Annotated in this window: 208 protein-coding genes, 1 other RNA gene, 18 pseudogenes and 1 riboswitch (1 of these 228 running past the window's edge); of the genes and pseudogenes, 185 read left to right on the forward strand and 42 right to left on the reverse strand. The window is 41.6% G+C overall.

Annotation, left to right across the window (positions count from 1 at the left end; genetic code table 11):
* The 3 genes from AC0VYE_RS11505 to glgD all read left to right on the forward strand — a co-directional run.
* Window positions 1-106, forward strand: the 3' portion of a protein-coding gene (locus tag AC0VYE_RS11505; protein WP_475448020.1) for an alkaline phosphatase family protein. The gene continues 710 nt to the left of window position 1, outside the view; the window shows 106 of its 816 coding nt (coding positions 711-816); its start codon lies beyond the left edge, outside the window; the stop codon is at window positions 104-106.
* Window positions 107-515: 409 nt separating this feature from the next.
* On the forward strand, window positions 516-1,664 hold the full coding sequence (locus AC0VYE_RS11510; protein WP_076269533.1) for a glucose-1-phosphate adenylyltransferase: 1,149 nt from the start codon (window positions 516-518) through the stop codon (window positions 1,662-1,664).
* Window positions 1,665-1,675: 11 nt separating this feature from the next.
* Window positions 1,676-2,788: a glucose-1-phosphate adenylyltransferase subunit GlgD gene (gene glgD, locus AC0VYE_RS11515; RefSeq protein WP_076269534.1), complete on the forward strand. Its 1,113-nt coding sequence runs from the start codon at window positions 1,676-1,678 to the stop codon at window positions 2,786-2,788.
* 58 nt (window positions 2,789-2,846) lie between these two features.
* On the opposite strand, the gene AC0VYE_RS11520 is transcribed toward glgD, so the two are convergent.
* A complete protein-coding gene (locus tag AC0VYE_RS11520; protein WP_475448022.1) occupies window positions 2,847-3,785 on the reverse strand; it encodes an AraC family transcriptional regulator in 939 nt (312 codons plus the stop codon).
* A gap of 195 nt (window positions 3,786-3,980) precedes the next feature.
* Between AC0VYE_RS11520 and AC0VYE_RS11525 the strand changes: the two genes are divergently transcribed.
* From AC0VYE_RS11525 to AC0VYE_RS11550, 6 genes are all read left to right on the forward strand, one after another.
* Entirely contained in the window at window positions 3,981-4,703 is a 723-nt protein-coding gene (locus AC0VYE_RS11525; protein ID WP_076269536.1) for a ThuA domain-containing protein, read from the forward strand.
* A gap of 616 nt (window positions 4,704-5,319) precedes the next feature.
* Window positions 5,320-7,557 carry a helix-turn-helix domain-containing protein gene (locus tag AC0VYE_RS11530; protein WP_475448025.1) on the forward strand — a complete coding sequence of 746 codons (2,238 nt, stop codon included), beginning with the start codon at window positions 5,320-5,322 and terminating at the stop codon, window positions 7,555-7,557.
* 317 nt (window positions 7,558-7,874) lie between these two features.
* Window positions 7,875-8,759, forward strand: a complete 885-nt coding sequence (locus AC0VYE_RS11535; RefSeq protein ID WP_076269619.1) for an ABC transporter permease — start codon at window positions 7,875-7,877, stop codon at window positions 8,757-8,759.
* A 21-nt stretch (window positions 8,760-8,780) separates the two neighbouring features.
* A complete protein-coding gene (locus AC0VYE_RS11540) occupies window positions 8,781-9,680 on the forward strand; it encodes a carbohydrate ABC transporter permease (RefSeq protein ID WP_076269537.1) in 900 nt (299 codons plus the stop codon).
* A gap of 121 nt (window positions 9,681-9,801) precedes the next feature.
* The gene (locus AC0VYE_RS11545; RefSeq protein ID WP_475448027.1) at window positions 9,802-11,511 is read left to right on the forward strand and encodes an ABC transporter substrate-binding protein; all 1,710 of its coding nucleotides are present in this window, start codon (window positions 9,802-9,804) and stop codon (window positions 11,509-11,511) included.
* A 27-nt stretch (window positions 11,512-11,538) separates the two neighbouring features.
* Complete coding sequence (locus tag AC0VYE_RS11550; protein ID WP_475448029.1) at window positions 11,539-12,957, forward strand: alpha-L-fucosidase; 1,419 nt, start codon at window positions 11,539-11,541, stop codon at window positions 12,955-12,957.
* Window positions 12,958-13,020: 63 nt separating this feature from the next.
* Here AC0VYE_RS11550 and gerQ read toward each other — a convergent pair.
* Both gerQ and AC0VYE_RS11560 read right to left on the reverse strand, forming a co-directional pair.
* Window positions 13,021-13,248 (reverse strand): annotated as a pseudogene (gerQ, locus tag AC0VYE_RS11555) (spore coat protein GerQ); the annotation flags it as partial.
* 143 nt (window positions 13,249-13,391) lie between these two features.
* Window positions 13,392-14,492 carry a UDP-N-acetylmuramoyl-tripeptide--D-alanyl-D-alanine ligase gene (locus AC0VYE_RS11560; RefSeq protein WP_475448031.1) on the reverse strand — a complete coding sequence of 367 codons (1,101 nt, stop codon included), beginning with the start codon at window positions 14,490-14,492 and terminating at the stop codon, window positions 13,392-13,394.
* Window positions 14,493-14,602: 110 nt separating this feature from the next.
* On the opposite strand from AC0VYE_RS11560, the gene AC0VYE_RS11565 reads away from it, so the two are divergent.
* Entirely contained in the window at window positions 14,603-15,100 is a 498-nt protein-coding gene (locus AC0VYE_RS11565; RefSeq protein WP_475448034.1) for a cell wall hydrolase, read from the forward strand.
* On the opposite strand, the gene AC0VYE_RS11570 is transcribed toward AC0VYE_RS11565, so the two are convergent.
* The 4 genes from AC0VYE_RS11570 to AC0VYE_RS11585 are packed head-to-tail and all read right to left on the reverse strand — an operon-like array spanning window position 15,101 to window position 18,381.
* Window positions 15,101-15,751, reverse strand: coding sequence for a polysaccharide deacetylase family protein (locus tag AC0VYE_RS11570; RefSeq protein ID WP_475448036.1), 651 nt, complete (start codon window positions 15,749-15,751; stop codon window positions 15,101-15,103).
* Between the two features lie 28 nt (window positions 15,752-15,779).
* The gene (locus tag AC0VYE_RS11575; protein ID WP_475448038.1) at window positions 15,780-16,757 is read right to left on the reverse strand and encodes a CgeB family protein; all 978 of its coding nucleotides are present in this window, start codon (window positions 16,755-16,757) and stop codon (window positions 15,780-15,782) included.
* The gene (locus AC0VYE_RS11580; protein WP_475449537.1) at window positions 16,757-17,389 is read right to left on the reverse strand and encodes a polysaccharide deacetylase family protein; all 633 of its coding nucleotides are present in this window, start codon (window positions 17,387-17,389) and stop codon (window positions 16,757-16,759) included. Before AC0VYE_RS11580 ends, AC0VYE_RS11575 begins: the two co-directional genes overlap by 1 nt.
* Before the next feature lie 5 nt (window positions 17,390-17,394).
* On the reverse strand, window positions 17,395-18,381 hold the full coding sequence (locus tag AC0VYE_RS11585; RefSeq protein ID WP_475449539.1) for a CgeB family protein: 987 nt from the start codon (window positions 18,379-18,381) through the stop codon (window positions 17,395-17,397).
* Window positions 18,382-18,455: 74 nt separating this feature from the next.
* Here AC0VYE_RS11585 and AC0VYE_RS11590 point away from each other — a divergent pair, with 74 nt between their 5' ends.
* Window positions 18,456-19,082 carry a polysaccharide deacetylase family protein gene (locus AC0VYE_RS11590; protein WP_475448039.1) on the forward strand — a complete coding sequence of 209 codons (627 nt, stop codon included), beginning with the start codon at window positions 18,456-18,458 and terminating at the stop codon, window positions 19,080-19,082.
* On the opposite strand, the gene AC0VYE_RS11595 is transcribed toward AC0VYE_RS11590, so the two are convergent.
* On the reverse strand, window positions 19,079-20,068 hold the full coding sequence (locus AC0VYE_RS11595) for a CgeB family protein (RefSeq protein ID WP_475448041.1): 990 nt from the start codon (window positions 20,066-20,068) through the stop codon (window positions 19,079-19,081). The two genes, AC0VYE_RS11590 and AC0VYE_RS11595, sit on opposite strands and share 4 nt — an antisense overlap.
* A 444-nt stretch (window positions 20,069-20,512) precedes the next feature.
* On the opposite strand from AC0VYE_RS11595, the gene AC0VYE_RS11600 reads away from it, so the two are divergent.
* Both AC0VYE_RS11600 and AC0VYE_RS11605 read left to right on the forward strand, forming a co-directional pair.
* Window positions 20,513-21,847, forward strand: coding sequence for a multi antimicrobial extrusion protein MatE (locus tag AC0VYE_RS11600; protein ID WP_475448043.1), 1,335 nt, complete (start codon window positions 20,513-20,515; stop codon window positions 21,845-21,847).
* Window positions 21,848-21,899: 52 nt separating this feature from the next.
* A complete protein-coding gene (locus AC0VYE_RS11605; RefSeq protein WP_475448045.1) occupies window positions 21,900-22,949 on the forward strand; it encodes a glycoside hydrolase family protein in 1,050 nt (349 codons plus the stop codon).
* A 133-nt stretch (window positions 22,950-23,082) separates the two neighbouring features.
* Here the strand turns inward: AC0VYE_RS11605 and AC0VYE_RS11610 are convergent, their stop codons facing one another.
* Together AC0VYE_RS11610 and AC0VYE_RS11615 are read right to left on the reverse strand one after the other, a co-directional pair.
* Window positions 23,083-24,036 (reverse strand): hypothetical protein, encoded by a 954-nt coding sequence (locus tag AC0VYE_RS11610; protein WP_076269548.1) that lies wholly within the window; start codon window positions 24,034-24,036, stop codon window positions 23,083-23,085.
* Window positions 24,033-24,188 carry a hypothetical protein gene (locus AC0VYE_RS11615; protein WP_179089849.1) on the reverse strand — a complete coding sequence of 52 codons (156 nt, stop codon included), beginning with the start codon at window positions 24,186-24,188 and terminating at the stop codon, window positions 24,033-24,035. Before AC0VYE_RS11615 ends, AC0VYE_RS11610 begins: the two co-directional genes overlap by 4 nt.
* A gap of 153 nt (window positions 24,189-24,341) precedes the next feature.
* Between AC0VYE_RS11615 and AC0VYE_RS11620 the strand changes: the two genes are divergently transcribed.
* The 9 genes from AC0VYE_RS11620 (at window position 24,342) to AC0VYE_RS11660 (ending at window position 39,632) form a co-directional block, all read left to right on the forward strand.
* A complete protein-coding gene (locus AC0VYE_RS11620; protein ID WP_076269549.1) occupies window positions 24,342-26,117 on the forward strand; it encodes a vWA domain-containing protein in 1,776 nt (591 codons plus the stop codon).
* 24 nt (window positions 26,118-26,141) lie between these two features.
* The gene (locus AC0VYE_RS11625; protein WP_076269550.1) at window positions 26,142-29,531 is read left to right on the forward strand and encodes a tubulin-like doman-containing protein; all 3,390 of its coding nucleotides are present in this window, start codon (window positions 26,142-26,144) and stop codon (window positions 29,529-29,531) included.
* A 2-nt stretch (window positions 29,532-29,533) separates the two neighbouring features.
* On the forward strand, window positions 29,534-31,957 hold the full coding sequence (locus AC0VYE_RS11630; RefSeq protein WP_475449541.1) for a transcription initiation factor TFIID: 2,424 nt from the start codon (window positions 29,534-29,536) through the stop codon (window positions 31,955-31,957).
* Window positions 31,958-32,014: 57 nt separating this feature from the next.
* Window positions 32,015-33,301, forward strand: a complete 1,287-nt coding sequence (locus tag AC0VYE_RS11635) for a VWA domain-containing protein (protein ID WP_076269551.1) — start codon at window positions 32,015-32,017, stop codon at window positions 33,299-33,301.
* Between the two features lie 22 nt (window positions 33,302-33,323).
* Window positions 33,324-33,959 carry a beta-mannanase gene (locus tag AC0VYE_RS11640; RefSeq protein ID WP_475448048.1) on the forward strand — a complete coding sequence of 212 codons (636 nt, stop codon included), beginning with the start codon at window positions 33,324-33,326 and terminating at the stop codon, window positions 33,957-33,959.
* 14 nt (window positions 33,960-33,973) lie between these two features.
* Window positions 33,974-35,206, forward strand: a complete 1,233-nt coding sequence (locus AC0VYE_RS11645; protein ID WP_475448050.1) for a TRAFAC clade GTPase domain-containing protein — start codon at window positions 33,974-33,976, stop codon at window positions 35,204-35,206.
* Complete coding sequence (locus tag AC0VYE_RS11650) at window positions 35,206-38,154, forward strand: GAP1-N2 domain-containing protein (protein WP_475448052.1); 2,949 nt, start codon at window positions 35,206-35,208, stop codon at window positions 38,152-38,154. Before AC0VYE_RS11645 ends, AC0VYE_RS11650 begins: the two co-directional genes overlap by 1 nt.
* A gap of 221 nt (window positions 38,155-38,375) precedes the next feature.
* Window positions 38,376-39,266, forward strand: a complete 891-nt coding sequence (locus tag AC0VYE_RS11655; RefSeq protein ID WP_475448054.1) for a glycoside hydrolase family 43 protein — start codon at window positions 38,376-38,378, stop codon at window positions 39,264-39,266.
* A gap of 87 nt (window positions 39,267-39,353) precedes the next feature.
* Window positions 39,354-39,632: a DUF2277 domain-containing protein gene (locus AC0VYE_RS11660; RefSeq protein WP_076269556.1), complete on the forward strand. Its 279-nt coding sequence runs from the start codon at window positions 39,354-39,356 to the stop codon at window positions 39,630-39,632.
* A gap of 102 nt (window positions 39,633-39,734) precedes the next feature.
* Here the strand turns inward: AC0VYE_RS11660 and AC0VYE_RS11665 are convergent, their stop codons facing one another.
* Complete coding sequence (locus AC0VYE_RS11665) at window positions 39,735-40,610, reverse strand: arylamine N-acetyltransferase family protein (protein ID WP_475448056.1); 876 nt, start codon at window positions 40,608-40,610, stop codon at window positions 39,735-39,737.
* A gap of 205 nt (window positions 40,611-40,815) precedes the next feature.
* Between AC0VYE_RS11665 and AC0VYE_RS11670 the strand changes: the two genes are divergently transcribed.
* From AC0VYE_RS11670 to AC0VYE_RS11680, 3 genes and pseudogenes are all read left to right on the forward strand, one after another.
* The gene (locus tag AC0VYE_RS11670; protein WP_076269558.1) at window positions 40,816-41,040 is read left to right on the forward strand and encodes a spore coat associated protein CotJA; all 225 of its coding nucleotides are present in this window, start codon (window positions 40,816-40,818) and stop codon (window positions 41,038-41,040) included.
* A gap of 2 nt (window positions 41,041-41,042) precedes the next feature.
* Entirely contained in the window at window positions 41,043-41,306 is a 264-nt protein-coding gene (locus AC0VYE_RS11675) for a spore coat protein CotJB (RefSeq protein ID WP_144376813.1), read from the forward strand.
* A 43-nt stretch (window positions 41,307-41,349) separates the two neighbouring features.
* A pseudogene (locus AC0VYE_RS11680) lies at window positions 41,350-41,550 on the forward strand (manganese catalase family protein); the annotation flags it as partial.
* Between the two features lie 137 nt (window positions 41,551-41,687).
* On the opposite strand, the gene AC0VYE_RS11685 reads toward AC0VYE_RS11680, so the two are convergent.
* Together AC0VYE_RS11685 and AC0VYE_RS11690 are read right to left on the reverse strand one after the other, a co-directional pair.
* Entirely contained in the window at window positions 41,688-43,280 is a 1,593-nt protein-coding gene (locus tag AC0VYE_RS11685; protein WP_475448058.1) for a recombinase family protein, read from the reverse strand.
* 240 nt (window positions 43,281-43,520) lie between these two features.
* A complete protein-coding gene (locus AC0VYE_RS11690) occupies window positions 43,521-43,730 on the reverse strand; it encodes a helix-turn-helix domain-containing protein (protein ID WP_475448060.1) in 210 nt (69 codons plus the stop codon).
* Between the two features lie 63 nt (window positions 43,731-43,793).
* On the opposite strand from AC0VYE_RS11690, the gene AC0VYE_RS11695 reads away from it, so the two are divergent.
* Window positions 43,794-43,937 carry a hypothetical protein gene (locus tag AC0VYE_RS11695; RefSeq protein WP_475448062.1) on the forward strand — a complete coding sequence of 48 codons (144 nt, stop codon included), beginning with the start codon at window positions 43,794-43,796 and terminating at the stop codon, window positions 43,935-43,937.
* Here the strand turns inward: AC0VYE_RS11695 and AC0VYE_RS11700 are convergent.
* On the reverse strand, window positions 43,918-44,580 hold the full coding sequence (locus tag AC0VYE_RS11700; RefSeq protein WP_475448065.1) for a hypothetical protein: 663 nt from the start codon (window positions 44,578-44,580) through the stop codon (window positions 43,918-43,920). The genes AC0VYE_RS11695 and AC0VYE_RS11700 overlap by 20 nt on opposite strands.
* Window positions 44,581-44,824: 244 nt before the next feature.
* Here AC0VYE_RS11700 and AC0VYE_RS11705 point away from each other — a divergent pair, with 244 nt between their 5' ends.
* The 52 genes from AC0VYE_RS11705 (at window position 44,825) to AC0VYE_RS11960 (ending at window position 91,872) form a co-directional block, all read left to right on the forward strand.
* Window positions 44,825-45,019 (forward strand): hypothetical protein, encoded by a 195-nt coding sequence (locus tag AC0VYE_RS11705; protein ID WP_475448068.1) that lies wholly within the window; start codon window positions 44,825-44,827, stop codon window positions 45,017-45,019.
* A gap of 144 nt (window positions 45,020-45,163) precedes the next feature.
* Window positions 45,164-45,349 carry a helix-turn-helix domain-containing protein gene (locus tag AC0VYE_RS11710; protein ID WP_475448071.1) on the forward strand — a complete coding sequence of 62 codons (186 nt, stop codon included), beginning with the start codon at window positions 45,164-45,166 and terminating at the stop codon, window positions 45,347-45,349.
* Window positions 45,350-45,530: 181 nt separating this feature from the next.
* Complete coding sequence (locus tag AC0VYE_RS11715; protein WP_475448073.1) at window positions 45,531-45,707, forward strand: hypothetical protein; 177 nt, start codon at window positions 45,531-45,533, stop codon at window positions 45,705-45,707.
* A gap of 19 nt (window positions 45,708-45,726) precedes the next feature.
* Entirely contained in the window at window positions 45,727-46,905 is a 1,179-nt protein-coding gene (locus AC0VYE_RS11720; RefSeq protein WP_475448074.1) for an Alp7A family actin-like protein, read from the forward strand.
* Complete coding sequence (locus AC0VYE_RS11725) at window positions 46,902-47,237, forward strand: hypothetical protein (protein ID WP_475448076.1); 336 nt, start codon at window positions 46,902-46,904, stop codon at window positions 47,235-47,237. The genes AC0VYE_RS11720 and AC0VYE_RS11725 overlap by 4 nt, the downstream gene beginning before the upstream one ends.
* Before the next feature lie 62 nt (window positions 47,238-47,299).
* Window positions 47,300-47,461 carry an aspartyl-phosphate phosphatase Spo0E family protein gene (locus tag AC0VYE_RS11730; protein WP_475448078.1) on the forward strand — a complete coding sequence of 54 codons (162 nt, stop codon included), beginning with the start codon at window positions 47,300-47,302 and terminating at the stop codon, window positions 47,459-47,461.
* A 5-nt stretch (window positions 47,462-47,466) separates the two neighbouring features.
* Window positions 47,467-47,622, forward strand: a complete 156-nt coding sequence (locus tag AC0VYE_RS11735; protein ID WP_179089852.1) for a hypothetical protein — start codon at window positions 47,467-47,469, stop codon at window positions 47,620-47,622.
* A gap of 82 nt (window positions 47,623-47,704) precedes the next feature.
* The gene (locus tag AC0VYE_RS11740) at window positions 47,705-48,040 is read left to right on the forward strand and encodes a hypothetical protein (protein WP_475448080.1); all 336 of its coding nucleotides are present in this window, start codon (window positions 47,705-47,707) and stop codon (window positions 48,038-48,040) included.
* A 55-nt stretch (window positions 48,041-48,095) separates the two neighbouring features.
* Complete coding sequence (locus tag AC0VYE_RS11745) at window positions 48,096-48,347, forward strand: hypothetical protein (protein WP_441883435.1); 252 nt, start codon at window positions 48,096-48,098, stop codon at window positions 48,345-48,347.
* Between the two features lie 177 nt (window positions 48,348-48,524).
* Window positions 48,525-49,418: a hypothetical protein gene (locus AC0VYE_RS11750; protein ID WP_475448082.1), complete on the forward strand. Its 894-nt coding sequence runs from the start codon at window positions 48,525-48,527 to the stop codon at window positions 49,416-49,418.
* A gap of 13 nt (window positions 49,419-49,431) precedes the next feature.
* An RNA gene (locus AC0VYE_RS11755) (hammerhead ribozyme type II) lies at window positions 49,432-49,501 on the forward strand.
* Window positions 49,502-49,670: 169 nt separating this feature from the next.
* Window positions 49,671-50,333, forward strand: a complete 663-nt coding sequence (locus AC0VYE_RS11760) for an ArpU family phage packaging/lysis transcriptional regulator (protein WP_475448084.1) — start codon at window positions 49,671-49,673, stop codon at window positions 50,331-50,333.
* 28 nt (window positions 50,334-50,361) lie between these two features.
* Window positions 50,362-51,825, forward strand: coding sequence for a hypothetical protein (locus AC0VYE_RS11765; RefSeq protein WP_475448085.1), 1,464 nt, complete (start codon window positions 50,362-50,364; stop codon window positions 51,823-51,825).
* A gap of 787 nt (window positions 51,826-52,612) precedes the next feature.
* On the forward strand, window positions 52,613-53,608 hold the full coding sequence (locus tag AC0VYE_RS11770; protein WP_475448087.1) for a hypothetical protein: 996 nt from the start codon (window positions 52,613-52,615) through the stop codon (window positions 53,606-53,608).
* Window positions 53,609-53,731: 123 nt separating this feature from the next.
* The gene (locus AC0VYE_RS11775) at window positions 53,732-54,616 is read left to right on the forward strand and encodes a hypothetical protein (RefSeq protein ID WP_475448089.1); all 885 of its coding nucleotides are present in this window, start codon (window positions 53,732-53,734) and stop codon (window positions 54,614-54,616) included.
* Window positions 54,617-55,143: 527 nt separating this feature from the next.
* Window positions 55,144-56,196 (forward strand): CpaE/TadZ family protein, encoded by a 1,053-nt coding sequence (locus AC0VYE_RS11780; protein WP_475448091.1) that lies wholly within the window; start codon window positions 55,144-55,146, stop codon window positions 56,194-56,196.
* 11 nt (window positions 56,197-56,207) lie between these two features.
* Window positions 56,208-56,891 carry an EAL domain-containing protein gene (locus AC0VYE_RS11785; RefSeq protein WP_475448094.1) on the forward strand — a complete coding sequence of 228 codons (684 nt, stop codon included), beginning with the start codon at window positions 56,208-56,210 and terminating at the stop codon, window positions 56,889-56,891.
* Between the two features lie 65 nt (window positions 56,892-56,956).
* Window positions 56,957-57,757 (forward strand): metal-dependent hydrolase, encoded by an 801-nt coding sequence (locus AC0VYE_RS11790; protein WP_475448097.1) that lies wholly within the window; start codon window positions 56,957-56,959, stop codon window positions 57,755-57,757.
* Between the two features lie 83 nt (window positions 57,758-57,840).
* Window positions 57,841-58,242: a hypothetical protein gene (locus tag AC0VYE_RS11795; RefSeq protein WP_076269575.1), complete on the forward strand. Its 402-nt coding sequence runs from the start codon at window positions 57,841-57,843 to the stop codon at window positions 58,240-58,242.
* A 56-nt stretch (window positions 58,243-58,298) separates the two neighbouring features.
* The gene (locus AC0VYE_RS11800; protein WP_475448099.1) at window positions 58,299-58,583 is read left to right on the forward strand and encodes a hypothetical protein; all 285 of its coding nucleotides are present in this window, start codon (window positions 58,299-58,301) and stop codon (window positions 58,581-58,583) included.
* On the forward strand, window positions 58,583-60,817 hold the full coding sequence (locus AC0VYE_RS11805) for an MFS transporter (RefSeq protein WP_475448101.1): 2,235 nt from the start codon (window positions 58,583-58,585) through the stop codon (window positions 60,815-60,817). Before AC0VYE_RS11800 ends, AC0VYE_RS11805 begins: the two co-directional genes overlap by 1 nt.
* Window positions 60,818-62,719, forward strand: a complete 1,902-nt coding sequence (locus AC0VYE_RS11810) for a hypothetical protein (RefSeq protein WP_475448103.1) — start codon at window positions 60,818-60,820, stop codon at window positions 62,717-62,719.
* Window positions 62,691-64,544 (forward strand): helicase HerA domain-containing protein, encoded by a 1,854-nt coding sequence (locus tag AC0VYE_RS11815; RefSeq protein ID WP_475448105.1) that lies wholly within the window; start codon window positions 62,691-62,693, stop codon window positions 64,542-64,544. Before AC0VYE_RS11810 ends, AC0VYE_RS11815 begins: the two co-directional genes overlap by 29 nt.
* An 8-nt stretch (window positions 64,545-64,552) precedes the next feature.
* Window positions 64,553-65,659: a M23 family metallopeptidase gene (locus tag AC0VYE_RS11820; RefSeq protein WP_475448107.1), complete on the forward strand. Its 1,107-nt coding sequence runs from the start codon at window positions 64,553-64,555 to the stop codon at window positions 65,657-65,659.
* 81 nt (window positions 65,660-65,740) lie between these two features.
* A complete protein-coding gene (locus AC0VYE_RS11825) occupies window positions 65,741-65,995 on the forward strand; it encodes a hypothetical protein (RefSeq protein ID WP_076269581.1) in 255 nt (84 codons plus the stop codon).
* A gap of 7 nt (window positions 65,996-66,002) precedes the next feature.
* Entirely contained in the window at window positions 66,003-68,129 is a 2,127-nt protein-coding gene (locus AC0VYE_RS11830; RefSeq protein ID WP_475448109.1) for an FtsK/SpoIIIE domain-containing protein, read from the forward strand.
* Window positions 68,130-68,327: 198 nt separating this feature from the next.
* Complete coding sequence (locus AC0VYE_RS11835; protein ID WP_475448111.1) at window positions 68,328-69,119, forward strand: AAA family ATPase; 792 nt, start codon at window positions 68,328-68,330, stop codon at window positions 69,117-69,119.
* An 81-nt stretch (window positions 69,120-69,200) separates the two neighbouring features.
* The gene (locus AC0VYE_RS11840) at window positions 69,201-69,362 is read left to right on the forward strand and encodes a hypothetical protein (RefSeq protein ID WP_475448113.1); all 162 of its coding nucleotides are present in this window, start codon (window positions 69,201-69,203) and stop codon (window positions 69,360-69,362) included.
* A gap of 36 nt (window positions 69,363-69,398) precedes the next feature.
* On the forward strand, window positions 69,399-69,713 hold the full coding sequence (locus AC0VYE_RS11845) for a type II toxin-antitoxin system PemK/MazF family toxin (protein WP_475448115.1): 315 nt from the start codon (window positions 69,399-69,401) through the stop codon (window positions 69,711-69,713).
* A gap of 64 nt (window positions 69,714-69,777) precedes the next feature.
* Window positions 69,778-69,975: a hypothetical protein gene (locus AC0VYE_RS11850; RefSeq protein WP_475448117.1), complete on the forward strand. Its 198-nt coding sequence runs from the start codon at window positions 69,778-69,780 to the stop codon at window positions 69,973-69,975.
* A 578-nt stretch (window positions 69,976-70,553) separates the two neighbouring features.
* The gene (locus tag AC0VYE_RS11855) at window positions 70,554-70,925 is read left to right on the forward strand and encodes a hypothetical protein (RefSeq protein ID WP_475448119.1); all 372 of its coding nucleotides are present in this window, start codon (window positions 70,554-70,556) and stop codon (window positions 70,923-70,925) included.
* 15 nt (window positions 70,926-70,940) lie between these two features.
* Window positions 70,941-71,642 carry an SAF domain-containing protein gene (locus AC0VYE_RS11860; RefSeq protein ID WP_475448121.1) on the forward strand — a complete coding sequence of 234 codons (702 nt, stop codon included), beginning with the start codon at window positions 70,941-70,943 and terminating at the stop codon, window positions 71,640-71,642.
* Window positions 71,639-72,796 carry a CpaE/TadZ family protein gene (locus AC0VYE_RS11865; protein WP_475448123.1) on the forward strand — a complete coding sequence of 386 codons (1,158 nt, stop codon included), beginning with the start codon at window positions 71,639-71,641 and terminating at the stop codon, window positions 72,794-72,796. Before AC0VYE_RS11860 ends, AC0VYE_RS11865 begins: the two co-directional genes overlap by 4 nt.
* Window positions 72,797-72,804: 8 nt before the next feature.
* A complete protein-coding gene (locus AC0VYE_RS11870) occupies window positions 72,805-74,277 on the forward strand; it encodes an ATPase, T2SS/T4P/T4SS family (RefSeq protein ID WP_475448125.1) in 1,473 nt (490 codons plus the stop codon).
* Window positions 74,274-75,242 (forward strand): hypothetical protein, encoded by a 969-nt coding sequence (locus tag AC0VYE_RS11875; protein WP_475448128.1) that lies wholly within the window; start codon window positions 74,274-74,276, stop codon window positions 75,240-75,242. Before AC0VYE_RS11870 ends, AC0VYE_RS11875 begins: the two co-directional genes overlap by 4 nt.
* 3 nt (window positions 75,243-75,245) lie before the next feature.
* The gene (locus tag AC0VYE_RS11880) at window positions 75,246-76,127 is read left to right on the forward strand and encodes a hypothetical protein (protein WP_475448130.1); all 882 of its coding nucleotides are present in this window, start codon (window positions 75,246-75,248) and stop codon (window positions 76,125-76,127) included.
* A 30-nt stretch (window positions 76,128-76,157) separates the two neighbouring features.
* Complete coding sequence (locus tag AC0VYE_RS11885; protein WP_475448132.1) at window positions 76,158-76,319, forward strand: hypothetical protein; 162 nt, start codon at window positions 76,158-76,160, stop codon at window positions 76,317-76,319.
* 32 nt (window positions 76,320-76,351) lie between these two features.
* On the forward strand, window positions 76,352-76,753 hold the full coding sequence (locus AC0VYE_RS11890; protein ID WP_441883494.1) for a hypothetical protein: 402 nt from the start codon (window positions 76,352-76,354) through the stop codon (window positions 76,751-76,753).
* Complete coding sequence (locus AC0VYE_RS11895; protein ID WP_475448134.1) at window positions 76,750-77,232, forward strand: hypothetical protein; 483 nt, start codon at window positions 76,750-76,752, stop codon at window positions 77,230-77,232. The genes AC0VYE_RS11890 and AC0VYE_RS11895 overlap by 4 nt, the downstream gene beginning before the upstream one ends.
* Before the next feature lie 157 nt (window positions 77,233-77,389).
* Window positions 77,390-77,566 carry a hypothetical protein gene (locus tag AC0VYE_RS11900; protein WP_475448136.1) on the forward strand — a complete coding sequence of 59 codons (177 nt, stop codon included), beginning with the start codon at window positions 77,390-77,392 and terminating at the stop codon, window positions 77,564-77,566.
* A 43-nt stretch (window positions 77,567-77,609) separates the two neighbouring features.
* Complete coding sequence (locus tag AC0VYE_RS11905) at window positions 77,610-77,897, forward strand: hypothetical protein (RefSeq protein ID WP_475448138.1); 288 nt, start codon at window positions 77,610-77,612, stop codon at window positions 77,895-77,897.
* A 105-nt stretch (window positions 77,898-78,002) separates the two neighbouring features.
* Complete coding sequence (locus AC0VYE_RS11910) at window positions 78,003-78,149, forward strand: hypothetical protein (RefSeq protein ID WP_441883502.1); 147 nt, start codon at window positions 78,003-78,005, stop codon at window positions 78,147-78,149.
* Between the two features lie 39 nt (window positions 78,150-78,188).
* A complete protein-coding gene (locus tag AC0VYE_RS11915) occupies window positions 78,189-78,494 on the forward strand; it encodes a hypothetical protein (protein ID WP_475448141.1) in 306 nt (101 codons plus the stop codon).
* Between the two features lie 823 nt (window positions 78,495-79,317).
* Window positions 79,318-79,824 carry a hypothetical protein gene (locus AC0VYE_RS11920; RefSeq protein ID WP_475448143.1) on the forward strand — a complete coding sequence of 169 codons (507 nt, stop codon included), beginning with the start codon at window positions 79,318-79,320 and terminating at the stop codon, window positions 79,822-79,824.
* 83 nt (window positions 79,825-79,907) lie between these two features.
* Window positions 79,908-80,381, forward strand: coding sequence for a DUF2538 family protein (locus AC0VYE_RS11925; RefSeq protein WP_475449543.1), 474 nt, complete (start codon window positions 79,908-79,910; stop codon window positions 80,379-80,381).
* 57 nt (window positions 80,382-80,438) lie between these two features.
* Window positions 80,439-80,972 (forward strand): hypothetical protein, encoded by a 534-nt coding sequence (locus AC0VYE_RS11930; protein ID WP_475448145.1) that lies wholly within the window; start codon window positions 80,439-80,441, stop codon window positions 80,970-80,972.
* 85 nt (window positions 80,973-81,057) lie between these two features.
* The gene (locus AC0VYE_RS11935) at window positions 81,058-81,297 is read left to right on the forward strand and encodes a hypothetical protein (protein ID WP_475448147.1); all 240 of its coding nucleotides are present in this window, start codon (window positions 81,058-81,060) and stop codon (window positions 81,295-81,297) included.
* A gap of 286 nt (window positions 81,298-81,583) precedes the next feature.
* Window positions 81,584-81,847, forward strand: a complete 264-nt coding sequence (locus tag AC0VYE_RS11940; protein ID WP_475448149.1) for a hypothetical protein — start codon at window positions 81,584-81,586, stop codon at window positions 81,845-81,847.
* Window positions 81,848-82,055: 208 nt separating this feature from the next.
* Window positions 82,056-83,033, forward strand: a complete 978-nt coding sequence (locus tag AC0VYE_RS11945) for an S-layer homology domain-containing protein (protein WP_475448151.1) — start codon at window positions 82,056-82,058, stop codon at window positions 83,031-83,033.
* Window positions 83,034-83,038: 5 nt separating this feature from the next.
* Entirely contained in the window at window positions 83,039-89,632 is a 6,594-nt protein-coding gene (locus AC0VYE_RS11950) for an Athe_2463 domain-containing protein (RefSeq protein ID WP_475448152.1), read from the forward strand.
* 254 nt (window positions 89,633-89,886) lie between these two features.
* On the forward strand, window positions 89,887-90,651 hold the full coding sequence (locus AC0VYE_RS11955; RefSeq protein WP_475448154.1) for a restriction endonuclease: 765 nt from the start codon (window positions 89,887-89,889) through the stop codon (window positions 90,649-90,651).
* A gap of 249 nt (window positions 90,652-90,900) precedes the next feature.
* A complete protein-coding gene (locus tag AC0VYE_RS11960; protein ID WP_475448156.1) occupies window positions 90,901-91,872 on the forward strand; it encodes a hypothetical protein in 972 nt (323 codons plus the stop codon).
* 257 nt (window positions 91,873-92,129) lie between these two features.
* On the opposite strand, the gene AC0VYE_RS11965 is transcribed toward AC0VYE_RS11960, so the two are convergent.
* The 5 genes from AC0VYE_RS11965 to ku form a co-directional block, all read right to left on the reverse strand.
* Entirely contained in the window at window positions 92,130-92,795 is a 666-nt protein-coding gene (locus AC0VYE_RS11965; protein ID WP_475448158.1) for an SOS response-associated peptidase, read from the reverse strand.
* Window positions 92,796-92,909: 114 nt separating this feature from the next.
* Complete coding sequence (locus AC0VYE_RS11970; RefSeq protein WP_475448160.1) at window positions 92,910-93,227, reverse strand: hypothetical protein; 318 nt, start codon at window positions 93,225-93,227, stop codon at window positions 92,910-92,912.
* Window positions 93,228-93,230: 3 nt separating this feature from the next.
* On the reverse strand, window positions 93,231-93,398 hold the full coding sequence (locus AC0VYE_RS11975; RefSeq protein WP_475448162.1) for a hypothetical protein: 168 nt from the start codon (window positions 93,396-93,398) through the stop codon (window positions 93,231-93,233).
* On the reverse strand, window positions 93,395-94,288 hold the full coding sequence (locus AC0VYE_RS11980) for an ATP-dependent DNA ligase (protein ID WP_475448164.1): 894 nt from the start codon (window positions 94,286-94,288) through the stop codon (window positions 93,395-93,397). Before AC0VYE_RS11980 ends, AC0VYE_RS11975 begins: the two co-directional genes overlap by 4 nt.
* Window positions 94,285-95,130: a non-homologous end joining protein Ku gene (gene ku, locus AC0VYE_RS11985; protein ID WP_475448166.1), complete on the reverse strand. Its 846-nt coding sequence runs from the start codon at window positions 95,128-95,130 to the stop codon at window positions 94,285-94,287. The genes AC0VYE_RS11980 and ku overlap by 4 nt, the downstream gene beginning before the upstream one ends.
* 500 nt (window positions 95,131-95,630) lie before the next feature.
* On the opposite strand from ku, the gene AC0VYE_RS11990 reads away from it, so the two are divergent.
* Window positions 95,631-97,133, forward strand: a complete 1,503-nt coding sequence (locus AC0VYE_RS11990; RefSeq protein WP_475448168.1) for an SIR2 family protein — start codon at window positions 95,631-95,633, stop codon at window positions 97,131-97,133.
* Window positions 97,134-97,441: 308 nt separating this feature from the next.
* On the opposite strand, the gene AC0VYE_RS11995 is transcribed toward AC0VYE_RS11990, so the two are convergent.
* The 4 genes from AC0VYE_RS11995 to AC0VYE_RS12010 form a co-directional block, all read right to left on the reverse strand.
* Window positions 97,442-97,657 carry a hypothetical protein gene (locus AC0VYE_RS11995; protein ID WP_475448170.1) on the reverse strand — a complete coding sequence of 72 codons (216 nt, stop codon included), beginning with the start codon at window positions 97,655-97,657 and terminating at the stop codon, window positions 97,442-97,444.
* Between the two features lie 94 nt (window positions 97,658-97,751).
* Window positions 97,752-97,934 carry a hypothetical protein gene (locus AC0VYE_RS12000; protein WP_475448172.1) on the reverse strand — a complete coding sequence of 61 codons (183 nt, stop codon included), beginning with the start codon at window positions 97,932-97,934 and terminating at the stop codon, window positions 97,752-97,754.
* A gap of 22 nt (window positions 97,935-97,956) precedes the next feature.
* Window positions 97,957-98,085, reverse strand: coding sequence for a hypothetical protein (locus AC0VYE_RS12005; RefSeq protein ID WP_475448173.1), 129 nt, complete (start codon window positions 98,083-98,085; stop codon window positions 97,957-97,959).
* Window positions 98,086-98,196: 111 nt separating this feature from the next.
* Entirely contained in the window at window positions 98,197-98,709 is a 513-nt protein-coding gene (locus AC0VYE_RS12010) for an SRPBCC family protein (RefSeq protein ID WP_475448175.1), read from the reverse strand.
* Window positions 98,710-98,928: 219 nt separating this feature from the next.
* Here AC0VYE_RS12010 and AC0VYE_RS12015 point away from each other — a divergent pair, with 219 nt between their 5' ends.
* From AC0VYE_RS12015 to AC0VYE_RS12035, 5 genes and pseudogenes are all read left to right on the forward strand, one after another.
* Window positions 98,929-99,180: a hypothetical protein gene (locus AC0VYE_RS12015; RefSeq protein WP_475448177.1), complete on the forward strand. Its 252-nt coding sequence runs from the start codon at window positions 98,929-98,931 to the stop codon at window positions 99,178-99,180.
* 277 nt (window positions 99,181-99,457) lie between these two features.
* A pseudogene (locus tag AC0VYE_RS12020) lies at window positions 99,458-100,057 on the forward strand (recombinase family protein).
* Between the two features lie 86 nt (window positions 100,058-100,143).
* A complete protein-coding gene (locus AC0VYE_RS12025; RefSeq protein WP_475448179.1) occupies window positions 100,144-100,536 on the forward strand; it encodes a hypothetical protein in 393 nt (130 codons plus the stop codon).
* The gene (locus tag AC0VYE_RS12030; protein WP_475448181.1) at window positions 100,482-100,838 is read left to right on the forward strand and encodes a DinB/UmuC family translesion DNA polymerase; all 357 of its coding nucleotides are present in this window, start codon (window positions 100,482-100,484) and stop codon (window positions 100,836-100,838) included. The genes AC0VYE_RS12025 and AC0VYE_RS12030 overlap by 55 nt, the downstream gene beginning before the upstream one ends.
* A 194-nt stretch (window positions 100,839-101,032) precedes the next feature.
* Entirely contained in the window at window positions 101,033-101,716 is a 684-nt protein-coding gene (locus AC0VYE_RS12035; RefSeq protein ID WP_475448183.1) for a DNA-methyltransferase, read from the forward strand.
* Between the two features lie 123 nt (window positions 101,717-101,839).
* Here AC0VYE_RS12035 and AC0VYE_RS12040 read toward each other — a convergent pair.
* Both AC0VYE_RS12040 and AC0VYE_RS12045 read right to left on the reverse strand, forming a co-directional pair.
* Window positions 101,840-101,917 (reverse strand): annotated as a pseudogene (locus tag AC0VYE_RS12040) (IS3 family transposase); the annotation flags it as partial.
* 155 nt (window positions 101,918-102,072) lie between these two features.
* Complete coding sequence (locus AC0VYE_RS12045; RefSeq protein WP_475448184.1) at window positions 102,073-103,446, reverse strand: alkaline phosphatase; 1,374 nt, start codon at window positions 103,444-103,446, stop codon at window positions 102,073-102,075.
* Window positions 103,447-103,979: 533 nt separating this feature from the next.
* Between AC0VYE_RS12045 and AC0VYE_RS12050 the strand changes: the two genes are divergently transcribed.
* Genes AC0VYE_RS12050 through AC0VYE_RS12060 form a run of 3 tightly spaced genes read left to right on the forward strand, consistent with a single transcriptional unit; the run spans window position 103,980 to window position 106,287 of the window.
* Window positions 103,980-104,843, forward strand: coding sequence for a multicopper oxidase domain-containing protein (locus AC0VYE_RS12050; protein ID WP_475449545.1), 864 nt, complete (start codon window positions 103,980-103,982; stop codon window positions 104,841-104,843).
* An 18-nt stretch (window positions 104,844-104,861) separates the two neighbouring features.
* Window positions 104,862-106,061: a ZIP family metal transporter gene (locus AC0VYE_RS12055; RefSeq protein WP_475448186.1), complete on the forward strand. Its 1,200-nt coding sequence runs from the start codon at window positions 104,862-104,864 to the stop codon at window positions 106,059-106,061.
* 22 nt (window positions 106,062-106,083) lie between these two features.
* A complete protein-coding gene (locus tag AC0VYE_RS12060) occupies window positions 106,084-106,287 on the forward strand; it encodes a twin-arginine translocase TatA/TatE family subunit (RefSeq protein WP_475448188.1) in 204 nt (67 codons plus the stop codon).
* A 96-nt stretch (window positions 106,288-106,383) separates the two neighbouring features.
* Here the strand turns inward: AC0VYE_RS12060 and AC0VYE_RS12065 are convergent, their stop codons facing one another.
* The 4 genes from AC0VYE_RS12065 to AC0VYE_RS12080 all read right to left on the reverse strand — a co-directional run bounded on the left by AC0VYE_RS12065 (window position 106,384) and on the right by AC0VYE_RS12080 (window position 111,333).
* Window positions 106,384-106,683, reverse strand: coding sequence for a YjzC family protein (locus tag AC0VYE_RS12065; RefSeq protein ID WP_475448190.1), 300 nt, complete (start codon window positions 106,681-106,683; stop codon window positions 106,384-106,386).
* 239 nt (window positions 106,684-106,922) lie between these two features.
* On the reverse strand, window positions 106,923-109,046 hold the full coding sequence (locus AC0VYE_RS12070; protein WP_475448192.1) for a heavy metal translocating P-type ATPase: 2,124 nt from the start codon (window positions 109,044-109,046) through the stop codon (window positions 106,923-106,925).
* 146 nt (window positions 109,047-109,192) lie between these two features.
* On the reverse strand, window positions 109,193-110,242 hold the full coding sequence (locus tag AC0VYE_RS12075; RefSeq protein ID WP_475449547.1) for a flavin-containing monooxygenase: 1,050 nt from the start codon (window positions 110,240-110,242) through the stop codon (window positions 109,193-109,195).
* A 14-nt stretch (window positions 110,243-110,256) separates the two neighbouring features.
* Window positions 110,257-111,333 (reverse strand): copper resistance D family protein, encoded by a 1,077-nt coding sequence (locus tag AC0VYE_RS12080; protein WP_475448194.1) that lies wholly within the window; start codon window positions 111,331-111,333, stop codon window positions 110,257-110,259.
* A gap of 180 nt (window positions 111,334-111,513) precedes the next feature.
* Here AC0VYE_RS12080 and AC0VYE_RS12085 point away from each other — a divergent pair, with 180 nt between their 5' ends.
* The 22 genes and pseudogenes from AC0VYE_RS12085 to AC0VYE_RS12190 form a co-directional block, all read left to right on the forward strand.
* A complete protein-coding gene (locus AC0VYE_RS12085; protein WP_475448196.1) occupies window positions 111,514-112,086 on the forward strand; it encodes a copper resistance CopC family protein in 573 nt (190 codons plus the stop codon).
* A gap of 2 nt (window positions 112,087-112,088) precedes the next feature.
* Window positions 112,089-113,168, forward strand: coding sequence for a copper resistance D family protein (locus tag AC0VYE_RS12090; protein WP_475448198.1), 1,080 nt, complete (start codon window positions 112,089-112,091; stop codon window positions 113,166-113,168).
* Between the two features lie 82 nt (window positions 113,169-113,250).
* Window positions 113,251-113,616 (forward strand): ArsR/SmtB family transcription factor, encoded by a 366-nt coding sequence (locus AC0VYE_RS12095; RefSeq protein WP_475448200.1) that lies wholly within the window; start codon window positions 113,251-113,253, stop codon window positions 113,614-113,616.
* A gap of 169 nt (window positions 113,617-113,785) precedes the next feature.
* A complete protein-coding gene (locus tag AC0VYE_RS12100; protein ID WP_475448202.1) occupies window positions 113,786-115,216 on the forward strand; it encodes a LysM peptidoglycan-binding domain-containing M23 family metallopeptidase in 1,431 nt (476 codons plus the stop codon).
* Between the two features lie 177 nt (window positions 115,217-115,393).
* Entirely contained in the window at window positions 115,394-116,107 is a 714-nt protein-coding gene (locus tag AC0VYE_RS12105) for a response regulator transcription factor (RefSeq protein ID WP_475448204.1), read from the forward strand.
* A gap of 84 nt (window positions 116,108-116,191) precedes the next feature.
* On the forward strand, window positions 116,192-116,869 hold the full coding sequence (locus AC0VYE_RS12110) for a DsbA family protein (protein WP_475448206.1): 678 nt from the start codon (window positions 116,192-116,194) through the stop codon (window positions 116,867-116,869).
* Between the two features lie 21 nt (window positions 116,870-116,890).
* Window positions 116,891-117,295, forward strand: a complete 405-nt coding sequence (locus AC0VYE_RS12115) for a disulfide oxidoreductase (protein ID WP_475448208.1) — start codon at window positions 116,891-116,893, stop codon at window positions 117,293-117,295.
* Window positions 117,296-117,855: 560 nt separating this feature from the next.
* Window positions 117,856-118,830 (forward strand): cytochrome aa3 quinol oxidase subunit II, encoded by a 975-nt coding sequence (qoxA, locus tag AC0VYE_RS12120; RefSeq protein WP_475448210.1) that lies wholly within the window; start codon window positions 117,856-117,858, stop codon window positions 118,828-118,830.
* Between the two features lie 15 nt (window positions 118,831-118,845).
* Window positions 118,846-120,807, forward strand: a complete 1,962-nt coding sequence (gene qoxB / locus AC0VYE_RS12125) for a cytochrome aa3 quinol oxidase subunit I (protein ID WP_475448212.1) — start codon at window positions 118,846-118,848, stop codon at window positions 120,805-120,807.
* Window positions 120,808-120,811: 4 nt separating this feature from the next.
* Window positions 120,812-121,426, forward strand: a complete 615-nt coding sequence (gene qoxC, locus AC0VYE_RS12130; protein ID WP_475448213.1) for a cytochrome aa3 quinol oxidase subunit III — start codon at window positions 120,812-120,814, stop codon at window positions 121,424-121,426.
* Complete coding sequence (qoxD, locus tag AC0VYE_RS12135; RefSeq protein ID WP_475448215.1) at window positions 121,426-121,728, forward strand: cytochrome aa3 quinol oxidase subunit IV; 303 nt, start codon at window positions 121,426-121,428, stop codon at window positions 121,726-121,728. The genes qoxC and qoxD overlap by 1 nt, the downstream gene beginning before the upstream one ends.
* A 233-nt stretch (window positions 121,729-121,961) precedes the next feature.
* Window positions 121,962-123,074, forward strand: a pseudogene (locus AC0VYE_RS12140) (transposase); the annotation flags it as partial.
* Entirely contained in the window at window positions 123,052-123,474 is a 423-nt protein-coding gene (locus AC0VYE_RS12145; RefSeq protein WP_475448217.1) for a BlaI/MecI/CopY family transcriptional regulator, read from the forward strand. The pseudogene AC0VYE_RS12140 and the gene AC0VYE_RS12145, both read left to right, overlap by 23 nt.
* The gene (locus tag AC0VYE_RS12150) at window positions 123,471-124,343 is read left to right on the forward strand and encodes a M56 family metallopeptidase (protein ID WP_475448219.1); all 873 of its coding nucleotides are present in this window, start codon (window positions 123,471-123,473) and stop codon (window positions 124,341-124,343) included. Before AC0VYE_RS12145 ends, AC0VYE_RS12150 begins: the two co-directional genes overlap by 4 nt.
* A 314-nt stretch (window positions 124,344-124,657) precedes the next feature.
* Window positions 124,658-124,792, forward strand: a riboswitch (cyclic di-AMP (ydaO/yuaA leader).
* Between the two features lie 3 nt (window positions 124,793-124,795).
* Complete coding sequence (locus tag AC0VYE_RS12155) at window positions 124,796-125,272, forward strand: C40 family peptidase (RefSeq protein ID WP_475448221.1); 477 nt, start codon at window positions 124,796-124,798, stop codon at window positions 125,270-125,272.
* Between the two features lie 77 nt (window positions 125,273-125,349).
* Window positions 125,350-125,883, forward strand: coding sequence for a redoxin domain-containing protein (locus tag AC0VYE_RS12160; protein WP_475448223.1), 534 nt, complete (start codon window positions 125,350-125,352; stop codon window positions 125,881-125,883).
* A gap of 209 nt (window positions 125,884-126,092) precedes the next feature.
* Complete coding sequence (locus AC0VYE_RS12165; RefSeq protein WP_475448225.1) at window positions 126,093-126,872, forward strand: cytochrome c oxidase assembly protein; 780 nt, start codon at window positions 126,093-126,095, stop codon at window positions 126,870-126,872.
* A 206-nt stretch (window positions 126,873-127,078) separates the two neighbouring features.
* A complete protein-coding gene (locus AC0VYE_RS12170; protein WP_475448227.1) occupies window positions 127,079-127,708 on the forward strand; it encodes a hypothetical protein in 630 nt (209 codons plus the stop codon).
* A gap of 337 nt (window positions 127,709-128,045) precedes the next feature.
* A pseudogene (locus AC0VYE_RS12175) lies at window positions 128,046-128,432 on the forward strand (manganese catalase family protein); the annotation flags it as partial.
* Window positions 128,413-128,909, forward strand: a pseudogene (locus AC0VYE_RS12180) (DNA cytosine methyltransferase). The pseudogenes AC0VYE_RS12175 and AC0VYE_RS12180, both read left to right, overlap by 20 nt.
* A 179-nt stretch (window positions 128,910-129,088) precedes the next feature.
* A pseudogene (locus tag AC0VYE_RS12185) lies at window positions 129,089-129,163 on the forward strand (DNA cytosine methyltransferase); the annotation flags it as partial.
* 989 nt (window positions 129,164-130,152) lie between these two features.
* Window positions 130,153-130,272 (forward strand): annotated as a pseudogene (locus AC0VYE_RS12190) (helix-turn-helix domain-containing protein); the annotation flags it as partial.
* 539 nt (window positions 130,273-130,811) lie between these two features.
* Here the strand turns inward: AC0VYE_RS12190 and AC0VYE_RS12195 are convergent.
* A complete protein-coding gene (locus AC0VYE_RS12195) occupies window positions 130,812-131,108 on the reverse strand; it encodes a copper amine oxidase N-terminal domain-containing protein (protein ID WP_475448229.1) in 297 nt (98 codons plus the stop codon).
* Window positions 131,109-131,422: 314 nt separating this feature from the next.
* Here AC0VYE_RS12195 and AC0VYE_RS12200 point away from each other — a divergent pair, with 314 nt between their 5' ends.
* From AC0VYE_RS12200 to AC0VYE_RS12290, 19 genes and pseudogenes are all read left to right on the forward strand, one after another.
* Complete coding sequence (locus AC0VYE_RS12200) at window positions 131,423-132,880, forward strand: spore germination protein (protein WP_475448231.1); 1,458 nt, start codon at window positions 131,423-131,425, stop codon at window positions 132,878-132,880.
* Window positions 132,877-133,992 (forward strand): GerAB/ArcD/ProY family transporter, encoded by a 1,116-nt coding sequence (locus AC0VYE_RS12205; RefSeq protein WP_475448233.1) that lies wholly within the window; start codon window positions 132,877-132,879, stop codon window positions 133,990-133,992. Before AC0VYE_RS12200 ends, AC0VYE_RS12205 begins: the two co-directional genes overlap by 4 nt.
* Before the next feature lie 2 nt (window positions 133,993-133,994).
* Window positions 133,995-135,071, forward strand: coding sequence for a Ger(x)C family spore germination protein (locus AC0VYE_RS12210; RefSeq protein WP_475448235.1), 1,077 nt, complete (start codon window positions 133,995-133,997; stop codon window positions 135,069-135,071).
* A 517-nt stretch (window positions 135,072-135,588) separates the two neighbouring features.
* Window positions 135,589-136,024: pseudogene (locus AC0VYE_RS12215) on the forward strand (recombinase family protein); the annotation flags it as partial.
* A gap of 875 nt (window positions 136,025-136,899) precedes the next feature.
* Entirely contained in the window at window positions 136,900-138,264 is a 1,365-nt protein-coding gene (locus AC0VYE_RS12220) for an ABC transporter substrate-binding protein (RefSeq protein ID WP_475448237.1), read from the forward strand.
* 106 nt (window positions 138,265-138,370) lie between these two features.
* The gene (locus tag AC0VYE_RS12225; RefSeq protein WP_430062175.1) at window positions 138,371-140,173 is read left to right on the forward strand and encodes a sensor histidine kinase; all 1,803 of its coding nucleotides are present in this window, start codon (window positions 138,371-138,373) and stop codon (window positions 140,171-140,173) included.
* Window positions 140,174-140,178: 5 nt separating this feature from the next.
* Window positions 140,179-141,810, forward strand: a complete 1,632-nt coding sequence (locus tag AC0VYE_RS12230; protein ID WP_430062172.1) for a response regulator transcription factor — start codon at window positions 140,179-140,181, stop codon at window positions 141,808-141,810.
* A 170-nt stretch (window positions 141,811-141,980) separates the two neighbouring features.
* Window positions 141,981-143,531: a glycoside hydrolase family 32 protein gene (locus AC0VYE_RS12235; RefSeq protein ID WP_430062169.1), complete on the forward strand. Its 1,551-nt coding sequence runs from the start codon at window positions 141,981-141,983 to the stop codon at window positions 143,529-143,531.
* Window positions 143,531-145,441: a GH32 C-terminal domain-containing protein gene (locus AC0VYE_RS12240; RefSeq protein ID WP_475448240.1), complete on the forward strand. Its 1,911-nt coding sequence runs from the start codon at window positions 143,531-143,533 to the stop codon at window positions 145,439-145,441. Before AC0VYE_RS12235 ends, AC0VYE_RS12240 begins: the two co-directional genes overlap by 1 nt.
* A 65-nt stretch (window positions 145,442-145,506) precedes the next feature.
* Window positions 145,507-146,439 carry a carbohydrate ABC transporter permease gene (locus tag AC0VYE_RS12245; RefSeq protein WP_430062163.1) on the forward strand — a complete coding sequence of 311 codons (933 nt, stop codon included), beginning with the start codon at window positions 145,507-145,509 and terminating at the stop codon, window positions 146,437-146,439.
* A 10-nt stretch (window positions 146,440-146,449) separates the two neighbouring features.
* Window positions 146,450-147,289: a carbohydrate ABC transporter permease gene (locus tag AC0VYE_RS12250; RefSeq protein WP_430062160.1), complete on the forward strand. Its 840-nt coding sequence runs from the start codon at window positions 146,450-146,452 to the stop codon at window positions 147,287-147,289.
* The gene (locus AC0VYE_RS12255; protein ID WP_430062157.1) at window positions 147,289-148,278 is read left to right on the forward strand and encodes a carbohydrate kinase family protein; all 990 of its coding nucleotides are present in this window, start codon (window positions 147,289-147,291) and stop codon (window positions 148,276-148,278) included. The genes AC0VYE_RS12250 and AC0VYE_RS12255 overlap by 1 nt, the downstream gene beginning before the upstream one ends.
* Before the next feature lie 644 nt (window positions 148,279-148,922).
* Window positions 148,923-149,060, forward strand: a pseudogene (locus tag AC0VYE_RS12260) (IS66 family transposase); the annotation flags it as partial.
* A gap of 68 nt (window positions 149,061-149,128) precedes the next feature.
* A pseudogene (locus AC0VYE_RS12265) lies at window positions 149,129-149,515 on the forward strand (manganese catalase family protein); the annotation flags it as partial.
* A 46-nt stretch (window positions 149,516-149,561) separates the two neighbouring features.
* Complete coding sequence (locus AC0VYE_RS12270) at window positions 149,562-149,855, forward strand: hypothetical protein (protein WP_475448242.1); 294 nt, start codon at window positions 149,562-149,564, stop codon at window positions 149,853-149,855.
* A 333-nt stretch (window positions 149,856-150,188) separates the two neighbouring features.
* Window positions 150,189-150,596: a hypothetical protein gene (locus AC0VYE_RS12275; protein ID WP_475448244.1), complete on the forward strand. Its 408-nt coding sequence runs from the start codon at window positions 150,189-150,191 to the stop codon at window positions 150,594-150,596.
* Between the two features lie 639 nt (window positions 150,597-151,235).
* Complete coding sequence (locus tag AC0VYE_RS12280; RefSeq protein ID WP_475448246.1) at window positions 151,236-152,063, forward strand: helix-turn-helix domain-containing protein; 828 nt, start codon at window positions 151,236-151,238, stop codon at window positions 152,061-152,063.
* A gap of 106 nt (window positions 152,064-152,169) precedes the next feature.
* Window positions 152,170-153,147, forward strand: coding sequence for a Gfo/Idh/MocA family protein (locus AC0VYE_RS12285; protein ID WP_475448248.1), 978 nt, complete (start codon window positions 152,170-152,172; stop codon window positions 153,145-153,147).
* 45 nt (window positions 153,148-153,192) lie between these two features.
* Window positions 153,193-154,023 (forward strand): sugar phosphate isomerase/epimerase family protein, encoded by an 831-nt coding sequence (locus AC0VYE_RS12290; protein WP_475448251.1) that lies wholly within the window; start codon window positions 153,193-153,195, stop codon window positions 154,021-154,023.
* A 770-nt stretch (window positions 154,024-154,793) separates the two neighbouring features.
* On the opposite strand, the gene AC0VYE_RS12295 is transcribed toward AC0VYE_RS12290, so the two are convergent.
* A complete protein-coding gene (locus AC0VYE_RS12295) occupies window positions 154,794-154,958 on the reverse strand; it encodes a hypothetical protein (protein WP_475448253.1) in 165 nt (54 codons plus the stop codon).
* Window positions 154,959-155,404: 446 nt separating this feature from the next.
* Window positions 155,405-155,614, reverse strand: coding sequence for an SDR family oxidoreductase (locus AC0VYE_RS12300; RefSeq protein ID WP_475448255.1), 210 nt, complete (start codon window positions 155,612-155,614; stop codon window positions 155,405-155,407).
* Window positions 155,615-155,762: 148 nt separating this feature from the next.
* Between AC0VYE_RS12300 and AC0VYE_RS12305 the strand changes: the two genes are divergently transcribed.
* The 6 genes and pseudogenes from AC0VYE_RS12305 (at window position 155,763) to AC0VYE_RS12330 (ending at window position 161,392) form a co-directional block, all read left to right on the forward strand.
* On the forward strand, window positions 155,763-157,163 hold the full coding sequence (locus AC0VYE_RS12305) for a DUF4874 domain-containing protein (RefSeq protein ID WP_475448257.1): 1,401 nt from the start codon (window positions 155,763-155,765) through the stop codon (window positions 157,161-157,163).
* A gap of 340 nt (window positions 157,164-157,503) precedes the next feature.
* Complete coding sequence (locus AC0VYE_RS12310; RefSeq protein ID WP_475448259.1) at window positions 157,504-157,629, forward strand: hypothetical protein; 126 nt, start codon at window positions 157,504-157,506, stop codon at window positions 157,627-157,629.
* Window positions 157,626-157,895 (forward strand): annotated as a pseudogene (locus AC0VYE_RS12315) (transposase); the annotation flags it as partial. The gene AC0VYE_RS12310 and the pseudogene AC0VYE_RS12315, both read left to right, overlap by 4 nt.
* A gap of 514 nt (window positions 157,896-158,409) precedes the next feature.
* On the forward strand, window positions 158,410-159,186 hold the full coding sequence (locus AC0VYE_RS12320) for an imm11 family protein (protein WP_475448261.1): 777 nt from the start codon (window positions 158,410-158,412) through the stop codon (window positions 159,184-159,186).
* Between the two features lie 1,106 nt (window positions 159,187-160,292).
* On the forward strand, window positions 160,293-160,799 hold the full coding sequence (locus AC0VYE_RS12325; RefSeq protein WP_475448263.1) for a hypothetical protein: 507 nt from the start codon (window positions 160,293-160,295) through the stop codon (window positions 160,797-160,799).
* Between the two features lie 164 nt (window positions 160,800-160,963).
* Window positions 160,964-161,392, forward strand: a complete 429-nt coding sequence (locus AC0VYE_RS12330) for a hypothetical protein (protein ID WP_475448265.1) — start codon at window positions 160,964-160,966, stop codon at window positions 161,390-161,392.
* Window positions 161,393-161,746: 354 nt separating this feature from the next.
* On the opposite strand, the pseudogene AC0VYE_RS12335 reads toward AC0VYE_RS12330, so the two are convergent.
* Window positions 161,747-162,100: pseudogene (locus AC0VYE_RS12335) on the reverse strand (stage V sporulation protein R); the annotation flags it as partial.
* Window positions 162,101-162,145: 45 nt separating this feature from the next.
* On the opposite strand from AC0VYE_RS12335, the gene AC0VYE_RS12340 reads away from it, so the two are divergent.
* The 8 genes and pseudogenes from AC0VYE_RS12340 to AC0VYE_RS12375 all read left to right on the forward strand — a co-directional run bounded on the left by AC0VYE_RS12340 (window position 162,146) and on the right by AC0VYE_RS12375 (window position 170,800).
* On the forward strand, window positions 162,146-165,196 hold the full coding sequence (locus AC0VYE_RS12340; protein WP_475448267.1) for an RHS repeat domain-containing protein: 3,051 nt from the start codon (window positions 162,146-162,148) through the stop codon (window positions 165,194-165,196).
* Complete coding sequence (locus tag AC0VYE_RS12345; RefSeq protein ID WP_475448269.1) at window positions 165,160-165,468, forward strand: hypothetical protein; 309 nt, start codon at window positions 165,160-165,162, stop codon at window positions 165,466-165,468. Before AC0VYE_RS12340 ends, AC0VYE_RS12345 begins: the two co-directional genes overlap by 37 nt.
* Before the next feature lie 341 nt (window positions 165,469-165,809).
* Window positions 165,810-165,989, forward strand: a pseudogene (locus AC0VYE_RS12350) (IS21 family transposase); the annotation flags it as partial.
* Between the two features lie 403 nt (window positions 165,990-166,392).
* Window positions 166,393-166,779 (forward strand): annotated as a pseudogene (locus AC0VYE_RS12355) (manganese catalase family protein); the annotation flags it as partial.
* Between the two features lie 199 nt (window positions 166,780-166,978).
* A complete protein-coding gene (locus AC0VYE_RS12360) occupies window positions 166,979-167,545 on the forward strand; it encodes a helix-turn-helix domain-containing protein (RefSeq protein ID WP_076271192.1) in 567 nt (188 codons plus the stop codon).
* A gap of 218 nt (window positions 167,546-167,763) precedes the next feature.
* Complete coding sequence (locus AC0VYE_RS12365) at window positions 167,764-168,996, forward strand: CynX/NimT family MFS transporter (protein WP_475448271.1); 1,233 nt, start codon at window positions 167,764-167,766, stop codon at window positions 168,994-168,996.
* Window positions 168,997-170,204: 1,208 nt separating this feature from the next.
* Window positions 170,205-170,474 carry a site-specific integrase gene (locus AC0VYE_RS12370; protein WP_475448273.1) on the forward strand — a complete coding sequence of 90 codons (270 nt, stop codon included), beginning with the start codon at window positions 170,205-170,207 and terminating at the stop codon, window positions 170,472-170,474.
* 5 nt (window positions 170,475-170,479) lie between these two features.
* Complete coding sequence (locus tag AC0VYE_RS12375) at window positions 170,480-170,800, forward strand: hypothetical protein (RefSeq protein WP_475448275.1); 321 nt, start codon at window positions 170,480-170,482, stop codon at window positions 170,798-170,800.
* A 105-nt stretch (window positions 170,801-170,905) separates the two neighbouring features.
* On the opposite strand, the gene AC0VYE_RS12380 is transcribed toward AC0VYE_RS12375, so the two are convergent.
* Entirely contained in the window at window positions 170,906-172,216 is a 1,311-nt protein-coding gene (locus AC0VYE_RS12380) for an amidohydrolase family protein (RefSeq protein WP_475448277.1), read from the reverse strand.
* A 155-nt stretch (window positions 172,217-172,371) separates the two neighbouring features.
* On the opposite strand from AC0VYE_RS12380, the gene AC0VYE_RS12385 reads away from it, so the two are divergent.
* Window positions 172,372-172,800, forward strand: coding sequence for a MarR family winged helix-turn-helix transcriptional regulator (locus AC0VYE_RS12385; RefSeq protein WP_475448278.1), 429 nt, complete (start codon window positions 172,372-172,374; stop codon window positions 172,798-172,800).
* A 1,171-nt stretch (window positions 172,801-173,971) separates the two neighbouring features.
* Complete coding sequence (locus AC0VYE_RS12390) at window positions 173,972-174,469, forward strand: ketopantoate reductase family protein (RefSeq protein WP_475448280.1); 498 nt, start codon at window positions 173,972-173,974, stop codon at window positions 174,467-174,469.
* A gap of 582 nt (window positions 174,470-175,051) precedes the next feature.
* Here the strand turns inward: AC0VYE_RS12390 and AC0VYE_RS12395 are convergent.
* Together AC0VYE_RS12395 and AC0VYE_RS12400 are read right to left on the reverse strand one after the other, a co-directional pair.
* Window positions 175,052-176,485 carry a stalk domain-containing protein gene (locus tag AC0VYE_RS12395; RefSeq protein WP_475448282.1) on the reverse strand — a complete coding sequence of 478 codons (1,434 nt, stop codon included), beginning with the start codon at window positions 176,483-176,485 and terminating at the stop codon, window positions 175,052-175,054.
* A 573-nt stretch (window positions 176,486-177,058) separates the two neighbouring features.
* Window positions 177,059-178,060 (reverse strand): copper amine oxidase N-terminal domain-containing protein, encoded by a 1,002-nt coding sequence (locus tag AC0VYE_RS12400; RefSeq protein WP_475448284.1) that lies wholly within the window; start codon window positions 178,058-178,060, stop codon window positions 177,059-177,061.
* Between the two features lie 424 nt (window positions 178,061-178,484).
* Here AC0VYE_RS12400 and AC0VYE_RS12405 point away from each other — a divergent pair, with 424 nt between their 5' ends.
* The 5 genes from AC0VYE_RS12405 (at window position 178,485) to AC0VYE_RS12425 (ending at window position 181,807) form a co-directional block, all read left to right on the forward strand.
* Window positions 178,485-179,273 carry a hypothetical protein gene (locus AC0VYE_RS12405; RefSeq protein ID WP_475448286.1) on the forward strand — a complete coding sequence of 263 codons (789 nt, stop codon included), beginning with the start codon at window positions 178,485-178,487 and terminating at the stop codon, window positions 179,271-179,273.
* A 503-nt stretch (window positions 179,274-179,776) separates the two neighbouring features.
* Window positions 179,777-180,043: a hypothetical protein gene (locus tag AC0VYE_RS12410; protein ID WP_475448288.1), complete on the forward strand. Its 267-nt coding sequence runs from the start codon at window positions 179,777-179,779 to the stop codon at window positions 180,041-180,043.
* 69 nt (window positions 180,044-180,112) lie between these two features.
* Complete coding sequence (locus AC0VYE_RS12415; protein WP_475448290.1) at window positions 180,113-180,715, forward strand: hypothetical protein; 603 nt, start codon at window positions 180,113-180,115, stop codon at window positions 180,713-180,715.
* 220 nt (window positions 180,716-180,935) lie between these two features.
* Window positions 180,936-181,505 carry a dihydrofolate reductase family protein gene (locus AC0VYE_RS12420; protein WP_076270653.1) on the forward strand — a complete coding sequence of 190 codons (570 nt, stop codon included), beginning with the start codon at window positions 180,936-180,938 and terminating at the stop codon, window positions 181,503-181,505.
* 104 nt (window positions 181,506-181,609) lie between these two features.
* A complete protein-coding gene (locus AC0VYE_RS12425) occupies window positions 181,610-181,807 on the forward strand; it encodes a hypothetical protein (protein WP_475449827.1) in 198 nt (65 codons plus the stop codon).
* 38 nt (window positions 181,808-181,845) lie between these two features.
* On the opposite strand, the gene AC0VYE_RS12430 is transcribed toward AC0VYE_RS12425, so the two are convergent.
* Window positions 181,846-182,250, reverse strand: coding sequence for a hypothetical protein (locus tag AC0VYE_RS12430; RefSeq protein WP_076270651.1), 405 nt, complete (start codon window positions 182,248-182,250; stop codon window positions 181,846-181,848).
* A gap of 212 nt (window positions 182,251-182,462) precedes the next feature.
* Window positions 182,463-183,242: an alpha/beta fold hydrolase gene (locus tag AC0VYE_RS12435; protein ID WP_475448292.1), complete on the reverse strand. Its 780-nt coding sequence runs from the start codon at window positions 183,240-183,242 to the stop codon at window positions 182,463-182,465.
* Between the two features lie 485 nt (window positions 183,243-183,727).
* On the opposite strand from AC0VYE_RS12435, the gene AC0VYE_RS12440 reads away from it, so the two are divergent.
* The 13 genes and pseudogenes from AC0VYE_RS12440 to AC0VYE_RS12500 all read left to right on the forward strand — a co-directional run bounded on the left by AC0VYE_RS12440 (window position 183,728) and on the right by AC0VYE_RS12500 (window position 195,414).
* Window positions 183,728-184,081: a hypothetical protein gene (locus tag AC0VYE_RS12440; RefSeq protein WP_475448294.1), complete on the forward strand. Its 354-nt coding sequence runs from the start codon at window positions 183,728-183,730 to the stop codon at window positions 184,079-184,081.
* A gap of 349 nt (window positions 184,082-184,430) precedes the next feature.
* Window positions 184,431-185,378 carry a copper amine oxidase N-terminal domain-containing protein gene (locus tag AC0VYE_RS12445; protein WP_475448295.1) on the forward strand — a complete coding sequence of 316 codons (948 nt, stop codon included), beginning with the start codon at window positions 184,431-184,433 and terminating at the stop codon, window positions 185,376-185,378.
* A 145-nt stretch (window positions 185,379-185,523) separates the two neighbouring features.
* Window positions 185,524-186,360 carry a protein kinase family protein gene (locus AC0VYE_RS12450; protein ID WP_475448297.1) on the forward strand — a complete coding sequence of 279 codons (837 nt, stop codon included), beginning with the start codon at window positions 185,524-185,526 and terminating at the stop codon, window positions 186,358-186,360.
* 177 nt (window positions 186,361-186,537) lie between these two features.
* Window positions 186,538-187,020, forward strand: a complete 483-nt coding sequence (locus AC0VYE_RS12455) for a DUF2975 domain-containing protein (protein ID WP_076270649.1) — start codon at window positions 186,538-186,540, stop codon at window positions 187,018-187,020.
* Window positions 187,021-187,030: 10 nt separating this feature from the next.
* Window positions 187,031-187,248, forward strand: a pseudogene (locus AC0VYE_RS12460) (helix-turn-helix domain-containing protein).
* A 586-nt stretch (window positions 187,249-187,834) separates the two neighbouring features.
* Window positions 187,835-188,287 (forward strand): hypothetical protein, encoded by a 453-nt coding sequence (locus tag AC0VYE_RS12465; RefSeq protein WP_475448298.1) that lies wholly within the window; start codon window positions 187,835-187,837, stop codon window positions 188,285-188,287.
* Between the two features lie 360 nt (window positions 188,288-188,647).
* Window positions 188,648-189,112, forward strand: a complete 465-nt coding sequence (locus AC0VYE_RS12470) for a hypothetical protein (RefSeq protein ID WP_475448300.1) — start codon at window positions 188,648-188,650, stop codon at window positions 189,110-189,112.
* Window positions 189,113-189,178: 66 nt separating this feature from the next.
* Window positions 189,179-189,544 carry a hypothetical protein gene (locus tag AC0VYE_RS12475; protein ID WP_475448302.1) on the forward strand — a complete coding sequence of 122 codons (366 nt, stop codon included), beginning with the start codon at window positions 189,179-189,181 and terminating at the stop codon, window positions 189,542-189,544.
* Window positions 189,545-189,687: 143 nt separating this feature from the next.
* Complete coding sequence (locus AC0VYE_RS12480) at window positions 189,688-190,362, forward strand: hypothetical protein (RefSeq protein WP_475448304.1); 675 nt, start codon at window positions 189,688-189,690, stop codon at window positions 190,360-190,362.
* Between the two features lie 242 nt (window positions 190,363-190,604).
* Complete coding sequence (locus tag AC0VYE_RS12485) at window positions 190,605-191,162, forward strand: DUF4362 domain-containing protein (RefSeq protein ID WP_475448305.1); 558 nt, start codon at window positions 190,605-190,607, stop codon at window positions 191,160-191,162.
* A gap of 333 nt (window positions 191,163-191,495) precedes the next feature.
* Entirely contained in the window at window positions 191,496-192,380 is an 885-nt protein-coding gene (locus AC0VYE_RS12490) for a putative RNA methyltransferase (RefSeq protein ID WP_475448306.1), read from the forward strand.
* Window positions 192,381-192,562: 182 nt separating this feature from the next.
* Window positions 192,563-193,849 carry an IS110 family RNA-guided transposase gene (locus AC0VYE_RS12495; RefSeq protein ID WP_475448308.1) on the forward strand — a complete coding sequence of 429 codons (1,287 nt, stop codon included), beginning with the start codon at window positions 192,563-192,565 and terminating at the stop codon, window positions 193,847-193,849.
* A gap of 515 nt (window positions 193,850-194,364) precedes the next feature.
* Window positions 194,365-195,414: a hypothetical protein gene (locus AC0VYE_RS12500; protein WP_475448310.1), complete on the forward strand. Its 1,050-nt coding sequence runs from the start codon at window positions 194,365-194,367 to the stop codon at window positions 195,412-195,414.
* A 295-nt stretch (window positions 195,415-195,709) separates the two neighbouring features.
* Here the strand turns inward: AC0VYE_RS12500 and AC0VYE_RS12505 are convergent, their stop codons facing one another.
* Window positions 195,710-197,446 carry an Imm51 family immunity protein gene (locus tag AC0VYE_RS12505; protein WP_475448311.1) on the reverse strand — a complete coding sequence of 579 codons (1,737 nt, stop codon included), beginning with the start codon at window positions 197,444-197,446 and terminating at the stop codon, window positions 195,710-195,712.
* A 352-nt stretch (window positions 197,447-197,798) separates the two neighbouring features.
* Here AC0VYE_RS12505 and AC0VYE_RS12510 point away from each other — a divergent pair, with 352 nt between their 5' ends.
* The 19 genes and pseudogenes from AC0VYE_RS12510 (at window position 197,799) to AC0VYE_RS12600 (ending at window position 219,978) form a co-directional block, all read left to right on the forward strand.
* Window positions 197,799-198,227, forward strand: a complete 429-nt coding sequence (locus AC0VYE_RS12510) for an NUDIX hydrolase (protein WP_475449549.1) — start codon at window positions 197,799-197,801, stop codon at window positions 198,225-198,227.
* Window positions 198,228-199,262: 1,035 nt separating this feature from the next.
* Window positions 199,263-200,117: a copper amine oxidase N-terminal domain-containing protein gene (locus AC0VYE_RS12515; RefSeq protein WP_475448313.1), complete on the forward strand. Its 855-nt coding sequence runs from the start codon at window positions 199,263-199,265 to the stop codon at window positions 200,115-200,117.
* Between the two features lie 143 nt (window positions 200,118-200,260).
* On the forward strand, window positions 200,261-200,857 hold the full coding sequence (locus AC0VYE_RS12520; RefSeq protein ID WP_475448314.1) for a hypothetical protein: 597 nt from the start codon (window positions 200,261-200,263) through the stop codon (window positions 200,855-200,857).
* A 210-nt stretch (window positions 200,858-201,067) separates the two neighbouring features.
* On the forward strand, window positions 201,068-201,511 hold the full coding sequence (locus AC0VYE_RS12525; RefSeq protein WP_076270629.1) for a cell wall hydrolase: 444 nt from the start codon (window positions 201,068-201,070) through the stop codon (window positions 201,509-201,511).
* 480 nt (window positions 201,512-201,991) lie between these two features.
* The gene (locus AC0VYE_RS12530) at window positions 201,992-204,253 is read left to right on the forward strand and encodes a helix-turn-helix domain-containing protein (RefSeq protein WP_475448316.1); all 2,262 of its coding nucleotides are present in this window, start codon (window positions 201,992-201,994) and stop codon (window positions 204,251-204,253) included.
* Between the two features lie 287 nt (window positions 204,254-204,540).
* Entirely contained in the window at window positions 204,541-205,461 is a 921-nt protein-coding gene (locus AC0VYE_RS12535) for an ABC transporter permease (RefSeq protein ID WP_475448318.1), read from the forward strand.
* A 10-nt stretch (window positions 205,462-205,471) separates the two neighbouring features.
* Complete coding sequence (locus tag AC0VYE_RS12540) at window positions 205,472-206,332, forward strand: carbohydrate ABC transporter permease (protein WP_475448320.1); 861 nt, start codon at window positions 205,472-205,474, stop codon at window positions 206,330-206,332.
* A gap of 58 nt (window positions 206,333-206,390) precedes the next feature.
* Window positions 206,391-208,013: an extracellular solute-binding protein gene (locus AC0VYE_RS12545; protein WP_475448321.1), complete on the forward strand. Its 1,623-nt coding sequence runs from the start codon at window positions 206,391-206,393 to the stop codon at window positions 208,011-208,013.
* A gap of 126 nt (window positions 208,014-208,139) precedes the next feature.
* A complete protein-coding gene (locus AC0VYE_RS12550) occupies window positions 208,140-210,089 on the forward strand; it encodes an alginate lyase family protein (protein ID WP_475448323.1) in 1,950 nt (649 codons plus the stop codon).
* A 47-nt stretch (window positions 210,090-210,136) separates the two neighbouring features.
* The gene (locus AC0VYE_RS12555) at window positions 210,137-211,276 is read left to right on the forward strand and encodes a glycoside hydrolase family 88 protein (RefSeq protein WP_475448325.1); all 1,140 of its coding nucleotides are present in this window, start codon (window positions 210,137-210,139) and stop codon (window positions 211,274-211,276) included.
* A gap of 1,103 nt (window positions 211,277-212,379) precedes the next feature.
* Window positions 212,380-212,868: a GNAT family N-acetyltransferase gene (locus tag AC0VYE_RS12560; protein ID WP_475448327.1), complete on the forward strand. Its 489-nt coding sequence runs from the start codon at window positions 212,380-212,382 to the stop codon at window positions 212,866-212,868.
* A 38-nt stretch (window positions 212,869-212,906) separates the two neighbouring features.
* The gene (locus AC0VYE_RS12565; protein ID WP_475448329.1) at window positions 212,907-213,065 is read left to right on the forward strand and encodes a hypothetical protein; all 159 of its coding nucleotides are present in this window, start codon (window positions 212,907-212,909) and stop codon (window positions 213,063-213,065) included.
* Between the two features lie 196 nt (window positions 213,066-213,261).
* Window positions 213,262-214,125: an AraC family transcriptional regulator gene (locus tag AC0VYE_RS12570; RefSeq protein WP_475449552.1), complete on the forward strand. Its 864-nt coding sequence runs from the start codon at window positions 213,262-213,264 to the stop codon at window positions 214,123-214,125.
* Window positions 214,126-214,775: 650 nt separating this feature from the next.
* Window positions 214,776-215,672, forward strand: a pseudogene (locus AC0VYE_RS12575) (RCC1 domain-containing protein).
* Between the two features lie 127 nt (window positions 215,673-215,799).
* The gene (locus AC0VYE_RS12580; RefSeq protein WP_475448331.1) at window positions 215,800-216,372 is read left to right on the forward strand and encodes a YdcF family protein; all 573 of its coding nucleotides are present in this window, start codon (window positions 215,800-215,802) and stop codon (window positions 216,370-216,372) included.
* A gap of 393 nt (window positions 216,373-216,765) precedes the next feature.
* Window positions 216,766-216,888, forward strand: coding sequence for a hypothetical protein (locus tag AC0VYE_RS12585; protein WP_475448333.1), 123 nt, complete (start codon window positions 216,766-216,768; stop codon window positions 216,886-216,888).
* Window positions 216,889-217,932: 1,044 nt separating this feature from the next.
* Window positions 217,933-218,361, forward strand: a complete 429-nt coding sequence (locus AC0VYE_RS12590) for a hypothetical protein (protein ID WP_179089905.1) — start codon at window positions 217,933-217,935, stop codon at window positions 218,359-218,361.
* Between the two features lie 282 nt (window positions 218,362-218,643).
* Window positions 218,644-219,303: a hypothetical protein gene (locus tag AC0VYE_RS12595; RefSeq protein WP_475448335.1), complete on the forward strand. Its 660-nt coding sequence runs from the start codon at window positions 218,644-218,646 to the stop codon at window positions 219,301-219,303.
* A gap of 222 nt (window positions 219,304-219,525) precedes the next feature.
* A complete protein-coding gene (locus AC0VYE_RS12600; RefSeq protein ID WP_475448338.1) occupies window positions 219,526-219,978 on the forward strand; it encodes an oxidoreductase in 453 nt (150 codons plus the stop codon).
* Between the two features lie 967 nt (window positions 219,979-220,945).
* Here the strand turns inward: AC0VYE_RS12600 and spoVB are convergent.
* The gene (gene spoVB, locus AC0VYE_RS12605) at window positions 220,946-222,496 is read right to left on the reverse strand and encodes a stage V sporulation protein B (RefSeq protein WP_475448339.1); all 1,551 of its coding nucleotides are present in this window, start codon (window positions 222,494-222,496) and stop codon (window positions 220,946-220,948) included.
* A 412-nt stretch (window positions 222,497-222,908) separates the two neighbouring features.
* Between spoVB and AC0VYE_RS12610 the strand changes: the two genes are divergently transcribed.
* Both AC0VYE_RS12610 and AC0VYE_RS12615 read left to right on the forward strand, forming a co-directional pair.
* Window positions 222,909-224,411: an alpha/beta hydrolase family protein gene (locus AC0VYE_RS12610; protein WP_475448341.1), complete on the forward strand. Its 1,503-nt coding sequence runs from the start codon at window positions 222,909-222,911 to the stop codon at window positions 224,409-224,411.
* Window positions 224,412-224,886: 475 nt separating this feature from the next.
* Window positions 224,887-226,062 carry a DUF6688 domain-containing protein gene (locus tag AC0VYE_RS12615; RefSeq protein WP_475448343.1) on the forward strand — a complete coding sequence of 392 codons (1,176 nt, stop codon included), beginning with the start codon at window positions 224,887-224,889 and terminating at the stop codon, window positions 226,060-226,062.
* Window positions 226,063-226,236: 174 nt separating this feature from the next.
* Here AC0VYE_RS12615 and AC0VYE_RS12620 read toward each other — a convergent pair whose 3' ends face one another.
* Both AC0VYE_RS12620 and AC0VYE_RS12625 read right to left on the reverse strand, forming a co-directional pair.
* Window positions 226,237-227,193 (reverse strand): ABC transporter permease, encoded by a 957-nt coding sequence (locus tag AC0VYE_RS12620; protein ID WP_083682513.1) that lies wholly within the window; start codon window positions 227,191-227,193, stop codon window positions 226,237-226,239.
* Window positions 227,186-228,106 (reverse strand): ABC transporter ATP-binding protein, encoded by a 921-nt coding sequence (locus AC0VYE_RS12625; protein ID WP_076270612.1) that lies wholly within the window; start codon window positions 228,104-228,106, stop codon window positions 227,186-227,188. Before AC0VYE_RS12625 ends, AC0VYE_RS12620 begins: the two co-directional genes overlap by 8 nt.
* A gap of 479 nt (window positions 228,107-228,585) precedes the next feature.
* Here AC0VYE_RS12625 and AC0VYE_RS12630 point away from each other — a divergent pair, with 479 nt between their 5' ends.
* Together AC0VYE_RS12630 and AC0VYE_RS12635 are read left to right on the forward strand one after the other, a co-directional pair.
* Window positions 228,586-229,074: an AAA family ATPase gene (locus AC0VYE_RS12630; RefSeq protein WP_475448346.1), complete on the forward strand. Its 489-nt coding sequence runs from the start codon at window positions 228,586-228,588 to the stop codon at window positions 229,072-229,074.
* Window positions 229,075-229,242: 168 nt separating this feature from the next.
* Complete coding sequence (locus AC0VYE_RS12635) at window positions 229,243-229,701, forward strand: hypothetical protein (RefSeq protein ID WP_475448348.1); 459 nt, start codon at window positions 229,243-229,245, stop codon at window positions 229,699-229,701.
* The last annotated feature ends 985 nt before the right edge of the window (window positions 229,702-230,686 follow it).

Consider the following 230,686-nt stretch of genomic DNA (forward strand, 5'->3'; position numbering starts at 1 on the left):
AGGTGAGCTCATGATTACAGATACGGCGGCAGTTGTTCTCCACGCACTAGGGCTGAATGCAAGAAGCTGGGATGCCAAGCTGCCTGAAGGCCTTTTTAATCCTTGATCTGTTTTATTCAAAAGCTGAGCTTACCCAATAAACAGCGCGTCCTTAACTAAGGAATGTGCTGTTTTTTTGTAGACATAGACAAACCATTACTAAATTCGTGATCAAAGATGAGCTATTTTCGCTAAAATAGGTGGCTTTGCGAGTGAATCTGACAACATAAACAGATGCATACAATCTGCACATTAGTACTGCGAAAATTGCAAAAATAAGTCATTTAAAATAATAATTAACTGCTGTTGACTTCCTTCTAACGAGGAGGTAATATAATTTTTACAACATTGTATACGCTTACATTTTAAATAAATTTGTGAATATATATAGCAAGGAGGAGGTGCATTTATAATTATCAGAAAATTCAAACAACATTTTGAAGTATCTAATTTTCTTACGATGGGGAGTGAGCCGAATGCAAAAAAAAGAATGTGTAGCGATGCTGCTTGCAGGCGGTGAAGGAAAAAGATTAAGCCATCTCACGTCTAAGCTAGCAAAGCCAGCTGTGCCTTTCGGCGGCAAATATCGGATCATCGATTTCACGTTAAGCAATTGCAGCAACTCAGGTATTCATACGGTTGGGGTACTGACTCAGTATCAACCGATGGTTCTGAACGCTTACATAGGAATAGGCAGCTCATGGGATTTGGATCGGAAAAATGGCGGGGTTACCGTACTTCCTCCATTTATGGAGCAACGAGGCGGCAGCTGGTATAAGGGGACGGCGCATGCGATCTATCAAAATATTCATTATCTCGAACAATATGATCCTGAATATGTTTTAGTTATTTCCGGTGATCACGTATACAAAATGGATTACTCCCTCATGCTCGAGCAGCACAAGGCAAGGAAAGCGGATGCTACGATCGCCGTAATTGAAGTCCCATTACATGAAGCAAGCCGATTCGGCATTATGGATGTGGATCATGAAGACCGAATTATTGAATTTGAGGAAAAACCGAAGCTGCCCAAAAATAATCTCGCCTCCATGGGCATATATATTTTTACTTGGGATGTATTAAAAAAGAAACTAATTGCAGATGCGCAGGACCCTGGATCAAGCAATGACTTTGGCAAAGACATTATTCCATCGATGCTCTACAGCAGCCATTCTATTTTTGCCTATCGTTTTAGCGGCTATTGGAAGGATGTTGGCACCGTTGAAAGCCTGTGGGAAGCACATATGGACCTTCTTCTTGAAAATCCACCGTTTACGCTTCATGATGCGAAGTGGCGAATTTACGCTAAAAACCCTAACAAGCCTCCTCATCATATCGCATCTACCGGCAAAGTGACAGGCTCCTTAGTGAATGAAGGATGTATGGTTTTTGGGGAAGTGGATCATTCCGTTCTCTTTTACGGTGTTCATGTTGGTGAAGGCAGCCTCATCAAAGACTCGGTCATTATGCCGGACGCAAAAATTGGGAACAATGTCACGATTCATAAAGCGATCATCGGCTCAGGCACTGTCATTCAAGATGGCGCGATTGTAGGCAGTGCGGGTGATGCGGCTGAAATTACTCTAATCGGTGAAAACATGGTCATTTCTTCTCAATTGATATAGGAGTGAATGCGATGAATAATGTTCTTGGCGTCATCAATCTCAGCATCAACCAGCCGCTCTTGCATGAACTGACCTACTCAAGAGCGACTGCGACGGTACCTTTCGGCGGCAGATATCGATTGATTGATTTTGTATTATCGAATATGGTGAATTCCGGAATTAACAATGTGGCAGTACTCGCTCATAACAATTACCGTTCCATCATTGACCATTTGGGCTCTGGGAAAGAGTGGGATTTGGATCGGAAATACCGAGGATTGTTTATTTTGCCCCCTAACAATAGCAATGTTCCCGGCTTTAACGGCGATTTGCAAAATTTTTACGGTTCTCTCGAATATTTTGCCCGCAGCACGGAGGAGTACGTCATCGTTTCAAGCAGTCATATGATTTGCAATATCAACTATACGGAAGCTGTAGAGAACCATAAACGAACAAATGCTGATATTACCGTCATCTACAAGGAAATGGACGTCGATCGTGACGATTTCTCTAACCTCATTACGCTTGACTTGGCTCAGGATGGGCGAGTCGTCCGTATGACAGAAAATCGCCAGAACAAGGAAAGCAACAAAGCCTATATGCGGATGATCATCATTAAGAAAGAGCTGCTTATTAATCTGGTCAAAAAAAGCGTGAATCAAAACTACTATGACCTCGTCCGGCATGTCATTATTCGAAATTTGAACGAGTTAAAAGTGTATGGCTACGAATATAAAGGATATTTGGCCGTCATTAATTCCGTTCAAAATTATTTTAAGCACAGCAAAGAGCTGTTGAATCCTGAGGTATGGAAATCTCTATTTTACGAGCCGGGTGTTATTTACACCAAAATCAAGGATGAACCGCCTGCAAGATACGCGAGTAGTGCAGTCGTTAAAAATTCACAGGTGGCTAATGGTTGTATTATTGAGGGAACTGTGGAAAACAGTATCTTATTCCGAGGCGTTCGAATCGGGAAAGGGGCCGTTGTCCGAAATAGTATCGTGATGCAGAAATGTGTGATTGATGAGGATTCTAGCCTTGATCACGTTATTCTCGATAAAGAGGTACATGTCACGCGTGGAAATAAGCTGGCAGGAGAGGAAATGTCACCTACCGTTTTCTCAAAGAAAAGCATAATATAAAACATACAGCGACCGCTTCTCGTTTTTTTACGGGAGAGCGGTCGTTTTGTATTTTAATTTACTGCATGCCTTCCATCGCAACTCTGGATTCGCTGCGCATGCGCAGCTTGTATTCTCGTGGCGAGCACTGATTTTGCCGTTTAAAGAGCTTATAGAACTGGGCCATGTTCGTAATGCCGACCTCGTAGCTGACATCCATGATGCTTAGCTCACTCGTCAGCAGCAGCAGCTCGGATCGTTTAATTCGTTTATAGTTGACGTATTCAACGAAGGAGACGCCCATCGTTTTTTTGAAATATTTAATGAAGTAGTGGTAGCTCAAATTAAGCAATGAACTAGCATCCTCTACGGACAGCTTGCTGCTTAAATGGGTGTCCACATAATCGAGAACGGGTCGTAATCGATTTAACTCAATTTCCTCTGTATCGTTCAGCAGGTTTCGGCTGTCGCTTCTAAGCAGAAGAAGCAGCAATCGCTTTATAATTGAACTAATAGCAATCTCGTAGCCTCTCATCCTCGTTTGCGACTCTTTAAATATTTCCAAAATAAAGGCATGGGTTTCTTGTTTGGCTGTTTCGTTCATGTCAAAAATATAATTAAGCTTATCGAGCGGCTCTGTCAGCTCAGAGAAGCAATTCAAATAAGGCATCGTACTTTGGTCAAAATGTTTGCCCAAATCAATCTGAAAGACAACATAGTGCTGTACTTCCGAAAGCGGCTTGTGAGAGCGATGCGGCTGGGAGGCGCCTAGCACCATAACATCGCCTGGTCCGAGGACGACATAGCCGTGCTTGCTTTGCACACCTAAGCGGCCTTCAATAATAGCAAGGAATTCTACTTCTTTATGATAGTGCCATGGATGTTTCTCAAGCGTGCTGAAATAGTCAGCTTCCGAGTAAATCTCCCAAATTTTAAGAAACAATAGCGGATTTTGATAAATGACTTCTTCGTTGATCGCTTCGGAATGCGTATCAATGGCGATTTTTATTATAGTCATATGCATCACCTCCATTTTGGAGTATACCACTTTTGGAAATGTTGAATCAATAAACGCGTCATTATTAGCTGTCTTTTCAGTATATCCAAAAAAGAAAGACACTTTTGAATATAAAATCAGCATGTTTAAGTATTACGTTAATGGGGCAAATTTTTTATACTGAGATTAACTGAATGAATAAGGAGTGTTCATATAATGGCAAAGGTAACGGTATGGAATGAAAATCGTCATGAGCAATTAAATCCGGTTGTTGCTGGAATTTATCCACAAGGTATTCACGGTGCAATTGCAGCCTTTCTAACTGAAGCTGGCTACGATGCAGGAACGGCTACACTAGATGAGCCAGAGCATGGATTAACGGATGAGGTATTAAACAATACAGATGTACTCATTTGGTGGGGACATCTTGCGCATGGAGACGTAAAGGATGAAATCGTTCAAAAAGTACAGCAGCGCGTGCTGGATGGAATGGGCTTGATTGTTCTTCACTCCGGTCATTTCTCCAAAATCTTTAAAGCATTGATGGGTACAAGCTGTGACTTGAAATGGCGTGAAGCGGATGAGAAGGAACGCCTTTGGGTTGTAGCGCCAAGCCATCCGATTGCTGCAGGACTTGGAGAGTATATCGAGCTGGAAAAAGAAGAAATGTACGGCGAGCATTTTGACATTCCTGCTCCAGACGAGCTAATTTTCACAAGCTGGTTTGAGGGCGGAGAAGTGTTCCGCAGTGGCTGTACGTTTACTCGTGGAAACGGCAAAGTATTTTACTTTAGACCGGGACATGAAACGTATCCAACGTACCATAACAAAGACATTCAACGCGTCATTACGAATGCCGTGAAATGGGCACAGCCGGTAGACCGCAATCGTCCGGTTTATGGAAATGCACAGCCACTTGAAAAAATTTCAGTAAAATAAAGTTATAAGAAAAGTAATGTGACGCTTGGGAGTTTAATCCCAAGCGTTATTTTGTTTTGAGCACTATTTTGAAGCGTAACATTTAGTCAAAATAGTGCATTGGCAAATGGGGTATAATCCACCATACTAAATGGAGTGATCGCTCGGGCTTGCCTGCCCGATTGCATAGATGAAATCCTTGTCGCAAGAACAATACAATAAGCTTGCACTATATCTAAGCCGTCTTCGTGCTTTTTGATATGGTGCTTTTTAGTCCTATAGCCGATTGCAAAGAAAGCAGCGTTAATCGTGTTGGCAAGCGGCTGTTTTGGCGAAAATAATGCAGGAAGTTGAAAACGGTTTATTGATCTTACCAGCGCTACCGCCTAAGATAAATAAAACCAAACTCGCACGGCCTGCACATGAGAAGAGGGCATTGCTCCTGAAGAGGCTGCCATGCCTCGATACGGAAACGGTATCGGGGTTTCTTTGGTTTACATCACCCGGGAAATAATTACAGTGTGCTTTTGCAGAGAAAGTTAATGTGTTCGTTGCATGGCTTTGAAACTTCAAGTAAAGGGCGGCTGTTCATAAACAAGAAAACGGCGCTAATCATCAGAGAAAAGGGTGAGGGCTAATGATGAGCAAATCGTGGTTTAATCGGCTGCTTCTTTCCTATATGCCGATATTTATTATCGTAGTTACCTTCACTTTTTTTGTGTTTTTTCAATTAATTAGTGAACAGGGTCGGAAAGAAGCTATTAATGCTAACAGCATGTTGTCTTTGCAAGCGATGAGGTTAATCGACACGTCTTTACGAGCGATAGATAACATGGTGATGAAGGAATCGATTAACAACAAGTCACTTATCGATTTTTTCAACAGCAACGAGAATGGTGACCCTTATATTAACATTAGCGCCGTCATGAAAATGAACGATATGATTTCTTATTATCCACTCATTGATTCTGTCTATCTGGTTCGCTATGAAGATCAGGTTGTGCTAAGTAATGCGACGGGCGGACATATCGACACCTATCCAGACAAAGCTTTTATCGAGCAATATCGCAATACGATCTCTCAGAAATGGACGGATAAGCGGGCATTTAGGCAATTTACGTTATTGGAGAGCAAGGATGTTGTCAGCCTCGTGAGAGGTGCTCCATTCATGACGGGTGAAAAAGGTATGATCGTTGTCAATGTCGCAACGGATGCTTTGGAGCGTTTAGTTCATGAGCTTTACAATTCGGAAGTCAGCTTCATTCGCATCAAAGACGGAGCGGGCAATGAATTGCTCAATGAGGCAGAACCTGTAGATTCTATGCGCGTTTATGCAAATTATAAATCGAGTTATTCGAATTGGTCTTATATAAGCGGTTTTGTGCAAGGTACGTTTATTCAAACGGTATCGTTGCTTTATAACGTATGGTTTGTGATCGGGATCCTGATGATCATTGCAGGTCTCGTATGGATGATTTATATATCAAGGCGAAATGCGAAGCCGGTAGAGCAGATTGTGTCACGCTTCAGTGGATATAAATTAGCACTGGCAGAAAGTGGAAAAAACATTGGATCTGGCAGGATTAACGAGTTTGTCTTTATTGAATCCGCACTTGATAATTTAACGGAGCAGGCAAGGCAATATCAGCAGCAGTATAAGGAAGATCTTCATTTACGGACACGTAATCTATTCCATCAGCTTATTGAAGCTGGAGCGGAACTGACGCCTCTGGAATGGCAGCGCGAAGCGCAGCGGCTGCAGCTTCCCGCGCCTGCGGATCGCCATACGCTTATTGTCATGGAACTGGATAAGTACGGAGAGTTTTGCAGCAGTTATTCGCGAAACGATCAGAATTTGTTGAAATTCGCTCTGCGAAGCATTACTTATGAGCAATCGTCACGCTTCGGATACGCATGCTGGGCAGAATGGACAGCCTCTTCTCGTCTCAGTGTTATTTTATTTGAGAGCGGGAATGCTCATGCTGCACTGCTAGTTCAGCTTTGTGACAGTATTCGGGCTTGGATTGAACAAAATATGAAGTTCACGATTAGTATAGGAATCGGTGATCCAGCCTTGCAGCATTCCGAAATCGCAAAGTCGTTTCAACAGGCTTTGGAAGCACTTAATTACAAAATGGTGCTTGGCGAAAATCGCCTTATTACACGCGAGGATATGATGAGTCAAGGCCAAGTTGAAGTATACGCTTATCTTGGGATGATTAGATCTGCTGTTTATGCCTTCCGCAAATCAGAAGCGAGCTGGAGAGCAGAATTAGACGATTTGTTCAGCCAGATGAAGCAAGGCTTGCTCACTAAGGACGAGATTATGAATGTTATTAATTACTTGCTCTATAGTTTGGGACGCGAGCTGTCTGGTCTCGGCAAAGAATTTAATCTCGTATGGGAAAGCGAAGCACTGCCGGTTCTAACGGGAAAATTGGATAATTGCCATTCTCTGGAAAATATGCAAGAGGCGATCATCGGTAAAATGACAGAGCTTGAGCATACGCTTGCAGATATGCGATATAGCGGTCAGCATGCCGGCATTATTCAGGAGATGCGGAGAGTTATTGAAGAGGAATATGTAAATCCGAATATGTCGCTTGAATATTTAAGCGAGAAATATGATATGAATGCCAAATATGTGAGCAAGCTGTTCAAAGAAACAACAGGCCAGAAGTTCATTGATTTCTTAATTGATATTCGGCTGAATGAAGCGAAGCGGCTTTTGAAAGAGACACGGAGGACGGTTCAGGATATTGCGGAAGAGGTTGGTTACACAAGTGCGATTTCGTTTACGAGAGTGTTCAAGAAAGTGGTTGGATGCTCGCCAGGCGAATACCGTTCAGAGACGCTGAAGCAGCAAAATGGCTGAATATACATGGAGTTGAAAATCGTTAAGCGCAAGAATTATGTTAGTTCTTTTATCGAAAAATGGATGCTATAGGGACGGCAGCACCGATAGTATAAGGTGCTGCCGTTTCTTATGGAGCAGCGATGCGAAAAAGGTTAAGCGCGCAATTAATGTATCTTGTTGCATAGTGAGGGCAGCTTATAAAATGATCACATGAAAGCGCAACCAAAAATGAGAATGTTAAAGGAGGCTAGCCCTTGTCCAAACTTAATCATGAATGGCATTCCGTTCCGCAGGCCTTTGCACACCCAGCAAGAAGGTATGGGCCTCTACGCAAAATGGCTCGCCACTGGCAATTGTATTTCGTCATTTTATTGCCGATTGCTTATCTCATTATATTCAAATATGTCCCCATGGCGGGCATCGTGATCGCGTTCAAAGATTACAACGTCATTAAGGGCATCTTTGGAAGCGAGTGGATCGGGCTAAAATATTTCAAACAGTTTTTCGAATCTCCAAATTTTTGGCTCTATATGAAAAATACGCTTGGCATTAGCTTCTATGGCTTGTTAGTCGGCTTTCCAGCCCCAATCATCCTTGCGCTTGCGCTTAATGAAGTGCGCAATGGACTATTCAAGAAAAGTGTACAGCTGGTTTCTTACGCACCTTACTTTATATCAACGGTCATTATGGTTTCGATCTTAATTGTCAACTTAACCCCAAACGTAGGGATTGTCAGCAAATTGTTCCAAATGCTTGGCGTAGAAAACACAAACTTTATGGGTATCCCTTCATTGTTCAAATCCATCTATGTCTGGTCGGATGTATGGCAGCATACCGGTTACGGAGCCATTATCTATATTGCGGCATTAGCTGGCGTCAATCCTGAGCTGTATGAAGCGGCAAGGGTTGACGGGGCATCGAGAATACAAAAAATTATTAATGTCGATATCCCAAGTTTGATTCCGGTATCCGTCATTCTTCTTATTCTTAATCTAGGCAATCTGATGAAGCTCGGTTTTGAGAAGATTTACTTGATGCAAAATCCGCTTAACCTAGCGACCTCAGAAGTCATTTCTACTTATGTGTATAAAGTGGGCTTGCTGGGTTCGAGCTTCAGCTTCTCAGCAGCGATTGGAGTTTTCAACTCCGTTATTAATTTAACATTGCTGATTGTCGTCAACTATATCGCTAGAAAAATTTCAAATAATAGTCTGTGGTAAATGAGGCAGAAGGGAGACTTTATGAAAAAAAACATTACCATTCGAGAATCAAACGGTGATCGATTATTCATGGCATTCATTTATGCTTTTCTGACAGTGGTACTATTAGTGGTGCTTCTGCCGCTTCTCTATATTTTAAGCTCTTCCTTTAGTTCGCCGCAGGCTGTCGTTTCCGGCAAGGTATGGCTGTTCCCGGTCCATTTCACGCTCGATGGCTACAAGGCGGTATTCAACAATCCGCAGATCGGCACTGGATTTATGAATTCATTGTTCTATACGGCAGTCGGGACGATCATTAATGTTATTCTGACGGTCATGCTTGCTTATCCGTTAGCGAGGAAAACATTTTATGGAAGAAATTTTTTCATGGTTCTTCTTGTTATCACAATGATGTTTGAGGGCGGGCTGATTCCGTATTATTTGGTCGTCAAACAACTGCATCTGCTGGATACAAGGTGGGCTATGATTTTGCCGGGAGCTCTTGCCGTATTTCAAGTCATCATAGCACGAACCTTCTTCCAGACGAGTATTCCTGAGGAGCTGTCCGAGGCGGCGGACCTCGATGGCTGCAGCGACATTCGGTTTATTTTCAGCATCGTACTCCCGCTCTCGAAGCCGATCTTAGCCGTTATGATGCTGATGTATGCGGTAGGACATTGGAATGCATATTTCGATGCACTCATATTTCTGCGATCCCAGGAATTGTTTCCTCTGCAAATCGTATTGCGTAATATTCTAATTCTAAATACGGTGGATGCGTCGATGATTTCCAATGCGAATCAGATGCTTGCTCAGCAGGGACTAAAGGATTTATTGAAATATTCATTGATTGTTGTTGCTAGCGGACCTGTACTCATCATCTACCCTTTTGTTCAGAAATATTTTGTGAAAGGTGTCATGATTGGTTCCTTGAAGGGATGAGTAGGAGGATTTCTTTTGGAGGGGGGATGGGTTGCCTTTGGGGCCGAGGCAATCATTCAGTTACAAACGTTACAGCATGCTGCTAGGAGTGACTAGGATATCACAAGGAGGAGTCGGTTTTATGAGAAAAGGATGGAAAAAATCCAGTGCAATCTTAATGTGTGTCGTACTTAGCTGTGTTGTTATTCTAGCTGCTTGCAGCAAGGATACGGGGAAATCCGGCAATGGCAAAACAGAGGAAACAGGGCAAAAAGAAACAAATGCTGTGCAAGAGGATCTTTTTACAGCTGTAGGTACGTATCCCATTGTGAATAAGCAGATGACGCTTAAGATGTTTGCACCTCAGCTTCCTACGATCGAGAACATGGAGACGAATACGTACACGAAGTTTTTGGAGGAAAAAACGAACATTAAGATTGCATGGGATCTTGTCCCAAGTAATGCGCTTGAGGACCGCAAACAGCTGATGCTCGCAAGCGGTGACTATCCGGAAGTCATTTTGCAAGCTAATCTGACAAGAGAAGAGCAAATGAAGTATGGGAAACAAGGCGTATTCCTTCCTTTGAATGAATTAATCGATAAGTACGCTCCTAATATAAAAAAAGCTCTAGCAGATATTCCATATATGAAGTCGTCTATTACAGCTCCAGATGGAAACATCTATGCGCTGCCGCAAATCAATGAATGCTACCACTGCGATAATGCTTTGAAGCTTTGGATCAACAAGGCTTGGCTTGACAAGCTTGGACTCCAGCTGCCTACAACAACGGAGGAGTTCTATCAGGTCTTGAAGGCATTTAAGGAACAAGATCCGAACGGAAACGGAAAGAAGGATGAGCTTCCGCTTACAGGATCCGATGAAATGTGGGCTGGCAACGTGTCCGCTTTCTTGATGAATGCGTTTATAGTAGATGATTATACCGAGAAAAATGCCGGCACCTTCTTATCAGTTAAAGATAGCAAAGTCGACTTTGTAGCAAACAAGGATGAATGGAAGCAAGGGCTTGAATATTTGAACAAGCTGTACAAGGAAGGGTTGATCGACCCGGCAGCCTTCACGCAAAATGCGGATGCGATTCAACAGCTGGCAAACCGCGAGCCGGATAACATTATGGGAGCTGTGACGACCGCGCTTATTAGCTACGGCTATAATATGTCGGAAACTCAGCCTAGGCACAAGGATTATGTGACGCTGCCTCCGCTGAAAGGACCAAGTGGCGTACAGCAGACGCTTAATTTCGCAGGCATTAGCAAATCGCAATTTGCAATTACGAATAAGGCGACCGCAGATCAACAGATCGCTGCGATCAGACTAGCCGATTATTTGTACACGGAGGAAGCAATTGTGCTGCAAGAGAATGGTCCTGAAGGTCAAGGCTGGCGCAAGGCAGAGGACGGCGAATTAGATATTGATGGCAAGCAGGCTAAGTATGCTTATATTCAACGAGAGAGCAAGCAAACGCATAACGATGGCTGGGAGCAAATTGGTCCTTCACTTCGTACCTATGCATACCGTTCCTCTTGGATGGCTATTCAGGACCCGCTAGCAGACGGTGGATATGGAACACGTTTGAATACGGAATCGAAAAAATATGAATCATTCCATTCCAAAGAAATGTATCCAAACGGCGTATTCATTGCGCAAGATGATGCGGAAATCGCTGCTCAGCTCAAAACAACGATAATTGATTATACAAAATCCAATATGGCACAGTTTATTACGGGCTCCAAAGACATCAGCAAGGAATGGGATGCTTATGTTAAAGGCTTTGATGGCTTGCAGCTTGGCAAATACATTGAAATTTATCAAAAAGCATTGGGCAATTCTTAATAACCGAATGGAGGAGGCTTTGCACCAATGAGTGAACTATCCAGTGATAACGTGCTAGAAGAAACAGAAGAGCAAGAGCTTCATGAAGGTGTGCACAATTTTAGCAGCGAGCGTGATTGGATACGACCTGATAATCCAGTTACGCTTGAGCGATTGGAATGGTTTAAGGATCAGAAGCTCGCACTTATGATGCACTGGGGACCTTATTCCCAGCTAGGAGTTGTAGAGTCTTGGGCGCTAAGCGACGAGGATCAGGATTGGTCGCGTGAAGGCATTGACTGGGAGAAGGATGGCGAAGCATTCAAGCAGCAATATTTTGATTTAAATAAGACGTTTAATCCGATTCGCTTTCAGCCAGACGTATGGGCAGATCTAGCGGAGGAGGGAGGCTTCAAATACCTCATTTTTACGACGAAGCATCATGACGGATATTGCATGTGGGACACAAAAACGACGGATTATCGCATCACTGATGAACAGACACCGTTTCATACGCATAAGTATGCCGATATTTGCCGTCATGTATTTGATGCATTTCGCGCGAGAGGATTGTCTATCGCCGCCTATTTCTCGAAAGCAGATTGGCATACGCCTTATTACTGGGCACCGGATATGGAACGCAGCCTTACCAACACGCGGCGTGGGCCTACTTACGACCCGCAGGAGTATCCTGAGCTGTGGAACAAGTTTGTCGCGTTTACCCACGAGCAGATTACGGAGTTATTGACGCAGTATGGCCGAATAGATGTGCTGTGGCTTGATGCCGGCTGGGTAAAGCCGCTGCGGAGCGGCCAGGACATTCGGCTTGGCGAGATTGTGGAGAAAGCAAGGGAGCAGCAGCCATGGCTGCTCTCGGCAGATCGCACGGTAGGCGGACCGTATGAAAACTATGTTACCCCTGAGCAGACCATTCCGACCGAGGCGATGAACATCCCTTGGGAGAGCTGCATTACGATGGGGACGTCCTTCTCTTTCCGATATGAAGATAAATATAAACCGACGCGCCAAATCGTGAAGATTTTGCTTGAGGTTGTAGCTAAGGGCGGCAATCTCGCGTTAAATGTAGCTCCGCAGCCTGATGGCAGGCTTCCCGAAGGAGCTATCCAGCGCATGAAGGAACTTGGCGCTTGGCTGAAGGTGAACGGCGAAGCGATTTATGGTACTCGCATTTGTGCGCCTTACTATACAGGCAGTCAAGCTTTTACGCAAAAAGGAGATTATGTTTATTGTGCCAACCACTATCCATCAGCTGATACCGTAGTTTCAGAGACGGTCTTTATTCCTTATGAAGGCTTGCTGGAGTCGATTGAGCTGCTTGGAATGGAAGGAAAGCTGAACTGGACAGACGAGAACGAAGGGATTTCCGTGCAGCTGCCTGAAGCTGCTATCAATGAACCAACACCAATTGCACATGTGTTTCGGATGTTGAGGAAAATTAAAGAGTGATTCAATCTGTGAAAATAACAAAAAGAGAAGCATGCTGCTGAAGGCAGCATGCTTCTCTTTTTGTTATTTTTCTTTTTTTCTATTTTTTGTACTTATGGGAACATCAAATGTTACATAATCAACATTTCTAGTCAGCAGTAAATAGCGCATACCAGTAGCCGGATCGCTAATAACAACGGAATCCAATCCAGCTGATTCAATGATTCCTTTAAATATTTTGGCATTCCATTCACGGTTGTTCTCGTAAGTCATATAGAAGGTAGCCGTTTTACCGCGATTTGTTCGCAAAATTTGAACAAAAGCTGATTTTGAAGCATTGTTCTTTACTTGTTTTCTCATCATTGAATCTTCCTCTCAGCATATGATTTCTATCATAATATGAGAGAGTTTTGTTTCGTTCTTGGACTAGTTGTTCATATTTCCGAAACCTGCAATTACCGTGAATGAGCCTGTTGAATGAACCATTCGGCCAGATGCATAAGTTTTACTTTTTGATTTACACCCGTACTGCCCTTAAACAGGATGGCTGATCCAGTTGGCATGTTTTGAGCTAACTTTCTCTTTAAACCGGAAACGGAGTGGAAATGGTTTGTTTTATTTTTGGTTAGTCCAGACTGAATGGCTCCTTTTCCAATTTCTTTCGCATTGCTGCCAATCGTGTAAAGACGATCAATGGATTGCTGCATTAGTTTTTTTCCAGCATTAAAATGAATCTTTTTTGAATGCTTTCCGAGATCATGAATCTCTCCGAGTACAGCTATTTTTTTTCGCCTTTTGGCAACCTTCCAGAGTACGTCCAAAGCAGCATCTAATTCTGGCTTCGTATTGAAGCTATCATCAATGAGAATGTTATTTCTAGGCAAACGATGGACTGTTAATCGTGCATAGGGCTGCTCATATTTTTTGAGACCCTGTTTGATCTGAGGAATGGTACAGCCAAGCTGATGGGAAACAGCGATCGCAAACAAGGCGTTGTATACATTGAAATGACCAAAGCCAGGAATAAAGAATGCTGCATTTTCTTTGCCTAATCGAGCGTTGAAACTCATCCCATTTTTTAAATAACGGATACGATTTGCTTGGTAATCAGCATGATTATCGATGCCAATAGTCAAGATCTTCCCTTTAAACGAAGCCAAATCGAGCAGCTTGGAGTGTTTATCGTCTTTATTTATAAATAAAAGCCCAGTCTGCTTCATCCCTCTAATCAGTTCTGATTTTGCATTAGCAATTCCACGTATTCCACTTTTAAAATGGCCGACATGTGCTCTTCCTATCGTTGTGATTACGCCGATCGTGGGCTTTATTAAACGGCAATGCCTTCGTATGTCCCCAGCTTTCTTCATTCCGAATTCCAGGACGACCGCTTTATATGATGAATCGATTTGTTTACTATATTGGGAAGTAAACCAGACATCGTTCCCATTTTGAAACGATTTAAACGTTTTCCGATTTCTTTCCAAGATCGAAGCGAGCATCTCTTTTGTCGTTGTTTTTCCTGCACTGCCTGTCACGGCAATTATGGGCCTGCGCATGAACAATCCTCCTAACTCTATGAATAAATGATAGTTTAACTAGAAACAAATCTATGAAATGGTCATATATTGTAAGGTGATTTAAAAGATGGACAAGAGGAGGTGAGAGGGTGACATTAAGGGAACGTTTGTGGATGCTTGGTTACAAGGATAGTCAGCTAAAGAAGGCTTTGCTGGCCTTTCAACGTGATTTTCACACGAGCAAATCCAAGGCATTAAGTAAATTAACGCTGCTCCGTTTAAGAAAGCTGACTAACGGAAATATGAAGTTGAATCTATTATCAAGAATCATTCATAGTGAATCTGACGGTGAGCCCTATCGTGGAATGGTTGCCGTAGGCGCAGTTGTTCTAAATCGACTGAAATCCCATCAATTTCCGAATTCACTCACCGCTGTTATTACTCAACCGTTGGCTTTTACAGTGGTACAAAATGGACGGTTTTGGCTGGAGCCAACTCTTCTTTCTTATAAAGCAGCCAAGGAAGCTTTCAGTGGTACGGACCCTACTGGCAATTGTTTATTTTTTTTTAATCCCGATTTATCCAGCTCCCGTTGGATTCTAAGGCTTCGTCCAAAGCTCAGAATTGGCCGACATGTTTTTGCTTAGTTACACGAAGCGCTGGCGGCGATTGCTGCTCTTCCTTTTACGCTTTCCAAGCAATTCACTGATGGTGACGAAATGATAGCCTTGTTTTCGCAGCCCATTGACGATAAGAGGTACGGCCTTTAAGCTTTGTATCCATGGGTCGCAGGCATGCAGAAGTACAATGCCTCCCGGATGTGCATGTGGTATAACTCGGCGAACAATATCAGCTGTACGGGTGAATTTCCAATCCAAAGAATCGATATCCCAGTGAACAATCGTTTGGTTCATTTTCAAAAGCTGTTTAATGACACGGTCGTCAATATCGCCGCTTGGTGTTCGAATCATGTTAGTCCTGACGCCGGTAATATGATAAATCGCTTTCCTTGCGGAATGCACATCTTGTTTAATCCATGCATTGGATTGGCTTGTATAATTGTCATGACGATATCCATGTGAAGCGATCTCATAGCCCATAAGTTGAATTTTTTTAGTGATTCGTGGATTTAACTCAGCCCATTTGCCGGTTACAAAAAAGGTTGCTTTTGTTACACCCAATCTGCGAAGCAGGGACAGCATTTTCATAGGTACTTGACTGCCATGAGCGATATTGATCGTTAAAGCGATTTTTTTTTGGTTAGTCGGAACGTGTTGGATCACACGATTCGTATACAAGGATAGGGTTCCTCCATTTTAGAGCAGCTCAAATTAATTTATGTTTTTTCAACTCGGTGATGATTTGAGCTGCGCGACTTTTGTAGCTATGCTTCTGAACGGCTAAGAAACCTTGATTTCTAATTTTTTCTCGTGCGTTGGGATGCTTCAAATAATATCGAATCAATTGGCGAGTTTGTTTGGAAGAGCGTGATACGATAAGTTCTTTATTTGGCCGGAATAAACGCCGAATTTCTGGTGTATCACTTGTGACTAGAAAACCTCCAGATCCCAGAATTTCATAAGTGCGCTGGGTGACTTGCGTTAGTTGGTTTTGCGGTGCAAGTACAATTTTAGCTGAATTGTATACTTTGTGTGCCTCAGGATACGGCAAATAGCCGTGTATCCATTTATTAGGAACCTTTACGCCAAGGATGGGCTTCATTTCTTCCCATTGTTTGCCCCATATATCTATTCTTGTGCCATCCTGCACGAGAGGACGGATTAAATGATTTAAGGATTGAATTCGGAAATGATGGGGATACAGCTTTAAAATCCGCGAATAGCCGTTTGCTACAACCGCAATATCGCTCCTCAGCTGCTTGTTCACTGCTCCTCTACGGTGAACGCTGCGGTGAAACCCAAAGTCCAAATGGGCGGAAGGTATGCCCATTTTTTTATAATCCTTTACTTTGCGGCGACATATCGTAAATACAAAATCCGGTTTCACAGCGCGTACATAAGGAAGAGTAAACGATTCATGATGAGTGGGGTCCTCGGTTGCCCAGTAAATATGGGGAATCCCAGATTTTCCGACATATCGGCGAATCCACTTTTGCTTAATGGGAGTATGTTCACTGGTCCATCCCATGCTGATTATGAGCTCTGGTCGAAATTGGCTTAGCAAGGTCGGAAGATTTCTTTTTGTAAGAGGACCTGATATCTTCACGTTATGGCCAAGGTCCTTAAATCCATTCGGAAGGCCATGAACCCACATGGGGTGACTTTCCAGAAACAGTATCCGCATTATTTTCTCCTTCCTTTTAGGACTCCAAATACGTATCCCCGTCTTTTTATGCCCTGTATGATGGCAGGCAATGCTGCAAGCGTGCTGTCTGAGAAATCGTGAAATAAAATGATCCTATCTTTATGCTCATTACTCTCCTTCAGCACTTTCGTAATGATTTGGAAGGGGCTGGGGAAAGGCGGACTTGAGTCGAATGAGTCGATATGCCAGTCAAAATCGATGTAGCCTTTGCGGACAAGGGAAGCTTTTATTTTCTTATAAATTTGTTTGCCGCCATACAAATAACCTGGTGGACTTTCAGAACCGCCTGGAAAACGATAGATTCGTGGTTTTTTTCCGATGGTGCGCACTAACAGCTTCTCCAATTGATAAAAGTCAGTCAAAAAAGCTTTTTTAGATGAGTAGATTTTAGCGTAATCATGAGAAAACGTATGATTGCCAATGCTATGTCCTCTATTTGCGATTGCCCGGTACATCCGAAGTCCGAAGCGGCTTGTATTGCCAATCACGAAAAAAGTAGCTTTTATTTTATGTTTTCCTAATAGCTCGATTATTTTTTTCGTATTAGGCAAAGGCCCATCATCAAAGGTGAGATAAGCGGTTCTTTTTCCTTTGCCAGCTATGTGGCTCATTTTCCTCAAATGATTCCCTGCTTCCGTAACGTGGACAGCATACTGCGGGCACGGTTCGTATAATGATGTTTGCGAATGTTCTTTTGCCCAGCAAATCTTACCTTTTCCCGTTCGAAATCATTTTCCAAATAATAACGAACCAACTTGAGCGTTTCCTTCGGAGAGGAAGATATCGCTGCATCACGACCTGCTTTAAGCAGTCGCCTAGTCGCAGGTGTATTGCAGGTTAATAGAAATCCTCCTGAACCGACAACTTCATAGGTTCTTTGAGTAACCATATCCGTGTAGTTTTGCAAGCCCAAAATAATTTTGGCGGAGCTGTATACTTTATTCGCATGTTTATAGGGAATTGGTCCCTTGATGTGCTTTTTCGGAATGTTTTGACCAATAAAGGGTCTCATGCGGGACCAATTCTTTCCATAGAAATCTATTTTTTTACCGCTTTGAAGTAAAGGACGTATCAGAATATCAATGGATTTGCGACGATAAAGCTTGGGGTATTTTCGCAATACGTCAGGGTAGGCGTTCGCTACGACGGCTATATCTGCTGTATATTTCAGGTCGGGAGGAATCCTTTTATGAATATTTGGATGATACGCAAAATCCAAATAAGCTGCAGGGAAACCTTGTTCTCGAAACTTAACCGCTGTTTTTGCTGAAATGGTAAAAGTAAAGTCGGGCTTCATCCTCTTTAAGAGTGGCAATGTAAATGTTTTGGTAAAGTTCGGATCTTCTGTTGACCAGTAAATTAAAGGAATCTTATATTTCGTTGCGAAAGCTCTCATCCGTTTCTGATTTTGTTCAGTTTGATCAGGACCCCATCCTACATTTATGAGAAGGTCGGGTTTAAAGGAAGGCAATAAATTGGAGAGCGAGGAGCTTGAGACTGGTCCCGACATTCGCACCTTGTGGCCGAGATCGCGCAGACCGTCCGGCAGACCGTGTGACCATAATTGTCCACGCTCCAAAAATAGTATATTCAATTTGTTCACCATCCTGTTTGTAATAGACAGGCGTATAAGCAAATTCTCCGTTCAAATCATATAGATATGCATGGAGGGATACGATGAAAAATAGAAATGAGCCCATAAGCTGCGTAAATACGACGATGAAATGTGTGGCTTTAACGTTTGATATCGGTTGGGGCGGAACGATGACTACACCCGTACTTAACGTCCTGCAAGCCAATAAAATAAATCGGGCAACATTTTTTCTATCAAGCCCATGGGTGGAGAAACGAGCGAAGCTAGCTCGGAAAATAAATGCTTTCGGTTATGAAATCGGCTCCCATGGCGATAAGCATGAAAACTACACGGAATATAGCAACCGCTGGATTATAAATGAAGTGAGGAAGTCAGAATCGACGATACGTTCAGTGACCGGGGTAAAATGCAAGCTCTTTCGAACACCGAATGGAGATATGAATACACGGGTAACGAATGTATTGGGCTCATTAGGTTATCGAACGATCTATTGGAGCATCGATTCGAAAGATTGGATGAATCCTGGCATATTTGCGATTGTTCAAAACGCAACAAAAAATGTACGATCCGGAGATATTATTTTGCTCCATGCAAGCGATTCGGCCAAGCAAACTGCAAAAGCGCTGCCGTCAATCATCAGCATTTTACGTAAAAGAGGTTTTCATTTTGTGACGGTATCTCAGTTGTTGAAATTAAAACAAAACCGTTAAATGATTTTTTCCTTTTTCAGAACGCTTAACAAATACTTGGCTCTATTCATGTAGGAATGAGCAACGGCTGCACGAACGGCATTTTGCCTAATTTGTTCTCGTAATTGAGCATTTTTGCTGTATTTCTTTATCAGCTGTTCGGTTTCTTTTTCGGAGGAAGAGACAAGAAGATCTTTCCCTGGTCGGAACCATTTCCGGACTTCGGGTGTGTCGTCTGTAATGAGCAAACCGCCTGCTGCAAGAATTTCATACGTTCGTTGTGTGAGTCGGTCATCGGCGTTTTGCGGTCCTAGTACAAAATCGACGGAGCCATAAACGTTTATTGCCTCCTGATAGGGCAAATAGCCATGAATTTGCCGTGAAGAGACGGGTTTACTGAAAATTCGTTTCATCTTCTTCCAGTCGCGTCCGTAAATGTCGGTTTTCAAGCCTTGATTCAGAAAGGGATTTACTAAGCGGCGCAGCGATTGAAAGCGGTAATGATAAGGCTTTGTACGATAGAGCATGTGATAGCCATTTGCTACAAGGGCAGCAGTTCCCCGATATTTTTGAATAGGCTTCGTCCTATAGTGGGTATCGGGATCGCTGCCAAAGTCTAAATGTGCTGCTCGAATGGCATGTTTTTTAAAAATCTTTATGCTGGGGCGATGAATCGTGAATACAAAGTCAGGTTTTGTTCTCCGAATTAAAGGGAGCGAGAATATATCGGTATAGCCGGGATCTTCTGTTGACCAAAATACATAAGGTACACCGGATAGACGAGCTAGCTTTGCGATGCGATGCTGTTGTTTTGCCGAGCTATTGGAAGGAGTCCAGCCCATCGCTATGATAAGATCCGGTTTGAATTGTTTAATTAAGTGTCTGGATTTCTTATTTGGATAACATGTTTTTACAACATGGCCGAGTTTTTCAAAACCTTTTGGCAATCCATATATCCACATGGGGTGGTCTTCAAGAAACAATATTCGCAGACGATCGTTACGCATATGCTGACTCCTTTCTGTTCAAATAAATTAAGGATAGGCGCGTTAGTAGTATATTCATCTGCTTTCGTGAGCGAGTAGACTTCGGCCTATCAACCGTATTTATTGTTTTATTTGGAGGCTTGGCAGACAAAAACACGATGAGTAGAGGGGAATACGTAAAAAAAACCATAACTGCTTAAAAGAAGACTAGTTGATATTTTTTTGAATCGCTTAAGTTGAAGATATATCCGCAATTTTGAAAGCGCATATAAAAAAGAAGGTGAAACGGGAAGAAATAGCAGTTATACTAAAAAGAGCAGATTTACCAAATCAAATAGTGACATGAGCTCAAGCTGCCACTATGATCAGACGGATGCTAGCGAACGAAAAACGGCGGCCGCTTCTCGGTATCTTTTCCGGGAGGAGGACGCCTACACTTTTTTTGATATGCAAGGAGAAACAGCTATGAACCTATCATTATCAGAGCCACAGAAGCAAGCAGTGAGTATGAAAAAGCTTTGGTCTTTTTTTCTCCCGTTAGGCATTTCGGCAAGCTTAGTTACGATTTCACATGTTATTATCAACAGTACCTTAAGCCGAGCGGCAAACCCTGAGAGCATCATTGCCAGCTATGCCATTGCGATGAGCTTGCTTGCTATTACAGAGAGGCCAGCCGTGCTGCTGCGGCAAACCTGCTCCACACTCGTTCGCGACAAACGCTCGTTTAAATCGACGCTTACCGTTGCACAGCTTGTGTTTGCCAGCATTATGCTATTAGGTTTTATAATCAGCTATACCCCGGTTGGAACACTTATTTTCAAGGGAGTGTTCGGGGTTAGTGAAGACAATGTCCATGATGTTATTCGAGTGTATAAGGTATTGATGTTCGTAAGCTTGTTCTCTGGCATTCGTTGTCTCTACCATGGTGTCATTATTTACAATCTGCGTACGAAATGGTTAACCATTGGCATGGCGATTAGACTGGCAGGAATGTATGCGCTTTCGCTATATTTTATACATACAGGCGTTACGAGCGGGGTTGTTGGAGCGATCATTTTCTTATTCGGCATGATGATCGAAGCAGCTGTCAGCTATTCAGAAGGACGGTTACTGGTGCGCAAAATGCCCGAAAAGCTGGACAATCACCCTGTTGAAAACAAGCATCATGTATTTTCTTTTTACCGTCCCTTACTGTTGTCCTCGTTTATATCCGTATGGATCGGACCGGCAATTAATGCGATGCTGGGGAAAACATGGGATGCGCAGCTAGCCATTGCATCGTTTGCGATTGCGGCTAGTTTAGTTATGCTTCTCAGCAGCTTTTTTAGTTATTTTCACCAAATTGTGATTAACTTTTATCGTGTCGATCCTTTGGCTGTCCGAAAGTTTATTTTAATGCTTGGTTTTATTCCTGCTATATTAATGGGATTGATCGCATATACACCCGCAGGTGTATTTTTACTAGAGCATATGATCGGCGTTCATGGACGGCTGCAGGCTGAGAGCATACGAGTGCTGCAAGCCTTTGTGTTGTTCGCGCTCGTTATGCCTTGGCTCGATGTCATGAACGGACTCGTGTTTGTGAGAGGGCAAACGAAGCTGATCTTCGGTTCACAAATTGCCAATCTCAGCTTTACCTTTATTACCCTTCTAATTGGCATTGGGCTCGCGCCAGAGTGGAACGGGACGATTGGGGCATGGGCACAATCGATCGGCATGACGGCAGAGCTCCTCTTCGTCGCACTGGCGCTGAAATTTGTTAAACAGCCTGATCCTGTGCCAATGGGCAAACGTGGATAGATTCACCCTGCAATATTCGAAATCGACTCATTAATCGACGAGGAGAATGATCATGGGAAATCGCATATATGAAAATTTATTGCCGGCACCGAAGAACGGTGGATTTAAAATGGATGGCTATTATATTTGGTGCGGCTCAGTTGTGCAAGGCGAGGATGGAAAATATCATATGTTTGCTTCAAGGTGGCCTAAGGAATATGGCTTTGCTGCACAGTGGCTGTTCAACTGCGAGATTGTTAGAGCAGTTAGCGATACGCCTGAGGGGCCTTATACGTTTGCCGAAGTTATATTTGAGCGTAGAGAGCGCAGTTATTTTGACGCTTTGAATCAACATAATCCATCGGTGAAATATTGGAACGGAACGTACTATCTTTACTATTTTGGAACGACTTATGGAGGGCCTATCCCAGCGGTGGGAGAGAAAATAAGTCAAGAAAGAGATGTCGAGGTTTGGAATCGAAAAAGAATTGGCTTAGCCACTTCGAAATCTATATTTGGACCGTGGGAGCGACCAGATCACCCATTGTTAGAGCCAAGAGCGCCTGGGCATTGGGATTGTACAATTACAACCAATCCATCAGCAGCTATATTGCCGGATGGAACGACGTATATGATTTATAAGTCGAGAGAGTATGCGGGCTCTACCTTGCAATTAGGCGTTGCACGTGCTCCTCGTCCAGAAGGGCCGTATACCCGTTTGCAGGAGGAACCGATTTTTCAATTTGAGAATCCAGACTTCCACGTCGAAGATCCGTTTCTATGGTGGGAGGATGGGGAATTTCATATTTTAATTAAAGATGATTTTAAAAACGATTCGGGCGGTGTCACTGGCGATTGGGGAGCGGGCATCTATGCTACAAGCACCGATTGCTTGCACTGGGATATTTCAAATGATCCTAAGGCGTATACAAGAGATGTCCTGTGGGATGATGGCACAAGGACGGTTCAAGCGAACATCGAGCGTCCTAATTTGTTGTTCCATGATGGCAAGCCAACCCATTTATTTCTGGCAACTGGAAACGGGACTCAGCCTTGGGATTTCGTAGGGAACACTTGGAGTATGGTTATTCCTTTAAAGAAAACAGTGTCTGAGCATAGCTGAGAACAAGCTTTGATTTTTGCCTAAAGACTCTAATCATTCATTCACATAAAAAAGGCAAACGATCACTTTTGTTAAAGTGACTGTTTGCCTTTATTCATTATATCTCTAATTTGCTCATTTCGTTTCGATCTGCTTACAGGTCTGTTTCCTTGCTCGTACGCTTGAAATCCTCGTCCCATTTGTAACGCTCATTGTAGATTTCCATTACTTCTTGATATAAAGGGCTGGCTCCTGCGTGCGGACTGCTTTGAAGCATTTGATAAAGCCGCAAGAAACGGTCTTTAGGAAGCTTTCGTGCATAGCGCATCAGCAAATAGGGATAGAGTGTGATGTATCGCTTCATCCTAACTGCCGCACCGGCAACACCAACGAGAATGCTCTCGCCATGCTCCATTTTCAAAATCTGCGCCTCATGAAGCAATACATAACGGAATGTATTTTCTTTCAGCAAATCTCTTCTGATTTTGGCAAGCTCGCCAATATATTCAACGAGATCGGGATTAAAATGATCCATTAACAAGGGGTCCAGCATTAGATCCATATCCTTGCGCAAAACAAAGGATTGAAGCAGCAATATTTGCTCTAGTCGAAGCTGGTCGGTATGGACGAGCGCGCCAATTTCACGCAGCATTTCATACGCAAGCGGTTTATCGCCGCTATGGAACACTTGAATAGCTGTTTCTCGGTCATTTACTAGACCTGCAGAGAGGGTATACGCCTCTTTTTGAAATATTTTTTGCAGCTGCAGGAGCAAAAGTGCAGGGGTCGACCGCTTCTGCAACGTCCATAATAGAGCGACTAGCAGCATTCCTCCGGCAACAATCAAAGTGGAATGCATTGCGGATTCGCTCATTGCAAATCCGACAATGATAATAAACAATGCAAAAAACCGCTCTTTCCACATCTTAAGCTTCAGCTTATAGGCTGCCTGAGCTTCAACATTTTTCAGGGCAAATTTGCCGCACACGGGGCACTGCGCATCACCCAGTACTGTAAAGTGGTTGCATCTTCGGCAAATTTTAAGTTTATTATAAGGATAGCGTGTTTTAATATAAGGGTTAAGTAGTACCGGTAGCTTCTTCATCATTCGCGATCACGCTGCCCGCTGCTTTTTAGTATGGAAAGGACAAGCTTGCTCAGCTGTTCTGGAGAAGGCGCCCGTCTCCGCTGTGCACGATAGCTCATTGCTTTGATGATGACAAAAAGAAACAATAGTCCAAGACAAACGTAGGTAACCATATCCTATTCCTTTCTTACAATAAAAGTGATTTAACAAAATCTATCAGGTATACTTATTTTGTAGTATATCATCATACTGGTAGCAGTGACTAACAGTGACTATTGGACTAGCGAAGAAGAACCGTTTGTCCCATTACAAAGGAGTACAGCAAAATGAATAGATTAAAACGTTTATCATGTCAGCTAATTATGGTTTCTGCTATTTTGCTGCTGCCGTTCAGCAGCTTACAAACCGCGTATGCAGCGCAAGGCGACTCGCAAATTGATGCAGTACTTGTGCTGGATGTCAGCAATTCAATGAGCACAAGCGATCCAGGGAAAATTGGAAATGAAGCCATGAAGATGTTCATTGATATGCTGCCGACACAAGGCGACCGAGTTGGCATTGTGGCTTATACCGATGAAATTCAACGCGAGAAGGCGCTGCTGGAAATCCAGTCTGCTTCGGATAAAGAGAAGCTGAAGAGCTTCATCGATCAGTTAAACCGCGGGGCTTATACCGATGTTTCTGTCGGAGTAAAGGAAGCGGTACAGATTTTGGACGATGGTGCCGACCAAGATCACGAGCCGATGATTATTTTGCTAGCCGACGGCAATAACGATTTTAATAAGGCATCCGGCAGAACGCAGGCGCAGTCCGACGCGGACATGGACAAGGCGCTTAAAGAAGCGAATGATAAAGGCGTTCCGATTTATACGATTGGCCTAAATGCGAATGGGAAACTCAATGAATCTGCGCTTGCTAAGCTATCGGAAGTGACCGGCGGGAAATCATTCGCGACCGATTCGGCTGACGATTTGCCGCGAATTTTGAGTGAAATTTTTGCCAGCCATCTGGAGCTGAACGTCGTACCGGTTGATTCTTTGACGGCAAACGGCAGCTATCAGGATGTGAAAATTTCAGTTCCCAACTCGAATGTACTAGAAGCAAATATCTCGATTATGTCGAGCAAGCCGGTTGAGGCGAAGCTCGTAGATCCATCTGGCAACGCTATTCCTATTCCTTCGGATGGCGTCTTGCTATCGAGCTCGAAGAGCTATTCCTTGCTGAAGCTGTTAAAGCCGTCGGAAGGCGACTGGACGCTTCAAATCAAAGGCGTGAATCGCGATAAAATCGACATTAATCTTATTTTCAACTATGACTTAAGTCTTGCTATGGATCCACTAGCCAAAGCGACCTATTCCAAGGGCGACAAGGTGACGATCAATTCTTATCTCGTAAGCGGCGGAAAAAAACTGGAAGACACCTCCCAGTACAGCAACATGAGCGCGGTTTTACTCGTTAAAGACTTAGACACGGGCAAAACCGAGGAAATACCGATGGAGAATGCGGGCGACCATTTTGCAGGCTCCTACAAAATACCTGAGAAGCATGACTATGAGATTATTGTGAAGGCCAAGGAGAAAAGCTTTTTCCGAGAGACCGATGCGGTTAAGATTTCGGCAAAGGCGGGGACAACGGGGCAGACGCCAAAGCCTGAGCCAGATAAAGAAGAGAAGCCGTTCCCGGTTGTACCTGTTGTAATTGGCGTTATAGGTCTTGCGGCATTGCTTGCAGCAGCTTACTTTATATTAAGGGTGCTGAAACAAGCGAACCGTGGGTTTGTTGGCCAACTTGTCATTGAAATTCGAGATGAGAATACAGGTGACAAAACGTCGCCGCAGTACAAGAAGCTGACAGCCTTCAAAGGCAAATTGCAGCTTCACCAGCTGTTGCAGCTAGCGCCTGAACTGAAGGAAACCGACAAGGTCATTTTCAAGCCGGGAAGCAATGATCGTATCGTTCTTCAAAATGGTTCCTCCTGCACAATTGAGAAATCAGGACGAGCAGTGGATGCGACGCGTGCATTGGAAATGAAAAGCGGTGACCGGATTACGGTTTCATTGAAACAAATAGACAAAACGATATTCATTGAATATCTCGTATAAATAGAGCCCTGGAGGTAATGAAAAATGAAACCGATCGTAAGAGAACACATACAGCAGCTTGACGTTTCGCTTGGCGGAGGTATTGTCAGCGAGAAAATTCGGGTAGACACCATAGATAATCCCATTCTGATCATTGGACTTGGCGGTACCGGTATTGATGCGCTTCTGCGCCTGAAATACCAGATCAATCGCCGCTTTAAGCTTCCTGAGGATCCCGTTTCCAAAAGAAAACGCGAGAAGCCAGATAATGTGGAATTTCTTGCTTTTGAAACGAATGAACAGGATCGCAATAAAAAGTATAAAGGGATCGGTCTTGACCCTATTAATGAATTTGTGCTGCTATCTAATGCGGAGGTTGGAGGACTGCTGCAAAATCGCAGCATTTTGGAGCCGTACATCACGGACTGGCTGTCGCCAGAACTGAGCATAACTGATGGCATGAATGGCGCAGCTGGCGTTCGTCAAGCAGGTCGGTTGCTGCTGTTTACGAAGATCAATCAAGTGGTGCAGAGCATCGACAAAAAAATTAAGACGTTATCCGTCGGGACGAACAAAAAACTAATGGTGTTTCTGCTAACCGGCTTGTCTGGCGGAACAGGAAGCGGCTGCTTCCTCGATATCTCTTATATCGTTCGAGGAATTATAGAGCGTGATCATGGATCTGCCGGCATCGACCGCGTTAATACGCTTGGCTATTTGTTTACGCCGGATATTAATCTTGCAAGCAAAAGCTTGAGCGACCATACACGTGAGTACATTAAGAAAAATGGCTATGCTGCACTGAAGGAACTGGACTATTGGATGAATGTGGACAGCCGCGGGGAGAGGTTTACGCAGCAATATGGCAATATTTTAAACGTTAATTCGCCGCTCCCACCGTTTAATTTATGCCATCTCATCTCGGCTACAAATGCTGAGGGCAAGCTGCTTGAAAATGCTTATGATTATTGCATGAATGTAACGGCAGAGAATATTACGAACTTTATTTCCAGCGAGGAAAAACAATCCGGCGAGGAATTCGCTATTCATGATTATATTAGCAACATTCGGACCAATATTGCTCAAATGAACAAAATGTACCCGGCTAACTACGATTACAACATTATTGGAGCTTCTTCGGCGGTACTGCCGATCGAGGAAATGACGACTTATTTGGCTTACCGGCTTTTCAACAAAATGGACAAAATGTTTGAGAAGGCGCCGAGTCAGGACGATGTAGAGAAATTTGCCCGCAAGCTTGGCATTGATCTCGAAACGATGATGAAAACCTTTGACTCACGCGTACCTGAGCCGCTGCCAGGCTTCGAGAACAGTGAGCGACTCAGCTACAATAACGTGGTGAAAATGCAAGCCGTGAACATGGATACGGAGCTGGAGCAAAACTTTTTGGCTCGTGCGCGCGAGGAATACATTAAGGCCAAAAAACAGCTGCCAGGCGAAATTGTTGGGCAATTTACCGATCAAATTCGTCGTACATTTCTCCATCCAGAGCAAGGGCCATTTTATGTATCCCGTCTCCTGCATACCGAGAAAGGCTTCTGTTTGCTGAAGATGCTGCTCTCTTATATTGAGACGCTTCGTGAGGGGCTGTCACGTCTTCCTAAAGAGATCGAAGCAGCTAGAGAGCAAGCCAATGAGCGTATGGGCGATGCGAAGAGCGCGTTCGTATCCAAGGATAAGAAGAAAAACAACTATATCGAAGCAAAAATAAATGAGTACTGGCTGCTTGCTGACGTTGAGCGAATGGAACAACTGATTGAATTTTATGAGGATCTCCACCAGCTGCTGAACAACGAGAATAACCGCATTTATAACGTATTTACTGAAATTTTGAATGTGCTTAATTCGATCTTTGCCAAAAATGGCGAAATCCTGACAAGCGGCGAGGAACAAGCGGATCATAAAGGAAACAAAACTTATTATTGGAATATCGTAGGCGTTCCAGACATCTCCGACGTTATCAGTCGTTTAATGGATAAGAAGGACGGCGATGATCTGATCCGCGACTTTACGCAGGAGCTTCTAGACCATTCGAATCTTTGGGTCAAAGAGCAGGAAATTGATATCGTCAGCTCGATCTCAGAGTTTTTGACGAATAAATTCGGCGATCTGATTACGAAATCGATGGAAGAATTCCTAGTTATGAAATACGGAAACGATGAATCGATTGAGAAGTTTGTTGAGCGTCATATTGCAAGCAAGCTTGATGAGGAAGCTGTGCCTGTATTCCATCTCAGCAACAGCTCAGGCAATTTGCATGTCCCTTCATGGGGGTTTGTATCCGTGCCTGTGCAGGCGCCGAGCATTTTGAGAGGAATTCGGAACTATCAAAATAACTCAATTGGCAAATCCCACTTTACGATAAAGGAAAGTGAAGTGAAAAACCGCATTTTCTGGCTGAATACGAGAAATGGTGTGCCTTTGTTTGTTTATACGCCGTTGAAGGTCTATGAAGAAAGCTATGAACGCACGATTCTTGATAAGGAAGGCATCGGCCGTCATTTGGTGCAGACTGATCGTGTCAATTGGACCTATTTGCCTTCGCCGATTCCAGAGAAATCATGGGGCGACACGTACGTCAACCCACGCGTGAGAAGCTATAATGCGAGGGTTCGCGCTGAGTTTGTCAAAGCGGAGAGCTTCCGTATTATTGAAGAGAAGGGCATAGACAATAACACGAGCAGCCGTTACTCCGTTCGCTTCACGAAGCCATTCCAGTTGTCGGATGCGTTAAAACCGTTCAATATGCAGCTTGATGGCGCGAAGCCGAATTTAGGTGAAGTTAAGCGAGCAGTAAACGAGCTTAAGCGCCTTTTATCCGAGGGGCTGGAGCTTGAATCGACAAAGGATATTTTCGGCAGCTTTACAGAGGAGCTTGCACAAGAAAATCTCATTCGATCGCCGGAGCAGCTAAGACGGGTTCGTGAGGAATTGGCGAAGTATGAATCCATCTCTGTAAAATTAGTCGAGCTTGAGCAGCTGCTTATGCAGCACCAAGATGATGAGAAATTGCTGGATCAGTTTATCGAGGCGCTATACACAGAGACCATTTGCAAGAAAGGTGCCCTGTATGTTTATGATCGCGAGCCAGAGGAAGAAGCATGGCCGCCTTTCGCTAATTTAATGAAAAGCAGCAGCTATGTTGAGTTTGAGGTGTTTGAGAGCTTCCGACAGCTGGATGAGAAAAACCGCAGCGTGCTAAGACGCAAAGCAGAGCGCAGAGTAACGGAGCTGACTGCAACGGAGGATACTTCAATGCTGTTAGCCAAGCTGGAGGAGCTGTTCGGCACATTCCTTGATGCACGCGAGCGTCTCGAATACGAGAAGGTTGAGCTGGCAAATGGAGAGGAAATGCACCGGTTCTACCGGGAAATGTCTACTAAACTTAACGAAATTCGTAGAAAGTTGAAATAATGATGAGAGAATTGTTGGATCTATATGCAAGCGACTATTCGGCTGCTGAGCAGAAGCTTAGCGGCCTTGAGGATGATCAAAGCAGCATTCACTATCCAACCGTATTTCTATATATCGGAGATGAGGCAGGACATGCGATTGAACCTATGATTCAATCCAATGAACTGAAATGGGACAACAATGCCGGCGTTATTTATTTCCATGTCTCGTCGAGTGAAGCAAATGCTGCTTCTGGAAGTGCAGGTTATAAAGCATCGTCATACCATGGGGCAAATCGTAATCGATCTGTCCCGAAGGTGACAAGGGTAGCGCTTACGGATGTTGTAGATGGCAAAACGGATAATCGCACCAAACGCAAAGATATAGGCACCGCATTCCATAAGGAAGGGCGTCATCTAGCGGATCTCAACCGGGCGCTGCGTCAGGTTAGCGATACAATTGCTGATTACGGCCGATTGTACGCATCTTTCGATCGCCTTCATCTTGCTGTCATTACAAGGGTTGATGATCCCTTAAACGTGCTTGTTCCAGAAATATCGCTGCTTGCTCAATCGATTTTTTTGCAGCTGTTCAAATCCGTTCAAATGGATTTGTACGCTTTAATTAATGAACGTGAGCAATCAGAGACGTTTGGTTTGGCAAGCGCAGCGGGAATCAGCTTCCTGCGCGAGCTGGATGGAATGCAGCGGCCGGATTATTCATTTTCGGCGAGGCTTCAAGTGACGGGTGATGGATTATCAATTCCGGTTACCCACAAGGCATCACCATTATTTGATCTTGTTTATGTATTATCTGATCGCAATGAGCGGGGAATTACAACGCTTAACGGGATGCAGGATAACTATGAAATCATATGCAATATTCTGCTGTTGAAAAACAGGAGGAGAAAGGAAACACAGGTACAATCGAGTGACGTAAGCTACAACAACTCTTCTTTCAAAAACAGTCTCATGACGGAATCCGGAAGACAGGGGTTCGTGTCAGCGGGCTTGTCCAAGGTGAAACGACCGAATCATTCGATTGCGTTAACCGTCCTCTATCATTTCTTTAAACAAATAAAAGAGCGGCTGGAAATTGCTGACCTGCAGGGGAGCAAGGAAAAGCTGTCCTTCTTCGGGCTGGATGCGGCTGCGATGGACACTAGAATGCTCGATCTGATGCCAAGCGAGTACAGTCTCATCGATATGTCGGGTCTTCTGACGAACAACATTCGTTATGATCAACTGCGGCGCATGTCGCTGCGCGAGGCAGAGGAAGCCTTGTTCGGAGATGGCTGCACCATCTTCTTCCGTAAGCATTTCACTAGTTCAGCTGAGGTGAACTTAGGTTATGTGAAGGCCTCAGATGAGCTGCGAGCCACTGTAAACCGTAATATGAAAGATCAGCCATTGTTTAGCTTCTTCCAGGTTGCCAAATGGACAGACGAGAAAAATGAGGCAGACAGCGTCATGACAGCTGTTCGCGCTCGAATGCGCGATTTGGTCAGAGAGATTGATATCGCTCAGGATGAGCTTGGTCGAATCCGCGAACAACGTGTGGATGATTTGAAATTTCAGCGTCTTCCATTTATGGACAAGCAAAATGTTCGATCCTTTATACGCGCTTTTTTTGATGCAGTGTACCGGCTGGAATGGCAGCTTTTACGACTTGAGACTGAGCTTGCTTTGTACCGCAAATTTGCTGCTGAGCTGGAGCGTCTTCATGAGAAATACCGAATTCGCGTAGAACAGATGGCGCTGCTAGAGGAAACGCTGAATGCGGCGGCTCAGCACAGTATCCGTTCAGCGGATGATTATATCGGGCAGAACATCTTCGAGTATTATGAACGTATCACTGTGGGGGTCATGAAGGATATTGAAGAGAAACGCGGCGCATCCATATTTTTTGAGGAACGGTTTCTCGGCAATATGACGGAGCTTCTGCAGCAGGGAGATTCCGCGTTTCTGGAGCGATTAATGGAAATTTGCCGAAAGTACATTTTGACAGCAGAGCCTTTTGCACAGACTTTCGAGGAGGAGCTGCTGCTGCGTGCAAATGTATCCGTTTCATACAGCAATCGTAAAGCTTTATCGAGGGACGAGCTATTCAACCGATTATACCGGACACTGGAAGAGCATGCGGTCGTTCATATTCGTCTTCTCGACTATACACATGAGCATCGTTATGAGGAAAAGTATTTGTTCGGAGATCGCGAGAGTGAATTTATCCGATATGCACTTGGCGTTGACGAATCTTCGCGCATTTACAAGCTGGGGTGTGTACATGAGAAGCGCAGCAGCGGTGTAGAAAAGTTGAATATTATGGGCGGCTTTCATTTAGAAGATTTGATGTATTATCGAAACGGCAAAGTGTATTATGAGACCTATTTGCAAAATGGGTACGAATTTCACACGCTTGAGCCTGCCCTGCTGCCTGATCTTCGCTGACCGATATACAACAATAATTGCTGCGGTCCACTAGCAAGTAGAAAGGGTGCTGTTATTATGCAACGAAAAATAAATGGACTTCTCTTATTGTTCAGCTTGATAGGAGGCGCAGTAGGATTCGTCATCGGGGAAATCATACTGGGGGCGCTGTCAGAAAGCTGGCCGCGCTTTGCCGTCGTTGGGCTATACTTTGGCGTTCTTGCTTTATGCATTGGACTGGCCTGCCTGATTGCTGAAATGATTTCGCCTCGTTTGAACGGAACTTCGTGGCGTCAGCGTTATACCGGATTATCGTGGCAGCTGCTCGTACCAGCGACGCTAGTTCTGCTGTTTGCAGTCGGCGGATTACTGCAATTTATTTACGGCGCACATTTTGGCGGTGCGAAGCAGGTAAAGGATATTGTGCTTGTCATTGATAATTCAGGAAGCATGCTGGAGACCGATCCTGATAACGAGCGTTATTCGGCTGCGAAGCAATTGATTCAAAACATGGAAAGCGATAAGCGTGTGGCGGTGGTTGCATTTCACAATACCGCACAATTGATTCAGCCCTTTGTTAAAGTAAGCACACAGGAAGAGAAAGATAAAGTAAATGCGGCAATCGACTCACTTGAGCCGACGGACGGCGGTACAAACTTTAGTCTAGCGCTTGGCGAAGCAATGAAGACGATTAAGGATAAGGAAAAGGCTGGGCGCGGGACAATGGTTATTCTGTTGTCAGACGGTTTCAGCGAATCCGATATCAATAAGCAAATTGCACAATTCCAAGAGCAGCAAATTGTCATTAATACGGTAGGCCTTAGCGTTGCAGATTCCAAAGGCTCTGCCTTGCTGCAGCAAATAGCTGATTCCACCAATGGAAGCTATTACGATGTGTCGGAAGCGAACGGGCTGGCGCTCGTATTCCAAAATATTTACAATACAATCGATAATCGGACGCTTCTAACTGAAAGAACGGGATCGCTTGCGGACAGCACGCTGTATACACTGCTTCGTATTTTATCCTTAGCCATTATCGGTGCAGCTTTAGGAATGTCGCTCGGATTGTTTTTCGACAATCGGTTTCTGGCATTAAGCTTTGGGGCGGGCGGTATTGTAGGCGGTTTGCTGGCTGGCTTCATTTTGGATTCCGGCTTGTCGGGGGATATGATCTCTGACGGTTTATCACGTCTATTCGCTGTTCTCGTACTGGCAGCCATTATTAGTATTTTCACACTTGTTGTTCCAATAAGGGATAATAACAGTACAAACCGTTATGATGGCGGCAGAAAAAACAGCAATAGAGATCAGTCCACTAAGGCGTTAGGCGAACGGACGAAGGACAGCCGCAGTCATGGATTTTAAACGATGCGGGAGGCGGATATAAATGCGGTTTATCGATGCAGAGGATGGTTCTCCGATCATCAGCGGTTTAACTCGCGTGTTGGAGGAGGACCGCTGCACGCTGCGCTGGATTTGGCCGGGCGGTATAGAAGCGGTCTACATTGGGAAAACGCCGGCTGAGCAGGCGGCGGAAAGCCCCGTGGATATAGGAACTGTCAAGTTGTACACGAAGGCAGAATATAAAGCGAATAATGGCTATCATAGCCGATTAGAGGGCATCGGACGTTTTGTCTTTACGGTATATGCCGCGCTGGAGGGGAGCGGCGGTCCGCAGCTCATCCTTCAGCCTAATCATGAGAACAGCATCGAAATAAGTGCTGGCCGAGCTAAGATTCATTATTCGATTACAAATAAGAGCGGTTTGTTCAGAAAGTTCAAAACGATTCAAATTCAAGTTTCAACAGAGGTACCGATTGGGAAAGACGTGCTTTGTTATGTGAAAAAGCAGGGCAGTTATCCCGCAAATAAAGAAGACGGCATGCTGTATCCGTTCGTTGCGCCATTCGCAGCTGGAAAAACCGCTTTGCCTGCCATTGAGGTTGGCAAACAGGATTTTATACGATTGTTTTTCACGGATGGCCGAACGTCTGGACAGATGTACGAATTGATTTCAGTATAAAGGAGGAAGATCGCATGGGTATTTTCGATCTTTTCAAGAAAAAGCCGGAAGCAAAGCAAAGGCCTTTGTTTTATGATATTGTTTGCCCCTATTGTTTTAGTAAATTTACACCGGATGAGGTTGTGTTCCGCGCTTCACATTCCCGTGAGGATGATGAGCTGAATAAGTATCGTGAGCGTTTTGGCCTTGATTCTGTACACGATATGGAAGCGGTGCTCTATCCAAACGACGTGCCTGAAGAGCATCGGATTTACTCAGACCATGTATTAATTGGAATTAATGACCGCTATGGCGAGCTGACACGCAGAAGACTTTGTCCTAAATGCCACAACGAAATTCCAGTAACGGCAGGCAAGGTGCCGAGCAATATTATTTCAATCATTGGCGCTTCACAAGTAGGCAAGTCGGTGTATATGACCGCGTTGATACATACGCTGCAAAACACGACAGCGGATCATTTTAATGCAGCCTGCATGCCGCTTAACGCAGAAATTAGCCGAAAATTCCGAACCTATTACGAGGAGCCGCTGTTTGAGCGCGGCGATCTGCTTGCGTCTACCCAAAAGGAAAAGATGCAGGAGCCTTTTATTTTTCAATTTGTGTTTAAAGATGAATCGAAGCCACCGCTCACTCTCGTATTTTTTGATGTCGCTGGCGAGGGCATGGTAGAGCAGGATTATCTTGGTTTGCATGGTCAGCATATCAAAAATTCAGCAGGCATATTGCTGATGGTAGATCCGCTGCAAATTCGCTCCATTCGCGAGAAAATTAGAATGAATCTGGGCGATAAGCCAGGTGTTTGGGTTTCCCAATACGACGAGCCGCGCGACGTTGTTCTGACGATGTTTGGCGACTTTATTGCTTATCAGGAAAACAACAAAACGGATATTCCGACTGCGGTCGTTTTAACGAAGAGCGATATGCTTCATTCGCTAAAGGATGAAGATGGAGAATATATTAAATCGAACAGCAATATTTTCAACAACATGGTACATCGCAATTATTTTAACCTGACCGAGTTTGAAAATATTGATGGAGAAATCCGACGTTTCATCGAGAAGGTCGATCGTCCCTTTAAAGGTACGATGGATGTTTATTTTAAGGATACGGCTTATTATGCGGTTTCCGCACTCGGCAGCAATCCCGTCGATCAGAAGCTGCAAACCGTCGTCAGTCCCATTCGGGTAGACGAGCCCTTCATTTGGCTGCTTTATAAGCTGAACTTCATTGAGGGGAGAAGAGAATAGTGCGCGATTCTACGCCCAGCAGGATGATTCAGCAGCAGATGTATGCACGGGAAAGACGCGGCATTTTCAGATCTACGGAAGGGTATGACACGATCGCCAAATCAAGCGGTTTGGAAGCATCATTTGTCAAAAAAGTGCTTCATCCGTTTTGTGTTTATGATGCCCCGACTGAACTGGCTACCCGCGGTGAGAAGGACGGTTCCGCGTATCCAGAGACGATGCACTTGCTTCATTTGGATAATGGCGATGTGCTTCTTGGCAGAAGCGTTTATCAGGCAGCCGACTTCACGGGTCTTCGCAGCGCGTTTTTTACGCATAACTTTATTATTCCAAGCGGTCATAGCAGCAAGCCTGCAAGTGATTATATGAACTGGCTGCAAGCCGCTTTCGTAGATCAATATAATATTGACAGCGGTACGGAAATAGCAGAGCTGCTAGAGCTTCCGATTCAGAGTGCAGCAGCGATTAAGCCGTCTGCTCGTTCCATCCTTTCTCTGCTGAACATTTCAGAAAAATCGTTCAAACAGCTGCTCTATGCGGTAATGGCAGCAGTCGGTGGTAAGAAAAAGATCTATGTTTCGCTTGATGTACCAATCAAACAGCTGCCGGACAAGGCAAAACAGCTGCTTGGTGTGCTATATGCGAGTTTACCCTACGCCTTCCGCAAGCAGCTTGGTTTCATTACTTATGCGAAAGAGCCGGTAAGCCGCAAATCGGTTCATCTTACGTTCGTAGAGCAAGGAAGCCTCCGCCAAGGGGATCGCAGCATCGAGAAGGATTTTACGTTTGATTTCGGCAACGACCGAATGATGAATGTTGATCTGGACGGTATAGATCAGCCGTTTTTGGATTTTGCATGGGATAACTTGGATCGTCCTGACCGTACAGATAGCTTCTTTCAATTCGCTGAGCTGATGCTGGCAGATATGGGGGAGGAGCGCGAACTCGCAGCAGCCTGTTATCATGAGCTATGCGTCGTTTACCAAATCGAGGAAGGCAACGAAAAGTTATATGAATCGCATAAAAGCGCGGTAATGCGGAGCTTGATGGATTATTTGCAGCCATCCGGCGCATTGGATGCCAAGATGCGCTTGAATGATTTATTTCTGTCTCGATTTGATTATGAGTTTGACCGTGCTAGGCAAGGAGTAGTGCCGGAAACCTTCATTGTAGATGTGTTTACACAATACTATCAAATTGAAGGCAAACATATCGAAAATAAGCTTGTTTCCTTTTTCATTTTAGCATTGCTAAATGCAAGAAAGCAGAGTGAGCAAGACGCGGCGGCTTCCTTCTATGCGGCAGTAGAAAGCAATCCTGCCTTTAGTATGGCTTTTTTCACAAGAGTCTTAGTAGATGCGAAGCTAAGTGCAAACTTATTTATTCCATTCCTTGAGCAAAAGCTTAAAGCAGCTGCAGGAGCCAAAAGTGTTCTGCATCTCATTGAGCAGTGGGGCAACGCTCATCCTAAGCTGTACGGTGATGAAGACTTTTTTGTGCTGGTCCGCCAGCAGCTCATTGAGAAGCTGAAACGGGAGCGCCACTCGCTGCCAGCGACAAGCAAAGTGCTTGAGCAATTGCGCAGCTTAGCAGCAAGTGAAGGCAAGTTTGGCGCGCGAAAACAGCTTCCATCTCATGATGCGGTAGAGTTTTATACGGAGCTGGAGCTTGCGGCTTATCGAGCAATGTTAATTGAACTTGATATGGAAAGATTGACGAAGGATCAGCTCATGCTGGGCGAGTTTCTCAAATCGAAGGAGCAGCTGAAAAAATGGAATGGACAGCTGAACGATCCGAGGCAGAAATCAGCAGCGCTTGAGCTGCAGGCGCTTTACGAATGCTTCGCATTCCCGGAGCCAACGGTAGATTTATTCGAAAATCTATCCCCAGCAGAGATCGACCGGGTGCAGCTCGTTGGTCGCCGATTGCTTGCCAATCAGCTGGAGTTAGCTGAGTTTCCGCGTCTCGTGCTATTGTTTCTTCGCAGCTCGGATATGGAATCAGTGGATTATGCCACGCTCCTCAACTATTTGCAGCAAAATGCGGCTCAAAAAGATACGGTATATCTATTTTTCCGATGGGCAGAAAAACATCCTAGTTTCATGCGCTCAAGAGGTTTTGTCCCTGCCTATGTAACTGCAGTAGTCAGCTATTTCACAAAACATGACCGGGATGCATTTAAGAAACGAGCCAATTGGAAGCAGCATTTTGACAAAGCAGGCCCTATTCTTAAAGGTGTATATAAACAAGCGGAGCGCGAGCTATCCTCACCGCTGACTAAATTTTTTCGCCGGAATCGTAAATCGACGTTTATAACATCGTTATCGGCTATAGGTATTGTACTAATCGTAGCCGGCATTATGTTTGCCTTCGGCGGCAAGGATGATGTGAAGCCTGGTGGTGCTGTTTTGCCTGAAACGACTCCTGAACCGAGCATAACCCAGCCGGATACAATCGTATACGTGGAGCAAAATGCTGCATCAGAGGGGAAGAAGGCTGCGACCACCCTCGTCTTCGCATTTAAGGAAGCAGCAGCTTGCGGACTGTTTAAGCCTAGCTCATTGACGATAGAAACGCCGGGTGCAGAAGCGGTTGCGTACACCACACTTGAAGTTGCATCTGATTGCAAAGCGGATACAGGGAATAGCAGCACGGAAGGGAATCAAGTTGAAAGCTCGTCACAGCCGTCGGAAACAACGGATTCGACTGCCAAAGAATCCGATAAACCAGCGCCGACACCGACGCCAACGCCGGCTGAAACTGATTCACTGCCGACAGCTACCGATTCTCAGACGGAGCAACCGAGCAATACTGCAATAAATGAAGCAGACTATACGAACCGGGTTGTCGTTAACCTCGGTAAGCAGGTTGATATACCGGAGAAAAGCATTGTCACAGTCGGTGAATCGAAGTATGAGATTTCCGTTCTGCGTGTTGTTGCGCCATAAACAAAGCAACGTATTTATAAGAATAGGAAAGGGTTGTTCCGTTAGTAGTTTTACTACTGCTGGGACGACCCTTTTTTTCTTTTTAGCTAATCGGCTATTAAAATGATGAAATTGATTCATGTCATAAAAGTGGATAAGAAAGTTGAATTTATGATAGAGACATAGGGTCTGCAATATTTTACAATATCGGTACTACAACACGAACAAGGAGCTGTTTTTCGATGAAAGGTATTAATAATCCGATAGTCCCAGGCTGGTATGCTGATCCTGAAGCGAGAACGTATGAAGGCAAGCATTGGATTTATGCGACCAGGTCTATTACGGAATATACGAACCAATTGAATTTGGATGCGTTCAGCTCAAGCGATCTGATCCATTGGGAGAAGCATGAGAGCATTATTGAAATGTCAGACTTTCCATGGATGTGGAGAGCGGTTTGGGCGCCTACGATTACCCAGAAACGAGGAAAATATTATTTGGTTTTTGCAACAAACGATATTCAAAGCAACGATGAAATCGGCGGTTTGGAGATAGCCGTATCTGACCGTCCTGAAGGGCCATTCAGAGGATATTTGGGAAAACCGCTCATTGATCGATTCATTCATTCGGCTCAGCCCATTGATGCTCATTTGTTCAAGGATGATGATGGAACGATCTATTTATATTATGGCGGCTGGCGTCATTGCAACGTAGCGAAAATGAATGATGATATGACGGGGTTCATCCCGCTTGATAATGGAGAAACCTTTCTCTCCATTACGCCTGATGGTTATGTTGAAGGACCTTGTATGATAAAGAAGGATGGACTGTACTACCTCATGTGGTCGCAAGGAGACTGGGTGAACGGCTCTTATTGCGTTGCGTATGGCGTGAGTGATAATCCTTTGGGTCCATTCGAGAATAAGGGTATCGTGCTTGAGCGACAAGAGCCTATTGCGGAAGGGCCAGGACATCATGGGTTCCTCCATTTGCCTGAAAGTGATGAGTGGCTCATTGTTTATCATCGCCGTATTATTGGTGACCCTGAAGCGGGGAATCGTATGCTTTGTATTGATAAAATGATTGTTACTGACGGGGAGATAAAACCGATAGTGATGACAAATGCTTGGTAGTTGTTATCGCTTGAAAAGTTTCTATAGAAAAGCTATTATCGAAGTTAAAAGCTTGTATTTGCATGCAACTAATGATGTCAGAGCGTGATGTGCAGAAATATTAAAACGTTATTTAACTTCGATCCACCGGCAACAGAAGAAGAAGTAGCTGCCGCTTCGCTCCAGTTTGTTCGAAAGCTATCGGGATATCAGTCGCCATCGAAAGCCAATGAAGAAGCATTCAATGTTGCGATACAAGAGGTGGCTGCGGCTGCTCAGAAATTGCTCGACACGCTAGTCACCCAAGCTGAGCCGCGTGATCGAGAGGTCGAAATCGAGCGTGCCCGCGCAAGAAATGCCAAAAGATTTGGTACGGCGGAAGCTTAGAGGTTGGATTTCTTATACTACTTATAGTCAAATGAACCTCAGATTTCTCTGAGGTTTATTTGATTAGGACATCTATAAGGAGATAGTAAAAGCCTTTTTTTGTTATGATAATGAGGCTTTTGCTATTTTCCATTGTTCATGAGCAAGCTGTATTCTTTTCCATAGTTCATCCCGTTCTTGACTGCTGTAGTTGACGAGTTTTTCTTCAAAAACCTCACCCAACACCTCGAGCCACTGGGATTGACTCACTAATTCCGTCTGCCTCACACCGTCAGTTCCTCGTTCATTCCAAATGCAGCCCCTTATTTCATTGCTTCCGCCAGCATGTCTATTTCGAATTAAAAACATATTGATCCATGGAGATTCTGCGGAGCGGCTGTAATGCTCATGCTTAGGCTCAAACTCTGTCATATCCGCCAAAACGGTAGAATCATAATCCACGCCAACAAATGACGCAGATGGATCATGCTCTAAGCGCCATCCATTTGGAACAACAAGAGATTCTGTTACTTTATAAATAAATGGGTTCTGATTATACGTTCCAGCAAGAAGAGGCAGCGGCTCAAAAGGCATATCGCCTAATCCAACATCAATAATCCATTGTTCTTCTTCGTTGTTTTCGTTCAACAAGTGAACGGTTAGTCCAAGGTGAAACGAGTTGATACGAGGCTCGGCACCTAGTGGCTGTACGCCTGCCCGGTGGAATGAAACCTTGTATCCTAATGAACGCAGAAGCTGGCTAAATGCGCCATTTAAATGAAAACAATATCCGCTTCTGCCATGGATAAGAAGCGGGACGGATTGATTGAGTTGAATTCCTGCGGGTTTACCTGCAAAAACATCAATGGTTTGCCAAGAGAAAACTCTAACATGGGCTCTATGAAGCTCAAATAGAAATGCCTTGGTTGGCTCCTGAATTTCTGAGATACCGAGCCTGCTTAAATAAGCTTTTATTTCTTCTCTCGTCAACGGTTCCATAACGATTCACCTCTATGGCTCAAACATCGTTTTGAGCTTCTTTATTTTATTGCCTTTATCACATCCTAAACGAGAAAGAGCTAGAGAACAATGTAGAAATGCAAAGACTGTACCGGTACAGCGTCATTCAATGAATGGTTAGTCATGATGGCCAAGTCCTTATACATATACTTTTTTGAAGAGCATACCGAGAGGAGACATCTGCGTGAATAATCAGGTGCGTTATTATAAGCCGTTTATTAGCCCTTTAGATCCCTGCCCGCCTATAAAAGTAAAAAGCTTCAGCACGCCGCCTCAATTATTTATTACCTTTCAACCGCCCAATTTACCTCAGTTTTCACCTCATGAAGCATTGAGATATGGTACACTCTGGCCCATGTTGTATAGCCCATATGATCCGAAAAACGACAGACAGGAAGAAGGTGATTGACGGTGGCGATCATACTTGATGAAGAGTATTACAAGCTGCTGCATGATTTGCAGGCGGTAGATTTTGTACTCGTGGAGCTGAATTTATATTTGGATACTCATCCTACAGATTCCAATGCCATACATCAATACAACCAGTTCGCACAGCTAAGATTGCCTATCGTACAGCAGTATGAATCGAAGTACGGGCCTTTAAAGCATTTTGGCCAAAGCTTCTCCACCAATCCTTGGTCATGGAATGATACACCATGGCCGTGGCAGGTATAAATAGTGGATAGAGCCAGTAGGAAAACTAGAGGAGGCACCGTACATGTGGGTTTATGAGAAAAAACTGCAATATCCCGTTCGCGTAAGCAAATGCGATCCAATGATGGCTAAGTTTCTAATGGAGCAATATGGCGGTGCTGACGGTGAGCTTGCAGCAGCGCTTCGGTATTTAAACCAGAGGTACACGATTCCGGATAAAGTCATTGGATTGCTAACAGATATAGGCACTGAAGAATTCGCGCATTGTAATTAACAGTGATATTTGAACAAGTAAAAGTTATTAATGAAAGCTAATAAGGGAAAGCGTGTGAGGAGTATTTAAGTACTCATAACAAGTAAAGAGGGGAATATCCAATTATTGGATTATCCCCTCTTTACTTGTTATGAGTATTTTTCAGGCAATTTAGGAAAAATTTCTAGAGTGAATTTATCTTCAGCTCCAGACCATCTACCTCCGACAAGTTTGGTATAAGAGATGCTGCTAACAATTGATTTAAGCAGTATATTTTTTTCTTCAATTGATTCTGCATGCTTGTAGATATCGAGTACATGTTCAACTTGAGGAATGATTTGCTTTCTTGCTTTATCTCTTTGCTGATCAAGTTCTAAAGTTTCTTTTGTTTGTGCTAACGATGCTTTTACTTCATTTATCCGTTCTTCCAGATTTTTAGAACGTTCCAAAAATACTTCGATAGAATATACTTTAAGTTCTAAGAGGTCGTGTAAAGAATTACGTTGTTTTTCTAAATCAGTTAGTCTACCTGTAATTGATTTTATGGCGGTTTGGTTTGCTTTTTGCTTCATTTCATCAAAAGAATTCAGTTGAGGTCTTTTTTTCTCCCAATCTATCTTGTAAGATTCCAACCATTGTGATAGGCCCTGAAGTACTCGATCCTCAACGATATGAAAGTAGGAACCTTTGTTTTTACAAAGTGAAGTAGAGCAAATTAAAACATCAGGATTACGTCCATTATAAGATTTTTTTACTATTGGTCCTCCGCATATTCCACATCTCATTAAACCTGCTAATGGATTAGCAGCTCTTCCAGACTTCGGACCTGAATTATGACTATTTTGATTTCTTATACTTTCAGCTTTATTAAAAATATCTAAATCAATAATTGCTGGATGTAGTCCTTTTTTTTCAATCCAATCTGCACGTAATTTTCTTGGTCGACTCTTTGATTCACGTTTTTTAATTAACGGTCTTGACTTCCAACGAACATTACCAATGTATATCGGGTTCCTCAAGATTCCATTAATAGTTGGTACTACCCATTTCCTATTATTCGCTGTAGGGATATTCAAATCGTTCAAATGATGTGCTATCATTTGGCAACCCATATGTTTATCAGCTGTATTAGTATATAGTGAAAAAATTAATTGCACTATTCTAGCTTGTTCTGGGTGAGGTTCTAATGTGTAGCCCTTCCCAGGGAGCTTAACTCTTTGATAGCCATATGGGGGGATATTCCCCATATACCTTCCTTCATTAACTCCGTCTTCTCTTCCACCCTGCATTCGTCTAGTTATGGTTTTAAATTCTCTACGGCTCATGAACAAACCAAATTCAAAGTATTCTTCATCATTTATATTATTTGGATCGTATATCCTCATTGGCGTGATAATTAATGTATTGGAGTATTTAAATGCTTGAGCAACAATACCCTGATCCATTGTATCCCCACGTGCAAGACGTTCAACTTCAACAACTAAAACGCCTCTCCAACGTCCGTCTTCGACATCATTTATTAATCGTAACATCTCTGGTCGTACAGAAATTCTCTCACCGGTTATCGGTTTCTCTTTGTATATTTCAGTAACATTTATTCCAAGCTTCTTTTGAAGAGCAATAAGATTATTTAAATGCCTTGAATAAGTATCTTCTTCACCATTACCTTCAGCTTCGATATCTGCTCGTGATTTTCTTAAATAAATACAAAATTCACCTTCAAATGTAACACTGCTAGACAAATGTAATAACTCCTTTCATTTTAGTCCGATTATAACATGACTTTAATAAAACATAAAAAATCATCTTGGGACTTTAGAATCAGTTTATAGTGCCATGATTCGACATATATAGTGTTTATATTATGGTATTATGTCAAAAGTGGTTCTTTTATAGGAGTTCTATAGACTAATGGTAACCTTATAAGGTTACTATCTCGGTGGGGAGGAGCATTATGCTCACTGCCGTTTGCCATAGTTTATTTAGTCCCAAGAGTATAGATCTTCCATATTACAATTTAACATCTCAGAAGATTTTTTAAGGCGCAGAACAGATAGTTTTCTATCACCGGAGATTAGCTTTGTAACAAAAGCTTTGGAAACTCCAAGTTGCCTTGCATATTCTGCCTGCGATATATTACTACGGGCTAATAATTCTGGTAAACGGCAGTTCCCGTACCGGGGAGAAGCCATAGAAACCTCCTACTTTATAATATTTTTAACAAGCTACTAGTATAACTACATGGGGGTAATATTATGAATAAAAAAAATTTGGTAAATATTCTTTCTAACTTTAATATCGATCAGCTGAATGAAATGCTCTTAGAGATTGAAGGTGAAGAAAGTTCTGATGAATTTCGAAGGTATATTTTAATATGTATTAATCTTTTGAAGCAATAAATTCAGCAGTTCTTAAAATGTGATCAACTTGCTCATCAGTTAAATTGTCTAATATTTCTAATAATTTTTCTTTTCTCTCATCACTTAAATGAGCTTCTAATTTCTTTAATTTTTTATTCTCAACTATAATTTTTTGAATTGATTCATTTAATTGATCGAGTGATGGGATTTCGGTCTTTGTTCCATCTTTGCTTATTATTTCAAATGTAAAATGTCTAGACATATTAATCTTCTCATCATTACTTGCTTTTTGAAAAATATCTTTAATCTTTGTTTCATCAAATGAAGAATTTTCTTTGATATTTTCAAAATCATTTTGATTATGTCTATAAAATTTTTCTGCATATATTTCTGAGACTGAGTTAAGAAAATGCTCAAAACCTTCCTCCCCTAAATCCTTTAAAATAGGTTTTAATCTCTCTGTTTGCGCAGCAATTATTAATGTTTCAAAATCTCCTTTGGTTGCAGTTGCTAATGCTTTATTAATTTCTTCAGAAGCTGGTGGGATATCATTATTAATTAATTTACTAATATAAGCTTGCGAAACTGGAGTACCATTTTCAGAACATCTTCTTGAAATTTCTCTTAACGATAAGCCACTTTCAGTTACATACTTTTTTAATGTATCAACGTATTTATTCATTTTTACACGCTCCATTCTACATCAGTAATTATAGACGAACGATAACTAAAATTAAACATACAAAAAATGATAACAAAAAAAGAATCATAGCTATTGACTATTGATGAATAAAAAGTTATCATTTCTCGTAAGTGATGAATTATAGTTATCGACTATTACATACATATTTTTTCAAGGAGTGTGATTTTCAATGGCTGTCCAATCAATCGCAAAGCATATATATCCTTATGGGAGGGATTACCTGATGAATAACAAGCTAAAACCACATAAGGAGCAGCGAGAAAATATTAAAACAATTGAGATTGGAAATTCGAAGATAATTATTCGAAGTACCGAATGTGTATCAAGTACCGAAGAAGTTGAAACTATTCTCGATGAATTTAGTCAAATTGGTTGGTCTATTCTTGAAAAGAAGTTTAACACTAAAAAGGAAGAATAATTCATTTTTTCTTCTCGAAGTAGCGAAAAATAATATGAAGGTTTTTTAGTAAATGCACTAAAAGTTCCTTGGAATGATAATTATTTTTTCAATTGATTTAATCATTTAGAGATAATAGATTTCTTTGAAAGGAGGTATTATACGATGTTAAGAGTTAAAGACATTCGAGTATTTCAAGGCTTGTCACAAACTGAATTAGCATCAAAATCCGATATAACTCAAGCTTACTTGAGTGAAATTGAATCAGGTAAGACGAAACCATCACTCCATGTTTTAGAAAAATTATCAATAGCTCTAGAAGTATCGATGAGTAAATTGTTTGAACCTTAAGCAAATTTACAATAGAAAAGATGATCGACTGCAATCGATCACCTTCTCTGGAAAGTATAAAATTGGGTCTAGACACCTCTAATATTACACTTTCCTCTAATCACTCTGCAATATCCCCTTGTAAATTAAATATCTCTTCTTTTAATTAGTTTTCCTTTTTTAGAGCACCGGAGGTTAATAAATGAAAAAAATTAAGACATATTTCAATTGGACTATCTACGAAGCATTCTCTAAGAATGAAAATGGAGGTTATAGATTTGCAGCATATCTTCCAGATGATGGACCTGACGTTATGGGATCACCAGAATGGCAAGCAGATAACTTGGACGAAATTATTGATTTCATAAATAGCTACTAATTTATAGGAGGAATTACAATTGAATATTGATCGTATAGTTACCGACTTTGGTAATTCGGTTGGCCAGAATATGATTGATGGCCATTATTTTGAGATGCCTTCTTCCATTAAAGAAATATCAGAAAAAGAATTTCAAGGTATGTTTGCACATAGCGTTCCAAAAGAATCGCTTGATGCTCACCTTGTAATTAAACTTGTTGAGGATTCGCATGAACGTATTTTCATGGTGGGTAAACGAGCTCAGACAGAGTTGCTTGGAAATGTTCATATCTATACGCTACATGATAAAACAAAATCCGAGACAGTTTGGGTAACTTGGCTTGCTGGAATAGCTCTCTATCATGCATTGAAGTGTCCGGAGTTGAATCAAGATACGATAACCATTGAGTATTTTGGAACGTTATTACCCGTTTGGTTAGTTAAGAAAGCGAATAGTTTTAAAGAAAAATTAGCCATTATGGCAGGTCGTTTTCTTGAAGAAACCTCGTTTGAACTTATTACACCAGGATTTAGTCGCGAACTGAAGATTAAGGTGAATTATGCTGAGTGCCGCATAGAAGGAGAAAATGCGCGACATGCACTGAAGCTCGACCTTGAAGGTAATCCAAGGGAAGAGGCTAAGAGGTACAAAGAAGCATTTACGGTCATAGATGATATTGGAGGTCAAAGTCAAGATTTATGTAAGCTGCAGCCTGATTTAAACGGAGCTCAAAAGTCAGATGATTTTGTATCATCAACGGATCAAAGTTACTTATCTGTTTTAGAGAAATTAAGAACGGACAAGCTTATGGATTATTTTAAGGACGTTCGTTCTCTGGAATCCTTTATCCTCACACACATTGAGTCTAGAAGTTTTGTATATAGAGATCCAGTATCTCATAAAGAATTTCCTCTAACAGAGGATATTGAGCCGGTACTAAATGATTTTGCAGCAGTTGCCATGAAAAAGTCGTTACAAAGTTTCAGTTTCATGCAAGGCGATTTAGTGTTTTACGTACATATTGGTGGTGTAAATCAAGCGCTCCGCGAATACATGATGGAGTATTTATGTAAACAGCTGGGTGAGACAGTAGCAAAGAAGTATCATATATTTCCCGAAGATTCGCGCAAATTGAATATTTATGCTTCAGAAATCATTGCCAAAAATTACTTAAAACGCAACATTCCAGTTAGCGTAAGGATCGCTAATTCAGAATGATACGCCGAAATCAATACAACATCAGCGCATTAAAATTTACGGACGAAATACATGCCTTTTTAGAGCAATTATCTATAAGTCGTGAATTATCTGAATGGGTAGCACAGCAAGTTAAACAGGAGATAAGACGTAACGGTACGTCAACGGGTACATGCTCCTGTAATAATGTAATGGGTGAATTGAAAGAGATAAAGCAGCTGCTTATCAGCGGCTGCTATAAATCCATTCAAGAAGAACCTGAAGTCAAAGAATCTAAAACGATCATGAAACAAATTAGTAGCGACTCGATCAATCAGCTCATTGTAGAAAGTGATTTGGAATACGGTTTTTAAAGTCATTTTATCAAGATGGCGGCAGGCGTGAATCATAAAATCTTTTAAATGGAGGAATGGATGTGCTGAGGGATGGGCTTGATCAAACCATTGAGCAAAAGCGACTCATGATGCAATTTGCAGCTAATCAAAATAACAATAATCTCGTACATCCAGATGTGGTAAAGGCGAGTCAGGAACTGGACGAGCTGATTAATTTAGCGATGCAAAAGGAGAGGAGGTAAGACAGATGGAAGCTAAAGGTTTCCCTTATCAACAAGATTTAAAACAGCTTGTTGAAGGAGAAAAAATCGTGCTGTATCTCGCTGAAAAAGCATATATCGTGCAGCTGGCAACGGATGAAGAGTTGGAGAAAATCAACCAAGGGTTTTTTATTATGACATAGCCGAAACGCCCAGCATGGGGCGTCGCGAGGTAAATAGCCATTCCTCGCCTGAAGATGGCAGGCTAGATTGGAGGCAAAATGGATGGGGGTTGCTAAGTTAAAATCATATTCAGAAATGGATCTTATCGATGGCATTACATATGACAAACATTATCGGATGACATATCATCCTGATTTTCATTTGAATCACGGAATAAAATTCTCAAATGAGGATTTGGAATACTTATGTATGTTTTATGGGATCGATAAAAATCGAACTTTGGCTTTTGGCTTAGGTCGCACGGAGTCAGTGATTCGATCAAAATATGAGTATCTTAAGAGAAAGGGCCTTATTGATTACTATCGTAATCGTTATCTAAGAAAATACGAAGCATTTGATTTAGCCGAAACGCTCGTTCCAGGCGTCGTGAGAAGATAACCGCTCTCACTTGATAATGGTAGGTTGAAATTACTAGCAAAGTGAGGGGATTTACATGAAGAAGTATGAGGATTGGAAGGGCAATATGGATGATTTCTTGAAAATTGGTGATGAGGTTGATGAGGAGTTTTACGATTATTTTTTGAACGTGTTACCTCCAGCATCCTGGACTTCTTCTCTCGTCCAAATCGGTGAACCTCATAGCCACGTTGGGGGAAGGGCTACTTACGCCACGATAGCCAAAGTTGATGGGAAATGGATTTATAGAGGGCATTGTCATAGAGGTGAAACCTCGCATGCAAAATAGCTTGCAGGTTGATGCATTTGAGCAAATTCATGACTTGAAAGTAGATTTGCAGAATCTATTGCAATCTGTTGAGGGAGAGAGGAAATTGATTCGTCAATTACTCTCTACCACAAACCGGTTGGCCAGTAGCACTTATTCTAGAAATTCTGCAGGATTTAATAAGGATGGGAGGATATTATGAAAATCTGTTATCGGGAAATTAAATTTCGTCGTGAAAACTTAGCACTGATTCACAAGGTCAACGGAATTATTGATGAATATATCTCTAGAGGATACTCGTTGTCACTTAGACAAGTTTATTATCAACTGGTCGCACGAGATATCATACCGAATACTGAGCGCAGCTATAAAAATTTGGGAACGCTCGTATCGGATGCTCGAATCTCAGGTCTGATTGATTGGGATGCGATAGAGGATCGAACACGAAATTTGAAAGGGAATAGCCATTGGAATACACCAGGGGATATTATGTACTCCGCAGCAAGTAGCTTTGCTTATGATAAATGGGCCGACCAGGACTATCATGTCGAGGTTTGGGTTGAGAAAGATGCCCTCGTTGGTGTGGTTGGTACGATTTGCGATCAATTAGATATTTCATACTTCTCATGTCGTGGTTATGTAAGCCAAACGGAAATGTGGGTCGCAGCACAGCGGCTAGTCCGAAAATATGATGAAGGTAAAGAAACGGTAATTATCCATTTGGGAGATCATGATCCTAGTGGAATTGACATGACCCGCGATATCGAAGCGCGATTAAATATATTTGAATCCTTTCCATTAGTGCGACGAGTAGCTTTAAATATGGATCAAATTGAACAATATCTACCGCCTCCCAACCCAACTAAGCTTACAGACACGCGAGCTACGAGCTATATATCGGAGTTTGGTTATGAATGCTGGGAATTGGATGCGCTTGATCCACAGGTTATGGAACAAATCATTGAGACGAATGTATCTGAGTTTTTGGATATTAAGCGTTTTAATGCAGCAGCTGCTCGTGAGAAAGAAGCAAAAGCGACAATACGGAAGGTAGCGGATCATTGGGATGATATTAAAAAACGTTACGCTTAATAATGTACACAAGAGCCGAAACGCCTGGCTTAAGCAGGCGTCGCGAGGAGATTGGTTACCTCGCCTGAAGATGGCAGCCAACAACGGAGGGAGTGACAAATCTTGATTTGCATACATTGCGATAGACTATGCCATCCAATAGACGAGGGACTTTATTACTGCGATTATTGTAGCCAACAATTTGAACAAACCTTATTACCTTTAGATGACCTATATGTTGTCCCTGTTAAGCGAAAGGAGAGAACGACGATCATGCGGAGAAAAATATCAGTAACCGAACAAAATATCGCATCTATTCCTTTATCCTGGCTTACTGTACGTTATGGCCAACTTAAAAAACAATTGCGGACTACGATCACACCTGAGCTGGTTCAAGAAAGTTCGCTCATTGCGACGTATATGGCAGAGTCGGGTAACGGCTTTGATGATTTCTATGCGGGAGCAGAGCAAGTGGAGCTAAACATACCGCAGACTAAAAAAGAAGAATATGTTCCTCTGGTGGAGGAGTTGCTTGAACAGTATTTTTTAAATACAAAGCGCAAACGCAAATTAGAGCTCGATTTAGAAACTATGCAATCTCAACTAGCTTTGCCAGCCATGACCGCCTCCTACAGTGGCATGAGCGGTGGCGGTGGCCCTGCAAGTCCTATCGAGGCCGAGTACATCCGAAAAGAACAGCGGATGACAAACAAGGCACAGGAAATAGCAGATTTAGACATTGAAATAGATGAGATGGATCGAGCATTATCCCGTTTATCATCGGAGCAAAGTGACTTAATAAAAAAACGCTATTTAGTTCGTACAAAACCATATGATTATGAGTTGCTGGAACAAATGCTTTATAATCGTCAAAAATATTTTCAACTAAAGCACAATGCATTATGCAAAATAGCTACCAGCTTGAAAATTATTTAGAACCACTCAACTAGAAAGGAGCAACCCTATGCTGAACGAACAAAAATCAATCATCCAGCCAATTCACACTAACACACCTATTAAGTTCAGCTACCGCTTTTTACAAGCTTTATTTGCTATTGAAGAAGGATTCGAAGCACGTCAGACGTTTCGTTCTCCGAGTGGACGAGCAAGACTCATGCATCATCTTACTAAAGCAGATTTGCAGCTTGCAATGACGCTTCAGGTTGGCATTCAGACAGTAGGTATTTCCACATACATCAATCGTCATATTATCTACTTAAAGCTGAAGGAACTCTTTGAAATGCCCGTAAACAAAGATCAGTTTTATGCATCCTATCATAAATTTGTTTTGCATAAGCTCATACTTGAAACAAAAGAAAAGTATACGGGTACGCTATCCATTAGCCTGCCCTCGTATTTAGAGCCTGACGGTCAGTTAGGGCGATTTATTTTGCTGCCTTCACTAGTAATGAGAAAGGCTTTTACATCGCTGTCTATAGCGGCTCAGAAGCTTTATATCTATGGTTGTGGCCAACAAGGAGATGAGAGACGTAAACTGCTGCAGCTTAATTTCTCTAAGCTTGGGCAGCTCATACATCGTGAGGATAACAGTCATATTCGGAAGGTATTAGAGCAGCTGGGATCAACTATGGTTATAGATGGTCAGACATTGTTTTCAATTGCACGAATGGAACGTAACTTATTCGGTGAACCAAAAGCAGTATTTCAGGTGAATGCGGCACTCATGCCAAGGCATATCACCGGCATGCATTATCGCTCTATTTTTCCTGCCAAAAAAAGCTACCGCCGCTTGATTGCCCAAATAAAGGGCTATTTAGTGGCTATTGGTTGTGATTCAATCCTGGATTGGCAAAATGGGCAAGGTTTGCTGCAGCTTGCTGCGCTGCTGAAGGATAAAAGCCAAAGTGTACTGCGATACGTTATGGCTCGCATTAAAGAAAGCTTTGATATCGATGGTGAGCATCCAGAGAAGGCAATAGATCGCATACGACTTGAAATGCGAGATAAAGGGGCAGCTGCACTACTGGCCATTACCAAAGAGACAGGTATCATAAGATTTGTGAAGGAAAGCAAGCGAGAAGATTTTGTACTCAAGCTGAATGGTTTTATGAAGCCAGGATTTAGAAAGTTATGCCGCCGCGCTTTACTAACACTGGAACAACAGCATGCCCTACCAGGCGCGTTTAATACACTAGACTATAAGTTGTCGACCTTGGCTGCTGAAGAGCTGGAGTTGAATGTAGATCTACATACATTCCGGACGATGGCACTGGCCAAGCGCATCGATCCTACCGCCTTTAAGGATATGATTAGGGATGCCGGTTATCGTATGCGTGAAGGCGAATCCTCAGAGTCATTGATGCAATGGATGGCTTGGGAAATGGACAAACTTCCTACATGGAAGCCTATACCTGATCCGCCACAGGATTTTTGCCTCGCTACATATTTAAAAACAATGCAAGCTTAGCCCTCAGCCCTAGACTCTAGGATAAGGGCTCTTTCGCGTTCCCCAATCCCATATAGTCCTCTGCTCTAATACTCTTCAATGCTTCTTTCAACCTTCAACGACCATAATGAACAAAGATTTTATCAACCATTTATTAGCAAAATAAAACAATAAATTTTTGTAGCGTCATTTTCGAAAATAAACAGATAAAAAAAGCTTAGAACTTGCCAGTACCATTGTTCTTTGCAAAAACAAGAAAATTAGATTTTGATTTTTTAGTTTTTTCCGTTTTTATAAGAGGCTTTTTAATAATAGTCTGCTTATATTCGGCAAAATAAGAATAGGTTCGTTTTTATTCGGAAATGTCTCGTAAATGATGCGCTGTTGTTAGGGTATGTCGAATCGTAATCGTTTAATCTTGTAATCGTTAAAGGTTATAAACGTTTTCATCATCAAGTGTAGATTTAAAACAAAGTTTGATAATTTGGAATAAAGACTGATAATATTTCGGTGTAGACTACAAAAACAGTGCTTCATTAAACTAAAGGGCAGGATAGTTCAACCATACTTTTGAATATATTCATCGGAAAGATTTCAGCCTTGCCCACATTATCGATTCCATCGGCCTATAAAGCAAAGATCCCATGCTTATTTCCTCGTACTCTCTAATGCGTAAACCCTCATCGAATCGAAGCCCAATAACACTCAATTATTCGTGTCGAAAATGATCACATACTGCTATAATGGGATATCATACCAATCCCAGACATTGGATTACTACGGGATTCACTGAAGGAGAGAGAGACTCATGGTTAAGCTTAACAAAATCACTTTATTTCTACTTGTTGTTATCGTGGGGGCCATTTTTTCTACGGCTTCCGCTTCAGCGGCGACGGCAATTAAAACGGCCACCACCAGCTACCAGTATGGGGCCGCAGCTTTTGATCCTAAAAAGACTTATTCCCAGATCTCAAGCAAGGACTTAAATGTACAAGAAAAAGGTGATTACACCATCGTGACTTGGAGTGATCAATCTAGTCTTGATGGTACGCATTTGTATATGAGCGTGGCGAAGAAAAACAAGTGGCTCTTCCGAGGGAAAGAAGTTTTGTACATCGATGATTACTATAATTCTTTCTCGACGATGATAACAGTTGCAAATAACTATATTTTCTATGGGAACAATGAGCACCTCGCCGTTAAAATTGTCAATTTGGATGATGGAAAAACTATCAGTGAAAAAACGCTTCAAACGTGGAAAGATGCGAACATCTTCACTTCCAATTATTTCTACCCGATTAGAACAAATGACCGCTCGGGGGTGTTATACGAAAATGGCGTTGGGAAATATACCATTTATCTTGAAGGTGAACTTGCGAAGCCGCTGACAATAGAAGACCCGAAAAACGTACTTAGAAATCAGCTTATGTCAAAATTTCGTCCGATTGTTCTTACGACCAAACGAGATCGCCTAATCTTTAGTACATGGTTGGGCTCGACCGTATATAACATCAATAAAAAGGACATGAGTTACGACGAAACGGGTCAAGTTAAGAATTATCCTGGAACTTTGTTCTATGCAGGCGGGAAGTTTTACAACTACATTTCAAGCACCAACCCGACGATCCAGTCGCTTGATGAAAATTTCAAAACATTATCAACGACATTGTTTAAAGATACAAGCAAGAATCTAACAAGTGGAACGGCTACCGTTGGAAGTGGCAATGTGGTTCGATTTTGGAGCTTTAATAACTACCAAAATACCAATTCACTTCAAGTAACCAGCTTTAACCTTAGCAAATAATAATAAATTTCCTAGCATAGAAAAAGGAGCTGAATCATCGGCCCCTTTTTCTTTCTATTTCGACCTGGTGGTGTCAAGAAATTATTCCCATGAGAGTTATTTGATTTCAGAGAGGGAGAATATATGCAGATATTAGATAATCCAGTCACGATTGCAGCTACAATTAGCGGTTGTATAGCTTTTACAGGTATAATAGTGCAAACGATTTTGTCGCTATCAAAAAATAAAAATGAAGTTAAAAGTAGTTTTGAAAAGACATTAATCGAGAAAGTTGAAAAGATTTATTCACCTTTAACATTGTTATTTCATAAGAACCTTGAATGTCAATGTTTAATAGATAAAGAAACAGATGAATTACTAAGTAAATATGGGTATTTACTTTCAATAAATTTATTTGAAGATATACAAGAATTAATTCTTATTGAAAGGAAAATAGATGACGTATTAAACTATAAATCAGAAGAACACCAAAGTCTTAAAGAAAAGATCAGAGACCAATGCAAAAAAGATTTTTCTGAGCTTCAAAGCATACAAAATAGACATTTCAATAGGTATAAATGGCGCTTCACTTCAAAATGGTCTGAAAGAGCTGTAATAATGGGAATTAAGATTGTTTGTGGATTAACGGTTCTATTTTGGTTGCTTTATGCAGTAAGTGATTTCTCTAAATCACCTAATATTTTTAATACACAATTTCAAACGTGGTTGGAGCTTCTTGCAATGGGTCTTGCAGCGATCGTTATGATTGGAACTCTTATTCTTATATCAATCGGACTCATTTTAATTATTTCAGGAGTAGAATATATTAAATATAAACTGAATAAGAAGAAGATCGCTTTCACGAATCTAAATTACGTTCCGGAAACTGGCGATTATAAATGTTTAATTTGCGGAGAGACTTCACGTAAGGTGAAATATAGCTTGTTTTCCAACTGTACGATTAAACACAAATTCCATCAAATTATATTGGGATTCCCACGAATCTTTATTTGGAAGTCTGAGCGATAGTTAAAGTAATGTCTTCTACGTTTATAATAAATGGTTTTTTTTAAAAACTTTTCTTCTAGATAGTTTATGTAAGATTCGTTGAGCTCTTCACAAAAGTTAGAATAACGACCGTGAAAAACTAAACTCCGTCAGCTCTGAAGTGCACCCCTTAAACTGTACATTGGAAAACCCAAGAGGCAGCGCCTGCCGTTTGGCAGCCTTTTGTTAAACTAAAGGGCAGTTTAGCGTTGTGGCTTGTACTGTTAAAAGAAAATGCAGTAAGTAAACCGGTTCAGGTAACTCATTAACCTAACGGGGTAATAGCATACAACGAAGAGCAGGCACTGAGTAGCCTGCTCTTTTTATTCTTTTCCCATTTTTATAAACACTTGGTCTCCTTAAAGAAAAACCAAGAGTATGTAGCTTTAAAATTATCAAACTTGATTATAAAGCTACATCAATCCCTGTATTTTTAAATATCATACTATTTGCATACGAAATGCAAACGATGACAATGAGAAAATTAGATATACTGAAAGAGTAGAAAAATGAGAAGCGAAAAGCCGTCAGACATGAGCTGGCGGCTTTTACTCGTTTATGGAGGTGACAGAGGATTGCATGTCTTGATTTACAATTTAGAAGTAAAAGAGATACCGCCGCCAGCGTACCGGCTGCATGTATGTAATGATCAAAAAGAAATGGAAGGCATGCTCCTAAAAATGACGGTTACCCTTATTGTCATGCCGGAGGAGCATGCTGGATTGATTGAACGTTTGAGCTTGTTCGCACCCAATATCCCCATTGCTATTGTGGTCAAAGAGCATTCTCATCAACATGCACGTCACTGGACCTCACAAGGTATTGCTTGGGTTTGGCCAGAAACCAACTGGGAGAGACATTTGAATCTTACGCTCGATGCTCCGCTGCCTGAGACACAATTAGCGGATAGCCAAGAAAAGGTAGTATCGCAAACGTATGATCAACCAACTATACTAATTGCCGTGGCAGGGGCTTTTGATGGGGCAGGAAGTACACATCTATCTTTTGCGCTTGCGAACTACCTAGCTAAACAGGGCGATGGTAAAGTGGCCATTTGGGAGGCTGGTCGCAATCCCTGTTTCGAATTTCTTGCTTTTAATCACAATGGGGTAGTCAATACTAAGCCACGCTTTGAAATGGATAAAGTGACTTACTTTAAAAGCACAGTAGACATGGATTGGGTAGAGTCTTACGCTGAGCAATTTCGCTATTTAATCGTTGATCTTGGCAATATTAATACGAGTGAACATACGAGTCTTTTCTTTCGGTCAACGATTCCGGTCTTGGTCGGGTCCGGTAGCAGCTGGCGGCAACGTGAGCTCGTGCAGCTTTGCCGCAAACATATTCATAAGCCGCAAGAAAAGTGGCGAGTCGTATTGCCTATGGCTTCAGAAGACGCCAGGGATGAAATGGCGGAAACCTTGGCTGGAAGACAGGTTATGTCCTTACCAACTTGCGATCCCTACCAGTTGTCTGAAGAAGCAGAGCAGGTGATCGAGCGGATTCTAAATATCACTACACGAAAGCCAGCAGGTTTCTTTGGACGATTTATAAAGCGTTAGGAGGGAAATGAGTGAGCTATATCTTACGTTACCAACCCATAGTGGATATTTCGCGAGGACAGGAGGTTATTGGGTATGAGAGCTTTGTGAGTGGATCTAGGGGAGAGAGTCCAGCTGAGCTCTTCAAACGTTATGCTGGACAAATCGCACGTTTTGATAGTGAGCTCATGCATACAGCCATCGCGGAAGCCCTACCAAGGCTCCAACCGCAGCAATTGCTATTTTTAAATGTACATCCTAAAACGTTATTAGCAGGCGTGTCATTACCTGAAGGCCATGCTAATCAACTGGTACTGGAAATCATGGAGAGCACGATCTACAGTGCGCGTATAAAAAGGCAGCTGCAGCAATTGGCCTTGAAAGGATATACCATGGCTTATGATGACTTTGGCAAACGAAATGCCAACTTAGACCGGCTGCTGTCTACGACATTTCGACCATCATGGATCAAACTAGACAAGGCGTTTATCGCGGCATATGCTGAACCTCAAGTGCCTCTTATCATAAGATACATGCTAGAGTTATGCGAGCTCTTGCATACTAAGCTCATTATCGAAGGTGTGGAATCAGAGGAACAATTGCAATTGCTTCATACCTGTGGTGTCCGGTACGTCCAGGGCTATTACCTAGGCATGCCAAGCCGTGTTATTGAAGGGAAATCAATCAGCTCTCAGCCACTTCAAGCAGTAAAATAAGCGATTCACCATACCTGGGTGAATCGTTTTTTTATGCGTAAAAATCGAGAGAGGGGGTGAAAACAATGAACAAAGCAGGACATGTGGCACTAGGTGTGGCCGTTGGATCGGGCCTGCTTTCACTCTTGCCACAAATGGACGGACATATGGCATCGCCCATAGTCTACATTTTAGCTGTTGCGGTAGGGAGCCTGGCACCGGATTTAGATCATAAGACCAGTACGGCTAGTAACCTCATTCAGCTCTCTACACAAAACCGAAGAATGGCTCAATCACTTGGTTTGCTACTTCTTTTAATCGCCGCTGCCATATGGGGACTCCCTAGACTTGGACTCGACCTAGACAACGTATGGGCAAGGAGTACACCGCTTTGGGCTGCTGCAGGCGTTTTATGCTTATTGCTTGCGAAGCTGCGTAGCCTGGTATTGCTTGGCGTAGGAGCCTTATTACTTGCGGCATACGCGATGTATGATTGGCACTGGATCACAGCTTTTGCAGGCGGGGCATTACTTATTCTTCCCATGGTGAAGCATCGGGGGATCATTCATACGCCAGAGTTTGCGCTAGCCTTAAGTATTGGAGCCTTTTCTTTTGGGCAGCAAAGCGATCTATGGATGGTGCAGGCCATTAGCATGGGGCTTATCGTGGGCTGGTGGGCGCATCTGATCGGTGATCTATTTGGACGTGAGGGGATTGGCTCCTTAATCTCAAAAAAAATACATGTGGCTTTACGGCTTTTTGATAATGGAGGCACCGGTGAACGGTTATTGTCGGGGTTGTGTTGGGGAATTAGCATTGTTTGCTGGATCGTCTTTCTAATGCCAGAAGATTGGCGAATGGAGGCTTTTCTATCTTCAATCCTATAAAACTCCTATAAACATTTCTACTTAAAGAGATCAAATGAGCAATAGTCCTATAAAAATCCTACAAACGGAAGGTGTTTTTAACAATGAAGATTAAAAAATGGTTGGTATGGCTGCCTATGATGATTATGGTTTGGATGATGCCGGTGATGGCCTATGCGGCAGATGAGAGTAATCCAATTACAAAACTAAAGAAGTATTTCAAATTCGATTGGAAGCTGCTTGATGGGCTTGGTTTCATGTTTTATGTCGTGATGGTTCCAATTACGTTTATGATCATCTTTCTATTGGTTTACAGCATATACGATATTATCCGTTTTGGCATAAAAGTCAAACAAGCAAAAGAAAGTATGGGTAATAAGAAGTTTTGGATTGAAACGGGCGTTGTATTCCTCATTATCTTCTTCTTCTTCTCCGGTCTATTCCTAGATTTTCTGGAGCAGGTATATAACTGGACGAGCACACAAGATATTACATCAGGAATGTAATGCTTAGTTATCTCGCATCGGAAACGTCGGAAGCTTATCTCAAGAAGATGAAAAAAATGTACGCTATTGATGTCAATCAGTTGGGGGCGCTGGAATGGGTGCTTGTCATTGCAGGCACCTTTGCCACCATCGTATCCACCATCGCTCTTGTCTACTGGCTGTATAAAATGATCCTTTTCTTATGGCAGGTGAAGCTGGCGAAGGCCAATCTGAATGATTCGAATTTTTGGAAACGGATGGGTATTGCGCTTGTTATTATTATGCTCTTCGTTACATCAGGGATGTTTGCCATCTTAGAGGGCATCTTTAATGTTTTGGGAAAAATGGGGTGGACAATGTGATGCAAGATGTTTCATACGCCTATTTGGCTGCAGCTGTAGAGGAGCCAAAAGAGGGCGGCGATAAATGGTATATTCCGGATTGGGTAACCGATCTAGGCAGCCAGTTTCGCGATATAACCCAAACGTTTCAAGATCTCATGTCGGGTAAGTTAATTAAAGATGCCATCGATGGCGTTGTCATCGGCTGGACGGATGAGTTTCTCGCACCGTTGTATGGGACATTTGCAAAGAGTTACTTGTTTACTCCTCATATTGCTGATATCAAAGCAGTATTTTTAGGGTGGTCGATTATTTCCATCATTAGCTTAGTTGCGCTACTGGTGGGTATTGGTATGCTATCCATCCAGATTATAAAGGGCAAAAAAGAGATGGGTCAGCTCTTAAAAGTATTTTTATGGAGCTTTATATCTGCCGGTGTAAGCCTATCGGTTATGAATTTTATAAACGTGGGTTTAAACTGGCTCACACAATTGACGCTCGCTGGCATTATCGGAAAGGCTGACATTACGTATCAAAATTTAACGGGTGAAGAGATCCTAAAGTCATTGGTAATCGGCATCGACAGTATAACGAATCCTGCGTATGCCGGCATGTCGCTCGGACAATTAATGGCAGAAACAGAAGGCGGTATTTTTATACTGTTTTTTGATGTATCGGGGATTATTGTGCCATCCTTTGTGCTTTCGATGCTTAAAAGTATCATTGTCATTATTATGGCCATCTTTGTAGGACTCTGGATAGCCTATACCGCTTATTCCGGAAAGCTAGAAACATTGGTAGGATTTATAAACATTTATACTCGAACCTTGTTTGCGGGTTACCTGATGGCTGTGTATTGGGCGATTTTTGTTAAAGCGCAAACAGACTTTGGGGCGGATATTGGGTTTATGTCGGACATTGGCATCCATCCTGCTATTGCTGCTCCGATCACCGCCATTGTGTTGTTTGTGCTCCTCTTCTTTGTTTGGCTCCGTCCGGTATGGTTAGCGGCTAAAATGCCGGTACATCTCAATGGTGGTCAAGCCGTCGAAAAGTTAGGAACGTTTGGTCATCGCAGCTCAATGGCTTTAAATGCAATGGGTAAGCGATTTGGCTCAGAAGCGCTCCAAAGAAAAGGTTTAAGCTGGTCACAGTCAAGTAACCGTGTAGCCGATGTTGGCAGACGGATGCAAGAGCGAAATGTGCAAAAAGCCATTATGAAATCAATCATGACCGGTGGCGGATCTGAAGCATTGCAGGGTGTGAAATACGAAGCGCCAGCCGTGTGGGAGCATAAAACGGGTAACGTGGTTATGAAAGAAGCAGGTCAAGAAGTGACGAATCATGGCCTTAACCTATTAGATATCCCTGCGCACGAACTTGAACATCAGCTAAAACCGGAGGGCTTTGTATCAGGTGCCGTCATTCGAGTGGATCAAGAAAGTCGAGGAGACATGGAGAAAATAGTCGGTCATCTCGAACAAACGTATGGTAAGGGTATAGCATACAACGCAAGCACCGGTGAGCTGTTAGTAGAGAAAACGGTAAGACCTGTTATGCGCGAGCTGCAGGATGCGCAGATCAAGTCAGCAGCCAGTCATGGTTATACCAAAAATGGTGTCTTTATTGATAGTGACAAGCAGGATATCCGCCGCTTTACGAAGTCTGAAGCAAGTAGAGAAACGCTTGATGCCTTAACGGAGAAACTGCCGGTATATACAAAAACCAATTTAAGTACAACCGAAGCGCAATCGGCCTATAACCAGCTGAGTGAAAAGGGGAAACAGTATCCATGGGTCAAGCAACTGAAGCTGGTAAATGGACAACTATGGATTCCGGAGATTGATATGCCAGAAATTTTGCCATTGCTGCAAAACCTTCGCACGGAGAGTACACCTTATGTGCGTTTTGATTTGCCGCGGGGATCGCAATATTTGGCAGATCTTGAGCAGCAATTGAGATCCAGCGGTGATACTGATTTGCTTGCTGGTTTTGAGGCAAATGTAACAGAGAATTACATTATGGTAAGAGAAACGCAAGCAAAACGACTAGAAGAAGTGCATAAGCAATATCGGTCAAATAAACTGCCATTCTGGCGGACCATGTCTGGAAAAATTATGGTCATTATAGATGGTATGCCGACAGATCATGGCCATCAACCGCTAAATGGGATGGATATGGGCAGTTTTGAAAAGCTGCAAGCGGATATGTTGCGGCAGCATGAAGGAACAAGTAAAAAGAAAGGAGGGAAATAGGTGGCAGAGGATCTCAGTCGGCAAGAACAGGAAAATGAGTTGTTGAGTGCTTATTTTTTAGGGGATATACGAGAGGATATACAGTATCTAGGTTTGACATTTAATGATATCGCTTGGGTAATGGGGAATACGCTCTTCGGAGGCGGATTCCTTTTTTTATTGCCTTTGCCATTTTGGATTAAGATTCCTGGACTGCTATTGATCTTTGTCTTATCCATATTCGGACGATTATTTTCATGGTCTTATCGTCGTCGTCGCCGTTATCGGTATATTCGGCAAAAAAATACAGGCACCGGTGATGAGATGGAGCAGCTGCTTGGTGCTGAGAGTGATGGCTGGTTTTATCGCAGCGGCAAAATGTTGCATATGGTCATTTCGTTGCAAGCAGATCCATGGCAAACAGCGGTATACAACCAAAAGAAACAACGAATTAACGGCTTTGAACAATTTTTACGGGCATGCGCAAGCGAACGTTTTGAGGCTTCGATATCTTCTGAACAGATTTCGGACTATCAGCATGAGTTATGGACAGCTAAAGCCAATAAACCGGTAGCATCCGAAGGTATGGCAGCTCTGAAGCTAAACCGAATAACGATGTGGCGGAACATGGCTGAAAGTGGTGAAGCAAAGCGGAGCGTGTATGTGCTGCGTTTATCCGTCATGGAATACCAAATCGATTCGCGTGAACGTGATGACGAAACAACCGAAATGACCAAAGAAGAGCGCCAGCGCTTTCGCATGTTGGCGGAGCTGCGCGAGAAGCTGCAGCGTGTATTAGATCCGCTAACGGCATCAGGTCACGAGGTAACGATTCTATCAGGGCTTAGCATGCCGGAGCTCATTGGCCGCTGGTTAGATCCAATTAGCTGGGAGCGTTGGATGGCAGCAGAGGGGAATTGGGAGCAAGAGGCGCCTGAAGAGCTTGTTATATCGTTAGCAAAGGAGGATAGCAAGGAAGAAGAGGATAGCAAGGAAGAAAAGGTTGACCATGAAGAGGAGGAACAAACGGATAGCTCACCACGCAAAGGCATTTTAGCAGCCATAACGGCTGGTCTTATTACGCTGGCGAGAAAAGTCGGCTATAGCTTACGCTGGGCAGGCAATGCATTACATCGCATTCTAGCGCGTTTGAAAACGAGGAGACCAAGGAAGGAAGTCCTGGATGATTTATTGCACATAGCGGATTCTCTATCGGATCTAACCCTGCAGGTTGAAAAAGAGGAGAAGGAACAGCAACGTATGTCTGCTCTTCAGGGGATCTTGTTTCTGACTTCGCCTACCTCTAGCGGAAAATCTTTTTTAACGGCCAATATGGCTGTTGCGCATAGCGGTGAGGGTGTAATTCTACACGTGGTGGACTTATCACCGGATCGTGGTACGCATACGTATCTCAATCCGCTGCGCGTATCAAGCTCGGAGCCAGGATGGGAAGCTTGGACGTCACGGAATGCACCAGGGCTTACCTTGTGGCTGCCAAGTGAAGAGCAGCGTCCTCACATCGAGGAAACCATTCGTCTGCTTCGCAAGCTTTCGGAACAGGGTCCGGTCTTGGTTGATCTTCCCTTTGCGCACCCCTCACGAGCGGAGCTGCTAAAGCTTGGTCAAGCGGTTGCGATTGTAGATGGTGATTATCACCACTGGCTGCAATGGGAGCAAGCGGTAGAGAACTGGCATGGTGAGGTTTGGCTTAATCAGTGTGAGGAACCTATGACTAGTCATATGGCAACGCTGCTCAAGGAGAAATGGGGTCTGCGTGTATCGCTTACATTTCCTCATTTTCATGAGGCAAACCGTTGGCTCTTTCAAGGTCGACCTTTTGTCTTAGATCCTAAAGCGGTTGTTCATTTTATCCAGGTAGAGGAGGAGCAGTCCCATGTTAGCGGAAACCAAGCGGCTAGTTAAAAATTGGCGAAAAGAAAAATCAGAAACCGTAGTCAATGTTATTGATGGTAAAGACGATAAAAGTGGCCACTTTGTGCGCGTACTGATGATTAAGGGATATCCACCGGTGCTGCTCACCGGCTACCTGGACAAGCTCGATGAGCTGGTGGGCAAGGAAGGCGCTACGCTGCGTAAAACGATTCGTTATGCAGCCAGCGATGTGACATGGAATCTATCACTAAAAAATAAATTAAACCGGCTAACCGTGTCGATAGCCAAGCAGCAGGAAGACGATCCAGCTAGAAAAGCGGAAGTGCAAGCGAAAGAAACGATTTTATCCTTACGCGATGCGAAGCAGCAGGACAATCGCAAACTGCTTGACGTTTATACCTATCTTACGATTACAGCTCCAAAGCGCCATCAGCTCCATGCAGTCGAAGTAAAACTTAAACTCTGGTTTGATGAGCTAGATTGCAAACTGGATAATCTGCTATTTGAGCAGCAGGAGGCGCTGAGGCAGACGAGTCCTATATTTGATCCCCACACGCCAAATAGCGAGTTCTTTAACAAAAAGCATTATGGCCATGTGACCACGGATACCGCAGCTGCGCGCACCTATCCCATGACAAGAGGTGGATCTAGTGATGGGCAAGGTCCTTATTTCGGCAGACGGACAGAAGACGGCTCTTTTACCTTTATTAATATTTGTGATCCCGATGATCCAAGAGCACAAAATATTACGGTTTTCGGTAAAACAGGACAAGGTAAATCCTACTTTTTAAAAGCCTTAGTTGTTTCGTTGCTAGAGGAAGGCATACATGTATTTGTTTTCGATCTAGACGGCGAGTGGCGCGATCTTTGCGAATATGTAGGCGGGGTTTATATCGATCATACGGCAGACCAAGGCCGCTACTATGAGCCGCTTACGATTATGCCTGCGCTACCTGAATTGGATTTGGATTGCATTAACTTTAATCGTTCAAGGCGAGGGAAAGCCATTGATAATGGTGTTCGCGCCTTCTCGCTGCTTGCAGATGGCTTAGCCAAGGCAGAGCTTTTTGAGGCAGGTGAAGCGATTAAACGTGTGTTCGACAAAGCTGGCATTGTGAAAGAGAAGCCAGAAACGTGGGATGCGCCATATACGGGTCCGCGACCAACCATTCATCGTGCTTTTGAGGAGATAGCCGAGGAAGCGAAGAAAGAAAATCCGGCAGCCAAAAGCTTGTACGATGCCATCAAGATTTACTTTATTGGCATTTATGATGGCATTTTTCAAATTGAAGAGTCCATCACCTTTCAAAAGACAAAACTTACCGTCATTAAAGTCGGAACGGGTCAAACGGATAATAGCGACGATAAAGATGAACTAGCCAAACAATCGCAACTTAAAATGTCGATGGCCATTGACGTTGTAAACTCCAATATTCAATGGTTGAAATTCGAAGGCGCTTATTTTTCAGCGGTGCTAGTGGATGAAGGTCAGCGACAAACGAAAAATCCAGAAATGAGGCGCGAGATTTTTGCTTGGTATACAGCGATACGGAAGTGGAACGGAATGATGATCCTTGGATCTAATACGCCAGCGATTATGCTCGATACAGCAGAGGGCGAGGGCATGTGGGAAAACACGAGTGTTCGCGTTTATTTCTACATGGAGCAATCAGCGATTAGAAAGCTTGCTGAGCACTCCAATGTGCCGATGGAAATTCAGGAGCGCATATCACAAAACGAAGATACCAATCAATACATTCTGGAGTATCACAAAAAGTATGATGAGCTGGTCATGGTGGTTCCTCCTGAAGAGAGCGCTTTGTACAAGACTCGTGGTCTTAAACAGGCAGGGTAGGTGGGAAAATGCAAGGATCCATCTCCAATACAGTACAAACCGTAAAGAAAGCCCGTGCTATCTATAAGCTAGTTCTTCTACTAGGTACACCGGCATCAGTGGTCCTTATTATTTTAGCTATTCTGATTGTTCTTATTATGCTGCTCACCGTTCTCCCCTTTCTCTTATTTGCTGAGGAGGGGAGTTTGAATAACCAAGGAGCGTTAGGAAGTTCTTGGGGACCGATCCAGCTCGATGCGGACGGTAGCAATTATCAATGGCCGGTGCCATCGATTACGCGCATTACGTCGTATTTTGGTATTCGAGATATAGGGGAAGGCGCAGAAGCGCATGGCGGTATTGATATCGCGGACGGCGCAGCCAATACAGAACTCCAGCCGATCTACGCGATCGCTTCCGGCACAGTAACTATTGCGGGAGCTTTAGGTACTTTCGGACAAGCGATCTATATTGATCACGGTGGGGGGCTGGTGAGCATCTATGGACACTTAGATACGCGAATGGATGTAGAGCCTGGTAGCGTCGTAAACAAAGGGCAGCGGATCGGCAGGATCGGTGCAGGTAAAGTGGGGCGATCGACGGGTCCTCATTTACACTTTGAAGTACGAGTCTATAATAAACGAGCTAACCCACTTGATTATGTGCAGCCGGTCATTCAAGTATCAAGCGAATTGTCTTATCGACCGCTCGATATTGCACTGGCTAATCGCTTCTTAGTGAGCAAAAAATCAGCGCTTGCTGATCGCTCGATTTTAAGTGCCATCGATCAGGCAGGAAAGGCGCAAAACGTCGATCCCATGCTTTTACTTGCGATCACAGGGCAAGAACAATCTTTTGTTCCGATCACCAAAAAACATGCAGAACTGATCGTTAAAAACCCTTGGAATGTATTTGGATGCTGGTGTAGCGGCAAAGGCGCGACACTCACCACAGAGCAATCTGCGTTGATCGCTGCAAAGACGATTGTAAAGCTCTCGCAGGATCGTCCGAGCAATCGTAATGCCATAGAATGGCTCAGTGCAAAGGACAACCCACGAGGCTATTACGCAGAGCATGCAGGCTGGTGGATTGGTGTCACCAAATTTTATAGTGTGCTGCTCAATTTGAAGGAGTGATCTTTTATCTATTTCCTTGTAATCTTTCTTGGTCTTGTGACGTGTTGTGTACTACTGCTCAATATGAAGGAGTGATCTCTTATGTCCACCCTTGTAATCCTTATTGGTCTGGTACTGTGGTTCCTACACCGGCAGGGGAACAATTTTGTCATACCTAAATGGATTTGGACCATAATCGGTTTATTTTTGATTTTTATGGTCGTAAAGAACTTAAATGATGTTTTTGATTTTGCAAGTCATGAGGCGTCGGAATGGTGGCCATTAATTCAAGAAAATGCCTATCGGACGAGCGAACGAGTACGTGGTTTTGTACAACAAATGATGCAGGGAGGCTGATTTATTCATGGAGGGTGGGGGGAAAGGGAAATCAAATGAAAAAGAAAGCTTTGCGCAATATTTAACGCGCATATGCGGGATTACGCTGGCGGTTTGCATTGCGTTACAATTTCTAAATGTGCCAGAGGTGATATCGCTATTTGCGCTGCAGCTCATCCGCAATGTACTTATGCTATTTGGTTTGTTTGTAGCGTTGCCTGCAGCCATGCAATATGTATGGCGCAACCGGCTTAGATGGTTGGAGCGATATCGCGAATGGAAGCAACGAGAACGACCGATCATGATGCCAGTAAGCGCTCTTCAGGGGCAGGTAGAGTCACAGCCCGTAAGCGTTTCTCCCGTTTCAACAAACAAATTGATGAGCGCTCCAACTAATCCCTCAGCAGATGGTCCATTGATCGCTCCCTTTTCGTACTTGCCGGTTAATCCTAAGCCGCATTCAACATCTACATTGCGAGTTGAGGGAGCTGGTCAGCTAATCTCTGATGCGCTGCAGCTGGCCGGTATTCCGCTGGAAGGTGAAATTGATGTTTTAGCGGTGGAGAGTGGTCCGACGCTTCAAGCGATCTCCTTTCAATTACCGCCAAAAGTGCAGCTCTCCAAATTAATTAGCAAGAAAGAAGATATTGCTAATCATATTGGTCACCATATGGGGTTTGATGTGACGTCTGCTCCGCAATTTAGAAGTGCAGCAGCCTTTGTCGTGCCACAAGCCGACCGTGCATTTGTTTATATGCGGGATATGGTACACGATCTTATAGCTTTTGCTGAGGATGCAGCCTTGCCCGTAATTTTCGGTAAGGATATTCTTGGAAAGCCTATTCTTCAGGATTTAGCACGTATGCCGCATTTACTTATCGCGGGTGCAACCGGTTCGGGTAAATCGGTATGCATTAATACACTTATCAATTCGTTACTACTTACCCGATCTCCGAAGCAATTGCGATTGCTGCTTATTGATCCGAAACAGGTCGAGTTTACCATCTATCGAGGGCTACCGCATTTGCTTGTGCCGCCTGTATCAGACATGCGTAAAGCGATGCTCGCTTTTAATAAAGTCATTATGGAGATGGAGCTGCGCTATGAAAAGTTTGCAAAAGCTGACGTACGTAATTTGAAGGCTTACAATGGCAAAATGAAGCAAGATCAGCTTCCTTATATCGTAATTATAATCGATGAATATGCGGATCTCATGTTGGTAGCTGGTGATGAGGTGGAGGACGGTGTACAGCGGATTACGCAAATGGCTCGAGCAGCCGGTATTCATTTGATTCTAGGAACACAGCGACCAAGTGTGAATGTGGTGACGGGTGTGATTAAAGCAAATCTTCCTTCGCGTGTAGCCTTCCGGCTGCAGAGTGCAGTTGATTATCGGACGGTACTTGATCGTGGGGCTCCACCATTATTAGGTGATGGAGATGGCGTTTGTATGATTCAAGGTAAGGCGTTGCAACGATTCCAATCAGCCGCAACCAGCGCAAACGATAATGAAGCCACCGAGTTAATCGATGCACTAAAAACTTTTTGGTCGAAGGATACTGGAAAGCAAGACGAATGGTCAATGCCAGAAGAGGACAGCGAACCAGGAACGTCTCCAGATGAGGATCAACCGCCATGGGAAGATGACCAGGAGACGGATGGAGCTGATCCGAAAGCTGATGAAACCGAGCAGCCAAGCTATATCGATGGTCATCCGAAGAGTGAATATGAACAGGTACTTGCCATAGTGCGCGAACACGGAGGATTTTCGATGGAGGTAGTACAGAGGAAATTGCGAATAAGTTATGCTGCAGCCACAAGGCATATTGAACGGATGCTAAATGAAAACGTGATTGGCCCATACGATAAGGATGCGAAAATGAGACCATTGGTTCGTGATGCTGAAGCACAGCATGAACATGAGCAAGCGGAGATTCTCCTGCGAATGAAACGCTATATCTGCGAACATCGATCTGCAAAGAGCTCGGAGCTGCGTGAAGTTTTTTCGATCCGGAAAGAAAAAGTATTGGATTGCATGCAGCAGCTCGTGCAAGAAGGATTCCTGCATGCGCCAACCAGTACAAAGGGCGGGTATTCCTTGGCGTGGGATGAAGAACAAATAAAAGAGTTTTTAGAGAAAGAAGAGTTGGAGTAAGTATAAAAGGTGATTTAATTTCTAGTTCCCTGTTTCTGGTTCCCAAATTTGTATCTCTGCAAAAAGGGCGTATTGCCCGTGGTTATAGGGAATTTTTAAAAATGAAACGTAAATATAAGTATGGGAACTAGAAAATATAGCATAGATGGGAACTAGAAAATATGATTTAGACTTAGAACGCTTGAAAGAAGGTGAGCCATGAATTCTGCTAAATTACCAATGAGTAAAGACGTAGATATGGCAGTCATGCATACGGCCGAGGCTTGTAAGACTAAATCTCAAAAACTCGTGCTTAGTGAGATTAATCGAAATATCATAGATGAAGTTCTTGAGATTTACGAGCTTAAGGCGTCTTTTGCGGAACAGGGAGTACCCATGCCGAATAAGATTCTAATGTATGGTCCTCCAGGTACGGGGAAAACCATAACCGCTTTTTATTTAGCAAATATGCTAGGGTTGCCACTTATCCTTGTTCGCCTGGATACCATTATCGGCAGCTATTTAGGGGAGACGGCGGGAAACGTTCGAAAAATATTTGATTATGCGATTCAGAATCCTTGTGTTTTTTTCTTGGATGAATTTGATGCTATTGCGAGGAATCGATCTGGAAGAAGAGATGTGCAAGAGATGTCTCGCGTGGTGAATACACTGCTTCAATGCCTGGACGAGTTTCAATCTGAAAGCATATTACTTGCAGCAACCAATTTGGATGAAGAATTAGATACGGCAGTATGGCGAAGATTTGACACCAAAATGAAGTATGATCCGCCAACGGATTCGGAACGAAGGATTTACACGCAAAAGCTATTTGATAATTATGAGAAGAATCAGCTGATTGATGATATAGCCAGTGCTCTCGCTTCATGTAGCTTTGCAGAGATGGAGCAAATATTTATGAAAGCAAAGCGGAAGTCGATTTTGAGGAAGAGCGATATTACCCTTCAGCATATTGAAGAAGCAAAAGAGGAATATATGGGAGACCGGCAGTAACGGGTATCATTTTCTTTGAGTGCTATAAAGAATTGTGGTATCGTTGAGTAAGGGATTATTCCATAAGGGAGGCGATTTTACTTGGAGAAAAAGTCCAATAAATCGTTGAAAGAACGATTAGCGGTTGCGAATCAAAAGATTGATGCTCAGCTGCCGGATCTCTGGCTGCAGGCGGAACAAAATTTAGAGAAGCTAGAAGAAGATTATCATAACAATCAAATAAATAAGGGGATAAGAGACTAAGGTGAATCAACCTATAGTCTCTTTTTATTTGTTCATATGAATCATAATCGCGGTGATGTTTATTTAGTGTTATATCCATTTGATGATGGAGGCCAGGAAAAGTTAAGACCAGGAATCATATTAGATACGAAGGATAAGCGCTCTATTGTTATCAAAGTGACCTCGCACGAAGAGAGGGGGAACGATAGTCGGGATCTCTCTTTAGTGTATTGGCAAGCCGCAGGTTTGCAGAAGCCATCTGTAGCTCGGTGCTCGATGTTTGTACCGCTCAATCATGACAAAATTGATAAGTATTTAGGGACGTTGCATCCGGAGGATTTGATCAACGTCCTGGCACATTTTTATAAATAATAACGAAGGCCGATCCGCTGAGGATCGGCCTTTGTCATGAAATTGACGGAAAAGAGCTGAGTAAATGCTTAGAATTGTTGATGCTAATCCTGAAGTTCTCGCTAAATTTTTAAAAGTCGATGTTGCACTTATAAAAGTCTGGAGTGATCGAAGTATGACGGTGGGCTCTGATACTACACATGATTATAAGGTGAGTCGAAGTAAGATTGAGTACGGCGTTCTAATTGGAACGATGGATGGCTATAGCATTCATAAAAATTGATAAGTATTTAGGGACGTTGCATCCGGAGGATTTGATCAACGTCCTGGCACATTTTTATAAATAATAACAAAGGCCGATCCGCTGAGGATCGGCCTTTGTTATTAAAGGAGCTTGATGTATGAACCTATTTTTCATTTTTATCTTATCCGTAATAGGCATAGTAGCCTTTTCACTATTTATTCATTCTCAAATTCAGATGCATATCAAAAAAACTATTTTATCAGGGGGTGTGGCGCTGCTCACTTTGGTGCTGCTTACATTTTTCTTTATTGATCGCTATGTCATTGGTGTGATCATTTAGCTTAATGTGGATAACCACGAAAAATAATCATACTTTTTGCATACGAATTGCGAACGATTGCCTTCAAAATCCTTGCTATGCTTGTAATAGATAACAAGAGCCACACGAAATGGATGGGAGGTTTGGCGGTGGGAATTTTGCTAGGCAGGCTATGGCAGCCAGCGCTCACTAATCGCTTAATCGTCATCATATCTGTTGATGATATAGCGATCATGAATAGTAACCGATCACCACCAAAAATCATACATGAACACCGGAGGTGAAAGGAGCTGCAAGAGTGAAAGAGATTGCGATGAGCGATGTTGCCAAACAACTACAAATGGCGGAGAGCAGCTTGCGCCGCTGGCTGCCAATGATGGAACAAGCCGGTTATGTGTTTGAACGAAAAGATAATAATCGAAGGCAGCTTACCGAGCAAGATATCGTCGCGTTTACGGAGTTGAAGAGATTAAGTCAGGTCATGACACTCCCGGAAGCATGTCAGCGGGTAGTTCAACTGATTCCGCAAGAGTCTACGGGTAATCGAGCGCAAGAAGAGATTCTCTTCGAGCAGCTGCTCGAAGCATTACCGGAGGCGATTTACTGGCAGGGCAAAGACGCACCGATTGCTGAGCTCCGTACTCAGTGGTTCAAAGTTAAATCTTCGTAACGAAAGGAGAACGATATGAAAGTAAGTCTGAAAAAAATAAATCGAATGTTGTTTTATCTATTTGCCATGGTGGCTATGCTCGTGCTGCTCTACTTCCTCGATACGAGGTGGACCGTTTTAATGGATACACAAAATGTAGTCGTAGCATCAAGACAGCTGCTTCCGCATCACCCGATCACGAAGGACGATCTTTTGATTGTACCGATTAAAGAAGATTATGTGATTTCTGGAGCCATTCCGGAAGAGGATGCTCTTTTACTTGTAGGTCAAGAAGCCTTGCAACTGATTGAAGCTGGCGATCAAATGACCATCAATCGCGTAGATAAGACGTCTTTGCTCAGTGTACCAGGAGCAACGGTGGTGGAGATGCCGGAGGATTGGATTTTATCGGTACCAGGCAGCTTGCGGAGGCTTGACCGAATTACGATATTCGCAGTGCCGACTGATATCGAGAAAATCAATCCAGAATCAGGCATTGCGGAGCCGCCGCTGCTCTCTCAGGCGGAGAAGGTGATAGAGGATATCGTGGTTGCTTATTACAAGGATGCGAGCTCAAATGAAGTCAAGAATGCTGAGGGTAACGTGAATCCGAATGTACGGGTGGATGCAACGGTTCGTGGGCGTAAGCTAGAGCTGCAATTAACGCCGGATCAACTGAAACTCTTGTCGGAAAAAGCTGCCGGTGGCTATCAATTTATTGTGGGGTATGGCTCATGAACATTGGGTTTATCGGAAATGATCAAGAATTAAGTCGCCAATTGCGCCAGGCTGCACAAACCGAAGCCTTATTTTCTTCTTCAGAAGTAACGAAACCGGAATTGATTCAGGAAACATTTAAAACCTGCCAGGTGGTCTTAATATCGGACCGGCTGGTACAACCGCATGAATTGGAAAGCGTTGTAGAGCTCTTACAGGGAAAGAATCTGGTTTATCTGCTCAGCTATAAAGCAGACACGGGGGTCACCGAAGACGCTGCGCTTGTATGCCAGCGACTCGGTATCGGCGTATGCCGACCGAAGCGAACCATAGAGCAATTGGTGGAGTACGTGCATCAACAATTTATGGGTGGCGCGCCGGCTATTCGCAATGGGGGGCAAGTTATTGCTCTGGTTGGCGCGAAATCTCAAACCGGATTAACAGGCAGCACCTTGTCATTAGCTGAAGAAATCGGAAAACGGATGGATCGGAAAGTCGCCGTCATTGGTCTGGATGCTTTTACGCCAGGTGATGTGTTTATCACCTACTCCGGTACCTATCTGCATGACTTGTATACCCAAATTAAAGACGGTGGCATTCTAACGCCAACAGAACTGGTCGCTCATATGCACCAAACGAAGCATTTCGCCTTTTTGGCAGGCAATGCGGATCCGACGAAACGGTACCGGTATTCGTCGGAATCAGTAGCACATGTCATCGCTTGTGCAAGAGAGGCTTTTGATATCGTACTGATTGATGCCGGATCTAATCCCGATAATAATCTCTGTTTGCAAGCTTTACTGTATGCGGATATGCGGATCGTCGTAACGACGCAGCAGCCATCTGCACTGGCCAACTGGCAAAGATTTGCGCCTTTGCTTCGGATGGTCAATCACGAGCAACCGATGTCGTTTTTGTTACTCATCAATAAATGGTCGAAGCAGTGGGGAGATACCAAAGAGATTGAGCGTAGTATGGCTGCCTCGATGCTAGGATGGTTACCCGATCTAAAAGAGGATGGCATGCTCTGTGAAATGGAACGTCGGTTGCTGACTACAGTAGAGCACCCAAAATATAACGAGCAGCTCAAACGTATGGTTGATTTATTGCAATCACGATTTAACTGGCCCATGCAAAACGAAAGTCCAAAAAGTAAATGGTTTTCTAGGAGGTGAATACGATCATGGGTGCATGGCGTGAAAAAGATTTTCATATCTCGGAATTGGAAAGTAAGGCCGTGCAGCAGCCGGTAGCGCTTAAAGCAAGCAACAATGCCCTTACGGATGAATTTAAAGCGCTTTGCACACAAGTGCGTACGGTCTTTAGAAAGAAAAATGAAGAGCGGTCGGATAAAGAAATGAAAAAGTGGCAGGCCCTGCAGCACGATGCGGTGGTTGGTATAACAGAAGCCGTGCAGCTTTTTAAGGGTGAAATTGAAGAATACTTAAAAACGAACCAACTGCAGCACATTATGCAGCCAAGCTATTATCATTCATTGGTTGAAGCTGTTTTTCAACAAACGTTCGGTCTCGGTCCAATTTCGGTGTGGAATCATCATCCGAAGTATCACATATCCCAATCTGCACGAATTATGGGGAAAAAGATTTTTTTTGATATTCCTGGCGAGCCTGATTTACAACCATTTGGATATGAATCGGAAGAAGAGGTTATCGAGAATATCATTGAAAAGATTAGGATGAAGGATGAATTTTCGCACATCAATAAACACAATCCCAAGCTAGAGCTCGATTTAGTAGATGGGACAAGGGTAACAATTATGATCCCACCGCTCGTTCGTCGACCTACGATAATTTTTCGTAACCAAACGATGCGAGCACCGACGCTGGAGGACTTGGTAGCAGCAGGGAGTATTCCATCCGAAGCACTGCCGCTGATACGCGGAATATCAAAATCGTTGCTTAATTTGATTGTTTCCGGAGAAGTACGTTCAGGCAAAAGTACGCTGATTAAAGCTATTTATGCTGAACGCCGCAGACCAGGACGAGTGGCTGTAACCATTGAGCGTGGCCATTCGGAATTAAAGTTAAGTGAATTACATGAGAATGATCAGCTCGTTGAATTTGTGGTAAAGACGGATGAAGAATATGATAGCGTGTTTGACCTGGTACTGCGCTCCGATTATGTCTTTGTCATTGTGGGAGAAACGCGCAGCATTGAAACGGAACTATTTCTTGTTTCGTGTGAGCGCGGTAAAGGTGGCTCCATGACCAGTTATCATACCGAGCGTATAGCTAATATCCCTGGTCAATTGGCTCGCCTCGTACTGCAGCGATTTCCAAATCGTCAGTACCGCGAGGAGCTGATTAGGGTTGCCGAAAATATCCATCTCATCATTGTCATGAAGGAGCTTGATGATGGATCTAAAAAACTTCTACGAATGACGGAAGTTAGGCTAGATCCGTATACCTTTGAGGTGAGCTGTCACGACATTATGCGATGGGATATGGAACAAAACAGCTGGACGTATTGCGATGATTTGTCTGCAGATACCATGCAAAAGATGAAAGAAACTGCGCCGCATTACGCCGAACAAGCTTTCTTCGCTTTAAAACGATTAGCTGAAGATAAGCCAATGCTTGGATCCAATATAGAGGTCGCATTAAGCAGCCATGAGGGTGAGGAGGCTAGCGCATGATTAGCCAGCTCGATCTATCTCTTGAAATGATTTTAAAAGCGGCGATTATGCTGCTTTACACAGGCTTTGCCTTCCGGTTCATTGGTGCTTTGCAGAATATGATTTTTCGGTCATGGAGTGTACCGCTTTATCTGAATACGCCGAAGAAAGCAAACGATGAGGAACAAACATTTAGTCATTTAGAGCTTTTGCTTCGATCAACCAGTAAGACGTTTCATCGTAACTCCGTTAACCAGTTTCTTATCTTCAGTGGTGGCGTGTTTAGCGTCATGTATCTGCTCCTGTTGCTTGGCTTTAATGGCGGGGAGTTTGTAACCTGGTGGAATAAACGCGCATTTGGTTTAGCAGGCATAACGGCGCTCGTGCCTTACGGTTTGCTTAGAGTCAAGCTCTACAACATTCGCAGAGAAAATAGCTATGCTTTGATTGAAGCAACGGAGCTCCTTATTCTAAAATACCGGAGCCCTGGGATTCATGGGGATCTCTATCATGCCCTTTATAACACAGCTGATGAATTGCAGGGAACGATGAAACGAGCATTTAGTGCATTGGTAACTGTATTACAACTGCAGGGTAAGATGGCCATCCGTGAGGGTGTGGCGCTCTTTAGCTATCAAATCGATAATAGCTGGTCGAAGCAGCTCGGTGTGTTGTTCACCAAAGCCGCGAAAGAAAATCGAGATATTGGACGAGCTTTGGAGAAAGTGCATACGGATATGCAAGAATCGAAACGAATCGTCGAGTCCGAAAAATCGGAATATACGGATTCTATTATCATGGGCTATATCCCTTTGTTCCTTGTACCGGCTGCCATTTTTGGTATTAATAAAATGTTTGAAGGGGCTATCTTTCACGTCTTATTTGATGATCCGAAGACCTTACAGGCATTAATCATTTGTATTATTTTTGTTGTGATTGGCTTAGTGACTTCTTTGATTTTGTCCAAGCCGAAAATTGAGGTGTAACCCATGTTAATTCCTATTTTTAAGTTAGGTCTGTATCTACTGATGGTGATCTCTCTACCACTTTTTATACGAGAAATTTTATATATTCGGCGGCGTAGTCCACCGCCACAATTAATCAAGCAATTCATTCATTTTGCAGGCGGTCAGAAGGGGCGAATCACGCAGCTCTATCAAGATGATCGCTTGGATGCAGCCTTTTCGATTGCAGGATTTATGAAAAATGGTTCGGCTTGGCAATACAAATTTTATCGCGATTTGCTTTTCATTATTGTTGTTATTGTTTTGCATGGATTTTTCCTGGTCTACCAGCAGTATCCCCTGAAGGGGATGGTCATCGCTGCTTTGTGCTATCTGTTGACGTTGACGGGGGCATCCATTGCACCAGGACGCTTATTCCTGGTCATGGCCGGAAAAGAAAAGCAAAAGCAAAAGAGCGATGAAATTATTGATCTTTATATGCTGCTCTCTAATGATTATCAGGCGGAGAATAATGATCATTACCAAAGCGTATTTGCTAAGCTGACCGAATTTAATGTTTTTACAAAGGCGCTTCGTCCGGATCTAGATCGTTTGCTCTTAGATCTTCCGGTGGATGGTCCCCGCGCATTCAAAGTTTTCGGCGAGAGCGTAGGAACCAAGGAAGCGAAGACTTTGGCGGATTTGCTTGAAAAAATCAATGAGTCTAACCCTGAAATGGCCGTCGATCTTCTTGATAAGAACTACGATACGTTTCTGGATTTTCGCAGGCAGCGTCGCAAGCAAAGATTGAAGATAAACGGTTATATGGGCCATACGGTCGTATTCTTAGCAATCATTTCGGTCATCTACTTTGTGAATATGGCCGCGAATGCCTATAAAAGCATCCTCATGGATGCACTAAACTAAAACGCCTAAAGGGCGAGAGGAGATTTTTAAATGAAAGAAGCAATGGGTACTATTCTACTAATCGCAGCAATGTTTGTATTAATTGGCTTAACTATCTTTGCAGATGATGGAACGTTTGGTGATGCAAAAGTGCAGAAGGATCGCTCCCATACTATCTCTAACAGCACAACCGTACCCACAGTCTTGAAATAAGAAAGGAGGGTAGCCAGCATGTCTAGATAGGCATGCTGGCGATTTTAATGAAAATTGTTATTGGTTTTGTCATTTTGACACCCATTTTTCTATACTACTTGTTTCAGCCAGGCGTGGAGCGAACGATTAGTTATAAAGACCAAGTCTTGCAGAAAAAAGCGTTTGAAGCCGCACATTTAGCGGCGATTGAAGGGCGTATAACGCCAGAAATAAAAGAGGCTATCTTGGATGAATTGACAGCCGTTTATTTTGACCGCGATAAGATTCAGATTACCGGCACAACGATAACGGCGCCTCGTGGTGAGTTGATCGAGGTTACGCTTCGGTATCCGCAGGGGCCTACACAAATTTTCAATTTATTCGGCAGTGACGAAGCTAGAGATTACAATTATCCCATTTCCATCATGAGTGAGTATATTGAGGAGCGATCATGAAATGGGTCATTATGCTACTTTTAATGATGCCCATTTTCATTATCTATAGCGCCTGGAGTCATGATGAACACCTGTCAACTAAATTAAAAGCTGGGCTAAAAGAAGGAATGGATTTAGCAACGCATGACGCATCGCTACAGATCATAGAAGAAGAGCTGGAAATGGGGAAGATCCGATTTGATCCCACGAAATCGGAGAAGGCATTGCTCAACTCATTACAGACATCATTCAAGCTTAATTCACTCCTGCAGCCTCTACCTGGCGGCATCTGGAAGGATTCATTTGAGCTCGTGTGGTTCGAAAAAATAGAGACCGGCAATTTCCCAATGCTTTATCATAGCGGGCCACCTTATTACTACTCGGATACGTTAAAAGGGCCATCGATTATTGCCATTGTGAAGGTCAAACATCCCCGTTATTTCGGTGTATCTGACGATTTTGAATATGTCGTGGGTAGTAGTCACGAATACGTAAAATAAATGATGCTTGAGCAGAGCAGTAACGGGTATAGACTCATATCTAGTTTGATTTGGCTTTAAGTATTATGGGAAAAACGATATACTAGTGTCAATAAATTTAATAACAGAACAAGATGTTTGAATGTAATCCACTCACGTATGCTAAGAGTAACAATGGGTGAAGCTGACTATGAGGGTGGCGAAGGAATTGGAAGAGATGAGAGACGAGAAACCGGTTCTATATAAAGAAAAGACTCCTAATGTAATACATGCTGCAGACGAGGCAATTATAAAGATCGCTCTAAAAGGAACAGAAAAATACGATAATACACTTTCAAAGCTGGCGAAGAATTAATTTTGAAAAAACTTATAGAGAGAAAAGAAGGCGGACTTATTTTATGGATGATACTAGCACTGAAAAAAATGATAAGACAAAAAATTGGGGTGGAGCTCGAGTAGGGGCTGGAAGAAAAGACGGCCTGAAGAAGCAAAAAAGAAAACGAGTATTGTCACTATTCTTAACAGATGCACAATGGACTGCACTTGAAAAAGAAGTAACTGAAGAAAAGGAAAAGCTATCATCGCTTGTAAATAAAAAAATGGAAGCATATGCTAATGATTTAATAGTGAAACATGGGGTATTCGAAACGATAAAAAATGAAAATAAGGACAAAAATGGCGAGTAGACCTTTAAGGTTTACTCGCCATTTTTATTGATATTAACCTTCATGTTTACAACTTGAATTAGTACTGCTATAATTCAAGTTAAGAAGCTGAAGGAGGTTATTTATATGTATGAACTAAGTAAAATTATTTTTATGGCTATTGTCATTTTAGTTTTTGGTGGCATCGGATATATGTCTCTTCCTTCAATGAAAAAACCATCTCCTAAACGTCGTGAGACACCTGTGTTTATGGTAATTAAGGCAGAAAACTAACAGCACAATGAAGAATTGATAACTAGGAGGTAAAAATATATGCGGATTAAATCAAAAGAATCTTATAATGGTGGCGGTAATTGTATGCTTATTGAATTGTTAGTGGAAGGTGGGGGAACTCTAGCATCAATTACATTAACTGAAGAACATATAGTAGGTCGGAAAATTCCATATAAAGATGATGATGGAGAAAAAAATTATGAGTTTCATGAAGTTGTATTATGGACAGCTACAGATACACAATCACTAAAGTACATCCCTGAAGAAATAAAGTCTGAGGTATTGAAGGTTTATCAAGATTACCGCAAAAAATATAATCGTGATCAGGATATCACAGTGCCTTAAAAGAAGGTGGGGTGAATTATATGTCGTTTTGTAAAACCCGTTAATTTTAACAGCTGTACCAAAAGGGGACGCTATAGCGTCTCCTTTTGAATCGGGTCAGTTTAACCAATGCTGAAGTGAGCAAGAATAAGGGCAGCTATAATAGTAGCTATAATAGTAGTAACAATAGGAGAAATAAAATACTTTAATAAAGCTGTCCCAATGCACTTATTATGCTTCATCACGAAATGCTTGAACGTTTGCAAAGTGAACACCTCCTTTCATTATTTTTTCTGTGATTTAAAACAATAACTAACTTCTTGTATGAGTAACCTCTGCGCACTACCTTGATTTTTTGACAAAGGCTGCCGTCAATTGCAAAAGTGAGTTCCCCAACGTTTATTCCTTTAATATGACAACTGCTTATAATACAACTAAGATGAATGTTGATTTTTGCAACTCTATCCTTTTTAGAAAATTCCATCGTAACGCCGATTATCTCACCGTAAATATCGCTATATCATGGTAATTTGTTGCGGTTTTAAAAGAGAATTTTATTGAGTTGTTCTGCAGCAGTTAGCTTCACCTTCACCAAACTACATAAAACAATGATTTAATTTGGAGCTCGAGTATTTTCCACCGAACAATATAACAATTTCTATCCCATAAAGTGGAGATGGGCTCTTATTTCTAGATTAGGCATTTCTGTATTTTTTATCACGGCAATGATACTTGCTGCTTTGAAACCTTCTAAAATAATTGTTAACAAAAACCAAGTTGACAAAATATTTGAAATAGTCTATCTTGAATTTAGTAACAAAAATCAAGATGTGCGGAGGCAGATATGAACATTATATTTCCAGAAGGCGAGGGGCAAGCTGACTTAAAGACTCACGGAGGCGCTAGAAATGGGGCCGGACGGAAAAGCAGTGGTTTAATAAACCGAAAGGCTTCCATTTCGTTACCTTCTGATCGGTGGGAATTGATTGACACTATTCAGCAGCATGAAGAAAAAACGAAATCCGAAGTACTGGCACAACTTATCCAGATAGGGTTGGATATAAAAACGAAGGAATTAGTGGACAAAGATGTTGGGATGAACTTGATGGAGAAGGTGGATGTACCTGACAAGGAAAAAGAGTTAGTTCGAATCAGAACTGAATATTCAAAGATATTAATGCTTTCTAATCAATTGGATCAGAAGGACAAGGATCGACGTTATGCAGAATTAATGACCGATCTTGAGCACAAGTTTAAAATACCGATGATGCGTAGCGAAGCTTTTGAAAAGGAAAATCCTGATATCATGAGAATCTACCGTCAAATCTCTGATTCGCGCGAAACTCTATAAGTATGTGAAACTGCTCATGAGAGATTTACATGAAACTAAAATATGAACTCAAATTGAATACGAGAGGGTGCATCAAATTGGATATGAAAAATATTATAAGAACTGGAAAAGACGAAGCTGGAGAGCCGGCTCGGCAGGGAATGACGTTAGGCAATGTTTGGTTTTCTTCCAAAGAACATGGAGAAAATTTCACTCAACTACTAGAAAAATTTAATTGCTATCAGAATCCTGAGTATGCAGCAGCTTGTTATATTATTTCTCACCCTGAAATTTTTTACAGAATTGATTGGAATAAAACGAGCGGACCTATTGCCTGGTATTGGGGAGAATGGATTGGTGATGATGATAATGGTTACTGGACGGAATCAGAGGTTGTTGGACAATTATCCAGTGCATACAGGGGGTTAGTCAGGTCAACTGTAGAATTATATACCGGTAGTAGACACTACTTTGATTTAATGGGATGGTTAGGAAATGCTGGGGATGAAGTATACAAACTGTTTGTTCAGTCTTTAGATATTCGGAGGGACAGGTTTGTTATTGATATATCTGAGTAAGTTGGCGGCATGAGTAGGATCTAGGTCGGAATCATATTGAAAAGGGCGGTGTATCCAATGCGCTTATACGTTGGAACAAACATGGAGCGAGGACTTGCTATAATTAAGGAAGGAAAAATACGTTGCGTTGTAGATCGTATCCATGGCGATTCTTATGGGGATCTGGCAACATCGGACGGATTCGTATACCTCACCGATAAGGTTCCAATAGCAATTTATTATGGGAACAAGGCTCAAATAGGGATAAATCCTATAGCGGAGACAGGGTGTTTTTACATCTTCGAAATTGAAGTCGATGAAAGCCAACTGCTTCCGGATATGGATGAGATTAATGTTGAATCAAAGTGGGTTCCTAGTATTGATCTGAACCAAAAATTCACGGCGATGGAATCTCTTGCTTTAACATGCACTGTGGCCATTGCAAGGGATTTGATGATTCCAGAAGATATCATCCGTTTTGCAGTATTGCCTATCTATGATCGATATGAATCTCATCCATTCCAAGAGATAACAAACGATTGCATTCATTATCGCAAAGGATATCAGATACCCGACTCCGTTGCGGCAATACCATGGGTGGATCTTCCTTAGTAAGCATCGAAACAACAATATTAACGACCTTCTTTATCGATGCAACAAATTTCAATACAAATTTTTATAGAAAGGGTGATTCTGATTGCTAGATTTGAACAATATTAAATTTGAGTTATTCAATGGTGAAGAACGGGCAGCAATCGAAACCGCTCTTGAGGATTTAATTACAATAGCAAGTAAGCGGATATTACGAGGCGATGCTTACAGTACTGATAAGGAGCGTATTCGTGGGGCGATATCTGTTCTCTATAGGCTTAATCCAGATTCAATTTATTTAAAACATGCACAATACTACAAAGAGGCAGAGACGAAGGAACAATGAAGTTGAAATTATTCAGTCTTTCATAGAAGGTGTTAATAGGAAGATGGGGATATGTATGCGAGGGTTAATGTTTTTTCCTATTTTAATGTTGGTGGCTACCTTTCGAATTTCTCTCTTTTATAAAACCAATTGACGTGCAAGATTTTCGATTATCTACTATTTGGATCTCGTTGGCCTTAACGGGGGGATATCTTATTTCACATATTTTGTTTGACATTATTAGAACTAGATTCAAACAACGGCTAGATAATTCTCAGGTTAATTTTATCCATAGGAGGAAGTGAACATGAATGAGGTTTTAAAGGAAACACTTGAAAAAATTAAAAGCGATCTAGATCTTAATTTCCCAACAACGAGTATCAATCACGGAACGCTGACTAACATGCATAAGCTTCTCAGTCTACTTGACTCGCTGGGTGATATTGATGAACTGACAGACAATTTGCAAGGATGGCATGATATGTTTGCACCTAATTGCGAGGGCTGTTCAACGTGTGAAGGGTCTATTCCTAGATTGAGGAACGCGCAAGATATCCAGGTAACTTTTTGAATACATCTGAAATAAATATAATCATACTTTTTGCATACGATTTGCTAACTTTTTTAGACTGATAAATTGATATCTTTAGAGAGTATAGATTTCATGTATGTCCTCATCCATATTGGTAGTGAGTAATAAGAAAGGAAGTGAAGCGTTTTATAAGAAAGGGAAAGTATCAGTTAAATATCAATCTAAAAAGAAAATAGGAGTGATTCCGATGAAAAAAATGAAGCTGGCCGTAATCATGACGTTTGTGACAGTATTGCTTGCGTCGCAGACCGTAGCAGCTGCAGCTGCTTTTACAGATACAAAGTCACACTGGGCAAAATCAGAGATCGATACTGCAGTGAGCCAAGGTTGGATTAATGGTTATAGTGCAACAAGCTTTAAGCCCAACGATAATATTACTCGTGCTGAGTTTACAAAATCGTTGGTAGCAGCGATGAAATACAAGTTAGAGGATCAAGACACACCCTTCTCTGACGATAATGGATGGTTCCGTGCATCGATCTCTACAGGTTTAAAGCAATCTATTATTAAGGTGAATGAATACAAGGAATTACAATTCGAGCCTAATCGGAAAATTACTCGTGAAGAAATTGCGCGTATGACAGTTAGAGCGCTTGGCAAGGATGCGGATGGGGTAAAGTCAGGCTACCTAGCAATTGCGAAACAGAATGAGATTTTGAAGGGCTATCCAGATGGGACAATGGGTGGCGACAAGAATGCAACACGAGCTGAAGCTGTTCTGATGATCTCGAATACTCTTAAGGCAAAAAATCCACAAGTTAAGCCGGTTGCTTATCCTAAAACAGACAAAGAGCTTGATGCAATGATTCAATCTTTGCCTAGTTTCAAAGGGCATACTACGATTAGTCGTGGAGCTGTTGGTGTAAACTTGAAAGGATCAGATGTTTTTGAGGATCACACGATTTGGATAGAATATGATTCAAGTAAAAAAACAACATATTTAGATACTTTTGATTCAACCACGGAAACAAAATCATTAATAAAAGAGTTACTCAAGAATTATTATCCTAATTCCTATGAGAAAGCATATGCAGACTACATTAAAGTTGATGGGATGAAATTTGTAGAAGGAAAAAACTCAATTAAAAGTACTTATGATAAAAGGAGTTTTGTAGTATATAAAGGTAGCAATAATATCGGTGTTTCTATCTGGATTGGGGGATAAACAAAATGAGAACAATTTTACGAAAGCAGCTGCGAGCGCAGTTGCTTTTTTTGTTGGTTATTTTAGTAACGATCACTACAATACCATTTCAAACTCAACGAGTTGATGCTGCAGCATGTTCAGCACCACCAACATACGGAGCAAAGGCAGAAGGAATAATAAGTGTATATAAAATTCCTAAAATGAGCTCAAACTGCAAAGCACTTAATGAGAAGTATTTGCTTAATTCGTTAAACATAGGTGAATCAATTGTTGTATACGGTAGCCCTTCTGAGGTTTCAGGTAATGAGACGGACAAAAAGACCGGCCAATATCGTTATCTAGGCTGGGATGCGAGTGGATCTGTGTATCGCAACTGGAAATTCCCTCCGGACTCAAGTGTAACTGGAAGTGTGGCGAAAAATTGGATTAAAGAACCCTGGAAAACAGAAAAAGGAGATTCAAAAGGAATTAGACCATCTACTAATTTATCTCGTGATCCGGCAGCCGCATCTTGGCTCTCTCGTACAGTAGATCCTTATAATAAACCATCTAATTCAACGAATTTTTTAACAAGCTACAATGCACTCAAAGGTGCAAACTGGACTAGTGATACATTACTCGATTACGCTATAATTCAGCAAAAACCAACAGACTTTACTCCTGGTGTTATCCAAATGTGGAGCGAATGGACGGACGGTTCTTGGTGGTATGAAATCTTTACTATAAAACCTATGAAAACAATTGATATAAACGTTATTCCAGAGACAATCGATTTGGAGGTAACGAAGGTCGTACACCCCGACGCGGTCTATGTGAACCAAGCTACCTCAATCGTTGTCACCGTCAAAAATAATGGAAATAAAAATAGCGGCTCCTTCGTTGTGGGCCTATTTGGCATTTCTCCTGAACCTACAAAGCCTATAAGTAACCTTGCTCCTGGTGCAAGCTCCACGGTAACTTTTAGTACGAGCTTTGCGACTAGTGGGCTTAAGAAATTGTCGGCCAAGGCTGACTATAATGGCCAGATTACGGAAACAGATGAAACTAACAATATAAAAGCATTTCAAATTATGGTCAATAAGCTAAATGAGCCGACCACACCAATGGCCATCATATCACACGTTGAGGGAGATCATCGCACCGAGCCAGAGATAACAATTAAGCCTTCAGCAGATCCAAAACTTGATGATAAACTCTCATACTCACCAGGGAAGGAAGCTATCACGATACGAGAATGGAAATATAAGAATCCGGCAGGTAAAACGATAGCGACCAAGCCAGCTGCCAAAGACTTTGCAGCTGAAGGAAAATATGTGGTGGAGCTGCGCGTAACAAATAGCGCTAAAAAGGTATCTGAGTGGGCGGAGCTTATAATAAATGTGGCCAATAAAGCAGTACCAACTCCAACTCCTTCAGCATCACCAGAACCAACGCCTACACCTAAGCCTGATTTAATAGCGGACATTGAATTTCAACCTTCAAGTATCATCGCAGGTGAAAAGTCATCGCTTATTAATCGATCAAAAGGTTTGAATGGCTATACGTGGACATTCACCGAAAACTTGAGTACAGTACTACCCAATAATACAGACTATGAGTTTATGTATAACACATATAATACGCCTGGCTTCTATACAGCTGAAATTATCGTAACCGATGAATTTGGTGGATCTCAAAAAGATACTGCATTACTGCGGGTTGTTGATCCCAAACCAGTAGCCATCGTATCAGGAATAACACGTGTGGTACAAGGGAGACCTCTAGAGCGGCCATACAACCTTTTAAATTCGTATACGCCATTAGAGGATAGAGGAGAAAAAATTGATTTCAGCAAGTCAGAAATGCGTTATAAAAAAGTAGGAGATGCAGCCTATACAAATGGGTGGTTTACCGTAACGCCTGCTAATTTAGGTGAGTACAGCATCGAGGGTAGAGTTTATGATACAACCGGTAGAGTAAGTGATTGGGCGAATCTAATCATGGAGGTTATACCGGATGCACCACCAACGGTAGCAGTGATAGCGCCTGAAGAGTCTTATCGAGGTAATGGCTTTATGCTTTATATCGATGCGGAGAGTCCTGACGGTGACATTCTAAAGCATCTGTTTCTTGAAGAACGTTATGACCAAGATGGTGATGGGAACTTTGAGGAAGAAGCGTGGAAACCGTTATATGATGGGGTTTTTAAAACAACACATTCCATCAATTACACGACCGTTGGTAAGCGGCAATATCGCGCCTCAGTAACTGAAGACTATGGAATGAAAGGAAATTCAGGAACTGTCACGACCGATATTCTGAATTATGCACCTTCAGTTAACTTTAACGTGTTTGGAATTACGCAGCAGCCAGGGCAGGGAGAGGACAGCGGCCCACCAATAACTAACTATTCGACGCAATCGATATTACGTTCGTGGACGGCTAAGACGCCATACAAAGGCGGTAATGCCCAAAAAGCAGCATGGAAAGCGGATGCTACTACACTATCTACAAAAAATGGCGTATACGCAAACTTTTCTGTTGGATACCCGAACTCAGGAAATGGAGCGAACTCACGAACAAAATATCAGCTTGCTGCTGATATTGTTGCTAAACCCACTTGGAGTGTGCCAGTTACAGAAATACTATTCAACAAGGTTTTTGGTGGAAACCGATTATATTCTTATAGTCAAAATTATAGCTTGCCAAACTATCCTTATACATTTTATGAACGAAATTCAATTACAGGTGAGCTTTTGAGGACGGTTAATTTTGATACACCTAGTAATTTCACACTAATGGAAATTGGAGGGGATGAAACATTTTACTTTGCGGATAAAAGACAAATGGGAGTAAACCCGTATTTAGTGGTCATTGCGAGGTACGATAAAAATGGTGTATATCTGGATTCGATTAATTTGCAATCTAGTTTAACAACACCTAGCGGGCAAGGTAGCGGAATTGGACCGGCTCTAGTCCAAATATCATCTGATGGCGAATATATGTATGTGGCTAGTAAATTCTCGTATGATGTGCCAGAACAATATAATTACAATTACAATAATCAATTGCGAATTTTCAAATACTCCTTAAAAACGAAAAGCTTAGTGTATGAAGCACCAGGGGAGAACTTGGATCGTGGATTTATTACAAACATCAACTTGACCGAAGATGATAACGGAGATGCGTACTTTACGTATAACTTTGAAGATCGCTATTCTTCTGGATTAGGTGGGTTGAGAGGTTACGTTGTACAAGTAAAAAAAGACGGAATAACTCGTACCCATCAGTCTGGAGGAGCAGCTGGCATATCTTATGCTACTATTTCTGAAAATAAGAGTAATGTTTATGTAAATTACGTGACCATGAACAGTAGTAAAGAAGGCAGTACGATATTTGAAGCTATTTATAACGGGACAGACTATTATGGAGAACAAGTATTTAAAAACCGTTTTGCAAGAAGTCTTGTCAGATACGAAAGTTCACATCCTTTATTGTATTCAGATGTTGCTCCTAATGCGAATCCTATCGTATTTTCGAATGGGTTTACGTATTCGCAAGGTAGAACACACGAATTGTATAATGCATTTTTTAACTACAATGGAGACCAAAGCGGTGGTTTTCAAGGTGTAGATTATGATGCGAACCTTGGTAAAATATTTATCAATCAATACGATCAGATTATTTATCCCGTGTTTATGCCTGTGGGAACCTCTTGGGGTGATCCCGATGCACCTAAAAAAATATGGTCCTTGTTGTATAACGCATCAACCAAAAGTGTCATTGCTCAGACGCCATATTCCGGACCAGAACTAGGAAATAATCAACAGCAAGCAGGAACATCATCAACACCTATTTTACCTGATGGCTCCATTTATGTTTTTTACGAAAAAAATGTCATGCCGTTTGTTTCAGCTAATGCAAGTGGTTCAATCAAAGAAATAGATCCGAATACAGTTGAAATTACTAGCGATGATTGGGGCGGACTGCTCTATGATGCAGGAAGCACGATGAAAAACTACGCCTTAGAATTTCATGCGAATGTTAGTGATATAAGAAATGACAAGGTTATCGGAGCTGCTTTCCAGATCCAGAATGAAAAGAATATGTATGCTATGGAGTGGAGCAAGAACACCCTGTCGCTATTCCGTGTGGTCAATGGTGTGAAGACGTTATTGCAATCGGCACCTATGACACGAACTGCATTTAACACGTATCCGATTAAAGTAGAATCGGTTAATGGCATTCAGCGCGTATATGTGAATTATGCGAAAGTACTAGAGGTTGCCGATGGCACCTATTCAAAAGGTTTTGCTGGTTTAATGTCATTAGGACAGTCGAATGCTGTTTTCTCCAATGTTAAGAAATTTAATTATGGTGATATGTACACCGAGGAGAAATATGAAGCTGTACTAATCAATGAAACGATTACCTATGACAAAATCTTCTCGGATATCGAGGAAGATCCTAAGATACTAGAAGAGTGGACGTACAGCCACAACCCTAATATTTTTGAGAATCCAGAAGGGATGAGCATGTATCATGGGCAGACTCGTTCAACAACGTTAAATTCACTAGAGAAACCTGGTGTTTACGAGATTAGCTACAGAGCGCAAGATAATCCAGGGATATCATCCTATCGTAAATGGTCGGAGCCTATAACTAAGCTACTCTATGTCCATCGTAGGCCTATTGCACAGCCTGATGCGCGGTTTACAGGCTACGTGTATGCAGATGGTGAGGCAATTGATTACGATACCTTTGATACCTCTTACGATCCGGATATCCCGAATCGCCTGCTTGATAAAGTATTCCGTACACGCTGGGCGGATGAAACAACGTGGACAGCCGGTAAACGGACGATTTATAGCCGTCCAGGTGTCGAGCTTATCATTCAAGAGCAAGTAAAGGATCTTCATGGGGCTTGGTCGTATTGGGCGCAGCAAGTTATTTATAAAGACGCTTTACCGCCGGTGAACCAAACTAAACCAGTAATGACCATAACTTATCCAGGAGGAACCTCAGCGGCGGCTCCTACAGTACTCGTGAAAGAACCGACGATAACCTGGACCTATTACGATGCAGAGAATGATCCACAAGAGCAATATCGCTTATCACTGACGTATACAGATACAAACGAGGTTGCGTTGTATATTGATTATGCAGGATTAGAGAAAAGCTTTAAGGTAATGGATGGAATGATCAATCCAGGGCGTGTTGTACGTGTACAAGGGCAGGTTTACTCAAAGGGTGCTTGGTCAAATTTAAGTAACATCCGCTACTTTGTGCTGGATTTACCGCCAGATACGCATTTACTCTCGTATAACGGAGCTAATGCAGATAATCCGGTCTACACCAACATTAATCGACCGCAGCTGCGCGTATTTACCATTGATCCGGAGAATCATCCAATTACCGCAATAGATTATGAAGTTTATCGCGTGTCGGATGGTGCAAGAGTGGTTGATACAAATGCAACGGTTGCTGCAGCAAGCTACACTACAGCAGCTCTAGCAGACGGGTTATATTACTGGAGAGCCAGGGCAAACGATGGTTTTCTATGGGGACCCTATTCTTCAAATGGTTATTTCTTTGTGGATACCGTTAAGCCGGCAGATGTAGATGAGCAGTTGGAGGTTGAACCGACAGCCGTTACGGTGAAGTTTAATGCCTTTAGCGATGCAGCTCCGTCCTCTGGCCATGCTACACGAACATTCTACTTACAGAAGGTAAATAGTAATGGCAGCGTGACGAATATTGACTTAAATCAAGATGGCACAACAGAATACAGTATACCGATTCCCCTGCAGGCGAAATCTTATCGTGTGTCTGGACTAGTGGCTGGTCAAGAGTACCGGTTGACTGTGCTAGATTATGACGTAGCCGGTAACGAGGGTTATTATGCCTATATTCATTTCAGCACTAACCGAGCACCGACAGCTGACTTTGATTGGTCACCTAAGCCGGTGTATGAAGGAGATGTTGTAACCATAGCATCATCTGTAAACGACGAGGATGGAGATCCGTTGTCAGTGGCGTATGAGCTCACAAGCCCATCAGGAGCTAAGCGGAATTTCAGCTATACGCTTATACGTAGTGGTGCATCTTATCCGAAGACAGGGCCGGTGCTGCAGCTAACGGAAGTCGGAAATTGGAGTGTCAAACAAACGGTAAGTGATGGCATTGCAGATCCCATTATCGTGACGAAAACAATACAGGTTCTCGCATTGGGAATTACGGCAGAAGTAGTGCATACGGAAGAGTGGGAAGCAAATCGACTGAGATGGAATGAAGTAAAACCGAAGGAATTGCGAAGTCCTTCAACCTTTTGGGCAGGTGAACGTTTTGTTCTTAACGCTAGAACAACAGATACCGGCATGAGTACCACAAAGGCGACCAAGGTCGAAGTAGCAGCGGAGCGAATAGGTAACACAAGCCTAGCATCTACCGATAAAAAGGTATGGAGTGGCTATATCGGCGCTGAGCAAGCTAAGGTTAAGTTAGAGTCGTTAAAAGATGGGGACTATGTATTCCATTTTAAAGCTACGTATTCAAATGGCGTGGTGAAGGAGAAGGATGTAACCATACAGATTAAAGATAATTGGACTGCATTTTTTGAATTTCATAAGTCCTGGTAGGTGGTGGGTGCTGCAGCTTTAAGGCTGCAGCACCCTTTTTTTGATTTTCGTAATGGTGCCCGAAAATAGATTGTTCAATCGACACATGGCCACAGCGTTTTTTTAGGGTGCCTTCCATTGATATGAGAATTAAATAGAATGCTTCCAAATTTAAAAGAAATATAGTAAGATTCTACTACATTTGCATACGTATGGGCATATTTTCCTGGTTTAGAATTGGATAGACAACATAAAACGACAAAGGGGCAAGACAGATGGCCAGGCGCAGAAGAAAAAAGGAAGAGTTAGATCCATTACAGGCATTTATGCTGCTTCTCATGCTAGGGGCTGGATGGGGAGCCTACTCACTTATGAAATCAATTGTAGCTGCAGGTATTGCTGCCAGTGTAATTTTTGCGGGTTACGCCTTTATTATCTTCTCCATAAATCAAAAACAAACCGAGCGTTTAAAGAGATCCGGCATTGCAGAAATCGATAAGATGGAGGGTCGGCAGTTTGAAAAGTATTTGGGTCATCTTTTTAAAGCACACGGTTATGCTGCAGAAGTTACCCAGGCTGCCGGTGATTATGGCGCGGATTTGATCATCTCAAAAGCTGGAAAGAAAATCGTGGTCCAAGCGAAGCGTTATAGCAAAAATGTCGGTCTAAAGGCCGTGCAAGAAGTACATACAGCATTGAAGCATTACGGGGCAACAGAAGCGTGGGTTGTTACCAATAGTGATTATACAGAGCAGGCTTATACATTGGCTAAATCTAACGGGGTTCGTTTGATTATGCGGCAGCAGCTGATTGAGTTAATGTTAGCGATAAATCCTGAACAGACGGTTTCAATTTCAAAACAGATTAACCTACAACCAGAACCTGAAAATGAAGTCGCAGTTAGCAAGGAGGTTATGGAGCCTGACGATCTGGACTGCCCACAATGTGGCTATTTACTTGTAAAACGAAATGGGAAACGTGGGGAGTTTTATGGCTGCTCCAATTTCCCGAAATGTCGACATACCATGGAAATGAAATGAAGTGAGTAAGTTTACTGATGGCAAAAGAGAATCAATATACAATGAAAAATCAGTAATTTATCATCGTAATACTTCCACCCTGTTTATTTGCCTGTATGATAACTTATAGTGAAGTAGAAAACATTCTTTCTATGCCATTGGTATACTCATATAAATATTTGATCTGATGATTGAAGGAATAAAAATTTTTGCGAGAAGACTCTCTTCTGCGATTACTTTACGCTGGAATTTCTTCGGAAAGGAAAGAAAATGAAACCATTTATATATCTACCCGACAGGCAAAAAGAACCTTATATACGTCGAACAAACAGCTTTGTAGAAACGTATATAGAACGCCTGGCACCCCAATTTAATAATATAGACCAAGAAGCTGACGATGCAACTAAAATGCGTTTTCAAGAATTAGGTAGATACTTTGATCCGGATCGTCATGATGAATCCGATTTTGCAGAGGATGCGCGTGACTTCGGTATTGATCTTTGGCAATCTTTAAACCTGATGAAATACAACACCTACATGATGACCTTAGCCACATTATATCAAGTGTGGGAGCAGCAGATTCGTGAATTGGCTTTTAAGGAAATCACTCGTCATCACAACCTGATAGGGAAAGATGGAAAAGAACTACAATTTAAAGGTTTTTGTACCAATTTCTCTGATCTAGAAGAGCTGTTTCAGAATAGCAGTTGGGATCCTGCATTTATAACATCCTGGGATACGATTAATGAGTTGCGATTAGTTCAAAATGTAATAAAACATGGGGACGGTTCCGCCGCGAAGCAGTTATATGTACTTCAACCAAGTTTCTTCAGTAAAGTCAGCAGCACATTGATTATGGACCTGTATGGTACGACTCTTAATGAGATAGCTTTGTCTATTCCAGATACCGAGATAGAACGTTACCGTGATGCATTGATTGATTTCTGGAAAGAGATGCCTGAACGGGTATATTTCACTTTCAAAGATGCACCGCTTTTAATCCAGGGACCTATAACCTTGAAAGAGGAAGGAAATACTGGAGATTGGGCACATTATGTAGAACAGCATCGATTAGTCTCCGGATGTACCATTCAGATCCGTTTTAATAAGAAGCATTGGATAACAGGAGTATATAATTGGAGCGGAAAGACTACGGATCTTCCAGAACTTCAAAGCAAAAACAAATCTGATGTAATTATTTTTTCTTTGAATCATCTTGTTAAGTTGGAAGTAGAAGTTTGAGAATCAGCTCAATGAAATCTTCCATAGAAACCTTAATAGATTCTTAAATAAACTCTCCTTAATTGCCGTCTTATACTCATGATAAGGCGGCTTTATAATCACTAGATAAAATGAATTAGTGTATAGGGCTGCCTACGATTTTCAACAGCCGAAAAGCTGCGATATATAGGTTCTTACTGAGTGAGGATGCTGGGACGGATAAGTCTAATACTTTATTTTCTGGTGATACCTGTAGGAAGTCAATGAAACTAATGGAGCTATTTGGAGTTCAAAGAGATTTCTCTTATTAAGGATTCATCTGAATTTTTAACGTTTCCTACATCTTTTGAGACTGGATATTTCATCATTTCTTCGGAAGGAAACGGTTTGAGATATTGCGAGACGTCTTCCATTTCAGGATTTAACCAGCCATGTAAATCCGTTAATATGACCGGCATACGATCATGCACATCTGAAACAAGCTGATTTGGTGTAGTCGTGATAATGGTACAGGTTGAAATGGGTTCCCCATTAGCGTCTCGCCAAGTATCATAAAGTCCAGCAAAGGCATAGACAGCTTTTGTTTTCATCTGAAATCGATAGGGCTGTTTTCCTTCATCTTCCTTGCGCCACTCATAAAATCCGTTGCTTGGGATCAAGATACGGTTTCGTTTTAACAAACTGCGAAATGCTGGCTTTTTCTCGATTCCTTCAGCTCGTGCATTTATCATTTTATAAGCTATTTTAGGATCTTTGCTCCAAAAAGGAATGAGTCCCCATTTAAACCCTGAGAGTACCCGTTTTCCTTCTTTAAGAATAATGCATGGTACGATCTGTGTAGGGGCAACATTATACCGCTTCGTGTATTCATAGTCAGTTTCATCTATGGCAAAGGTGTTAATGATCTCATCGAGCTCTGAGGTTATCGTGTATCGTCCACACATGCATAGATCCTCCTAAATGATTATTCCACATACAAACGCAGCCTTGGTTCATTTTTACGCAACCTACGGCTGCCATTGTATTTATAATTGTAGCCGGTCATACGTTTATAAAAACTATTCCATTTTTTCGTTATTTTCTATGTATTCCTTCGCCTTATTTAACGTATCTACAATTCGACCTGATTCGTGTTCGAGCCAATTTGACGCCATTTCAGGATCAATATTGCCAAACATAACATTCCCAATGATATGATCAAATTCGTCAGATGCTTTATCCAGTTCTTTAACCAATATTTCTTGCTCCGTTTCTTTTAATGCTAATATGGATGTTCCACAGGTAATACAAGAGTAATCTAAAAGGTTGTCAATCGGGATCTCATTCTTATTATTGCAACCAATACATGTGACCGTTAAGGTTTCTTGCTCCAACATGCTTTAAACTCCTTCTAAATCATCAATCTCATACTCCACGATATGTTTGAATTTTCCGCTGCTCATGATTTTTTCAAATACCCATTCGACTTCTACACTTCTATCCTTAATACTCCGGACTTTCCCAACTTTTTTAGCGCCACGCATACGTACATAGTCGCCTTCTCTCATCCATTGCCACTCCCAAATCCTAAAAGCTTTGGCTGCCGTAAGATACCGGAGTCGCTAAATTCTAAAGCGGTAACCCTGCAGGGAAAGGGGATGCTAAGCCAACTAACGTCTGATTTCTTCATGCCGGCAGATAATACGGGGAAGGGACACGCTCCAGGATGCTGCTCCATAAATTGCTTCAGCACCTTTTTGGAAGCCGCATCTATACCCGATACGTGGCCAACATATCGATCCTCGAACCGCAATACCAGGCTAGATACGTATCCTGCCTTAAGTTTTATTCCAACGACATCAGCAACGATCCGGACTTCTTTTCTTTTTTTATACCAGTATCGATGCTTTTTAGCTTCAACATAGGGGCTGTCTAGCTTTTTGGATATGATACCTTCCCATTCGTGAGTATTAACCCATTCCCATAGTGCTGGTCCATCATATACCAGGTCAGTAACAAATAACCGTGGCTGCTTTGTTGGTAGTTTAGCTGTAAGTCGCTGATATCGCTCCCTGAAGGGGAGAGAGCGAATATCTTGTCCATCATCATAGAGCATGTCGAAAGCAACAAAAATCAGATTGTCATCATATTTCTTGCGGCTCACCCCGATCAGGACGCGCTGAAAGTTTGGCCGTGTACCGTCAAAGTATGCAATTTCTCCATCAAGTACACAGGCACCGATCCGCAGCGGTCTCAAAAGTTCTACAATCTCAGGAAATCGGTCATTGCGAAGTTCTACACGTTTTGAAAATATTTCTACGCCACCTACGCCGTCAAGTCTGACCAGAGTACGCACACCGTCCCATTTGATTTGATAGCCCCAGTCTGGACCAGTAGGTATATCCGGCGAAGTGATCGGGGCCATTGGTACGCCAGGCAGAACCATAATAGGAGTCATGATACGTTATCCTTAGACTTCGCAGCGTTTTTTCGTTTCCTAGTGGGCGGAGAATTATCAGTCACCGGCTTAGTTGAATCTAGGCTTGCTTGTAGAGCAGCCAAGAGATCAATCACATTTGATCTATCTTCTGCTGCAGGAGCAGTAACAACATCTATACTCTCACCGGTGATCTTTTGTTGTATGAGATCAAGCAAGGCTATCCGATAATCGTCCGTATATTTGCTCGGTTCAAATTTCTCACTCAGTTGCTCCACAAGAGCTTTGGCCAATGAGAGTTCTTTTTCGTTTATAACGGTTTGCGACGGAAGATTTGGGACTTGAGAGAGCGAGCGTATCTCGTCCGGATAAAACATGGTCTCCATACAAATGCAGTTGTTGACGGCGCGGATCGCCGCAAGACTGCTTTTACTGCGTATGGAAATTTTGGCTATGCCAATCTTGCCGGTCTGTTTAATCGCCTCCAGCAGCAGGCTGTAGGCTCCAGCGCCTGCCAAATCAGGAGCCAGGTAATAGGCCTTTTGAAAATAAAGGGGATCAATATCCTGAAGATCAACGAAGTCCAATATCTTAATTGTTTTCGCGGCTTCATCCTTAATGAGATCGAGCTCATCCTCTTTAATAATCACATATCTGTCTTTCTCAGACTCAAAACCTTTTACGATTTCATCCGGATCAATTTCTTTGTCGCATTGCCTACATGTTTTTGCATAGGAGATTGGCATACCACATTCTTTATGTAGGCTTCGGAAATGAATGTCTTTGTCTTCGGTTGCGGTATACATTTTAACCGGCACATGTACCAGGCCAAAGCTGATCGCGCCTTTCCAAACGGTATGCATGATATCACATCCAATATTTTTAGTATTAGGTTACCCGAGTCAAGGAAATGTATACCAATTTTGTACTGGAGAATGGATTTGTCTCTATTTTTATAATCATACTATTTGCGAACGAATTGCTGACTTAACACAACAAATATGGTGCAATGTTCAATAGATAATGCCTCTCAAAACAGATCATCCATTCGGGTGATCTGTTTTTTTTTGGCTAATTAATTGTGTTTGAGAAGGGAGGCAGCTGTTCGATTGGGGTTTTGTGAAAGGAATAGTCTGAAATCTTACCAGTTAAAAAACTAAAAATAGGATCGAACTATGCGCTGGTCTTGGTGGAATGGAATCGAATACTATACACTCTGAAAAACTCTTATATGGAATTTATCTTGTTTTTCCTTGCTTGGGCGTTATTGAATTATATAGTGCGAAGTAGTAGTTAGAGTGTGATACAATTATATTAAAGGTTAAGATGTCGGGAAATCCAATTCCGAGGAGACGAAATTTTTATGAATATTAATGAATTTGTTAAGCAGTTTACTAATCATCCTGTATTATTTGTTGGTACAGGGGTTAGTTTGAGGTATCTGCAAAATTCTTTTACTTGGGATGGCTTGTTAGCATTTATTTCACGACAATTAAAAGAGAACGATGAGTTTTACTATGACATTAAATCGAAATATGAAAAAAATGGTGTTTTTGACTACCCTAAAATCGCTCAGGATCTTGAGGCTGAATTCGACTTGGTTGTAAAGGCTGATCGCAACGGATCGTTTAAGGATATAAATGATGCCTTTTATGACAATATGAAGAACAATATTAACATAAGTCGTTTTAAATTATACATAGCCTCATTGCTCAAAGCTTACTCTTTGAAAACCGAGAAAATGGAGGAAATCAATGAGCTAAAAAAAGTGAGGAAAAACATTGGCTCCGTTATTACGACTAACTATGACTCATTTGTAGAAGATATATTTGAATTTAATGCTCTTATTGGAAACGATATCTTATTAAGTAATCCTTATGGTTCGGTCTACAAGATTCATGGATGTGTTGATGATCCAAGCAAAGTTATCATCACTGATAAAGATTACGTCAAATTTAATGAGAAATACGAGTTGATTAGAGCGCAACTATTATCCTTGTTTATTCATAACCCAATAATTTTCCTTGGGTACAATATTGGTGATAATAACATTAAAAGTTTATTGAAAACAATTTTCACATATATACAACCTAACAGTGTACAAGCCGATAAGATTAGGGCGAACTTCCTGCTTGTCGAGTATGAGGGTGGGTCGATGAATGACGAGGTGGTTGATCATGACATTGATATTGATGGATTTTCAACAATTCGCATTAACAAGATTAAAACAGACAATTTTTTTGAAATTTACAAGAATTTAGCCAACTTAAAGCTTCCTATCTCTGCAATGGATGTTAGAAAAGTGTCTTCGGTTGTGCAAGAAATTTATGCAGGTGGAGAGATACAGGTTAATATTACTGAAGATATCGACCTATTGAAGAATGGACAAACAATTCTTGCCATTGGGTCAGTAAAAACGATAACTTACGAGTTTCACACAACAGCAGAAATGATGGAGGATTATTTCAAGATCATTGAGGAATCTAACGATAAATTGTTGCAACTCATTGATAAGCAAAGAATTCAGCAAGCGCAATATTTTCCGATATTTGGTTTTGGATTAATTCAGACTCAATTAGAAAAATATGAAGAACTTAAAGGTAATCAACTTGAGAAAATTCGCAAGCTGAATGAAGATATAAGTAGAAAGAATATCGATAATAGACATACATCGATTAAAGAAATCTTAAAAGATGAATCCATATCCGCTACTTATAAAAACATCCATATTATTAGTGCGGTAATCAATGACCGAATAGAACTTAATGAAGTGGAGGTATATTTAAGAGAGTATACAGACAAAGAAAAAACTGAGTATAGAAGACTTTTGTCGGTGTACGATTATAAAAAATACTCAGGCTTATGAGAAGATTGATATATAGCCCATAATAATAAAAATAACCCTTTATGACAAATACATAAGGGGTTATTTTTATTTTTATTGGAGGGGAATTTAATTAATCTTGAACTATCCTGCTCGTTAGCTTAATAAAAAGAGCAGGCCACCGTAACTCATCTATGTATTATTCAACTATCGTTACCCGTTAGTCCAATCACCCATACTGGCGATTTTTCATAATTTTTTCATCCTAACCGGTATAATAAAAGGCTTCGCTCCAGACTCTTGAGCATGTCCATCCATGTGGCTTTAGCATGGAATGGCATACATTCTAACTATCGACATTCAACTATGATATTTTTTCCACAGTCATAACACTCTTGGTCCGTTTCAAAATCGTTATCAATTTTGTCTAAGTTTTTAGCACCAACTAATATCATTTTATGATCTTCAAACTTGCAGTGAGGACAAATGAAATTGAGACTGACAAAAGCACCTGTCTCATCTTTATTAATCACTTCAAAACTTTTTGCAATAGTCCTCTTTGACATAATTAGTCCTCCTTATGCTTCTTTCACTATCCTGCCCAGTTAGCGTAACCGCTTTCAGTAACACCGTCAAAATCAAAAACTATGGGTCTCCCTATTACCGTTGGATTCCATCCCTGGATCTCTTCTTAAACTCAGCCTTAAACTTACCCGCTGTTAACTTTACGGTATCACTCGTTGCTATACGATAGGCTACTGCCGCGCTTATCACGTAACTAATTCTTATCGCAGCCTTTTTGCCTTCCTCTGATTTCAAGATATCGGTAATAATCTCTTTCATCGACCGTCGCCCCCGTCCGCATTTACGCTTTTATTTTCCGAACCACCCGAATAAACAGCGCCACTTTTGCGCTTGTCCCCTCTTCTTCTATACATGAAGGTATTCGCGAAACGATTAAATTATCCTGCCCGTCAACGAGGCTGCCGTTCATTTCCAGCAGCCTCGTCTTGGTGATTGTTACACTATAGTCTCCCGTTAGCGCAATGCATGTAATGTTCAAAGTGATTAAGGTTTTTTGAGCCGATTAACTTTTTTTCGCATATTAATTTAGGAAGGCAAGATAGTCGGCAAGTTTATCGAAAGCACCCTCAAGATCTTGTTGAAGCTTTGGAGCCATACCTTTGTAGGCTTCTTGTTCCTCAGCTGAAGCGTTCACAGGGAAACCTTTCAGTTCTAATACAGTTTTACCTTCGTCACCTTCTAACGATATGATATTCATAATTTCAAGTGGCCAGCTCACGCTAAAAGGCGCTCGGACCGTATTGCCTTGCTCATCGGAAAAGGATCGGATATAAGCCACTTTCTCAGGTTCGACAACCTCTTGGTATGCAAATTTTGTCCGCATAACCTGATTTCCGTCAGGAGACGTCTGAATTCCTAAAAACTCGCCACCTGATCGAGCGTCCATTTTAACGATTTCGAAGGTGGTCCCCTTTGGTCCCCACCATTTCGCGAAATGACCGAGCTCTGTCCATGCTTTAAATACCAGTTCGCGAGGGGCATCGAATACACGCTTAATTGAAATTTCGAACGATTGATTCAGATTGTTATCCATGAAAATCCTCCTTGTGTTTTGAAGGGAACTATTCCTATTCTTCAATTTTATTTTTTCAGTCTAAAACTTTGTTTTCAGTCTAATGCTTTATTTCACTTAACAATGATACCATGTATTGGAAGTAACCTGCCCGTTAGCTTATTGAAATGAGCAGGCTACCTCAGTGCCTGCTCATCGTTGTGTACTATTCAACTAACGTTCCCCGTTAGGGATTAATGGATGAGTAGTGCAGCTACATTAAGAAGATTTTTTGAGGAAAAGGAATTAGAAAACCGAACTTATTCTATAAAACATAATAGTTCCGTCCATATGATAGAGTATGATTTTTTAATTGATGTAATAACTAAACATACACCTGATCATGAGCAAAAGAAGATCCTGGGCATCATTTTTCAAATTGATTTTAAAAATGGTGATGTACATCATTTTTTAGAGCATCTGGCTACAGGGTATGTAAAGACCAATTACTAATCAAGATTTCGATGATTATACCGTATCAAAATGTGTAATAAGTAAATGAAACGTACCAAAAATCAAATATATAGATTTTGAAACGCTTTATAGTGTCTTTTTTTAGTGTATCAAAAAGCATGCTTTTTGAAAGACTTTACAGGTTGGCCCGTGTACAAGGACCCTATTCGGAGTTATCCTGATTTGAGATATCTAAAAATTCAAATTAGAAATGGCTCTTAGGATACATACCCTAAGTGCCTTTTTATTTGGTTTAATACCAGGAGGAGGGTTGAATATGGAAATGGCATATGGACGAGTTTCTTCAAAAAGATCAAAATCCGGAACGGCAGCTACTTAAATTTCGCGAACTTGGTATTATGAGCGATATATATTTGTTGATAAACTAAGTGGTAAAGATTTTAATCGTCCTCAATATCAGGTGATGCGTATAATGTTAAGGCAAGGGGATTTAGTTATAGATCGCTTGATCGTTTAGGACGAGATTACGACGGAATCATAGATGAATGGAAGTATATTACGCGTGAGATAGGAGCAGCCATTGTATGTTTGGATAATGTGCTGCTCTTTGATTCTAGAAAATATCAAACCATGGGTGATTTCGGAAAGGTTCTGGAGAATCAATTTCTTAGTTTGCTTGCTAAGTAGCAGAACAAGAGCGTAAAAAGAATTTGCAGCGCCAAGCTGAAGGAATTGCTGTGGCTATATCTGAAGGAGTAAAGTTTGGTAAGCCACACGAAAGGAAATCGATTCAAATTTTATTAAAGTGTATCAAGATTGGAAAGCTGGACTAATTACTGCAGTGGCTGCTAAGAAGACATTAGGACTCACACATAGTACGTTTTACCGACGAGAAAAGGAGTATGAGGATGAATAATCTGTTAAATCTTTTCACTGGAATAAGAATGTTTGTTCTGTGTACAATTAGAACAAACGTTCTATTCAGGAGTGGTTTTATGGATTTTGAGAAATGGTTATGCGAAGAAAAACAAATCAGGTATGTATGTGCTGACAAAAGAAAATTTGCATGAGACACTCTGGACTTTACCCATTGATAAGATGTTTATGGTTGGCAGCAAGATGACACGTCATCTAAACTTTATGGGTCTTGATACTATTGGAAAACTTGCTGGCACACCGTTGGATAAACTCAAATTAAAGATGCGGCGTAAGTTTGGTAAAAACTCAGATGATAATGCTGAAATGTACTGGCGCATAGTCAATGGAATTGATGAAAGTCCAGTTATACCTGGAACGCATCAGGTTGCGCCTAAAACAGTTGGCTGGGACATGTCGTATCGGTGGGTTGCTTGGGGGCTGATTTTGACCGAACGTCCGGCTTTAATCGACAAATGAAAATGGCAGATCCCACAAACGTTACGAATCAAGTGTATAGAGCTGCAGTCGAATTACTATTGAAGCATTGGTATGGATTACCTATTCGAAGAATAGGCATCAGTTTATCTCAATTCTCATCCGATGATGAATATCAAATATCGTTATTCGACCAAGACCGAGAAAAAGCACGAGCATTAGAACGTGTGACCGATTTATTAAAACAAAAGCATGAAGACTGGATTATAGTAAGAGCTACCTCGGCTACTCCAGCTGGCCAGGCTTCTGATCGCAGTATGAAAATAGGTGGTCATTTCAAATAATGACTCAAGTGATGATAAAAAGTATTAACATTTTTAAAGGTAAACAGTATACTAATATAAAATCCGGAATGCACCGGTAAATAAAAGTTGTGGGAGAAAATCCTACAGCTTTTTTTTGTGAAAAAAGAGAACACTTGTTCCAATTCGTGGTGTAGAATTTAAATATAAGAGACACATACACCAGGAGGAATAGGATGTTATATAACGAAAGCTGTATTGAAGGTTCAAAGAAACATTTAGAGGATAACTCAGTCGATTTATTGATAGCAGATCCACCATATAATTTAAGATTTGGTGGGACAACACAAACGAAAACGAAAAAGCCAAGATTTAATATCATAGAGAACGATATGCTTTCACCGACGGAATACAAGCGGTTTTGTATGCAATGGATCTTTCAAGCTTACAGAGTGCTCAAGCCAGGACGACATATTTATGTTTGTATTGATTGGAGGATGTATGCAGACATGGTGATCTGGTTGCGTAATGCAGGATTCATAGTGAAGAACTGTATTATATGGGATAAAGAGCATATGGGTCTTGGTTGGCAATATCGTTATCGCCACGAATTTATCATCTTTGCTGTGAAAGGAGATAAACGTGTCAGACGGATCTCAACACGAAAGCAGACAGATATTTGGCGTATACCGCGCATCCATGGTAATAAGACCATACATCCTACAGAAAAGCCAGTAGAGCTGTTAAAGGAGATGATTGTTAATAGTAGTGAGCCTGGGGATTTAATGGTGGATTTTTTTGCAGGGAGTGGGGTAGCAGAAGAGGCTGCCATTATGACAAGTCGGTCTTGGACGGCTTTTGAAATTGATCAAACTTGGTACGATGTTGCAATGGAGCGGATACAAAAGGCGTTGAATTAATAAGTTTTAGCGATAGCTAGAAACTAGTGAATAGGTCGCGGTACTTTATCTTAACAATATTAATTAGGCTGCAGTCTCGTGAACTGCACCCCGTCAAGTAGACAGTACAAATAATAAAAACCGTTAAACGGCCTTAGTCCTAAACTCCATTGGACTGAGGCCGTTTAGTTTTGCCTGGAATCGTTCGTTATTGTAAAAGTGACGAGCTGATTGAGTTGGTACGCTCTAAACCGATTTTACTCCCATTAGTGGTTGATAAAATTGTAAGAAATGAAAAACGAAGCGGTCTCCCATTGAAATTGGATAGATCCGCTTCGTAATATAAGTCTTTGTATCATTATCACTTAATGATCAGATTACTTGTTTTTAACCTTGTTTCCTTCAATTATATTGAAAATAATTTTTGCATTATCCGTGTTATCGATAAGTCCGGCGAACTTTTCTTTACCAGGACCAAAAGCATAAACGGGTACATCTTCTCCGGTATGGCCACCAGTAGTCCAACCTGTATAGGAACGAGTATTAAAGATGGCTTCGATCGCATTGTCAGTCTTGGTTTGATCTTTGGTAGCAGCTGCATCTTTAACGGATTTGATTTCATCATTCGTCAGTTGCAAGTCAATATAATCTTTCAGTGTTTCTTCAACATTTGTACCGCCAAGAATCTCTGCTGCCATGAAATCTGGAGTGCGTTTAGCAGCTTTAATCGGAGTTACATCAAAATTGTAGATGCCATTGGCGCCAATCGAGACCCCACCGGTTGAATGGTCAGCAGTCGCAACAACTAACGTATTCCCATCTTTCTTGGCAAAATCAATCGCTTCTTTAAAAGCCTTCTCGAAATCGGCCATCTCGCTCATGGATCCGACTACATCATTATCATGTCCTGCCCAATCGATTTGGCTGCCTTCAACCATCAAGAAAAATCCATTTTTATTTTTACTAAGACGTTGAATGGCAGCTTTCGTCATATCTTGTAGTGATGGGGTCTTTTCATTACGGTCAATAGCCTTATCCATTCCACCAGGCGCGAATAAACCGAGAATTTGGTTATTTGTGTCTTTCAACAAGCTTTCACGATCGGTCACATAGCTGTAACCGTCTTTTTTGAATTCTTCAGTCAGGTTTCTGTCCTTACGTACAAAATTGCTCAAACCGCCACCGAGCAGTACATCAATTTTGTGTTTCTTATTGACTCGATCATCGAAGTAATCATTTGCAATGGCATCCATATTCTTACGACTGATGTCGTGTGCTCCATAAGCGGCAGGTGTTGCATGTGTGATTTCAGATGTAGCTACCAATCCTGTAGACTTACCATTTTCTTTCGCTGCTTCGAGAACCGTTTTAACCTCAGTGAAGTCATTATCAACGGCTATTGCAGCATTGTACGTTTTTACACCCGCGGACATGGCAGTTGCGGCAGACGCGGAGTCAGTAATATTTTGATGTTCGTCCTCTGGGTACGTCATTTGTGATCCAATGTAATATTTATCGAATTCTGTTTTTTCTTTGACGGGTGTTTTGGGGTCATCTTTCATATAGCGATATGCAGACGTATACGATTGGCCCATGCCATCACCGATCAGGAAAATAACATTTTTAATTTTTTTATCATCTTCTTTTTTAGACTCTGCTGAACTCGGTGTAAGACCCGATACCAAAACTGTAATCGCCAGTGATGACACGACAGCGAATGGAACTACTCTTTTAGCGATTTTCTTAAACATAAATACCCTCCTTAGTAGTTAACGCTTTAATATGATAATAGAATATAGTTATTAGGAGAATATCATCAGGAAGTAAAGCGTTTGTAAATACTAAAGTTGGCTAGTTACTTATTGAGAGTGGTTAAGTACAGCGAGTAACATAAGTTCATGAGGGATTAATCTTAAACTGAAAAGCTAAGGACAAGCTATTACAAAAAACACTTTACAAAGGGCCTATGTTATCATATATTTTAGTTGAGATAAAAGTTTCCCTAGGCAAACTTTTTGTCCTTGAGGAAAATAAAAATTTTTTATTAATTATTTTGCGCTGATGCAAAATAATTTCCTTATATCAACTTGGAGGTGGAGGGTAAATGGCACTTGATCCGAATCGGCAATTTTCAAGGAGAAGTATTCTTAAAGTCGGGGCAGCTGGTATATTGGGCGTTCTGGGAAGCAGTTTTTTAAATACAAGTGCATTATTCGGAAAGCCTGCTAATGCAATGGGAAAGGAAGAAATGCATCATTCACTCAAAGAACAGATGAAACAAGGGATGGCGCATGCTTACGATCCAGGAACAGATTCAACGCCAGGGCTAGAAGCAGCTGTTAAGGCGTTAACAGCTTTCAATTATGGGGTTGTAAGTAAATCTCCTGATGGCAGGACCATTAGAGAATACGAAATTCAGGCATGGGATGCTGAAGTGGAAATAGCGAAAGGAATCAAGTTCCCTGGATGGACATTTAACGGTACAATTCCTGGACCGACATTGCGTTGTACGGAGGGGGATATCGTGCGAATAAAGTTTGGCAATGGTTCGGCGCACCCTCATTCCATTCATTTACATGGTATTCATCCAACGAATATGGATGGAATGGAACCTGTTCCGACAGGAGGGGAATTCGTATACGAATTTGAAGCAAAACCAGCAGGGTTGCAGCCTTATCACTGTCATGTACCTCCGCTGGCCAGACATATTCACAAAGGTCTCTACGGTCACTTCATCATTGATCCTAACAAACCAAGGAAACCTGCAAAAGAGTTAAGTATGGTGATGAATGGATTCGATTTGGATTTAGATGGTGAGAACGAGGTATATACCGTTAATGGCTACGCATTTGCTTACCAGTCTAGACCTATTAAAGTGAAAACTGGAGAACTGGTTCGTATCTATTTAAGTAATTTAACGGAATTCGACCCCATTAATTCCTTTCATTTGCATGCCAATTTCTTTCATTATTATGCGACTGGAGCCGATCCGGATGCGAGACCGCAATATACGGATACAATTATGCAATGCCAAGGGGAGAGAGGCATCATTGAAGTAACGTTTCCTGCTCCAGGAAGATATATGTTCCACGCTCATCAGAGTGAGTTCACGGAGCTCGGCTGGATGGGGTTCTTTGAAGTCGGATAATATAAGGAGGAGTAAGATGTGCAGATCGAAAATGTAAATAAAAAGTCGAATAAAATAGTCGTTTGGTTACTGGGCATACTGCCACTGCTGCTGCTGGCAGTTATGATTGCTTTTATCGGTACATGGGGCACAGGCGTTAAAGAACAGCAGGCAGCTCCAATTGAAGTGCTGAATATTGAACGTATCATTTTAACGGATAATGGATTTGAAGTTCGTATTCTCAATTCTGGGCCGGAGGAGCTGACAGTTGCGCAAGTTGTGGTAGACGGCTCTTTTTGGAATGCTTCCTATTCACCTAGTTCAACTATTGAGCGATTCGAAAGCTCTACGGTAAGCATTCCTTATCCATGGGTGGAGGGAGACCCGCATGAAATTAAGCTTATTACCTCAAACGGATTAATATTTATTGGCGATGTACCTGCTGCAATGAAAACGCCGGCTGCTGATACCAATCGATTTTTACAATATTCGCTCATTGGCTTTTATGTAGGAGTAGTTCCAGTTGGTCTGGGGTTACTATGGTTTCCTTTCATGCGTCGTTTTACTTCAAAAGGCATTCAAGCGGTTATGGCTTTTACAGTGGGGCTGCTTTTTTTCCTTGCCGTTGATACCATTCAAGAAGGGCTAGAGCTTGGCGCGGAAGCGCCTGGCGTGTTCCAAGGAACGGGTCTCGTTTGGTTCGGAGCGGTACTTACCTTTCTATTTTTGCTTGCAATTGATCAGACGAATTCGAAAAAAACAATAAGTGCTGATGATAATGGTAAGAGGGTATCGTTCAAAATAGCCGGTGGAATTGGACTGCATAACCTCGGAGAAGGTCTCGCTATTGGTGCTGCCTTTGCTGCGGGTGAGGCTGCCCTTGGTACATTCCTCATTATTGGTTTTACTTTGCATAATATTACAGAAGGTATTGGCATTGCTGCTCCTCTCTTAAAAGCTAAGCCGACACTAAAGACATTCTTGGCATTAGCAGTTTTGGGCGGAGCGCCAGCCATTATAGGTACATGGATCGGCGGATTCGTCTTTAATCAAACTTTGGCGGCATTATTTTTCGGCATTGGAGCCGGTGCCATTATTCAAGTCATTTATGTTATTTTCAAAATGATTATTAGAGATGCTAAGGACGAAGGAACACCCTCCATATCTTGGCTTAACTTCTCGGGTTTAGTGCTCGGAGTCTTATTAATGTACGTAACAGCCCTATTAGTTAACTTTTAGAATGAGGTATGAAGGGGAGATAATGATGCCGATGAATTTAGGTGTAGCAGGGATTGTATTACTTGTCATTTTTGGCTTGCTACTTTTTGGTCCGTCAAAATTACCACAGTTAGGGAGAGCAATAGGGACGACATTGTCTGAGTTTAAAAGAGGAGCAAAAGGATTAATCGATAATGATGAAAATTCGGAAAATAATTTAGAACTAAAAAACAAGCCAAGCGAGTAAGGCTCGTATATTTAAGCATGTATATTAATTTGTTGTAGATTGTCCCCTTACAAGAAAGAGGCCGGAAATAATTCGGCCTCTTTCTTGCTTTTAAATTTATGCATGTTTCCATGTGGTAGCATGTCCAGTTTTCGGACATGACGGAAAGGTATCTCCTACACTTAGAGCCACTTGCTGACCATCATTATCGATGTATTTACCAGATTCGGTTACTTTATCTCCCGTTTTATGTTGGTGATCGACATGTCTCCAAGTTGTAGGTTCATTTGTTTGAGGACAATCTGAAAATTTTTCTCCTTTTTGAAACTCCCTGATTTCTCCTGTAGCACAAACATATTTGCCGGTTTCTGCAACAGTCTCATTTGTTTTGTGCAAATCTTTTGTTATAGTACTCATAAAGAACAGTCCCTTCAATATCATGTATTTCCTGCCTCTATGATAAAGTATCCATATGTACAGGTAATCATAAATTACCCAATCGGGCTAAATAATAAACACTGATTGATAAATCTAGAATTAAACGATATTATCGATGATTATCTCTTCACGCGTTCCTTACATATTAGCATAGAGATTATAAATAGAAATAAGAAAACCGCCTAAGGTAGGATAACCTAGACGGTTTCTTGAACCCATTATTTTTGATGCGTACTTTTCCGTTCAATTAATATGGTCAAACTAACTAGCGTAACAAATATGGTAGCTCCCATATCGGAAAGAATAGCAATCCATAAAGTGAGCCAGCCGGGAATGGTAAGCAAAAGCGCAATGACTTTCAGTCCAAGTGACACGATAATGTTGAAACGAATAATACGATTCACCTTTTTAGCAATCGAAACGGCTTCTGGAAGTTTGCCTAAGTGATCCTGCATCAGGACGATATCCGCTGTCTCGATGGCACTATCAGTTCCTTTACCCATCGCAATGCCTAGCTGCGCAGAGGCGAGGGCGGGAGCGTCATTAATACCATCACCAATCATGGCGACATTATGGTTGACGGAGAGTTCTTTAATTAGTTTTACTTTGTCTTCAGGAAGCAAATTTCCATGAAATTCGGAGACTCCGACTGCCAAGGCCACTTTCTCTGCTGTCTTCTGATGATCGCCTGTCAGCATTACGGTGCTATTAATTCCTAGTTTGTGTAATGATGCAATTACAGCTCGGCTTTCTTCACGAATTTCGTCTGCAATTCCGAACATACCGAGTACTTGTCGTTCATCTGCAACTAGAACAAGGGTAAGACCTTCATCTTTCAATTGTTCAATGCGGTTTTGTATAGAATCAGGGATGGCAATGTGGGCAATGCTTTTTTCATTTCCAAGCCAGTACGTTTGACCATTCACCTTCGCTTTAATACCTCGACCCGTAATCGTTTGGATTTCATCCGGTTCAGGTACTGCGATGTTTCTGTGTGCCAGTTCTTTCATAATCGCTTTCGCCAGTGGGTGAGAAGATGACTTTTCGATTGCTCCGGCAACAAGGAAGAATCGTTCTTCGTCATAGGCCTCCAATTGAGCCACATGTGGTTCACCTTTAGTCAATGTCCCTGTTTTGTCAAAGGCAAGCGTATCGATCTTACCAAGCTGCTCCAGGAACACACCGCCTTTGACGAGTACACCGTTACGTGCGTTTCTGGTAATTCCCGAAACGATCGCAATGGGTGAAGAAAGAATCAGCGCACAAGGGCAACCAACAATTAATACGGATAACCCTTGATAAAGCCATGTCATCCAATCTCCTTGAAAGAGGAGGGGAGGTATCAGCATGACAAGAGCTGCAACAATCATAATGAGTGGTGTATAATACTTTGCGAACTTGTTAATAAAGAGCTCAGTTGGTGTTTTCGTTTCTTGTGCTTCTTGAACAAGATGAAGAATTTTTGCTAAGGAAGAATCTTTATACGCTTTATCTATACGAACCAGTAGAAGCCCTTCATTGTTAATGCTACCGCCATAAACGGGCTCACCGGATTCTTTCTCAACCGGAAGTGATTCCCCTGTAATTGCAGCCTCATTCACCGAACTCTTTCCTTCTGAGACGATACCGTCTGAAGGGATCTTTTCACCAGGCTTTATCTTTACCAAATCACCGACTTGAAGTGAGGAAATCGGAACGATGATTTCTTGGCCGTTCTCCATCTTTAAGGCTTCCTTTGGAGCAACTTGAAATAAAGCTTCCATGGAACGTCGAGCTTTTTCCATACCATAGCCTTCGAGTAATTCATTAAGTCCAAACAGAATCGCAACGAGTGTAGCTTCTTTCCATTCACCAATGGATACGGCCCCCACTAACGCTATGGTCATTAAAGTATCAATATTAAATTTTAATTTGAATAAGTTTTTCAATCCTCTAAAGAAAGTTGTGTAACCACTAATAATCGTGGCAATTAAATATAAAAGAATCACTGCTTGTTTGTCGAGAACACCATCTAACAGTAAGGCGGCAACATAAATAACACCAGATGTAATTAGCATTTTAAGCATCTTCGCATTGCCTTCTGTATGGCTGTGATCATGTCCATCATGATCATGGTCACTATGGTCGGCCCCATTATTCGTTTCCGAGGTCTTCTCAATGTATGCATTGTCTGATTTCAAAATTTTCTTGATATCTGTCATTGAGACTTGTGGATTAACCTTTAATTTCCCAGAGTTATAACTTAACTTGGCATCTTCGCCATGTTCTAATTGTTGAATCTCTTCCTCAATTCTCTGGGCACAACCACTACAAGACAGCCCTTTTATTCGATATTCATTCATAAGCCAACCTTCTTTCAAATCATTATATGAATACTTGCTCATATGATATGCGATTCCATGATTTATGTCAAACTTATTCTCTCCAAACAGACATGAAAATATGAAAACCACCGAACTATTCCTTAGAAACAGTCCGATGGTTAATTTCAAATATTTCGAATAACCTCATTAACAACATATTGCGCATCTAAACCAACTCCGCCAATGAGCGCCGATGTTCTGCGGTGCTGCCAAGGCATGCCAACGATATATAACCCACTTTCTGGTGTTATACCGCATTGGTGTTTGATGGCACCTTGCTCATTTATGACATGAGGTAGATTCAACCATTTAAAATCCGGTTTAAAACCTGTACTCCAAATAATATTTGTGAACTCCCTCTGACTGCCATCTGAAAAAATGATGCCTTTAATTTTTGCATCAATTGCCCTTGGCAATAAAGTGATAGCTGATGCTTTTAATTGCTGCTTTAACTCGAACCCAAAGATTGGGTCAGGTCTTGATTGAATTTTCTTACCTATAAAAGAGTGAGCTTTTGCTTTTAAAATACCGAGCTTATCAAACCAGTAAAAAACACTTTTACCTCCGATGTGAAGGGGGAGTGATAACGGACGGTGTCCAGATGATAAATAGACATGACTACGTTTTGAAATTTCAACAGCAATCTGTGCTCCCGAATTACCAGCTCCAACAACTAAGGTGTCTCCTTTGAATAGTTGATCAGGATTTTTATAATTGGAGGAGTGAAGTTGTTTAACGTGCTTTGAGATTTTAGATGCAAAATCGGGTTTTGACTCTTTATGAAAGGGACCTGTTGCGATAATGACCTGACGAGCGATATAGTCAACGTTGTTCGTCTTTATATAAAACAAATCATTTCTTTTGTTAAGGCTAATAACGCTGGTATTTAAATGAATGGGTAGCTGGAAGTTTGATGCGTATGTCTCCAAGTAGTCAGCTGTCTCGTTCTTGGTTGGGAGCTGCTCCCTCTTCCCTGAAAAGGGCATGCCGGGAAGTTCGCTATATCCCTTTGGTGTAAATAATACGAGTGAGTCATAACGAATTCTCCAAGAATCACCAACGCGCGAACTCCCATCGATAATATTAAAGTCAATCCCCGCTAATGTTAAGTAAAACCCGGCTGCTAAACCTGCTTGTCCTCCACCAATGACAAGTACATTCGTTGAAATCGTGATAAGAAACCTCTCCTTTATTTCACCGATAGTAATAAACCAAGGAATGGCAGTATAACGCCAATAAGTGTGAAAGCAGCAAATAGGCCGCGTTTATCTTTTTTATAAATTGGAATCAAAAGGGAAAGAGCTATGAGTCCTAATACGATCATGATTAGATAAGAAACATTCCAATTCCATTGGAGAACTAAGCCCTGTTCATTACCGTGCAGAAACTTAAATAATAAAGAAGGTGATGGTTGTTCAAACTCGTCTTCATGTGGAGGCTCTTGTACACCCATATACGCTGTTATCATAAGGACAGCAAGGGCAATGAATGTTTCCATACGAAGCCACCATTGTAGCTTTCGTTCATTGGTGCCATTATTCGTTAACTTCGTAAGGAAACCATTCATAAAGCCAAGAAGAAGGAGTGGTATGAAAACGAGATGTTTTAGAAGGAGAGCTTCTCCGTAATTTATTCCCCAGGAATTGATATATCCGTCAACAATTAAAGACATCATAACCAACCCTGCTACAGTAATAAGTACAATACTGCTAATCGATAGTGGTGTAAACCAACGAATAAAAGCCTTCCAATTCATGGCGCCTGTCGTAAACCACGCAACCAAAATAAGCGTTCCTAACCAGATTGACACTGCAGCGACATGGATGGATTGGGAAAGAAATCCCCATGTTGCAGAGAAACCTGTCGGATGACTAGCCCATCCATTTGCAAGAATACTACCTATCCAAGTGACAGCCAGTGCCCACTTTGTCCATTTTTGATGAAAATCGTTCAAGACTGTTATCATATACATCCCGGTACAGACGATTAGGTTCCAGATCCAGGCGTTTCCGTAGGAGTAATCTTTTAATACAATAAGTAGAACCTGAAGAAAAGACATATCTTGAGCAAAGTCTCGAAGGATGATGGTTGTTCGGATAATGGATATAAATGAGAATATTGGGATTCCTAATATAGCATATTGAAATAAGTTAAACGGGTTTTTAATAGCAGGTTTTGAGTGATCAGGAATAAACAGAAGTAGTATATAACCACCAGTAAAGGCAAAGGACAAATAAAGCAGTGTCTCAAAAAAATAAATGTACAAATTCAACAACTCCAATTCGATGGTTAGATGCAAGAAAATCATATCATAAATAAAAACAGTTGAATGTATGCTCATATGACAATTGTTCGAAATTTCGCTATACATACAAAGTATTTTACCGTTTTCTTTTGATATAATGAACAAGTTTCAAAGATGAACAAAAAATTGGAGGGGATATTCTTGCGACGTGTATATGTCATGTCTTTTTTATCGTTTTTATTGCTGCTTACGGTATTTCCGCAAATTATATTTGCGCACACGAAGCTCCAAAATTCGTCACCGGAAGCTAACGCAACAGTCTTAAAAGAAACCAAGGAAATCGTAATGGAATTTAATACGGCAGTGGAGCCATTAAGTTCATTTAAAATGAAAAATGAAGACGGAAATGAACTTAAGATTGGTACAACAGAAATCGTAGAAAATCGAATTATCGGAACATTCGATGAAAGTATTCCAAATGGTTCCTATACAGTAGAATGGAAAATTGTTGGTCGAGATGGACATCCCATTCAAGGCGATTTTAATTTTAATGTCGCTGCTCCTGTTCAAACCTCTGAACCTTCTCAGGAGCAGCCTCCGACCCTTACACCTACAGAACCTATTCCAACTGTTCAACCAGCTAATGCAGAGGAGAACGAGGTTGACCACGGGGCTACTGGGCAAGATCGCAATCAAGCAGGATTTTGGATTGTGGTTGGCGTGGTCATGGTTGCATTGATCGTCATTATTTTTGGTACGAGGAGGAAGAAATAGCGATGTGGTATTGGACTGCGGAGCCTTTTCTTTATCTATGTTTTGCGATTGTAAGTGGTTATGTTCTTTTAAACCTTGTTCCGGAGAGTTATCGACCGGTTACTCAACTATCGCATAAAGTTGTAGCTGTTGCCGCACTGGGAATAGGTCTATTTTCATTTTTTCCTATATTAAGAATAGTCTCGTTCTTCGCAGAGGACATTGGATGGAGTTTAACCTTCCAAAAAGTAATCCTTGATTTCACGGAAGGAAGAGCTTACTTATTTACGTTAACGATATCTATTATTTTAGCTGGCGTTATCATGCTTAATGGTCGTACAAAGAGAACAGGAGGATTGAAGGTTATATTATTCATTCTTTCCCTCCTCATGGTTACGCAAGGTTGGTCTAGCCATGTGGCTTCCTGGTATGGTACATGGGGAATACTCGCTCAAACGCTGCATATTATGGCTGTTTCTTTATGGGTGGGCCCATTACTTATGGCAGGCTGGCAGAATAGTAGAACGGAACATTGGAATGGTTTTTTAAGCTGGTTTCATCCTACCGCTATATTATGTATGACTGTAATTGCAGCATCAGGGTTTGTCTTGACCATCGGTGTAGCTCCTGAATATGTGAATGCATGGAAGCTCTCTTACGGACAAGCTTTACTCATAAAGCACGTTTTGATTATACCGTTAGCGCTATTTGCCATAATTAATGGATTTTGGGTGAAAAGGAAACTCCAAATAGATGTAATGTTTAATCCTCAGCCTTGGGCTAAAGTCGAAAGCATTATATTAGTGCTTATCTTCTCAGTAACCGGTTTTATGAATCAGCAACCTGCACCACATGATGTTTCAGAAACATTGAATGAATCGCCTGCCTCTCCATTGTATTTATGGTTTACAGGGGGAGTGATAGATAAGCAGAAAGATCTAACTTTATCTTTTGGTTGGTTAAGTGTTTCCATTTTATTTGCTGCAATGATTACAATAGGGACTGCGGTCATTTGTGCTAAGCGTCGTAATGTAGCACAAACCCTTTTATGGGCTATAGTAAGTTCAATACTTGTGTATTATGGTCTCATGTCGTTGATTTAAGCTCTCATTTATCTAGACTGCTTTAAACGTAATCTTTCTGATATAATAGAAGATACGAATATAAAGGCGGTGGCAGAGAGAGATGGATCGAGTAGTGGAAGAACAATGCGATGATACTTGTTTAGGAACCGATATTAATCTTAATGACTTGATACAAGCTAGGCTCCAAGAACAGATGGCTGTCGATTTGGCTGAGTTGTTTAAAGCTCTTGGTGATCCAACAAGGGTAAAAATGATACATGCTTTACTCAGTAGTGAGTTATGTGTTCATGATCTGTGCGTTGTACTTGGCATGGCTCAGTCCGCAGTGTCACATCAACTCCGTTACTTGCGTAATGTAAGAATTGTCAAGCGTCGTAAAGAAGGAAAGACCGTTTATTATTCCATTGATGATGATCATGTAAAGGAAATTTTTATTCAAACCTTAAAACATTTGGAGCATGCTTAAGTTAAAAGAGTAACTGTATGTAAATACGGATACTCTTTTTTTGTGTCTAAAATATATCTGAGAATCATTAAATTAGCTCGATGAAAGAGCTCATTTATTGATGAATAGTTACTCATATGTTAAGGTAATTTATGATTTTAGTTTGTGTATGAAAGAAAAGGAGGCTGCAATGTCATCAAGCAATGTTAGAATGAATTTGAAAAGACCGAAAAAAATTGTAACTCTGGTCACACTTGCTATGTTGGTATTAATTTGTAGTGGATTTGTCTTGGCTTCACAAATAAAGACCGTTTATCAGGTTTCATATAAGGGTACAACTATTGGTGAGGCTTCAAATCCGGAGATCGTAAAGCAATGGTTCCAAAATGAATATGCGAAGTTTTCTTCCGAGTATCCTGATATACAGTTTAAAACTAACGAAAACGATTTTTCCATTGTAGAAATAAAGCGTTTAAATGCAAAAGCTGCAGATGAAGCAGTAAGAAGTTCACTCCAAAAATCGTTTGTCCTGGAAGGTCGCGGCATACAGGTAAACGTTAATGGTCAAGCGATGGGGATAGTGAAGGACCAGGATACTGCAGACAAGATTTTAAACGAATTGCAGCAATCTGTAGCGTCAACGAAAAAGGATTTAAAGGTACAAGCACTTAGTTACAATGGCAAAGAAAATCAAGATAAAAACGATATAAGCAGTCAACCTACTTTAAAATCGATCGGATTCGTTGAGAAAGTCAAGTTAGAGTCCATTGTTTCTGATCCATCTGATTTTGTCTCCGAAGCAGATCTTGTCAAACGATTAAAGGGTACTGATCTTAAGCCCATTACGTATGTGGTGAATGAAGGAGACTGCGTCTCCTGTATTGCACAAAAATTTAATATTTCGCAAGAGGCTATTTATACAAACAATCCATGGATTATTAATGATTTCATTAACATCGGAGATGAGCTAGATCTTACGGTAAGGCAGCCAAAGCTGTCTGTGAAATCGGAAGAAGAATATTCCGAAACAGTTAACATATCTGGTGGGGTAGAAATTACCTATGATAAAACGATGCGTGTTGGTGTTTCGAAAGTTACGAATCCCGGTAAAGTAGGGAAAAAGAAAATAACGTACCTCATGACCAAAGTGAATGGCGATCTTGTGGAAGAAAAAGTGCTGAAAGAAGAAACATTGGAAAAAGCTGTACCTAAAAAGGTTACTCAAGGCTCCAAGGTCATTAGAGGAGTGGGCACTGGAGCATTTGCTTGGCCAATTACAGGGCCTACCATAACCAGCGAATTTGGAAAACGGTGGGGAAGGCTTCACGCCGGTACCGATACGGTCTCTTCAAATCGGGACATCTATGCATCGGATAATGGGAAAGTAATAACGGCAGATTATAACTCAAGTTTCGGGAATCATGTTATTATTGATCATCGAAATGGCTATAAAACAGTTTACGCTCATCTAAGTAAAATCGAAGTGGACAAAGGTGACTTATTAGAGAAAGGTGACCTGCTTGGCATTATGGGAACGACTGGCCAATCGACAGGCGTCCATCTTCACTTTGAAATTCGTAAAGGAAGCACGCAGCTTAATCCTTTGAAGTTTTTAGATTAATCAAAAGTAGTAATCGTAAGAGAACAATAAGAGATCCCATTTGAAAGGGCTCTCTTATTTTTGTAATATGGAAGATAAGATATGACATCAATAAGTTCCCATTGATGACATGTTTTTCGTATTAATTAAACTATGATTTGTAGTCTAAATGTATTTTCTTGCGAAAGGAAGTAAACCATGAGTGAAGAGCGCAAACACATTCTTGTTATCGACGGTGATAAAAGAGCTAGAAGTTTGATAAGAATGTATTTGGAGAAGGAACATTGTATTGTAGAGGAAGCCGAAGATGGTGAAACAGGCATTCCACTAGTTATTCAAAAAAACTATGACCTGGTTATTCTTGAATTAACCCTTAGCGGAATATCTGGTTTAGAGGTATGCAGCCATTTACGACAGTTAAAATCGACGCCAATCATTATGTTAACTGCGGAAGGAGATGAGGAAAATCGTTTGAAAGGATTTCAGGTAGGAGTTGACGATTATATTCTCAAACCATTTAGTCCACGTGAAATGACACATCGTGTTAAAGCTTTATTACGGCGAGCAGCGACAAACTCATATTTTAAAATAGAAAAAAATACGAACAACTTGGTGCTTCCTCATTTAGTCATTGAATGGGACGCCCATCGAATAAGAGCAGCAGGCCAAGAAGTTTACCTAACTCGAAAAGAGTATGATTTGTTATACTACCTGGCTAGTAGATCAGATAAAATATTCTCTAGGGACGAATTAATAAAGGTAATCTGGAATAATGAGAAAGGAATTGATGCACGAACAGTTGACATGAATATTAAACGTATTCGAGATAAGTTAAACAAAGTTTCCCCAGAGGCAGCATCAATGATCAAGACGATTTGGGGTGTTGGGTACATCTTAAAGTTTAGCAGCTAAGTGACAAATTTTTTTGCATATTGAATGATTAATTGCTCATGTGTTAATCTTTTGAGTGTGTCCATTAAATAGTTGAGGTGGAAAATGAACAAGAAAAGTAAGAAATCGCGTAGTTTAGTTCTTTATACTTTGGTTGTTATCGTATTATTTGTGGCCTTGTTCGCTATAAATCAGGCAACAAATAAGAAAGATAATGTGAATCAGACGACTGCAGAAGCCCCATCTACGACTTCACAGCCTGTAATGGGAAATGATGATGCCAAAGTTTCCATTGTTGAGTTTGGTGATTACAAATGTCCATCTTGTAAGGCGTGGGGTGAGCAAGTTTGGCCTCAGCTAAAGAAAGATTACATTGATTCAGGAAAAGCGAAATTCTCGTATACCAATGTTCTGTTCCATGGCGAGGAATCAATATTAGGTGCTTCAGCTGGAGAAGCCATATTAAAGAGTAATCCAGAAGACTTTTGGACTTTTCATAAAGCATTATTCGATGCGCAACCAGAAGTTAACCATGATGGACTTTGGATAACGGAAGAAAAACTATTAGAGGTTGCGAAGACTTCTGTTCCTACGATTGATTTAGAACAATTTCAACAGAACCTCAAATCAAGTGAGGTTCAAGGATCGTTAGATCTAGACCAACAATTAGTGAAGCAGTTCAATATTAAACAAACCCCAACGATTATGATTAATAATATCGTGATTGCTAATCCGTTTGATTATGCTGCAATTACAGCAGCCATAGAGCAAGAAATGAAATAATTCGAAGAGGAGTAGGGGTTAATGGGGATTAGGCAATACACCTTGTATATGGCATGGATTGTAGCTGTCGTTGCAACTCTTGGTAGTCTTTATTTCAGTGAAATTAGAGGATTTATCCCGTGCGAATTATGTTGGTATCAACGCATTCTAATGTATCCGCTGAGTTTAATTTTGGGTATTGCAGCTTTTTACGATGATTATAAGATTAAAAAATACGTATTGCCATTATCCGTTATGGGGATTTTTGTATCAACATTTCACTACATGGAGCAAAAAATACCTGGATTTTCGGCAATTAAACCATGCACGCAAGGTGTACCTTGTAACGTCCAATACATTAATTGGTTTGGTTTCGTTACGATTCCTTTTTTAGCACTTATAGGTTTTATTTTAATCACATTGATTCTACTTATTAAGAGAAAATAGCCATTAGTGTTGGAGATAATGTTTTTTGGAGGTCTATATGTTTCATAGTCATTCAGGTCAGATTAGCTTTAACAAGAAAACAATCATTTGGAGCGGCGTCTTACTGATCATTACTTTAGGCTTAGCAGTGTTATCTATGATTATATTTGAGTTTAGTAAGATTGAACAAGTATACTGTCTGCTAGTTCCATTTCTGATACACGTAGTCATTTCAATATTCATTAAGCAGAAAGCTTCTTGGATGCTAGGTGCGACTGCTGCAACAATCATATCTTTACTCCTATTTGTAGTATGTGTTGTATTCCTTGTAGACAATAAATAACAGTTTTAGTATCGGGACGTCTCGGTTTGCTCACGAGGCGTTTTTTTGTTTTATTAAAATATGAGCATATATTCATATTTGTGAACAAGATATGATCGACTTGTGTAAGACTGGTGAACAAAAATTGACTATCTCATGACATCGTATTATTAGACTACAAAACTTAGTTTAATTGTAGTAGCATAATCTTTGGTTGCAAGCATTCCCCCAATTAGAAAGGAAGGTGAACTGAACTAATATGTTCAAAAATGTTAAACCATGGTTAATCGTATTGATAAGTTTAATTTCACTGATTGTAATAGCTGCATTAGGTGTTCGCAGCGACCTAATTATATTAGATCCTAAAGGACCAGTTGGAGCAATCCAAAAGGATCTGATTATGTTTTCAATCTACTTTATGCTTGCTATCCTTATCATTGTTTTTGTTTTGTTTGCATTTATGCTGACAAAATACCGTGATCGCAAAAAATTTAATAACAAAAACTATAAACCGGATATGCACGGCAGCACGAAATTGGAAATCATCTGGACGATCATTCCGATCTTAATTGTAACTGCATTATCGATTCCCAATGCTAAGGCTCTCTATGAATTGAAAGAACCACCGAAATCAACTATCGATAAAGAGCCTATCGTTATCTATGCTACTGCCGCTGACTGGAAATGGATATTCAGTTATCCGAAGGAAAATATTGAAACCGTTAATTACGTAAACGTTCCTGAAGATTACCCGATTCTCTTTAAAGTTACTGCTGCAGATTCTATGGTTTCTTTCTGGGTTCCACAGTTAGGTGGTCAAATATATGGGATGCCAGGAATGGTAAATGATCAATATCTGCAAGCAGATGAGCCAGGAGAATATAAAGGCATGAACTCTAATTTCACAGGTGCAGGTATGGCACATCAACAGTTTAATTTTGTAGCCTTAGAAGAGGCAAGTTATCAAGATTGGGTGAAAAAAACGCAAGAAAACGCGCCAAAATTAGTTGAAGAAACCTATGAAAAATTAATGTTGCCTGAAACAGTTGATGAAATGACGTTTTCATCCACTCATTTGGAATTTGTAGATCATGGCAATGATTCCGAATATGCAATGAACATTCGTGAGAAATATGGTGTTGAAGTAAAAGGAATTAAAGTAAAAGCGGATGACAACGAAGATAACGAAAATGAAGAGACGGTTTCAAATAATGGTTCTCACTCGAACCATTAAGAAGGGACGAACAAGATGTTTAATTTTATAAAGGATAATTTAATTCTAAATGATCCAATGATACTTGGAGCGAATATTTCCATTTTATTAACCGTGATTGGAATCGTGATTGTTCTTACTTACTTTAAAAAATGGAAATGGCTTTGGACAGAGTGGATAACATCTGTCGACCATAAACGAATTGGAATCATGTATGTCATTGCTGCCTTATTGATGCTTTTCCGTGGCGGTGTGGATGCATTGTTAATGAGAGCGCAATTAACAGTGCCTAATAATGCATTCTTGTCAGCACAGCATTATAATGAAATATTTACAACACACGGTACTATCATGATTTTATTTATGGCTATGCCGTTTCTACTCGGGTTAATGAACGTAGTTGTTCCTTTACAAATAGGAGCAAGAGATGTAGCATACCCATTTTTAAATAATTTAAGTTTTTGGTCATTCTTCTTTGGAGCAATTCTTTTTAACGTATCATTTGTATTTGGCGGGTCGCCAGATGCTGGTTGGACAAACTATGCTCCTTTGGCCATTGAAGGAAGTCCCGGGCCAGGAATAAATTATTATTTGCTTGGTTTACAGATTTCAGGGATTGGTACGCTTTTAACGGGTATTAATTTTATTGTAACTATAATTAAAATGCGTGCACCTGGCATGAAATTACTACGTATGCCGATGTTCACTTGGACTACGTTGATCACTTCGTTTATTATCGTCTTTGCGTTTCCAATATTAACTGTTAATTTAGCGTTAATGACATTTGACAGATTATTCGAAACGCATTTCTTTACACTGACTGGCGGCGGTAATCCAATGCTCTGGTCAAACTTTTTCTGGTTGTGGGGACATCCTGAGGTATATATTGTTGTATTGCCCGCATTCGGTATCTTCTCAGAGGTTATTGCAACGTTCGCAAGAAAAACATTGTTTGGCTATAAATCTATGATTATTTCTCTAGTCGTTATTTCAGTCTTAAGCTTCCTTGTGTGGGTTCACCATTTCTTTACAATGGGAGGAAGCGCAGCGTTAAACAATGTATTCTCAATAACCACGATGGCAATTGCCATACCAACAGGGATAAAAATCTTTAACTGGTTGGGCACGCTATACAAAAGTCGAATACAATTTACTACAGCAATGATGTGGGCACTTGCGTTTATTCCGACGTTCGTCATTGGAGGAGTAACAGGTGTTATGCTTGGTATGGCAGCCGCGGATTTTCAATATCATAACAGTTACTTCCTTGTTGCTCACTTCCATTATACGTTAATTTCGGGAGTTGTATTTGCTTGCTTCGCAGGCTTTGTATACTGGTATCCAAAAATGTTTGGACATAAAATGAATGAACGACTTGGAAAATTGGCGTTCTGGTTCTTTGCGATTGGATTTAATGTCTGCTTCTTGCCACAGTTCTTATTAGGTTTTGCAGGTATGCCGAGACGTGTATATACTTACGTTCCAGAAGATGGATGGACTGCATTAAATGTTGTTTCCAGCATTGGGGCCCTTGGTATGGGAATTGGCTTTGTGATCTTGGTTTACAACGTAAATTATAGTATGCGTAATGCCAAAAGAGAAACGACGGGAGATGCGTGGAACGGACGTACGTTAGAATGGGCGACCACAACAGCGGTACCTCCACATTATAATTTCGCGGTAGTTCCTGAGGTTAAAGGACTAGATGCATTTTGGCACATGAAACAGGAGAACAAAGAAATAAAGAAAGAAAATATGGAGTATAAACCGATTCATATGCCTAGTAACGCATCTACGCCGTTTGTTTTGTCTGTTCTCTTCTTTGTTGCAGGTTTCGGATTAGTGTTTGAATTGTGGTGGATGGCTATACTTGGCGGGATAGGTGTGCTTACTTGTTTGGTACTTCGTTCACTCCGCTCACATAAAGAAGATGAAGGATATTATGTTAGTGTGGATGAAATTAAAAAATTGGAACAAACGTTTCAAAAGGAGGCGTGAGTTTATGGCAAATATAAACAATAATGCAAGTCCCAACACGCCCTTGGAATATCAGTCTGAAACAGGCAGACTGAACATATTTGGATTCTGGATTTTCTTGGGTGCGGAAGTTTCTTTATTTGCTACTTTATTTGCGACATATTTTGCCCTTAAGAATGGCACAGTTGGAGGTCCACTTCCGAATGAAGTTTTTGACTTAAATAACACAATAATTATGACATTAATTTTATTAACAAGCAGTTTCACTTCTGGTTTAGCGATTAATGAGATGAGAAGAAACAGAGTTAAATCAATGATTACTTGGTTGATTATCACATTATTATTCGGTTTAGGATTTCTATATATGGAAGTTTCTGAGTTTGTACATTTGGTAAATGAAGGTGCTGCTCTGGGCACAAATGCTTTCTGGTCATCTTTTTATCTTCTGACTGGAACACATGGACTTCACGTATCACTTGGTATTGGATGGATAGTTTTGATTATAATGCAAGTGCTTAAAAGAGGTTTAACACCGGATACTGCTAAAAAGGTTTTTGTCTCCAGTTTATACTGGCACTTTTTAGACTTTGTATGGATTTTCGTCTTTACAGGTGTCTACCTATTAGGGATGGTGGGATAATGGCAAATAAAACAGTTAATCGCAATCATTTTCCATGGTCGCATGTCGTTGGTTTCCTCCTATCTATTGCTTTAACTTTTATAGCAGTTTGGATAGGTATACGTACAGATTTAACATATAGAACGATTGTTATTCTTGTGTTTTCCCTAGCGTTTATCCAAGCGGCAATTCAGTTATTTATGTTTATGCACGTATCGGAAGGAGAACACGGAATTTGGCAAATTGGTAAGATGATTTCTGCTGCTTTTATTGCAATTGTGATTGTTGCAGGCAGTATATGGGTATTGAATCAAATGCATTAAATTATAAGAAATAATAGATATAGCAATATAGCACGTTCTGATCTAGACCCTTAGGACACTTTAAAAAAGAGGGAGATAGAACATTTAGGTAGCCGACAAAAGATGATTCCTGTACTGTACGAGGGCACTAAAAAAATCTTCTTGATGTCAAAAGGTACGGTCCCTCAATAAATTGAGGAGATTGTACCTTTTTTACTGTATAATTAAGACGTCATAAGGTGTGGTTGATTCGAATGATTCAACCACAACAAATGCTGATCGTAAGTCCATATATAGAACTCTACAATTTGGTAACTCCCAAGGATGATATGCTGCGTTAATTAAATGAGTTAGTTGACTTCTCATTTGAGTATAAAAATGCGATTGACCCGATTCAGATGTTTAAGTACTTGTTCATGAAGGCGATCTTTGAATTATCCGACGTTGACATTTTTCGAGCGATCCAAATACGACATGTCCTTTAAGTATTTTCTTGACATGGCGCCGGAAAAATCAGTAATTGACGCCAGTTAGTTAACCAAATTCCGAAAGTTGCGACTTAAAGACCTGAATCTGCTCGTCATGCTCTCGTGGGCAAAACGGTTGAAATCGTAATGGAGAAGGGCATTATCAAAAGTAAAGCAATCATTGTCGATGAAACCTATACTAAAGCTCACTACAATCAGAAACCCCTTGCCAAAAACTCATCGCAGTACTTGAAGCAGAAGGGGCATCTATGAGCTTCCAAAAATAAAATAACCATAGAATTTATTGAAAGAAACGGTTGCAGACGACCTAGAACAGCTACCGATCTCAGAAGGTGTGCCACAAGAGTGCGGATTCCTCGTTTTTCGGATACAAAATCCACATTGCCATGACCGATGAACGAATTATTACGGTGGCTATTGTCATGACTGGCGAGAAGAATGACGGGAAGCAGTTGCAAAAACTGAAAAAAGAAAGGCAACTAGCATGGAAGTCAAAACGGTCATTGGAGACACAACCTACTCGGAAAGAGACAATATTTAGTTCAACAACGTCAATGACATTGAATTGGTCGCCAAACTAAATCCGCTAATCACGCAAGGGACGCGGAAAAAAGAAGATGAATTCCAATTCAACAAGGACGTGAGTATGTATGTCTCGAAGGTCGGCATATGGCGATTCGGAAAGCACGGCAATAAAGCCACACATACCTCTTCGATGTAGAGGTATGCAAGAGATGTCCGCTTAAGGAAGTTTGCTATACCGAAGGAGCAAAAAGCAAAACCTACTCGGTGAGTATTAAATCTGATGAGCACAATAGTATGAGATATAATAGATTCTTGAGAGGAGCATTCGCGCATGAAAATCAAAAAATTAAATTTACATGAAGAAGGAATAAGTCGTTTTTTCGGCTCTCTTGAAGTCAAAGTCATGAACATCATGTGGGAAAAAGAAAAGCTTTCAATTAAGCAGGTTCATGAAATTATTAATAACGAGAATCCCATTTCTATTAATACGGTCATGACCGTCATAATCCGACTAGCTGAAAAAGGACATTTGCACAAGGAAACCTCAGGTGGTGGACGGAACCGCTTGACGTTCTTTTATCCAGTTCAAAGTAAAGAGCAATTCATCATCGAACAGACAAAAGTTGTAACAGACGGACTTATTGAGGATTTCGGCTCAGTAATTGTTAATCATTTTATTGATACGCTGGATGGTGCAGATCCTGAGCTGATTCAGAAGCTAGAAAATAGGATTAATGAGATAAAGAAAAAATGATGAAGCAACTAGAGATGCCTTTAAAACCCAAGATCGCGCTTACGTTTATTTCTCTTCTTGTTAGCTGGATCTTGTTGCAGATGGGATACAATGTCGTCCACCAATTAAATGATGTACCCATTACATCAAGTTTCGGACAGTTAGTTCTCGCCGTCATGCGTGATATCGTTACTAATCATGCTATTATGGAGCGACTATATAACGGATTCATTGTTTATCTATTTATTATCGTCTTCTACCATTCTGTTGTACAACTAGTACTTCATAACAAATTACATCGCTACATCAGAGACCGTCACGATGCTAAATTATCTGCGTTTTGGAGTAAACGATATCATCAGACACAAATGGAGATCATAGTCATTAAAGAATCTGCTTTTGTTGCGATGTCATATGGTTTATTGAGGCCAAAGATCCTAATATCTACAGCGATTTTTAATCAATTCCAGGATGAAGAAATTGAAGCCATCCTGTTGCACGAACTATATCATTGTAAGGCGTATCATCCGCTACAAATGATCCTTTTAACAATAGTAAGTAAGGGACTTGCATTTGTACCTGTCATAAAGGAACTCACCCATTTTTACGCTATTTGGACAGAGCTGCTGGCTGATCGATATGCTATTAGTCGTATGAATACTGAGTTGCCGATAGGGAAAGTATTGTTATCCTTGATTAAAAGCAATACAAATTCAGCTGTCGGAGCTGGAACTCATTTTGCCAATGAAGCCGTTAATTATCGTATCAAACAAATTATAGATCCTTCCGGCGATATACGCATTTCAATGACTAACCGAAAGACTTTAATTATATCTTTTGTCGTATTAATTGCGATGTCTTTGTTATTAATTGGAAGGTGCTTGAATTAATAAAGACGGGGATTCGTCTCAGGACGTACCCCACTTTTTTATTTGGGATATTTATGTATGATGAAATAAACTATTATGCGTAGTTTAATAAAAGAAGGAGGATTACAAGTGTCACAGGTTATTGTTTTTTTTACCATTATTACTATTGTAGCGGTTATATTGTCTTTCATTGCTGTGAAATCCATAAGATCGTCACAATACGGGCAAACGACTAAAAGACAATTTGAAAGAAAAGATGATGATATATGAGAGTATTCTAATGAATATATTGAAGGATTATGACTAAAACAATCGAATTAAACTATTATGTGTAGTCTAATAAAACGCCTAATTCTTTATATTGGAAACGGGGGAACCATCTAGGGTGAATTGCTTAAGGATTATCCTTTAGCATAGGGATCTTCAACCGAACCCGTAAGCTAACCTCGTAGGCAACGAAGGGAGAAGCAGTTTTGAAAAAGCGTTTAGCTGTTTTTTTGTCATGCATGATGTTATTTAGTGGTGGGGGGAGCGTGCTCGCTGAGAAATCTTCACCATCAGAGTTTATAGATTCAGTAAATGAAGTCATTGGAACTCCGTATAAGTGGGGTGGCACAACGGTTAAGGGTTTTGATTGTTCCGGGTTTATCTTGCATATCTTCAATCAGTTTGATGTGAATTTACCAAGAACATCTAAATCACAAGCTGAGGTTGGTAATAAAGTCGATAAAGAGGAGCTGCGTGAGGGTGATCTCGTATTCTTCAACACAAGTGGAAGAGGAATCTCTCATGCCGGCATTTACATAGGGGAAGGAAAGTTCGCACATTCTTCTTCAAGTAAAGGTGTTACCATTAGTAAGTTGAGTGATGACTACTATGAAAAGCGCTATGTAACGGCGCGACGTGTAGTAAAGGAAGTTACTTTTACTGCGATGATGGAGTCAAAATAATTAAATAAAGGACGGTTAGATATTCATAACCGTCCTTTTTCATGCAATAAAAAAACAATATGTATGGGGTGTCGGTAATGAAACTGACAGGGTCAAATCGTAAGATTGTACAAATTTTTATTCTAATAATCGTTTTAGTGGTAGGCGGATTTGCCATAGGAAAGACTTTTATAAAAACAAACAATTATCCTCTAGTGGGTGGAGAGCCTCCTGCATTTGAACTAGTAGATATGGAAGGGAACGTACACCGTCAATCTGATTATATAGGAAAACCGTATATTATTAATTTTTGGGGAACCTTTTGCCCTCCATGTGTCAAGGAAATGCCAGAGTTTCAGCGGCAATATGAAAAGTGGGGTAGTAAAGGATTAAAAGTTATTGCTATTAATTTAAGTGAAGATGATTTGACAGTTAGGAACTTCTTGCGAAAATTCGAATTAGAGTACACGATCTTACGTGATCGGAATAGGGTTACTGAAAGAAGATTCGGTCTAAAAGCTTACCCAACAACCTATTTTATAAAAGCAGACGGGACGATAATGGAAATTTATGTTGGTGGCATGACGGAGAGTGACATTAATGAGAGAGTGGAAAGTTTGTTCAGTAATTAATGAGATCGATATTTGATCAATTGTGACATATAAGTGATTTCATTTTTTCCTGAAATTCTTGTGGTCGTTTAAATAGAGATAGAAAAATAATTAATAATAGGGCGGCTGTCCTTTGCTTACCACTTATCGGCTATATTCTAATGAACATACTAATGCGCCTAACCAACACTACATCGACCAAATGAACTGCTACAGGATTGGAGAAAACTATGAATCATGGCCAGAATAACCAAGGTTTAGCGGTTGAATTAATCAGCCCAGGTACGATTATTATTTTGATTATCGTAAGTTGGTTGTATCTATTTCTTATCCGTAAAAATCAAAATGAACGGGTCCCTACCAAGAAGATAGTCAGTTTTTTTCTAAGCATGATGGTTTTATATATTAGCATGGGGCCGTTAAATGCCCTTGGTCATTCCTATTTATTCAGTGCACACATGCTCCAGCAATCCTTGCTTTTTTTTGTTTTCCCCTTATTCCTTTTGGCGGGCTTACCGGATTGGTTCTATTCAACCTTGCTCAAGAATCGCATAGTGCGATATTTTCTAACGGGCATAAATCCCTTTCTTATGGCACTTGTTTTTAATACGTTACTGTCTTTTTATCATTTTCCAGTAGTATTTGATTTTTTGATGAGTACAAGTTGGGGTATGTTGCTTCATGGCATTCTTACCATTCTGATCTTGCAAATTTGGATAGCAATACTGCCGCCGACGGAAGAATTGGCCCGTCGGCCGGAGCTGCAACGAATGGCTGTTCTGATCTTAAACGGATTGTTACTGTATCCTGCTTGCGCGGTCATCATTTTCGCCGGTTCCCCGATGTACGCAACTTATGAACACGCTGAGCAGCTATCTGCTTTACTTGGTCCGATTGATGATCAACAGTTGGGTGGTGTCATTATGAAATTCGTTCAAGAAGGAGCGCTTGCGTATGCGTTAGCCCGTATCGTGTTCGCATGGCGAAAAAGAGAACTAGTGGAGGATTAGTTCAATGAAAAAAGCGAAAACATATTTCCAAGGAATTTGTTGTCACAAAGCAAAAAAATAAGATATCAGGTAAGGAACGGCTATTTTTGATTTTAAAAAAGGATTTGAATATATATGAATTGGGTTCACACAAAATACTGCCCGTTAACTAACGGATACGAGACATTTGATTTTTGATGAGTACAAGTTGGGGCATGTTGCTTCATATGGAAAACGTTAATGATAGAAAAATTAATTTTAAAGAGATTACGATAAACACAACCACTATTATTGGGATAATCACGGTGTTTTATTACGTAATTGCTTATAGATTCGATGTAGGGTATAAAGCATTCTTTTCAATACCTGATAAGTTAATTGAGATGAATATTTTGTCAATTATGAGACCAGGTTTGCCGCTAACGTCAATTTTTATTGTAGCTGTAGGGGCTTTAATAGCTTACTTTATTCTTGTGTTTGTATTAGTGGTTCTAATTGATAGATTTATCATAAAAAAATTTTTATCATTTCGATTATTCGAAGCAAAACATGTTGTTCCAACTATAAAAATAATATCATCATTAGTTCTGATTGCTTCAATTATTTCAATGTACGAATTCTCATTTTCTTTTGGAAAGGATTTTGCAGCTACTACAAAATCTTTTTGGGTTATTGAAGTTGATAATACTAATTATGCAGTTGTGGATACATATAATAATAATTTTATCGCTATACCAGTAAATCTTGATGATGTTACTTTTAAAACACAGTTTAAATTCATAACTCCAGAAGAAATAGGTGATGGATTTTTATTCAATGTTGTGAAGGAGAAACCACTCAAAGAAGAATTAAATTAATTGGAAGGTGAGTTGTAAATGAATAATTATGGGAGTATTGCTTTTCATTCAGCAAATTTCTTAAGTAAGGAGAATTCGACCTTTTTTAAGGTGGCACAGTAAGATTAGAATCATCTAGACTGGCCTGAATTTCTTTTTTGTTATGCCGGCAGCTCTTGCAGCCTCGTTGAGCTTGGGAATGATAATTGAACGATCTTGGTATTACGTTGAGAGCAGCGTAAGACGAGATTTTGGTTGTCTAGTATCCGCTTCATAGTCAAAAGGCATTAATACCGAAATATTCAAGATCGAAAAGCCTTGCTGTGTCTAGGAAAATCATCACTGTTAATTACAATGTACCAACGAATTTGCTCACTTGGAAATGATTGCTACAATGATATATAAATTGACAAAAGATGCAACGCCTGAGCAGTTAAAGGCTGCTGGCCTAGGTGCTCATTATGTGGCTCATGACAGCGCCTTATTCTATGAGAATGCAGGAGGCGTACCCTTTACGGCTACCTATATTCAAGCGAAAGGCGATCCGATCGCGGATCTATATGAGGACATAGCGGCGGAGGAGAAGGCTAGGGCGACGTATCAGTGGTTGATTGATCTAACGGATGATGTCGATCTACAGGATAGCTTGAAGTTTTTGCGGGAGCGCGAGATTATACACTCTCTGCGGTTCCGGGAAGCGGTTGAGATCCTTAAGGAAAAGCGGGATGAGAAGATATTTTATTAGAGGGACAGTATTCTTTGAGATCATCAGGTTCGCATCTATTCTCAAACCTGAATTTATACGCCTTGAAAACGTCACAGGACTCCTCAGTCATGACAAAGGGAGAACGTTCGAGACTATCATCGGAACGCTGGATGAGTTGAGGTACGTGGGGAATGGTGTGTGCTTAACAGCTCGGCCTATGTGCCACAAAACAGAGAACGTGTCTTCATTGTCGCAAGTCTTAGAGGATCAAGTGGACGAAAAATATTTCCTTTCAGAGAAGAAAACAACAAGTCTGCTAAAGACTCTAAAACAATAGCTTCTAAGGTTATGATCGCTGGAAATGTAAATCCGAGCGGAAGAGGTATGAATGGCCAAGTCATTTCTGCAAACGGACTAGCGCCGACTCTTATAACGAATAAGGGTGAAGGTAACAAAATTTTAGTTAATGTTTCACAAAAGACAGGTGTCAACGAAATGGGGGAGCTGCTTGTTTAGATGCAAGTTATTTCAAAGGATTAGGAGCCAATCAAGCGCGAACAGGGGTCATGGAACCCATGGCTGTATTAACACCAGACCGCGAAGAGAAAAGGCAGAACGGACGTAGATTTAAGGAGCCAGGAGAACCATCTTTTACGCTAACGGCACAGGACAAACATGGAATCTAGGATGGTTATCGTATTCGTAAACTAACACCTCTTGAATGTTTTCGACTGCAGTCTTTTCCGGACGATTGGTTATATACACTATAAGGATATGGGATAAGCGATTCCCAATTATATAAAATAGCAGGCAATGCTGTAACGAGCCAAGTTGCTTATGAAATCGGCAAACGATTGATGGATTCCGTCAATTTGTAATGTACTTGAGTAATGCAGTCTGTTCAGTGCTGTATTAATTATTCGTATCAGGGGTACCGCCGCGGTACCCCTGATATTATTTGTATCTGTTAATTTTAACATAGGCAAGCACCTCAATTGTGATAATTTTACTTGGCACATTTGAGGTGCTTTCCATAAAATTCGGAATTGTTAGACTATTTTCTGCGCATTATATTAAAAATAGATAAAATACAGATTATAAAAAGAAATATCAGTGAAACCCAAAACATGATAAGCCCAAATTCTCCACCGAATACTATAGAAGGCCTTGTATTAAATTCATCTACATAGATTCCAATATTCCAAAAGATATTAACTTGTAGTATTAAACATATAATACTTGCTATAAATATTAACTTATTTATTATATTTTTTTTCATATCACATCTCCAACAAACTTATTGGCACAAGTTAGCAACACAATCAGCATAGCTTGTCGAAGTGCTACTCGGCTCTAAATTCTAATTATCTTTGAAAGTTGCAAATTGAAAATGACAGTCAAATTGCCATTTTAACTTTTGTTCATTAGTCCAGTTTGAGTGACTACCAAAACCATCAGTTGGGCTCTTTAGCACATTCCATGCTTCATTTTTCACAAGAAGAATCTCTCTTACATCATCTGTTGGATCAAGACTTATAGATATAACTCCATCTCTAGTAAATTCCTCCGATTTCTTTATAACAATGTGGATCAAATAAGCTGATTGTATTTATTTTAGACGTGCTATTATCACATAAAAAATACTTATATCTCATAACTTGATATGCTTAAAAAGCATTTCTTGAACAAGTAGTATGGAAACAAAAAAGGAGATATGTCGATGGAGGTAAGAGTATTACGTTATTACTGTCGCTAGAGAATGGCAGATGCAGACTTTTTACATCTAACACAACCAACTTTGTCCAGACAATTAAAGGATCTTGAACAAACGTTAGGAAAAAAACTATTTATTCGCAGTAGCCACGTAGTTTACCTCTCGATAAAAGTATGGCATACACGTTACCTCGCATTATCCTTCTCTTCATCTGGCGACTGGGTATATGAAGACCAATTACTAATCAAGATTTCGATGATTATACCGTATCAAAAAGTGTGTCCAGAAAATGAAACGTACCAAAAATCAAATATACAGTTTTTGAAACACTTTATTGTGTCTTTTTTTAGTGTATCAAAAAGCATCGTTATCTAGACAGCCGTCACAGTTCATATCATTACAGAATACGAACAAACCTAACAACATCTTGATGATTTGGTGTTGGGTTTGTTCATAAAAGTTCAAGATGACATAATATATTTATGGCACTTTAGCTTATGGTTTTGAATTCGTCCGGGAATACTGGACCAGGGTTGCAGTATTACTATCTTTATAAGTAATACCAGACTGATAATAAATCGTTTTAAACTTAAAGTCGTTTTCTAGTTCTTTATTTTGAATAATTGTGTTAATGAATTGATCAGTAAAGTAAGGGCTGAAATACGTTCTTATTTGCTTAATAGAAGAAATATCGGTCGCTTCATTTAATTTGTCGACCAATACTTTAAGTCGCTGATCGTCGCTGATCTGTGAACTGCCGTCTTAATGGTTGCTTGTTCGGTTTGCTGATTCCATCCAACCTCTGCCCCCAGAGTTTGACTTACAAAACGTAGTGGAACATGTGTCATTCCTCCACCAAATAGCTTAGCCGGAACATCAAGAGACACTTGTGTTTGGTTGACCGATACTTTTGGAGAATTTAGTGTGAGCTTTATAGTTGTGCTGTTCTGGGTGATCATGATCTGTTTGCTTTGTTGATTCCACTGTACATCAGCACCCAAATTCTCCTATACAGCCCACAAAGGAGTCAGCATCCGATTATTTTGAAGTTTTCCACTGTCTAATTGAACCGGTGCGCTATCCGCAAAGCTGGAGTCTGCAAAAGTTGGCAACGGCAGACGAATTATGCGCCCAGATAACGGGGGGCTGCAATACTTTGAGAGCGAACACCCAATTCAACCATGTAATGACTTGAGAGCAAATCAAACTCGAAACGTTATGCGGTTTGAAATACAAATGGCCGGTCGTATAATTTTTCGATTACAGGGCAAGATAAAACCGCAGGATTTTGATTTCTTTAATGAAGGAGAAGACTATGCATGAAAAATACGACCCTCAAATGAAAAATCATCAAATGTCCACATGGCTTGATGAATTAAAACAGAAATTAAACCATATGGATGATGCCGAAATTGTTGAGCTCAGAATGGGTACCAGTGCCTCAGTCCATCTTTTATACATAAAAACGTTAATCGATCCAGAGCGTTTAAACGAGACGATTATTCAGCCACTTCATCGTTCTGCTTGCAATTCGCTTTCTTCATGCATAACCAATGCCAAAGTTTCGGAAGTTCTATCGATCGAAGAAGCTGAGCAAAAAATAATGCAAGGATTTATTCTTCTAAACGATTCAGTCAACGATCAGTGGTTAGGCGTCCAACTGGAAAACCCTCTTGGTCGGGCAGTTGAACCTTCCCAAACGGAAACGGTTATATATGGAGCGAAAGACAGCTTCAGTGAACAAATCGATAAAAACATTACAATGTTGCGCAGACGTTTGCCTATAACTACATTAAAAACGGAAAGCTTTACTATCGGTTCACTGAGTAAAACGAAAGTTGTGTTACTGTACATAGACGGATTAACTAATCCAGAATTTGTTTCCCTTGCAAGAAAGAAAATTGAAAGTGTGGATTTCGATCAATTTTTAGACTCCTCTCAGCTTGCAGCTTTTATTGAAGATCATAACCATACGGTCTTTCCGCAGTTTCTACAAACGGATCGGCCGGATGCCTGTGCCTACGCCTTAGGTGAGGGAAAGCTGACGCTATTGGTTTCCAATTCACCGTTTGCTTTAATTTCTCCCATTACTTTTTTCCATCTACTCCAATCTCCGGAAGACTACTTCCTTCGTTGGCCGATAGCCAGTTTTTTACGTTTAATCCGGTACGGAAGTTTTATTGTTTCTTTGACGATGATTCCTTTTTATGTTGCGTTAACGACATTTCATTACCAAATGGTTCCGCTGCCGATTCTTTTCGTATTATTGGAATCGAGAAGCAAATTGCCCTTTACTCCGTTTGCGGAAGGATTTTTCATGATCGTAACGCTGGAAATCATCAAAGAAGCAAGTTTGCGAATGCCGACCAAAACCAGTCAAACGTTAGGGGTTATCGGTGGTATCGTCATTGGACAAGCTGCTGTAGAAGCAGGCTTTGCAAGTAAAGTATTGATAGTGTTGATGGGTATATCCGCTATTGCTTTCTTTTTAGTTCCCAATTATCAAGTTACAAAATCCATGGTGCTGATGCAAATTCTTCTTCTTATCCTTGCATCGTTTCTTGGGTTGCCGGGAATCGTGATCGGGCTAATCGGGATTCTTGCACATCTCCATGCATTAACGTCATTAGGTCAACCTTATTTAGCACCGATTGCTCCTTTTTATGGAAAGGATTGGAATGACCTCTTTATCCGCGGCCCTTTAATTTGGATGAAAACTCGTCCGAAATATCTAAAACCACTGCGGAAATGGCGACAGGAGATGAAGAAGTGAAGAGTTTATCCTTATATAATCGAACTTCCACCCTTGGCGGTATCTATTTCCTTCTCTTAGTGAACCGCATGCAAATGCATTATTTTATTTTAATCATGCCGGTTTATTTGGTTCATTCGTATATGGTTTGGGGAATTGTCGTGATGGGGCTACTGTCCCAACTTAATTTGATGATGATGTCCAAATGGTTTACTTCCAGTTATGCAGCGAAAGGCTATCAAGGATTTTTACTGCTTTTCGGGAAACGGACGGTTCAAGTTTTCGCAATACTTGGATTTTTGATAATATTGTTAAAAATTTCAATTATAACACTGGGATACGTTGAAATGCTCCATAGTTTTATTTTTCCATCTATGGATAAAAGGTGGCTGATCCTAATCATTCTTTTGATCAGCTTATATGTGGCTTCACATGGAATGGAGAATACATTGCGTTTTGTCGTCATCACCTTTCTTTGCGGGGCTTGGATCGCAGTCCTGTTTATTCCTTTTTTCTTTCAACCGGATGCAAATTACCGCGATTTGTATCCTCTCATACCCACCGAATGGTCAGGACAATCATGGCAAGGTTTGTTGTTTATTTGGTCTGCATTTTCTGGTCCAGTATATTTGGCCTTTATGGTTCCATGGTTAAGCTCCAATAAAAAAATATCGAAATATCTGGTAATTGGAAACATGCTGACGATCATGGAATATTTATTATTGTTCATTGCTACGGTATTGTTTTACGGTTCGAACTTCTTAAGCAAGATCAATTTTCCGATAGGATATATGGGAAGCTACATTCAAACGAGCGGTTTAGAACGAATCGATTACATCCTTATCTCTTTTCATATGTTTAATTATGTGTTTGACATTTCAATTCTTCTGTTGTGTTTTTATGGAGCCGGAAGAGTCTTTATGAGAAAAATGAACAAACGCACAACTCGGATCGGATTATTGTCGAGTTGGTTTGTCATTTTGATAAGCATCATCATAATGGATCAATGGTTATGGCAAATGGTTCCGGTTCAAAAGATGTTATTGAACATTCAAATCTGGCTCGGCGCATTCCTTTATTTACTTGTTCCTATGATCCTTTTCACTGCAGTTAAACGAAAGGAGAGTATTTAGGCATGGTACCATACAAGCACTATGGTTTATTGGCAATTGTAAGCCTTATGTGGATGGCCGGCTGTTCTTCTCCATATGTTGAGAACAATATGATCGAAGAGATCGCTCCGGTAGTTTTCTGGTCGGTTGACAAGGGGACGGAAGGAAAGTTGAAAATAAGCACTTTAGTACCACCGCTCATCCAAGAAAAAAAACGTTTTCTCTCCAAGGAAGTCGATCTGTTAAAACAGGGAGGCAAGAAGTTTAATTTAATTTATTATCGGGAATTAAAGCAGGGGCAGCTGCGAATGTTATTAATCAATGAGAAGCTGGCAAAAAAAGGAGGCATTGAAAAGCTGGTCAATACGATATTGGTTGATCCCGATATTTCAATGCGTGTCTATTTATTGATTGTCAGAGGCGATTTTGATGAATACATAAAAAATCAATTGACGAAGCAAGAAAACCAAGATTATTTTCTTTATCGGATGTTAAAGCATTACGAGGAGCATAACCAAGGTGAAATGAGCATCGTCAATATTCATCAATTTATGAAGATGTTATATTCCCCTCTTAAGGATCCGATCCTGCCAGTTTTTCATTCGGATAAGAACAATTTCAATTACGTAGGGACAGCTTTCTTACAAAAAGATAAAGAAGTAATGGTCATTCAAGATGTGGACGATGAAATTTTTCAACTCCTGGATAACGATCATTTCCTAAAAGTCTTGGCCATTCCAAAGTTATCTATCAGTTTAGGACGTATTCGATCCAATGTTCGCATGAAACTATCGAGGGACTATTCATCCTTGTCTTTACACGTGGAATTGAACGGAAGAATTGAGGAATACCAGGGAGAAAAGAATATTCACAGTGAGGAACAATTGGAACATTTAATTCATGAGATTGAGGTCTACCTTGAGGAACAAACGTCGGATTTATTAAAAAGAATGCAACGGTGGAAAGTGGATCCCCTAGAGGTCGGAACACATTCGCTTAAGCCGTTTTCTAAAGAAATAACGGAAGAACAATGGTTGAAATATTGGGGAAATATGAAAATTAATGTTGACTACGATATCAAAATACATCCTTTAATGTAGATGAAAACAACGCGTTAAGAGCGCAGCATAAGAGAATTGACAGTAAGGAATTTTATCCTGAGCTTGGTATTCTCGAGATTTTCGTAACTCTTAAAAAATCGGCTGTATGAGGCTCACAAATCGATTTATTGGTGCTTGCTTTGGCTTCAAGATGTGGTTTTAATCACACAACAACACTATATGTACTAATCTAGATTTAGATGATTATTCTGTATCAAAAAGTGTGTTAGGTAAATGAAACGTTCCAAAAATTAAATATACAGTTTTTGAAACGCTTTACAGTGTCTTTTTTTAGTGTATCAAAAAGCATGCATTTTGAAAGGATAGAATGGTGACTAAGGCTATACCGGTATATAATTCAATCCAGATACTTCAATATGTGAAAAAAGACAATTTATCTTTCTTGTACAATATGGGACACTCTTCTGAATTAACGTAATGGACAAAGAGTATGAGTTATAAACCTACAAGGGAGAGAAGACATAGATATCTTTATAGAGAAGGAGGAGTATTAATGATGGAGATGGGCTACGCGCGTGTTTCTACTAAGGAGCAAAATCCGGAAAGGCAACTGCTGATAATTTGAGCGGCAAAGACTTCAATCGACCTCAGTATCAGTCTAAGTGTCTTATGTTGAGACAAGGTGATTTAGTTTACATCGATTCGTTAGATCGATAGAGACGAGATTACGAAGGAATCATAGATGAGTGGGAATATATTACTCGTGAGATTGGAGCGGATATTGTTTGTTTGGATAATGAGCTGCTCTTTGATTCTAGAAAGTACGAACCATGGGTAACTTCGGAAAGGTCCTGGAGAGTCAATTTCTTAGTTTGCTTGCCTATGTAGCAGAACAAGAGTGTAAAAAGAATCTGGAGCGACAAGCTGAAGGAATTGCAGTGGCTAAATCTGAAGGAGTTAAGTTTGGCAGGCCGCGAAAGGAAATTGAATCAAATTTTATTGAAGTGTATCAAGCTTGGAAAGCTTCCGTAAATCTATAGCTTATGTCACAAGGCAGATGGAGGAAAATATAAGATTTCTGCTTAGGCTACGCTTTAACGACTAGCAACTCAAATTACCGCTGGCTAGTCAAAAAGCCGAGCGGTTTTTTTGGCCAACCTGAGATCGCATAGCTCGTTTATTACCTACCACAGACATCATAGCTAGTACGGTTAAGAGGTGTGCCATAACGCCGTGAAGCAATGTCGCCGTATGAAATCAAGACGTTGAGCATTGCTCTTTCCTTCTAATTTATTGTTGCCTCTGTGATTAAGAGACGCATACGCCAACCGTATCCTGCTCGGTTAAACCTTATGAGCAAGCTACTCGTGCGGCGGCTGTAACGGTTATCATCAGGGCATTATCTCTGTAGTTGCGAACAGCCCCAGTAGACTGAACATTTGAGAAATGTTTAGTCTGTGAGGTTTTCTATGAGGCCAACGCCAGCTGTTTCACCCCATTCAGAAAAGAATCGTCGTAAGAATGCAAAATAAACTACGACATCACAATTAACTAATGGGTATTTCCAAGCCGGGTATCAAAGGTATAGGGGAGAATGAGACCGAGAAGAAGCAGTCCAGTATGCTGGCAAAAAATCGATTAGGAAGCGTCCCCAATGTTTGAATTAGAATTGAACTGACTCACTATCCGTATTGCAATCAAACTTCCTTTGTCTTATTGGCGTCCTGCGTTTCAAGCTTCATCGTCTGCCGCTTGAACCTTCTGAATATTTTGCAACTCAGGAACCGAGAATATTGAATTATTAAGCGCTCTCTTGGATGATACAATGTTATTGCAAACAACCACAATAGAGAGAGGGGCATCATCCTTGAAAAAGTCAAAACTTGCTGTCATCGGCACAAGCACACTGCTCGTCACTGCCTTCCTTGCAGGCTGCTCATCCAATAACAATGTGAACACCGCCAGCCCGTCGGGAACTGCTTCAGAAAGCGCATCCACATCGTCTTCTGACAAGCCCGCATCCGGCGAGCAGGTCAAGCTGACTTTCTGGCGCAACTCCGGAAATGACGCCGAAAACTCCGCTTACGATCAATTGGTGAAAGCATTCAATGCGAACAATCCAGACATCAAGGTCGAGATGAGCCCGATTCCTTATTCGGACTATGATGCGAAGCTGCGGACCTCGATCGCAGCGAACAATCCGCCGGATATTATGGCGATTGATGCCCCGAATATGGCATCCTACGCGCAATCAGGAGCATTGCAATCGTTGACGAATTATTTCAAGGTGGACGGCAATCTCGACGATATTCCGGCGGGTACAATTGGGGCCTATACGTACAAGGACAACATCTACATGGCGCCGCTTACCGAATCTTCCATTGCTCTTTTCTACAATAAGAAGATGTTCGAGGCAGCAGGTATTCCTCTACCATCCAAAAACCCGGATGAGCCGATGACATGGGATCAAGTGCGCGATGCGGCTATCAAGCTGACCGACGCGAAAAAGGGCATTTACGGCATCGATCCGGCCCAAGGCTTTGGGAACGCGGGAGCGGCCGCTTACTTCAAGTACCCGATCATCTGGCAGTTCGGTGGGGAGATCATGGACAAGGATGGTATGACATCTAAGGGCTACCTGGATATGCCGGAGACCAAGAAAGCGGTACAGTTCTTCGCGGATCTGTATAATAAGGACAAAGTGTCGTCGCTGGAATACCCGCCGGATCCGTTCCCTACAGGCAAGCTTGCGATGACGGTCGACGGCTCCTGGTCGTTGTCCTTCTTGGCCGAGAAGTTCCCGAATTTCAAGCTCGGTGAGGATTGGGACGTCGCGCCGCTGCCTAAAGAAACGAAGCAAGCGGTGGCCAACGGCTCTTGGTCCCTCGCCATCTCTTCCAAGAGTAAGAACGCGGACGCAGCCTGGAAGTTCGTGAACTACGTGACTGGAGCGGAAGGCTCCAAGCTGTATAGCAGCGTGACGAAAGATATTCCGGTTCGTTACTCCGTCGCGAAGCAGTTCCCGGAGCTGAACGAATATCCGAAGAACGTCTTTGTCATCCAGAACCAGAAATACGGCCGCTCACGTCCGATTACGCCGATCTTCCCGCAGATGTCGGATGCCGTCAACAAGATGATTGAAGACGTAACGATTGGTAAACGCAACGTCGATACGGCGATTGCTGATGCCATCAAGAAGATCGACAAGGCTTACGCCGATATGCCGAAGTAAGAAATAAAGGATAACCTGAAAAAGACGTCCGCTATTTGCGGATCGTCTTTTTCAGGCTTTTGCGTTCAAATAGCTCTCATCTTACATTCACCGGAGGCCTGACGACATGCTCTACTCGCTTCGAAGCCGACTTATGGTTGCTTTCTCCATTCTGCTTATTTTCCCGTTCGTTTCGTTGGTCTATATTCTGACTTCCGCGTCGGCGAACCTTATTAAGAATTCCCTTGAAATATCCGCTTCGCAGACGATCGAGCAGTATGCTTCCCACGTAACGACCTTGATGAAGCAGTTGGAGGATATCGGCAACCAGGTTCTAGGAAGCTCGATTACCCAGACTTGGCTGGCCGATCTGCGCAATAGCGAAGACCTGGAGAGAGAAGAACTGCTTGCGAAGCGCAGGGTGCGGGATTTTCTGTCCTCCTATGCGGCGAATAATTCCAACGGAATCTCGATCAGTCTTTTTACTATAGCGAAGGGCGGATTGTGGAAGCAGGATCGCACATATGAACAGCAATCTTGGTTTCTGGATTACAAGGAGCAGAATGTGAAATGGACGGGGTCACACCTGGACGAGGACCAGCCGGATGAGAACATGAGGAACCGCAATGTGAACGGCTACCTGCTGCCTCTTGTTGAGCTTCAGACGTTGACCAGCGTTGGCATCGTTAAGGTCAACTATCCGACGAGCGTTCTGCGGGATCCACTTGAACGGATTCATTTCGGCGAGACGGGCCGCGTCTTCCTGCTGGACATCGATGGGCGGAGCGTGCTAGGCCAGCAGTTTACAGGAGTAGCGGGCATCTTGCAGGAAGGGATAAGCAAGCTTGCCAAAGTCCGGCAGACCAATCAGGCGGGGAAGCGAGAGAGGGAGAGCGGCGTGTTCGCCGTACGAAATCAGGGCAAGCCTTACCTGGTCTTCTACGAGGAGCTGCCGGATCAGAACTGGACGATCATGGGCGTCGTGCCGGAACGGGAATTGTATGCGAAGCTGAACCGCATTAAGGAGACGATGCTGCTCGTAAGCGGAATTCTGCTGGTGATCGTGCTTGTCGTGGCATTCGGCCTGTCCAAAAGCGTCACGAATCCCCTTACGCGAATGGCCCGATCCATGAAGCTTGTGAAGCGAGGCGAGTTCGACGAAGCGATTAAACAGATGCCCAACACCCAGCGGGGGCACAGTGAGATCGGTTATGTGACCGGCGCTTTCGGACAGATGACGCACCGGCTGAAGTACCTGATCGAAACGGAATACGAGACGAACCTGAGGCGTAAAAACGCTGAATACAAAGCGTTGCTGCTGCAGATCAACCCGCATTTTTACAACAATACGCTCGAAATTATTAGCGGTCTGGCCGCTATGAAGCGCAATGACCTCGTTATGGATGCAACCGAGTCGCTGGGACAGATGATGCGGTATTCGCTGGATTTGAGCTCTGATCAGGTGTGGGTGCCGGAAGAACTCGATTATATCCGGGATTATTTGTTCATCCTAAAGCTAAGGTATGACGATAGACTACAGGTACGGATCGAAGAGGCGCCAGGGGCCCGTGAACTTAAGATGCCTAAGTTTATACTGCAGCCCTTGGTTGAGAATGCGGTTAAATACAGCTTGGAAAACGGGGAAAAGGCGATTGTTGAACTAGGTGCCGAGGCCCGCGACGGTTGGCTGTACTTGACCATCTCTGACAACGGAATCGGCATGAATGGGGAACTGGCAGCCGATTTGCAGAGGGGGCTGTCTGGGGCGGATACGACGGCGATCCTCCACACGGAGGGGAACAGCATTGGACTCCGAAACGTGCTGGCGCGTTGCAGGGTGCAATACGGCGATGCCTTTGAAGTCCACATTGCTTCATCACCGGATTCCGGCACGACGATAACGATGCGGTTGCCCGCAAGCAGGAGTTGATCATCATGTACCGTGTAATGCTCGTAGACGATGAAGCCGGTGTTCGCAATAGCATCCGGGCGAAGATTGATTGGGAGAGTGCCGGATTCGTCATCGCTTACGAAGCGTCCGATGGAGAGGAAGCACTCCGTATGCTTGCCGAGGCGGTGGTTCGTCCGGATATCGTCATCTCGGACATTAGGATGCCGAAAATGGACGGGATCACCTTCATCCGAGCTTGCAAGGAGGCCTATCCGGAACTGCGTGTTATCGTCTTGTCCGGCTATTCGGACTTCGATTATATGAAGTCGGCCATTCAGCTCGGCGTCAAGGATTACCTGCTGAAGCCTGTAGTGCGGGCGGAGCTCTCATCGTTGCTCGGGAAGCTGGCGGGCGAGTTGAAGGAGGAACGACTGCTGGAAGGTGAGCGCCAGCGGGAGAAGGTTCAGCGTAACCAGCAGTTGCGGCAAATGCAGGAGCATTTCCTCCTTCAATTGGTGAAAGAGGAAGGCGTAGGCGAGTCTGCGGTGAGAGATCGACTGCACCATTTGCAGCTCGCCAAGCTCGACGGCGAAGCGCTAAGCCTACGCTTTGCGACACTAGAGATGCGCTTGCCGCCGGGAAGGCTGCGAAGCTGGGAGGGACGCCGCGATCTGCTGCAGCTGGCATTCCGCATGCTCTGCCGAGAGACGGCCGATAAGCGTGAGGACGTGTACCCATTCTATGACGTGGGGCACCCGTCGATGATGTTTTTCCTGCTGGTGGACACGGGAAGTAAGGAGTCTGGGGACGCAGCCGCGGAGCAGTTCGTTCGCGAGCTGAGGCGCAATGCGGCGATGTACCTGCGGCTTGAGAGCGTCGGCGGCATAGGCGAGCCCGTGTCGGGGTGGCGCGAAGCGAAAAACGGCTATGCCAGCTGTATGCTGGCCTGGAGCCGCGAGACGATCGATGGATCGGCCACCGCATCGACCCAGCAGGGAGTACTGGATTGGGCGCAGTCATTCACGGCTGAGACGGAGCGAAGGCTGATTCAGGCGATCGAGACATTGAATCGGCAAGCTTTTTCCGCTCAATTACTCGAGCTGTTCCCGTCGAATCGAGACATGCCGATGTTCGCCTTCACCTTCCTGGCGCTGCGGGTCATTCTTACCTTCGGTTCACTTGCGAAAAAGTTTGAACTGGGCGATACCTCGCTTCAACAGGTGCTATGGAATTGCCAAGCTTCGATTGCGACCTATCGGAGTCGGGAAGAGGTACTTGCGCAAATTGAACGGATCGCCGATTTGGTCATGGATGCGGTGCGAAGCAGCCGGACCTCCAGCGGCCAGCTGCAGGCGGAGGCGGTCCGCAAGTATGTGGATGAGAATTATCCTTATGAGTTGACGCTGTCTCAGTTGGCCAGTATGTTTCACATGAACGAGACTTACCTGTCGGGCTTGTTCAAGCAGAACGCTGGCGTTACATTCAGTGACTATTTGACGCGGCTCCGGATGACGCGCGCCGCCGAGCTGCTGAGCGGGACAGATCTGAAGTTGACGGATATCGCGATGCTGGTTGGCTACTCCAGCTCCAGCTATTTCAGCACCTCTTTTAAAAAGTATTACGGCTGCAGCCCAAAGGAATACCGGGAGAAGCGGCAGACAACGAATGAGAGCTAACAGCTTTTATAGAAGAAGTCATCCCTCCCCACTATTCGCTACTTCCTCCCCCCCACCCAGCATTTTAAAAGTTGCTCCCCGAGCATAGTGAAAGTCTTGGCCCTTCCCGCAGCCTTACAATAGAGGCAATCGAAACAAATATGGAAAGCTGCGGGAAGGAAGAATTCGACATGACAAACACGAACACGAGGCAAGACAGCCGCCAATCCGAGCATGAGGAGGCGCTTAAGATAGCGGAGGAAGCGGTACAGGCCGGAGCCGCTCGGGCGGCGCAAGATCCGTTCCGCCTGCGCTATCACCTGATGGCGCCGTCGGGCTGGATGAACGATCCGAACGGACTTATTCATTTTAAAGGCGAGTACCATGCCTTCTATCAACATTTCCCATTCGGTGATTATCAAGGCCCAATGTACTGGGGACATGCGGTCAGCCGGGACTTGGTGCGGTGGGAGCATCGCCCGGTTGCCCTTGCACCGACGGAGCCCTACGAGTTCGGTTCGTCTGAAGGCGGCTGCGGCTGTTGGTCGGGCAGTGCGGTGGAGCACGAGGGACAATTGGTGCTTTTCTATACCGCACACGTCGATGGGCGTACCCCGGAGGAAGTGCAGACTATGGCGACGAGCGAGGATGGAATCCGCTTCGTTAAGCATCCGGTGCCCGTCATTCAAGGCAGTCCGGACGGTGAATGCTTTGGCTTTCGCGACCCGAAGGTGTGGAAGCATGAAGAGCGCTGGTATATGGTCATTGGCTCAGGTAAAAACGGTCGCGGCCGCGCCCTTCTATACGAGTCTCCCAACCTTTTGGATTGGTCGTACCGGGGTGTCGCGGCGGAGAGCGACGGGACGCAGGGAGATATGTGGGAATGCCCGGATTTGTTCCCGCTAGGAGGCAAGTACGTCCTAATCGTTTCACCGATGAACATGGACGGCGTCAAAAATCTCTACATGATCGGTGAGATGGACTTCGCAGCAGGTCGTTTTATCCCCGAGAGCAGCGGCATCATCGATGACGGACCGGACTTCTATGCCGCGCAAACGATGTTGGACAGCAACGGACGCCGCATCCTGATCGCCTGGATGGACATGTGGGGATCGCGACTCATTAAGACGGGACGCGCCTGGTATGGGGCTATGACGCTTGCCCGAGAGCTTCAGATGACCGAAGATGGGCGTCTGGCCTCGAGGCCAGTAGAGGAACTAGCTTCTCTTCGAGGACAAGAGATTTCGAAATTAGACAACGGACTCCATCTGCAGCCTGGCGAAGAACGAATCTGGTTGCTGCCGCCGGCCTTTGAATGGCAAGCCGATATTGATTTGTCTGCAACAGAGGCGCAGGAGCTTCGGATCGTAATTAGTGGAGCATGCGAGGATTTATCCGACGCTGAGTCCGTAAAGAATTCGCGGTCCGTCACAGACCAAATCACTAAGATCCGCTGGCTGGCTGCGCAGCGCCGCATCGAATTGAACCGCAATGAGGCGGGAATTGGCGATCCCGGCGTGTACGTATCCGACCTCCCGGCTTCTGCCGCCACTCGCCTGAGTCTCCGTCTGTTCTCAGACAACTCGTCCATAGAGTTGTTTGTCAACGATGGCGATCGAGTGTTGACCAGCCGCATTTATCCTCTGGCTTCAGGACGCAGACTGGAGATTCAGGCGGTGGGAGGAACCATTGTATTCGAAGCCATGCGGCTCTGGACTATGGATGGACTGGAGGTTAAGTAATGAGCAGGATTCCGAAAAAGTCTATGTCGGCCCTAGCCAGGATCGCTATCGGCACCGTGGTTGTGCTCGCGATAGGAGGAGCGATCTGGATGTCTTTCTACTCCGATTCAATTAAAGATTCCGCTGGAAAAACCAACAAGGCGGAGGAAATCTACGCGACGCCCGCACCTTTCCGATTCAACCCGATCGCGAATTATTACACGGAACGCTATCGCCCGCAGTACCACTTAAGTGTCGAGACCGGCAACATGAGTGATCCAAACGGCATGGTGTATTACGAGGGAGAGTACCATCAGTTTTACCAGAACAGCGGTCAGTGGGGGCATGCGGTCAGTCAGGATCTCGTGCATTGGGAGCATCTTCCGGTCGCCTTGATTCGCGATGAGCTCGGCGAAATATGGTCGGGCAGCGCGGTTGTGGACTGGAACGATACGAGCGGTTTTTTCCAAGGTAAATCCGGGCTGGTTGCAATCTTTACGCATTTCCAGAGCGGCGTGCAGTCGCAGAGCATCGCGTACAGCAGCGACCGCGGGCGCACCTGGACAAAGTATGAGGGTAATCCGGTCATTCCGAATCCCGGAATCAAGGATTTCCGCGATCCGAAGGTTATCTGGCACGAAGCGAGCAAGCGTTGGATCATGGTGGTATCAGTCGACAATCATGTTAGATTCTACTCATCGCCCGATCTTCGAAACTGGACCAAGACAGGTGAATTCGGCATAAATCAAGGTTCGCATGCCGCCGTATGGGAATGTCCAGATCTGTTCGAGCTTCCGGTAGACGGCAGTGGTAATCACAAGTGGGTGTTGACGCTGAGCGTCGGCAACAACGAGGCGACCAAAGGTTCGACAGCGCAATATTTCATAGGAGAGTTCGACGGAAAAACCTTCCATAATGATAATCCCGCCGATAAAGTGTTGTGGACGGATTACGGTAAGGACTTCTATGCGGCGGTCTCGTATTCGGACATCCCGGAGAAGGACGGACGGCGTATCTGGCTCGGCTGGATGTCCAACTGGCGCTACCCGTTTACGATGCCGACCGATCCTTGGAAAGGCAACATGTCCGTTCCCCGCGAGCTTACACTTCGCGATATTCCTGGTGAAGGGATCCGTCTCATTCAACAACCAGTCAAGGAACTCGATTCGCTGCGCGGCACCGTACTTAAGCTCGAAGCGCAGCAGCTCGCGACCAACTCGAACGCGTTCGGGAAGTGGCGCGGAACCTCTTTTGAGCTGGATACGATTTTCACCGTTTCGGCTGATGCTGCGTTTGCACTCAAGGTAAGGACTGATGGTACGGGGGCGGAGGAAACCATCATCCGCTACAATGCCGCAGCAGGAACACTTACAATCGACCGTTCGAAATCTGGCGCTGTTTCGTTCGAGCCGGGCTTCGCGGAGAGCTTTGCGGCTCCGGTGAAGCCGTCTGCAGACGGAAGGTTACCTCTTCGGATCTATGTAGACGAAGACACGCTCGAAGTGTTTGCTGAAGACGGAGCGAAGGTGCTATCCGCCATCGTGTTCCCCGAGCCTTTAAGCAATGGCTTGTCGCTAGAACTTGAGCGGGGTAGCGTCAAGCTAGATGAAGCCTCATTTTACCCGATGCGCTCTGTGTGGCGTGACGAGAATCCTGATTCCAACGTACCGAGCCGCATCCTCATCGGCAAGGAAAGTGTGGATGTGGCGCTTGGCGCCCATGTAACCGTGAAGTCGTCCGTGCTGCCGCTGTCCGCCTCCCAACAGCTCGAATGGGCGTCCAGCGACATGTCAGTCGCTAAAGTGACACATGCAGCGGACGGAAACGGTGTTGACATCTCCGGCATAAGTGCAGGTCAAGCCGACTTGATCGCGAAGACGCCTGACGGCAAAGTGACGGCGACGATGAGCGTGTTTGTCTTCGAGCCGTAAAGGGCGATAGCTCTCTGAATCAAGTTTATTCACCCAATCCACCAAACTGAAAGGAAGGGAAAACCATGGCACACACCGAGCTGGCTCCATTGATATCCAAGCGCCGCAAAGGAAATCCCTTCGGCCGGGCACTGCGCCAGGAAGAGAAAACGGCTTGGCTGTTCATCTTGCCTGCGTTGGCAGCGCTTCTGCTCTTTGTCTTCTACCCGATGGTCCAAGCATTCTTCATCAGCTTCCAGAACTACAACATGGTAGGCGGAACCCGGTCTTTTAACGGCATAGATAATTACCGGACGCTGATAAATGACTCTGAGTTTCTGGCAAGTCTTCGGCATTCACTATTCTTCGCGGTCATTGTTATTCCGGTACAGACAGCGATCTCGCTAGGCCTCGCGTTGCTGATTCAGCGAGCCGGGCGTTTTACAAGCCTGTTTCGCACGGCTTATTTTATCCCAGTCGTGATCTCGACCTCGGTCGCAGCCACGGTGTTCAAGCTCATCTACAACAAGGACTTCGGCATCCTGAATCAGCTTCTCAAGTCGATGGGACTGCCGCTGACGAACTTTTTATCCAATCCGGATACCGCGATGTACGGCATAATCATTCTCGGCATTTGGAAAGCATCTGGGTTTTTCATGATTATTTTTCTTGCGGGACTGAACAACATCTCTCAAGACTTATATGAGGCGGCTCGGGTTGACGGAGCAAGCCGAGCGCAGCAGTTCTTCCGCATTACGCTGCCGATGCTGAACCGGACGATGGCTTTCGTTGTCATTATGACGACGATCGATGCAATCAAGCTGGGTGGTATCGTCTTCGTCCTCACCAATGGAGGACCGAACGGGTCCACCCAGACAGTCGTGTATTACATCTGGAAAACGGCTTTTCAGCAAATGCAAATGGGCTACGGCACAGCGGCAGCTTTTGTACTGTTCGCTATCGTGCTGATCATCTCGCTTGCGCAAATGACCTATTTCAATAAGAAAGCTGACTACTAGGGGGATTATTATGCGGCAAATGGGGTTTGCGCTTAAATACATCATGATGACGCTCATCGCCATCGTCTGCATCATTCCGATCGTATGGATGGTCGCTGGATCTCTGCGTCCTTATGAGGAACTGTTCCAATATTCATCGAGCTTGAATTGGCATATGTTCGTGCCAGTCAAGTTTACCTGGGAGAACTACAAAAACGTTATTTTCAGCGAAACGAATCCATTCCTACGCTACATTTGGAACACAGTGATCGTGGCTGGATCCGTAACCGTCAACGTGCTCGTCGTAAGCGCCTTGGCCGCCTTCGCTTTCGCGAAGCTGCGATTCCGTGGCAAGTCGATCGTCTTCGCCTTGTTCATGTCGGCGATGGTTATTCCGGGTGAAGTAACGCTCGTGCCAAACTACTTGCTGATGAACAATTTCGGTTGGGTCAACTCATACGCTAGTCTCATTGTGCCTTCCTCGCTGTCGGTGTTCGGCATCTTCCTGCTGCGGCAGTTTTTTGCGGACATTCCGAATGAGATTATGGAAGCGGCGAAGATTGACGGTGCTTCGGTTATGCGTGTGTTCATTAGAATCGTCGTTCCGGCGGCCGTTCCGGCGCTAATAACACTCGGCCTTATGACGTTTCTCGGCAACTGGGACTCGTATCTCTGGCCTCTTATCGTCATCAACGACGAAAAGAAGCAGATGCTTCAAGTCGCGATTGCGTCGTTCTCTTCGCTAGCCGGTACCGATTGGTCCAAAATTTTGGCGGCTAGCACGATAGCAACGGCTCCGATTCTGATTCTGTTCTTGTTTCTGCAGCGCTACTACATTCAGGGCATCACGATGTCGGGGGTCAAAGGGTAATGGGGCACAAAATTTACGATGCGGTGGCACTTGGCGAGTATTTGATCGATTTCGTGCCGGATGGCGTTTCGGTATCGGGTGAGCCTTTGTTGGAACGCAACCCCGGCGGCGCACCGGTTAATGTACTGGCGGCGCTCGCAAAACTGGGCAACAAGACTGCCTTTATCGGCAAGGTCGGACAGGATCCGTTCGGCGAGTATTTGCGGGATGTGCTGATCCGGCAAGGAATCGCAGATGAGGGGCTTGTATTAAGCCGGGACGCACATACGACGATGGCGTTCGTACATTTGGATGAGCGGGGAGAGCGTTCGTTCCACTTCGCCCGTCAGCCGGGAGCGGACGCGCTGCTTACGGAGGCCGAAGTGCGGCCGGAACTTACAAGCGGAACGCGTCTGTTCCACTTCGGCTCCATCTCGCTAACATCGGAGCCTTCGCGCCATGCGACGATTCATGCAGTTGAGGCGGCGCGGCAAGCAGGCGCGATCATCTCCTACGATCCGAACTGGCGTCCATCTCTGTGGGAGACCGAGGAACTCGGGCTTGTATGGATGAAGAGTGGGCTTGAACAGGCTCACATTGTTAAGGTGTCGGATGAGGAACTGGCGCTGCTGACGGGCCTGCCTGACGCCGGCACACTGGATATTGCTACCGGAGCCGAAGAGCTTGTCCTTCGCTACGGGCTGGACGTACTGCTTGTCACGCGAGGAGCAGCAGGAACGTATTATCGGACGGCGCGCTATGCCGGCGAAGTAGCAGCCAACCGTGTCGTTCCAGTCGATACGACCGGGGCGGGCGACGCTTTCATGGGCGCGTTTCTGCACTGCGTGCTCGGCAGCGAGACGAAGTTGGCGAACTGGAGCGAGGAGGAACTGCACAGAACAGTCGCCTTCGCCAACGCCGGCGGGGCGCTCGCTACGACTCGTAAGGGCGCCATTCATTCGCTCGGGACGCTGGAAGAAATCGAAGAGTTGCTTCGCGGGAGACGTTAACCCCAAAAAGCCAGAGTCAGTTGTCTGACTCTGGCTTTTTTTGTGCACCGTACCGTCTAAGAGGCTCCAGTAAATTATTTTGATCAGTTCTGAGAGTTTGATCGCTATTCCAAATAATTCCACTGAATGGTTAACGTTGGATGCTCTCAAATATTGAAGGAGGATAAAGCATAAAACTCGGGTTTATCGGATGCGGCGGCATTTCAGATGTGCATCTTAAAGGGATCGTTGAGTTATGAAAGGAAAACAGGCAACCTTCGAGCCGTCTATATCGATTACAAGGAGATGCTTTTACTTGGCTGCATCCTCCAGCATCTTCCATCCGAAGGACGGGGAACGTTAGTTGAATAGCTTAAGATGAAGCTTTCCGACCTAGTGAATTCGGTTTTTTTGATTTTTTAGTCATGTTAATGGCCCGTTTTTTATTAAACTAATGGGAAGGTTAGCGCAAAAAAAAAGAGATTTACAAGCCGTATACTTAGTAAGTCAGCGAAATGAGATTAAGAGGAAAGAATGAAATATTTAACTAAAGAGTTGTACGAAGAAATGCAGATAAGAGGATATATGGAGTATTATACAAGAATAAGGTGTGATGCGGATGACTGATTTTACAATGATTAAAAAGCTGTTTCATATTGCGAAACATTGCCTATAGCTTAAATCAATGGGATAAGCTGACAGCGTTTCTGAAAGACGGGAGGCTGGAACTGGACAATAACCGGAGTGAACGATCGATCAAACCATTTGTGATTGGACGAAAGAACTGGCTTTTTGCCAATACCCCTCCGAAATATTCAAAATCGAAAAGCCTTGCTGTGTCTAGGAAAATCATCACTGTTAATTACAATGTACCAACGAATTTGCGCACCTTGAGATGATCGCGACCATGATTTACAAGCTGACAAAAGATGCAACGCCAGAGCAGCTTAAGGCTGCAGGCCTAGGTGCTCATTATGTGGCTCATGACAGCGCCTTATTCTATGAGAATGCAGGAGGCGTACCGTTTACGGCCGCCTATATTCAAGCCAAAGGTGATCCAATTGCGGATCTATATGAGGATATAGCGGCGGAGGAGAAGGCTAGGGCGACGTATCAGTGGCTGATTGATCTAACGGACGATGTGGATCTGCAGGATAGCTTGAAGTATTTGCGGGAGCGGGAGATTATACACTCTTTGCGGTTCCGGGAAGCGGTGGAAATACTTAAGGATAAGCGGGATGAAAAGATATTTTATTAGAGGGAACCTCTCTGCAGGGTGCTGCGGGGAGGTTTTTTACTTTCTTATGTTATCGAGTAAACGGGCAGAAGTGGTGCATATAGAAGAGTGGGAAGCATACCGACGGCGATGGAATGAAGTAAAAACGAAGGAATTGCGAAGTCCTTCAACCTTTTGGACGCGTGAACGTTTTGTTCTTAACGCGAGAACAACAGATACCGGCATTTGTACTATAAAGGCAATCAAGGTCGAAGCAGCAGCGGAACGAATAGGCAGGACGACCTTAGCATCTACCGATAAGAAAGCATGGAGTGGTTATATTGGTGCTAAGCAAGGTAAGGTTAGGCTAAAGATGTTTTAAGAGATTGGGACTATGTATTCCATTTTAGAGCCATGTATTCGAATGGCATCGTGAAGGAGAGGGATGTTGCATCGATGCCTGATACGTGTCAGATTTTCATATCGCAATACAAGGCTAGATACATAGCCATTTTTAAGTTTTATACCCACGACATCCGCCACGATTTTAACCTCTTTACGTTTCTTGTACCTGTATTTATGTTTCTTGCCTTCTACGAAAGGGCTATCTAGATGCTTCGAAATAATTCCTTCCCATTCGCGTTCATTTAACCAGTTCCAAAGTGCCGGTTAAGACGTATGGTCCAGAAAGTGATTCTTACAAATTTAATACAATATGACTGATGAAGAAAGGACTGAATTTTTTTCAGGTTTCTTGGGTTTTGGAGGTACTGCAAATGCTTCAAATAAGATGCTGGGTGTTATTGCAGGTACCACAAAAGCGTCTTCACTCGCGTTACGTTTAAACTTAATTAGAGCTGGGATTAGTGTTCCATCATTTGCTAATGCAGCGCATTATATCGTTGCGGGTACACCACCCAAGGCAGTTGTACGTCCTTGTTCTGAGTGTGATTTTATTAATTACCCTCTGCTATCCGGAAATCTTGAGAATCATTTAGTAAACAAGTTTCCTATAGATTATTGCTTATATCAGGGTATGGTAGTAAGAGAGAAGATGTGTGAAAGGTTAAGAAATCGTGATATAAGGATTTTAAAGGTGCGTGGTCAGCCTAGTGATTACTGATGTTGTAGGATTAGATTAAACATGTGAATATAGTGATTGGGATATTGATGAACTAGTATCAGAAAGTCAACCGAGGGTGTGTACATCATTGATTCAAAGCTATCCCAGAAACGGAAAAAGGAATCATTAGCTGCGTTTTAAGTACTGCAGATGCTGAGAGCCATTATCCGGTTTCGTTTATATGTGTTTAATGCGATGCGGCGTTTGAGAGACTGATCGCCACTTGTATTCAAGATACGTTCGAGCCCGAGGTGGTTGGAGTAATATCGGAGGATAAAGTAGTTATTGTATTACATCCCGAGGTGAAAGAGAGGGCATGGTCCAATTTCTTTCATAAGAATTAGTGGAGCTAGTTAACTTGTGATGACTTTTTTAGGCGTTAAACATTCAGAATCATTAAAATCAAAAATCCTTTTTGTAAAAACGAGGTTATAGTCATTTAGACTAGATGCCTCGTTTAAGAAGTAGAAGAAACAGACGTTCTCTCAGCGACATGGTTACAATATTAGTGATTGAAATTAATCTTGATCGGTAGTCAATTGGATAAACCAAGTGGTATTTTAAAGGAACTACTAAGACGATTTAAAAAGAATGAATATGGAATAAGTATCCGAACTGCTTTGGAGGTGTGCAAGACAAATGCAAGATGAGCTGGATATCCGTAGTTTTATCGGCACACATGATGCCGACTTTTATGATGATGGATTTCACCGTCATACGGCCGTTGAAGTCAGTATCGTGCTAGAAGGACGGTGCTTGTTCGAGTGGTCGAAGCATAACTGGATGGAAGCAGGCCATATCGTAATTATTCCACCAGGCTTGGCGCACAGGTTTGAAGCCGTGACGAATGTGAGATTCGGAGTTATTTTGTTGCAGGGAGTAACAGCACGTACAACGGAGCTGGTCGCGAAACTCGGAGGCAGCGGATTTACTGGTGACGGAGGTGCAGATAGATCTCCTATATTCCTTGCTTTATCCCGACTGGACAAAGAGCGATTCGAGCGATTGTTCCGGGAATGGTTACGGATGAAATCTTCGTTCTTAAAAGAAAAAAAAGCCAATTATTCGGCCTGGATGGAAGTGCTGCTGCTTTTTTTGCTCGAACACTCGCAGCAGGATTTGCAGGGTATGACGGTGACGAAAGCGGCTGACTACATACGTGAAAATGTGCAGGAATCAGTTCACATTTCTGATTTGGCAGAGATGGCCGGCTTTACAGAGCCCGCCTTTCGCCGTGTTTTTGAACAAATGTACGGAGTTAGCCCAAAGCAGTATCAGCAGCAGTGCCGTTTGCAGGAGGCAAAATGGCTGCTTAGTTCAACAGATAAGGATATACGTGAAGTAGCCGAACAGGTTGGCTTTTTTAGGTTGCATTCATTTTCACAGTGGTTTAAGGAACAAGAAGGTCTGCCGCCTACGGTTTGGCGGAAAAGTCAAAGGTTGCAGCACGGTTCGATGCTGAACTAGTTGCGTTTTGCGTAAATTGCGGTTCGGTTTCCCTAAATACAAGCGTTTTCAGATTCGATATGCTAATGGTGTAAACGTAAACAAACATTTAGGGAGGCCGTTTCAGATGGAAAAAGTAAGAATTGGATTTATCGGAGTAGGTGGCATGGCAGAGTACCATATGAAAACTTTGAGTCAAATCGAGGACGCAGTGATTACGGCTGTATGCGATATGAACGCGGATCGGGCGAAGGAGATGGCTGAAACATTTGGCGCAGAGACGTATGGAACTTTGGAAGAAATGTTGGATGCGGGGGTAATTGATGCCCTTTATATTTGCACGCCACCTTTTGCTAGGGAAGGGATTGAAGAAGCTGCTGCAGCACGGGGCATACATCTGTTATCGGAGAAACCTACCGGCTTGCATATGGAAGAAGTGCGTCGTAAAGAACAAATCATTCGTGAATCGGGAATCATTCATTCGTCAGGCTATTGCTTGCGCTATCTAGACACTGTGCAGAAGGCAAAGACGTACTTGGTTGATAAGCAAGTAGATATGGTACTCGCATACCGAATTGGCGGAATGCCAGAAGTAGGTTGGTGGAGGCTCATGGAATGTTCGGGCGGTCAACTTGTAGAGCAATCAACACATCAAGTGGACTTGATTCGTTATTTGGCTGGTGAGTTTGACTACGTCCAAGCGCACTATGAGCAACGACACATCCATCGAAATTATCCAGAGGCTACAGTATATGATGTGGGTATCGTATCTTTCTGCCTCCAGAACGGGGCGCTAGGCACGTTCAGCAATACGGTTTTGTCCCGTCAAATTGGTCGCGGGGATGTGGAGTTTTTCGGGCATGACTTCTACGTGTCAATAAGTGGTAATACGGTACGGATTGTGGATGACACACAGGACGTGACTTTGACATCGGAGATGGATTTCTACCTCGAACAGAATCGGGCGTTCGTCACAGCTGTAAAAACAGGACGGCAGGAGCTAGTGCTGTGTGATTATAGCGAAGCGGCAGCAACGCTTGAAGTTACGCTGGCTGCGAATGATTCGGCGGTTGCGAAGCAAGCAATAATGATCAATTCGGCATAAAAGTTTAATTGTTTTCATATTGACATACACAGTGGAGGTTAGGATATGTTAAAAGGAGTGAATCAATGGTGTTTTCCTGAAGGTATGCCGCTTCATCAGTTATTCCTGATTAGCCGTGAGGCAGGTTATGATGCGGTTGAGCTGAATGTTAATCCTTTAGGCGGCGTTGGTCTGACCATGGAAACGACTCCGAAGGAGGCAGAGGAGATTGGACGCATGGCAAAAGAGTACGATATTCAGCTGCGAAGCTTGTCTACCTCCTTGCTGTGGCAAACCCCGCTTTCTTCTGCGGACGTGTCTGTTCGTGAGCAGGGGCGCCATGTTGTCGAGAAACAGTTGAAGTTAGCGGAGCTGCTAGGTATCGATACGGTGCTTGTCGTGCCTGGAGCAGTAAGCGAGGAGACTTCGTACGATGAGTGCTACGACCGTAGCCGTGCAGAACTAGCTTTGCTAGTGAAAGAAGCAGAAAAACGACGTGTTCGCATAGGCATCGAAAACGTGTGGAACAAATTTCTATTATCGCCACTTGAAATGCGTGCTTATGTCGACGATCTTCAATCTGCTTATCTTGGGGTTTATTTTGATGTAGGAAATATATTGCATAACGGTTATCCGCAGCAATGGATCAAAATTCTTGGTTCACGTATATTCAAAGTGCACGTGAAGGATTACCGACCAGGTGTAGGCACAGGTCATGGTTTTGTCCCGCTGCTTTCGGGGGGTGTGAATTGGACGGCAGTTCGATCAGCGTTAGAGGATATCGGTTATACCGATACGGTAACAGCTGAGGTCGATCTGTATGCAGAAAGTCCGTTACAGACGTTGTATGACACTTCACGGCATTTGGATATTATTCTTGGTGGAGCTGTGCGATAGTGGGGAAGCTCAGAGAATCGCTTCATGGCACATAAGGAATACAGATCTAGTTTTCCAAAACGCCGCATCATTTGGCTTTCGGCGGTATTTCAGATAGGCGAAAGTCTAGAGAGCAGTGGTTTATTTATGGAGAATTGATGAAGAGAGGACTGCCGTTTCTAGGGGGTCCTCTATTCCGCATACTCTGAAAGAAAGAACCTAGTTATTGTTCCAAGCAATTAATTCAGGTAAGGAGATTTGTTTGTTCAGTACTCCGTGGTATACAAAAAAAGAAAAATAACGTCACAAATGAGATAAGACTTAAATTTCCTGATTGGATTCGGTGCTTTCGGCCACTTTTTAGCCCCAGCTGCGAGGTTTGACGTGCTAAGTACCACAAGTAATTTTTCGTCTTAGAGATGATATGCTGAACCGTACCAAAAGTAGGGCGAAAATGTTGTTAGGAGGACTGTGGATGTAACAACAAAAAACTGACCTTTGAGGTCAGCCAGAATTGCTGAGATTCCTTCTGAACCAGCCTTAATCGGAAAAATGAGGGTTTCTCAACAGTCCGAGCCGCTATACACGCGGTTTTTGTTTTGTCAAAGAAGTTGGCGATGATTTTGCTCGGAACCTGGCAAAGGACTCAGTTATGATATTAATCAATGGAAACACGAAGATGGCGTTTACCAGCCATTGTTTAACCTTGGTCCAGGCCGATACCAGGGTTTTGAAGTCTTTCCTTTGGTGGGCAAAAGGTTCGAGGCGGTCAGCTCATTCGGTCGGCCTGGCTAAAGTAGCACGCTTTCAACATCCTCTTTAGATGTTTGGCCAGTTGATATATGCTCCTCCAGTATATCTTCAATTAGGCTTTGCAATTCTCGTTTAATATCCGCTCTTTGCTGCTCAGGCAAACGCTGCGTCACCACATAAATATAACGGTCAATTAATTCCATGCTGCTCTCCTCCTCCAAGTTCAGTACTCGATTACATCCAATCGAGCCGGTTTAACGCGGACATCGATCTGTTGCTCAATACTTTGTTGAATTTATACGACATTGCTGTCCGCGCAAGCTTCGATTCCAACTCCTACTTCAAGACCTTTTTAAGAAGATGACGGGAATGTCTCCGATGCAGTAACGACATTCGCATTGGTAAAAAAATTGAAACAATTGTAAACAAATCTAAATTGCGAGCGCTTTCTAGCGATGCCTATAATGAATTCAAGGATCCCTTAAGACAGGCAAACGATCAACTAGAGGAAGCTTGCTAATGAAAAGGCTACTCTCACATGTTATTGGGCTGGGTATCCACCGTTAATAAAGATCTGCGCACCAGCAATATTAGAAGATTCACCTGATGCAAGGAACTAAGCTGCTTGCGCAATATCGTCAGGTTTGCCTCAACTGCGAAACGACGTAGCTTGGATCAAACAGCCCAGCAAATCTTTTGAAGAGCTTAAAGGTGTTTTAATGATCCCAGGGAAGAGAGCATTTACACGAATACCTTCACGGCCGAAAGCTGTAGAAACTGCTTTAGATACCGCTCGTACCGCGCCCTTGGATGCCGAATAGCGATTGAGACCTTGACCGATACGTAATAAAAGTGACATAAGAATTCCGTGTATTAGGAAATTAATTCCTCAAACATGTTAGTATTATGTTTTTAAATACTAAACAAAAAATCTACTTTTTTTTCAAGTTAGTGGATAATATCTAATCTGAAGGATGCGGAAATATTATTTATTAAGGAGGATTACAATGAAATACGATGATTTAATTAACTTATCTCCACTGCCTGGTTCAAAGTCTAAGGAGTTGCTTGATAATCCAGACAGGGGTTTTAGGCTAGAGGTTGCGACGGATGCAGAACTCGACAAGAACCCATTTAAACCGGGGTTTGATAGGGGGATTGATTTTTTACAACATCAGTTTGATTACTATAAGGAAGACAAGCCAAAACTGGCCCAAACCTATTTCTACCTTTCGCAATATGAAGAAAAGATGATAGATGATAAAGGTTTTGAAACAATGCAGAGATTTCTTGATGAATTGCGGAAGCTAAAGCTGAAGGCAGTACTTCGATTTACATATGAAACTGACTTTGGTGGACCAAAAGGTCCAACTAATGAATGGGCACTTAAGCATATGAAACAGCTTACTCCCTTCATGGAACAAAATAAGGATATAATCCATGTCTATCAGGCCGGAATTATTGGTGCATGGGGGGAATGGCATAGCTCTAAGCACGAACTGAACGAGAAAGCAATACTAGAAGGGATAATGGACATGGTACCAGAGGGGATACAAGTCCAAGTGCGATTGCCGATTTTTAAAAACTTAATTTCTAGTGATAATCCGCAGTATAATAGGATAGGGTTTCATGATGATTTCATAGTGATAGAACCCCATGAGTGGGATGCCGGTTTAAATCCTTCCTCCGAGCAGTACATTCAAATGGCTGATGAATCTCCTTTTGTTCTTGTAGATGGAGAACTCCCGTGGGGTTCATGGTCACTCGAGGAGGAAGGTTGGCTAATCGATGGCTTTGAAACGATAAAGAGGCTTTCGGATCACCGCTATACTTCTCTAAGTCTAGTGCATAACTACAGGGAAAATGGTGATGAGATCAAATATTCGTTTACGAACTGGAAAGATATATATATTAATGAGGAATGGCTTATTCAGAATAAACTACATTTCTCTGAAGCGTGGTTTAAAAATGATAAGGGAGAAAGAGTGGGAAGAACCGTTTTTGAATACATCCGCGATCATCTTGGTTACAGGCTGGAAGCATCAAAGCTTGAAATCGGTTTCGAGGAAAAAGAGAGCGCTGCAATAGCAGTAAGGATTGATATTGTTAATCATGGATTTGCTGCTCCCATTGGACTAGAAACAAGCGAGTTAGTAATATTGAATAAAAAAGGAGAGGTGCTGCATTCGGCTTTAGTAGACTCTCCAGCAGAATGGCATCCTCATGCACCTAGTGACGATGAAAGAAAACTGCTTACGCATTCAATTATAGGAGAGTTGCCAAATTCATGCTTAACAGAATCATGTATGTTAGGTTTGAGGATTAGTAATGCTAGTGGTGAAGGTGCCCGCCTTGCTAATGATATACAATTTGAGAATGGGATAAATATTCTCATAGCGTTGAAGTGATTACTCCTCATGCAATCACGGCATGAGCTAATTCAAAGTCTATTTTTTTGAGATTGAGTCCTAAATCTCACTTAAAATAATTGATTATGAAAGCAATGTAGACGACTGCATTAAGTTCCATTGCAAAGATTTAATTTTCAAGGTAAAACATAGTTACTTTATATGTTGATAAATATAATATTGCATGGCAATTTTTACAGAGAGCCTGTGGGAAAGCATCCCCCGGCTCTTTTCTATTTCATTGACATTCCTGTTGAGGCTAAGAAATAGCCTTTGTCAAAAAAGGAGCGCCTCGGTATGATGGGTTTGTCCAATACACCATCAAGGAGGCGCTCTTACTATGAAGTTTAAGCAATCAGACGCACAAAATCAACGGATTGAACGAATTACCACCTCGCATCTCGTCGTAGGGATCGACATGGCCAAAGAAACGCATGTTGCACAAGCTACGAATTTCCAAGCCTGAATTTGGCTGAAAGTACGTCAGGAAAGAGAAAAGGACGAATTGTTCTTTCGAAACGAGGAGACTCCACCTTGCGAAAATATCTCTATCTCGCGATGGTTCAGCTCGTTTGGAATAATCCCGTATTCCGCCATCTACATGAGCATAATGTGCAAGAAAAGAAGATGAAAAAGCAGCAATCCATATTTAAGTTAATAGGAAAGCTGGCACGAATTTTAGTTGGTAATGTTCAACGGGGAAAAAATTCATGCCAGAGAAAACCATCCTGAGCTGGGCAGAAGCGGCTTAAGTTAAGAAGCAATCACGTATATTGACTCATTCGCAGGATTTCACAAAGAAAGCACGGAGGACCGAGTTCGTGTCCCATAAGGGCTCAGACCCATCCGCTAAACGCTATCGGTCTCCACACCTTGGACAGGTATAACGAAGGAATGTAAGGGCATTGACCCGTTGAGTTGTGGGAGGGTGAACCTATAGGGATCATGTGGAGTATGCGTGCAGTAGAGATAGCCTGGGGAATACTTCCTGAGTGTTCCTCTATTTCCGCATGCCCAGCCCATCACCTCAACCGGCATCAACTGCGTTGCTTTATGAGATGGACTTGATCCAAGGTGACGAAATCCTGCGAATGAGTGAGTATATGTGAGATAAATCCTTAAAACCGAGGGACGGGACACGATAGTTGAACAATCAAGGAGTAGTTTGCTGCGGCTGCTGCTCCATTAGTCGAATTACTTACAGGAAAAATGAGGGTTGGGACTTCAGAATGAAAGGATGAACAATATGAAAGTTTGGAGATTGCTTTATAGTTCAAATGCCACATCAATCATGCTTAAAAATGATAAATTGCAAATTAACTATTTTGAAAAGAAGTTAGATGACTTTATTCCGGTCGAAATGAAAGTGGTGAAGAAAGGAAAATATAATGATTTTTATGATTATTTGCCTGGGATACCTATTATTTCTTTGGAAACAAAGGAGTTTCTTTCAACATTCATCGAAAACAGTGTGCAATTCCTTGAATTTAGATTAAAACAAAATATATTTGCTTTAAACGTGACTAATGTGATCGATTGTATCGATTATGATAAGTCTATAATTATAGATGGTTCAATTCAAAAAATTGAATTCGATAAAAGTAAGTTAGAGGGGCAATATATTTTTAAAATTCCTCAACGTAGAAGGTCAGCTGTATATGTTACTGATGCTTTAAAAGATATTATTGAAAAATCACCTTTTAAGGGCTACGAATTCGATGAAATATGGGATTCAATGAACACGGGTGATGATGAGAGAGAAAGAAAATTGAGGTATGAAGAAGAAATCCAGAGAATAGAAAACATCGTAGGAAAGACTTATACTTGGTTGGAAGCCTATGAATTGGTTGAACAAGGTAAATCATTTATTAGTAGCAAGTGGAAAATACAGAAAAATAAAAACGGTGTTATTGTTCTAGGTGATTTGCTAGATGCTCTTAAATATCGCTGGATGGAACCGATGTTCTGGCCTCCAATTCTCTTTGACTTAACCTGGTATGAAACGGAAAAATCAGATTTATAATCGGAGGTTATAGTGACGAGGCTGCCGGCTTAGAGCGGCGACCTCGTTAAGCTAACGGATAACGATAGTTGAACAATCAAGGAGCAGTTTGCTGCGGCTGCTATTTTACTTTTTAAGAAAAAGGTTTTTGTATTGAGAATGTACTGAGAAAAAATTCTGTATATAAAGGGAGGCGAGGCCCCTCGCCTCCATCTCCACCAAGGAAAACCCGACCTCATGAGGTCGGGTTTTTGCATTTGTTGTAGGCAATAAGTCGGAAGTTGCTAATACTGCTTTCATGATGGATATTTCGAATCTTCTACGATCTTTTGCTTTGAGTTTTCCGTTGCCGTAAATGAATGTTCGCCATTTTGATTATACATTACTCAGCCTTTAACCATTATCGTGTGCGCCTGTTTCAGTATCTGTTGTTTCTTCAGCCAAGATAACCTGCTCTTTAGATGCCTTGTCACATTTTTCGTTTCTTATTGTTCTAGTTGCTTGTTGTTAAGACCATCCACTTCAACTTTGTACTGCCAACCTTTGTTCATATAGAAATCCAGCTTTATATAGCTGCCATCTTGTTAATTAAAAATAAAACCTATTCCAGACGCACGAAGTTATTTCTGCATCAGGACTATCTATCTGTACATACACCTGTACATATGTATACCTGTATGTACAGGTGTTGTAGTTAGACACAATTATTTGTTGGGGTGAACAATGGGGATTGTTATTAGTTTTGGTATTCAAAAAAGAGGACAGTTTGTTGACTTCTTGGCGTTCAATTATGTCCTAAAGCTTACTCAACATGGAGCAACAGATTGTTAAATATATCTGATGTTATGAGGGACCTAATAAATTTAGGTTCCTCTGAGGGTTCAAATAGCACCTCTATGTGATTTTCAACAGCCAGGCTTGAAAGGGGAAGCTCTGCGTTGGGGTAGCAAGAAATAAAACGGAAGTGGAACAGATAGCGTTCGTGCTGATTTGTGTTGTAGACTCAAAATATAATGTATTAAGCTTACGGTACTCCATTACGCTAAACGGGCAGGAATGCTTAAAAAGGATGAGGAATTTCTGTAACAAAGAAATATCTTGTAAACATGATAATTAGGAGGAATTTTATGCGAATAGATTTTCGGGTCTCACATGATGATTTCGATAACTACATTGACTTTACGGAATCACAAGTCTTTTTCTCTGCCCCAATTGAGCAAATGACTGGTTTTCAGGCTTGGGGCATTGCAGTGCTAAGTCAATCGTTTCTTCATGCTGAATTGAAAAAGTACATGAATATTGAAGGGGATATCTATGTCTCTGGTATGGTTTCGGTTGTATTTCCCAGTATAGAAGCTGGAAGCATCGAAGTAGCGCTCTATACAGATGATGGGATAGGCTTTATGGAGGGGCCCAATGGTATCGCACGAGTTACTCGGAGTTGGGGAAAAGTCAGTTCTGATGATGTAAAGCAGTATTCGACTGACTTTATCTCTGATTGGCCATATGGGTCTGGAAGTATTCACGTTTACTCTAAGCAAGAAATTATGTTTTCAATTGATGTGCAGGACTGCATCCCTATAGAGAAATACATACATGAACCAAAAAAGTATAGTTATCGGAAAGTCCATTGAGCTAACGGAGAACGATAGTTCAATAAAAACATGGAAGCAGCTGACCACAATGATCGGCTGCTTCTTTATGCAAACGGGAAGGATAGTTAATTCATCTAACGAATAACTAAATTATGGAGATCTTTCGTAGTTCGTACGATTTTATATATGGGAGGTAGGGTTTAATGATAAATGTCAAAGAAGCTGAAAACCAATTAAAAGCAATGATCAGAAATATAAATGCTGATGATATATTGAATATTTGGAACACGTTTAAGACATTTGCCAAGGTAGATGTTGAATGTGCTGAATCTGCATTATTATTTCAGTGTGGTGTTTATAATTTTACTGGAACTGATCTATTTTATTTCGATTTTGTTCGTCAGTTTACAATAGAGGAAGAAGGTGAATATTCGCATATGGAACAATTACATTGTGAGTATACATTTACTCCTTGTGATGAATTAAAGTCATTGAAAAAGTTACTTTGGTCATATGATACTGATGATAATCTTGCTTTGTTTTTTACAACAGTTGAATCATTTAAGGAATTTTCAATTCCAATTAGCCAAAATTTTCTCATTGAATTAAAAGTTTATCAAGAGGAAATTTAAGGCCTACGTTTTCATAAAAGAGAAGTACGAATTTGATATAATTATACTGAACATGAGCAAGCTCTACTGTGGCTTGCTCTTTTTATTAAGCTAACGGGACACGTTAGGTTGAATAGCTTAAAACGATGAGCAGGTGCTGCGGTAACTTGCCCTTTTTAAAAATCTAGCGGTTAACTAGAGCTTATTGGTGCTTGAAAATGATGGAGAAAATATTCTGTATATAAGAGGTATCCACCCCCCTTCGCCTCCTCTGTCCGAAAAATAGAAAACCCGATCTAGTGAGATCGGGTTATTTGTATCAGCATTATGCATGTTAGCTCTTCAAGGCAAAGTAATGAAGCAATGTCCATATTATCAGACAAACTTCCGACTCGTTTTCTTCCCATCACAGCTGAACACAATCTTCTTATCCTCAACAAGAGTCTCAAGGTGTACGTTTTTCCCCCAAAGCTGAACGACATGAGGCAGTGTACGCTCAACATACTTCTAATCCAATTCCATACCCTCATACTCGTGGATTAAATAAAGCTCACCCACACGATTAAAATCCCCATCCTTGACCATCAAGCTAGGAAATCCGCCGTTTACTTTCGAATAAACAAGCTGATCGCGAATCTTCTCCCACGACTTATCGGTAATTTTCCATTTAGGGCCTTTTTTCTCGAAAATGTATAGATCAAGATCATTAACCAGATCCTTCGTCAGGTAATAGAAGAAACGTTTGGATACAATGCTGAAGATTTATTGATTCAAATGATCAGTAAAAGTAATTATCGCGATCCGATAGATGGAACAACGAAATCGGATAGTGTGATCACGAATTACTCACAGTTTAACCAATATAAACAACCAACGATGTCTAACACTACTACGAGCGGACAGCAATATACCATGCAACCAACGAATACGACTTTGCAATTGGTATATGATGCTAAAGGATTGAAAATTACGGAAGAAACGACAAATGTGAAGTTATTCGAGAATGCAATACCACAATCGTTAACAATAAAATATGAGTATGATTTGTGGAAAAGAATTAGCAAGCAGACTTATCCTGACAATAGCTTCGTGAAATATACTTATGATAGTAAGGATCGATTGACATCGGAGGCGTTTACACCACCACCAAGCAATACGGGTCCCGAACGAAAGACAACGTATTTATACGAAGATACTATTCGTAAAATGACCAAAACCCTGCCAGATGGTGAAAAGTTAATTACACATGTTACCCCATATGGTGAAACAGAAAAACAGCTTCGTCAAGTGGGATTAGGCGAACGGGTTATGGTTAGAAATGAATTGGATGCGAGTGGGCTATTAGTCAAGGCTACGCTACCTTTTGACGATGTCGCTCAAAAAACAAGTATTAGCTATAGCATCTTTGGAACGCCGAAGGAAGTTACAAATCCAATCGGACAAAAGACGATTACTGCGATCTCAAATGCAGCATACAAAACGAATGGAACAGCTACTTATCTACAAACGACAACGAAAGTGATTTCTCCTGATGGTAAAGAGACATGGAGTTATCAAGATCGGTTGGGAAGGACATTAAAAGTAGTAGAAAAAAGCGGTTCTAAAGTTAGAACGACTCAATATGAATACACCACTCTTGGTCAAGTTTCTAAAATGGTAGTCAGTGGTAATGATGACATAAGCCAAACGACGCAATATAAATACGATGGACAAGGAAATCTGATTTACTTAAAAGATAATACGGGTATCGTGAATAGCTATGTTTACAATCATTTAGGTCAGGTTATTTCAACTTCAATCAATGGAGAAGTTCAGAAACAAAGTAAGTATAACGAAGTCGGTTGGTTACTTTCAAAAACTGATGCAGCACAATTAAAAGAGACGTATCAATACCAAAATACAGGTTTGTTGAGTGTCTATATTGATAATAAAGCGCAGAGTCATGAATATTCATACACACCGTATGATGAATTGAGACGAATCTCCACAAAAAATGCTGCAGGGAATGAAGTGTTTTGGAAGGAAACGACTTTTGATCCAGTAAGCCGATTGGTTACTTCTTTGAACACAAGTGATAATCAAAAAATAGATTATCAATATGATTCATGGAATCGATTGAACGGACAAAAGGTTGCTAATCGTTTATATACAATGGAGTATGACAACAAAGACAGACTAGAAACCATTACTTATCCAGATCAAAAGAAAGTTATTTACACCTATGATCCATTAAACCGATTAAAGACGGTTGTCTATCCAGGCATGAATACAGTAAGTTATGACTATACGACGAACGTAAATCAAAATAAAACGGCCTTAACCTACCCAAATGGTATTGTGCAGGAACGAATTATAAATGCATTTGGCGAAATATCTTCTTATGAGCAAAAATCTAACCGGCAGGAGCTAAAGTGGATTGAAACATTGGGGTATGATTCCTTTAGTAATATAAATACAATTAACCGAAATGGAAGCAGTGAAATTCAAACCTTTAAGTACGATGGGTTAAATCGGATTGAAGTGGAGGTAACAGCGAAAGGAACTAAAAAATATACCTATGATGCGAAAGGCAATCGCCAGACAGTAGAAGGGGATCCGCTTTCTGTTGGTATTGATCTGGAGGAGTACACGTATAATGCGGATAATACGTTGAAAACTTACTCCTCATCGGAGGGAATACAGGCTACCTACACATATTATGGGGATGGGCTACGTGCGAGTAAAGAAGTAAATCAAGTGTACACCAGATATGTTTATTTAAATGGTCATATCATTGAGGAACTCGATAAGACTGGCAATACAAAAGCTCGAAATATCTGGGGTAATGAACTTCTTTATCGGCAAGATTCCACCACAAATAAAGCAGGGTATTACAGTTATAATAGTCATGGAGATGTAGTTAAAATAACAGATGCGACCGGAGCTATCCTTAATGTCTATGAATATGATATATGGGGCAATCTGTTATCTCAGTTTGAAGAAAAGATATCCAATCCTTTCAAATACACCGGTGAAGTATATGATGAGGAAAGTGGATTATATTATCTTCGTGCAAGATATTATGATCCTAGTATTGGGAGGTTCATTACTAAGGATACGTATGAAGGGGAGATTAATAATCCACTGAGTTTAAATCTTTATACGTATGTTTATAACAATCCTTTAATGTATACTGATCCTTCTGGTAATATTCCTAAGTGGTTGACTTATGCTTGGGAGGCTGCCACTCAAACTTATTTAACAATAACTCCAGGCGTAAATGTAGTTTATGCAAACTATATGTTGTATAAAGACATACAGACTTTGAACGATCCAAATGCTCCTATAATAATTAAAGCCGCTATTGTAATTGGTTTCATCCCTAATGGCGGTGTGTTTAAAAAGGGCGGACAATTATTTGTAAATGTAATGAGGGAAGGTAAATTAATCTCTGCGGAAGTTAGCTCATCTATAGTATGGAAAAATTATTTAAAGCACGATCTTAGAAGCATTAAGGGATATAAGAAAATGACGTGGAGTGATGTTAGAGCAACAACAAAAAATGGCCCTGCCATGTATAAGAGTGGAGTTAATATTGAGTCTTTAGAACGCTATGCTTGGGAATACGGTACCGATGTAACTAATGGTAAAACTTGGAAGGTAATGAAGTTTGATGAGGTAATAGGTGCAACGCTTGGAAAAGATACTAAGTATATGAGGGTAGAACTGACAGATGGTAATACAATTCATGGTCATCCTATCACGGAGCAAGAATATAAAAATCTTCTTAAATTCAGTGGAGGTTATGTATGTTTGAAAAAATTAATTTCAAGTCAGGTCAAGTAATTCTTAATGATTTTGATTTTAATGATAATATTCCTTTAGATGAGCAAACTTGGTCATTTAAAGAGGATATAATACAAGTCAGATATGATAATGATTATGTGTTGGATTTAGGATGGTATCCAGAATTTAATATGCAGGAGGGAAGTTTTAAATTAATTATAGTGAAAATAGATGATTGGTTGAATCCTATATTTTGCAAGCGAACAAAATCTCTAAAAGAAATTTACGATAATATTAATGAAGCAATATTATTAGTTGAAACACTCAAGTAATCGAGAGAGTAAAATATCTTGTGTAAATAGATAAATAGCATAAAGGAAGACCTTAACTTGTAGAATGCATTCACCTCAACACCATTCACAAAAAAGAGGTCTTCCCTATGAATCATTTTACTCTAGTCCAAGCTCTAGTTACAAAACAGGACTGACAGAGGTTTTCCGTACCGCCTGGAATTGGCTATGAATCATTTGTAGAAATGAAATTAAATGCGTTTCTAGACTATGAAAAGTACGATCAAATTCACGTAACAGTTGTAAAATATCAGTTCCTCCGTTATCAAAATGGAACAGGATTACGTGTGGTATCGACCCGTTCTAAGATAGTATTTTCCATATTCACTGTGTTTGCAGCAGACTTTGGGTTTCACGTTAAACCTTGTATCGCAGGGCGTCCTCGCACCAAAGGAAGCGTGGAAGCTCAAATGAAGATCCTAGATGAAATTCGTGCCTATCAAGGGAAGTTCAACTTACCTGACCTCCAAGAATACATTCAAAGGCTGTGCGATCGTGTCAATTAATCGTTCCACTTACCTGATAATGTGACAAATGAATAGTGATGAAAAGAAAAATTGACGAAAGGTGAGTGGTAAATGAATAATTATGGGAGTATTGCTTTTCATTCAGCAAATTTCTTAAGTAAGGAGAATTCGACCTTTTTTAAGGTGGCACAGTATGATTAGATGCATCTAGACTGGCCTGAATTTTTTTTGTTATGCAGGCAGCTCTTCTTGGTAATAAGCAGCCTCGTTGAGCTTGGGAATGATAATTGAACGATCTTGGTATTACGTTGAGAGCAGCGTGAGACGAGATTTTGGTTGTCGAGTAGCCACTTCATAGTCAAAAGGCATTAATACCGAAATATTCAAAATCGAAAAGCTTTGCTGTGTCTAGGAAAATCATCACTGTTAATTACCATGTACCAACGAATTTGCACACCTTGAGATGATCGCGACCATGATTTACAAGCTGACAAAAGATGCAACGCCAGAGCAGCTTAAGGCTGCAGGCCTAGGTGCTCATTATGTGGCTCATGACAGCGCCTTATTCTATGAGAATGCAGGAGGCGTACCGTTTACGGCCGCCTATATTCAAGCCAAAGGCGATCCAATTGCGGATCTATATGAGGATATAGCGGCGGAGGAGAAGGCTAGGGCGACGTATCAGTGGCTGATTGATCTAACAGACGATGTGGATCTGCAGGATAGCTTGAAGTATTTGCGGGAGCGGGAGATTATACACTCTTTGCGGTTCCGGGAAGCGGTGGAAATACTTAAGGATAAGCGGGATGAAAAGATATTTTATTAGAGGGAACCTCTCTGCAGGATGCTGCGGGGAGGTTTTTTACTTTTGTCTGCTGATGTTATTAAGCTATCGGCAGAATAGTTACATAGACGTCAGTATTTTGCATAGGAAAATAGTCCACCATCCAATACTAATTGTATGGAAAAGAGTCTAGATAAACAGTATACTAGCTATAATTGTTTTTTGTTGAGGTGAATATCAAATGGATGAAATCGATGAATCAAAACAGCTTGTGTTACAAATCGGCGGTGCCTTGAAAAAGTACAGAAAAGAAAAAAACATGAGCTTAGACGAATTAGCGGAATTAACGGGTGTAAGCAAACTTACTCTGGGGAATATCGAACGTGGCGATACAAATCCAACTTTGGCGATTATATGGAAAATTTCGAAAGGCATGTCTTTACCGTTATTGGCTTTGTTGAAATCAGAAGACCCTGTTAGTTTGTATCGAGCAGGCGAAGGGCTGCGGTTTTCTAATGATCAAAAAAATTGGATCATTGAACCAGTCTTTAAAAACGCAAGCAACGATATTGAAATGTGTCGGGCTTACTTACAGCCGAATAGCTCGTATCACCCTGAAGGTCATCATGCGAATACAACTGAAATTGCGACAGTAATGACTGGTTCCATTGAAATTCAAGTCAATGGAGAGGTTTACACATTGAATCAATATGATACGATCAGTTTTCGTGCAGATTGTCCTCACTCTTATACCAATCATTCGAATAGCGAAACAGTGCTCCATATATCCTTAAAGTATGATTTCTAAAAGTCAGAAATCCCACTTATTTAATACAACTCCGAATTCCATGACGGGAATTCAGAGTTGTATTTTTGTTTTCAGATGATAATATATATTATACAATACCACTTGTTAAAAATAATATACTATACTATACTTTTAATATTCGCGCGGATGTTAATTCATAGTTTTTCAATCATCAGGAAATAAATTATACGTATAAATTCAGGAAGGAGAAATGAAGAATGTCGAACAAACAAAATAAAAAAGCCGTACCATCTTCTATAGGACTGATAATTCTCGGCCTTATTGTTATTGCAGCTAATTTACGTGCGCCTTTAACCTCAGTCGGTCCTCTAGTGAGTTTCATAAGGGATGACGTTCGTATTTCAAATACATTAGCCGGCCTAATAACAACGGTACCTTTGCTTGCCTTTGCTTTATTATCGCCACTAGTACCAAAATTAGGACGAAGGTATGGTGATGAACGTATCATTTTGATTGCCCTAATCTTTCTGACTGTTGGCATTGTAATACGTTCTTTATCTGGCGCAGCTAATCTGTATATTGGGACAGCAATTCTTGGATTCGCAATTGCCATATGTAATGTATTATTGCCAAGTTTAATCAAAAGGGATTTCCCAAATAAAATTGGCTCCATGACAGGTATTTACTCCATTTCAATGTGTTTATTTGGAGCAATCGCATCGGGAATCAGTGTACCGCTAGCCGTGAACGCAGGTCTAAAATGGCAGGGAGCATTGGGAATATGGGGGATTCTAAGCTTTGTATCGATTCTCTGTTGGCTACCCCAATTAAGAAATCAAGCGAAGCAAACAACCACGATGAGTCAACAGATAGCCAGCAAGGATGTGAATGTTTGGAAATCCCCTCTTGCCTGGCAAGTAACCTTGTTTATGGGTATACAGTCCATGGTTTTCTATGTGTTGATCGCATGGTTGCCTGAAATTTTAAAGCAGCAAGGAATTGACTCAAACCAATCAGGATGGTACCTCTCGATAATGCAGTTAGCTCTGCTTCCATTTACTTTTATTGTGCCCGTTATTGCTGGGCGTATGTTTAGCCAACGTTTGTTAGTGGTCATCATAACCATTTTGCTTATGACGGGAACGCTCGGACTTCTATACGGTAGCTCCAATATAATTCTGTTATGGATAATAATACTTGGAATTGGTGGAGGCTGCGCCTTTAGTTTGTCCATGATGTTTTTCGGTTTACGTACTGAAAATGCGCATCAAGCAGCGGAACTGTCTGGCATGGCGCAATCGATCGGATATCTTCTTGCCGCAATCGGTCCTGCCCTTATAGGATTTCTGCATGATTTGACAAATAGTTGGAATTTACCACTTTTCATTCTGCTTGGCGCTTCGGTCTTACTCTTTTTAGTCGGTATAGGAGCAGGAAGAAACCGTTTTGTAGGTAGCCGAAATAGTTACGAACTGCCACAGAAAGGATGATGAATAGGTTTGACAAAATTATTGTGGCAATTGATAAAACTGAAATAACGAACAAACTCCTCGATGCAATCGTTGAATAACCTGAAACAAACAAACTCAAGTTACCTTGGTTAATGTCAGCCACAAGGTTTCACAGCTATCAAGTTGCCCAGTCCTCATTGTGCATTAACTCCTTCGGAAACTGCAGAGATGATGCATTGTTATAATAACGTAGATCTTTAGTTCGATAAAAGAGCGACAGTCCAGGACTTTATTTACTCGTCCTTGGCTGTCGCTGTTTCAATTTCTAGGGTTAGTCTAAAACTTATAATATGGAGTCTGGTGGTATGACAATTCGAAAAGCCGCGTGGAATATAGACATCAAGTCTAATACTTTATTTTCGGCTGACACAGCCCCCTGCTTGTTTGAGCTAAAGAAGATCGATAGTATTAGATTTCCTCCTGTTGATGAAGTAAGGACATTGAAAAAGTCAATTTGGTCATATGATACGGATGATAATCTTGATTTTTTTTCAATAGTTGAATCATTAAGGAATTTTTAATTCCAATTAGCAGTAATTTTCTCCTTGAATTAAAAGTTTATCAAGAGGAAATTTAAGGCCTATGCTTTCATAAAAGAGAAGTATGTATCAGTTATAGATGTTCTGATCATGAGCAGTCGCTGCGGTGGCTTGCTCTTTTTATTAAGCTAATATTATTTGATGAACCTACCTCTGCATGGGACCCGGAATTGGTAGGTTTAGTCGTTGAAGGAAGGGTCAGCGAAGGATATATTCAACCATCCTAAGGAACAACGAAAGAGACAATCTTTAAGCAGGATTTTGAAAAACCATGAGTACACGATCTAGGCCAGCAGCATTCCGCTGCTGGGCTTTTTTTTGTTGATTAGAAGCTGTCAGAGTACATAGCGCGACTTAATATGATTATTTTCATAAAGGTTAAAAAAAGTTGAACCTGTCTTTTAAAACCCGGATAAATTCGGTCATAGCAGCAGTTGTATAAGTATCTTTTCGACGTATGAATAGAGTCGGTGTTCTAAGGGACTTATTGGCGATTTCTTGTGATCGCAAGTGATATTGAACCATGGCTCTCTCTCAATTACCGAGCGGGGTAGAAAGGAGACCCCGAGACCATAGTTAAATAGCCCCAGTGTAAAACCTTTTATTCGAAGCAAACTAGAATTAATTGCTCTTATAGGAGGTTTTATTGTGATCTTAAGTGAACTTTGGAATCATTATGAGGCGGATAAACGAATTCAAGGATTTAGCCCAAATACATTGCGTGCTTATGCTTTGCAACTCAAGATGTTGATTACGGATCTCGGGGATATAGATATTTCGAGGGTAACTCTAAATCTCCTGAAGGAATACTTAGCAAAGCAATCAGATCGTTTAAAGCCAAGCAGTCTAGGGCACCGTATCCGCTTTTACGGGAAAGAGCTCTTCTTGAATTTCTATATTGTACGGGTTGTCGTATAGGTGAGGTGGAGAAGTTAAACATTGAGGACTTGAACTGGGAAAACTGCTCGGCCATTGTAAATGGAAAAGGGGCAAAGCAAAGAGAAGTTTACTTCACCTCGGAGTGTAAAGTATGGTTGAAAAAGTATTTAGACAGTCGCGAATACTCGTGTAAAGCCCTGATTGTAACAGATACCAATCCAATGAAACGAATGGCTATACCGACGCTCAGATGGACATTAAAGCGGTTAGCATCTCGCGGGGCAGTTATTTGGAGGAACGTTGATCTGGCTGTCGTTCCTGACAGGAGGATTTGGATTAATAGTTTAAAGTCGAAGAGGGACTAGTCTGCAGTCTCTCTTCTTGACGATTTTACGATCAGCAACGGCATCATCATCTCCGGTTCGCTCATCATTCGCATTGACGACATTGTATAGGGAGATCGAACCCGATTAACCTAGTTGCTGCGAACCATTGAACCACACGGATGTGATCGACAAGGTATCCGAGATATTGGTTGTCGGATCACCGTTTACGAGAATAAGATCAGCGCGCGCACCTTCGGTAATACGGCCGCGATCGTGAAGACCAAAGCAACGGGCCGGTTTGGTAGTAGCCGACTGAAGAGCTTCAATCGGAGTGAACCCGGCCTTCACCAGCAGCTGCATTTCGTGGTGGACGCTTGCTCCGTGAGCAAGGCCGCCAAGGTTCGGAACGGGAACCGGCGCAACATCCGTCCCTACCAGAATATCAACTCCGGCACGGTGAAGATCCATCACATTCTTAAAGCTGTTCTCCATATTGCCTTGCGGGAACGTATTGAAGCTTGAGTTCAAAATACCGATCCAATCCGGACTTAATTTGGAATGAACACGCGGATCATTCGCCAATTCCGATGCCGGTTTCCCAACAATCGATGAGTTCAACACCAAGCACGGTGTAACAAAAGCGCCTGAATCCGCTATGGATTTCACCAACTCGGACGTGTACTCGGGTCTGTCGATAAACAAGTGGCCCAAACCGTCGACTCCAAAATCGATGGCTGCTTGCGATGAAAGAGCCGTCAAGACGTGGGCGATGACCAGCTTATCGAACTTGTGGGCTTCTGTCACGGCTGTTTTTAGAATCTCGTCGCTTAGAACAGGCAGGCCGGGTGCACCCATGACCGTCCCTTCTTCAATCATGATTTTAATATAGTCGGCACCATTCTCCACTTGAGTATGCACATGTTTAATCGCTTCTTCCGTCGTCGTCACTTGCGGTATTTCATCGTGATCGTGAGCGTATGCGGCTAACATCGCTTCCCGGTCTTCCTCCGATAACTTCTCTAGCTCCTTTAACACGAATTCCGGTATTTCATCCCCATCCGGCAGCAATTCATCTGGGTGTCCGCCCGGAGCAGTGATTGCTGTGCCGGCAGAACGGACGTCTGCAATATCATCCACATTTTTTAACTGGATCTCGCGTCCTCTTTTCGTAAAATCGCCGTTCATTTCGAGTTCTGTCGTAACGCCGAATTTTAAGGCATCTCGTAATCCGCCGATTGAGGTGTGGACATGTGCATCAATCAGACCGGGCATTAAAGTCGCATTTTCCCCATCGATAATCGTCGCATCGGCCGGAAGGTCTCCGCCCACTGCAATAATGGACTCCCCTTTGATGACAACATGTCTTGACGAAATAATTTGTTCTCCATCAAAAATACGTACATTTGTAATCGCCGTAACTTGTTCTAACGCAGCATTTTGAGTTATTTTCTCCATTTGAAATTCCTCCAATGTGTTTGTCAATAACAATTCGAAGTATAACTGTTAGAATTCTAACTGTCAACAAACTAAGTATTTTGACATGCGTATAGGATCACTGTATAGTTTAATTGCTTACAATTAGCTTTCTAACAATTTCAGGAGGGACGATCATGCAATCCCGAAAGGATACGCCTTATTTGGATTTGTTTCAGATTATCGGTCTTAAATTAAAGAAAAGAGCGGACGAGAGTATAAAGGAACTAGGGTTAAACGCTCAACAAGGAAAAGTAATCGACTATATTTACGAGAACCAAGATAATCATATTATTCAAAAAGACCTAGCAGATCGGTTTCATGTGCGAGGGGCCAGTATTACAAGCATGCTTCAAGGTCTAGAGCAAAAAGGGTTCATTGAGCGCAAAATCCCGGCCAATAATGAACGGCAAAAAAATATATATGTATTGCCAAAAGGGATTGAGTTGATTGAAGGCTTTAATGAGTCATTCCAAAAAGTGGAGGATGAAATCATTCAAGCCCTTACTAACGAGGAGAAGCAAATCTTAAAGAAATTGTTGATCAAAATCAATGAGCGCATATAAAGAAGAGGATTCCAATGAGGCTATGGAGACATTTACAAATTAAAATACGCTTGTCCCAGTTGGGGAGCATTTAAAACAGCAAGAAATGAACAATCCATATGGTGCATCAAATAAGCTGGAATACCTAATGCATCAGAAGATTGGATAGATTTGAGAAACGAAACCATTTATAAGTAAAAATAAGGATAAGGATAACCAAAATTAGCGGCAAGCTATCAGCTAGCCATTGAGATAGATCAGTGGGTGGTAGGTATGGCCATAAGAACAAAAAATAGGATGAAGATGAAGATCATGAATTTCAAAGGTTTTTTTCGAGTAAAAGGAATGCAGTTCTTTCTAAACGGGATGCTGGGATAGTTTTAATCCCAGACAACCCAATTGGAATAGAAATCATTTGGAGGATCCAGATGGTAAGTAATTATAGATCTGGTGGAGTAAAGACTTTAGTTCCTTATTTGGACGAGGTTCGAGAAGATCAAGCTCATTAAATGTACTTACAATTTGGTGGCCTTTTAATCGCTTAGGTTTTAGTTTTTTAGATTTCTTCTTCATGCTAATTACTAAGACCTCCTGAAATTTATCATAATGGATTATTTTATGTCTAAGAAAGGCAGCTCGCCTGTGCATTCGCCAAAAGTGTTGTATCAAAAGGATTATTTAGATGACTTGTTGTGAGCTAAGCGAAAAGATAAAATCGTGGAAAAGCTCAGAAAAGCAAATAAAAAGAGTGGGGATAATTACAGTGGCAGGAAACGGAAAAGGCTAGTTCAAAAAGAGAGTTCAATTTAAGAAACCACTCCCATCGTGTCAGGAGTGGTTTTGTCTTTATGGAGTATATTGTGTAAACAAGCTTATGCGCGTTTTTTTATTGTTATACAACATATGGATTCGGTTTGAATGAAAGACTCATTCTTTAAAATAGAGCGTAATCCCTCTTGAATATAGGTTCTCCACTAACTTGAAAAATTGTTCTGACGATAAATTCTTTTGACGCTGGAGCCAAAGACGGAATAAAGAAAGGGAAGTTGTTTCCTCCTACTAGCAAATAAGAATATCATCCGACAAATAATAAAAAATTGATGGTAGATCAAGAAATAATAAAAATTTATTATCACATCATACAATATGTTGTCTGATAATCAGAAGTAAATGTAAAGTAGGAGTGGCTTTCATGCCAGCAAAACAAGAAAAAGTTTTAATTTTTGGTGCAGTCATCGGGAGCATGTACGCAATTAAGCTTATTGAAGCAGGGTTTGATGTTAGCCTGTTTGCACATTCTAATAGATTTAAATCATTAAGAGAAAATGGCCTGCAATATAAAGAAAAAGGTACAGTTAGGTCGATACAAGTCAATGTCATTGATACGCTCGAAAATGACGATATATACGATTTTATTTTCGTTACCGTTCGTTATGATCGGTCCGAATCAGCGTTGTTAGCGCTAAAAGATAATCAAAGTAAAAATATAGTTACGATGTCTAGTAAATCAATTGGATTTTCTTCGTGGCTGGATATCGTAGGGGATAGACTTTTACCAGCTTTTCCCGGCTTCGGCAGACAGATTATAGATGAAGTATTGCATGCTCGATTTCTACCAAAAATTATAGCGGCAACTGTATTTGGAGAAATTAATGGTGTAGTGACAGAACGCATAGAAAACCTTGCATAATTATATAAAACAGCAAAGCTTCCCTACGTTATTAAAAAGGATATGCAAGCGTATCTAATCACGCATTCCGTATCAGACATTGCCATGTTGAGCGTTATGCATTTTGAGAATAAGATCATTGACAAAAAAACAGCCAGAACCAGAAAGACGGCACGCAAAATATCAGTCACGTTAAAAGTGTATCTAAGGGCAATACAAAAAGCAGGCGTTTCAATTGATCCACCAATGCTTAAAAGGGTGCTTAAATTTCCAAACTTATTTTTGGATCTTTTTATGACATGGCTACGAACTAAAATGGTTAGGGATATGATGTTGCCGGATTATGCGAATAATGCTAACAATGAGATTGTGCAGCTGAGGAATGATATAATGAAATTTTTAAGTCGAAATGATTTTTTAGTTAAAATATTATGGTATTTTTTTGCCAGAGTAACACATCCGCTAAACCTACAATTTGATTGATTATTTCCTTTTTGTTAGTTCCGTAGAAAAGGACGCCACGTTAGCATGTCTCAAGAACATGTCTAATTGAAAACAAAAACCCGCAATTTATGCGGGTAAGAACAGCTGGAATATGCAGAGTTATTTTTTCTCGAATATGATTACAGTTTTGGGATTCGCCATATATTCTACGGTCGATTCCAGCAGCTCAGACACAAAACGTACGGGTACAAACGTACTGCCTTTCTTCAACAGCAATGGCGTATCAAAGGAAACCGTTTGTCCATTCACGACTGCTTTCTTCTCATTTACGACCCAGCGGATTGTCGTGTTGTTTTTGTAGATCGTTACTTCTTTTTTGCTTTGGTTCCAAGATACTTCAGAACCAAGTCGTTCAGACACAAATCGAATCGGTACATAAGTGCGGCTCGACGTTATAAATGGGGCTGTGCTGAGCTTAAAAGCACTTTCCCCTACGTAAGCAGTCGTGCTGCCGATTACTAATCGTTGGGCTTTCAGCTGATTACTAGGGTATCCTTCCCCAGAAAGCTTATTAAGAAGCTGATACGTTTTGGTTGTATTCCCCAAATCCAAGTAGTTATCGTTTAATTGCAAACCATATCTTATCGCTCCTGTATCATAATGGGTATCGAACTTATGGTTTCTAATTGGCTCCAAGTTCCATACCCGGTTATCAGATAGGTACAAGTTTCTTATTTGCAAAAGTGGTTTCAAAGGCTCCAGATTGTAAACCAAATTAGACGTGAGATTCAAGGTATTCAGGTTCGTCAGTTTTTTTAAAGGGGCAAGCTCCTTGATTTGATTGTTCTCCACATAAAGAGATCTCATTAGAGTCATTCCTTCAAGTGCGCGTATATCTGAAATCCGATTGCTCCCGATGTTAAGATTCATGATGCTTTTGGACAGTGGTTTAAGCGAACTCAGGTCCGTGATCCGATTGTTCGTGAGATCCAAATTCTTTAGCTTGATCAATTTGCTTAAGGGCCCAATATTCGCAATCTGATTCCCGTTCATTTCTAGCCATGTTATTTGTGTAGCTGTCGATAAGGCCTGTATGCTCGAGATTAGATTATCATTCGCTTCGAACGTATGCAATCGAGGAAAACACTTAACGACCTCAATTGACGCAATTTTGTTCGAGTTCGCATGCAAACTACCCATATCCGTCATCGAGGATAACGCCTCGATTGAAACGATCTGATTCCTCGAAATATCGAGACCCCGAATCTTAGTCAATGATTTGAGCGGTTCAATATCATTAATTTCATTATTAGATAAATCAAGGTGCGTCAAATTAGAAGCGTATTGCAAGCCAAGCAGGCTTTTAATTGATCGATTTGAAAGATCAACAACAGTTAAGGATTCCATATCTTTCTGCATAACGGCTTCGTTTTCATTCTTTTGTAATATTTGTTTGATAGCTCGCTCCAGTTGATCGTCCTGAAAGATTACTTCCAAGGAAGCCTGCTCCATAGATGCCTGTCCAGGCATGCTAAGACAAACGACGAGAACCAACAATAGCCCTGATAAGAGTTTACTTATAACCTTGCTCATTACACTTCCTAGCTCCTCTTCTATTGATGTCTATACATAGTTTGACGCTCCTAATTGTTAAAGGTTGCGATCAACTTTTTTTCATTAAGTTGCATAGAGAGATATTTTTCTGTTAAAAAAGGCATTTTATTTAACTATCCTGCGCATTAGTTTAATGAAATGAGTAGGCTGCTGTAGCGCCTGCTCATCATCGCGTATCACTCAACTAAAGTTTCCCGTTACTTTTATGACGTTACTCACCGCATGATTGCTTCCAATATTTTTTTACTGTAGGGTCTAGCAAAATTCCTTGAGAAGGCTCTTCTTATGAGGTCAGATCCGTCACTGATGACCGTATTCGACTTCTTGGAAGAGACGAAGACCAATTCAAGGAATTGTTGCTTGGCGCTTTTTCCGTAAAAGGTCTTCAGCAGCTAAATTGCGTTCGTTGATTTTCATTGAAAATGGATAACCGCTAAAAAACAAAAAACTAGGGTCCCAAAGTGGCCCTAGTTTTTTACAAACATCAATCGTAATCAGCTCAATCGATTAATTTAGTAATGATTTGACTCCTAACCGAAAAAAAATTGAGTGTTAATTAGATTCTATGAGTCCAGCTGTTATTAAATCTTCAATGTTAAGATACATGGTTCCTTTGTATTTCTTAACACGAATGTCACTTAAAGTAAAGTCGCCATCCGTCGCCTTTTTGTATTCTGCTGTCAAATTAATATCCAATCTGACGATTTCGAAGCCGACATATTTGCCTATCGTAATGATGTTGGCATTGCTATTGCCAAGTTTGCTTACGCCTTCGATTTCAGACAGCATAGATAATGAAATCCATCCCTTGCTCATCAGTGGCGGCAAGGCTTCTTTATTCTCTACTGCAGCTACATAATTGGTGTCAAAATAATCTGGATATCCTTTATACCCTGGTAGTTTGGATTCCTTCTCTGTTGGTGGCGCACCAACAACACGGAATTCAGGGAAATTTGCAATTGTCTTGGTAATGGAATCGATCTCGGCTAACTCTTTTTGGGTATTCAGGGCGTTGGTTGCAGCGGGACCAAACGATATCACTCCATCAGCACTGAAAAATATCGGGATACCGTCGATCGTGTAAGAGGCCCCTTTAAAGGATGGACTATTAACTTGAATCACATTTGCTTCTGCAGACCAATAAACGGAGTTACCTGTTGCTTCCCCAACGATTCGAATTGGGATGTAAGTGTTGCCATTTTGCGTAAAGGGTTCTGCTTGCAATGCTTTCTTCTGGCCGTTCACAACTGCTGTTTTGTTGCCAATCGTAAATGTAATCTTTAAATCATCCTTTTTGCCCGTAACTTGTTTAAGTTTTGCATCATAACCGATTTCCATTTTCAATTTTCCAAATAATTCTCTGAAGGGAACGAAGGAAACTCCATTCTTGCTTACTGATTTAGATTTGAGCGGGACTCCATCTACAAAAATATAAGCTCCTTTATTGGCTGCTGATACAGGAATAACACCTATACTGAATAATAAAACGCAAATCATAGCAGTAATCGACAATCTCTTCAAAAAAACGCCTCCAGAACTAGATTTTTTTTCCACTATTTACTATCTTACTATCATTTGGAACTCTGTCAATAAAAAAGATAGTTATTTTGTCGAAATGTGACCCAAGTATTCAATGTTCTTTCGAATTCCCTCAAATAAAGAGGCTAACCCAATTGTAGCTTAAGATCATCAATCGTTTTACATACTTTGGGCTGTCGGTTGGTTCACGATCTCAGCGTGAAAAAGCATCGACCACGCAAACTTATGCTCAGCTCCGCGGAGAGCGTCGGAGAGAACTTTATCGCCGATTTTTTTAGCATTTAGTTAATCAGGTTCAATGGTATTGTTGAATGCCTTTAATTATTCAGTCCCTAATTGAACTAACGGGCAGGATGGCTTAGAGGTAAATATTTACATAATAACAAGTGGTCGGTATAATTTAAGAGTATTGAGCAAACAGCCAAAGGGGTGTTTTTAATTGGAATTTGGACTTTCCCATAAAAAGTTTAACGCCAAAAGACCAGGGTCTCTTGTTGGTACAATTACCGGAGTCTTAGAACATTTTTCGTCATTGTATGCGAATGTTGGTGAGGCTACGGAGAAAAATGGCATTTGGTCTTTACGAGAAAGCACTCCAATATGCACTACATGTAACGGTACAGGTACTGTCCTTGGTGATATTGATTCAAGTCGTATGGTCGCAACTGAGCTCTCGCTTAAAAAAGGAGCTGTGCTTTTATGGGCGGGTACTAACTGCGGACCTGTTGTAAAGATTAGAGAACTGGCTAAAATGATCGGGATTGACTTTGAAAGCCCACTTGTTGAGCAAAATAAGCAATTTACCGATATTTTACTTTATGGATATGATAAGGAACCTATAACATACGTTTACAAGAAAAGGGAACATAAAAAATATTATCGTGGGTGCGTTTTCGATTTGGAACATATGCGTGCTGCAGGAACAACTAGTAAAGGAAACCTTTGGGCAATAAAATTATTCTCCCGACATGGAAAGTGTCCAAATTGTACCGAAAGCTTGTTGGAACAGGAACGCTTGGTTATGGGGAATTCCCTTTCAGATGTGTTAAGAATGCCGATCTCAGAATCACTATTAGTTGTCCAGAAATTACGTAATTGCCTCGACAAACAAGTATTAGATAATTATTGCGAGTTGATTAATGATCTGGAATTGCGTCTATCATATCTAAATAAAATTGGTCTAAAGTCTCTTTCAGCTTTCGATGTTAGAGTCTTGGTGAATCCGTAAATTGGTTAAGCTAACGGGACACGATAGTTAAAAACACATGATGAGCAAGCTCTACATTGGACTGCTCATCGGTCCATTTCATCGGAAATAAAATGGGGGGCATGTAGTGAAATTACTTAACTGGAAATATGATGTTGAGGTTTAAGGTTCTTCGGGCGAGTGGAACTGGATAGAGATCACCTTGACTTTTGAAGACGGCAGCAAATGGTGGCAATTCGGAGGAGGAACCGTTCAGATAGATGAAGAAGGAGAGAAAACTGATGATATAGATTAAACTATCGGAGAATGATAATTAAACATACAAGGAGCAGTTTGCTGCGGCAGCTGCTCCATTTTCTTGTTAAGCTAACGGGCAGTTTAACGAAAAACAGGAAGCTATTGTAACTTAGGAGCCGTTCTGTAGGGATCGTTGACATAGTTCTTGAATTGCGTGGAGTACAGACAGACGTAATAATAGAAAAGAGGAAAACGAAGTTACTCAAAACAAAAGGAGGTAGGAGAACGTGTCGAACATGGACAAGGAGAAAAAGGCTATGGAGAAAGTGACAACGGTGTATGAAACAGGCGAGATCATAACGGCGAAAGTGTACAAGGTCAGCCCGGAGCAGAAAGAGGAACTCGATCGTCTGTCAGCTGAGAGGCACGAAAAGTTACTCGAGGAGGCAATACCGAAGATCCGCGCACGGTACGAGCAACTGGTCAAGTTCCGTCAGCAACAGTCGAAGGCTGACGAGGTTGGCAAGCTTCCGAGTGATTCTGCTAACGGTTAGTTTAATTTAATTCTCATGGAATAAAAATGGTATAATACTATGGAATAATTTTGAATTTCGTGGTGGGAAATGGGGATAGATTTCTCAGCTGTTTTTAAACACTCATTAGATGTTACAGCCATAGAAGTTTTTAAAGAAGAGATTGTTAAAGGGATAAGATTTCCTAAAGTTGTAAAGTGTATTAAAAAAGTTAATTTTCATAACCCGCATCTTGACAGACAATGGTTATTAAATCGTGATCGTATTAGTGAATCACATAACTTTGAGCCATTTGATCCCGTGCTAATAGGGGATGAAGAATATGTTGAGCTTGGAGGCCCTGGTGGGTTTAGATTTATATTTAATAAGTACATCTGTGAGTTCAGTCCTTGTTTTAGGTGGTATCAATTTATAGAAAATCAAGAGTTGCAACTTGAACTAAGGGCAATATGCCAAGAATTTGCTGACTACTTCGGTTATAACTTTGCAATATATATGGGAGATAATTATTGTGCATTAGATTATGTTTTTGAAGGTCGCAATATGGATTATTATAAAGCCAAGCTTATGAGTAGATTCGGTAAAGCTAAATTATCTATCGGTGAATTAATACAGAAAACTAATAGTGGTTGGGAATCAGAAGGGTATTTTATAGATAATTTTAACGATTTGCAACGTAATTCTTTGAGCTAAAAAGGTGAAGGATAGTTCAACGGACCATAGAGCAGTTAGCCGGATGGCAGCTGCTTCTTTCTCGTTAAGCTAAAGGGCAGATAGGTAACATTTTTGTCTTCAAATTTCCACTTGACCCTTACGTAACGTAATGATTTATAGTGAACGTAAAAGAAGGATGAAACACAGCCTACTGCCAAAAAATCAAACAACTATATTCGAAATCGGAGGAGAAGCAAACATGAGAAAACTCGTATTGTTCATGCATGTATCACTGGACGGGTATGCGTCAGATTCAAACGGAGGACTAGATTGGATTCCTTACAACGAGGAATTAGAGAAATACGCCGAGGAAGTCGTAGCCGAAGTCGGCTCTCCGGTATACGGACGAACGACGTATCGAATGATGGAGAGCTACTGGCCTTCGGTGCTGGACAATCCGGATGCGTCGAGGCACGATATGGAGCATGCCAAATGGCTGCAGGATGTTAAGAAGATCGTCATTTCCGACTCGATGGACATTGTTGAATGGAACAATACGGTACTGATCAAGGACAATATTGCAGATGAAATCAAGGCGCTCAAGGAGCAGCAGGGTAAAAATCTCGTTATCTTCGGCAGTCCGGGGGCGGCGAAGACGTTGCTTGAACTCGGCCTGATCGACGAATTCCTGCTGACGATTTGTCCAGTCATCTTGGGCAGCGGAAAATCGGTATTCCACGGCGACGGTGAGAAAATCAAGCTCAAGCTGCTGTCCAGCCGAACGCTCAAGTCGGGCATTATCGCGGCCCGCTATGAGTTGGAGAAATAGCTCTGCCGTACAAAATGTTCTACTAACGGATAACGATAGTTGAAAACTAAAGGGCTGCCGCGTGGCAGCCCTTCGTCATTACGCTAACGAGCAGCATTCCTATTATGAAGAAATACGCTCCTTGGTATGATGTTATTGGGTCCAAGCTGCTCGCCAGTCGAATTCAAACAAACCAAGGAGACTACAAGATAAATGAACGCATTAATCAAATCACTTCTTCTACTTTAATTGTTGGTGTCGACATCACCAAATTCAAACATGTAACCCGATCGCAAGACTACCCGGGGGCGAGCTCGGAATGAGTGTGATAAGAGATGACTGATCCAATTTATAGAACTGTTTAGACGTTCAATAACTCTTGCCACTCTAATCTTTCCACCTCATCATCATGTAAAGCTGCTCGACGCTTTAGGAGCTCATATGTCTCACTCCACTCGTCAGGGTACCTTGTCCATTGAATTCGCTTATACAATTCTCCTAAGGCAAGCTCTACTTCATTTCTAAATTGTTTCCATAGCACTTTAGCTTTGTAATAGTCACCGTTATTACGAGTAGCATTCACTACGTCATAACAAAGTTTATCTTTTCTGAAAATCTCCATATTGATTTCATCAACTTTAAAAAGAATTTCTTTTTTTAGTTTTGCGTCATTCTCCATAGTTGCGATCATTTCGGCCATAATAGAAGTTATATTGGGATTATTTTGAGCTGCGTGATTCATACATTCAGTGAGTTGGATAGTCATAAATTTTTCCCTCCTAGCAACGTTCTGTTACCATTCTGGTTTTATATAATACTTTTCGTTAGAAGGAGGTTTTTTTAGTCACTAAGCAAGTGAAGACAGCTACTGGTAATAAAAGGGGGAGTGAACTTAATTAATAGATGAAAAACGAACATATCAAGCACTTGATGACTTTTCGACTAATGAAACGATGGAACGCCTAGATAGAATGTCCGTTATGCAAAAGAAGATAATAGTTGGTTGAATCTATCACGCTCCTCCAAAAAAGGGCAATGACCGCTGTATTGAAATGAAACTAATTGCGAATTTTTAATCAGCTTATTTGTTTCCTGAGCTTGGGTAAACGGAACGACTTTATCATGAATTCCATGAATAATTAATGTGGGCACATCGATCTGTCCAAGATCGTTGTAAACATTCTCGTCTCTTAGCGTGACCATAATAGCGGAAGTCGACCAATTCGCAGCTTTTAAACCCATTAGAAAGAACCATTCGGATTTTGGTTCAGAAATGTACTGAAAGAAAAAAATCTCCGTTTGGTTTTGCAGCATTTTCGGACGGTCATTGTTTGTTTCTTCGATGATTTTATTCGTAAATTCTTTGGGAACGCTTGATGGAGACGCAGCGTCAATCAGGACGAGTTTAGATACCCCGTACCCTTTGTAACGAGCCATATAACGAATTGAGATTGCGCCTCCGGTAGAGTGTCCTGCTAGTATTATGTTTTTTAACTGTAACGCTTCGATGACCATACGAAGATCATCTGCTAATCTATCGAAACCGTAACCGTCGAATGGTTTATCCGAGTTGCCGTATCCTCTCCAGTCCATTCCGATATAACGATATCCGAGCTTGGGAAGGTAATTGAACTGATATTCGAACTGATTATGGTTTAGCGGCCATCCATGAATAAAAAGTATCGTTTTATTTCCCGTTGGATTGATGTCCTCTATAAATACTTTTACGCCCGGTTCTACAGTAACGAAGTATCCCAAGTGTATCACCTCAATTTTTTAAATGTACTTCCCCATTAAGATATTCACCCTAGGCAGGGTGAATGCCCAATTTCGGCGTTAAATTGGTATAGATCGTACGTAGAGATTTCTGAGGAATAGCTTGAGTAAAATCAACTTCTTCAGATCATTGAGCTAATGGGACACGATAGTTGAACATCCAAAGGGCTTCCAAGCGGTAGCGCTTCATTAAGCTAACGGGCAGTATAGCGTAGTGATATCCGAAGGACTTAAACTGAAAATCGAAAGACCAGAGAATTCTAGATCATCAATGTAGCTGGGCCCATCGATTTGCAAGCGAATATTCTATGAACACGAAGAGACGGCAGTCGGTGAAGGCTGCCGTTTTCTCGTGTTCAAAATAGGTTCCATGAATGTTAGAACTATCCAAGGGTATTCTGTAGGTTTATTATTTAAACAGAATAAGGAACGATGAGGAATATTATCTGGTTCATCAGGAGGCATCTATGATAACAAAGAAAATACTTGTTGGAGTAATATCTTCGTTTGTTATAACAGCTTTATTTTCAATACTAGCCTCTTCTCCAAAAAGCTTAATTCTTTCAAATATTCCATGGTTGTTTATGTATATTGCACCATGTGTCCTGCTGTATGGTATACCAGCGTCTATTGTATCTGATAATCTAGGAAAGAAAACTAAATATCCAATATTAGCTTCACTATTGCTTCATGTTTTGTCAGCTTCGTTTTTCATTGTCTTTAGTGTTTCTTTCACGTTAATATCCATTGGTTCCTCGATATTATTTTTTTCGATCGATGTAACTTGGGATTTTTTAAGAAAGAAAACCCCTATGCTATAAGTTTGGATTACTAGAGCCCCTTTTTTAAAAAATAAACAGGATGCACTTCACGCTCTTCACAGTATCAATTAATTATTATTATTAATGGTGAACCGTATCATTTGTCATTACGTTAACGGGAGACTATAGCTCAACAATCACGAGGACGAGGCTGCTGGCTTAGAACGGCAGCCTCGTTGAACTAACGAGCAGTTAAACGCAACAAATTTTCTCCAACTGCGTCTTTTATAGGTAGACGCAAGTGTGAACGTTTATTTCATCGGCTTTTATTGGGGTGTTTTACCAAGTTCGTTCACGAGACAATTCGAGACATCGTTGTCTTAAATTTTAAAGGAGTTGCGTAACCCAAATGAAAAAGCTTGTACTTGCCGTTGCTGCCGCTAGTCTGCTGGCCGTTTCCGCCACATCCTACGCCGCTGTGCCTGTCAAAATCTTTGTTGAAGATAAGCAGATCCAATCTGATGTAGCGCCCATAGTCGAAAATGGACGCCTATTGGTTCCGATCCGAGCTATGACTGATTCTCTCGGCGCTTCTGTTTCATGGGACCAAGCGTCGAAAACCGCTACCATTCGCAAATGGTCGGAAACTGTTAAGCTAACTGCTGGCAAGAACATCTCGTATTACGAAAAGGAAGGACGATCAAATCAGCTGACTTTTGATGTACCTTTAAAAATCGTAAACAACCGTCTTTATGTTCCACTTCGCTTTCTTTCACAGTTTTTCGGTTGCCAAGTAGCCACAAGCGGGGATGCTGTGTTCGTCAACTCGCCGCTTAGCCAAAACGAGCGAGATATCCTGTATCAAGGAGACTTGGCGCAAGCGCGGCGAATCGTAATGGACAATGGTCCCAAAACCGCCCATTTTGCGCAGAAGCCCATAGCTTACACGCATGAACGAGAAGGCTTTGAAACAACTTTTCTTTTCCCAATCGGCGAATCCAACCGTTTTTTCTTGATATCAGACGATACCGTTTCGTTTTATGAATTGCAAGATGACTTTTTCGTGGTCACCTGGCAGGCGCACATTCCTGTCGGACAAAAAGGCACGGTTGAGCTATTCTTGGAGAACAAGGTTACAAACGCAATAGGGAGCAAACCAGAGATCAAGGAATTTTTCTTTTACAGAACGGGTGGCCTTGTGACCAGCACCAATATTACCACGGGTACAATCGATTCGGACGGAAAAATTATAGTAGTGGGTGTCAAAAGAATCGTCGGTGGTGAGGTCAAAGAAGAATCAGGGTCCTTGGCTTTGAAGTCGTCTGATGAGAAAAGAACTATTACATCCAACAGTTGATCCATTGCATGTACCCACAACTAAATGATTAAGGCTAACGGGCAGTATAACGCAAAAGATTTTTCTACGGCGAGACAATACAACTAGCGGTATAATGAGCTCAATTGGAATTTTGATATTGAATTTATCTCTTTCGGAGGTAGAAATGATAAAAAAAATAATCGATGGTGTCTCATTTGAACTGAAAGAAGATTTTGATTTTGGTTATTTATCCGAATATGGAAAGGTCTTTACTGTATTCGACAAGCAAGATTCTGGCTATTTATGTTTCGGCGTTCAAAATAAAAACAAAAAGCTGTTTTTGAAGATGGCGGGAGCAGCGACCATAGAAAGTAATGCAGGTATAGAGGAAGCAATCGCTAGACTACAATCAACCGTATCTATTTACGAAGATTTACGTCATCCCACTCTCATTGAAATAATAGAACACAAGGAGATCAAAGAGGGATATTTAACTGTTTTTGACTGGTTTGATGGTGATTGTATGGGTAAACAATATGATTCCTTTAATAAATTCATAACTTTGCCAATAGAGAAAAAACTTAATATTTATAATGAATTACTGTTATTTCATATACATGCCAACAAGTGTGGATATATAGCTATTGATTTCTATGATGGTTGTATCATGCATAATTTCACTACACAACAAACCATGATTTGCGATGTAGAACTTTACAGTAAAAAACCAGTAATTAATACTATGGGACGCATGTGGGGATCAAGTAGGTATATGTCACCAGAAGAATTTCAACTGGGCGCCCAGGTTGATGAAAGGTCAAATGTTTTTCAAATGGGGGCAACAGCATTTCAGTTGTTTGGTGGTGGGATCGAACATTCTTTCGATAAATGGCAAGCAAATGCAAAATTGTATTCGATAGCTTTAAAAGCTGTCAATATTGAAAAAGGCGACCGCTTTCAAACAATTGATGAGTATTTTGAAACGTGGAACAACGCGATTGAAGAAAAAATCTCTATGTAAGTCTTACGCTAACGGGCAGTTTTGTTGAACAAGTTGCAAATTTAACATTTTAAAGTAAGAGCATTTCTTTGTAATGAGAAATGCTTTTTATTTTTATAGAAACGATATTATTTTATCGTAAAACGATATAATTTGTGGTAAAGTAAAAACTGACATTAAACAAGTGAGGTGCAGTTTATGAAACGAGGAAAAACACTCTTTTTGAAGATAGCTGTTATTCTTATTGGAATCCCAATTCTTGCTTTGTATATATTTTTAGTGCCTAAGATTGGCAATTTTGCTGAAGAATTGTATCCAGAAATGGCTTATATGAAATCACTCGTCTTAATCGATATGTACGCAGCAGCGATTCCTTTTTACTTTGCTCTGTATCAAGCTTTTAAACTTTTAAGCTATATTGATAAGAACCAAGCGTTTTCGGAATTATCGGTAAAAGCTTTAAAGAATATAAAATACTGTGCTATCACAATCAGTACCTTGTACCTGCTAGGTATGCCACTCTACTATCTCATGGGGAAGAGAGTTGACCCTCCAAGTTTTATACCAATGGGATTGGTCATTATTTTCGCCTCTATAGTGATCGCCGTTTTTGCTGCTGTTCTCCAAAGACTTTTACAAGAAGCTATTAATATAAAATCAGAAAATGATTTAACGGTCTGAGGTGGAGCATATGGCAATTATTATTAATATTGATGTGATGTTAGCAAAACGAAAAATGAGTGTAACGGAGCTTTCGGAGAGGGTTGGAATTACGATGGCGAATCTTTTCATTCTGAAAAATGGGAAAGCAAAAGCGGTTCGTTTATCAACATTAGAAGCGATATGTAGACTTTGGATTGTCAGCCAGGTGATATTTTGGAGTACAAACGCGAGGAAGACACTTCATAAAAACAGACAACAAATTTATTTAACTAACGGGTCACGATAGTTGAACGGACCATAGAGCAGCTAGTCGATGGCAACTGCTCCTTTCTCGTTAAGCTGAAGGGCAGGATAGCGTAACCTTTTATCGCAGATAGAGTCTAAATTATTACATATTCAGATTCATAAACGAGGTGAGCTAATAATAGAATGAAAAAACGAATTTTACTACTTGTTGGTATTCTTGTGTTCTTGGCAATTATCGGCGGTATTACATTTCATAATTTTGCTAAAAACCTAGGCGAAAGTTACAATCAATTAGGTTAATGGGAGAAGAGGGCTTACAAATCCTGGCGTTAATAAACCGGGAAACGATAGTTGAATAATAGACATTGATGAGCAGGTACTACGGTATCCTGCTCTTTTTATTAAGCCAACGGGCAGTATAGTTGAGCAATAGAAATATTTATATTGGATTAAACTCCAGTTTTTTGAAACATTTTCATAAATATAACGTCCATGTCTTCAAAGTGTCTAAATAAAGGAAGTTTCTAAGTGTATTAAATCTGTCTCGTTCGGTAGGGATTCTTTATATTTTGTGAGGGGTGATAACTTGAAAAAAACATTCAAAGTTATTTTAACAATTGCAGTGGTTGGGCTTTTTTTATCAGTTGTATCTATTCCATTTATAAATAATTATATTGCATATTCCATAAAAAAAGATTTAATTAGATTATCTTTGCCAGACAAAACTGAAATGGTAGATGCTGTATCATCGGCTAGAAAATTAGTGGGAAATGGAAATGGAATGCAATTTTTTGGCGCAATTTTAATCAAATCGGAACTGAATTTGGATGAATTAAATATTTTTTATTCAGATTATCGCGAGAATGAATGGAGTTACATAGTTGAAAAGCAAGCGAGTAATCATATTGATTTTATTGATCATGGTAACGTGGCTTTTAAGGCATTGAATACAGATGAAACTCTAAACAACTATTATATTGTTTATACTTGGGGTAGTAGTAACTATCCATTAAGTGATCTTGATTTACGTGGGCATTAACGCTCTACACAAGCAAGATTATGAGCTAGAATTTTATGAGTAGTGAGGGTACTTTATGAATTTAATTCTGGGATGCAGTTGTTACTAAAGTAACGGGTAACGATAGATGAACAATCAAGGAGCAGTTTGCTGGGGCAAATGCTTCATTTCTTTGTAAAGCTAACGGGTAGGATAGTTCAACTATTTACCATCCGTCGACTTATTAGAGAGATTTTATGTGATATATGTAAATTATGAGGGAGGGAAATGGATGCGAACAGGGTTAATCGTTCTTCTTATCCTTTCGCTTAGAATAAATGGATTTTTATTTCTTAATGGGAAGTTGAAGCAAAAAGAACTTTTGTTGATAGGGAGAAAGAATTGAGGGTATTCAAAGCGTTTATCGATGAAATAGCAGACAATGGCGATGTTTACCCTTACTTTAATGAAGAACAATCTGATTTATATTGGATACTTGAACAACCCTATATATTTGTAATGCCAAAAGTGACTCATGACATAAGGAACGCAGATTTGGAATTGTATAAAACCTATTCAGATTTTCTTATCGAATTTGATTCAGTATGTAAAAGAATCGTAAAAAGTCTTAAAACTAAATTGTCTCTTATGGATAAAGAACAGCTAGTAACGCTTTCTAATCGCTTAGATACGATTTACAACTCGTTTACGTATAGTCTTGAGGGGTGGTCAGTCCATTCCAGTATCAACAAGTTCGATGTTCAATTCGAACCACAAAGAGAACTACTTGACGAAGTACTAAAAGAGCTAGAGATGGTATTTGAAGAACTCGAGAGTCTTAATTATTCAACTAACGAGGAACGATAGTTCAATGACAATAGGCATAATTGGTTAAATCATCATCGCATCTTATTCAATGATTGGGGTATTTAAATGTATAAAAGCATTCATTGGCATGCGTTTTTCAAAGTGAATACAGAGGAAAAGGCATGGAGAATACTCTCAAGATTTGAAGAGGTTTGTGAGACGTGCGCTATCCTTTTATTCTGTGGACGTTATTGGAAGGATTCGTCTTTATATGATGTTGGTTTTAGCACATCCTTAAATAAGGACGATATTTCTCATGCCGTTTTCTCAACCTTAATAAGTGCTCACAAATTGGCTTATGAATGGCAAGTTACTGGTCCTTCCAATTCGAAATCGGGAATTTGGGAATTTAGTGGACTAACCACTAAAACAAAAGTTGCAGGTATCAATTGGATTCAGTTTAGGATAGAAACCGAACCATTAATCAACTAACGAGCATTTGTGTTAGCGTTTCATTGAACGGACAAGATTATTTAGTTCGCGTCACGAATACCATAAATATGGTAATTTCGTGAAGTTCGTAAATAAGACGATATAGGAAATTCACTTAAAAACTTTTGTTATGGAGGTGTCTCATGGAGGATGAATTAATTCTCATAGAGGCTGAAATAAAGCAAATTAAGAATAATCAATCGAAAATCATATTCTATTTCATGCTTTCGATTGCAATAATTGGATCAATGATAATATTGTTTCTGAATATCTATCGCTTTACTTTAGCTGATATCCTCACTTCCTTTATTGCGCCGTTTATTGAGATACTGGGTTATATTATTTTCTTGGTTTGTTCACTGATTGTTTTTGTGTATTTTGTCGTAAGTAAATCCTTCAATAGGGCAAGAAGAGGAATACCTTTTTTGTTGAATCTATTTTTTTTTATTTTGGTGTTAATTGTTCCTTTTACCTCAATAGCTTTAGATTTAGATTATCGCATCAATAAGGAAGAAAGAGAAGCTGTAGTTCGAATGGTATTGGATGGCACACTGAAACCGAATGTATCTGATAATGAAATATTGATTCGTTTGCCAGAGGAATATAAGAAACTTTCCAAAGGCGGTGGTGAGATCGTGGTTCAAGGATACGGACAGAGTGCTCAAATTCTTTTTTTTGCCTATCGTGGAATATTAGGTAATATGGCTGGATTTATTTATACCGCTAATGATAGCGCCCCTGATGAAATGCTTTTTGGCGGAGACTTTATGGAAGTGAAAAAACTGAATAAGAATTGGTATTCGGTTAGAGCTACGTAAAAGTGGATTTCATATATATTCACGCATTGATCGTTTTCACCTATCCTCAGTCAGTAGAGGCATTTCGAGTTAACGGATTCAGGAGGACACTTGCGAGAGTATTTCGTCGGATGGCAATAATCATTACGATAAAGGAACGCGATAGCTCAATAAAACACGACGGCAGCTGCAGAAACAAAAGCGTATGTACGACTGAAACAATCGTACTCGATATAACGTTCTTAAATGTGAGGTGATAATTCATGATCAAATGGGTGTTAACATTAGCGGCAGCATTAGTGCTGCTATCGGGCTGCAGTGAGAAGTCGGGCAGACCTAGTGACAATATGACTAATCCTACTACTGCTCCTGCACCGGGGGAGACGGTTACGCCGTTAGCGAAGCCGGAAGCGTTTCCCGCTGTGTCTAATCCTTATGATGCCGACCAAGCAGCGGCGAACGGCGATATCGTGAACGTTCACGGGAAAATGTACAATCTCGACAAGTGGAAGCTGTTTCTTGCGAATCTAGATGTTGGCGTGCCGGATCAAGTGCGTATTACGCAGTATACGATTGAAGGTGACCCGATCTTCTATGAGCTAGTCTATGACGGGGCTGAGGTGATTACGTATACGTACGACAACTCGCGTGACGGGTTCGGCAGCGATGCAGGTCGTCCGAGCACTTTGTGCCGAGGCATTGAGCTCGAGGAGGACAAGGAGTTAGGCTCCCATTACAAGCTAACCGGATGCGATTCTGAAACCAGTAATACGTTCTGGTTTACGAACGTAGAGTCGGAAGCTGAGCAGGACAGCCAATAAGAACAAGATACTCTAGAGTAGCTCGTTCGTTTAATTCTATGTGAACAATAGATTAATCAAGACAAAGAGGCAGCTGATCACAACGATCGGTTGCCTTTTCTAAGTTAACAGGCAGTTTAGTACTATGGTTTCTCATACAAGCGAGTTATGCTACTATAAGAGTGTTTTAAAATATTAAAATGTGGGAGATTCAAACCATGATCATCAAGTTCATTCGTTTAAGATAGTGAAAGGTGCAGCTCACATAACCCGGCTTTTTTATACAAAATGGCTAGGGTTTATTTGACTGTACCTTTTTTCATTCACCTAAAACGAATGGAAGGGTGCTTTTTTGTGTTCGAAAAAAGTAAAAAGTTGATGAGCGCTGAGAAAATTGAAAGCTCTCAGGAGATATTTATATGCCCATTATGTAAAAAACAGATGCAAATGATCCATTTGCAAAGTTTAGTTTGTTGCAATCAGCACTGTTTTGATATAGCCAAGCAAGGATATATAAACCTATTGTCTGGAACCAGTAATACTAAGTATGATAAAAAAATCTTCGAATATAGAAGGGTAATAAGCAAAAGTGGTTTATTTAATCCCTTACATGCAGCGGTAAGTGAGATTATAATGAGTCAACTCCCGAGCGATGAACCTTTAAGCATTCTGGATGCAGGTTGTGGAGAAGGTTCTCACTTAAATAACATACAAATAGAAATAAATAAGAAAAAACTCAACCCTCTTTTGGCTGTAGGAATTGATATTTCAAAAGAGGGAATTAGTTTTGCTGCAGCAGAATATTCAAATGTTATTTGGTGTGTCGCGGACATTGCAAACTGTCCGTTTGCAAATCAGAAATTTAAATTTATTTTAAACATACTTTCACCGGCAAATTACTCAGAATTCCAGAGATTGATTGGTGATAATGGTTTGGTGATTAAAATCGTCCCTGAACAGGATTATCTAAAAGAATTAAGAGAAATCTTTTACGAGGGGTCAGATAAACGGGTTTATTCAAATAGACTTACAATTAACCACTTCAACGAACAGTTCAAGTTATATGATGTTAAAAGCATTCGATATCAAGTAAATCTGAGTGAATCTTTAATCGAACCATTGCTCGGTATGACGCCATTATCCTGGGGGACCTCCAAGGAACGCATAGAAAAAGTGTTACAGATGAATCTGAAAAAAGTCACTATGGACTTTAAAATGTTGATTGGTAAGAAATATTAGTTGAATAACCAATAGATGAGCAGGCACTGCGGTGGCCTGCTCATTTTATTAAGCTAACGGGCAGCATTCCTATTATGAAGAAATATGAGGTTTGAGAAATAAAAAGACTCCTTGGTATGATGTTAATGGGTCCTAGAGCTGGCCAGCGACCGGATCCAAAAACAAACCAAGGAGACTACAAGATGCATTTTACTCAAAATGAACGAATTAATCAAATCACTTCTTCTACTTTAATTGTGGGTGTCGACATCGCAAAATTCAAACATGTGGCCCGGGCACAAGACTACCGTGGAGTCGAGCTCGGTAAATCGATCACGTTTGAAAACAATCGAGAAGGTTTTGAATTATTCGTTAGTTGGTTTCGGAAGATTTCGATAGAACAAGGGTTCCAGGACGTCATCGTCGGTATGGAGCCAACCGGTCACTACTGGTTAAACCTTGCTCATTATCTTAGACAGAAGCAAGTTAACTATGGTGTTGTAAATCCACTGCACGTGAAGAAAAGTAAAGAACTCGATGACAATTCTCCAACGAAGAATGACATCAAGGACGCGAAAGTCATTGCACAGCTGGTCAAAGACGGGAGATACGCCGTAACAAGCCTTCCTCAGGGCGTTTATGCTGAACTAAGGGAAGCGATGAAAATTCGCGAACACCTGACAACTGACCTTTGTGTTGTACAAGCACGTGTCCATAACTGGCTGGATCGGTATTTTCCGGAGTTTTTAACGGTATTTAAGGATTGGGAATGCAAGTCCGCCATCCAAATGCTAAGCCTTTATCTACTGCCGCATGAGCTTGTTTATGTGCCAGAGGAGACGTTGTTGCAGCATCTGAGAGAAGCTGCGAAGCGTGGGCTTGGTCTAGGCCGAATCAAGAATCTGAAGGCAGCAGCCAGTCGTTCTGTCGGCATCCAGACAGGTTCCGACTTGGCTAAAATGGAGCTAAAGTTACTGCTGAACCAGTACGCATGGCTTCATAGCAAGTTGGAAGAACTGGAAACAAAACTAGATGAATTGCTCATGCAAATCCCACATGCACAGCAAGTGCTTTCCATGAAAGGGATTGGCAGGGACACCATTGCAGGTTTTCTTGCAGAGGTAGGTGACATTAACCAGTACCGTCATCCCAAGCAGATCTCGAAGCTCGCTGGATTGAATTTGAAAACAAATTCATCAGGCACACATACAGGACAGACCAGGATAACCAAGAGAGGTCGGAAACGTCTTCGTGCCTTACTCTTTAGAGTGATGATGCCGCTGGTCGCTAAAAATGCAGCCTTCCGAGCGTTGCACGAGTACTATACCAAACGGTCGATAAATCCGTTGAAGAAGATGCAGTCTCTCATCGCGTTGTGTAACAAACTCATTCGCATCCTATTTGGCATATTGAAAAAGGGACATGAGTTCCGGGAAGAAAAGATGATGCAGGATATCCCTCGATGTGCAGAAATAACACAAGCAGCTTAACTGAACGTTTTCCAATGAACATGACTTAAGTAAAAGGCTAGATAACAAGAAGCACGGATGAGTCGGAACGGCACAATCCATACGGACGAAGATCCTGCCGGGCAGCATATCTGACCTCCACCTCATGGACAGGTTGAATGAAGGAATGTTAGAGCGTAGACTCTGCGAGATGTGGGAGGGTTGACCGCCATGAGCCCATGTGGAGATCCACAGGTGCAACCACACTTTACTAAGGTATCCATTTTTTACATGTGAGTGGTCTAGGTGGAGACTTTTTTTGCACTTCAAAAGCCCCATAAATTTCTTTCTCTACAACTTCGTTCCACTAAAGTGATATCTGCAATGAGCATACTAGGTCAATATTCTAAGAAAACGTGAGTATTTAAGAGAAAAGTGGTTCTCCATAGAGGGAGGTTAGTTTAATGAAATTCTCGAATATGTTATATATGGAACGTTCTCGAAGTTCGTAAATATGACGTTAGCTGAATTCAAAAAATTATAGTAGGGTGAACCCAATGACAAAAACATTTCAATTTGAAACAAAAACAATACAGGGAAATGAAGAACTTATTATTGACATACAACCAATAAATAATGAATGTAACAAATTTCTGATTCTTACTACAACCAGAAAAATTATCGAATTGAATACAAATGAGAATGTGTTTAAAGAGCTATTTATTTTTGATAATGAAGAAATCATATTTGAAGAGAAAGTGTCTCTACTTGTCTCGCCAAAAGCTGAGTTAATTGCTGTATATAATACTTTTGGCAGACAGGGAATTGTAATAGATATTACTTCGACGAAGACCATAATGCGATTTAATCGTGATGATTATTATAATGAACAAACCATTTTTTCGGTTGCATTTGTCAATTATAATGCTCAACTTTTATTAATTCATGGTACAAAGTGGAATCGACTGGATATTACAAATCCAATCGATAATCTAGTGCTAACTGATAGAAATGATCCGGAATTTGAACTAACGGAAAGCAAATCAATTAATTCAGAACATTATTTAGATTATTTTCATGGCCAACTCGTAGTTTCACCTGATAATAAATGGATTGTTGATAATGGATGGGTGTGGCACCCTGCAGGGTGTGTGACAGGTTGGAGCATTCTTGAATGGATAGAAAATCGATGGGAATCGGAAGATGGAATGAGCAAAAAAAATCTCTGGAGTGGAAAAGAGGATTGGAACGATCCATTATGTTGGGTAAGCGATAACGAGATTGGATTAGTAGGTAGAAACAATTATGATTTCATTGATGAGGATGAGCCACATGGGTGGATTTTCAGAGCGATTAATCTGGAGACAGGAAATGTAGTTAAGGAGTTTCCTATATCGTCAGGAAATATTTTTATGGATACATATTTGTTCTCTTGTTTAAAGGAAACAGGAATGAAAATATATGATATAAATAGTGGAATTGTACTGTTCGCAGACGAGAAAATAAATCCATATAACTATCATCATAAATCTAAAGAGTTTATTGGTTTTGATAACGAAAAAATAATGATTTATAAGTTAATCGAAGAAGAATGTAACTGCAGCTAATTGCTAAAATCTATATAGCTAAATGAAAGATGTTTCGGAATTTCTAGCAAACGAGGAATTGTTGAAGTAGCGGGACACTATAACTCAATAACCATCATGACGAGGCTGCTGCATAGAACGACAGCCTCGTTGAGCTAACTGGCAGTATAGTAAAATATATTGTTTTTTTTTACAGAAGAAACTGTAGCTATGGATTATTATATTTTATTATTAGAAGATCTGATGGAGCTTTATGAACAAAAATACATACGACGTATGATTCGTGTTGTCTACAGTTTAAGTTCGGATGATTAGCTCAGTCCAACTCTGCGCGAGTGAATAGATCGTAAATAAGCACCTCATCCTCACAGGCGAATTTGAACGCCCATGCGAACTGTTCTAATGCGGGTCCATTATTCGAGTAGGCACAGAACATATCTGCTTCCGGGTCAAAATGGATCGTTTCCGCGAGTTCCGGCATCCGCTCATTCAAGAACACCGCCGCCAGTGAAGCCCAATCGTAACCGTTGCCTTCGAACCCCTCGTCCGCCCGGGTGTCGAATAGTTCGGCCAAATAGCTACCGACCGTCAGAATGACAGATTTGCCGCCATTATTTTGTTTCACGATGGTAAAGGGGGTCACATCCTTCGTGCCTCCTGCAGTTGACAATGACTGTGCAGCTTCTGCTTCCGCGGAAAGCTTTGCTATAACCGCACTGCGTGCCTCGTCCGTGAAGCGGAGAACCCTGTTCTCCTCAACGATAAGACCTTCCCCGATCCGCCCATCCAGCCAATCGCTGATGAAGCCAGGAGCGTACCCGCCTTGGCCGAATTCACCGCCGAAAGCGATCATTTGCTCATAGGTATCCAGATACTGCTGACGGCTGGTAGTCGGGTAAGCGTTGGTGTATAGCCAGAACTGCACATCGTACATGAGATGAGACCTCTCGTCCGCATGAAATGAGAAATGGTTCTTCTCCTGTACGATCCGGGTACAGACACTGCGTATTTTGGACTCCAGTCCTTCAACCTCAGAGGCCTGACCGCAGAGTTCTGTGAGCAGTGGAGAGAATTTTCCTTCAGCCACTTTGCGCAGATCGTTCTCTTTATCTTCTTCAGTAGTGTCGTAATCCTCATCATTCACCAGACCGCGGATGAACGACTCGAAGTTCGGTGCCAGGAATGTTATTTCGTAATCATCTTCCTGATCGACATGAATGACTTCAGGTTCGCCGTCCTTCCCACAGCGACGGTAATCCAGCATCACAACATCGTGCCCTGCCGAAGGGCAGTCACAAATTACCACGCCGATATCCGGATATCCCCATTCTTCAATCATGAACGGACTGCCGAGATCACCGCAGATAGAGTAGCTTTTGTCGCGTCCGATCCCCATAATTCCTGTTATAGCAATATGATCCTCAGCCCAAGAGGTAGCTTCATCTGTCGGAAAGGATGTATTATGGGGAATGCCACCGTTCTGATGCTTCATCAGAGCGATGTAGGCTGCCGGTAGCTTATAGCCGAGTTCTTCTTCTACAGAAGCAATCAGCTCATCTGTAGGCGGATCAGAGACATATTGTTCTCTAGCATAGTTACTGTCTTGCCAGAAGCTGTCGAGATCCATACCTTCAAAAGGGATTGCTCCCTGGTCTTTCTTTTGTTTGCTGAGTGTGCGCAGGGATTCAGCCTTTTGTTGTTTTTGCCATTTGCTTTGGCTCCAGTCTAGAAATCTGGCTGAATGCCGATCGTCAGGATCTAGCTCTAACGCGGTGCTTAGCACACCTACTGCTTCCTCATACCGCTTCATATAATAGTAGGAATAGCCTACGCGAAAATACCACAACGGATCATTTTTTCCCTGCTCAGCAATGATAGCAAACTGTTCCAGTGCTTTTTTATACAAACTCAGATTGTTATAAGCCCGGCCTATGCTGCTGATCATATCGTAATCTCTGTCCGCTGGAGGAATCTTCATCAGAGTGTCTACGATTTGCTGGTGTTCGTCATCCTCGTGCCACTGCAATATCTGTGCGCCTAGTTCTTGTTCCATCGTTGCCGCCTGCCTCCTAAGTAAAATATGATTTTCTCTATTTTACCAGAGAGAAAGCTATGAATGGAAATGTTTAGCGTCAATACGCAGTCTGCGTCGGTCTGCCCCATCGTTTAACAGAGCCACCAAGGCATAGCTTATATAAGTTTCTAATTCCTTTTGAACAGACTGCCCCTATTATAAATAGTTAACTCGTTCAAGATTAAACGAACTGAAGAACGAGAGTGGAACGATTAAAGCGAGAAGGCAGCCGACGAAAACTGATCGCTGTCTTCTCATCTAAAAGGCAGTATACAGTAATAGGAAATTAGTGGTAATCTAGTTTTGTTAATTTAAAAAAGGGGAGGACGATATAGTGGCTCCAAAACATATAATTTCTGCGGCAACAATTGTAGTTAATGAGCGTAACGAAATATTATTGATAAAAGGACCTAAACGAGGTTGGGAAATGCCAGGAGGGCAGGTTGAAGAAGGTGAATCATTGAAAGATGCAGCGATAAGGGAAACAAAGGAAGAGAGCGGTATAGATATAGAAGTGACAAAGTTTTGTGGCATTTTTCAAAATGTAAGTAGTAGTATTTGTAACACTTTATTTTTAGGCAGACCAGTCGGAGGAGAATTAACAACTACCGCTGAGTCTTTGGAAGTAGGTTATTTTCCGGTCGAAACAGCATTAGAGATGGTGAATTGGGGAAATTTCAAGCAAAGAATTGAGCTTTGCTTGAATGAAGAACTTCATCCTTTTTATGTTGAATTCTCCATTCCGCTTAAGGATTGTTAGAGTGACATAAGTTTATTTCTTCGGACAGCGACAGCTAACGGAGAACGATAGTTTAACAGCGCAAGGAGCAGTTACTACGGTAGCTGCTCCTTGGTTTTATTAAGCTAACGGATAATTAGCGGGAAAATGATCAAATCAAAAACATGAAATTAGAAGACTACAGGCATCTTTTCAAAACTACTTCTGGTACGCGGAAGCTATGTGATTGCGGTCGAGCCGAATCAGGCATTGCGAGTAGCCGCCGAGCAAATGTTAGAAAGCAATTCGAACTTTCAGAGTCTATCAGGTTCTGCAGAATCTACTGGATTACCTGATCAGTCGGTTTAGATTATAGTCTGCTCACAAGCGTTTCACTGGTTTGATCGGCTAGCAGCGCAAACCGAGTTCCGTAGAATTCTACAGCCGGGCGGTAGAATAATACTAATTTGGAATTCCCGTCTTACAAGCGGTACTACATTTCGTGAAGGGTATGATCAACTGCTCCATACATACGGAACCGACTACGTAAAAGTTAATCATAAAAACATTTCTCAGTCGATGCTTCTCTCTTTTTTCAAGGAAGGTACGATGCATGAGGTGCGATTCAGAATGAGCCAGGAGTTTGATTTCGAGAGCTTGAGAGGCCGGTTGCTATCATCTTCCTACAGCCATGTACCCGTCATCCCAATTACAAACCGATGATGACGGAACTGCGAAATCTATTTGATAGGAATAATCAGAATGGTTTTGTTCTGTTCGATTATGAAACTGAAATATTTTGGGGAGAAGTATAGATCAAACTTCGATTTTAGAAAATCATTGTGCTAATGGGGAGCGCAAGCGGTTACTCAAATAAAGGGCAGTACAGCTTAATATTGAACTTTATAAAAAAGGAACCTTTTATTATCGATGTGCGTCTATATTTACGAGAACAATGATCTCCAGTACAGGGAGTTAATTCCTGTTTTAACGGTCTTTTTGGAAAGGAGTGCTCGAATAAAAAATGTTGGGATTAAATAGCTACCACATTTTCTTTTGATAAAAGGAGCTTTTAAAATGAAAAAGGTATTATCAGGATTCGTCATGGCATTGATTCTAATTATTACAACGTCGACTACATATGCAGCAGATACAGACTTCAAAATAAAAGTTGACGGTTTTGTTATTGCATCCGTAGTGAAACCCGAAATTAAGAACAATCGTATAATGGTGCCGTTACGTGTTATCAGTGAAAATTTGGGAGCTAAGGTCAATTGGTCGAATTCTGAAATTACACTTACTAAAAGCAAAATAAATGTAACATTAAGACTAAATAGCAGTACAGCAGTCATAAACGGTAAAACGGTACTGCTTGATGTAAAACCATATATAAAAAATAATCACACAATCGTTCCACTTCGCTTTATTTCAGAAGCATTTGGCTGCACAGTCAATTACAAAAACTCCATCGTAACCGTTGATACCGAGCCATTAATCATAGATGGTATAAAAGTGAAAGCATTGCAGCAGGAATACCACATGACTATGGGTGGCGTAGAGCAACAAATCAAAGTGAATGCTTATTTCGAAGCAATTTATAATATTTTTGTAGAAAACAAAGGCAGCAAGGTCGAAGCTCCAGTTGATTACTCGTGGCAGATTCAGCTTGTCCAAGCTGGAGCATATTATAAAAATGCGCAATATGATTTTTTAGATCAAAAAGGGAAAAGCATCAAACGTTTTGATATTTACTCATTAATGGAATCTTATCCACCTGGACCTTTGACAAACTCCCCAAAGGTTTTGTTGTATGACGATACGGAAAAACAATGGTATTTGTTTAGCTATACGGCAAGTCAATCTATTAATCAATTAATTGATACCGCGTCAACGAACGGTTTTCTAACGATTATCAGTAACACAGTCGCATAGAAAGATAAAACTCTATTCTTGTTTTGCTATCGGAGAATGATAGTTGAATAATACTTATTGTTGAGCAGGTGAGTGTTATCCTAGTATCTGTTACCAGCCATCTCTACTTCTAATTTGAATTCAATAACTAAAGGAGTCTAAGAATGACTAAAGCTCAACTGCTACTGGCTGTTCAACTGCTGGTTTTTGTTCTTGCCGGTTGTTCTGATAACCAGGAAGATATCGCCCCAAAGAATAACCAAACTAATCTATCTGTTTCGCGAAACCAGAATATCGACAACACCATTGATTCTGGGGAACATTCGAAATCAAGCCAACCAAATTCAATGATCGAAAACGGCATCTCCAATTTGGAATTGACCCTGCCGAAGGGATGGAACCTGAATACGGAAAATCAATTTGGCGCATCCCTCGCCGACGAGAATGGAATCAATCTCGGAAGTGTTGTCACGTACCCGTTTACTGAAGATTTCAGCTTTAACATGTATAAGCCGAACCATAGCGAAATTACACATGAAGAAGAAATTGATACTTCCATCGGAAGCGGCAAGCTGTATACGCTCGACACGGATAACGGCACGGCCGCCTCAGGCCTAACCGGCACGCATGACGTCTATTTCGCAGTCATACCTATTCAAGACAAAATAATATTTGTATTGGAATTCACGAAGCATGATAAAGAGGCATCGACCAAAAAACAATTCATCAGTTTACTGGACGGATTGCGGTTAAAAAAGTGAATGTTAGCCAATCTGGACCTTTTGGAAATGAACGTAATCCTTTTAATAATCAGTGGACTGTAGATCTTAACAAGCAACTAAAATTTCATTAAACTAACAGGCAGAAGAGTGTGATGGAACGGTTATTTATTATCGCTCTTTCTTATGCCAGAGTAACACATTCGCTTCACCTACAATATGATGAGTCTAGAAATCTAAAGAGGTGAGTCAATGGCAGTCGTAAAAGCAAGGCAACAGGATATTAACATGTTGGCAAGGTTGCTTCGAGCTGAAGCGGAGACCGAAGGCGAAATGGGAATGCTCCTTGTTGGAAATGTTGGCATTAACCGAATCAGAGGGAATTGCTCCGATTTCAAAGATATCCGGACAATTCCCCAAATGATCAACCAGGAGCATGCGTTCGAAGCGTTGCAACATAGTTTGTACTATCAAAATGCAAGAGACAGGGAACGCCGTCTGGCGCAGCGGGCAGTGAATGGGGAGCGGAATTGGCCAGCCAAATTCTCCCTATGGTATTTCCGTCCAGGATCGTTCGAAAATCCCGGTCCATGTCCGCCAACCTGGTATAATCAGCCGCTCGCAGGACGTTGGAAGAAGCACTGCTTTTATGAACCGACCGGGGAAGAATGTGAAAATATCTATAATACGTTTTAATTTTATAAATGCAAAGAGCTCATTAGTATCTCATAACCTGACTTGTCACAGCCATGTGTCGGTTGACAACAACTTTATCTCATTAAGTGCCGCGTAAATCGCGGCTTTTTTGTGTTTCGTGGAATAAAGTTGTTGTCGGGTTAGCGATTAAACTAACAGGTAACTATAGCCTGCAATTAACAAAGACAAAGCTCATTAATTTCAGTACGATTATACATGTAACACATATGAATATACATGGATGAGTACCATTATTTTCTCTACAATTAGACAATAGGTCATATAGAATGACTCAATTATAAAAAGCAGCAGTGGGTTAGAACCGCTTTGCGAGTTTTGGTGATAGACGGTATTTTCACATTCATATATAGTGAGAGTTATGATTCGAAGAATGTAAGCGTATGCGATCACCCAATGAGGAAACATGCTTTCTTATTAGGTTATTTTCAGCTCAGAAGGAACTGCCAAGGGGAGATAAAATTGCTTAGAAAGTCTTTTTTCACAAAACTACTTATCGCTTATCTTATTATTGTATTCGCTTACACGATGATTGCGGTCTGCCTGTCTTTCTTTAAGGACAGCCAAAAAGTGCGATCGGAATTGAGTCAAAACCAGCAAAATTTTCTCATGCAATCTCGCGACAATATTGACACCAAACTCGGCGTTTCTTTCAACTTAATCGCACAATTGAGATTAGATGAGCATGTTGTTAAATTCGCTGAAAAAGATCGTAATTACTATGAGATCACACAAACTTCTTATGCACTGCAAAATCATATAGACGCATTCTCTGAATTCGGCTATAGCATCGATTTAATGAAGACTAACGACGATTTGGTCATTACGCCGCAAATTTCGTCGGATAGAAGACGCTATATGGAAGATATGGGAATGACGAATGAGGATCTTGCACAATTAGGAACAGACAGCACGAGCCCAACCATAACGCTATCGAGCAGCCAAAATATAATTACGAAGAGCGATGAAAACGCATCGATAATAATCGTTAATCCGGAACGGGTAGGAATAGGAAATTCATTGTTTTTTGTTGTCTCATTCTTTGAACAATTGCTGCTACCGTCATTGTCACCTGATATGCAAGAAGCTTTTGCTATTATTGAGAATGGTCGATACGTTACGCTCAAATCAAGCTTTGATGATAAACGGGAGAAGCAATTGCTTGCCTATCCACTGGCACAACTTGATGAACAGGCAACCGGGGATTATACGACGCTATCCAATAATGAATTCGATTTCCATTTGATTCGCTCGAAAACGATGCCACAATGGTCGTATATGTATGTTACACAGAACTACTCGTTGGTAGATTCCTTTTCACCGAATTTGAAAGGGGCTGTGCTTTTATTAGCCATTCTAATTTTTGTGGGACTGGCATTCGCCTATATGGTTTCCAAGCGTATGTACCGGCCTGTCGGTCATCTCGTCGGATTGTTCAAAAGCTACGGGGAACCTACGGGAGCAGACGAATTCGCCTTTCTGAATGAGACAGTGACGAGTATAAGTAAGGCTAATGAACAGATGAAATCCGCATTGCATGAGCACAGGCTTTCAATGAGAGACAAGTTTCTGCGGGACTTGCTCTATGGACTCGTTCCTCCTGACAAGGTGGATGACCTGCTAAATACACATCAACTCCAAAGCCTAACTACCACCTTGAGCGTTTGCGTAGTTTCATTCTCGAACGATAAAGAATTGGAGGAGCAATATTCGAAAGACGCAATTCTTACGATAAAATCAAAGACTTCCTTGATCATTCATGAACAATTGAAAGCTCATTTCCCTTGTGAGCTGCTTGATCACGATTTCACTAAATTTGTCTTCATAATCCAGGAATCAGATACGGAATCCATTCAGAAGAAGCTCATGAAAGCGATGGCTCAAATCGAGGACGCACATGCGTACGGATTGACTGCAGCTGTCGGCAGGCCTGTAGCCTCTGCTGGCGAAATTGACCGCTCCTTTATCCAGGCACTTGATACCCTAAAGAGGAAATCGGCAGTTGATAAGACTTCCGTCATTACTTATAAACAGCTCAGTCAAGTTCAGATGGTCAGCTATTATTATCCTATCGATACGGAACGAGAGCTGATCAGCTATGTGATTCGCGGCAAGCGGGAAAATGCATTACATACACTAAACCTCCTCTTATCGGAAAATTTGGAGCAAAGACAGTTAACGCCGCCGCAGCTCGACCAGTTCTGTTTGCTTGTATTAGCTACACTGAGTCGAATTATCCAGCAACTGAACATGTCCTTCGAAGAATTTGTTCAAGCCCACAAGGAATCTTTGGACATCGTTCAGCACGGCGAATCGAAGGAGCGAATGGTTTCGGCCATCACGACCCTGTTTAGCGCCATGATTGATACGATTGATCAGCAGAATGAGATGATGGATAACAGCACAGTCCAACGTATGATCGAATATATTCATGAAAACTACAACAGGGATTTATCGCTTAGCATGATAGCGGAGGAGTTTAACTTCTCTCCCGGTTACGTCAGCATCGCGTTCAAAAATCATTCCGGCGAAAATTTTAAAGATTATTTGAATTTTTATCGCGTGCAGCAAGCCAAAGAAATGATGCGCCAGCAGAAAGATATTAAGATTGGCGATTTGGCACTGATGGTCGGTTGCAACAATGCAAACACGTTTATTCGAATGTTCCGCAAGTATGAAGGATTAGCTCCCGGCCAATACGCAAAGAAGCTTAACGAGAAGTAATAAGGCTTCATACAATGAGAATCGTTGATTCATAAAAAGCCGCCTAGCCTAAGTGCCAGGCGGCTTTTGTATGTTCGACTGACACTTTTCTAAATGAAGGGAAATTGTTGATACATGAAATAATGCACATTATGGACTACGACATAAAGAGTTGATGCTAGATGAAATAATGGCGATAGACAGCGCTTTCATTTGTATCTATAGTTTGAATTGCAACGCTGACCTTTCAAATGGGAGCGCTCCTAAGGAAATCAGCTAAACATCATTGCGAGAGGAGAAGAGGATTCGTGCTGCTTAACTTTAAACAAATAAAAGCCAACCTGGTCAGGGACCGTTACCTTTATCTGCTCCTGATTCCGTTCCTGGCTTGGTATATCATTTTTGCATATAAGCCGATGTATGGCTTGCAAATCGCCTTTAAGGATTTCAGTGTATATAAAGGAATCGAAGCGAGTCCTTGGGTTGGGTTTGAACACTTCGAGACGTTCTTTAAAAGTCCGTATTTTTGGCGGCTATTAAAAAACACCGTATTGCTCAGTTTTTATCAATTGCTGTTCGCGTTTCCTGTGCCGATTATCCTCGCTTTGTTACTAAACGAATTGAAGAGCGGGATTTTCAAAGCAACGGTGCAGACTTTTACGTATTTGCCCCATTTTATTTCGGTCGTTGTCGTAGCTGGGATTGTTACCAACTTTTTGGCTCCTAGCAACGGTATTATCAATATCCTGATTGAGATGGTAGGGGGCGAAAAGCAATACTTTCTGACCAATCCCGATTATTTCCGTACAATTTTTATCGGTTCCATGGATATTTGGAAGGAAGCGGGATTTGGTACCATCATCTATTTAGCCGCTTTGTCTGGTGTCAATCCTGCCCTGTACGAAGCAGCGGTTATCGATGGAGCTAATAGATGGAAGCAAACATGGCACATCACGCTTCCCGCCATCATTCCGACGATCGCAATCATGCTTGTCATGAAGGTGGGTTCCATGCTGGAAGTTGGATATGAAGCAATCATTCTTCTATATCAGCCGGCCACCTATGAGGCAGCCGACGTTATTAACACCTACGTTTACCGTTCCGGTCTTCAGGATGCACGTTACGACCTGGCAACAGCGGTGGGACTGTTCAATGCCGTCGTTGGATTTATTCTCGTCGTATTTGCCAACAAGATGAGCAAGAAGTTAACGGAGACTGGATTATGGTAGGTGATGGAAGATGAAAAAAACCAGAGGCGAAAAGCTGTTTTATATTTTTAATTGTGTATTTCTTGGAATTATAGCATTGCTTGCGTTGTACCCTTTTGTCTATGTCTTATCTGCATCTATGAGCTCCTCCCAATCGGTCGTTACAGGCAAGGTAATCTTGCTGCCGCACGATATTAACTTTGACTCTTATGCAAAGGTACTATCGGAAAAGGGAATTTGGATTGCCTATTTAAACACGTTTTATTACACCATATTCGGTGTAATCGTCAATTTAATTCTCACCATTTGTGGTGCCTATGCCTTGTCCAAGAAACGGGTTATGGGGCGCACAGCCATCAGCTTCTTTATCGCGTTGACGATGTGGTTTCAACCAGGTATGATTCCGACCTATCTTAATTTCCGAGATTTGAACATGCTCGACAGTAGATTTACGATTATTATCGGTTTCGCGATTACGACTTTCTATGTCTTCCTCATGAGAACGTTCTTCCAGAGCATTCCGGAGGAACTCGAGGAAGCGGCAAAGGTTGACGGTGCAAATGATCTTACGATCTTATGGAAAGTGTATCTGCCGCTGTCCAAAGCTTCGCTTGTGACAATCGGATTGTTCTATGCGGTGCACCGTTGGAACGGCTATTTCTGGACGATGATCCTCCTCAGCGACGAGAGCAAGGTACCGCTGCAAGTGCTGCTAAAGAAACTCATCGTAGAGATGAACGTGAGCGACGAGATGGGCAATATGGCGGTATATTCAAAGGAAACAATTATTTATGCAACTATCATCGTCTCCATTATTCCAATTGTTGCAGCCTATCCCTTCATTCAGAAATACTTTGTCAAAGGCACCATGATCGGCTCCGTCAAAGGCTAGTAGCTGCTTCAATCTTTTTATTATGAATTCAAGAAACCAATATTGGGAGGTCATAAATGTGGGTAACAAAAAAAGGATAAAAGCATCTGCATTAATCATGGTGACAGTCGGTATGCTGCTAGCGGGCTGTAGCAACAATAATGAGCCGCAAAATAGTGGAAGTTCGGCGGTTGATTCAAAGGAAACGGATACAAAGCAGCTATCTGGGCAACTGATCGCAAAAGACCCGCTTGAGCTGACGATCCATATGCATTACTCAGACAAGTTTATTTTCGACGATAATTGGCCTATCTTCAAAGAAGCGGCAGCGATGACCAATATTAAGTTGAAAGGAACGGCATCTAAAGCCTCAACGAATAGTAAAGAACTGTTCAATACAATGATGGCTTCCGGGAAAATTCCCGATCTGGTTCATCATCAAATTAAGGAGCAGTACGACAGCCTTGGGGTTGAAGGAGCCTTTCTTGAGCTAGATGGACTGATTGAAGAACATGCTCCGAACATTAAAAAGTTCTTTTCTGAACATCCTGATGCAGCCAAATATATGAAAGCCTATAACGGCAAAACGTATTTCCTTAACTTTACTCCGGATGGACCGGCTGCCAGGGGCTGGTTTGTACGCCAGGATTGGCTGGAAAAACTGGGACTTGAGCAACCCAAAACGGTAGATGAGCTGTATGCACTATTGAAAGCATTCAAAGAAAAGGATCCGAACGGCAACGGAGCAAAGGATGAAATTCCATATTTCAGCAGGTCGAAGCTAGATGGAATTTACGACCTGCTCATCCAGTGGGGTGTGCAGGGCGGGGCCGATGCGGCCAAACGTGGATTTTACGCGGACAACGGTGTCGTCAAGTACGGCATGTATGAGCCAGGATATAAGACGGCAATCGAGAATATTGCGAAGTGGTACAAGGAAGGCTTAATTGATAAAGAAATTTTCACCCGCGGAGCGAAAGCGCGTGACATTTTGCTCGGAGACAATGTCGGCGGCATGACGCACGATTGGTTCGCCAGCACGGCTAATTTCAATGATATTCTTGCGTCTAAGATTCCTAGCTTCTCCTTTGTTCCGATGACGCCCCCAGTGAATACCGAGGGCAAAGTCGTCGAAGAGAGTTCCCGTAAAGGGACGCATGCGAGCGGATGGGGAATCTCAGCGAGTACCAAGCATCCCGTCGAAGCGATCAAATATATGGATTTCTGGTTCTCCGAGGAGGGTCGGAGACTGATGAACTTTGGCATCGAAGGAAAGGACTATGACCTCGTGGACGGCAAGCCGAAGTTTAAAGACTCCGTATTGAAAAATAAAGAAAAGACAGTTATTCAACAGCTTCAGGAAGAGGGAGCTCAGATCGAGCTGGCCTTCCATCAAGACTATGCTTACGAAGAACAATGGACAAACGCGACTGCGTTGAAAGGTATCAAGGAATACATTGACAATGGTTATATTATGCAGGCCTACCCACCGATCTCATATACGGATGAGGAACGGACCAAATTTGAGGAGCTGAATGCGGGCGTATTGACCTATGTCGAGGAAAAGCTGCAGAGATGGGTGCTCGGCGTAGAACCGATCAACGATGAGACATTCAGCAAGTATATTAAGGAGTTGGAAGACTTAGGCATCAAGCAATTGCTTGAACTAGAGCAAGTTGCATACGACCGTTACATGAAATAGTTGGAATCCCTCCCTCCGGAGCCGTGATGATTTTGGGGGGAGTATTCCCTCTGGATTGTAAAGGTTATCGAAAATGTGATAGAGAACTTCGTAACGAAACAAAAATTATTTATTGGAGATGAAGAAATGAATCTGCAATCATTGTTGATTGAACCGATAAGTACAACAGAGCTGCTAGCTAACTTGCGTTCGAGGCTAGAGCCGATGGAAGATAAAGCCGCCTATATAGCAGCCCATATGCCTGATCATGTGCGCGAGACGATCGCGAATGCAGAACTCGCTTATCAAGGGATGATCATGCTTCCAGGTACGGGGGGAGTAAGAGAGTTTGTAGGGAACCCGCCTAACTGGCTGGAGCGCAGACATAATGATAATGAATATTTATGGCAGCTGAATCGCATGACTCATTGGCAGGACTTGCTGGAAGCCTATTCTCTCACTAAGGATGTGAAGTACGGTCATAAGGTCATCGATGAAATGATGAACTGGATCGAGTTAGTCACTATTCCCGAGGACTTACTCGATAAGCCAATTGACTATTTTACGGAATGCCATCCGCTGAGGGTTTTGGAGATTGGTATTCGAGCCTACAAAATTTGGCCGCTTATCCTGGAGCATCTAGGTCATTCGGAGCTGTTTACGGAGGCAGTGTTGGAGGAGTATTTAATAGTCATTTACAAGCAAATAAAAGCTCTGCGCAACGTGTCGCCTCAGCTGTGGCCTAAAGCGGACCATAATCATTATTTAATGGAGTGTTTGGGTCTTCTGACGACGGCCCTATATTTTCCCGAGCTGAAAGAAGCGGAAGAATGGAAGGCTTTTGCGATCGATGGCATCGAAAAGTGCAGCATAGCGCAGTTGACGGAGGACGGCGGTCAAATCGAGGGTTGCCCATCGTACCATAATGGCTGCATGTTCTGGTTCGGGCTGGCTGTGGTTCTGGCTAAACGTTTCCATTTTCAGTTCTCACCAGCGTACATGGAGCGGTTTAGAAAAAATTTGGATTACTCGATCTACTCGTTAAGACCGACCGGGAAATGTGTGCCTGTCGGCGATTCCTATGCGAATCCCCTAGCTGTAATGTCCGGCGTCTATGGGTATTTTGCATTGGAGGATGTATCCTGGCTCGGACTTGCAACAAATTTGATTGATGTGAACGAGGTGGTACGGGAAGCAAGCAAGCATGTATGGAGGGCGCTCGATGTCAGCAAATTCGTGGAAGAGCTTTACTCCCTGCAGGGCAGACAGTTTGTACTAGATAAGCCGACGACATTTTGGAATCGAACGTTGCATCAAGCGATTATCCGCAGCGGCTGGGATTCAAAGGCTCTCAGTTTTTTGTTTACATGTAAAAGCCCTGTTCAGAATGCCCATGCCCACATTGATTTGATGAGCTTTGATTTTACTGCGCTCGGAAAAGACATGATTTGCGATCCCGGATTTTTTTGTTATCGAGATGATGAGGACCGCAAGCAGTTCAAGAGTTCAAATTATCACTCTACGCTGCTAATCGACGAGCGAGATCATTTCGAGTATATTCGCTCCTTTCAATACGGACCGCAAAAACCCGGCGGAATCTACAATGTAGAGGATAGAGGTTTCTACCGGCTCGCCAGCGCCTGCCATACAAATTACGAACCGGTGATTCATCACCGGCATATTTCACTGGTCGATAATCGGTTCGTTCTTATTGCGGACCTTGTGGAAGGGCTGAATGACCATAGCGTTCAGCGCTATTTCCATCTGGATTTTGTCGAGGTGAAGGAGAACCTGGGCGGCGTGATTGCGACAAGCGAAATTGCGAATCTGGCGATTGCGACAAGCCATATAGGGGAATTGGATTTTCTACAAGGAAGGTTGTCTGATGAGACCGATCTCTCAAGGCCTTCGACAAGGGTACGCTTCCAAGATAGATTCAGCGGTACGGTTACTTTCTTGACGGTGCTTATTCCTTTTCAAGGGGGGCAGCAGCCTGCCGTTCAGATTGTTAAAACAGCGGATGGTGTATTTAACTTCGAGCTTGAAGAGCGATACTTTGTTTCGATACACGAAAGAGATATGCACATATCCAAATAGGCTTGCAATGGCGAAACCCGTAGAAAGATAAGAATAGGAGTGAAAAGATGTTGAACCTACAGACTGACGATCAAATTTGGGTTGAAAATGTTATTTCCAAAATAACAGCCAAAATGGGCGCGGTAAGTGAAAGATCAAGCAGCAAAATTCCATATACCACAAGTAACGGTGAGCACGATAACCAGATCGAGAAAGATATCAACTGGTGGACGAATGGATTCTGGGGCGGCATGATGTGGCTTATGTACCATGAAACCGGGACTCAGAAGTACAAGGAAATCGCCAATTTCACGGAAGATGCTCTGGATGCTTGTCTCCATCAATTCTACGGTCTGCACCATGATGTCGGTTTTATGTGGCTGCCTACGAGTGTGGCCAATTATAAAGTTACCGGAAATCTGGAATCCCGCAAGAGGGCGATGCATGCTGCCAACTTGCTTGCCGGACGATTAAACTTGGTGGGCGGGTTTATCCGCGCTTGGAACGATGATACAACCAGCGAAGATACGAGAGGATGGGCGATCGTGGATTGCATGATGAATCTTCCTCTTCTGTATTGGGCGAGTGAAGAGACCAAAGATCCGCGATATGCTCAAATCGCGATGAAGCACGCTGACACCGCTCTCGATGCTTTTATTAGGCCGGACGGTTCCGTGAATCATATCGTGGAGTTCGACCCATTCAAAGGAAGCGTTGTCCGAACTTATGGCGGTCAAGGATTTGAGGAAGGCTCGTCCTGGACTCGTGGGCAGACGTGGGCTTTGTACGGCTTTATGATCAGTTATAAGCATACAGGGAAGCAGGAATATTTGCAGGCAGCCAAACGCGTGGCGCATTATTTTATGGCAAATATTCCGGGTAACGGCATTATTCCGATCGATTTCCGTCAACCGAACGAGCCCGCTTACGAAGATTCCACGGCAGCGGCAATCGCGGCTTGCGGACTGATTGAAATCGCCAAAGCAGTTGGCGAGTACGAAAAGGAAGTCTATCTGAAGGCCGCACTGAAATTGTTGAAAACGTTGGATGGTTCTCGCTGCGACTGGATGACGGATTCCGACCATCTGCTGATCAATGGTTCAGCGGCGTATCATCATCATGACAATCATATTTCAATCATTTATGGCGACTATTATTTCATGGAAGCGGTTTTCAAGCTAAAAGGGAACGAGTTGTTTTTGTGGTAGTAAAACGATGAGTACCAACGAGAATATCAACCTTGCCAATAAATTGTACTAAGAAAGTTGAAATGCTAGATCTGCTGGATAGCTTGAAATATCGCGGGAGCAGGAGATTGTGCGTTCACTGCGGTTTCGGGAAACGGTAGAGATACTTAAGGATAAACGGAATAAGAAGATATTTTAATAGGGTTGGGCCTCTCTGCAGGGTGATGCGGGGAGGCTTTTCTTTTTGCCTGCTGATGTTGTCAGACTAACGGGCAGTTTCGGTTTAGCGTAGAAATGGCTAAATCGAAAACATGAAATAGAACACCTGAAAGTTACACTTTTTGAATAAAAGTAAATGAAATATAATGTCCTAGCAGCTTCCTAAATGAAATAAATGCTGAAATTGGGATTTGAGGACAGAATGGACATTTACGATTTTATATTGAAGAAAGAATAAAAATGATAGCAAGACACTGTTAGCCGAAAATTTCGAGTTTACTTGGGTGACGGAAGATGATAAGACATTAAATATTACCTTTCCTAATTGATTTATTTGTGAAAAGTAATTCTGCATTTTTTCGAAATCCTCAGGAAATCGCTTATGTTAACGGGGATCGATAGTTGATTAACATATGGATGAGTAGGCTCTATTAACGGAAAACATATAATTATCAAGAGGTGATTAGAATTTGTGGAAGTATATTGAACCGAGTTATTACATCACGTTAGAAAGCTGTTTAAAGGAATCATGTGATGGAGAGAAAATACTTGAGGAAATAGTTAACGACCATTTGCAGAAGAGTAAAGGGTTCAAAAGTGAAGAATGTAAATGGCTGGTTATTGATACATATCAGTTATCGTGGAACTGGAATGAGTATATGAGATTCAGAAGAAAAAAAGGGAATTTCGAAAAGGAAGGGCTCATAATAGACGAATCCTATTGATAAATTGTTATAAGTCTTTTAACAAATGGAACATGATAGTTGTGCAACGCTAGAGCGGATTGCTATGGTAGTTGCTCTCTTCTTCATTAAGCTACGTGCAGGATACTTGAATTTGAATCATTTGGCGAATAGTATTAGAATTAAAAAATTAAAATTACTTAGATATTGGAGAATGTAACAATGCAAATTCGTGAAATTGAAGAAAAGGACAATCAAACCATAGAGCGAATTATTAGAAGCTCATTGGAATCATTTAACCTAAACATACCGGGAACAGCATATTTTGACCCTCAACTCAGCAATCTGGCACAATATTACAAGGAACAACCAAATTCAAAGTACTGGGTTGTAGTGAATGAACAAAACGAAGTGGTAGGCGGTGTGGGGATCGCACCTTTTGGGCAGGAATTGGGAATTTGTGAGTTGCAAAAGCTATACATTACACCCGAAGCTCAAGGCAGGGGTCTGTCAAATGATCTTATGAAAGTAGCGCTCGACTTCGCCAAGGAATACTATACACATTGTTACTTAGAAACATTGAAGAAACTTCAAGCAGCAAATCTCCTCTACATTAAATTAGGTTTCCAACAACTTGAAAGACCATTAGATGGTTCAGAGCATAATGCTACAGACGCTTGGTTTATAAAAGAGTTATCAATTATGGATTAGTCCAATTGTCCATTTTTACTGTCAATAAGGGCGATAAAATGGATGTACAAAAAGCAGTATGTAAAAAGTATGAGGCTGATTTTCTTACATCTCACAATGATTTAAAGTTAGGTGTTGCATTTAATGTTAAAGAATTAAAAACAATGAGTAGCCTGCCGCAGCAACTGCTCATTGTTTTTTTTGTTACTCTACGGTAAGTTTTCCATGTACTCAATCCTACGAATTTGCCATTCAATTTCAACGAGACAACAAAGGAGCAAGGGGCCTTCCTACTAGACTTGTCTTCTGTTCACTGAGCTGAGAGTGAACCTACAGTATTGTGCAGTAAATGTCGGGAAGGGAATGACCTTCTCTGCTATGCTTTGAGTAACGAGGGGAGGCGATATTGTGGATATGCTGGCGAAACTGAACAAAGCTTTAAGCTATATTGAGGAGAATCTTACTGATCATGTGGACTATCAGGAGGCAGCGAAAATTGCCTGCTGTTCAGAATATCATTTTACACGAATGTTCTCATTTCTTGCAGGCATTACTCTGTCGGAATACATTCGCCGAAGACGCCTAACTTTGGCAGCACTCGAGCTAAGCCACAGTGACATCAAGATCATCGATGCTGCGATGAAATACGGATATACTTCTCCGGATTCCTTTGCTAGGGCTTTCCAAAGCATGCATGGGATTAATCCCTCGGAAGCCCGAATCCATGGACAGTCCCTCAAAGCCTTCCCGCGGATGACGTTTCAACTGACTATCAAAGGAGGAAGTGAAATGAATTACCGTATTGAAGACAAAGAGGCTTTTCACATTGTGGGAATCAAAAAAAGAGTGCCAATCGTATTTCATGGGGTGAATCCGGAGATTGCAGCGATGTTTGAAGGACTCACCCCAGAAATGATTGATAAGATTAAGAGTTTTTCGAATGTTCAACCTTCAGGACTAATCAGTGCTTCCACGAATTTTAGTGAAGGGCGGTTTGAGGAGAAAGGAGAGCTCGATCATTACATTGGGGCAGCCACAACGAAAGATGGGGATGGCTTAGCTCAGTTGGAGGTACAAGCCTCTGGATGGGCTGTATTCACAGTTGTCGGACCATTTCCGAGTGCACTTCAAGAGACCTGGGGACGTATTTATTCCGAATGGTTTCCATCTGAGGAATATGAGCTGAACAATGGACCGGAAATGCTCTGGCATGAGCACCAAGATGTAGCATCACCGCAATTTAAAAGTGAAATATGGATACCCATTATAAAGAAATAAGCAGCGGCAGCGTTTAATGAAGTAACGGAGAACTATAATTAAATGATAGACAGTGATGAGCAGGTACTACGGTAGCCTGCTCATTTCATTATTCTAAACGGGCAAGATAGTGGAATTATTCCTAAGGGAAAACGTAAGATATTAATATCATTTTTGTGGAAAAAGGGGTGATTTGGTGGTTTTTTTAGGAATATTTGCAGGTCTATTTTCGATTTTCTTCTTATTTTTATTAATTTTTGGTCTTATACAATGCAAGAAAAATCACTTCATTGCAGGCTTTTACTTCTTTCTTATTATTTTATTATTGAAGATCTATGATTTTATTGCACCTTTTACAATAGGTCGACTCATTAATTCTTATGATGCGAACCGTACTACACTACCGCTTGGAATGACATTTGGAGAGATGATCACATTACTGAGTATCATCCCTAGAATCATAGAAGTTATTGCTTTTATCTTTCTAGTTGTCGGACTGTATCGAGTATGGAAAACTAAGACATTAAAGCTATGAATCTGAGATAAGTGATTGTGCTAATGGGTAGGATCGTTTATTGATTGTGCAAAATGTTTAAAATGTTAGGTGTTTACGAAGTTCGCAAAGAGCATGACCTGATTATAAAATAAGTCTTGTTTCAAGGAGAGAAAACATGGATTACAGTTCACCATTTGAAGCGGCGTTAAAGGTGAAACGATGGCCTATAGATACCATAGCGACGGGTCGTCGTCATACCGTTGGTCTTAAATCGGACGGAACGGTGACAGCAGTGGGTGATAACAAATATGGCCAATGTGATGTAAGCGGCTGGAGTGATATTGTGGCGGTTGCGGCAGGAAACGTTCATATGGCAAAGAACACGGGTAATGCGCATACAATCGGGCTTAAATCTGATGGCACGGTGACGGCTGTAGGTTGGAATAAGCATGACCAATGCAATGTAGATGGCTGGAGCGATATTGTAGCGGTTGCGGCGGGATGGCGTTGTACCGTTGGGCTTAGATCTGACGGCACGGTGGTGGCTGTAGGTTGAAATAATGAAGGCCAATGCAATGTAACCGGCTGGTGTGATATGGTGGGTGTATCGGCGGGTGACTGGCATACCGTCGGGCTTAAATCTGACGGTACGGTAATGATTGTGGGTAATAATCAGTATGGCCAATGTAATGCAAGCGACTGGCACGACATAGTGGCGGCAGCGGCGGGTTACCTTCATACCGTTGGGCTTAAATCGGACGGCACAGTAACGGCTGTGGGTAGGAATAAGCATGACCAATGTAATGTAAGCAGCTGGAGCAGTATTGTGGCGATAGCAGCGGGAAGTAATCATACAATCGGGCTTAAATCTAACGGCACGGTGGTCGCTTTGGGTAGTAATGAACACGGCCAATGCAATGTAAGTGGCTGGCGCGATATTGTGGCGATAGCAGCAGGCTGCGCTCATACGCTCGGTCTTAAATCGGACGGCACGGTGGTTGCTGTGGGTGATAATGAATATGGCCAATGCGATGTAAGTAGCTGGCGTGGCATTCAGCTGCCGGGCAATTAGTTTCAATTATGATAATATATATAGAGTTTTAAGTCGGTGGGACGTCTGCGTGGAATGTTTTATGCACCCATGTGTGATAAAATTTGGGTATGATTATGGAGAAATATGAGAGAATGCAGGTGAGAGATTGAACTATATTTTCATTAAACGATTTGGAATATTAGTAGCAAGTCTTTGCATCTGGTTTATCATTCACACTACTTTCGTGATAATAGATGGGTTGAATGATGAATTGAAACCAGTTGACGCAGCTGTAGTATTAGGAAATAAAGTAGAAGTTAATGGACAGCCTTCTGAGCGGTTAAAAGCAAGATTAGATAAGTCCGTAGAGCTTTATAAAAGGGGCTACTTTACTTTTATCATTGTAAGTGGCGGTATTGGTAAGGAAGGTTTCGATGAAGCAAAGGTTATGAAATCTTACTTAATAGATAAAGGGTTACCGGAAGATAAAATTATAGAGGATAATAATGGGTACAACTCATATATGACAGCCCAAAATACGAGCAAGATTATGGATGAATTAGAATTAGACTCTGTTATGGTTATTACTCAATATTTTCATGTATCTAGAACAAAATTAGCGTTTAGAAAAATGGATATTAAAGAAGTGTACTCAGCTCATGCCAAAGTCTTTGAGTTTAGAGATATTTACTCCTTAATACGAGAATTCCCAGCATATTATAAGTATCTCTTAAAATAATGAAATAAATAAAATGATAACCTTACCTGCATTCAAGTAGGACGGAATTAGCTTCACAACTCTTTAACTAACGGCGACCGATAGTTCAACGGACCAAAGAGCAGTTAGCCAATGGCAGCTGCTCCTTTCACGTTAAGCTGACTGGTAGTTTAGCGTGGACAAAGTCAATCATGGGTAGCCTTTTCTTTATCTCACCTATGAGTAGTAATGATGAACAAATTTTTAGAAAGAGTATAAATAATTAGAGAATAAAAGGTGGATGAATTTGAACCAAAAAAATATAAGAAATACTTTTAAATTCAACGAAGACGATATTTTAGAAATTTTAACATTTTAACTGAATATCTTGCAGAAGAAAGTGGTTTTGAGACATTTCAATCAAGAGCAATCCTTTTGGGTACGCAAGGAAAAGGCTTGAGGTTAATTTCAGTTATTGGTGATTTAGAAGACGATGATATTTCAAAATTAGAGTTAGAGGATATCGATAATAAAACAGTATTTAATGGTACGCATTGATTTTATAAAAAAACTTGTTCTTTGATAAACTAACGGAACACGATAGTTGAATAACAGACATTGAAGAGCAGGTACTACGGTATCCTGCTCTTAAGGATACTGGAACAATAGCGAAGAATTAAAATGGAAACGAGACTGTGAGGTGTCTTCAATAGAAAAGTGTTTTGAAGTTAACAAAATAATGAATGGATTTCGTATTCCTTGGGCTATAGCTATGGTCGATCAATCTCTATCAAGATAAAGTAACTCAAGATCACATTGACATTAGAATCGCTAACTTAAGAGACAAGCAATTAGCTATTTGAGAATATCTGACTAGTTGGATTTTTTATGAAGCAAACTGGAGAATAAACAAAAAAGATGATTATTAATTGAAAGGGATTATAATTAATATTTGGAAAATGATACTTATTGTTTTACTTGTTGATTTAATTGTTGCTTTAAGATTAGGGATTTTTTCGAGTTTTAAAAGAAAGGGAGTTATTATTTCTCTGATTTTAGTGAATTTTATTATGTTAATAGGATATATATTTTATAAGATTGATTAATTTCCTACATGCAGTCGAGAGGGACATACTCCTGCATTATATCTTGATAAGAACGCGATAAAGTTCGTCTCGAATATTGAAGCTGAGTTTGATATAGATTTGTATGCTAACCCCTAAAAAGATAAGCCTGAATAATCCTATTTAATTTCTAATGAAAAAACCAACGGTTAGCGACAGCCCCATGAACATAAGAAAAATTGGCCCGAAATAATGGCAGTCGTTTTCTCAACTAAAGGGCAGGATCGTTTAATCGCTTCAAGAGAACTTCAAGTACGGAGAATTTATGAAGTTCGAAAAAGAGACGTTAATAGATAATTCTAATGCAATAAGAAGGTGAAATGCTATTTATCAGATATTTCAAAAGGAGTTTAAAGAAGCAATTTTTGAAGATGATGTCTATTTTCGTCCAGTTATGACTAGAGAAATTGATGAAGATCTTATTATTGAGTTCCATGTTTTTTTATATTTTACCGGATCTATCGTTCAAAAGTGGGAAGTGGAATTTAAACAAGTTAGAGATTATAAAATTACTTTAGATTTTTTTGAAGATATAGAAATTGAAACAAATCATCCTTTATTACTTGATTATCTTGAACCAACTCATGAGTTATATTTCAAAGGCAAATCAAATGAAGTGTTTAAGGTTATTGGGGAACTACTAACTGAACATCAGAAGGCAACAGACAAATGGATAGAATTTCAGCACTTTTTAATCGGGGATCTAGAATGGCTATTAATGCAAGGACAAGGGCTTCTGGCTAAAGGTCCAAAATCAATTATTACGGTGTATGAGAAAGTATTAAAGAATAATAGACTTAATACATCTGTCCTTAAGTTTGATCTTAAACTTGAAGAATCTATAGTAACCATCTTAGGAAAGTCTTTTATCATATGTAGGGAAGTAGAATTCAAGAGGATTTTGTAGTTTTATTGTAGAGACCAGAATCTTCTTATAAACACTATATTCACGCTTCGGTATTTTTAGCCAATAGTCCCGCTTTGAGCTAACGGGACACGATAGTTCAATAATTAAAGGGTTGCCCTGAGTTAGCCCTTTGTTCAACTAACAGGCAGCATAGTTTAATCACTCACCACAAATAGGTTAAATAAAAGGAGATTAAAGTTTCTTCACGAAGAAGTAATGAAATACCACATCAAGCTAATATACAATTCCTGAATGATGAATGTGGAGAGGAATTATAACGAGATGGAAAAAACGATATGGACTAAAGAAAAACTTTGGCAAGGCAGTGTGCTAGCTTCTATTGCACATGCAATAAACATAGCACATTATCCTGAATTAGCTAATGAACAATCTTGGGATGGTTTCAATTACAATGTTCAAGATAGTTCTGGAACAAGAGGAACCATAACATTCCATTCTAACTATTTTGTTGCTGCATTTCGTAATGACCATAGCAAAAGATTATCCAACTACATAAATGCTCAAGACTATTTTAGAGATGCTCCATACGAAGTGAAGCAATTAGCTGCAAATGAAACTCTTCAATATCTGCTAGACGATGTCAATGGAAATGATGTCCCTTTGATAACTACTGCTGTTTGGGGAGTCGACGATATAATCTACTCGCAGGACGAAATGAAAGAGATAATTGCTCATGGTGGTTTTCTCTTAGATAGACAATCCTGTGACATTGAGGATGCTTTAATCACATGGAAAGAAGAATATGAAATGTCAGAGGGACAAACTAATTTATTAAGACAACTATTTCTGCGTAAGTTAAGTAATCCATCCGAAATCATTACTATGACAAAAGATGAAATTCAAATGATTGAATCCGTAGACGAGGCGGGACTAGAAGAAAGTAGAACTTCATTTGATGAAATTGGTATACAGTGGGAGTAGGCCGAGGAGTCTTAATGCTACTGTAGAGCTTTTATTGTCAGCATGCCTGAAACAACGGCGGGATTATAATGTTGGATTTAATCTTGGGCAATTGGGATAACATCTGATGAGATAGACAACCTTGACTCAACGAATGGGCAGGATACAATAAAGCACCAGGTCAAAAAAGAGTGTTATAATTTTGGGTGGAAATATTAGTTTGTCCAGTAAGTGGGGGGTAAAATGATAATAATAAATCAATTAGACACTAAACTATCAAGCCGATATGAGGAGCTTGACTCAAATCAAGATGGGAATAAAAATACTCAATTTGCTGACATTATTGTTGATGGCAAATCGATATACAATAGGCTCAGGAAATATAACATGGTCCCTGCATTAGGCTGGGGCACAAGTGATAATCAACGGCAAATGATTGATTATTTTCTTTTAAGGCAACCCCACGAATATTTGTACTATAGGTATCCCATTTTAGTTTGTCCTTTATGTGGAGATGAGGAATGTGGATTTATTTCAGTTAAGATTGATAAAGAGGGGGATATTGTCATCTGGAGAGATTTCATATTAGAAGGTGAGAATAAAAAAATAGACATAGGCCCTTTCTACTTTAATTGGGATAATTATTCCTCGGTAATTAACAATACTTATGGCCTTACGGACGATAATTCTAATTAATCATTGAACTAACGGGGAACAATAGTTCAACGGACCATAGAGCAGTTAGCCGGATGGCAGCTGCTCCTTTCTCGTTAAGCTAATTGGCAGGATAATTGAGTGGGAGCCGTTGAATTCATTGAAGAATTAAGGGGAAGTTTAGAGTGCGGTATTGGGCGTTCATATAAATCACAAGGGAGGAATCCTAATTTGAATCATCTACTAGGATTAAATCAATTGGTAAATAAAAATTATCATGAATTATTCCCAGGTGTTTTATGAAAAGCCTATAGAAATACTGAGTCTGTATATATTGAAGATGACTTATTTGTCTTTTTAAGACCAGCGATTAAAAACGGATATGAACCTTTCGAGAATTTTGATCGTTTTGAAATTTCAAAGGAATATTGGAATCAGATTAAAAGTGGACTTGTCTTAATAAGGTAATACTTACTTAATCAAAAAAAGACTGAACTAACAGAATACATACAACCATATTTTATGACACAAACAGAGAGCTTTTTAAATAGTTATTTAGAAAATAGGGTTTTAATTGGTGAATTAATCAATGAGATGATTTACTGGATTGAAAAACAGTTAATTGAATATGAGTTTATCACATTCATTGGGCTATAGAGAGGCGTCAGTTAGTAGAAATATTTAGACTGAGGCAAGGGAAACTAGTTTTTGCAACTGAAGTATCAATCTCGCTGGCTCTTATACTTTAACGTGTTGATAGAGCTTTTTTGATCATCGTCTGTTCAATAATGGAATTCAACTAATTGGACACGTAAGTTCTATAAAATAGCGACAGTCTAGGACTCTTTATTTTCTCGTCCTTGGCTGTCGCTATTTCAATTTCTAAGTTCAGTCTAAAACTTATTTTGTGGAGTCTTACGGTATGACAACTCTAAAAATCGGGTGGAATAAAGACATCCAGTCTAATACTTTATGTTCTTTTTACATATTGAATCATGACTGCTTTTTCTTACCATGGAATTGAAAATTTATGACGCGTGCTCTTCCAATTCAACGTACCGGTCACGACTAGAGCAGCGAAATAAAGAAACAAGGAACAGAGGATTGATATGATTACGCACCATAACTGCGGCATACCGTGGCTGGCTAACTGGTTATAGGTCAAGTGTCCGCAGATTGCCATTAGCATCATGCAGATCCCAACCTTGATATAAGGACGAATGCTCCCATAAAATCCGATCGAACTCGAGATGGAAAAAAAGTTCAACAACGTTTGTATCAATATGCCAATACCGATGCCGAACGCAACACCAACGATTCCTAATTGACTGCCTAACACGAAGACCGAGACACCCTTAAATACAGTAGCTATTACGTAATTCCATAGAGCTGCTTTCGCGCGACCGAGGCCAAGTAGAATCGCATGAAGTGGAGCATCGAAATAATGTAGAAAAAACATAGGCGCCAGTATTTTTAAAAGTAATCCTGCTTCAGGCGCATTATAGACTTGTGTCGTTAGTGGAGTTGCCCATTCGTACAGGATAACGGTTGCTGGCGCACCGATCAGAAGTCCCAATATCATAGCTTGATTCATCCGCTCATGTATGAGCAAACTATTTTTGTTCACTGTGGCCTCACCAATCGCTGGAATAAGAGCGGTGGATAAGGATTGCGTAATAAAGCTTGGCATGAACAATAGAGGAAACACATAGCCGGCCAGTAGACCGAATTGCTTCGTGGCTAAAGCTGTGCCGATGCCGTACAGGCCCAGGCTGGTTGTAATAAGAAGCGGCTGGAAAGCGTTGTAAAGCGAATGAATGATACCATGACCAGTCGTTGGAAGTCCGATTTGCAGCAGCTCGCCGAGTGTGCTTCTTCCTTGTTTCAGATGGCTCGCCCAAGTCTCGCCCGATACCTTCGATTCACCATATAGCTTGTAGCTTGTCATCAGAAATAAGAGGCTTATCGCTTCGCTTACGACAGAGGCAGCCATTGCACCAGCAGCTGCGTAAGCAATTCCGTAAGGCAGCAATAGGTGTACCAACGCTAGCACACAAGCGATTTGAACGGTATGCTCCAGCACATCGGAAGCTGCAATGGTCTTCATCTGCTGCATGCCCCGAAAATAACCCTTTAAAACGGCGGAGACTGCGATAATCGGTGCGATCGGTGTAATCGCTAGCATGGCGTAATAAGCCCGCTGGTCGCTTAACAGAATTGACGCGATCCACTCTGATCCAAGTAACGATATGGTCGTGAGCGCTACGCTCAAAACGCCCGTAACTGCGAGCGAGACATACAGAATGCGCCTCACTTTCATCCGTTCGCCGCGTGCCTGGGCCTCTGCGACCAACTTGGAAATTGCCACCGGTAATCCAAGCTCCGTAATCGTAATGACGAGCGGAACAAGCGGATGCGCCATCATCAAGATGCCGATTCCCTCTGCGCCCAGTACGCGAGCTATATACATGCCGCTGATAAAACCGAGAATACGATTGATGAAAGCAGCAACAGACAAAACCAAAGTACCTCTCATAAACGATTGCCCGAGTTGTGACATGACTTGTGTCCTCCTGTTAATCGAATACATAAATGTATTCAAAAATTTGAAAAGCATGCGAACAAGCTCAAGATGCTAGCCAGGCGCCAGCGGTGTCATAAGAAAATGAAGTCTTAAGCTGACGATGCTCAATTAAGCTAACGAGTAATTAATCACCAGGACGAGGCTGCCGAAATAAATCGGCAGCCTCGTTGAGCTAACGGGCAGTTTATCAGGTCAGGTTGGACAAGAAAAGGGGGCTGCAAGATCAGTCTCAGGAATGGTTACCATGGTTGCCACTTCATGGTTACGTGCTAAATAAGCGTCTTACAAAATTGTAAGGTAGATGTAAGGCAAAGCGATAGCTTAGGCCAATTTATCAGGATAATATTGGAATAAACGAAAATAGAAATTTTTTAAAAGGAGAATCGAGATGAGGCTGTTTGAACTGTTGCTTTTTTTGTCAAACATCGGCTTATTTGCATTATCAGTCCTATTAAAAAAAGGACGGCGTAAGATTTCAGTATTTGTTGCAAGCGGGATCGCCACACTTTTACTGGTCATTCATTGGACGGTGGAAGGATACAGAGTTCAGCTATTTTTCCCATATTGCATAACGATCATTTTTTTAGCCATTTCAGGTTATAGCTATTTTAAAAAAAACGGTCCAAAAAAAATCCCGCGTTTCATGTTGGGTTCAGTTAATACCGCTATAGCGATAATGCTGGTCGTAACAGCGGGTCTCATGTATGCTTTTCCTGTATTTAAACTGCCTGAACCGACAGGCGAATTTAAGGTAGGAACGCAAACTTATCATTTTGTGGATACAGAGAGGGAAGAGATTTTCGACGAAGCCAGAGATGGTAGGAGAGAATTGATGGTTCAGGTATGGTATCCGGCTCAAGCTGGCACCGGCCAGTACGCTCCCTTTATTCCTGATCCCCAGATTTTACGTTATATGGCTGGGAACTATGGCCTTCCCGGGTTTACTCTTCAACACCTGAAGTACGTATCCAGTCATGCTTATTCGGGGGCCGAAGTTTCTTCGGCACAGACTTCATACCCGCTGATCCTTGCCAATCCCGGGTTCGGCTCTTCCAGGTTTCTCCATACGTCGCAAGCCGAAAATCTTGCGAGTCACGGATATATCGTGGCAGTGATCGACCATACCTACAATACATTTGCAACCGAGTTTCCGGATGGTCGAATCACGACCAGCACAACCAACGACTTATTCTCGCCCGACCATGATTACCGGACGGAAAGCGGAAATCGCGACAAGTTGGGAAAAGTTTTAACCGACGATGTGGCGTTTACGCTGGACCAATTCGAGCTCATCCAATCGGGGCAGATTCCAAGTCATATAAAAGGGAGGATTGATCTCGGACATGTCGGGGTGTTCGGTCATTCCATCGGAGGAGCGACGGCCTATGACGTTACTTACGATCCACGAATCACGGTTGGAATAGACTTGGATGGAGCGCTTTATCGACTGCGTGAGAGAGAGGGTCTGCGTAAGCCGTTTTTGTTCATGAACTCGCAAAGCGAATTCGAAAGATTAAAAATGGTAAAGGATAACCACGCCTATACGGAGGCAGAGCTTAAACGTATGGGCAACACAAGAGAGTGGATGGATCAAGTAATAGAAGACAAAAAGATAGAGCTTGAACGGATGCGCGAAACGGTTGACGCAGGGGGACAATTCCTCTATATAGACAATACGGAGCATTTGAATTTTACTGACGTACAGTTCATTTCTCCGATTTTCAAAATGCTGGGAGTTACAGGAAAGATTGCGCCCGAAAGAGTGAACTCCGTTATCAATGCCTATATGCTGGATTTCTTCGATATTTATCTAAAAAATCAAGGCGGAATCTTAATGAAAGGACCGGATAGCCGCTTTCCGGAGGTGAAGTTCGAAACCTCGCTGCTGTAATTTCAATATTAGGTCTCATATTAAGCATTAAGGGCTGCCACATGGCAGTCCTACGCTACGCTAACGGGCAGTAAGGACCAATAAATAGGAAAATACATATGATCATTTTTCTCTTTTTTTGGATTATAAATTCAGAGTATCATTGACTAGATAAATGGTCAGTTCCTTACATATATCATAAAAAATCTTCGGAGGTGCAAACCGGACACGTTCATTTAATAACACAGCGGCAGTTTGACTTCGATTCCTCCCAAAAGACTGCCTTTTTTAGGATCAGTATCATACAGCGTCAAAGGGACTTTAGCATTCGCCACTTCCAAAACTGCTTTCTTAAAATTTAGAAATCGGGCATTCAACGATGACGTCTACCTTATTGATTGCGGTGGCGAACCGCTAGAAGCCCGGTATCGGCGAAACGACAAGCGCGCCTGCCGCACAAGTCCTGTCCAATATCGACCGGAAGGAGCATTAAGAAATGCTATTGTTGTTCACTCCATTTCTTCTCCTAGCGTTCACCGCCCTCATTCGGGCGGTGTTTACGTTCGCGCGAAAAGCTGGGGAAAGCGAACAAGGCGAAGGATTGACGTTAACCCGGCTCGTAGACGGCATTCTACTTTCGATCACCTCGTTTCTCCTGATCGTTGGCTTCTTATTTGATGTGAAAGGGGTACCAGGAGGTGCGCCGTTAAAAATGTATTCAGAAACCGGAGAGCCATTATATGCATACGCATCTCTGTCCCACAAGCATAGTGCCGTACTTTGCGTAGACTGGTTGATCGGCTTCTTTTCCTATTGGGCGCTGAGAATCTATCATAGGAAGCTTTCTCCAATTGTATATACTTGCTGCAACGTATTTTTGGTTCTTTGCATTTCGCTGACCACAGTCTATTTCATTCATACCGGCTTTTCCAACTACGATTTTAATAAGATCTTCTCCGTATTGCTTCTTCAAACCGGGAGCTTAACGTCTTGCCTGCTGTATCTGGCGCAGCTCAAGCGTTCATTGGACGTATGGAAGGTGTTCGCAAAGGAGGAAGATGCGGAGACGATGCCCGCCTGGCAGCGGCCTCTGCATCGCTTCATCATCATGCGTCGCCGGGCAATTCCGGCGCTATGGATGGCACTGCTATTCCCTGTTCAGCTTGTTGTTCAATTGCTTCTAGTCTTGTTCGGGCAGCGGCCGGATGGCGTAGTGCGGGCGTTTCTGGATACGAGCGGCTTCTACTTGTCGAGGCTGCCAGCGCCACCGCCGGAAGTGGTGTCAGGGGATGGCCATTATTTGTGCACCGTCGCCGCTATGGGACATCGATCCCTAGTCAAGCCGCTTAGGCCAGGAATCCGGCACGGCATGTCTATCACAGTGAATCGCCAGCTTATGATCGCTAACGCGTTCGAAAATGTGCTGGAACAGTACATGCCCGCCTCCCACCGCACGATTCGCCGACTATACGACAAATACGGCTATCCGGTAAGTCGGCAGATTCGCACGAAGATAGCAGCGGATGTGATCTATGTGGCGATGAAGCCGCTGGAATGGTTCTTTCTGCTCGTTCTGTATACCGTCGACATTCGCCCGGAAGACCGGATTCAAGTGCAATACAGTGGGTTCGGTAAAAAGATTAGTCGACCGAACGCCGAATTGACACGGTAACGCAGAAAATAAAGTGTCGGAATGAAATACTCTAAGTTTTTATCCACGTCCAAAATTAAAAGATCGGATATAGATCGTTTAACTAACGGGACACGTTAGTTGGATTAAAACAAAAGAACCTCGGGCACAGCTTCTTTCAAGCAGTGCCCGAGGTTCTTAGTATTGGTATTGCCCTTAAGCGGCGACGTCGCGTCTCGTAAACAGTAACCAAGCTAAGAATTGGAATACGATGTAGTAGGCGACAAGTATCATAATCGAGAACGTCAACGTCATTTCCGGTCTTAGCGGCGATGCCCCTTGCATATATTGCGTCAGGTCAATGTTGGAGAAGAGCAAATACTTGACCCAGCTATAGCCGCTGAGAAGCGCCGATAGCGTATTGCCGACCAGCATGAACAGAAGCGAGAAGGCTATGGCCATCGAGGAGCTGCGGAACGCGGATGATATCATGAAAGCCATCGTTACGTACATGAGCATGGATACGATCGAGAAAGCGTATTTCTCCAACGAATTCAAGAAATAGGAACTTTCTTGGATAACTCCGCCATCGGTAATCGATATTTTCGCTTGGCTTGTTCCTTCGAAGCCTTCGAGAATACCTCCAGCCGCGTAAGCAGACGCAAATGTCAATATGAGCAGCAGAAGCGCGAACCCAAGCGTGGCGATGTATTTGCTGATCATAATCTTCGTGCGCGAAGCCGGACCGACAAGCAGCAGCTTGATCGTGCCCCAAGTGAATTCGGCCGCAATCATATCGGCAGCGATAATGACGGTTAGAATCGTCGCTAAAATAATTAAGTATGATGATGTATCTACATAATTCCACAATGACAATTCGTTAGGATTAGTATTTTGTTCCAAATAATATTCATTGAGTTTGATTTCGTTAGCGAAGTATGTTTTGTCCTCTTCCGAGAGTTCTTTGTTTTCTTGAAGCTCCTGTTGCATGTTGCTATTCCGTTCGGTCAGGTTGTTTTGCCAGTCGATCGTATTATTTTGGCTTGATTCCCACTTCATGATGCCGCTCATCAATGCAATTGTAAAAACGAGGAAGGCAATCATCAGCCATGTACGAGGACGACGATATATTTTCATATTTTCGTTTCGAATTAGATTAGACAGACTAGACAACCATCTCACCTCCGGTAATTTCCAAGAATTGTTCTTCTAGTGACTTCTGCGCCGCTTGAATGCCGAGCACGTCAATCTCCGAGCTTACAAGCAGCCTTGTAATATCGGGGATGGCAGCTTTGTCAGCCGCAATTTCGAGCTGATTGCCTTTCACCGTAATGCGGGTTGCATCGAAGATGGCGGATAGCAGCTGCTGAGCGGCAAGTAAATCGCCGACTTCGATAACGACCTTCGACTGTATCGAATCGCGAGTTTCCTGCAGCGAGCGAATATCGATGAGCTTGCCGGCTTGGATTATCGCGACCCGGTCGCACATAAGCTCCATTTCGGACAGAAGATGGGAAGAGACGATGACGGAGATGCCTTCTTCTCTCGTCAGCTTGCGCAAATAATCGCGCAGTTCTCTAATTCCTGCAGGGTCGAGTCCGTTTGTCGGCTCATCAAGGATGAGCAACGATGGACGATGCAGAATCGCTTGGGCAACGCCAAGCCGCTGCCTCATGCCGAGAGAGTAACGCTTAACCTTCTCGTGAATACGGTTCTGAAGCCCGAGAAGCTTAACGACCTCATTGATCCGTTCCTTCGTAATGCCTTTATGCCGACGGGCAAAATGAACAAGGTTTTGATAACCGGTCAAAAATTTATACATTTCTGGATTTTCGACGATCGCTCCTACATGCGTCATAGCAAGCTCGAAGTGCTCGCGGACGGATACGCCTTTAATTAGGGCCTCGCCCTTCGACATCGATATCAAGCCAACAATCATCCGTATTGTTGTCGTCTTGCCGGCACCGTTCGGTCCGAGAAATCCGAATACTTCGCCTGCGGGTATATCGAAACTAAGATTGTCGACGATCTTACGTCCGCCAATCGATTTGGTCACGTTGCGAAGCTTCAAAACGGCTTCTGTCATGCGTTAAAACCTCCTAGTATTATCTTACATATGGAACTATACTGGAAGTTGCTTTGTCATAAAATAGACCTTTGATCAGGATTTCTCCCCTGCTTAGGTCGAGTATGAACGTTTTTCCAAGCATTTTTTAAACAAATATTTAAAAATATGCTTAATAAACAACTAAGAATTATTTACAACATTATGAGGTAACTCTCGAATTTGAACTGGAGGGTATAGGTTCACTTTCTGATCATTACCCTAACTAGACATAACCCAAAAGAAAATCACTTTTTCTAAAGTGTCTATCATTCGGGTTGCAGTTTAGCCACGGCAGCTGCTCCTTGGTTATATTAATCTAACGTTCAGGTTACGCTAATGAGTATTCGTTCCATAATGTGGGCTGACATCTTGCCAAAATTGCATTAGAAGGAATCTCTCTTGTCTATAGAGAAGTCATTTAAAGTCAAATATGCTCGATGCAGGGAGCTAGAATAGGAATGAAAAAGATCTTCATTATTGGAGTTGTAGCTAGTGGTAAGACGACATTGGCTAAACGCTTATCGCAGAAAGTTAGTGTACCTTGTTATGAACTTGACTCCATAGTCCATCATCAAACATCCACGGGACGACATAAACGTTCAGCAGAAGAACAAATTGAGGTTATAAAGGAAATAGATATACACGGTACATGGATATTTGAAGGAACAGATAGAGAGTCCTATCAATGTTTGTATGAAATGGCCGATACAATCATATTTCTTGATACTCCATTGTGGACGCGAAGGATAAGAATCCTGAAGAGATTCCTTAAGCAAAATCTTGGTATTGAAAAGTGTCATTATAAGCCAGACATCCTGATGTTGAAGATGATGTATAAATGGACAAGGGATTTTGAACAAAATAGAAGCGGTTTCGAAGCCAAGTTAAAAAAATACAAAGAGAAAGTGATCAGGTTAAGAGATAATAACGACCTGGACTTTACCTGAACGAATATGACTCAGGGATGGGAGACGATAGTTAATTACCGAAAGGGCGGCCGCGTGCTAGCTCATCGTTACGCTAACGGGCAGTTATGCTTAACATGATAATATTGTAAAATGAATACTTTAATTGATATAAACCAGTTGGTGTTGGTGATCTTTAAAAGGAGTTTTATGAAAAAACTAAGAAAACACTTGTTGAATCTAGCTTTTGGTGAGTTAGTAGCGGCTATTTCTTTTTTGGTTGTATTTAAACTGTATCTAGATTTAGGATTCGCAAGCTTGCTTGCGTTTTCATTTCTTGTGTTGCAGTTAATTCAAGGTGTGCTGTATTGGGTATTTAGATCTCAATCATTAGGTAAAGAGAAATCATTGTTAATGCGGAATACTCTAATTATGCTTAGAAGAATTAATCTTCTTTTGGCTTTGTTAATTGTTATTTTCTTGTTAATGCTTGCACAGAATAAAAGAGACCTATTTTTTGGTATGTTGATTTATGTTTTTTCCGTGATAGAATACATAAATTACTATTGGTATCGTTTAAGCTATGGGAAGTCGGGTTTCAATATTAAATTGCTTATTCAAGCTGGTTTAAAGCCTTCAAGTATTCATAAATTAATAAAAAGAAAATAATTCTCTAAACTTTCGAATAATAAGCATTCATTCACAAAGGGCTACCGCTATTGCTATGGAATCGGCTCTGCTTTAATAAAAGGTATGGCTAACTGTCTGGCCAAACGTGAAATTGAAAGTTTCTGTATGGATAGCGGTTATCGACATGTTCCATTTCAATCGATTTATTAGTATATAATGATAATTGAATAGGAGGGCGTTATCTAAATGGAATATATAGAAACAGGATTAAAACTATTTGTGTTTATAATAGTTATTTCTCTATTCTTTAGTTTGGTACGATTCCTTGTCCAAAAATATCTAAGTGATTTCTTTCAAGGTTTCTCGGAAAAAACAATAAAAATATTTAGGTTACTTAAAGGAAAGTTTCAAAAAACAGGCTGAAAATATGGTTAGCGTTTTGAGAAACCGGTCTATTCTAAGCAAATGTTCAATAATGCTGAGCGTATAAAAACGTCCAATTGTTGGCGCTGTGCTTTTTATCTGGCAGGGTATGTAAATCAATTCGCGAAAATTTCAAATAACATAAGTGAAGAGGCAGCATAGCTTTATGAAACTAGGATAAAGTTTAACACAAAGGAAACCGCCTAGTATTTGACATATAACTTTGTCATATGTTAGCATAAATTTAACTTATACGAACGGAGGGGTTACGTGTGTTGATCTAATTCTTCGATACTTTTTGCACAATGAATTGGTTTGTGGTTTAAGACTATTTTGTGTGCATCGTCATCGAAGATTAGTTTGCCTTCACGGTAACCTAGTTTAGTTTTATATTATTGGGGAGAGGGGTAACCCTGCCTTCATGCCATATAAACTAGATACAAAGGAAATGGATTGAACTTTTTATGATCTACCCTGTTATTGGACTGATTCTCTTCCATAGGGTAATCATAATATTGTGTTCATTCTCAAATTCTTTTTCGATTACAGTATGCGCACAGGCCTATGGCCTGTGTTTTTTATTTTTAAGAAATATTGGAGG

It is taken from the genome of Pristimantibacillus sp. Z349TD_6, from assembly GCF_056173205.1.

Coding starts and splice junctions, on each gene's coding strand:
- AC0VYE_RS11510 (WP_076269533.1), top strand. CDS start 516: ATGCAAAAAAAAGAATGTGTAGCGATGCTGCTTGCAGGCGGTGAAGGA.
- glgD (WP_076269534.1), top strand. CDS start 1,676: ATGAATAATGTTCTTGGCGTCATCAATCTCAGCATCAACCAGCCGCTC.
- AC0VYE_RS11520 (WP_475448022.1), bottom strand. CDS start 3,785: ATGACTATAATAAAAATCGCCATTGATACGCATTCCGAAGCGATCAAC.
- AC0VYE_RS11525 (WP_076269536.1), top strand. CDS start 3,981: ATGGCAAAGGTAACGGTATGGAATGAAAATCGTCATGAGCAATTAAAT.
- AC0VYE_RS11530 (WP_475448025.1), top strand. CDS start 5,320: ATGATGAGCAAATCGTGGTTTAATCGGCTGCTTCTTTCCTATATGCCG.
- AC0VYE_RS11535 (WP_076269619.1), top strand. CDS start 7,875: ATGGCTCGCCACTGGCAATTGTATTTCGTCATTTTATTGCCGATTGCT.
- AC0VYE_RS11540 (WP_076269537.1), top strand. CDS start 8,781: ATGAAAAAAAACATTACCATTCGAGAATCAAACGGTGATCGATTATTC.
- AC0VYE_RS11545 (WP_475448027.1), top strand. CDS start 9,802: ATGAGAAAAGGATGGAAAAAATCCAGTGCAATCTTAATGTGTGTCGTA.
- AC0VYE_RS11550 (WP_475448029.1), top strand. CDS start 11,539: ATGAGTGAACTATCCAGTGATAACGTGCTAGAAGAAACAGAAGAGCAA.
- AC0VYE_RS11560 (WP_475448031.1), bottom strand. CDS start 14,492: ATGCGCAGGCCCATAATTGCCGTGACAGGCAGTGCAGGAAAAACAACG.
- AC0VYE_RS11575 (WP_475448038.1), bottom strand. CDS start 16,757: ATGCGGATACTGTTTCTGGAAAGTCACCCCATGTGGGTTCATGGCCTT.
- AC0VYE_RS11580 (WP_475449537.1), bottom strand. CDS start 17,389: ATGAGCCACATAGCTGGCAAAGGAAAAAGAACCGCTTATCTCACCTTT.
- AC0VYE_RS11590 (WP_475448039.1), top strand. CDS start 18,456: ATGAAAAATAGAAATGAGCCCATAAGCTGCGTAAATACGACGATGAAA.
- AC0VYE_RS11595 (WP_475448041.1), bottom strand. CDS start 20,068: ATGCGTAACGATCGTCTGCGAATATTGTTTCTTGAAGACCACCCCATG.
- AC0VYE_RS11600 (WP_475448043.1), top strand. CDS start 20,513: ATGAACCTATCATTATCAGAGCCACAGAAGCAAGCAGTGAGTATGAAA.
- AC0VYE_RS11605 (WP_475448045.1), top strand. CDS start 21,900: ATGGGAAATCGCATATATGAAAATTTATTGCCGGCACCGAAGAACGGT.
- AC0VYE_RS11610 (WP_076269548.1), bottom strand. CDS start 24,036: ATGATGAAGAAGCTACCGGTACTACTTAACCCTTATATTAAAACACGC.
- AC0VYE_RS11615 (WP_179089849.1), bottom strand. CDS start 24,188: ATGGTTACCTACGTTTGTCTTGGACTATTGTTTCTTTTTGTCATCATC.
- AC0VYE_RS11620 (WP_076269549.1), top strand. CDS start 24,342: ATGAATAGATTAAAACGTTTATCATGTCAGCTAATTATGGTTTCTGCT.
- AC0VYE_RS11625 (WP_076269550.1), top strand. CDS start 26,142: ATGAAACCGATCGTAAGAGAACACATACAGCAGCTTGACGTTTCGCTT.
- AC0VYE_RS11630 (WP_475449541.1), top strand. CDS start 29,534: ATGAGAGAATTGTTGGATCTATATGCAAGCGACTATTCGGCTGCTGAG.
- AC0VYE_RS11635 (WP_076269551.1), top strand. CDS start 32,015: ATGCAACGAAAAATAAATGGACTTCTCTTATTGTTCAGCTTGATAGGA.
- AC0VYE_RS11640 (WP_475448048.1), top strand. CDS start 33,324: ATGCGGTTTATCGATGCAGAGGATGGTTCTCCGATCATCAGCGGTTTA.
- AC0VYE_RS11645 (WP_475448050.1), top strand. CDS start 33,974: ATGGGTATTTTCGATCTTTTCAAGAAAAAGCCGGAAGCAAAGCAAAGG.
- AC0VYE_RS11655 (WP_475448054.1), top strand. CDS start 38,376: ATGAAAGGTATTAATAATCCGATAGTCCCAGGCTGGTATGCTGATCCT.
- AC0VYE_RS11660 (WP_076269556.1), top strand. CDS start 39,354: ATGTGCAGAAATATTAAAACGTTATTTAACTTCGATCCACCGGCAACA.
- AC0VYE_RS11665 (WP_475448056.1), bottom strand. CDS start 40,610: ATGGAACCGTTGACGAGAGAAGAAATAAAAGCTTATTTAAGCAGGCTC.
- AC0VYE_RS11690 (WP_475448060.1), bottom strand. CDS start 43,730: ATGGCTTCTCCCCGGTACGGGAACTGCCGTTTACCAGAATTATTAGCC.
- AC0VYE_RS11695 (WP_475448062.1), top strand. CDS start 43,794: ATGAATAAAAAAAATTTGGTAAATATTCTTTCTAACTTTAATATCGAT.
- AC0VYE_RS11700 (WP_475448065.1), bottom strand. CDS start 44,580: ATGAATAAATACGTTGATACATTAAAAAAGTATGTAACTGAAAGTGGC.
- AC0VYE_RS11705 (WP_475448068.1), top strand. CDS start 44,825: ATGAATAACAAGCTAAAACCACATAAGGAGCAGCGAGAAAATATTAAA.
- AC0VYE_RS11710 (WP_475448071.1), top strand. CDS start 45,164: ATGTTAAGAGTTAAAGACATTCGAGTATTTCAAGGCTTGTCACAAACT.
- AC0VYE_RS11715 (WP_475448073.1), top strand. CDS start 45,531: ATGAAAAAAATTAAGACATATTTCAATTGGACTATCTACGAAGCATTC.
- AC0VYE_RS11725 (WP_475448076.1), top strand. CDS start 46,902: ATGATACGCCGAAATCAATACAACATCAGCGCATTAAAATTTACGGAC.
- AC0VYE_RS11735 (WP_179089852.1), top strand. CDS start 47,467: ATGGAAGCTAAAGGTTTCCCTTATCAACAAGATTTAAAACAGCTTGTT.
- AC0VYE_RS11740 (WP_475448080.1), top strand. CDS start 47,705: ATGGGGGTTGCTAAGTTAAAATCATATTCAGAAATGGATCTTATCGAT.
- AC0VYE_RS11745 (WP_441883435.1), top strand. CDS start 48,096: ATGAAGAAGTATGAGGATTGGAAGGGCAATATGGATGATTTCTTGAAA.
- AC0VYE_RS11750 (WP_475448082.1), top strand. CDS start 48,525: ATGAAAATCTGTTATCGGGAAATTAAATTTCGTCGTGAAAACTTAGCA.
- AC0VYE_RS11760 (WP_475448084.1), top strand. CDS start 49,671: ATGCGGAGAAAAATATCAGTAACCGAACAAAATATCGCATCTATTCCT.
- AC0VYE_RS11765 (WP_475448085.1), top strand. CDS start 50,362: ATGCTGAACGAACAAAAATCAATCATCCAGCCAATTCACACTAACACA.
- AC0VYE_RS11770 (WP_475448087.1), top strand. CDS start 52,613: ATGGTTAAGCTTAACAAAATCACTTTATTTCTACTTGTTGTTATCGTG.
- AC0VYE_RS11775 (WP_475448089.1), top strand. CDS start 53,732: ATGCAGATATTAGATAATCCAGTCACGATTGCAGCTACAATTAGCGGT.
- AC0VYE_RS11780 (WP_475448091.1), top strand. CDS start 55,144: ATGAGAAGCGAAAAGCCGTCAGACATGAGCTGGCGGCTTTTACTCGTT.
- AC0VYE_RS11790 (WP_475448097.1), top strand. CDS start 56,957: ATGAACAAAGCAGGACATGTGGCACTAGGTGTGGCCGTTGGATCGGGC.
- AC0VYE_RS11795 (WP_076269575.1), top strand. CDS start 57,841: ATGAAGATTAAAAAATGGTTGGTATGGCTGCCTATGATGATTATGGTT.
- AC0VYE_RS11800 (WP_475448099.1), top strand. CDS start 58,299: ATGTACGCTATTGATGTCAATCAGTTGGGGGCGCTGGAATGGGTGCTT.
- AC0VYE_RS11805 (WP_475448101.1), top strand. CDS start 58,583: ATGCAAGATGTTTCATACGCCTATTTGGCTGCAGCTGTAGAGGAGCCA.
- AC0VYE_RS11815 (WP_475448105.1), top strand. CDS start 62,691: ATGTTAGCGGAAACCAAGCGGCTAGTTAAAAATTGGCGAAAAGAAAAA.
- AC0VYE_RS11820 (WP_475448107.1), top strand. CDS start 64,553: ATGCAAGGATCCATCTCCAATACAGTACAAACCGTAAAGAAAGCCCGT.
- AC0VYE_RS11825 (WP_076269581.1), top strand. CDS start 65,741: ATGTCCACCCTTGTAATCCTTATTGGTCTGGTACTGTGGTTCCTACAC.
- AC0VYE_RS11830 (WP_475448109.1), top strand. CDS start 66,003: ATGGAGGGTGGGGGGAAAGGGAAATCAAATGAAAAAGAAAGCTTTGCG.
- AC0VYE_RS11835 (WP_475448111.1), top strand. CDS start 68,328: ATGAATTCTGCTAAATTACCAATGAGTAAAGACGTAGATATGGCAGTC.
- AC0VYE_RS11845 (WP_475448115.1), top strand. CDS start 69,399: ATGAATCATAATCGCGGTGATGTTTATTTAGTGTTATATCCATTTGAT.
- AC0VYE_RS11850 (WP_475448117.1), top strand. CDS start 69,778: ATGCTTAGAATTGTTGATGCTAATCCTGAAGTTCTCGCTAAATTTTTA.
- AC0VYE_RS11860 (WP_475448121.1), top strand. CDS start 70,941: ATGAAAGTAAGTCTGAAAAAAATAAATCGAATGTTGTTTTATCTATTT.
- AC0VYE_RS11865 (WP_475448123.1), top strand. CDS start 71,639: ATGAACATTGGGTTTATCGGAAATGATCAAGAATTAAGTCGCCAATTG.
- AC0VYE_RS11870 (WP_475448125.1), top strand. CDS start 72,805: ATGGGTGCATGGCGTGAAAAAGATTTTCATATCTCGGAATTGGAAAGT.
- AC0VYE_RS11875 (WP_475448128.1), top strand. CDS start 74,274: ATGATTAGCCAGCTCGATCTATCTCTTGAAATGATTTTAAAAGCGGCG.
- AC0VYE_RS11880 (WP_475448130.1), top strand. CDS start 75,246: ATGTTAATTCCTATTTTTAAGTTAGGTCTGTATCTACTGATGGTGATC.
- AC0VYE_RS11885 (WP_475448132.1), top strand. CDS start 76,158: ATGAAAGAAGCAATGGGTACTATTCTACTAATCGCAGCAATGTTTGTA.
- AC0VYE_RS11890 (WP_441883494.1), top strand. CDS start 76,352: ATGCTGGCGATTTTAATGAAAATTGTTATTGGTTTTGTCATTTTGACA.
- AC0VYE_RS11895 (WP_475448134.1), top strand. CDS start 76,750: ATGAAATGGGTCATTATGCTACTTTTAATGATGCCCATTTTCATTATC.
- AC0VYE_RS11905 (WP_475448138.1), top strand. CDS start 77,610: ATGGATGATACTAGCACTGAAAAAAATGATAAGACAAAAAATTGGGGT.
- AC0VYE_RS11910 (WP_441883502.1), top strand. CDS start 78,003: ATGTATGAACTAAGTAAAATTATTTTTATGGCTATTGTCATTTTAGTT.
- AC0VYE_RS11915 (WP_475448141.1), top strand. CDS start 78,189: ATGCGGATTAAATCAAAAGAATCTTATAATGGTGGCGGTAATTGTATG.
- AC0VYE_RS11920 (WP_475448143.1), top strand. CDS start 79,318: ATGAACATTATATTTCCAGAAGGCGAGGGGCAAGCTGACTTAAAGACT.
- AC0VYE_RS11925 (WP_475449543.1), top strand. CDS start 79,908: ATGAAAAATATTATAAGAACTGGAAAAGACGAAGCTGGAGAGCCGGCT.
- AC0VYE_RS11930 (WP_475448145.1), top strand. CDS start 80,439: ATGCGCTTATACGTTGGAACAAACATGGAGCGAGGACTTGCTATAATT.
- AC0VYE_RS11940 (WP_475448149.1), top strand. CDS start 81,584: ATGAATGAGGTTTTAAAGGAAACACTTGAAAAAATTAAAAGCGATCTA.
- AC0VYE_RS11945 (WP_475448151.1), top strand. CDS start 82,056: ATGAAAAAAATGAAGCTGGCCGTAATCATGACGTTTGTGACAGTATTG.
- AC0VYE_RS11950 (WP_475448152.1), top strand. CDS start 83,039: ATGAGAACAATTTTACGAAAGCAGCTGCGAGCGCAGTTGCTTTTTTTG.
- AC0VYE_RS11955 (WP_475448154.1), top strand. CDS start 89,887: ATGGCCAGGCGCAGAAGAAAAAAGGAAGAGTTAGATCCATTACAGGCA.
- AC0VYE_RS11960 (WP_475448156.1), top strand. CDS start 90,901: ATGAAACCATTTATATATCTACCCGACAGGCAAAAAGAACCTTATATA.
- AC0VYE_RS11965 (WP_475448158.1), bottom strand. CDS start 92,795: ATGTGTGGACGATACACGATAACCTCAGAGCTCGATGAGATCATTAAC.
- AC0VYE_RS11970 (WP_475448160.1), bottom strand. CDS start 93,227: ATGTTGGAGCAAGAAACCTTAACGGTCACATGTATTGGTTGCAATAAT.
- AC0VYE_RS11975 (WP_475448162.1), bottom strand. CDS start 93,398: ATGAGAGAAGGCGACTATGTACGTATGCGTGGCGCTAAAAAAGTTGGG.
- AC0VYE_RS11980 (WP_475448164.1), bottom strand. CDS start 94,288: ATGACTCCTATTATGGTTCTGCCTGGCGTACCAATGGCCCCGATCACT.
- ku (WP_475448166.1), bottom strand. CDS start 95,130: ATGCATACCGTTTGGAAAGGCGCGATCAGCTTTGGCCTGGTACATGTG.
- AC0VYE_RS11990 (WP_475448168.1), top strand. CDS start 95,631: ATGAATATTAATGAATTTGTTAAGCAGTTTACTAATCATCCTGTATTA.
- AC0VYE_RS11995 (WP_475448170.1), bottom strand. CDS start 97,657: ATGTCAAAGAGGACTATTGCAAAAAGTTTTGAAGTGATTAATAAAGAT.
- AC0VYE_RS12000 (WP_475448172.1), bottom strand. CDS start 97,934: ATGAAAGAGATTATTACCGATATCTTGAAATCAGAGGAAGGCAAAAAG.
- AC0VYE_RS12005 (WP_475448173.1), bottom strand. CDS start 98,085: ATGAACGGCAGCCTCGTTGACGGGCAGGATAATTTAATCGTTTCGCGA.
- AC0VYE_RS12010 (WP_475448175.1), bottom strand. CDS start 98,709: ATGGATAACAATCTGAATCAATCGTTCGAAATTTCAATTAAGCGTGTA.
- AC0VYE_RS12015 (WP_475448177.1), top strand. CDS start 98,929: ATGAGTAGTGCAGCTACATTAAGAAGATTTTTTGAGGAAAAGGAATTA.
- AC0VYE_RS12035 (WP_475448183.1), top strand. CDS start 101,033: ATGTTATATAACGAAAGCTGTATTGAAGGTTCAAAGAAACATTTAGAG.
- AC0VYE_RS12045 (WP_475448184.1), bottom strand. CDS start 103,446: ATGTTTAAGAAAATCGCTAAAAGAGTAGTTCCATTCGCTGTCGTGTCA.
- AC0VYE_RS12050 (WP_475449545.1), top strand. CDS start 103,980: ATGGCGCATGCTTACGATCCAGGAACAGATTCAACGCCAGGGCTAGAA.
- AC0VYE_RS12060 (WP_475448188.1), top strand. CDS start 106,084: ATGATGCCGATGAATTTAGGTGTAGCAGGGATTGTATTACTTGTCATT.
- AC0VYE_RS12065 (WP_475448190.1), bottom strand. CDS start 106,683: ATGAGTACTATAACAAAAGATTTGCACAAAACAAATGAGACTGTTGCA.
- AC0VYE_RS12070 (WP_475448192.1), bottom strand. CDS start 109,046: ATGAATGAATATCGAATAAAAGGGCTGTCTTGTAGTGGTTGTGCCCAG.
- AC0VYE_RS12090 (WP_475448198.1), top strand. CDS start 112,089: ATGTGGTATTGGACTGCGGAGCCTTTTCTTTATCTATGTTTTGCGATT.
- AC0VYE_RS12095 (WP_475448200.1), top strand. CDS start 113,251: ATGGATCGAGTAGTGGAAGAACAATGCGATGATACTTGTTTAGGAACC.
- AC0VYE_RS12100 (WP_475448202.1), top strand. CDS start 113,786: ATGTCATCAAGCAATGTTAGAATGAATTTGAAAAGACCGAAAAAAATT.
- AC0VYE_RS12105 (WP_475448204.1), top strand. CDS start 115,394: ATGAGTGAAGAGCGCAAACACATTCTTGTTATCGACGGTGATAAAAGA.
- AC0VYE_RS12110 (WP_475448206.1), top strand. CDS start 116,192: ATGAACAAGAAAAGTAAGAAATCGCGTAGTTTAGTTCTTTATACTTTG.
- AC0VYE_RS12115 (WP_475448208.1), top strand. CDS start 116,891: ATGGGGATTAGGCAATACACCTTGTATATGGCATGGATTGTAGCTGTC.
- qoxA (WP_475448210.1), top strand. CDS start 117,856: ATGTTCAAAAATGTTAAACCATGGTTAATCGTATTGATAAGTTTAATT.
- qoxB (WP_475448212.1), top strand. CDS start 118,846: ATGTTTAATTTTATAAAGGATAATTTAATTCTAAATGATCCAATGATA.
- qoxC (WP_475448213.1), top strand. CDS start 120,812: ATGGCAAATATAAACAATAATGCAAGTCCCAACACGCCCTTGGAATAT.
- qoxD (WP_475448215.1), top strand. CDS start 121,426: ATGGCAAATAAAACAGTTAATCGCAATCATTTTCCATGGTCGCATGTC.
- AC0VYE_RS12145 (WP_475448217.1), top strand. CDS start 123,052: ATGAAAATCAAAAAATTAAATTTACATGAAGAAGGAATAAGTCGTTTT.
- AC0VYE_RS12150 (WP_475448219.1), top strand. CDS start 123,471: ATGATGAAGCAACTAGAGATGCCTTTAAAACCCAAGATCGCGCTTACG.
- AC0VYE_RS12160 (WP_475448223.1), top strand. CDS start 125,350: ATGAAACTGACAGGGTCAAATCGTAAGATTGTACAAATTTTTATTCTA.
- AC0VYE_RS12165 (WP_475448225.1), top strand. CDS start 126,093: ATGAATCATGGCCAGAATAACCAAGGTTTAGCGGTTGAATTAATCAGC.
- AC0VYE_RS12170 (WP_475448227.1), top strand. CDS start 127,079: ATGGAAAACGTTAATGATAGAAAAATTAATTTTAAAGAGATTACGATA.
- AC0VYE_RS12200 (WP_475448231.1), top strand. CDS start 131,423: ATGCATGAAAAATACGACCCTCAAATGAAAAATCATCAAATGTCCACA.
- AC0VYE_RS12210 (WP_475448235.1), top strand. CDS start 133,995: ATGGTACCATACAAGCACTATGGTTTATTGGCAATTGTAAGCCTTATG.
- AC0VYE_RS12225 (WP_430062175.1), top strand. CDS start 138,371: ATGCTCTACTCGCTTCGAAGCCGACTTATGGTTGCTTTCTCCATTCTG.
- AC0VYE_RS12230 (WP_430062172.1), top strand. CDS start 140,179: ATGTACCGTGTAATGCTCGTAGACGATGAAGCCGGTGTTCGCAATAGC.
- AC0VYE_RS12235 (WP_430062169.1), top strand. CDS start 141,981: ATGACAAACACGAACACGAGGCAAGACAGCCGCCAATCCGAGCATGAG.
- AC0VYE_RS12240 (WP_475448240.1), top strand. CDS start 143,531: ATGAGCAGGATTCCGAAAAAGTCTATGTCGGCCCTAGCCAGGATCGCT.
- AC0VYE_RS12245 (WP_430062163.1), top strand. CDS start 145,507: ATGGCACACACCGAGCTGGCTCCATTGATATCCAAGCGCCGCAAAGGA.
- AC0VYE_RS12250 (WP_430062160.1), top strand. CDS start 146,450: ATGCGGCAAATGGGGTTTGCGCTTAAATACATCATGATGACGCTCATC.
- AC0VYE_RS12255 (WP_430062157.1), top strand. CDS start 147,289: ATGGGGCACAAAATTTACGATGCGGTGGCACTTGGCGAGTATTTGATC.
- AC0VYE_RS12270 (WP_475448242.1), top strand. CDS start 149,562: ATGTTATCGAGTAAACGGGCAGAAGTGGTGCATATAGAAGAGTGGGAA.
- AC0VYE_RS12275 (WP_475448244.1), top strand. CDS start 150,189: ATGACTGATGAAGAAAGGACTGAATTTTTTTCAGGTTTCTTGGGTTTT.
- AC0VYE_RS12280 (WP_475448246.1), top strand. CDS start 151,236: ATGCAAGATGAGCTGGATATCCGTAGTTTTATCGGCACACATGATGCC.
- AC0VYE_RS12285 (WP_475448248.1), top strand. CDS start 152,170: ATGGAAAAAGTAAGAATTGGATTTATCGGAGTAGGTGGCATGGCAGAG.
- AC0VYE_RS12290 (WP_475448251.1), top strand. CDS start 153,193: ATGTTAAAAGGAGTGAATCAATGGTGTTTTCCTGAAGGTATGCCGCTT.
- AC0VYE_RS12295 (WP_475448253.1), bottom strand. CDS start 154,958: ATGGAATTAATTGACCGTTATATTTATGTGGTGACGCAGCGTTTGCCT.
- AC0VYE_RS12300 (WP_475448255.1), bottom strand. CDS start 155,614: ATGTCACTTTTATTACGTATCGGTCAAGGTCTCAATCGCTATTCGGCA.
- AC0VYE_RS12305 (WP_475448257.1), top strand. CDS start 155,763: ATGAAATACGATGATTTAATTAACTTATCTCCACTGCCTGGTTCAAAG.
- AC0VYE_RS12310 (WP_475448259.1), top strand. CDS start 157,504: ATGAAGTTTAAGCAATCAGACGCACAAAATCAACGGATTGAACGAATT.
- AC0VYE_RS12320 (WP_475448261.1), top strand. CDS start 158,410: ATGAAAGTTTGGAGATTGCTTTATAGTTCAAATGCCACATCAATCATG.
- AC0VYE_RS12325 (WP_475448263.1), top strand. CDS start 160,293: ATGCGAATAGATTTTCGGGTCTCACATGATGATTTCGATAACTACATT.
- AC0VYE_RS12330 (WP_475448265.1), top strand. CDS start 160,964: ATGATAAATGTCAAAGAAGCTGAAAACCAATTAAAAGCAATGATCAGA.
- AC0VYE_RS12340 (WP_475448267.1), top strand. CDS start 162,146: ATGATCAGTAAAAGTAATTATCGCGATCCGATAGATGGAACAACGAAA.
- AC0VYE_RS12345 (WP_475448269.1), top strand. CDS start 165,160: ATGTTTGAAAAAATTAATTTCAAGTCAGGTCAAGTAATTCTTAATGAT.
- AC0VYE_RS12360 (WP_076271192.1), top strand. CDS start 166,979: ATGGATGAAATCGATGAATCAAAACAGCTTGTGTTACAAATCGGCGGT.
- AC0VYE_RS12365 (WP_475448271.1), top strand. CDS start 167,764: ATGTCGAACAAACAAAATAAAAAAGCCGTACCATCTTCTATAGGACTG.
- AC0VYE_RS12380 (WP_475448277.1), bottom strand. CDS start 172,216: ATGGAGAAAATAACTCAAAATGCTGCGTTAGAACAAGTTACGGCGATT.
- AC0VYE_RS12385 (WP_475448278.1), top strand. CDS start 172,372: ATGCAATCCCGAAAGGATACGCCTTATTTGGATTTGTTTCAGATTATC.
- AC0VYE_RS12390 (WP_475448280.1), top strand. CDS start 173,972: ATGCCAGCAAAACAAGAAAAAGTTTTAATTTTTGGTGCAGTCATCGGG.
- AC0VYE_RS12395 (WP_475448282.1), bottom strand. CDS start 176,485: ATGAGCAAGGTTATAAGTAAACTCTTATCAGGGCTATTGTTGGTTCTC.
- AC0VYE_RS12415 (WP_475448290.1), top strand. CDS start 180,113: ATGGGGATAGATTTCTCAGCTGTTTTTAAACACTCATTAGATGTTACA.
- AC0VYE_RS12420 (WP_076270653.1), top strand. CDS start 180,936: ATGAGAAAACTCGTATTGTTCATGCATGTATCACTGGACGGGTATGCG.
- AC0VYE_RS12425 (WP_475449827.1), top strand. CDS start 181,610: ATGAAGAAATACGCTCCTTGGTATGATGTTATTGGGTCCAAGCTGCTC.
- AC0VYE_RS12430 (WP_076270651.1), bottom strand. CDS start 182,250: ATGACTATCCAACTCACTGAATGTATGAATCACGCAGCTCAAAATAAT.
- AC0VYE_RS12440 (WP_475448294.1), top strand. CDS start 183,728: ATGATAACAAAGAAAATACTTGTTGGAGTAATATCTTCGTTTGTTATA.
- AC0VYE_RS12445 (WP_475448295.1), top strand. CDS start 184,431: ATGAAAAAGCTTGTACTTGCCGTTGCTGCCGCTAGTCTGCTGGCCGTT.
- AC0VYE_RS12450 (WP_475448297.1), top strand. CDS start 185,524: ATGATAAAAAAAATAATCGATGGTGTCTCATTTGAACTGAAAGAAGAT.
- AC0VYE_RS12455 (WP_076270649.1), top strand. CDS start 186,538: ATGAAACGAGGAAAAACACTCTTTTTGAAGATAGCTGTTATTCTTATT.
- AC0VYE_RS12475 (WP_475448302.1), top strand. CDS start 189,179: ATGTATAAAAGCATTCATTGGCATGCGTTTTTCAAAGTGAATACAGAG.
- AC0VYE_RS12480 (WP_475448304.1), top strand. CDS start 189,688: ATGGAGGATGAATTAATTCTCATAGAGGCTGAAATAAAGCAAATTAAG.
- AC0VYE_RS12485 (WP_475448305.1), top strand. CDS start 190,605: ATGATCAAATGGGTGTTAACATTAGCGGCAGCATTAGTGCTGCTATCG.
- AC0VYE_RS12495 (WP_475448308.1), top strand. CDS start 192,563: ATGCATTTTACTCAAAATGAACGAATTAATCAAATCACTTCTTCTACT.
- AC0VYE_RS12500 (WP_475448310.1), top strand. CDS start 194,365: ATGACAAAAACATTTCAATTTGAAACAAAAACAATACAGGGAAATGAA.
- AC0VYE_RS12505 (WP_475448311.1), bottom strand. CDS start 197,446: ATGGAACAAGAACTAGGCGCACAGATATTGCAGTGGCACGAGGATGAC.
- AC0VYE_RS12515 (WP_475448313.1), top strand. CDS start 199,263: ATGAAAAAGGTATTATCAGGATTCGTCATGGCATTGATTCTAATTATT.
- AC0VYE_RS12520 (WP_475448314.1), top strand. CDS start 200,261: ATGACTAAAGCTCAACTGCTACTGGCTGTTCAACTGCTGGTTTTTGTT.
- AC0VYE_RS12525 (WP_076270629.1), top strand. CDS start 201,068: ATGGCAGTCGTAAAAGCAAGGCAACAGGATATTAACATGTTGGCAAGG.
- AC0VYE_RS12540 (WP_475448320.1), top strand. CDS start 205,472: ATGAAAAAAACCAGAGGCGAAAAGCTGTTTTATATTTTTAATTGTGTA.
- AC0VYE_RS12550 (WP_475448323.1), top strand. CDS start 208,140: ATGAATCTGCAATCATTGTTGATTGAACCGATAAGTACAACAGAGCTG.
- AC0VYE_RS12555 (WP_475448325.1), top strand. CDS start 210,137: ATGTTGAACCTACAGACTGACGATCAAATTTGGGTTGAAAATGTTATT.
- AC0VYE_RS12560 (WP_475448327.1), top strand. CDS start 212,380: ATGCAAATTCGTGAAATTGAAGAAAAGGACAATCAAACCATAGAGCGA.
- AC0VYE_RS12565 (WP_475448329.1), top strand. CDS start 212,907: ATGGATGTACAAAAAGCAGTATGTAAAAAGTATGAGGCTGATTTTCTT.
- AC0VYE_RS12570 (WP_475449552.1), top strand. CDS start 213,262: ATGCTGGCGAAACTGAACAAAGCTTTAAGCTATATTGAGGAGAATCTT.
- AC0VYE_RS12595 (WP_475448335.1), top strand. CDS start 218,644: ATGGAAAAAACGATATGGACTAAAGAAAAACTTTGGCAAGGCAGTGTG.
- AC0VYE_RS12600 (WP_475448338.1), top strand. CDS start 219,526: ATGATAATAATAAATCAATTAGACACTAAACTATCAAGCCGATATGAG.
- spoVB (WP_475448339.1), bottom strand. CDS start 222,496: ATGTCACAACTCGGGCAATCGTTTATGAGAGGTACTTTGGTTTTGTCT.
- AC0VYE_RS12610 (WP_475448341.1), top strand. CDS start 222,909: ATGAGGCTGTTTGAACTGTTGCTTTTTTTGTCAAACATCGGCTTATTT.
- AC0VYE_RS12615 (WP_475448343.1), top strand. CDS start 224,887: ATGCTATTGTTGTTCACTCCATTTCTTCTCCTAGCGTTCACCGCCCTC.
- AC0VYE_RS12625 (WP_076270612.1), bottom strand. CDS start 228,106: ATGACAGAAGCCGTTTTGAAGCTTCGCAACGTGACCAAATCGATTGGC.
- AC0VYE_RS12630 (WP_475448346.1), top strand. CDS start 228,586: ATGAAAAAGATCTTCATTATTGGAGTTGTAGCTAGTGGTAAGACGACA.
- AC0VYE_RS12635 (WP_475448348.1), top strand. CDS start 229,243: ATGAAAAAACTAAGAAAACACTTGTTGAATCTAGCTTTTGGTGAGTTA.